The following is a 230,686-nucleotide window of genomic DNA, read 5'->3' on the forward strand; positions in this document are numbered from 1 at the left end:
CATTCAAAATTAAAGGGTTACCTAAACTATTTTTACAATAGACAGAGATTGCATTCGAGTTTAGGATATAAATCACCTGCTGAGTTTGAATCGGCAGTTATTTGAAACGTGGAAGGTGTCCATTTTATCGGGTGAAGATCACTGCTAACAGTTTGCTCGGTTTCGCTTCGCTACACATTTTAGCAAACTATTATCAGCCCCTTATTGGGGCGTTGTATTCACTTAGCTAGTAGGGTGCTATGAATTCATATTTAGATGAACATTTCCCAAAGTTAAAAATTGAAAAGCCTTTATTTTACAACTGGACTATTGGTTTGAGATTTGAAATTGGGCAAGATGAATTAGAAGTAAATGACGAATATTTTAATGCTGCACATGAGCGTGCTGTTTCTATTTTCGAAGCAGTATTTAGCCAAAAGGATGAAATAGAAATAATTTACCAACAATATTCCGATGGGCGTAAAAAAATCAGAAAAAGTAGTTTTGTATTTAAACAAATTGAATCTACTAAAATCGGTTTAGCTCATTACTCAGATGTCCGTAATATTTATGAGCTAGATTACAAATCTGAATGTTGGAAAAGAGTAAATATACCAAATCTTAGTCTTAATTCTATCGATTATAAAAATATACTGTTGTCCTTAATCCATACCGATTTTGGTTGTCGTTCTCCATCAATATCAGGAGAGTGTTTTTTCATAAATAAATCTAAAAATATCATCGTGAACTTATACGATGATCGTGGCATGGATGTTATTAGTGCAAGTAAAAATGAACTTATATCATTGTATAAAAGCCATAATGATTGGCTGTTGAATTACGTTCGCAACAAAATGAATTTGGTGTTCTCGTCAAGTACTATAGAGACACCCATTGTAGCTGGTCTTAAAAAATAATTTAAAATCAATGGGTTATGGAGGTTTTCTCAATGAAGTCTGACTTGGCCTCCACAGCAGTTGTCAGCGCCACCGATGTATCATCGCCCCTGAGAGTCGGAGGAGTTAAAAGTAGTAAACATATATGGAAACCCAAGACAAATTTGGTTGTTTTTGATGGCTTAGATTGTAATGAGAAGTCTAAATAAAAAGCCCACATTTCAAAAATGTGAGCTTTTTAAATAAGCTACATGCCGCCTTTATATTAAAAAAGGCCTTAGTACTTTATTTACGCGAGTGAGTCTTGTAATGGTGGTACAACTTGCTTTTTACGGCTCATAATACCATCAATCCATACTTTTCCATCAATCAGTGATTTACCATAAGCTTTGTCTGTTAAATCTGCGTTATCGCTTACTACTAGGATTTCAGAGCCTTCTTTCATTATGTCTGTTAGTAATAACATAACGCTATGGCGCTCACCTTCGGTTTTCAATGTGGCTAAGTCAGCTAAAAATGCTTCTTTCATTGAGTCGAAAACACTTAAGTCGATGACTTCTAATTGACCAATTCCGACCTTTTTACCATGCATATTAAAGTCTTTGAAATCTCGTAATACTAAATCACGGATGGGTGTACCTTCTACTGCTGATTTAACTTTAAACATTTCCATGCCTAACGCTTTATAATCTTCAATGCCTGCTATTTCAGCAAGTGCTTCAACACATTTAATATCAGCGGTTGTACAAGTTGGTGATTTAAAAATAACAGTGTCAGATAAGATCGCACACATCATAGCGCCGGCGATGTTTTTAGGGATTTCAACATTATGAAAATCATACATCATTTTAATAATAGTGTTGGTGCAACCTACTGGGCGAACCCATATTTCTAGTGGTGTAGACGTGGTTATATCACCTAATTTGTGATGATCAATAATGCCTAAAACGGTTGAGTCATCAATGTCGTCAGGACCTTGTATGCGGTCTGAGTGATCTACAACGTAAATACCATCTGTGTCAGCGAATGTTAATTTTAACTCTGGTTGTTCTAGGTCAAATTTATCTAAAATAAACAAGGTCTCTGGAGATAATTCACCTAATCGTGCAGGTTTTACATCTTCTCCAGTTACTGTCTTTAGATAAGAAAGTGCGATTGCTGAACAAATTGAATCGGAATCTGGAACCTTGTGTCCCACGGCATAAGCTGACATAAAAACTCTCTATTTGTAATAAGGTAGTAGTTTAACGAGTAGTGTTTGATGTCAAGTATTCTACCAAAGATTAACGCTAGTAGCATAGCAACCATAACTATTAATTATAGAAATACTTATAATCATATTGGTTAGTGTGCCCAAGTATATGAGCAAAAAGAGCCAATGCGAGCCTTGGGCTAGACGGCTAAAAAAGATGCTTTAGATTTATATCGCATGTCAAAATATTGTAATAATCTTAAAATGCATTTTATTAATAGACGCAAGTTATCTCTATTTAATGGAGGGGTAGAGTAAGGCATGTTTGTTTGTAGTGTGATAATATCACATAGTGAAATTATGCTTTTAGAGTGACAAAAAATATTTTATAAATGTAATCTAGCGTAATCAATAAATTGATGGTTTTTCTCAATAAAAAATTTCAGTCTTACATGAGCTCAGCTCCAACATAGAGACTTAAAAAGATTTCAGCCTTAATAGGAGCAATATATACATTATGTTTACTAAAGAATCAGTACACTCGGCCCTGCAGATTTGGTGTGACAACGTGGTAAAGGTAGGGAAAGTTCATGCAGAAGGAGGAGACGTTCAAGCGTTTTCTCTTCAGGTGCTATCTGATAGTTACGATTACGATAACGGCAAAGTGTTGTTTAAGCCTACGCTAACCTTTGGACAGCAAACTTTTCGTCCAACCAAAGAAGGAGCGCTATCTTATTTTGTGGGTGGAAACAATGAGTTCCCCAATGACAATGGTTTTAAATTAAAGCCTTGGGTGAAGGTTTGGTACAGTAAAGAAGACTTTATTCTGCACAATGACTTAGCAATTGTGCAGTGTAATGTGCATTTTATTGGGGATGACGACAGCCATATTTTTGTGAATAAGAGTTTTGTATTTAAAGAGTGTGAAGACGGAAAGGTTCGTATTATTTTACATCAATCATCATTGCCATATCAGCCATAAATCTGCTTGTAGATAATCACATGCAAATAATAGAAAGGGGCGACTTATTAGTAAATCGCCCCTTTCTATGTAAACCTGTTTATAAAAGCGTTATTACAATCAAGCATTAAAGTGGCCCTAACTGGCGCTACTCCCTAGGCATCTTTGTTTTATTCGAGTCAATGAAGCATTACATACTCTTAAACCTATTGATTAGATTTATATGTTAGGCGGTTTGTTTGCTAATGGTTACTTGTTGCTTAAACCACAAGCCAATATAATAATCGTAGATATATTTACGCCCCAGTCAATGATCATGGAATATTGCTTTGCAGCATTAAAAAAGCATCTTTTATTAGCTATGGGAGCAATTTACTCTGGCTACCTACCTAAAAAGAGCGTTTTACTAGAGACAGGCACTTAAAATGAAACGCTTTGAATATTGTAATGCCAAGAGCTGTTTTCAAGAGTTACTCGCTTTAGGGCAGCATAATATGAAAATGTGGTATTTGTTCACTTGGTTGGCAGAGCATGGGGAACTACAGCACGGAACTCAGGCTGAAATCATTAAGTTATATGTTGATAATGAACTGGTTGCCTACAGCTTGTTTGAAAATTATCAGGCCCGTTTGGATAAACTGACCTTTTACGGAGAACAAGGGTATCAAGATTTAGGTGTGGTGCATTTTGTTACATTGCCTAGTTATCGTAATCAAGGATTCGCAAGCACACTAGCGGATAAAATGTATCAAGATGTGATTCAACCTTTATTGGTATTACCAACTCTTAACAACGTTTACGTTACTGCCACAGGTAAAGCTGTTCCTTTAATGCAACGAGCGGGAATTGCCCCTAAGCACTTAATTACTCAATTTTACTCAGAGCTTAGTTTCAAACAGAAAGTAGTGGATGCCATTACTCAAAGTTAACTTTGGGGGGAGATAAGTAACAAGGTAGCGTACAAAGCACAGATATTAGTCTGTGCTCTCATAACTTTTCTTTTATTTGGTAAATTTTACGTCTTGGTCGCGCAGTAAATAAAGTGCAAAACATGCAGCCCACATCGGCCAAGCTGTGAAGAATAATAGATTGTTAAAACCATCAATATATTGATTGTAAGAAGACAACGTAGATAAGCCATGCATGACAAAAATCAAACCGTAAGTGATACGCTTTTGAATCCCCGCTGCAAAGGCTAAAACTAATATTAATTGTAATGCCCCTAAAGCGTAAGCTACTGTATCTGTTGAACCGCTTATTCCATAAAAATGTTCGAATATACGGGCACTGTGACCTGGATTTACAAACTTATCGAGTGTCCACATCAACATTACTATAAAAACCCCTATCCGCAGCGCAAATAGAGACCATTGCAAACGGGCTTGAACATCAGCAATTGAGGTGTTTGTCATAAAATTTCCTTTAGAACGTTAAAATGGTTATTGAGTAAAGCAAGACCGCAAAATATTGTTATTATTTCAATGATTGCAAAAAAAAATTCAGCATATCAACAAACCACTTTTCACTGGATGCTTGCTTAAAAGGAAATGAATGTTAAAAAGGCCTAGGTAATCGTCTTAGTTATAAATAAAAGTTAATGCTGCAATTACTGCATAACTTTAAGATTTAAGGCACAATTCACTCATACATTTTTTATCGTTAAACTATCGGAACACTATGAGTAAAATTGGAATTTTTGGCGCTAATGGCCGTATGGGTAGAGTATTGATTGATGCCGTGAATCAGAGCCAAACTGACCACTTAAGTGCAGCAGGAGTAAGGCCTTCTTCTTCATTTTTAGGGGTAGACGTAGGTGAATTAGCGGGCATTGGAAAAGTTGGACTTACGGTCACGTCAAATCTTGAAAATTACCTTGCAAGTACAGATATTTTTATTGACTTCACGCTACCTGAAGCACTTAAAGATAACTTGGCATTTTGTGTGGCACATAAGAAGCCCATAGTGATAGGGACCACCGGTTTAACAGAAGAGCAAAAAGTATTACTACATGAAGCCGCTAAATCTATTCCTGTTGTTTTTGCCGCTAACTTTAGTGTAGGTGTTAACTTGATGCTTAAATTGGTTCGTCAGGCTGCTTCTGTAATGGCAGAAACAGCTGATATTGAAATTTTAGAAGCCCATCATAGGTTCAAAAAAGATGCGCCTTCGGGAACAGCTGTTGCTATTGGTGAAGCAATTGCAGATGAAATTGGTCGTGATTTATCAAGCTGTGCTATTTACGGTCGCGAGGGCGATACGGGTGAAAGGGAGCATAACACTATAGGGTTTGCCACCGTTAGGGCAGGAGATGTAGTAGGAGAGCATACTGCTTTGTTTGCCGATATTGGTGAGCGTTTAGAAATTACTCATAAGGCTTCTAGTCGATTAACTTTTGCGAAAGGTGCAGTTAAAGCTGCAGCATGGTTAGTTGATAAGCCCGCAGGTTTGTATGATATGCAAGATGTATTAGGTTTTAATTAGGGCGTTAATCGCAGAAACTTTTGGGTTACCTAATTGTGATTTTTACCCCTTATATATAAATATTATGATTAAAGCCTTATTTATACACTTTTTAACAAATGGCCATGGATCTAAAAACATTCAGCATGTATAATGTTGCGAATTTGCCAAAATTTAGTGATATCGATTGATATTCACCCTTTTAAAGATAGCAAATTGACAAAATATTTATGTAAATCATATGTTTGCGTAAATGTATTGGGGTATTGCCAAGGTGCAGTACCTTAGTTTATCCCGTTAATTACAAACCTGGAGGTTGATTTGGCTAACTCTGCCCTTTTAGTACTTGAAGATGGCTCAGTCTTTAAAGGTACTGCAATTGGTGCGTCTGGTGTATCCGTGGGTGAGGTGGTGTTCAATACCTCAATGACAGGTTATCAAGAAATTCTTACTGATCCTTCCTATGCTGAACAAATTGTCACCTTAACTTATCCTCATATCGGTAATACTGGTATCAATAATGAAGATTGTGAATCTAATAAAATATGGGCCAAGGGCCTGATTATTCGTGATTTACCTTTGATAGTTAGTAACTTTCGTAGTGAAAAAAGTCTTTCTGAATACCTAGAAGAAAACAATATTCTAGGTATTGCCGATATCGATACTCGCAGATTAACCCGTATCTTGCGTGATAAAGGTGCTCAAAATGGCTGTATTATCGCAAGTAATACATTAGATGCAGTTAAGCTTGATGAAGCATCTGCTTTAGCGAAAGCTAAAGCGTTTGGTGGCCTTAAAGGTATGGATTTAGCCAAAGAAGTAACCTGTGACGAATCATATTTTTGGTCTGATGGTAGCTGGGTATTAGGCGATGGCTATGTTACCGAACAAGAGCGCACAGATTTTCATGTGGTGGCTTACGATTACGGTGTAAAAAGTAACATCTTAAGAATGTTAGCTGACCGTGGATGCAAGTTAACCGTAGTACCAGCAAAAACATCTGCTGAAGAAGTACTAGCCTTAAAACCAGACGGTGTATTTTTATCAAATGGCCCCGGCGACCCAGAGCCATGTGATTATGCTATTGATGCTATTGCTACTTTATTAGAAACCAATATTCCAATTTTTGGAATTTGCTTAGGGCACCAATTATTGGCTTTAGCTAGCGGCGCTAAAACCATTAAAATGAAATTTGGCCATCATGGTGCTAATCATCCCGTAAAAGATATAAAAGGTAATCGTGTGATGATAACCAGCCAAAACCATGGTTTTGCTGTAGATGAAACAGACTTACCCGCTCACCTTGAGGTGACCCATGTGTCTTTGTTTGATCAATCTCTACAGGGTATTCATCGTACCGATAAACCAGCGTTTAGTTTTCAGGGACACCCTGAAGCAAGCCCCGGTCCTCACGATGCAGCGCCTTTGTTTGATCATTTTATTGAGTTGATGCAGCAAGCTAAATAGCACGCCACATTAACAGCACAACATTTTATAGAGTAATTAGTGACATGCCAAAACGTACCGACTTAAAAAGCATTTTGATATTAGGTGCTGGGCCAATTGTAATTGGCCAAGCTTGTGAATTTGACTATTCAGGGGCCCAAGCCTGTAAAGCGCTTAGGGAAGAAGGTTACCGAGTAATCTTGGTTAACTCGAATCCTGCTACCATAATGACCGACCCTGAAATGGCCGATGCCACGTATATTGAGCCTATTCATTGGGAAGTTGTTAAGAAAATCATTGAAAAAGAACGTCCAGATGCGGTATTACCGACTATGGGTGGGCAAACCGCTCTTAACTGTGCATTAGATTTAAACAAGCACGGAGTATTGGAAGAGTTTGGTGTTGAAATGATAGGTGCCACAGCTGATGCTATTGACAAAGCAGAAGACCGTGAACGTTTTGATAAAGCCATGAAGTCTATTGGCCTTGAGTGTCCTCGTGCAGAAATTGCACACACAATTGATGAAGCGTTTGACGTTAGTACCCGTATTGGATTCCCTTGTATTATTCGCCCTTCATTCACTATGGGTGGGTCTGGCGGTGGTATCGCTTACAACAAACAAGAATTTAAAGAAATTTGTACCCGTGGTTTAGACCTTTCTCCAACCTCTGAGTTGTTAATTGATGAGTCTTTAATCGGTTGGAAAGAGTACGAAATGGAAGTGGTCAGAGATAAGGCTGATAACTGTATTATCGTTTGTACAATTGAAAACTTTGACCCAATGGGCGTTCATACAGGTGACTCTATTACGGTTGCCCCTGCACAAACTCTAACAGACAAAGAGTTCCAAATTATGCGTAACGCAGCAATTGCTGTATTACGTGAAATTGGCGTAGAAACAGGTGGGTCAAACGTTCAGTTTGGTGTAGACCCTAAAACAGGCCGTTTGGTTATTATAGAAATGAACCCTCGTGTGTCACGTTCATCGGCATTAGCGTCAAAAGCTACGGGGTTCCCTATTGCTAAAGTGGCTGCAAAGCTCGCTATAGGTTACACCCTAGATGAATTAGCTAATGATATTACAGGTGGTTTAACGCCAGCATCATTTGAGCCGACAATTGATTACGTTGTGACTAAAATACCGCGGTTTAACTTTGAAAAATTTGCCGGTGCTAATGACCGTTTAACTACGCAGATGAAATCTGTGGGTGAAGTAATGTCAATTGGTCGTAACCAACAAGAGTCCTTACAAAAAGCGTTACGAGGTTTAGAAGTAGGGGTGAATGGTTTAGATTCTATCATTGATATTACCTCGCCAGACGCTAAAAATATTATTGTTCGCGAATTACGTGAACCAGGTGCAGAGCGGATTTGGTACATAGCAGATGCTATACGTATGGGCATGTCAGTTGATGAAATATTTACTCTTACTAATGTTGACAGGTGGTATTTAGTCCAAATTGAAGAATTAATTATATTTGAGCAACAGCTTACAGAAATTGGGCTGTCGGGCATTGATAGTAAGCTTATGACTACGCTTAAACGTAAAGGTTTTGCAGACTCTCGAATCGCTGAGTTAACAGGTGTTGATGAGGTTGATGTACGAGATGTGCGCCGTGGTTTTGATATTCACCCAGTCTATAAACGAGTTGATACTTGTGCGGCAGAGTTTTCTTCAGATACTGCTTATATGTATTCTACTTACGATGAAGAGTGTGAAGCAAATCCATCAGACAAAGATAAAATAATGGTTATTGGCGGTGGCCCTAACAGGATTGGTCAAGGTATTGAATTTGATTACTGTTGTGTTCATGCTGCGTTAGCGATGCGTGAAGATGGTTACGAAACGATTATGGTTAACTGTAATCCTGAAACGGTATCTACTGATTACGATACCTCAGACCGTTTGTATTTTGAGTCTGTCACCTTAGAAGACGTGCTAGAAATTGTGCGTATTGAAAAACCTAAAGGCGTTATCGTGCAATATGGAGGTCAAACACCTCTTAAATTGGCTAGAGACTTAGAAGCTGCAGGTGTACCTATTATTGGTACTTCTCCTGATGCTATAGATAAAGCAGAAGACCGTGAACGTTTTCAAAAAATGGTTAACAAACTTAACCTTAAGCAGCCTGCCAACGCCACTGTAAGTAATATGGAGCAGGCATTAGTTGCAGCAGAGAAAATAGGTTTTCCATTAGTGGTGCGCCCATCTTATGTTTTAGGTGGCCGTGCAATGGAAATTGTTTATGACCTAAATGATTTAAAACGGTACCTAAATAATGCGGTTAAAGTATCAAATGACTCACCAGTATTGCTGGATCGTTTCCTAGACGATGCGATTGAAGTAGATGTTGATGCCATAAGTGACGGAAAAGACGTCATTATTGGTGGCATCATGGAGCATATTGAACAAGCCGGTGTTCACTCAGGTGACTCTGCTTGTTCATTACCGTCATATTCTCTTAGTAGTGATATTCAAGATGTAATGCGTCAGCAGGTCAAAGCTATGGCTTTAGAATTAGGCGTTGTAGGCTTAATGAATACCCAGTTTGCGGTCAAAGATGGTCAGGTGTATTTGATTGAAGTTAACCCTAGGGCTGCGCGTACTGTTCCATTTGTATCAAAAGCAACGGGTATACCTTTAGCTAAAATCGGCGCTCGTGCTATGGCCGGTCAATCTCTTGAGGCTCAAGGTATTACAAAAGAAATTATTCCACCATTTTATTCTGTTAAAGAAGTGGTGTTACCTTTTGCTAAATTTCAAGGTGTTGACCCTTTACTAGGGCCTGAAATGCGCTCTACTGGGGAAGTAATGGGCGTGGGTGAGAGCTTTGAAGAAGCTTATGCTAAAGCTAACCTTGGTGCTAGCCAACCTATACCTACTGGCGGTAAAGCGCTTCTTTCGGTGCGCTTAAATGACCGTAATCGTGTTATTGAGTTAGCACAAATTATGATTGCTAAAGGGTTTGAGCTTGAAGCTACATCAGGGACTGCTAAGGTTTTAAATAATGTAGACATAGCTTGTAGTGTGGTTAATAAACTCAGTGAAGGTCGTCCTAATATAGTTGATGCAATTAAAAATGGTGAGTATTGTTATATAGTGAATACTACAGAAGGTCGTCAAGCTATTGATGATTCGGTTTATATTCGTAAAGAAGCGTTATTAAATAAAGTATCTTACACTACGACTATGAATGCTGCTTTTGCTACAGTTAATGCTAATGAAGCAGATGACAAAGCACGAGTTACTTCTGTACAAGAGTTACACAAACGTATTCATTAATCCTCCCAAATAAGTAGGCTAAATGGTTAGTATTGAAATTAAGTATTTAGCCCTTATTGTGTAGATATAGTTTTATCTATTAAATAACAAAAATAAGAGAGTTGTTGATATGACCCAATATCCAATGACAGCGAAAGGCGCAGAATTACTGCGTGAAGAGTTGAAACATTTAAAATCTGTAAAAAGGCCTGAAATAGTTAAATCAATAGCGGAAGCCCGCGAACATGGTGATTTAAAAGAAAATGCTGAATATCATGCAGCTCGTGAACAACAAAGTTTCTGTGAAGGTCGTATTCAGGATATTGAAGGTAAACTTTCTAATATTCAGATTATTGATGTCACCAAAATGCCTAATAATGGCAAAGTTATTTTTGGTACCACCGTTACCATTATCAACCTAGATACAGATGAAGAAATTACGTATCGCATAGTCGGTGAAGATGAAGCGGATATTAAGAATAACTTAATCTCTGTGGGCTCACCCATTGCTCGAGGTTTGATTGGTAAGTCCCTTGATGATGTTGTCAATATTCAAACTCCTAAAGGCACGATAGAATTTGAAATTTCAGAAGTCCAATATATTTAGTTTTTGGTTCTGATTTATAAAATGACTAAAACGAGGCATCGAGCCTCGTTTTTTAGTTTATGGCCTTTGTGTACTCTAGGATCTTCAAGTTATTTTGCATCAGAGCTAGCTAAAAACATTTCGTGTTTTAGATTAGAAAATTGAGTAAGGTCAATTGATGACTTAACTAAGCCGCTGCTGTTGATTAAGGACTTTACCAAGTATTTATTAAATGGATTAGTCTTGTCGTCGGATAAATATTCTTTGGACGTTATCCATTTCGCATCGTCTATTTCACCGATATCGTGTATGTCTATATCACTCGATAGAGGGATTAGTTTACACACTATATATATATTGGACTTTCCAAAACGATAAGGGTGGGTGCTTGCCATTCCTAAAATAGTATCAAATTTTGTATTAATCCCAGTTTCTTCAAGTACTTCTCTAATCACTGCGTCTTCGATTTTTTCACCTAGCTCAATATGACCACCAGGTAATTTATAGTTGTTAGCTCCATGCTCCTTAATTACAAGTATTTCTCCGTGCTCATTCTGAACTAACCCTCCTGCTCCAAGCGAATGAGTGGGTATAAAGGGGATAAATATTTCGGGGGTAGATTTAAGGACTAACGTTACTTCTTCCGGTAAGCAGTTGTGAAATGTAAAGCCTAGGCCTGTAGAAATAGGAATTAAGTGTGCTAGACGAATTGGTAATGTTAACCAGACAACATCCTTATTTTGTAGTTTAGTATGCAGTAAAAGTGCTTTTAACTGGTTTGAAAATATCTCAGAATGTTCGGGTACTTGGTTACTGTCTATAATGACACCATTAAAGTCATTGTATTCAAATGCTAACAAAACGTCTCACTTATTTTAGAGTAAAGATTAACTGTCCTTGGTTATTTATCTCGCGAGTGCATTCACCTGCAAAATATAGATAATTGAGGTGAGCAAACGACTCCGCGATCGCAAAGAACATATTACGTGAGTTTAGTTTACGCTTAAACAACACAGGCAAACATTGTTCAATCGTTTTACCTTGTTTACAGAAATCTCTTAGGTTACCCAAATGTTCATGGTGGTGGCTAATAAGCTCAGTTATTCTTGTGTGTAGCCCATAAAATGGTTGTTTATGTGACGGTAATACCAAGCAATTTTTAGGTAGCTGCTTAAATTGAGGTAAGGTATTGTTGTAACGAGTTAGCATCTGGCTCGGTATTATACGCTTCAATATTAGGAGAGATGCTAGGCAGTATATGATCGCCAGAAATTAAAATGCTAGCGTTAGCATTAAACAAGCATACATGCTCTGGTGATTGGCCTTTGCCAATATAAACCTGCCAAATACACGAGCCAATTTGTAATTCATCTTCAGCATTTAGTCGTGTATATTGTAAAGGTATAGGTCTAACAATTTGACCTATACCTTTATTGTTTTTTCTTCTTTTTTTGGCAGATGCCTGCTCATCTAGCGACATGCCACATCTTACTAAATATTGCTCGCCTTGCTAGTCTGATGCGCCACGTGGGCCTGGTGCTATCGCTCTACCAACGAAATATTCATCATGACTTATATATAGTGGCTCCCGGAATCTTTCAACCAAGTATCCCGCTATACCAATATGATCAGGATGCATATGAGTGACTATAACTTTGGTGATTGGCTTACCCAACTTGGTCAGTACCTTCCCCTAGATGTCTTCGGTTTGTTGGGTTCCAATACCCGTATCAATTAATGCAAACCCTTCTTCACCATCTTGATTATCTTCAAGTAGGCATAAGTTTATATGGTCAAGGTCGAAGGGAAGGGGCATACGTAACCAGAAGATGCCAGAGGATACTTCTTGTAATACTCCTGCTGCTGGTATTGGTTTTTCAATAAAGCGTAGTTCCATTATTTTCTGCTCCAGTTGGGCATGGTGGTGCTATTTCTACTTGTTAATAGAGACACTATTAGAGCTAAAAGTACTAGCAACTTCCAAGCACCATTATGTATTGATGAACATCATGAGTTTTGATTTAGAATTAAATATTGTAAAAAATAGATTTAAAACGCCTGAGGAGTTTAGTTAATCGAATGATTTACTACATGTTTGTAGGTATTGGGCACTAATAATTATTTGAATCTGTTTCATTACTTAAATTTTTTAATCTAAACCATTTTATTTGGTATGTTTTCAAATACCAAAAACACTGTTTTGGGTCCACAAATTACCCGTAAAGATAAATATTAGCCACTGTAAAAATTTTATGAAAGTCTCTATCAGACATAGGTATTCGAAATAATACGCTAATATTTTGGACTGTAAACTATGTGTATGGATTAAACTTCATAAGAGTTAATAAGATGTAAATACTTGTAAATCATTGTTTTATATGAATTTTTTATTTGTGTGATGTTCTGTGTGTTTTATGTTTATAGAGTTTTTTATTACTCTAATACTTTAGTCTTATTTTTCTATTTTATTGATTTATATAGATATTTTTCTCTGTAAAAAGTTTTATTTATGTATACCTATACTTTTTTGAGATAAATTTCTATGTTCAAATAGTTTCCGTTGATTAGGAACATACATCCGCCAAAAAGGCATAATAAAAACAACTTAACTTTTCTTGTATTGGATGACGGAGTAGTTAAAAATCTAAAAATATTAGGGTATAAAAATGAATAAGAAAATCTTGGCCGTTGCACTTTTAACTATCACTTCAAGTTCTGCTTTTGCAGCAAGTGAAACATTCCAAGCAACTGTAAATGCGCTCTCAGATTCGAGTATTGCTAATACGACTGGACTACATTTCGGTGCTATGCAACCTACTGCTGGTTCTGTTTGTACGATGGATGATGCTGGTGCGATATCAGGAGATTGTGATGCATCAAATGGTAATATTGCTATTGGTTTGGTTACTGTGTCTGGCCTTACCGCAAACACGCCTTTAAATGTAACTGTGTCTGGTAGTGCTGGTACAAATGTAACATTTGCATCAGTGGTCGATATTGATAACGCAACGGGTACTCATGATGCAATAGTTGATAATGCAACTACTGCAGTTATAACTAATGGTAGTGCAGATGATTTGGCTATCAATATTTATGGTTCTATGACTGTAGATACTGTGTTAATCCCTGGTGATACTTACACAGCTGACTACATTGTTGACGTTTCTTTTCAGTAAAAGTTAATGTATGAAAAAGGCGGCATGTATGCCGCCTACCGCTTATCTACAAATTCGTTTTTGATTATATAGCAGGCTCACGCCCATTATATATTTATGTTTTTATTTTGGAATATCCGTGCAATGATAAATTTTATCAAGATAATCACTCCTTTAGTTTTATTCATACTTTCACTAAATGTTAATGCGAATGTAGCACTATCTAAACATCGCTTGTTTTTTGACAATAATACTCGTACTGAAGCTTTACAGCTTAGAAATACTGGCTCGATTACCATGGAGTATAGTGCTGAGTTATCATTAGTTGAAATGACTGAGGAGGGGACACTACGTAAAATTGAAGCAGACCCATTCTCTGCAATAAAGCTATTACGATTCTCACCCAAGAGAGGCACGATAGCGCCTGGTGGTAGGCAGGCATTACGTTTTGCTGTTAGAAAACCTGCTAATTTACCAGCTGGAGAATACCGAGCTGTACTAAACCTAACTAGCACTTATACAGGTGGTAGCCTAGGTAATGTCAATCTGAATACAAAGCTCGCATACAATGTTCCAGTCATCATTCGTCATGGTAGGACAGAGGTGAACAGTGAGCTTCTTGAGCCAAAACTTGTGATGCTTGAAGACGTACCACATATTGAGGTTTGGCAGAGCCTTGATGGGAATCGATCATTATTTGGTAATTTTATTGCTACTGATAAAAATGGAAATGAAGTTGGGTTAGTTAATCACATAGCAGCTTATATGCCATTGAGTCGTCGCAAAGTTTTGATCCCGTTAACCAAAGAAGTATCTGGTTTGGTTACGATCAAATATAATGAAATAGCGGAATTTGGTGGCAGTATAGAGTCAACTACCACGCTTGATATCGAATAGCTTGGAGTGGTGCATTTCCCCAAAGTGTTTATTTTCGTTTATTGATGTTTGATAAAATTAAGCTGTTTTATCATCAAAATGTAAGTTTATTGGTGAGTTCGGATAAGTATGTTTGTTACTTATTTTTACTCATTATTTTTCTATGCCTGTTATCTCCTAAAGCAATGGCGATAGAGTGTAAAAAACTAGCAAACTGGCAACGAGTAGATATTAATGAAGATGCATTACTATTACCCGTACTTAGATTAAATGGTAGACCTATTTCAGCTAGTATTGATGTCTTCCCCCACAACGAGCGATTTTTGGTACCGGTATCAACCTTAGAATCGGTTTTTAAGTTAGGTTGGAGTATCGATATTGCTGCAGCCACCTTCAATTTTAACAATTCAAGTCAGCTTATTGATTTTTGTGATTTTGACATTGACCTAACAGAGCAAGACGATCCCCATGGGTATTTTTGGGCGAGAGATGATTTTGATATCTATATAGATCTTAGAGCCTTGGATACTATTTTAGGGGGGAGTTATGCTTTTAATTATGAATTACTCCACTTAAATATATTTAACGATAAGCCATTTTCTGGCTTAAAAAATGAAGTTAACGTCACTGTGCCAACGTTCGAAGGACCAGCGGAAATGCAACCTTCTAGAAGGGTTGCCGATCAATATCATGTTATTTCTCCCCCTTTAATTCACTATAGGGTCAATGGCTCTCATGATTCAAGCTTAGGTACATCAAAGTTAAGTGGCAATTTAAACGGCTTTTTTGATTTGTTTAAGCACGAAACTGAGCTGCGTATAAACGCTAATCAAGATACCAGTAATCAATACCTGCGGCTAAGTAAAAATTTAGATATCAGTGGCGCTGACCAATCCGTGAGCCTATTAAGATACGAATTAGGGGATATACAGTTACACAGTGATGAGCTTATCTATAGTTCCAAACAAGGTGCTGGCGTATCTATATTTAATTTCGATCCAAACTACTCCCGCTCATTTACAACTTCAACACTAGAGGAGGTTGTACTACCTGGTTGGAGAGTACAATTGTTTCGAAACGGACAATTTATAGCCGAGGTGTTTAGCGACGATGAAAATAGAGCTGTGTTTGAAAATGTTGATACATTTTATGGCAATAATTTGTTCGAGTTTAAATTGTATGGACCTGAAGGTCAGCAAGAAACCCGAACTCAAACCATCAATGTTGGCAATGAACAGCTATCTCCTGGCCGGTTTAACTATTTAGTAAATGTATCAGATGCAAGTAAGCGTTTTATTGATGAAGATAATGAAGAGAGCACATTTGACAAAAATGTTTCTGGATTAATTTCCTACGGATTAACAGGAAATACAACAGTAGAAGCATCCGTTCATTCGTTGCAGGGAGCAGGACAAAAACAAAAATACCTATCTTCAGCTTTATATATGAATTTCTCAGCTGCAGCGTTCAAGAGTCAAGTTGTAAAGGACTTGAATGCCGGCGGTGCGATTTTTACTGGTATTAATACAAGCCTTTTTGATAATAGATTACGTGCGAACCTAAGTTATCGGATTTTTAATAACTTTGAAAGTGATGCTTATGCCGCTTCTCGTGACTTAAAATCAGAAACTCGTACGCGCTTTAATGGAAGGCTTGATTGGTTAAAAGGCGCTAGCTGGGGATTAAATTACTTGCATCGTAGCTATAATAACCAATCAGATGACAACGTATATTCAGTCAATTTTAATAAAAACCTACTAGGTGGGACATTTTCAACAACACTGAGTCGAAATGAAGGTATTGAAGATGAAACTTTAGGACAAACCCTTTATTGGTCCAAAAACTTTAATGGGTGGCAAATCTCTAACTCTATGTCTTGGTTACCTTTTGATGCTCAAGAGGTGCTGAATTATTACTCTAATATTCGTTGGCCACAACAATATAGTACTTACAATGAAAGTAGGATTGATTATAGGCCCTCAAGGGAACACAAATTTGAATTAAGGCACCAACTGAATTGGAGAAGAAAACAGTTTAATTTACAGTTTGGTACAACGGTAAATAATGGTGGTGAGTGGACAGTGAACATTGGTATCGCTGGGGATATCGAATATAACCCTTATGAAAAGGACCTTGATTTCTACCAACCTAGGGGCTCGAATATAGCTAATATAAGGGCCTTTGCTTTTTTAGATAATAATCGTAACTCAATTTTTGATAGTGATGATTCGGCATTAGATGCTGTGACTGTGTCTGGAAATCATGCATGGCGAGAGTTAAAAACCAATAAAATGGGAAACATTCAATTAGCAACGACAAAGCGTGAACAAAAAATTTCAATAGATGACGCTAGCTTACCTGACCCGTATATGACTGCCATCGATGAAATGGTTCTGGTAAATACCCACAAGGGAGGGGTTAATACTGTTTCCTTACCAGTAGTGACCTTTAACGATATTGAAGGGGCTGTTTATAGAGTGAAAAATAATAATAGCCGAGGTGCATCTGATCTTAAAATACGTTTAATTAATCAAGATTTAGAGCTTATATCTGAAACTATTTCAGAAGTAGATGGCTTTTTCTTTTTTACGCAAATACCCCCTGGGCAATACCAGATTCAAGTTGACCCTGATTTCCTTACCTTAAATGAATTAACCATTTTAAATCTGCCAAAAATTATTGAAGCCCCAAATGAGGGAGACTCCGTTAGGATCAATGATCTCTTATTAGTTAACCAGGCTTTAAGTGAGTTTGTTGAAACAGCTACATCAGAACAAAAAGAGTTGTACTTTGTTCAACTTGGCGCTTTTAAGAAGTTTCGGTCAATTTATGAAGTTATTAAACATCTACCAACCGATGAATTTAGTTTAAAAATATTCCGAAATCATGATAAAGCTATGAGCCATGTTGCAATAGGTGGATTTAAAACAATCGATGGAGCAAAAAGAGCAATAAAGCGGATAGCTCATATACAGCCACTTGAACATATCTTTATTAATAGAGGTGAGAGGTATTATTCTTCAGGGTGGGATTTAGAATTTCAACTGAATGATTTTAGTGATTATCTAGATGCTTCTCATAAAAAAATAAAGTTGGCGAATCCTAAAATGCGTCTATGTCAGCTAGCATCCTATCGTTCAATGACCTCAATAAGGCAAGTTTTGTTTGATAATCAACCCAATGTACATATTGTCAGGCGTGTAGTTTCAGGTAAGCGTTTTTATACATTATTAGGTGTGTTGCAAGATAAGTCTGCAAATTGTGCAACTGAGTTTTACGGGGTAACACCAGAGTTGCCGATAGAAATTGGTGTTGAGAAGATAGTGGCAACCTTAGATGAGCCTTAAAGCCTATAAAAAAGTTTTTTGGATTATTACGTTAGAGTAATAGGGTTAATCACCTTGAACATGTGGCTTAAAACTACTTTTATTTCTAAACCATAAAGCTGTCAAAAATAGTCCTAAAGATAAACACCATATTGGAAAGTATCCGAAGGAGCGGTAAATTGTGTGGCCTGAAACTTGTTTTACGTGTTCACTCAGTACGCCAGCTTCAAATTGGGGTAAACGACTCTGAATTGCGCCAGTATGATCAATAAAGGCTGTAATACCGTTGTTAGTAGCACGTAATACAGGCAAACCGAACTCTTTTGCTCTGACTTGAGCTATTTCTAAGTGTTGATCTGGTCCATGTGATGCACCAAACCAAGCGTCATTACTAACCGTAATGATAAAATCAGTGTCATGATAAAGATTAGCAGAAATTTGTGTTGGAAAAGCAATTTCAAAACAAATCGCGGGAGCAAAGTGATAACCCTTTGCGAGTAAATTTTCTTGTTTATATGCTCCTCTACTAAAAGAAGACATAGGCAAGTCAAAGATGGGAGCTAAGCCTCTTATCCAGTTTTCAAAAGGAATAAACTCACCTATTGGTAACAGGTGATGTTTAGTAAATCGGTTGTTATGAAAGTAATGATAGTGCCCTTTATTTAAATGTTCGTCTTCTGTTGATGTGGGGTGTTTTAAGCCGAGTCCAATTAAATTGTTGTAAGCTTCTCTGGTTTCGAAGTTGTAATTGACTATGCCCGTTATTAAACCAACCTGATTTTCAGCCGCCACTTGATCAAGCTCTGCAAGGTACTCTTGTGCAATGGGTTCTAGCTTTGGAATGGCGGCCTCTGGCCATATAATGACATCACTTTGCCAATGTGATGCAGTCATATTGCGATATTTTTCCATAGTGGGCTGATCTTGTTCTGGAGCCCAACGCAGCGCTTGTTGGATATTACCTTGAACCATTGCAACATTAACGACATCACCTGTAGGTTTTGCCCATTGATGGGTATTTAAAACTGCCCCAGAAACAAGTATGACAATAATTAGAAAGGCTGTTTGTCCCCAATTTTTGCTAGGTAACCAAATAGCTATACTGGTACCTAAAAGAACGACTATGGTACTAACACCAATTTCACCTAATACAGGCATCCATCCTGATAAAGGCCCTGAAAGTTGCGCATACCCCAAAGACAGCCAAGGGAAGCCAGTAAACAACCAACCACGGAGTGTTTCAAAAAACAGCCAGATTAGGGGCAGTGCTAAAGGCCAGTGTTTAACATCAAAATATTTTTTCAATAATAAACTTGATAAGGCAGGGTAAATGGCTAAATAACCACATAAAAGCAACATTAATGCAATTGAAGCGATTAAAGGGATGCCGCCAAAGTCTGCAATACTAACGTGAACCCAACTGATACCTGCACCAAACCAGCCTAAGCCAAAAGCAAAGCCTAATTTAAAGGCTTGGTTTTTTTGTACACATGTTAAGAGGTAGATAAAGCTCGAAAACCCCAGTAACATCAACCACCATAGAGAAAAAGGGGCGTAACAAAAAGTTAAACTAGCACCAGATAGTAAAGCGAGAAATAACTTAACCTTTAATGGTATTTGGTTAACTTTTGTCAAAGTGTTGTGATTAGCCTTCATCTTCAGGCAACGTAACCTTCAACTGCAGTAGTCTGCGTTTATCGGAATTAGTTACTTTAAATTCTATTCCCTCAATGGTGACTTTTTCGTCTCTTTGCGGAAGGTGGCCGAATGCTTTTAGAACAATACCACCAATAGTGTCGGCGTCTTCTTCATTAAAGTTAGTTTCAAAAAACTTATTGAAATCTTCTAACGTAGTTAATGCTTTAACAGAATAAGTGTATTTATTGAGGGGGCGAATACCGTCATAATCGTCTTCTTCTACGTCATGTTCATCTTCAATTTCACCAACGATTAGTTCGAGTATATCTTCTATGGTAACTAAGCCAGATACTCCTCCATACTCATCAACCACAATGGCCATATGATAACGTTTCTGTCTAAATTCTTTTAATAATACATCGACACGTTTACTTTCTGGGACAATCACTGCAGGGCGTAGAATATTTTTTAATTCAAATTCTTTACCGGGGATAAATGCATATTCTAGTAAATCTTTGGCCAGTAAAATTCCTTCAATGTGGTCTTTGTCTTCGTTTATAACAGGAAAACGAGAGTGCGCAGATTCAAGTAAAATAGGTAGAAACTCTTCTACACCCTGGTCAATTTCTATTGTCTTCATTTGCGCCCGTGGGATCATTATATCCCGTACGCGCATTTCGCTGACTTCCATGACTCCTTCGAGCATTTCTTTGGTCTCAGGATTTATGACCTCACGTTGTTCCGCCTCTGCAATGACGCCAAACAATTCTTCCTTATTTTGCGGTTCTCCCGTAAAGGTCTGGACTATTTTATCTATCCAGCCTTTGTTGGCAGAACCGTTTGTAGACGGGGGATTATCTTCGCTCATGATCTCGTTATTTTGTGGTTTAAGAAAAATGTTACCAAACTTATGAAGCTTAGCTTGTTGTATCTAGATCTGCATCATTAATGATCTTGGTAGGGGTCGTCAATGGATAATTGTTTTAAAATAGCAATTTCTAGTGCTTCCATTTCATTTGCTTCAGTATCTTCAATATGATCAAAGCCTAATAAGTGCAAACATCCGTGGACAATCATATGTGCCCAATGGTCTAAATTTTGTTTGTTTTGTAGTTTAGCTTCTGCCTCGACTACCTGACTACAGACGACCAAATCACCTAATAGACTCGGAATTTTGATATCTTCATTGGCATCCTGTCGTGATAATACTTCAGGCACTTCAAAAGGAAAAGATAAGATGTTTGTGGGTTTATCTTTGCCTCTATAATCTAGGTTAAGTGCCTGACTTTCTTCAATATCAACTAAGCGTACTGTGATTTCTTGCGCTGTTAAATTTTGGTGAGCAAGTACAGTATTGAGCCACAATTGAATCTTGTCTTTTGTTGGGATAACGGTAGATGTTGTGGCTATTTGTAAATCGACAATGGTGCTCACAATTTGTTTACCTATTAATTATCATTCTGTTTGGCTAAAGCATCTTGTAGCGCTCTTTTCTCTATGCGCTCTTTTTCTTTCTGGCCTTCATGCTCTTCATATGCCGTTACAATTCTTGCCACGACAGGGTGACGAACTACATCACCGGCACTGAAAAAATTAAATGAAATATCATTTACATCTTTTAGTACTTCTATGGCATGCCTAAGTCCAGATCGTACGCCTCGAGGTAAATCAACCTGAGTAATATCACCAGTAATAACCGCTTGAGAGTTAAACCCGATACGGGTTAAGAACATTTTCATTTGTTCTACTGTTGTATTTTGACTTTCATCTAAGATGATGAATGCATCATTTAAGGTGCGGCCACGCATATAGGCGAGGGGAGCGACTTCAATGACATTACGCTCAATGAGTTTTTCTACTTTTTCAAAGCCCAACATTTCGAACAAGGCATCATATAAAGGCCGTAGATAAGGATCGACTTTTTGTGATAGATCTCCCGGTAGAAAACCTAATTTTTCACCCGCTTCTACCGCTGGACGAGTTAATAAGATCCGTCGAATCTCTTGCCTTTCGAGAGCTTCAACTGCACAGGCAACAGCTAAATAGGTTTTACCTGTTCCTGCAGGGCCAACTCCAAAACTAATATCGTGATTCATAATATTAGCTACATATTGAGACTGATTAGGGTTACGGGGCTTAATTACGCCACGCTTTGTTTTAATGTGGATCTCTTTACCATAGTGACCCGCCTCAGCTCGCTCCAAACATTTAGACTCTTGAATGGCTAAGTGCACCTTGTCTGGTTGTATATCCGGTATTTCACCTCTGATGGGCTGAGTTTCTAAATATAACAATTTTAGTAATTCGACAGCTCCACTTGATTGCTGAGATTGCCCTGTGACTTTAAACTCGTTATTTCGGTAGGTAATTTCAACCCCTAATCTACGTTCAATTTGTTTGATGTTGTCATCAAAAGGCCCGCATAAACTTGATAAACGTTTATGATCTGAAGGTTCTAGTAAAAATTCACTGCTTGTAAGTTCGCTCAAGTAATTGTTCTCTATATCTTTTGTATATTGATTGGCTTTAATTCATTTAAGGGGCAAAAGTAGCCACACCTAACTCATCAATATTCGCTGTGTTTTTAGCCAATAGGGTTTGCGGTGATAGATCGTTACGTAAATCCATTTCGGCTTCGGTTCTTACCAGGTTGCCACGTAATGAGTTAGCAAATACATCTGTTATTGCTATATCGACAAACTTACCAATCATATCTGGCGTGCCTTCAAAGTTCACCACTCGATTATTTTCTGTCCTGCCGCTGAGTTCCATTGGATTTTTCTTTGATGGGCCTTCAACTAAAATACGTTGTTCGGTATCAAGCATATTCCTAGCAATGCGAAGGGCTTGTTGGTTGATACGTTGTTGCAACAAACTCAAACGCTGCTTTTTAGTCTCTTCGGTTACGTCATCGGGTAAATCTGCTGCGGGTGTACCCGGTCGAGCACTATAGATAAAGCTGAAGCTTAAATCGAAATCCATAGCTTGAATTAGGTTCATGGTCGCTTCAAAATCGGCATCACTTTCTCCGGGGAAACCAATAATAAAATCTGAAGACATGCTTAAATTAGGTCTGATTTTTCTTAATTTACGAATTTTAGATTTGTATTCAATGGCCGTGTGACCACGCTTCATAAGATTCAGTATACGATCCGCTCCTGATTGAACTGGCAAATGTAGGTGGTCTACAAGCTCAGGAATATTTGCATAGGCGTCTATTATGTCGTCGGTAAACTCCACTGGGTGAGAAGTAGTATAACGAATGCGATCGATGCCATTAATTGACGCGACTAACTCTAATAGTTCTGCGAAGGTACACATTGTGCCATCATAGTTAGGGCCTCTAAAGGCATTCACGTTTTGACCAAGTAGGTTGACTTCTCGAACCCCTTGTTCTGCCAATTGGGCTATTTCTAGCAACACATCATCAACTGGACGGCTAACTTCTTCGCCCCTAGTGTAAGGAACAACACAGAATGTACAGTATTTTGAACAACCTTCCATAATAGAGACAAACGCAGAAGGGCCATCAGCTTTCGGTTCAGGTAAACGATCGAACTTTTCGATTTCAGGAAAGCTAACGTCTACGACAGATTTGTCACCGCCCTTGATCTGATTAATCATTTCAGGCAAGCGATGTAAGGTTTGTGGCCCAAAGATTACATCTACAAATGGTGCTCGTTTACGAATAGTTTCGCCTTCTTGAGACGCTACGCAACCGCCTACACCTATAATAAGTTCAGGTTTATCTTTTTTGAGGTTTTTCCAACGACCGAGTTGGTGGAATACTTTTTCTTGAGCTTTCTCGCGAATAGAACAGGTATTTAGCAAAATCACGTCTGCTTCTTCTGCTTCATTAGTGGCCTCATAACCATGGGTAGAGTCTAATAAATCTGCCATTTTTTCCGAGTCATACTCGTTCATTTGGCAACCCCAAGTTTTAATAAATAGCTTTTTTGTCATAACAGATTTTTTAATTTACCCTACCATTTACGGACACTAACCTATCTAAGTGATGCCCTAATTCTACGCACTAAAAATGAACCGAGCATTTTACTTGTTATTTGTAGAAATCGCTACTTTTAGCGCAATCTAAAGCAGCTTTGAATTTGATGGTCATGGATAAGTGGTTTTGTTTTGATTTGGGGATACCTTGAAGGCTTTTGAGTTGTTATGCTAATCACAATCAATAACAAAGAGTTAAATAAAATTAGATGCAAAATTTACATAATATTTCGGTAGGTGCAATTGAAGTGGCTAACCACAAACCTTTCGTTCTGTTTGGTGGTATGAACGTGCTTGAGTCTCGTGATTTGGCAATGAAAATTGCTGAGCATTATAAGGAGGTAACCACTAAGCTTAATATCCCTTATGTATTTAAGGCGTCTTTTGATAAGGCAAATCGTTCTTCTGTTAATTCTTACCGTGGCCCAGGTTTGGAAGAAGGGTTAAAAATATTTGAAGAAATTAAGACTACTTTCGATGTGCCATTGATCACGGATGTTCATGAGCCCGATCAAGCAGCGCCAGTCGCTGAAGTGGTAGATGTAATACAGTTACCCGCTTTCTTAGCTAGGCAAACAGACCTAGTCGTGGCAATGGCCAAAACTAACGCCGTGATTAATGTCAAAAAGCCACAGTTTTTGGCTGCCCATGAAATGCGCCACATTATTACTAAATTTGGTGAAGCGGGTAACAGTAAAATTTTATTATGTGAACGGGGCTCGTGTTACGGATACAACAACCTAGTGGTTGACATGCTAGCAATGGATGAGATGAAAGCTTATGCCCCTGTTATTTTTGATGCTACTCATGCATTACAAAAACCTGGCGGGCGAACAGATTCCGCTGATGGTAGGCGAGCTCAAGCAGCTCAACTTGCTAGAAGTGGCATGGCCTTGGGGTTAGGTGGATTATTTATTGAAGCACATCCTAATCCAAATGAAGCTAAATGTGATGGCCCTTGTGCATTAGCATTAGATAAGTTAGAACCCTATTTACAACAAATGAAGTCGTTAGATGACTTAGTGAAAGGTTTTGAGCCTTTAGATACGAGTGCAAATTAAGATAAGTATGGGTTAAGTAAGTTTGCTGTGTCGGCACCTGAATGCAATGGTATGCAACGGTTCGACACAGCGCTAACTTACTAAATCAATGTTAACGAGCAGATAAACCAAAAAACGAATTAGTCGGCGATGATGACCTTAAATTTGAATTTCGGTAATTGGTCATTATTACTTCTAACTAATTCATTTGTTTGAAGTTCAAGTGCTGCAGTGTTTATTTCTTTTGCAATGTCTGCTTGTGAGACTGGGGCTTTCGTAAAGCCAAGCATAGTCGTAATATTTTGCTTTATTTGCGCTTCAAGGCTAGATTCTTGAATGGTTTCATTAATTTTTGCATTAGCTGTTGATGTTGATAAAAATGCAATGATAAGTAAAGAACTGAGTATAGCTTGTGTAAATATGTTTTTCATTTTGTTAACCTTAAGTTTGATAATGTAAGTTAAATTTATTTTTTCTAAATTCGTTAATCTGCTTTTTAAATTTGTTAATTGTTTTAAAACAATTAATTTCTTCTACGGGTTAAATTCTAAACAATTTTTTAATTATTCTAAAATGACTATTTGTATTGTTGCGCATTAGAAAAACTAATGATTAAATGTGTTTTAACGATTATTCACGGTGCCGATTCTTATGCCTAGGCGTTTACCTCCATTAAATTCATTAAAAGCCTTCGAAGCTGCTGCTAGGCACTTGAGTTTTACCAAAGCTGCTGACGAGCTATTTGTGACTCAAGCTGCGGTGAGTCATCAAATCAAAGCTTTAGAAGATTTCTTATCAATGAAACTATTTGTACGTAAGAACCGTGCATTGTTTTTGACTGAAGAGGGACAGAGTTATTATCTTGATTTGAAGGAAATTTTTCGAGGATTGCATGAAGCTACGGATAAGTTAGTTGCAAAAGGGGAGAAAGGTGCGATTACTGTGGCGCTGCAAACAAGTTTTGCCATTCAGTGGTTGGTGCCCAGAATTAATCAATTTACCCAAATTAATCCAGATATAGATATTAGAATAAAAGCAGTTGATGGAGATGAAGGTTTCTTAACCGACGATGTGGATGTAGCTATCTACTTTGGTCGGGGAAAGTGGGCCGGTCTAGTGGCTGATAAATTACATACCGAATATTTAACGCCGGTTTGCTCCCCTTTATTATTTCAAGGAGATAATCCTTTATATAAATTAGATGATCTTTCTAAACATGTATTATTACATGACTTATCCAGAGAGCCTTGGGAGGGGTGGATTAAACACTTTAATGTGTTAGGGGTAAATGTAAATCAAGGGCCAATTTTCAGCCACTCTATGATGGTGCAACAAGCTGCGGCTTTAGGGCAAGGAATCGCATTAGGTCATAGTGTTTTGGCCAGGCAAGAAATAGAAGCCGGGCGTTTAGTATGCCCATTTGACGAAAAACTCATTGTAAAAAATGCATACTATTTAGTGTGTCACCAATCACAGGCAGAGTTGGGTAAAATTACTGCATTTCGTGAATGGCTTTTAGAAGAAGTAGCGGCAGACCAAATTGATCAAGACTTTTATTAATAAAGCAGATAATGCTATTGCAACCTTTGTGTTTGCTCATGGTGCGGGGGCTGGGCAAAGCAGTGATTTTATGGCGCTTGTGGCAGAAGGAATAAGCCAGCACCACATAAATGTAGTGCGTTTTAATTTTGCTTACATGCAGTTAGCTGAGGAGCTGGGCAGAAGACGACCCCCTGACAGGGCTGACAAGTTAATCATTCATTATAAAAGTGTTTTGTCAGAACTAAGTAGTTGCGTACCCGTTTTTATTGGCGGTAAGTCTATGGGAGGGAGAATAGCCAGTATGCTATTAGAAGACTCGAATGCTAAAGGTTGTATTTGTATGGGGTACCCATTTCATCCACCTGCAAAGCCCAAAAAATTGCGTACCGAACATCTGCAGAACCTGCAGAAGCCTTTGTTAGTTTTACAAGGTGAGCGAGATAACTTTGGTACCAAAGACGAGATAGATGGTTATTTAATGTCTAGTAACGTACAAGTAATTTATCTTACTGATGGAGATCACAGTTTTAAACCTAGAAAAAAATCGGGCGTAACCTTGGCCCAAAATATAAATAATGCGGTTCAAGAGTCGGTAATGTTCATAAATAGAAATCTATGAGGCACACCAATCTTTTAACTTTTTGATATTTACGCTAGATATTTGGTTAGATAGTTAGTTAGGGTTTTTGATACTATAGCTTTCAATGATTTATATCTGACTTTACTCTTTAAAAACTCCTTCACTAGCGAGTCATGAATGAAATTAATATTGTTTTTTGCAGCCTTTAGCGGAATGTTATCGGTCATTTTGGGAGCGTTCGCTGCCCATGGCCTTAAAGGTAAATTATCAGATAAAATGTTGGATACCTTTCAGGTTGGTGTGCAATATCAGATGTACCATAGTCTAGCGCTAATTTTATTGGTTATTTTATATCGTCAAATGCCTCAGTCTTTAATGATTTATAGTGCTGGGTTTATGGTGGCAGGGATCATTTTCTTCAGTGGTAGTTTATATGTATTGGCTATCACACAAATTAAATGGTTTGGTCCAATTACGCCACTTGGGGGCTTATTTTTTATTGTGGGCTGGGCGTTATTGTTGGCTTCTGCTTTAAAGGGAGTGAATTAAATTATGGCAGGTTTAGTTTTATATTGCCGTAGTGGTTTTGAAAATGATGTTGCCAATGAAGTTCAAGAAAAAGCAAGCCTATTAAATGTGTATGGCTACGTTGAAGCAAAAAGTAATAGCGGCTTTGTTTTGTTCCATTGTTATCAACAAGAGCACGCAGAGCTCTTAAGTAAAAAGTTAGATTTTAGTCGATTGATATTTGCGAGGCAGCACTTTGCTTGCCAGCAAATTATTGAAAATATGGATATAACAGACAGAATTAGCCCTTTAATAGAGGCGACTGTTGATTTTCCATTATGCGGTGAGTTAAGAGTCGAGTATGCAGATACAACTGATGGTCGAGAGTTATCTAAATTTTGCAGAAAGATAAGCGTACCGTTAAGGCAAGCTCTGCGTAAAAAGAATAAGTTAACCAATAAAGACAATCCTAAAAAACCAGTTTTGCATGTGTTTTTTACCAAAAATAACAAAGCTTATATTGGTTATTCATTTACACATAATAACTCTCCTTTGCACTTAGGCATTATGCGATTGAAATTTCCCTTTGATGCTCCTAGCCGTTCCACATTGAAGCTAGATGAGGCCTTTCAAACCTTTATTCCAAAGGGTGAACATAATGTCCGTTTGCAAGGAGGGTTACAGGCTGTCGACTTGGGAGCTTGCCCAGGTGGTTGGACTTATCAACTGGTTAAACGGGGGATGTTTGTTCAAGCCGTAGATAATGGTGCTATGGACGAAGCATTAATGGAAACAGGGCAGGTGACTTATTGTCCAGAAGACGGTTTTAAATTTCAGCCCAAAAAGAAAAATATTTATTGGCTGGTGTGCGACATGATTGAGCAGCCTCAGCGCGTGGCTAAATTAATGGCTACATGGGTGGTAGAGCAGCGTTGCAAAGAAGCTATGTTCAATTTGAAGTTACCCATGAAAAGGCGTTATGAGTCGGTGCAAGGTGCGTTGACAATAATTGAAGAGGTAATGAAAAATGCCAATGCAGGCCGTTACCAAATGCAAACCAAACATTTGTATCACAATAGAGAAGAAGTAACGGTTCACTTAAGATTATTAAACGGCTAATAAAGGTTGATAAGGGCTCTCTAATTTTAAAAAGCAAGCTAATGAATGAAAGCCAGTTGGATAAAGTAACCTATGCCTGTTTAATACGTTAACATATCTCACTTAGATTGAAATGTATCCGATTAACTTGGTGTTAATCGGATAACTAACAATTATTTATTGATCTAAGGGTGTTTCGAACTCTTCAGATAATTCAAAATCACCGCTAACTTTAGTTATTTTGTTATCCTCAAATTCTATGGTGAGTTCCTTACGAAAATCTTCACCACGATTTTTCATCCCTCGCTTCATTTTGTAAATATAATACCAAGTGTTATGGTCAAAGGCGTCTTCTAGAACAGGTTTGCCTAATACATATTCAACCTGCTCTTTGGTCATATCAATCCTAAGTTTCTTAACTTCCTTTTCATCTAAAAAGTTACCTTGGGGTATATCGATACGAAAAATCCAATCAGCACAGGCCGACAACATAATGGTGGTTATTAAAATAACTGATAAATTCTTAAACTTCATTTTTACTCAATATCTTGGCGTTTGAAAAAGCAATAAATCGCTAACGTTGGGTTAAACCCTAAACATTTGGCGAAGCATCCTAACCCAGCCATAACAGCTCAATCAATCCTTAATTACTATGAATTACTGATTTCTAGTAATTCTCTGGCATTAGCCATTGCAGACTCGGTTAGTGTGTCTCCTGCTAGTAGACGTGCCAACTCTTCAATTCGTTCACTTTCTTGTAAAGAAATCATATGAGTTTCTGTGGTATTTTTATCGCTGAACTTAGTAACAAACATCTGATTATGAGCTCTGGCAGCCACTTGAGGTAAATGAGTAACACAAATAACTTGGGTCGATTCTCCTAATTTTCTAAGTAATTGGCCCACTACAGAGGCAGTTGAACCACTTATTCCACTGTCTACTTCATCAAATATCATCGTAGCAATATCACAACTACTCGAACTAATTACTTGAATAGCTAAACCTATACGGGATAATTCACCACCAGAGACTACTTTTTCAAGATTATCTTTCGCCTGGCCTTTATTGGTAGATACCATAAAGTGCACACTGTCTAATCCTAAATTATGCGGGGTACCATGTTCGTCATGATTTATTGCTATTTCAAACTGAGTATCAGCCATATTCATCTGATGAACATGCTGTTCTACTTCTTTAGCGAAGGCTTTTGCTGACTTTTTACGTGATGTACTTAACCGTAAGGCTGCTTTTCGATAATCACTTTCAACAACCAACAATTGTTCTTTTAACTCCTCTAGTAATGAATCATCTTGAACTAGGGTTTTGTATTCTGTATTCAAATCTTGATGAAACTCAAATAAAGTTTCAGGTTGAACATTATGCTTACGAGACAAGTTAAGGGCCTGAGAATATCTAGCTTCAACATTTTGCATTCTCATTGGGTCTATTTCTAACTGTTCTGTGTAGGCCCTTAATTCATTTGCAGCTTCATCTATTTGTATACATGCCTCCGTTAGCATCGAAACAATGGGCGTTAAACTAGGGTCATGATCTTGTAGCTCTGTTAATCTGTCTACACTGCCTTGTACAGCGGATAAAGCGTTAAAGTCATCGGCTTCGTATAGCTGATGAAAACTAATTTGGCTTTGTTCTAATAATGTCTGGCTGTGACTTAATTTTTTATGTTCACTTTCTAACTCATGAAACTCGCCTTCCAACAATGCAAACTCGTCAAGTTCTTGTATTTGATAAGACAGGAGTTGGCTGCGGTCAGCCCTTTGTTGTTGTCCTTCAAGCAAACTCTGATACTGTCGTTTTTGAATTTTTAACGTTTGATAACTGGCAGATACTTTTTCTATTAGGTGCTGATGCTCAGCATATTGATCAAGTAAGTCTCTTTGGTTGTCACTTTTTAATATATGTTGATGGGCATGTTGCCCGTGAATGCTCAATAAAAGCTGCCCAAGGTTTCTTAATTGCTGCAATGGCACTGGGGTACCGTTAATAAAGGCTTTTGAGCGTCCCTCAGAAGATACTACGCGACGAATGATCACTTCATCTGCGTCTGCTAATTCGTGCTGCTCTAGCCAGCTTAACGCTGCTTTTAAATTTTTAATGTAAAATGTTGCACTGACTTCTGCTTTCGCCGCCCCAGTTCTAACCATGCCACTATCTGCACGTTCTCCTAAACATAAGCCCAAGGCATCAACAGATATGGACTTACCCGCACCAGTTTCTCCGGTTATGGCTGTCATGCCTTGAATAAAATCGACATTTAAGGTTTTTACCACTGCAAAATTGCGAATAGATAAATGAGTAAGCATGAAACACAGCTCCAATTCATGTTTAAATATACAGTATATGTAAATATAAACAGCTGTTAGGCTTGTGTCCAGTATTTAGTTGGTTTTATGTTTTATTAATATAGCTTGCTGCCCCAACTTAATTTTGTGCGTAGTACATTGAAATAGTTATAACCTTTTGGATGTATCAAAGTTAATTTTGCAGGGTTTTTAGATATTTTAATTTCATCGCCGGGCAATACTGTCAGTACTATGTGGCTATCACAGCTAACTTGCAGATTATCGGTGTTTTCTGGGGACACTTTTAATGTCACAGTGCTATTAGCATCAACCACTATGGGGCGACTACTCAATGTATGTGGGAACATGGGCACTAAACTTAAGGCGTCTAATTTAGGAGTTAATATTGCACCGCCACCGGATAAAGAATAGGCAGTTGAGCCTGTAGGTGTTGCCACGATCAAACCATCGGAGCGTTGACTAAAGACAAACTGCTCGTCTAAATAGACCTCAAACTCCATCATGTGCGCCACTTTTCCATGGTGCAATACCACTTCATTTACGGCAGAGTCTTTACTCTGTAATTCTCCATCTCTATAAACGGCGACTTCCAACAAAAAGCGCTGTTCAACCTTACATTCGTCGTCAAATATACTGTCTAATTGGGGTTCTATATCATCGGGATTGATGTCTGTTAAAAAACCTAAGTTACCTCTGTTGATACCTACAACCCCAACATTATATTCAGCAAGAACGCGTGCTGCACCCAACATATTGCCGTCACCACCCACCACTATGGCTAAGTCTGCTTGCCGACCAATGTCTTCAATGCTACATACTTCTACATCTTGGCCGTCTAAATTGCTGGCTGTATTGGTTTCTACTAAAATGTTGCACCCTCGCTCATTCAAATAAACGAGTAATGCACTTAAACTGATTTTAGCACCTTGATGTGCTTGCTTACCTATTAAACCAACGGTTTTAAACTTCATTTAAAATGTCATTAACTATATTTTTCTTGAGTATAACCAAGTGGGTGTTTGAAAGTCATATCTTTTAGTTTTATTGATAACAAATAAATTACATATAGAACCTAAAAAATTAGTTTTACTGATTGACTGTTAGATTTATCAATCTCTATAGTAGCGCCATATTTTATTATCAAACGAGAGAAGTATCAGGCTTTATGGGACCATTAATGATTGATGTGTCGGGGTATGAACTGACACCAGAAGAAATAGATATTCTCGACCATCCATTAATTGGAGGCTTAATATTATTTACCCGCAATTACCATGACCAAACACAGTTAAAAGATTTGATACGGCATATAAAAGAAGTGAGCCGCAACGATATTTTACTTGCCACAGATCATGAAGGGGGCAGGGTACAGAGGTTTAAGCATGGGTTTAGTAAAATACCTGCTATGGGAGATATACTTCAGCTCTCAAAAAGGCATCAGATTGATACCGACTCATTCACTCGGCAGCTAGGTTGGTTGATGGCAGTCGAGTTATTAGCGTTTAACATTGATATCAGTTTTGCTCCTGTTTTAGATATTAACGGAATCTCGGAAGTAATAGGGGATAGAGGCTTTCATCAATCACCACAACAAATAGTAAGGTTAGCCAGCGAGTTTATTCGTGGTATGCGAGAGGCTGGCATGAGAGCGACTGGTAAACATTTTCCAGGGCATGGTAACGTCTTAGAAGACTCTCATGTGGCTATACCTATTGATCGTCGCAGTAAACAACAAATATTTGAATTAGATATGGCAATCTTTTCAGAAATAAATAAACAAGGATTACTAGATGCTGTTATGCCAGCTCATGTTATTTACCCTGATGTAGATGATTTACCGGCTGGCTTTTCTCGTAAATGGATCCAACAAATACTACGTAACGATTTAGGGTTTAGGGGCGTCGTGTTTTCAGACGACTTGTCCATGCAAGGTGCGGTGCAAATGGGAGGCATTGTTGATAGGGCTAAGTTAGCTATAACTGCAGGTTGTGACATGGTTTTGGTGTGTAATGACCCTAGTGGTGCGATAAAAGTTATTGATGGTTTACCTACAAATGTTGTTATGAATGATTTGAGTAGTAAAAGAGTTAAAGGATTAAAATCATCTAGCTCGGTTGATTTTAAAACGTTACAAAAATCACAACAATATCTGGATATTGCCTACATCCTGCACTCTATAACCGAGGCCAAAGAGTCATTGTAATGGCTAAGGCTTGCTACATTCATTTGTCATTTATGCTCTTATACAGGGCATAAATAGATTAAGCAGCAACGGCTATAGGTAAAAAATGTTGTTTATCCGCAATTTTCTAATCTTTGGCTTATGAAGTTAACTTTATATAACCTTTGGCATTATTGCTGCTTGGCCAATGTGTTGCCGCAGTTCGGTGAATTAATTTGAGAGAAATTTACATGTTAAAAAATTCAACTTTAAAAAGAACATCTTATTTAGCCTTTAGCTTAGTGGCCTTGTTATCCACAAATTTACAAGCTGCATCATTTGATTGGGGAGAGCTAGAAAAACAAAAAATAGATTTAAAGTTACCTTTATTAACCGTTCAAGGTGAGAAGGGGCTGTTAGCATGTGCTTATGTCGACGTCGCCACCTGTGAAAAAACAGGTGAAGCTTGTGCAATTGTGTCAGGAGTAAAAACTCACAGTGACATGCTATCTCGACCAATTGTTGCTTTGTCTAGTGCAGCTAAAGCCTTAGGGGTAAAAAAAGGAATGTTGGGGTCAGAGGCATTAGAGATTTTACGATAAGTAAAACCTTATTAAGTCAATAAAGGGATATCCACTTAGGTAATCCCTTTTTTTGTATTCACTTTGTACAGTTTAAATGCTGTAATTTTGATGATGTTGGTTGTATAAACCTTCAACATTTACCGCATCGGTTCGTTGATATTTCTCATCAATTAGCTTGCCTCGCCAGTGTTGTTTTGCGTGCGTGTCTGCTGATACTTCTCGCACTAACTCAAAAATTGCTTTTACAATATTATTGTTTTGTTTTTGTTCTGCCATTTGCAGATATACCATGCGGCTTAAGTTAGGTTCTATCATCCTTATAGGGCGAACTTGACCACTTTGTTCTAAATGAAAAGTGGCCGAAGACGGACATATTAAAAGCCCTACACCTTGTGTAACGTAATGAAGTGTTGTCATCAATTGCCCAAACCCTCTTTTAGATTTGAGTTTTATACCATGTTTCTGGGCTTCTAACTGAAGCAGCTGGGTTAGTGCATCTTTCTGTTCTGGAACAAAAATTTCGTAATGCTGTAAGTCACTAAATGGCAAGTTAGAATATAACGCTAATTCACTATAAGAAGGATTTTGTGGTTGTTTTGAAATATAAAGAAATAAATCTTCATCAATTATTGGGAGTGCTTTAGAGCTAGTGTTGATATTCATAGGGGTAAAGCATAGCGCTAGGTCGATACTACCTTCAGCTAACCATTTTTCTACTTCAAAACTAGGCCCTATCCGATAAACCAGTTCAATATTTGCAAACCTATGCTCAAGCTCTTTCAACAAAGGAATAGACAGCACATTACAATTAGACTGGCTAAGTCCTAATATCACTTTACCTTTGTATTCAGACTGATCACCTGCCAAATCTGATTTTGCGGCTTGCATTTGCCCCATTATGAGCTGCGCATGTTTTTCGAATTTTTTTCCAGCGTCAGTTAACTCCACTCCTCTGAAGTCCCGAGCAAATAATTTAGACTTGAGCTCGTGCTCTAAATTAGCTAACTGTAAGCTTATAGCCGGTTGGGCTACATCCAAATGCCGGGCAGCAGCTGTAATACTACCTTGCTCAGCAGTGACTAAAAAATATTGTAGTTGCTTAGAATTCATAGGCTTTCATCCTATTTCTACTGCCTTAATCATTATTATAGTTACGCCTTTATTATCATTTTCTTCATCAATGATAGAACTTATTGAGCATGTTTAAATTTCACAAATATATCTAATTCCCACTATTATAAATAAATAATCGTAATTATTCTGCGCTTTACTATCAGTTATTTGAATTGTAAAAATTTATGTCAGCCAATGCCTAGCGAGGGTTGCAGACTAGATATATATTTATTATGTACCTGAACAATATTTATGTGACTTCTGCCATATTCATACTATTTGTATTATGACATGAAGATTTAGTTGTTGTATTGCTTTTAAAATAACAAGGTATTTATCAAATCACTTTATGTTGAATATTACTAGAAGACAATTTCTTACTATGGTTGGGGCTGCTGGCGGCTCTTCGGCGTTACTCAAAACATCATTAGCTTTAGGCCTAATGCCCGATGAGCCATACACAGGTCCTGTAAAGGTTAAACCTGCTGCTAAGGGCCAAAAACCTACTGCACTTATATTAGGTGCAGGGCTTGCAGGTTTGTCAACGGCACTTGAATTAGAAAGAGCTGGATACGACTGTACCATTTTAGAGGCCTCATTCAGACCTGGTGGTCGTAATCTTACTGTTCGTAATGGTGATAAGATTGACGAAATGGGTAACCCTCAGATTTGTCAATTCGACAAGCAAGAAAATCTGTATTTCAACTGTGGTCCTGCCCGAATTCCTGGCCACCATAGACGTCTTTTGCATTATTGTAAAACTCTGCATGTACCGCTACAAATTAAAGCCAACAGTAGCAAAATGGCTTATTTTCAGGATGATAAGTCTCTAGGGGGTAAGCCTAAACGTATAGTCGAATACCATACAGACGTTCGTGGCCTGATGTCAGAGTTATTATGGAAGTCTGCTGATTCTAATCAGTTCGATCAATTATTAAGTAAAGAAGATGTGGCTAAGTTAAAGAGGTTCTCGAAGACCTATGGTGATTTAACTGAAAATGGTAAGTACATTGGGAGCGACCGAGGGGGCTCTACTAAAGACCGCATGCTTGACCATCCATCACCACACGCACCAATTGAGTTGAAAGCTATGTTAGACAGTAGTTTTTGGTATGGCGGGCTGTTGGGGTCTGAGACCTATGATTGGGCTGAGCCTTTAATGGAGCCTACTGGGGGCATGGATAATGTCATTAAAGCATTTTTAAGAAACTTAAAGAAACAACCTGTACTAAATGCACAAGTTAAGAAAATCTTTAATCGAGACAACGGCGTAGAAGTGACCTATGAGCATGGAGGTCAATTCCATACAGTTAAGGCAGACTACTGCTTTAATAATATTCCAGCCCATTTTATGGCTGGTATTGAAAATAATTTCTCAGACACATATCAGTCTGGTTTAAATGCTATTAAACGAGGTCATTTGTTTAAGATTGCTTATCAAATGAAAGAACGTTTTTGGGAAAATGACGGTATTTATGGTGGCATTAGTTATTCAAAAGATGCCATTGGTCAAATTTGGTACCCATCCCATGACATACATGCTCAGAAAGGTATTTTGTTGGGTGCCTATACTTGGGATGAAAAATCTACCAAGATGTTTGAGGCTCTTTCCCAAGAAGAGCGCCTTAAATCAGGTGCTGTGTCAGGAGAGAAAATACATCCTGGGTTTAGTCAGTATATTGAGAATGGAATAACTATTCCTTGGTCTAGAATGAATCACCAAATGGGTTGCGGTTTGCGTATGTCCCATGAGAATTTTGAAAAATATTATCATATGCTTCAAAAACCTGAAGGCCGTCACTTTATGATTGGTGATCAGATTAGCCACCACACAGGTTGGCAAGAAGGTGCATTAGCTTCAAGTGAACAAGCCTTGCAGCAACTAAATAAAATGTTAGCAGCCAACTTTAATATTGGAGAGTCCAATTATGTTAGCTAAACGATGTTTATTATTACTTGTGTCTGGTTTTTTTGCATTTCATCTCGGTGCAGAAGAAGTGCCGACTCCTGTTGGCTTAGAATATTGTACTGTTTGTCATGGCGCACAATTAAAGGGCAATGAAAACATCCAAGCCCCAAGGCTATCTGGATTATCTGATTGGTATTTAGAGCGCCAGTTACTGAATTTTAAAGGCAGAATTCGAGGTGATCACCCCGATAATATAACTGGCGGAGAAATGATGCTAATGGCTAGGAATCTAAGTGATAAGGAAATCAAAGACATAGTTGCATGGGTAACGGCTACAGATTCACCTAAACCTTTGGCGACTATTGACGCTGATATAAAAGCGGGTGAAGTGCTTTATCAAACCTGTTCTGCATGTCATGGCCCTAAAGCTGCGGGTAACAAATTGCTCGGTGCGCCTAATTTGAGCGGATTAAATGATTGGTATATATTTAATCAGCTCAATCAATTTAGATTAGGCATGCGCGGCACCCATTCATCAGACTCTTACGGTCAACAGATGCGAGCGGTAAGCGGTGTGATTACTTCAGAAAAAGATGCTGCGAACGTGGCGGCATTCATTCATCAATTAAAATAGTAGGAATTAAGTTTATGAAAAAATATTTATTATTGGCGGCAACTAGTATGTTAGCGACAAGTGCGTTGGCTGATGTTACCCGCCATGCATTACCTAATAATAGTACTTTCCCTATTTCTCGCGCTGTTGAGGTATCTCCTGAAACAACTCTAATATTCCACAGTGGCACCGTACCTGGGCCTGTAAACCCAGAAGCAAAACGTGGAAGTCGTGAATATTATGGTGATACCGAGACCCAAGCATTGAATGTATTTAAGCGTATGGAAACATCTTTTAAAGAACTTGGTGTTGATTTTGGTGACATTATAAAAATGCAAGTGTTCTTAGTTGGCGACCCAACAATGGACGGTAAAATGGATTTTGCAGGTTTTATGAAAGCCTACACTAAATTTTTTGGTACAGAAGAACAACCTAATAAACCAGCTCGTTCTGCATTTCAAATTGCAGGACTAGCCGGAGGCCCGAATATGCTAATTGAAATTGAGGCAGTGATTGCTCGTCCTAATTAGTATTGTTAGCCACTAATTTCTCCGAGTTAGTGGCTTTTTTTTCTAAACGTTTAATTTTGCAGTCTTTTTTATTCCTCACAGGCTGAAAATATGAGAGATTATTCACACACCAATTGTGTACAGTGAATAACATGCAAAGCAATAATAAATACATTTTAACGTCAGTCGTATCGTCCTTTTCCTTGTACTTTTTGTTGATATTCTGGGGACACAATTCAGTAATTTCAGCCACCGCGGCGATCACCTTATGTACAGCTATGTTATGGGTGACAGAAGCAATTCCTATTCCAGCTACATCTTTAATTCCCTTTTTTGGGTTTCCTATGGCGGGTGTTATTGATTACAAAGAAGCCGCATCAGCATTAGGAAGTCATATCATCTTATTATTGATGGGAGCATTTATGCTTTCTAAAGCATTAGAGAAATCAAATGTTCATTGTCGCTTAGCTTTTTATTTAGTCAATATTACTGGTGGAAAAAGTGCCAAGCGGTTGGTTTTAGGCTTTATGCTTACCGCTGCTGTTTTAAGTATGTGGATTTCAAATTCAGCAACCACTCTCATGTTATTACCTATAACTTTAGCTGTTTTAAAACATGTGAAAGATCCGCGTTTAACGATAGCCATGTTATTAGGCATTGCCTACGCTGCAAGTTTAGGTGGGGTAGGTACTCCAGTGGGCACACCACCTAATATCATTTTTATGAGTGTATTTTTAGAATCTCAAGGTAAAGAAATTAACTTTTTGGAGTGGATGAAAACAGGGGTGCCCATCGTTGTCATTGGGATTCCTGTAATTGCTTGGTGGTTAACTCGAAAATTGGATGACCATCAAGAATTTATATTACCAAAATCTGGCAACTGGTTACCTGCTGAAAAGCGCGTACTAATTATTTTTTTAGGTATTGCGATTGCCTGGATGTTTAGACCCTATTGGACCGTTTGGTTAAATATGCCCTCAGTTGGCGATAGTACTGTTGCATTGGTTGGAGTGCTTGTTATGTTTTTAGTACCTAATGGCAACAAAAGTGATGCACCAAATAGTCAAGTAGACAAAATTGAAAAAGAACAATTTGGAGAGGTGGTTAATAAACCAAAATCTGACAAGTTACTCGATTGGGAGACCGCATCTGATATTCCTTGGGGTATGTTATTGTTATTCGCCGGCGGCATTTGTATAGCCAAAGCATTTTCAGCGTCTGGTTTGAGCGAATTGCTAGGGCAACTATTGACCGGACTATCATCTTTACCTGTTCCTTTACTTATTTTATCTATTTGTTTATTTGTCACTTTTTTAACTGAAATTACCTCTAATACAGCAACGGCTACCTTGTTAATGCCTATTTTAGCTGCAACAGGAATGGCAGCGGGTATTGATCCAGCCTTGATGATGATGCCTGCAGCGATAAGCGCAAGCTGTGCATTTATGTTACCAGTTGCCACTGCACCAAATGCAATTGTATACGGAATGAACAAATTCAGTATTCAAACTATGGCTCGGGAGGGCTTTATGTTAAATGTATTTTTGGCCTTTATTATTACTGGCGTCAGTTATTTTACGATTTAAATCGTGCATTAAAAAAATAAGAGTTTTAAGGGAGGGATAGCGAAATAAACACTGTCACTTTTGTCATTTTTAGAAGCGACGACTTGCTGTATTTTTGAGTTAATAGACTTGCCTTTTAATAACTATTGTTGTGTTTTTTTTTTGTGTTTTTATGTTAGTAAAATGTGAACCTTGATGGTTTGCGCTGTATTGGTTCATCAGGTTCTAAAATGGTGCGTTAGATTTGATCGTGTACCTCTATCTCTCTATATAACTGGGTTTGTATGACTTGGCACTGTTTGTGCTTTGTTGTGTTTGTGCAGTATTTTTGCTCTGTATATTCATTGGAGCTTAGCTCAATTTAATTAAATTTTTTGAAAAGTGGTGTTATGGAACTGGAGTTGTTGTTGTTTGTTGCTACCTTATGTGTAGCTGGTGCAGTTGCGGGTATAACCTCAGGGTTATTTGGCAATGGTGGTGGGTTTGTTGTAGTTCCAGCTTTATTGGCTGTATTTCCGTTTTTTACTGAGTCTTCGGCTGAATTGATGCAAGTTGCTGTTGGTACATCTTTAGCTTCTATTATTATATCGAGTACCCGTTCTGTTCAAGCTCATCACCGTAAAGGCGCAGTTGACTTTATGGTATTGAAAGATTGGGCCGTTTGGTTGGTTTTAGGTGTGTTAATTGGGCTTTATATTGCCTCTCAAACTAGCTCAACTGTCTTGATACTAGTTTTTGCAACGGGTGTGTTTTTCTACTCTATTTATTTCTTGTTTCCCAACCTTTTTGCAGGGAAAACTGACTCTTTAGATATGCCTAAAGGTATTGGTAAAGCGGCATTAGCTACTTTCTTGGGTGGATTTTCTGCCTTGTTAGGGATTGGCGGTGGAACAATTACAGTTATGACCATGGTTATTTGTAATAGGCCTGTTCATCAAGCTGTAGCAACAGCTGCTGGTGTTGGTTTTATTATTGGATTGCCCGGTGCTATTGGGTTTATGTTTATGGGGCATGATGTTCCAAATTTACCTTTCGGCACGTTTGGTTATATAAATATACCCGCTCTTGTTGCAATCAGTGTTGGTTCAATTATAACAGCGCCAATTGGTGCTAAATGGGCGCATAGTTTAGATGAAGTACTTTTGAAGAAACTCTTCGGTGTGTACCTAATAGTTGTGTCAATTTGTATGTTCTACAAAGCTTTTTAAAACTAAAATATAAAAACTAAGGTTAAAACTTATGACTGATAAATTAAGTAGACGTTTATTTCTACAAGGCACGGTTGCAGCTTCTGCTGTTGCTGCAAGTGGTATTATTACAGGAGCAGCTGTTGCTGCTCATCATAAAAATCCAGCTGTAGCTTATGGTCCTAAAGCGGGTATTGCAAAATTGAATGCAAATGAAAACCCTTTTGGCCCTAGCCCAGCAGCAATGAAAGCTATTATGGAAGCAAGTTCTAAAGGTGCATACTACGCCGCTGATCCCTATAAAGTATTAGTTAGTATGATAGCTGAGAAAAACTCAGTTAGTACTTCACAGGTGTCATTAAGTGCAGGCTCCAGTGGTGTATTGTCTTATACTGCCGTTCTCGCTTCAACTAAAGGCAAGATATTAGGCCCAGACTTATTTTGGGATACAACTGCTAAAATGCCTCAAAAAATTGGGGCTGGAAAAATAAAGCGTACACCTAAAACTAAAGATTTAGCCATTGATTTAGATGCGATGTATGCTGCAATTACGCCAGACGTAGCAATGGTACAAATTACAAACCCTAACAACCCGACGGGTCGTTTATTAGACCCTGTTAAGTTACGAGAGTTTTGTATAAAGGCATCTAAAAAAGCGTTAGTGTTAGTTGACGAAGCGTATAACGAAGTCACTAACATGCCAGAAAAAAATTCAATGATGTCATTAGTTAACGAAGGCCATAATGTTGTTGTAGCTAGAACGTTTTCTAAGCTTTATGGGTTAGCTGGGATGCGTGTTGGTTACATGATTGCATCGGAAGAAAATACAGCTGAAATAAATCGCTATAGCTTAGGTGGTTATTCAATGAACCAAGCCGGTCTTGCGGCTGCTATTGCAAGTTATAACGATGACGCTTTTCTATCTTTTTCAAAGTCTAAAATAGTTGAAGGTAGAGAAATGATTTTGTCTGCTGTGAAAGATAATGGCTTAATAGCTCTGCCTTCAGAAACAAATTTTGTGTTTGTTGATTTAGGCAAAGGTAATGCTGAAGTTTTCCGACAAGAAATGGCGAAACAGAATGTATTAATTCGTGGTATTTACCGTGATTATAATAACTGGTCTCGTGTGAGTACAGGTTTGATACCTGATGTACAAAAATATGTAGACGCTTTTCCTATGGCCTTAGAAAAAACATTAGCTAAAGCTTAATCATTTTGCTTCATTGGTTACTAGTAACTTGAGTATTAAGTTACTAGTAACTCATTTCGTCACTGCAAACTTTTCAGTCATTCCTCTTTTGATTCTTTAATTATTCCCAAGTTTCTGAACTTATGCACTCTAAATGATCTTATGGAGGAACCTTCACTCACAAAATATTATTTAGCGTTTACCACATGCTTTAATATTAGCCACATTCTTTTCGATTAATAGTTTCCACATCAGTTCATTGCGCTTCATGGCGGTTTGTAAGTCAACTCATTCGTTGAGATAATTTTATGTTGCCACATATAGGTGCATTTCGTCTTTTTTGGCTCATTTAAATGAGCTTTTGCTCACGGCAGATATTTTTGTTTAACCGCTTCTAAAATAATTGAAGTTATTTTGAATGGATAGGAAATGCTATGGGCCTTTGTTTTAAAGGGTTTGATGGGATATAAGAAAAATGTTGTCCCCATGAACAGTAAAACCGGTTCCGGTTGGCATCTGAGTTGCTTTTTATTTTTAGAGGAATGGTAATTAATAACCAAAAGTTTATTTATCAAGTGCATTGCACAGAATTAGTACACAAGAATAAGTAACAGAGTGCTGATTCAGTAAATAGATAGTTCCCAAAGTTTTCAAGCACATAATAAAAATGTAACAATAAGAGGTAATACATGCTTAAGCTACACACACTAAGTCGTTCTATTCGACGTAACTTACCGGTAATCGCAGCCAGCACTGGTTTGCTATTAACGTCACCCACTATTTTAGCTCAAGAAGAGCAGGCTGATGATGCAAACACAGAACAAATTGTTATTACAGGTTCTCGTGGAGCACCTAGATCGGTAGCAGATTCTCCTGTACCTGTAGATGTTTTCAGTGAAGAAGACTTAGTTGCTGTTCCGTTTACTGATACCAACGACATATTAAAAACGTTAGTGCCTTCATATTCGTTATCGCGCCAACCAATTTCTGATGGTGCTTCATTTATCCGTCCTGCTACATTACGTGGTATGCCTACCGATAAAACCTTGGTGTTAGTTAACTCTAAACGTCGTCATAAAGCTGCCTTAGTACAAATAGGTGGTTCAGGTACACAAGGTCCTGATATCGCTACTATCCCTGCTTCTGCTTTAAAAGGTGTTGAAGTATTACGTGACGGTGCTGCTGCACAGTATGGTTCAGATGCAATCGCGGGTGTTATTAACTTTCAATTGAAAGATAACAGTGAAGGCGGTTCTCTTTCAGTTGACATGGGTCAATATTATGAAGGTGACGGCGAACAATTTACTGTAACTGGTAACCTTGGTTTTGCGTTAGGCGATAGTGGTTTCGTCAGTGTATCTGGTGAGATTTCTGATCAAAGCGCTGTGTCTCGTTCTGAACAGTACTGTGAATCTTGGGCGTGTGTTGATGTAAATAGTGAAGACTTCTTATCTGGAAGCTCATTTGATACAACATTAGCTGGATATGATGAAGCTGCGTTTATTGCTGGTTTAGAAGATGCAAGTATTGGTTTTGGTGATGTTGTACAGCCTTGGGGTCAACCTAACACGTCGGCAACTCGTTTATTCATCAACTCTGGTTTTGAAATTAACGACTCTACTAGACTTTATGCTTTTGGTAACTACTCAGCCAGTGAAGGTGATGGTGGATTCTTCTATCGCTACCCAGGTAACGGTACTATTGAAGATCTTCGTTTAGAAGATGGTTCTCTATACTCTCCTTTAGAAAAATTCCCAGGTGGTTTTACCCCTCGTTTCTTCGGTGATATTACTGATGTTTCGATTGTAGCCGGTATCGAAGGTGAATTTGCGAACGAAATGACGTATGACTTTAGTGGTCGTTTTGGTTCAAACAAAATTGAATACACCTTAAAAAATACTATCAACCCATCAATGGGGCCTGACTCGCCAACTTCATTCCGTCCTGGTGACTTGATAAACGAAGAGCTGCAACTTACTGCTGACTTTACGCATTTTGTTGATTTGGGTATGGCTAATGAAGTGTTATTTGCATTTGGTGCTTCTTATATGGAAGAAACATATGAGTTGGTAGGCGGTGATGAAGCTTCTTATTCTGCTGGTGATTTTGCATCATCTGACCCGTATGGATTTTGTGATAACGGCACAGAAACAGCGGCTGGTTTAGCTGTTATTGCTACAGGTTCAACACTTGACTGTTCTAACCCTGATGATGCTGTATTTACAGTTGTAGGTGTTGGTTCAAATGGTTTCCCTGGATATTCACCTGAATACTCTGGTACATACGAGCGTGATTCGTTAGGTATATATGTAGATGCAAGTACAGACATTACTGACGCTTTCTTCCTACAAACTGCTTTACGTTACGAAGATTATTCAGATTTTGGTTCTGAGTTAGTAGGTAAAGTGGCTGCTAAGTTATCTATTACAGATGATATTAACTTACGTGGTTCATTTGGTACTGGTTTCAGAGCACCTACTCCTGGTCAACAAGGTACAACTAACGTTTCTACACGTTTACCAAATGGTTTCCCTGTAGCAACGGGTTTGTTCCCAGCACTAAGTGCTGTGGGTCAAGCGTTGGGTGCAGAAGCACTTAAGCCAGAAACTTCAGTTAACTTCTCATTCGGTATGTCTGGTACCTTTGATGCTTTGACAACAACTATTGATTTCTACCGTATTGCAGTTGATGACCGTTTCTATGCTGTATCTACTCTAGATGTTTCTACTGATGAAACATCAGGTGATGCTTATGATAACTACCTAGCATTACTTTCTGCAGGTGTTGAAGGTGCAGAGTCTATTGGTGGTGTTAACTACTTCCAAAACGCATTTGATACTGTAACGTCTGGTGTAGATATTGTTGCAACTTATACTATGGATAACACTGTATTAACTGCTTCTGTTAACTACAATAAAACTGAAATTGATTCAGATGCTTCAGAATTTTTGAATACTGAAAGTCAGCACGACTTAGAAAATAACGCTCCAGAGTTTAAAGGTGTTATTTCTGCTAAGCATGATTTTGATGCATTAACTGTATTAGTACGTGCGAACTTATATGGTGCGTATGAAAACGCAATCGATTCTGCTGCAACCAATATTCAAGAATATGACCCAAGTGTGTTGTTTGATGTAGAATTAAGCTATGCATTAAATGATTCTTTAACCTTAGCAGCTGGTGCTCGTAACTTGTTCGATACTTACCCTGATGAAGGTGACAGTGGTGATGCATGTTGTGGTCGTGTTTACTGGTCTGGTGACACAGTTGATTGGCAAGGTGGTTACTACTACGCCCGTTTAAATTATTCTTTCTAATATTAATTAGTTAAAATAGTAAATATTTAAAAGCCGTCATTTATGACGGCTTTTTTATTGGCTGTAACTTTATTTTAATATAATGGGGATTTCGTTAAGGGTAATCATATCTATGATGTAATGTTCAATTTTGCTGCTAAAGAAGGCTTAGGCTCTCGATAGCATCGAAACGGTAGTTCAACGAGTATTGAAACTGCTTATTAGCTCAATAAATAAAATCATAAGGCCGCTAATGATATAGAAATGCTTGCAACCATTGAATTGGTTATAGGTGAGATACTTGTCAGTATTAAACTTAGATAGAGCATGCGTCACCAACTAAATAGAGTTATAAATTAACTATTTATATCGCTATGTTTTGATGGGTAAACGCAAACGTAAATTAATAGTTAGTCTTCCGTGGTTTCTTCTATTTCTGGCCACTTGTAACGATTAATCGTGACTACCATCCCAAACAAAGGATGATCAAAATAGTGTACCTGTTTGCTGATTACTCTTCTTAACTGGTCAAATTTAACACTTTCTAAAAAGTTAGCTTGGTCATAATTTCCCGAGATTAAAGTGGTTTCTGAGTCTTCCACAGACTCCTGTGGCTTAGTTACTGGGTGTCTATAGTCTAGGTCACTGTCTATGTGTAAATAGGGTACCCGTCCAATGTTTCGTAAATATACTGCGACTTCACCGTCTAATTGCCAGATATCGCCTGCTTTGTCTATTGGTAATTCTTCATCCTTGATCGTATCCGGAGTCTCATTTAGAAGTTCTGACAAATTAAGTGGTGTACTATCATCTAAAGCACTCTCAATTGCTCTAAAGAACTCCTCTGAAGAGTCTTCATCTAGGTTATTTTCTTCTGGGTCTGGGGTTAAGACGACTAGTTTCTCAGCCTCTGGAATATAATTATCTTCAGAGGGGGATAGGGCATCAAATAGTATATCTGTATCTTGTGGTAATAATTCACCGTTGATTGTATAAGCATTACCATAGTTTTTGCCCGCGAATAATCGAATGGCTTGAGAGTTTTCACGTCCGTAGGTGACTTCTTGGCGCCATGCTAAATGTAAAAGTGGGGTTAAACCTCTTTGGTATTTAATACTTTGATATAACTCATCCATTCTGAAGCTATCTATGGGCAATAAAGAAGCGGGCATTTTTGTTTGCCATTCTATGCCGTCTATTTTTACTGGTACGTTAGCGATTAAATCAGTCGGGTCACCCGCATCCTTTTTAGGAGTTAAAACTAACATCGGGTCAATTTGTTCAGAATAGGCGCAAGGAAGTTGTTCAGGTATCTGCCACTCTACGTAATCCATATCTGTGAGTTGACTTACATATACCTCAAGCTCATCTTCCTTATTAGCAGTTAAATCAATAACGTTTGCGTTTTGGCTGCCAATAAATGAGGGTGGTGCTGCTGATATTGACACTCCTTCATCACCCAGAGTAGTTAGGTCTGTATCCAGTTCGGTTTCAGGTAAGACTAGGTTATCGATAGCTGAGCCTATGTAATTAACCCACTGCATATTTGGAATACTAAACTTTTGCTGCTCTGTGGTAGTCACTTCGTCGAGTTTTGATGCTCGACAATATGGTAGTCCTGACAATAAATAAGAAGTGTCGGGGGTTAAGTATGGGCTGAGTAAGTCTAAGGTGTTACCTATTTTTGGGGCTAAGCTTGATTGCTTAAATTTTTCAGAAACAGCATTAGGCTCTAGTGCCCGTTCAAAAACAATAACCTCTATATCAAACCACCACTCTTGCTCTGCGGCTTGTAGGTGCTGTGTCGCATTCAAAACGCCTAAACTGACTAAAGTGAGTTTTAGTGCTTTTGGTGTCAACAAGCTTGTAGTGGAAGATAACAAAGTGGTTAATTTTTGAGTCATTAAGCAGCTCTTAATTGTTGGCTAAATTCATTTAACATATCAGTGAATAGTTTAAGTCTATCTTTGGCTGATTCAGTAGGCACGTTAAATTTTAACTTTTGTGGACCATCTAACTTATATATCCTGGGTTGAGATTGAATCAGTTTGATAATAAAGCCAGGGTCAATCTGCGTCTGTTGCGAAAACTCAACAAAGCCACCTTTATTGGTGCCTTCCATTTTAGCGACACCAATTTTTTTGGCTATTAGTTTCAGCATGGCGACATCAAGCAAGTTTTTAGCACTTTGAGGCAATAGTCCAAACCTGTCTATTAACTCAATTTGAAATTCGTTAATAGCTCTTTCATCTTGGCAACCTGCCAGTTTTTTGTATAAAGATAAGCGCATATTAACATCAGGTACATAGTCATCAGGAAACAGCGCAGGTAATCGCAAGTCAATGTCAGTTTGCTCTGCTAAAGCTGAGTCAAGAGAAGGCTCTTTACCTTGTTTTAAGGCTTCAACGGCTTGTTCTAACATATCCATATATAACGTAAAGCCAATACTTGAAATTTGCCCAGACTGTCCGTCACCTAGCAGTTCTCCGGCTCCTCGTATTTCTAAGTCATGAGTGGCGAGTGCAAAACCAGCGCCTAATTCTTCTAAAGATGAAATTGCCTCGAGACGTTTTTTGGCGTCTTTAGTGAGTCGTCTTGGGTGTGGGGTCATCAAATAGGCGTAAGCTTGGTGGTGTGAACGACCCACGCGGCCTCTAAGTTGATGCAGTTGAGCCAAACCTAAGTGGTCTGCTCTATCCATCACTATCGTGTTGGCAGAAGGCACATCAATACCAGTTTCAATTATGGTGGTACATAACAAGACATTAAAACGTTGGTGGTTAAAGTCTGACATGACTTTTTCAAGCTCTCGCTCACGCATCTGTCCATGACCAATCACAACTCGAGCTTCTGGGACAATTTCTGCTATTTCTTCTGCCGTTCGCTCTATTGTGTCTACTTCATTATGTAAGAAGTAAACTTGTCCGCCCCGCAGAATTTCACGCATGATGGCTTCACGAATTAAATCTTTACTACGTTGTTGTACAAACGTTTTTATGGGTAAACGCTTTGCAGGTGGTGTCGCAATAATTGACAAATCACGCATGCCACTTAAGGCCATATTTAAGGTTCGCGGTATTGGCGTTGCGGTTAACGTTAGAATATCTACGTCTGAACGTAGCGCTTTAAATTTCTCTTTTTGGCGTACTCCAAAGCGATGTTCTTCGTCGATGATCACTAAACCTAAATCATTAAACTTTAAGCGCTCTTGTAACAAGGTGTGGGTACCTACAATGATATCTACATTGCCTTCGCCAATGGCTGATACCACACGTTTAGAATCTTTAGCACTGACAAATCTAGATAACACCTCAATGTTAAAGGGGAAGTTTACAAAACGTTCTTTAAAGTTTTCAAAATGCTGATGGGCTAACAGGGTAGTGGGTACCAAAATAGCCACTTGTTTACCCTGATTGGCAGCGATAAAGGCTGCGCGCATGGCGACTTCTGTTTTACCAAAGCCTACATCACCGCAAACTAGTCTATCCATGGCATTGGCTGAGCCCATGTCTTGAATGACCGCATTGATGGCTTTTTGTTGATCTAGCGTTTCTTCAAAGGGGAAACTATCAGAGAACCCTTGGTATTCATCCCATGCTATTTTAAATGCGTAACCGGGTTTTGCCGCCCGTTGTGCATACACATCCAGTAGCTGAGCGGCTACATCTCGTACTTTTTCAGCGGCTTTGGTTTTGGCTTTTGACCAAGTGTCTGTACCTAAGTGATGCAGTGGCGCGTGTTCTATGTCACCGCCACTGTAGCGACTTATCAACTGCAAAGAAGCTACAGGTACATATAACTTAGACTGTTTAGCGTATTCAATGGTCAAATATTCTGTCGTAATGCCGCCGGCATCTAAGGTTTGTAAACCTAAATAGCGGCCTACACCATGGTCGAGGTGCACCACAGGCTGGCCCAATTGCAGTTCGGCCAAGTTGCGTATAATCGCGCCTTCGTCGGTGCCTTGACGGGTATCCCGTTTACGACGGTGACTAATTTTATGACCTAGGAGCTCGGTTTCAGTAATAAAAGCGACTGCAAAGTCTTTATCATCTGTAAAAAAACTAAATTCTGCTGCGCCCACTGTGATGCCCACAGGTTCATCGCTATACAAAAACTCATCTAGTTGCGCAAAGGTCTTAGGTTTAATTTCTGCTTTTGTGAGAATTTCTAACAGGCCTTCACGGCGGCCTGCTGATTCGGCACTAAATAATACTTTAACCTTTAGTTTCTGCCATTCAGACACTTGTTGCTTTAATGAAGTCCACGGTATTTTGTTTTGTGGCTTGAGTGCAATATCACCAACGGTTTGAGTATTGAAATTATAATGGCCTGCTTTCTTACTAAGTGATTCGTTGGTTATCTGAACCCTTGGCCAACCTTTTAACGCAGCAAACAATTCTTCAGCACGCATAAATATGTCTGCTGGTTTAAGCAGAGGGCGTACTAGGTTATAACGCAGCTGCTCGTATCTATTGTTTACGTCTTTCCAATAGGCGTCGTGTGCTAGTTGTAAATCACCATGCATTAAAATGGTGGTATCTGCGTTTAAGTAATCAAATAAGCATGAGGTCTTTTCAAAAAACAAAGGTAAGTAATATTCAATTCCACCAGGCATTAAACCTTTGCCTACTTGGTAATAAATAGACTCTTTGCTGTTGTTTGCGTCAAATTTTGTTAGGTATTGTTGCCTAAACAATAAGGTGGCGTCTTTATCTGTGGGAAACTCTCTAGCGGGTAATAATTTAATTTCGTCTACTTTATCACCAGAGCGTTGTGTCTCAGGATCAAAGTGTCTAATACTGTCTACTTCGTCATCAAACAAATCGATACGATAAGGGTGAGAACTCCCCATTGGGAATAGGTCAATAATACTGCCACGAATCGAAAATTCACTGTGGCTCATTACCTGATTAACATGCAAATAACCAGCGCGCTCTAAACCTGAACGAAATTCACTAATATCCAAGGTTTGATTGATTTTTAATATCAGTAGATATTTACCAATGTAATCGACTGGAGCCATACGCATAATTAAGGTATTTAGCGGCACAATAAAAATGCTGCGCTCATTTTGAGTAAGCTGATATAACGCTTCTAAACGCTGCGAAACAATATCTTGATGAGGAGAAAAGTTATCGTAGGGTAGGGTTTCCCAATCTGGAAACAATTGCACATTAACTGTTTGGTTTTGTAAAAAGTAATCGAGTTCTTTCTCAAGTTTGATTGCACTTGGCGTATCAGCCGTTATTAATAACAATGGACCGTTTGCATTTTCAGCTGCCGAGGCAATAGCCAAAGCAGTACTACTACCTTGCAGGTTGCCCCAGTGGCGGATGTCATTGTTAGATTTTTGGGTGTTATTGGGTAACGGTGGTGAAAAAATGCTGTCAGTCATTAAGTGTTTTCGTTTTGGTTCATTTTCTGAGATTTACGTTTACGGAGATTTGCAGCTTGTAAATGTAAGCTGGCTCTTACCAATAAGTCTTGGTCTTCATCTCGTATACGGGAAAAAATTAGCGATATATGGTACGTATCATCTTCATGCTTACAAGCAATAACTTCAGCAAAACAGAAAATAGCAGCGGCTTCTTCTCTTAAAAATAATTTTACTTCTACAGCAGCGCCGATTTCCCACTCTGTATCACTTGCAACCACTAAGCCACCACCACCAAACTGTATAGATTGATGACTGTTTGCTTGGTCTGAATGCTGTTGCAAAATAAGTGACATCATTAAATCAATTTTTTTTGATTGGTGATTTAAAAATTCAGCGAGTTGTGACGCATGCTCTCCTAAACTTAACAAGGGCCTGAGGGCTTTACTGTCGATTTCTGATAATTCATTAGCAACCTGAAATTCAAAGGGCATGTGTTCGTGTAAGTCCTCAACATCTGGAAGAGAATATGACTCATCTAACAAACGCATATTGACCGGAACAATATGTTTTATCATGAAAAACTCTTCAAACTGTTCATACTTTTGTTCAAGTGTGAGGTGCTGCATAGGATCTCCGACGTTTGCTTTGCTTGTTAGATTTCTTACAAGCACGTATTATTCATTATCATTTTAGAGTATACCAATACTTAACAGGTTATTTTTCAACTGTTTATAACTAAATAAGAATCCCACTCACATGTTTTATCCCGTTTCAGCCTTTATAGGTTTACGTTATGCCAAAGCCTCGAAGGGTAGTCACTTCATTGCGTTTATTAATTTTTTCTCAGTTGCGGGTATTGCCTTAGGCCTAATGGCGTTGATTACCGTGTTGTCGGTGATGAATGGTTTTGAAGGTGAACTAAAGCTACGAAACTTAGGTATTACGCCCCACATACTAGTTGACCCCCTCGCAGATCCAAAGGCTGAGAATATTGACTTTGAGAGTATTCCTAGTGTGTTAGTTGCCTCTGACTTTATTGAATCAGAAGGCTTAATACAATCTTCACAAGGTCTACAAGGCGTTATATTTCAAGGTGTGCAGCCTAGCGTAATGGAGCAATCGTCTATCGTTGCAGAAAACATGCTAGTAGGGCAGTTCAGCAATTTAAAACAAGGTGAGTATGGCGTAGTGATTGGCCGCGCCTTGTCTTTGAAGCTAAATTTGCGTGTTGGCGAAAAAGCCCGTTTATTAGCATCTGAAAACAGTTACTTTGGACCTTTTGGCAGAATGTACAGTCAGCGGGTGTTTACAGTTGTAGGCATATTTAGCATGAGTTCAGCCTTAGACGACAAAGTGGTGATGTTGCATATAAATGATGCGGCTAGGTTACTCAGAGGTAGCACCCAAAATTTAGCCAAAACCCGTTTGTTTTTAGATGATGCCTTTAGTTACAAAGAGGTTGTACAAGTTTTAAATTCAAAAGGTTATCAATCTACTAATTGGCGAGACAGACAAGGCGTGTTATTTGATGCGGTGAAAATGGAAAAAAACATGATGTCACTAATGTTATTACTTATTATTGCTGTTGCAGCCTTTAATATTGTATCTGCATTGGTGATGGTGGTGTCTGAAAAACAAGGTGACATTGCCATACTACTCACCCAAGGAATGGCTCGTAGCCAAGTAATGTGGATATTTTTGTTTAATGGCGCTTACAATGGCATTAAAGGTACATTAATTGGTGTACTACTAGGTATTTTGATAGTGAGTCAAATCAACAATCTAATAATTTTGTTTAACATACCTATCTATTTTGGCGCTAACGGGCAGGGCTTACCTATTGATCTGCAATGGCCACAAGTTGTGTTTTTGATTGGTACTTCGTTAGTGTTATGTTTTTTAGCGAGTGTGTACCCAGCAATCCGAGCAGTTAAAGTAGAGCCTGCGCAAGCATTAAAGTACGAATAAAAGCTTAAATGTTAGGGTGAATTGATGTCTGCTTCGATATACAATACCGCGCTAAATAACGTTTAGGTTGAATTAACCAAGCGTTCCCTAAAGTTTTAAGGTTACCAACTCAATGCAAAAAACATTTATTACAGCACAAATGTTACTAGAAGATTCGTTCCGAGTAGCGGCTCAGGTTTATGAAAGCGGCTTTCGTCCTACGTTTATTATTGGGATCTGGCGTGGTGGTGCTCCTATTGGTATAGCGGTACAAGAATATTTTGATTTCAAAAAAGTTGAAACTGATCATATTGCTGTACGCACCTCTTCTTACTACGGAATTGACCAACAATCTAAAACCATAAAAGTGCATGGTTTACATTACCTGATTGAAAATGCTAATGCCGATGACACTTTATTAATTGTTGACGATGTTTTTGATTCTGGTCGCAGTGTTGATGCTTTGATAAAACAAATTAAGAAATTATCTCGCGCTAATATGCCTAGTGATGTACGTGTTGCTTGCCCTTATTACAAGCCCAGCAACAATAAGACCGAAATGGTTCCAGATTACTTTGTGCACGAAAGTGACGAATGGTTGGTGTTCCCCCATGAAGTGGCAGGGTTAACACCAGATGAAATCATAGAAGGTAAAACTGACCTTAAAAACGTATTACATTTGCTTAAGCAAGACTAATCGAAAGATAGTAAAACACTATAATTAAAGGCAGTTTACTGCCTTTTTTATTGTCTGAGAATTATGAGTTATTATTCAAAAGGCGTTACATTGACTGCAAGGGTGTAAATTATGAACCAACTTGTCGCAAAGCAATATCTATTACAAAAGCCGTTCAGCACTGAAAACTATCCCTTTGGTGAAGGTGTTGCAGTGTTTAAAGTCAAAACCAAGATGTTTGCTACTTTATCTTTGGGGAAAATGGCCAAAGGTAAAAAAACTGATGGCATAGATGGACCTTATTGGATGAACCTTAAGTGTGACCCAAGTCATGCACTTGAACTACGAGATATCTTTCCATCGGTAATACCCGGATATCACATGAATAAAGTACATTGGAATACTGTGATACTCGATGGCTCAATTCCCCAGGGAGAGATTGAGCGTATGATAGACCACTCATTTGAGCTAGTAGTGGCAAAAATGACGAAGAAAGACCAGCAGTCAATCTTGGTGCACCTTTAAGATAGATTAGACTTCATTAGTTACTGCGGTATAAGGTCCAATTTAGTAGACAGAAATAGTTGGTTTAAATAGTGTAAATAGCCAATTGTTTATGTTTCGATTAAAGTTTTTATTCGGTATTTTTGCAACGGAACCATATTTTAAAATACATGAAAGCAAGCGTCGCTTCCGTAATAACAGCCAGTAAAATACCTATGCCAGCATACCCACGTAAGTATTCTGCACTACCAAGAAAAGCCAATCCAAACATAGATATTGAAAGGCTTAAACATATAGCCTGCCTAGATTCTGAATGCTTAGCGTTTCGGCCGAACCAACTAAACACAGATATTCCAAGAAACAACATTGCAGCCCTTCTAGCCATAAAGATTGCAGAACTATTTTCATCAATATGAAACAACATAAATAATACTTCGGGAATAAGTATAAGAACCAAACACAAAGTAAATGCTATAACCGCTGTAATTGTACTTGTTACTTTAAATTTAATCATGCTCACCTTTGAATGTCTCACGAGTTACATAAACAGTGGAGCAAGTAGGACGCGTTGTTGCACTGTTCGTTTTGCAAAAAAACGACCTGTTTGCGGAGTCAGGTTTAATGCGTTTATTAGCGGCCACTTGTTTTATGCCAGTCTTCAAGCAGCAATAATGATAACTTTAACTTTTACCAGCAACTAAGAAGTTATCTTGTATTCCAGCATAAATAACAACAAAGTATTCTTCACCGTTAATGTCTTTTTTTTCTTTATTGACTAACCTAAGGCTCATATGTGTTAAATGTGCTAACTCAGCGCAGAGCATTAACGTTATTATTTACCCTGTTTTTGTAATCCTTTCCAGAAAACAGTTAAGAATAAATTAAGTTGTTGATCTAACTCTTCCAGAGATTCACTCGCATTTTTTATTCCGTCTACACTCTGCAATATAATTTTTGCCGCATCTGAGACTTCTACATTTAACGTTTTAAGGTTAATTATTTGCTCAACCACTGCCTTGTCTAACACACAAACGATTTTGTTAAAAAGTTGCATTTCAAAGCTAGTCATTAAATCTGGTGCTAGTTTTTTAGATAAAGTGAGTAGCTCTTTTCCGTTAGGTTTCAAGAAAATAGGACCAAATAACACTTGTTCCATATTTTTTATACCATGTAACAAACATTCAAAACTATCTTCAGAATGACTAAATCCTTGTATTGCAGCTTGTTCTCCCAAATTAAGGGTGTGTTCTACTAAGGCTAAAAAAACAGCCTCTTTATTCTTATAATATTGGTACAACGCAGGACGAGAAATATCTAACGCATCAGCAATGTCTTGCATAGATGTTTTTTTATAACCATAGGTGCCAAAAACCTCTGTTGCCGCTTGCAGTATTTGGTGCTTCTTCTCTTCAATTTGCATTTTATATAAACACTTCTTTAATTAAGGCACTAAATCGGGACATTATTTTGTGCAAAAAATAATCTTGACATAAATTACAAATATTGTCACTATGTAATTTCTGACGTTTCATGTAATTTATGTCAGGTTTAATCTAACTAGTTTTAAATAAAAGGTAAATTATGCAAGACCAAAACAAAGAGACGGTTGTAGTAACTGGAGTAACTGGCTTTTTAGGCAGCCATACATCAATTAAATTATTGAAACAGGGTTATAATGTTAAAGGCACATTACGATCATTAAAGCGCTCAGCTGAGATAGAAAAAATAATTTTAGATCAAGTTGGTGAAACTCAAGCTACCCTAAGCTTTGTTGAGTGTGATTTATCAAAAGACCAAGGTTGGAACGAAGCGATGAAAGGTGCGGATTTTGTTATTCATACTGCATCTCCCTTCCTGACTTATATCCCAAAAGATGAAAATGAAATTATAAAGCCAGCAATAGAAGGCACATTACGAGTATTAAAAGCGGCAAAAGATAATGGTATTAAACGAGTCGTATTAACTTCATCCATTGCATCTGTGTTGTACGGTAATGAAAATGTGCAACAAACTGAAGAGTGTTGGACTAATCCAAATGACAAAAGAGTCACCCCGTATTACAAATCTAAAACATTAGCAGAAAGAGCGGCGTGGGATTTTGCTAATGAAGCTGGATTAGAATTGTCAGTTATCAACCCAGGTATTATTTTAGGTCCAGTATTGGAGTCTGACTACGGTACTTCTGCAGAAGTGATCATTAAATTGATGGATAAGTCGCTACCTGCCATTCCTCAAATTGGCTTTACTGTGTCAGATGTTAGAGATGTTGCACAAGCACATATTTTAGCAATGACATCACCAAATGCTGCCAAACAAAGATATATTGCAGCAAGCAAATTCATGTGGATGAGCGATATAGCTGATGTCTTAAGAAAGCAATTCCCTGAGTATAAAATACCAAGCCGTTCATTACCCAACTGGTTAGTAAAAGCCATGTCTTATGTAGACCCAGTGTTAAAAACGGTCGTCAAAGATTTAGGCTTTAAACATAATATGAGTAATGCAAAAGCAAAACAGCAATTAAACTGGAGTCAGCGCCCTGAAGAAGAAACAATCTTCGACACAGCACAAAGTTTAATTAAGCAAGGTGCAATTAAATTACAAAAGTAATTTAGAGTTAATATATAAAAAACATAGCGCACCTGAATATGATTAATATATTTAGGTGCATATAGATTTTGTCTTTAAGTTTGTTGTGTAACTCATTTCGATTATTCATTAAGAGCACATCCTTACTCTTTGTATCAACCTCTGTAGACCTCTATTTTTTTCATTTTAAAAAGGTGATTTCTACTTATACACAATAAATAGTTTACTTTTTTGGATATATACAATGTTAAAAAAATTACTACTGATAGGGGGAATGATTATGGCTTCTAGTTGTGTTAAAAATGTTGATAATGATAATTCAGTTAAAAAATTTACTAATACAGAAATCAATCATACAACGAGTAAAAGTGATTATTACGACATGATTAAAGCCTATTGGAATGATAAGCGTGATCAAGCGACACCTAATTTCGACATTCCAGTTATACCTTTGATTGATGAGCTATTAGCTACTGATGAGTCCGATATCTTATTTAGACTTGGCCACTCCTCTATTCTTTTAAGAATCGACCAAAACTTAATTATATTTGATCCGGTTTTTAGCGAGCGCGCATCGCCAGTTCAATGGATGGGACCAAAACGTTTCCATCAACCGCCTATTTCAATTGAACAACTGCCTAATATTAAAGCTGTAATAATTAGTCATGACCATTACGACCATTTAGATAAACACGCAATATTAGAGTTAGATAAAAAAGTGGAGTTTTTTATAACACCACTCAAAGTAGGCAAGCATTTAGAAAGCTGGGGAATTGATAAATCTAAAATAACAGAACTTAATTGGTGGCAATCAACACAAGTCGACACGTTAAAAATAACTGCAACCCCTGCTCAACACTTTTCAGGGAGAGGTTTGCTCGACAAAGATGAAACACTTTGGGCAAGCTGGGCCATCCAAGGTGCCGAATCAAACATTTATTTTGGCGGTGATTCAGGGTATTTCAGTGGCTTTAAAGAAATAGGAGAACGTTTAGGTCCATTTGATTTAACGTTAATAGAAACGGGCGCTTACCATGAGTTATGGCCTGAGGTTCATATGTTCCCTGAACAAAGTTTACAAGCGCATGTAGACTTAAAAGGTGATGTTATGCTGCCTATTCATAATGGCACGTTCGATCTCTCATTGCACAACTGGAATGAGCCGTTGCAGAGAATAACGAAATTAGCCGCTGACAAAGAGGTCGTTGTATTAACCCCTAAGTTTGGTGAACGAGTCAATGTAAAAACACCTGAAAGAACAACATTTAATTGGTGGCTAAAACCTCAAAGCTAAGTAAGAAACTAAGGTTTATTGTCTAATAATTGGTAATGTAAAAATGTGTTTATTGTTCAAAAATAACTATGCAGCAGCCATTCAATACTGTTTAAATCTCACGCTTACACACTAGCTCATCAAATAACGATTGCATCAGCCTTAGCAAACCTGATGCGCAGTCCGGCTTGAAGCTAATCATGACACCCACTCTAAAAAGCTAAGCAGTGCACATAGACAACCTCAAAGCCCTATTCTAAAAAGGTTAGGGTTAGACACAGAGCAGTGGCTTACCCTCACTACAGAATTTGAACAGCACTTTGCTTCCGCAGTAGGCAGCGAACAGATGATGCAACAGTTTAAGGACCACACCCACCACCAAAGAATACAAGGGATGGCAAAGGCCAAAGCCTTACTCAAAAGTGCCTGAATGCTCTAAGCACTAAAAACAAACGTCCAACTTAAGTTGGGGAGTTAAACTCGTCTGAAATTTGAGTTTTCGCACCCAATGACAAAGTAAACGCTTCAACATCTAAAAAACAACCTTTAAAACATTAAAACACCCACCAAAAACCTAAACCAATCAGGAAAAAGACTTAATGAAAAACGCTGTTTTTTACTTTTTTAATAATGACTGTCTTGTTTATCTTGTTAGAGGTTCATATGTGTTATGTAAATTTATTGAACGGTTTGAATTTTTGCTCTTACATGAGGAGGAAGAGGGTCGAGCCACTCAATTCTATTCGTAGTTATATTATAATGAACGAGTATTGTAGAACTTAACCCTCCGGTTAAATCTACTCCAATATCGTCCTCGCAAACTAAGCCATCGTTATAATCTTTAAGAAAATCAAGATAGGCAAAAACTATTTGGTTATAGTCTGTATCCGATGAATATTTCGGAATCATTAACTTAAAGCGCCTATTCATTTTAGCTTCAGAATATATAGAAAAAGCCGAAGAGTAAGGGTTGTTTTCTTTCAGTTTACCACTAGTGCCATACATGACAGGCTCAATTCTAGGCTTTTGAATTGTCTCATTAGTAAAATTAGCTAGCTTGCTTTTTAATAAGTGAAATAACTCTTTTCCTGTTTCTGCAAAAAAACCACCCGCTATTCCAGCCATAACAGCTGTAGGCATGAGCCATTCAAGAGAAGCCTGAGGACCTGGGTTGGGTCGTGAGTTAACGGTTGTAACAATGCCGATTTCATTTAAATCGTCAGCGAACTCTTGGAAACAGTCATCTTCCAATGCCTCAACGTAAACTAACGATATACCTTCAGGAAACGCCATATTACCTCCATTTACATAACGCCCCTATATGCCGACGAAACGAGCGCAGCGAGTTGAAACAAACTTAGATAGACACCCAAAATAATAACTTACTTAAATATTTTCCCACCTACAACCTTGAAGCTGGGACGCTGTTTTTTACTTTTTTAATAATGACTGTCTTAGTTATCGATGTGTTTATTGCACAATTAGAATTTGTACTTACTTAAAATATCTCTGTTATCTTCTACAGCGCTTTTATACCATTTAAGACTCCATGACCACTCTGCAGATCTTGGATTGCAATCAGAGCATTTGTCACAATTCTGCTCTTTAAAACTATGACCAAAACTTGGGCCATCTGAGTCGTCATACAACCTAGTTAATAGATTTCCAGTTCCTTGAGCATAACCGTGCTTTAAACAAACCAATAAATGCATTCCACCAGTAGAGTGCATCCTAAGAGACTGAGCTATAATTCCACCTGGGCGATAATGAACAAATAAGCTTTCGCAGTTCCTCATAATGCTACTGGGATCATAGTTTTTTAGCCCCATATCTACAATGTGACCATACTCACTTTCTGGATCATCGGGGTCCATTCCAAGATTTTTAGCCATACTGGTAAAGTAAGCTTTTTGCTCCTCAATACTTAGAGAGTAAAAATCCTTATTATCATCAATATCTAAAATAAACTTTTCAATAGAATCTAATGCTTCTTCAAAGTCAGACAAGCTAGAGAGTATCAATTTCCGAGCTTCTTGTGTTGCTTTCGGGTCTTCTTTAAGGGACGTCGACATTAGAAGGTATAAGCGCTCAATTTTAAAAACGTCTTTAGTGATGACGCAATATGTCATCACCAATAAAGCCATACTTTCATGCCAAAAATCTAAGAACTCAATTGATTCCTTTGATCCCCTTGAATTATGTATACCTTTAAATAGAAGAACTGAGGCATATATATCAGTAAATAAACCGGCAAGAACATGATATTGACCATCTCTTGTTAGGCGATTACACAGTTCAATAATTTTTTGCAAAGATAAACTGCATTCACGATACAACTCATGAGTCTGATTGTTAAATATGAGATGCTCGAAGGAATCGCTTTCAAATTTAGAAATTGAATGATGAGTTGCATGAAGCTGCTCCAGTTGCAACTTGAACTTTACAGTGCGAAACTTACCAATAGCAATTAACCTATGACCTTTGCTTTTTTGCTCTCTAGCTAAACTTACTAACCAGTGACAAATCTTAAAGTTCTCTTCAAGTATTTCTCTCTTTACACTTGTAAACGGAGAAGTTTGAAATGCCTGCCAATAGTATAGTAGAGCTACAAACCTATCTTTAGCTGGAACTATAGGAGATTTGCAAATTTCAGATGCTTGTTGATAGACGCCAGTGAAGTCCCTATCAAACAGTAGGTTATTCAGTTTCTGGTGGTGAGCCTTAAATAAAGCGTCTCCAATGTCTTCAATATTCTTTTGAAGTGAAGCTGGGCTAACAGATGGAAACCTATCAACTGACTCCTTCAACCCTTTTATATGTAGATAATCCCAACAATCAATAACGGAGCCTAATAATTTGTTTGCCAGGTCATCATTCTTCCTAACCAAATTATTTTCAACTAGAAGGTGAACTTGAATTGATTCGTTACCACCTGTTTCAGAAGCTTTGGATCTCAGGGTTTCATCATTAGTAATAGGTAACCAGTATATTTTCTCTGAAGACACCTCAACCACTACTAAAATAACTGGGATTTTAAACTTAAAATAGTATTCTAGCCGTTTCAATTTCAGCGTAAATGATAGTGTTTTACCTTTATTGATATATGTCGATCTTTCTTCGCCTTTGATCTGAACCTTAAATACACTATTTTTACCTAAGGCCTTCCCATTATCGTCTTTTAACTCAATTTCACCATCAATACCAAAATCATTCTGGTCTTCTTGGCTACGGAATATCCAGCTGCTAGGTAAATTGTATTCAAAAATACGGCCTGCTTCCGTTCCTATTTCACCTGCATTCATTGGATCATTGAACCTTCTTGTTTTGGCACCTAACTACTTTTTTAATAATGACTGTCTTAGTTATCGTTTTTCACTGTCATGCCATCAAAACCGTAAAAATTGAAAAACAAAAGGAATCCTGACGGGATCGACTCGACTTTTCTGCTTCCTATTAAAAACCATGTGAATAATATTATCCATAGTTAAATTAATAACTTAGCGATTTTCTGAAAAACAAAGTGAACTGCTCTCATCCAATCTAAAAGACACTCAGCTTACATGTGAATACAGCTTTTATATGCATTTTGGTATTAATATCTAAAAGGTTTGCCACATAAATTACTGCCATTGATGACTATATGCTCAATATTTTACAACTGTATAAACTACTGTATATAATGTTTTTGTTATTGGTTAGTTGAGCCCCGAATGTTTAGAAAAAATAAGGCGTTACCTGAGAAGTATTACCTCGATCATTTCAATGAGATTATTCATTTTCTCACCCATGAGTGTTTGCACCTGTTAGATGAAGGTAATCAACGATTTATACAGTCTTATCAAGCATTGCCCCATGGTGCTCAGTGTATGTTTGTTAGGGTGGTCAATCGGCAAAGTCGTTTTATTAAATTAGATAAAATGATTTATCAAGAAATTGAAGATTGCCCACTTCAATTGCAAACGTTAGCTGACAAAGGTTTTTTAATTAAGTTAACCCTAGGTGACATTAAAGATTGGTTACAGGAATTAACCAAAGATCAACTGATTGAACTGCTATGTTGTCATCATTCTGAAGTCGTGAAGAAAAGCGCCAACAAACAAAAGGTACTAGAGCAAGTCAACCAGCTTTGCTCGATTAACCAGTGCCTCACTTCACAACTTGTCAGTCAATTTTTAGTTAAAAATTTTGATGACTGTTTGGCCTATCTACTTTTTTTATTCTTTGGCGATAGCACTAGTGGTTTAAATAAGTTTTCTATGCGTGACTTGGGCGTTTTAAGAACGCGAACCAAAGATACACAGGCTTGTGCGAGATTTCATAGCTTAGAGCAGGCGAAGAGTGTTTTTTACTACAGCGCTAAATTAGAAGAATTAAAACGAAATGAATTAGATATAAAAGAATATGCGCTACACAGCCAAGGAGTGGCCGCACACCCAGTTGTAGCAGATAATTGCCCGCAGTCTGCAAAGCTTAGGGATGACTATTTTTACATATTAGGTAAACAGTTGTTGAACATAGACCACTCTTTAGCATTGGAGTATCTGAGCGCATCTTGTTACCACAAGGCTCAAGAGAAATGGTTAAGAGAGCTTTATAAAACTGGCGAAAAAGAAAAAGTAAAATCACACCTAGAACGTCTTATTGATCACTCTTTAGATGATGCGTTATTGCTGTTTGCAGAAGATTTTTATTTACGCAAATATCATCAATCAAAGATAAGCAAGCTCACCCAAAAGTTACGAGAAGACAGTATTAATCTGGTTATCGATGAGTTATATAAAGACAAAGTCGAAATGGGCGTGAAGCAATATTATCAGCGCCAAGGAGCCATTGTTTTTAGAACCGAAAATCGTTTATTCAATGCATTATTTGGCCTGACATTTTGGCAAGAGTTATTTAACTTTCAAGCCGGTTCAATTGCAACAGAGTTTGACCGAAGACCAAAAGTAGTAAAAGAAAACTCAATTTATCAGGCGTTAAGCGAAGCCATTGAACAGCGCCTATTGATATTTTCGACACCGCAAAACGCCATAGTTTATCTGACGAGAATGGCGACTCAATATTATGGTCAACCCAATGGAATGTTTCGTTGGAACTCAAAAATGATGGAGATTATTTCTATATTTTTGAATGCTGCTCCTTTAGAAGGGGTTGTAGAGCATTTACGGGCCATGGCAAAAAATTATCAGGGGTTAAAGGATGGCTATCCAGACTTGATGATTATAGAACACGGTAAATTACGGTTTGATGAGGTAAAAGCCCCCGGAGATACAATACGGCCTAACCAATTTTTGAGTATAAATGCCCTGCAAGCCGCAGGGTTTGAGGCTGGGATATGTCGGGTTACTTGGAGTGTTGACCCAATGCAGCCCTATGTTGTGGTAGATATTGAAACCACGGGTGGCAAACATCCTCAGCACCGAATTACTGAAATTGGTGCGGTAAAAGTGGTGAACGGCGAAGTGGTCGATACATGGACCAGCTTGGTTAATCCTGAACGCCATATTTCAAAATTTATTACCAAGTTAACCGGGATCAATAACACTATGGTTAAGGGCGCACCTCTTTTTTGCGAGGTTGCGGATACGTTTGCTGATTTTGTTCAAGGATGTATTTTTGTGGCCCATAACGTCAATTTTGATTATGGGTTTATTAAACAAGAATATCAGCGAATTGATCGAAAGTTCAGTATGCCAAAATTATGTACAGTGAGAGAATCTAGAAAATACCTTCCTGGACTAAAATCTTATTCTCTTGCAAACCTTTGTGAGCATTTTGAAATCCCTCTGGTCAATCATCATAGAGCCTTGTGCGATGCACAAGCTACAGCACAAATTTTGAATTTGGTGAATGAGTGTAAAGTCGTGAGTTAAATCTTATTTGAACTTAACAACCAGCATAAATATTAAACCTGTCGTGAAAGTTAAATAGTAATAAGGCTGATACCATCAAGAGAGCTTGAGCGTGTGATGGGCCCGTTGCTGGCGTGAGCAGCGGCTTAAAACCACCAAGACAGATAAATCATCTATCTTGCTGGGTGTAACGCTTATTTACGTTTTACTAGATACTATTTGCCGCTATGTATTTGTCGACTTGTTTGGTCAATATGGGCAAGGGCAGGGCACCGGTGCCGATTACTACATCATGGAAATTTCTGATATTAAATTTATCACCTAACGCTGCTTTTGCTTTTTCTCTAAGATCTAATATGGTGATCATGCCTAGTTTGTAGCCTAGTGCTTGCCCTGGGAGCACAAAATAACGCTCAACCTCTGTCACTATATCCCCTTCACTGATTGGTGTATTTTCCATAAAGTATTGAATGGCTTGCTCACTAGTCCATTTTTTTGAATGAATACCTGTATCAGTCACTAAACGAACAGAGCGCCAAATCTCATCTTGTAAGCGCCCAAAGTTATACATAGGGTTTTTATAGAATCCCATTTCTCTTGCAAGCTGTTCTGCTAACTTTAAAATGGGTGCCTAAATAAGTTTGTTACTGAGATTGTGATGTTGGCTATTTTTCGCCATCAATTGAAATAGAGTGGGGCGTAGATTCTGGTTTCGCGTAACTTAAGCGAGATAACCTTTGGGTTGTGTGGTAGCTGTCGAGGCCTGATAGAGTCACTGTGCTTAACGATTCAATATCTATGTAACCATCGTCTTTTATAGCGTGTTCTTGGCACAATATATCTGTGATTTCACCAATAACGAACAAGGTGTTGTTGGCTTTTATTGGCACAATTTCTTGTAGTGTTAATAAATACTTAAGATTGCTTTCTTTTACAAAAGGTACTTTAACACCTTCAATACACTCTTTTGCTAACCCTGTTTTTTCAAACTCACATTCATCCCTAAGGTAGCGTGCAGAGGTTTGATGGGCTGCTTGCCATATGTCTTGGTTTACTTGATTAATCGTATATTGTTCGGTTATTTGGATATTCTCTAGTGTGTGTCTGTCAACACTGTTGGGGCGCATGATAAACCCTACCAATGCGGGAGATGCTCCTAGGTGAACCACAGAGCTGAATATCGCTAAGTTTGAACTGCCTTCCTTGTCTACAGTGGCAATTAAGTTTGCGCTTTTAAAGCCAGATAAACTATTAATAAGTTGGGCTCTGTATCTGCTTGGGTAAGCCTTTAGTGTGTGATTATTAATATGTTGCATAGGGGCAGCTCAAGGTTGAAAATTTTCGTATTATTACGTTTCTATGCGAAGACTAGATCAATAGTTTTCTATAAAGTATGAAGGGCGTATCTTCAATTAATTATTATGTATTGCGGTAATGAGTGAATAGTGTTTTTAGCGTCAAAGGCTCAACTTGCTAAGTTGAGCCATTCTTATTAATGGTAGTTGTGAACTGTGCAACTTCCTCAGCGAACTTGGCTTCAAAGGTATAAATATACTGAGGTTTTAGTCACTGCCAAAAATAAGCTCCCAGATACTGGGGCTACGTTTTTTATGGTACTGCTTTTTTAAAGCATCCACCTTTTTTAACTGCTGTTTTGCGGTTGTCATATCATCTTCATTTAGTCTGGCTTTAACTAACTCTAACTGCGCTTGTACCTCTGTTAAGCCTTGTTGCAATATTACTTGTCTATCGGTTTCAAACTGCACTAATTGCACCGAAGCAACAAGCTGCTTTAACTTGCTGACCTTGCTCAGCATGTTACTTGGATTAGTTGCTACCATGGCTTGCTTATAGGCTAAGGCCATTGATTTCATGGTTGCTTCTACGTCAGTACTGGCTGTTACTTTTGCTTCAGAGTCTTGGGCAAATACTTGCTCCCCAAGCAACAGACTTCCATACATAATAACTAAAATCAGACTTAGACTTTTTAATAACGACATTTAGGGGCTCATTCATTTAAGAAGGCAAGGAGTGTAGCATAGAAACATCTCATCAAGACGGCAGTGAATTCAGTTTTCCACCTATATCAGGTGGTTATAGAAAAGCTGAACAACGAGTTTACAAGCTAAAATCTACAAATGAATAAGTTACAAATCCAGATTACGTTGCAAGGTTTAATGTAGCTACAATAAACCATGTTTACTTCGTCATAGGCTATATTAGTGATTTTTCTGAAATCTTTAAAATGGGTGTCCATTTAAGCTCTCAAAACACTCACCAAAAACCCAAAACAAATCAGGAAAAAGACTTAATGAAAAACGCTGTTTTTTTCTTTTTAAATAATGACTGCCTTTGTTGTTTTTTGTTATTTTTTCAGACCAAACCTCACGGTTTAGCCCTTGCCATTGGCTAGTAGTTAACGTTTAATAACGGTAAGTTAAATGAACGATGTTCTTTCTGCAGAGGACTTTCACCTCATTAGTTCATGCCCATGCAGGGCGTATACAAGTCATTCAAAAGGACTAAATACTTCGGGCGGTTCGCTTCGCTCCATTTTAGCCCACTAAATTTAGCCTGATAATGAGGCGTTATGTTCTTGGAGAAAAAAGATTGAAAATTCGAGTTTTAATAATTGCTTTGACTTGGCTTTCGGCCTGTTTAAGCTCATTGGCCAGTGTGGCGGATAACAAAGTAGAGCTAGAGGTGTTGGTAAGCAACTACGAAGCGCTAGCAGTAGATGCCAAAAATTGTACAGATTCACGTAATCAGAAATCGGCACCATGTACTCGGTTTATTGAAATATTCAATAACGGTGAAATCAACAATATAATTAAATCATTTGGCAATAATGTGAGTCGCTATTTTAGTATCGATCAAGAACTGACACTTAGGGGGGTTACAGCAGTAGGACACGTTGCTGATACCTTAGGCTTTTTATTCGAAAAACAAACTCAAAAATTGCAAAAACGAACATAACAGACAAATAATGGCCGACGCGCAAACAGCGCGCGCCTCATATTCGAAACGTTAATTGCCAAAGGAGAGTCTAGTGAAAGTTGATGATATTAGAGTTTTTATTCCTAGCAAGGATTACGAAATATCCAAATCCTTTTATCAAGCATTAGGTTTTCAAATGGATTATGTCACTGATGACTTATCCCTATTTGAAAACGGCGAATGTACTTTTTTTCTACAGAGGTTTTATAACGTAGATTTAGCTAAGCATTTAATGCTTCAACTATCTGTCTTAGATATAAATGAGGCTTTTGACATTATTTCTAGTCTAGATGGTTTCGATATAAAGTATCAACCAATTAAAACAGAACATTGGGGTAAAGTTATTTATTTATGGGGGCCATCGGGAGAGCTTTGGCACGTCACTGAGTTTAGAAACTAACACATATGAGCCTCTAGTTAGCCAATAGGTGTTGGTTGTTTTTAGACCGCTCTTCAAGGTCAATCTCAAGCCTCTGAGATAAGCCGTATGCTTTACCTGGAATGCTTAATAAAAGCTCGAACTCCTTTTTGTTGAATATCATCTGCTTTTCGTCATCAATGACGCATAATTCAAATTATGGAATAGCCGGCACGCACAATTGTTATCTTAGCATCCAATAGGATACCTCCTAGTGTTTTCTGTTTTCATATTATTTGCACATTTTTACATATCAGTATTAGCTAAAATGTAGTTTCTAAAACTACAAAAGGTTCAAACTTGATGCGATGCTCACTTTCATTTTTAACAAAATTTACCAGCATATTTATGCTGTGTTTGATGTTAGGGGCTTGCGGCTCTGGTTCATCAGAAGATGATAACGACACAGAAATAGTCAACAGCTCACCTACGGTAAATGCAGGTGCCGACCAAACTGTTGATGCTGGTGCTACAGTAACTTTATCAGCAAGCGTTACCGATGATGATACCAGTTACACTGTTTCTTGGAGTCAGATATCTGGTAACTCAACAGCAACCTTGGTTGACAATAGTGCTGAGTCGACCACGTTTATTGCCCCTGCAGTGAGCGAAAATGAAACGCTTATATTTGAAATTTCCGTAGATGACGGTGCTAATGCTGCTGTGACAGATACGGTATCTATCACAGTTGCAGCTGAAACAACTACCACAACACCTACTAACGATATCTGGATTATCAACGATACTGACGCTGTATCAACTAACATAACCGATGCAAGTACGGGCGAAGGCATACTGGTTGATGTGCAATCTGTCACCGAAGAAACAATTGATGGCGTTACCTACACAGTAGTAGAAACACAAGGTATCCCTGAATACGATGTCACAATAACTCAAGAGATAGTTGACTCACTAAATGACCGCCCTAATGCAAGCACCGATTTCATTGATGGTGTAACAACTGCTGTTGCAGGTGACGTTGTTGAATTTGGTGGAGATATCGGGTTAATAAGTACTGGCGACAATTGCGATACCACAGGTGGTTTTGGCTACTGGCCTAAAGGTCCTGCCTGCCCACAAGCAGATGAACGAGAAGTCTATTTTCCAACTGAACCCACTCCAACAACCGAAGCATGTGAAAACGGCTTAGGCAAAGTAGGTCTATTTGTAAATGGCTCATCTATTTATAACTGGGGTGACGGCCAGAGCTTTAATGGTAATTGGCAAAACCTTGCACCGGTTGCAGAGCAATATGATGTAGATATATGTGGCGGTCATTCTGCAAATGGCGATTATCATCACCATTTCTATACTAGCTGTTTAGCTACTCTGTTAGGCGACGATGGGACTAAGCATTCTCCAATATATGGTTATGCTGCTGATGGATATCCTATTTATGGTCCATGGGAAGCAGACGGCGTGTTAGCAGTCAGCTCTTGGGTAACAAGAGATTATTCATCTACATCTGATACCGGTTGTTCAGATGACGCTCGTAGCTGTATTTTAGTGGATGCATATGATATCACTCAGGGCACGGAAGAGGTCGAGTCTGGCCCTGGCTTTGACGAGATTGTTACGACACTATCGAGAAACGAATTAACTGCAACTAATGGTTATTATTATGAAGATCATTATTGGGATAATGCATTAACGGCGTTAGGTGGCGAATACCTCGATCAATACAATGCTCATATAGATGACGAACGTGGTTATCATTACCATATTACTTTGAGCGACGATGGAGACGGTACATACTCTCCTGCATTCCCTTATATCATTGGTTTACGTTTTGCTGGGGAGCTTGAAGACAATGCAGTAGCATCTTGTGATACAGGTGGAGGCATGGGGCCTCCTCCTGGTGGCTAATTCATTAGCTTAAATACGTATATTAATAATTAATTTATGTATATTTTCTAAAGTGACCTGATGGTTAGAAATGACCCAAAGGTCACTATTGTCATTTCAAAATTAAGATGAAAATATTATGAAAATGAATGTAATCAGTATTACGTTATCGCTATTGATGTTTATCCTCAGTGACAAAGCCCTAGCAGTTCAAGAAATCCATCAACATAAATCTAGAGATATAGGTGCAGAGACTCCTATTCCAAAAATTGAATTAACTATTTTCAAAGATATGATGGACGGCGTTAATATTCATGTAAATGTACAAAATTACTTGTTAAATGCGCCCGATATTGCGAAGAATCCACAAAGTTTAACCCCAGAAGGTTTTTTACAAGGTCATGCTCATGTTTTTGTTAATGGACAAAAGCGACGCCGACTTTATGGTAGCGATATTCATATCCCTCTAGAATGGTTAAAAGAAGGCGTCAATCAAATCGCTATCTCATTAAACAGTCATCAACATGAAAATTGGATGTCGGGCGAGCACAATATTGTTAGTTCAATCTTTTTTGATCTGTCTAAAGATCCTATCGTTTTACATGATTTCACTACACAACCTCTAGATAGCAAACATGCTCATCATTAATAGCTTTTAAAATAGTCGTTTTTAATGGGTTATTATGCGTATCTCCCAGTTATTTAAATTGTGTTGTTGTGCAATCACATTCAAATTATTTACAACAACATAATTGGTTAATTTGTCAGGTAAAAAATCGTTTATTCGGGTTGTGAAGTTACAGTCGTAACCTAGAAGAGAAGAAAGCTATCAAGTACAAGCTAATGGCAATCGCAATTGTACTTGATACGATGGCAATGTTGTTCGTTGCAGGGGAGGGCATAGCGTATAAGTCAGGTTTCGATGTGGCAGAAGATTGGCATGCAGGCAAGGAGATTAGGGGGGGAGGTTTTAGTTTTCCGCCAGTGGAGCTCAATTTCATCTGCCCAACCCGCTAACATGTCACTCCGGCTGCATTATTATTACGTGATACGCTCAGGTGAAAAATTCAGTAAAGTATTTAGCATTTAATCAACATAAGAATGGCTTCAACTTCTATACAAACAACACTACTATTACCTTTGAGTATTATATCTTGAGTGTGCTTATGAAAGGGAGTGTATGCGTAAGATTATTGAACTAATTGAGTTGGATGAGTTACGTCTGAAAGCATTAGAGTGTGTTCGTTTGCTTGATTTACCTCAGTGCTATTTAGCTGCTGGTTTTGTACGTAACCTTGTTTGGGATAGTTTGCATCAAAAGACAGAACCAACGAAGCTAAATGATGTTGATGTTATTTACTTTGATTCACATGAGTCTGATGGTGAAGTGTGTAAACAATATGAGTTAAGGCTTGAAGCAATGCTTCCAGAACTAAAATGGCAAGTTAGGAATCAAGCATTAATGCACATACGAAACCGTGATAAACCCTATACGAGTTCACTTGATGCAATGCGTCATTGGCCTGAAAAAGAAACGGCTGTTGGTATTCGTAAAGTATCAGATGGAACCCTAGAGTGTATTTCCGCTTTTGGATATGAATCTTTGTTTAATTTACAATTAACCCATAACCCAAAGCGCTCGAAGTCTATATTTGACTATCGTGTAAACTCAAAAGGCTGGCTTTCTAAATGGAAAGGTTTAAAAATCACGTTATAACAATTTCAACAACATAGTTTTACTATTGTTGATGACTAGCAATGACCCATTGCCTTCCTTGTTGTCATTTGAAGCACGCCAAACATCCCGACGATGAGTGCAATCACACTTGCGACTATTACGCCTGCTGTAGTTGTAATCCACAATCCAGATAATATAAGTGTTGCAGAACCTGCTACCCATAGGTAATCACCTATAGAAAAATACAGTATCAGACTTTTCTTTGGTACAAGTGTTCTTGATTCCCAAAATAGATGGATACCATTTAGTATTAATAACCACCCTAGTATCAATACATATAATTGAGGGGCAGGGGAATCGCCACCTAAGAATTCTGCTACCATGTTGGCTTGCATTGCAAATAGTCCTCCAAACACCAAACAACTAGTGGCATTAGCTCGCATTATATTTTTTAGGCTTAACACAATAATCTCAAATATGTATACTTGGTTGACATAAATTTTAAATGTTAAAAATATCAATGTCAACCAAGTTTACAAGCAGAGGGATTGCACTAGTAGATTCCCAGTCATTGCAGCTTATTCAAAGTGCATCACGACTAAATGATGTGATGACTAAATATATTTATCAGCGTCTTGTTGAAAAGGGCTATGGATCGCTGACGCCATCACTTCTTTCTTTTCTTAGTATTCTCGAGTGCGGTGTAAACTATGGTTCAGAAATCGCGAGAAATTTAGATGTCACAAGGCAAATGGTTGCCAAAACGGTTAAAGAGTTATGCCAGCTGGGATTCCTTGAGCAAAAACAAGGTGCTGGTAAACAGAAAGAAATCCTATTTACAGAAATGGGTGAGAAATTAATGTCTGATGCTAGACAGTTGCTGGCTGAGTTGGATGACATGCTATTTAATAATGCAGAGCTTAGTTCTTCACGCATTATGATAAGCGAGCTGAATAAATTGACTTGTGCAGTTAATGAGCGACAACAATAATAGTGTGTTTGAGTCAGTAAGCTTGGCTATAAAACAACAATACACCATTTAAGCCGTACTAAAAAAACTGACATAAAAGAGAACACTTAATGAATGAAGAGAACAGCGCGCTTATCGTTATTGATTTACAAAATGATTTTACTTTAAAAACAGGTAAAGCTCATGCTTGTGCTTCTCAAGCGGATTTAATTATTCCTAAAATTAATGCGTTAATTAAAACCTGTGAGCAGAAAAATATTGATGTAATTTATTTTAAGACAGAGTGGAAAAATTTATTAGTAAAGTTGCTTACAAAAAACTCTGTCAAAGTAGGTAGTTACGGTGCCGAATTAGATAGCAGGTTAACAAGTGATAACAAATCTATATTTGTGAAAAATAATAAGAATATTTTCTCTGACAAACATTTTACGGAGTACCTTCAACAGCATAAAATCACAAATTTATACTTATCTGGGCTCGCTGTTGAGTTCTGTATTAATACATCGTTTAGAGAAGCACAAAAGCTTAAGATTAAAACCAATATTGTTAGTGACCTTGTCATTAGTTATAAGTGTACTGATTTAGAGCCTTTGTTGGGAGAGTTCTTCCCGACTGATAGCTTAATTTTAAGTACCAACCTAGTGAAATAATCCACATTACAAATGTTAATCATTCTTATTTGTATTGAAGTGTTTGGTCAAGGCTGCTATTGTATTGTTATAATATAACAACTTGGTGTAATGATTATGAAACCTAATATTCATCCTAATTATCAAACAGTCGCATTTCACGATACAGCAGCAGATAAAATTTTTTTGGTTGGCTCAACCATCAAAACTGACCGTACAATTGAGCATGAAGGTCAGACATATCCGTATGTCACACTTGATGTATCTAGTGCTTCTCATCCGTTTTATACTGGTGAGCAAAGATCGGCTAAACAAGACGGCAGAGTTTCTAGGTTCAACAAACGTTTTGGTGGTTTGGGTACTAAATAGTAACATTCGTAAGAGGTATTAAAAGGTAAAGGGCATAACTAGGGGGCCTCTAGAAAAATTTGCAGACTCTAAGTAGAAATATTTCATTTAGTTTATAGGATGTTATCTTGGCACCTACCCAGCACAAGAATATAAAAATTAACTTATTAGTTTTATTTTGATGACGTTGTTTGATTAATGAGTATTCTAAGGGCGTTTAATCTAACCTATTTTATAAACGCTCAAGCCGTTTTAGTGGCTTTAAATGCTTAAATCCATGGCAATAGCTATCACCAAATTTTGATTTGTAAATTGTATATAAAAGCTCAATTAAAAGTTTGAAACTATTAAAGTGTCAAATTGGTAGTACCATAAAAAGCCTCTTAGTTAATTCTACGAGGCTTTTTAGGTTTGTGTTGTAACGTTTTATTTATTCAGGTTTTAAGTTGATTACCAATCGGTAACTGCCTAATACGCTTACCACATGCTGCAAAAATGGCATTACATAATGCTGGTGCATAAACAGGCGTGGCGGGCTCACCAACACCTGCTGGCGGTGCATCGCTTGGTATAATTTCTACTTCTACTTCTAATGGCGCATCACTCATACGTGGCACTCGGTAATCGTGAAAATTACTCTGCTGTACACGGCCTTTATCAAAAGTAATACCTTCACTAATGGCAGCGGTAATACCGTATATTGAACCACCTTGAACTTGATTAATAACAGTATCGGTATTCACAACCGTACCGGCATCAATGCTTGCCCATGATTTTATTATCTTCAGGTCGCCATTATCTGATACTTCTACTTCAACTACTGTAGCAACATAGGTTAAAAAGCTTCTGTGAGCGGCGATGCCTAAGCCTCGGCCTTTAGGGAGTTTTCTGCCCCAACCACTCATATCTGCAACTTTTTCAATCGTATGACGTAACCGCCCGATATCTAAGGGATATGTTGCTTTGTCGGCACCATAGTTGTCGTAATCAGCATTCTGCTCGGTCACATCCAAAATACGATCCGGGCCGATGGTTTCTAGTAAGTAATCTTTTTGATCTCGACCGGCTTTATGTGCGGCTTCTGCAATAAATGATTGAATCGCAAAAGCATGGAAAATATTGGATACTGAACGCATCCAGCCAATTCGTGTTTTTGCGGGGGCTTCGCCACTTTCCAATTTTATGTTAGGTGTGTCTATTGGGTTGTCGGTAAAGCCTAACCGTAACTCAAAGCCAAGAGGGGCGGTGGCACCTTCTATAAAAGTAGAGGCAATAGGAGAAAATGCAGTGCGATGCAAATAGGCTTCTATCGCGCCATTTTCATCTAGGCTTGCTTCAATATGTTGAGCTGATACTGCATGGTAAAAACTATGTTGAATATCATCTTCACGGGTCCATTGAACGCGGATGGGCTTACCTGTTTTCATTGATAAGAAAGCGGCTTCTGCTGAAAAGTCTGGCTTAGATTTTCGACCAAAACCACCACCTAACATAGTCACATGGACATTAATTTTTTCTTTATCCATGCCAACCATAGCCCCTACAGTAGCCATATCGGCTTGGGGGTTTTGGGTAGCTGCCCATACGTCAACTCTGTCTTTATAATACATAGCAGTAGCGCATGGCGGTTCCATGGGGGCCTGGGCTAAATGTGGTGCATAGTAGTCAGCTACCAGTTTATCGCTGGCATTGGCGAGTACTTTTTCGGCTTCGCCAATCTTGCGTACCGAAGACTGTGGCGACGCAACCGTGGCGAGTAAATTGGCTTTAAAATTTTCAGAGTTATAATCAGCGTTTTTGCCGTCATCCCAAGTGACAGATAATGCTCTACGACCTTTTATAGCAGCCCACGTATTGTTGGCAATAATAGCAATGCCACCTTTGGGCTGAAATTGCGGCGCTCCTTGCGGGGCTGGAATTTCTACTACATCCATCACGCCATCAACTGCTTTGGCAGCCCTTGCATCAAAACTTTTTGCTTTTCCGCCTACAACAGGTGGTCTTACAACAACAGCAATTAAGGCTTTAGGCTCTAATACATCAGCGGCAAACGTGGCTTTCCCCATCACAATATCTTTTAAATCGATATGTTCCATGGCGGTATTGATATATCGCCAATCGCTACGTTTTTTAAGAGTAATACTAGTTACTTCTGGTGGCGTGAGATTTAAAGCATCATTAACTAATTCTGCATAACTTAGGGTCTTACCAGAGCTATGGGTAACTATGTGCTGCTCGGCAATACAAGAGTCTACAGATACTCCCCAACGCTCTGCTGCAGCTTGACACATTAAGTGACGAACACTGGCCCCCATCTCACGTAATCGCTGCATATTATAGCGAATACTTCGTGAACCATCGGTATTTTGGTCTCCGTATTTGGCATCCCCTTTCCCCTGAATCACCACCACTTTATCCCAAGCGGCTTCCATCTCATCAGCCACAATTTGGGCAATAGCAGTACGAATTTGTTGACCCATTTCAGAGCGGTGACAGGTAATTTCTACAATGCCATCAGGACGCAATGCAACAAATAAATTAGCATTTTTGGCAGACTCAGAAGGCTTGGCAAGCACCCCAGCTAATACTCTTGGGGCGCCACCAGCTAAATAGGTACCAAACACCAAGGCACCCGCTGCGGCACTAGACTTTAAGAAACCACGACGGGTTAAATCAAAATATTGGCTCATACTTGTTCCCCTTCAGATTTAGGGTCAAAGTATTGTACTGCGGCCATAGTTTTAGAGGCTGATTTAATTGCTTTATGGATGCGAGGATACGTACCGCAACGACAAATATTACCTGACATGCCTTGCACGATTTCTTCATCGGTAGGGGCAGGGTTACTTGCTAGCAAGCTAGCGGCTTGCATCATTTGGCCACATTGGCAGTAACCGCATTGTGGCACCTTATGCTCTATCCATGCTTGTTGAACAGGATGCTCACCATCTTCACTTAACCCTTCAATGGTGGTTATTTTGCTGCCTGATATTGCTGATACTGGTAACACACAAGAGCGTTGTGCCACTCCATTAATGTGTACTGTACAGGCACCACACTGTGCCATGCCACACCCAAATTTAGGTCCTGTTAGTTGCAGTTCATCTCGAAGATACCAAAGTACTGGCGTGGTAGGGTCTCCTGAAAATTCGTGAGTTTTACCGTTGACGGAAAACGTGATCATGGTCTTGTCCTCGTTGGCGCACGTAAACCATAATCACTCGTTTAGGATACGTTTGCTGCTAAAGTAATGAAAAATAATAAAGAATAGGCTGATTGACTACATACTACCTAAAATACATAAGTAGCGCAGTTGGTGTAGATAAAATAAAGGATACAATTACTTAATTCAACAGTGAAATCAGTAAATACTCATGTTGTTCCGTTGTGCTGTTCATAAGAACATGGAAGCGTAATTAAAATAGTAGTCAGGCCAAAATCAAAAGATAGAAAATGCCCTGTATAAGGGAATATCGAGCAAGCAATTACTAAGACTAAATTAGGTAATAAGCTTATCCACCGTATTGCCAATACAATGGATGCCTCTGTATTTTAAAAATTTTAGCGGTTTTGAATAAGATTTATAAACGTTTAGGCTGTTATCACTACTAAAGAGTTTCAATATCTCCTTTTCCATAAAAGTTCACGCTATGTTTCGCTAAGTCGTATTGCTTAAGGTAGTTGTTAATTGCTCCAAAGGTAGTCGTGGCTATTTTTCCTGAATGATCTTTGGTGGTTACGTCTTCCATTAATATAGAGCCGAACATGAGTTTAATACGACTTGTTTTTACTCTTTGCGGCGTGAAGTGTGCCCGAGTGTTTGCCTTAAGTTGTGGGGTATTTGTTGTTTCATAAATGGCTGCGTTTATTAGGTCCAGTGTATATTCGGTACAATTCTGCTTTTGACTATTCATAGGATTAGCAATAACTGAATATTTGGGGTTATGTAATTGTGTGTTTTTACCTGTGGCAATTAGGTTTATAAGTCTAGTTTGAATTTCATCACTGGGAATAATTATTCCTGCTTTCAACTGCTGAGCCCCCCAGAAAAAATCGACTGGGTAATCTTGAATCAATTGGCTACGATTTGGCTTACCGTCAACTTGATATAGGTTATGAATAGCATAGCCTTTTGCTGTTTTACCATTATCTAATTGTATCGTTGAATACACTGCTATTGCTGTATGGGTATAGTGAATACCTTTAGGTAGTTCATTTGCGGGTCTTCCTACTCGGGCAATGATAAATGCCCTTGCACCTCGCTGTGCCGCATACTTTTCAACATCTTTAGCAAATTCAATAATCTTTTCTGGGGCAATTGTTGCTGGCTGGTTTGCTTGACTACCAGCATTGACAGTGACACTAAATATGCTGATAAACGCGATTAATATATATTTTTTCATCCTGACCTCATTTATTAAAGCTTGCTAGGTGTTATCCCAGCAAGCCTAAGATTAGCTAGTGTGTATGCGTAATAGTTTGTTTTTGTTGGATCTTGATTGTTTGATTAGGTGCTGGGTCTGCGGTAATCGTGGTTTCGGTAATGACTAATGGGCCAGTACTTTTATTTGATGATTTAACACTATGATTTGAAGAGTCTGCCAGTGCCGAGCCAGCCTGCATACTCGCGGTACCTGATACAACAGCTGCACTTCCTACCACTATGACAGGTGTAGCAATAACGGCACTTGCAACGGTTGCGGTAGAGGCCACACCATGCGTAACTGCTAGCACCGAGTGTTTACTGGCCTTAGATGTGTGATGTGCAGAGTCTGTCGCTAAAGCCGGCAACGCACTCAATGAGAGTGTAAATATTAACGCTTTGATAGTTAGTTTCATTGTAATTCCTTAATTAAATATTGCTTATGAAATGCTCAATAACTTTATGCCGCAGTATTTAAAACGTAAACAGTTGTGAATTATGTATACTTGAAAAACACTTTTGGTATAGTTTATTGATACTTTTATTAGCTAATAGGATTAACGTGAGTCAGATAAGTCAAATTAATCAAACATTAAAGTCGTTACTTAGACAGCAGCATATTACTTACAAAGATATCGCAGCTAGCTTAGATATGAGTGAAGCGAATATTAAGCGCATTTTTTCGACTCAGAGTTTTACGCTGCAGCGTTTAGAACAAATATGTGATGTGCTTAATATGACGATGGCTGATTTATTTACGTTAACTCAAAAGCAGGTGCAACAAATTAGTCAGTTGACGGTTGAACAAGAAAGCGAGTTATTGGCAGATCCTAAATTGCTTTTGATTGCCGTATGTGTCCGTGATGCTTGGAAGTTTGACGAAATTATAAGCTATTATGATATTGATAAATTAGAGTGTATTAGGTTACTGGCGAGATTAGATAAATTGAAAATAATTGATTTATTGCCTAATAATCATTTTAAGTCTCTGATTGCTCAAGATTTTAGATGGATACCTGGTGGGCCGCTGGAGCGGTTTATGGAACAAGAGGTGTTAGTTAAATTTATGGCACCCAAACAAAATGAACAATGGTTGTTTCGTTTCTATTTGCGGGGGCGTTACTCTCAGTCTTCTATTGATATTATTCAACGTAAGCTAAATTTGTTAACCAAAGAAGCTGCAGCTCTTAATCTTGAAGATTCAGATTTACCGTTAAACAAAAGACAGCATATTGGATTATTAATGGCAATGCGTCCTTGGGAGCCTTCTTTATTTGAAAATATGCGCAGAGCCTAAGCCCTACGCATATATGTTTTAAACTGTTCTGGTCGCCAGGGCAGGGGGGATATTCGCTGCTTTTTTAGCGGGCCCAAATACCGCGGCTTGCCCAACAAGCCAAAGTACCAGCATGCCAATAGGGATGTAGAACCAATCTAGTCTGTCTAACCCAAATGCGTTAACGAGTATTACATTCAAGATAACGGTTAATATGGCACCTAAGAGCACTCCGATACTACTGATTAAAAAGTTTTCAAACATGAAGTAACGGATTATAGTCCCTTGAGTGGCACCTAAGGCGCGTCTAGTACCAATTTGTTTTTTGCGCTGATTTACACTAAAGCTGGCTAAGCCGACAATTCCTAGGGCTGTGACGATTGTGAGTATGACCATTACGGTTGTCAAAATTTTAATCATGGCAGTATGGCCACGGTAGCTACGCTCTCGGGTTTCTTCAATACTGCGCATACCTTTGATTAATCTTTGGTTGTTACTGTTAGCCAATAATTCTTCAACTTGATTCATTAAGGTGTCTCGCATACCTGGCTCGGTGCGAATAAAGTAACGACTACCTTTAAATGATTGTCTTTCAGGAGACAGCATAACATTCTCTACGTTACTCCAGTTTACCCAAGGAGCTTGTAACTTATCGATTATCCCAACGACTACCATAGGGTCGATGTCGTTTATATAAACTGTCTTACCAACAACATCGGCATAATTGATATCAGGAAATAAGTTCTCTGCCATGGCCTTGGTGATAATGGTCTTGTTTGGCCAGTCTACTTGCCCAACGATTCGTAAACTTATATCGCTAGGAGCAAAGTTCTCTCCGGCGATTATTTCTACATCTAATGCATTAACACCATGGTCGTCTACCATGTAAACGGCGGTACCTACTGCATCGTGCTCCACTCCCGATTGGGTTTTTAATCCCATAGACCATCCGCTGTTACTATTGGGTACGGCATTAGTTTGAATCGCATCGACTACACCGGGTAACGCCCGTAACATGTTTAGATCTTCTTCAACAGTATTAGGGACATTAAAGTTATCACCAAACCCTACGCTTGTAAGGTAAAAGCTATTTTCGTTGTCTATGCCGCTATCCCGTTGCATGTCTTTGTTTCGTTCAACAATAATATAAACGGAGTTAACTATGATTGTCATAGTTATCGCAATTTGTAATGCGATAAGTATTGCTCCTACCTTATTTCGTAGCATGGCTCTTAAAATAGGACCCAGTTCCCAACTTGTTGACGTCTGAGGTTGTGATTGTTTCATTTTCACTTTCCTTATTGGCTTTTTAATTGGCTGGCGGGTGAGATATTACAAGCACGCCAAGTGGGATATAAACCGGCTGCGATACTTGATACCAAAGCGATGACTAATGCAACGACGATCATAGATGCATCTAGGGAGGCCAAGTCATCAACGAAATCACCGTATAAAGATTTAATGCCTTGTAACCCCACCAAAGTTAGCCCTAGACCAGCAATACCACCGACTAAGCCAATACAGGCGGTTTCGACAATGTGCTGTTTAAATACATCAGCTTTAGACGCGCCAACTGCTAATCGCAAACCAATTTCAGAAGACTTTCCTGTGAATTTAGCGAGCAGTAACCCTATGGTGTTTAATAAGCATACAAGTAAAAACATAAAGGATAACCACATCATCATTTTGGCATCTTCTTCAACCACTTCTCGTCGCTCCATCCATTCCATCACATCGTTTAAACGGTTGTGTAAAGGGCGTGGGAAGCGACCTAATTCTTTTTGAGAACGTACATAATTATTTAAAAAGTCTAAGTAATCTGCTTCTGCCTGGGCATTGGGGAGTTCGACCCACATTTGGGTGTTAATACATTCTGAACGTAAGAATGCGGCATAACCTTCACCATCTGGGCTTTTCCAACAGTTGTTGTTGCCCCAGTTAGGCAGCTCTAGGTCTTCTTTTAGTGAAAATGGCATAAATAGCTCTTCGGTTTCGTTAAAAGGGCCATTATTGACATCATAAAATTTAGGCATGACTTCCCATGTATCAATCACCCCCACAACTTGAAAATGTCTACCCGCTATCACGATATTTTTACCTATGGAGTTTTCTCCTCCAAAAACACTTTCATTAGTGCGCTTGCTAAGGACCACGACTTGCTCGCGGTTACTATCTGAGTTGTTATCCCATGGGCCTCCATATAAAAAGGGAACGTCAAACATAGCAAAAAAGTCTGTATAGGCTAAACGGATTGATGCTTCAAAGGGCTTAGATTCGCTGTCTTGAGGCTCAATTATTGCGCCTGACATACTCATAGCTGATTGCCTTAGGGCTTTTTTTGCATGAGTTAAATTAGTCGCATCTGTCCAGGTTAATTGGTTGGGTAGGGCATCTTCGTCATCATTAAATGGATTATTAGGATCCCAGTTGTCGACTTGAATGTGAAATAATTGCTCACTCTTATGAGGAATAGGGTTGGCTGACATCAAATAATTAACGGTAATAGTGGTCATACTCGCGCCAATGCCAAGGGCTATGGCCGTTACCATTAATAAGCTAAGAATAGGATTTCTTTTAAAGCTCTTGAAGGCTAATTTAATATAGTAATTAAACATGGGAATATTCCTGGTTGATACATGTTATTGAGATTTAAAGGACTCGTTACTCAGCGGCTTAAAGCTCACTCACTTGGCCATCTCTAACATAAATATTACGTCGGGCCTGTTTAGCGAGGTCTGCATCATGTGTCACCATAATGATGGTTGTCCCAGCATCGTTAATGGTTTTGAGTAATTCCATTACGCTATTTGCCATTTTGGTATCTAGGTTACCTGTAGGTTCATCTGCCAGTAAAAAGCGAGGCTCACCAGCTAATGCCCTTGCGATAGCAACACGCTGTTGTTGACCACCAGAAAGTTGTGAAGGAAGGTGTTTCATGCGTTGAGCTAGGCCAACCATTTCTAGGCTGTTTTCAATTCTTTTTTTACGCTCAGCGCTGTTAAAACCGCGATAGCGCAAAGGTACGTCTACGTTATCAAACAGGTTTAAGTCGGGTATTAAGTTAAAGCCTTGAAATATAAATCCGATTTTTTCATTTCTTAGTTGACTACGGTGCTTATCATTCAGGTTACTGACATCTTGACCATCTAATTCATAGGTACCGCCATCGAAGGTTTCTAACAGCCCCGCAATATTCAAAAAAGTAGTTTTACCCGAGCCCGAAGGGCCGGTGACTGCAACGAAATCTCCCTCGCCAACTTGGAGGTTAAAGTCTTTTAGTGCATGGGTCTCTACTAAGTCTGTACGAAATACTTTTTTAACATCGGTCATTTTTAACATGATTGATTCCTAGTTATTGTTCTTTTTTTAATTGGTAATAAGGACACTCTGTGCGCCATTAAATTGATCTGTACCGGACACAATTATGGTGTCGCCAACTGCTAAACCTTCTAATACTTGAACGCTAGATAAGCTCCGAGCACCTGTAAGTATGCTAATACGCTGTGCCATATCGTTTTGAATTTTGTAGGCGACTCTGCCGTTACCTGTTTCTAAAAACTGGCCTCGCTGAACCATAAGCACATCTTGTTTATTTTCCATGAGAACTCGGGTAGTTAATCGTTGATTTTGGCGTAGCCCTTTGGGTTGGCTAATAGAGTCATCAGTAGAGGCTATAAAACGCACACGGCCGCTTACTTGGTTATTTTCTATTTCAGGAGAAATGGTGACTAGCTTTGCTAAGTGAGTCTCACCATTTAGGGTGACTTCAGCCGTCATACCTATGGCCAAATCATCTGCGTAACTTTCTGGAATATCGACTTCAAGCTCAAATTCTGACAAATCTACCACGCTCAATATGGCTTGATTTTTAGCGACTTGGTTTTTTTGTTCAACTGATAAATTGCCCACTAACCCGTCTACTGGCGAGCGCAGGGTAAGTTCCGCAACTTTGCGGCTTAAGTCTTCAACCAATAGAGTTTGACGCTCTACGAATAGCTTCTTTGCTTTTACTTCAAACGCTAAACTTTCTAAGTTTAGCTCGGCATCTTTTACTGAATGTTTATAAACCAACTTGGCGTTTTCTAATTCATCTTGAGCCTTTTCGTAGTCTATTTGGCTTATAGACTGACTTTTAAATGCTTTATCTGCTCGGCGTTTTTCTCTATCTGCAGCAGTTAAGGCTACTTTCGCTAGGTCTACTGCTTTTTGATTTACGAGTGCTTGTTTATTTGATTGAATTTTTTGCCTATCAAGCTCTAGCTGCAATCGCTGCAGTGCAGACTCTTCTTGTTTCAGTTGGTTGCTTAGCTCTGGGCTTTCGATTACCGCTAGGGTTTGTCCTCTTGTTACGCTGTCACCCGCGTCTACTTGAAATGATATTGTGCCTTGCGCTGGGCTGTATAATTTAGGGCTTACTGCCGCAACCACTCTACCTTGTACTGATAAGTCTCGTATTAGATCTCCTCTAATAACGGTAGCAGTTCTAATTCTTTGAGATGAAATACTGGTATCTGAATTGGACCAATTGCTTAATGAGGGCGCTAATGTGAAATAGAGAACAATAGCGACTACAACTAAGCCTAAAATCATCCAAATTGTTTTATTGTTAGTCTTTTTTTGAACAAGCGTATCTTGGCCGCTAGTGTCTGCGATTTTCATCTTATTTCCTGATTATTCGACAATCAAACATTAAGTCGATTGTTTTGGTTAAAAAGTTTAAATGTATTTAAAATAATTTTTAAAGGGTGAGGTTTGACGCATAGTTAAATACTTTGCGTCGCTGTAACTGGAGTGATCCTAATGGCGTTTGAAATGGGTTTTAAAGTAGCTAATATATTAAGCAAATACATAACAAGAGCAGCCGCAACTAAATACATGATAGGTAGTTTACTAAACCCATAATGGTTAACCAGTAAAACATTTAGCGTCACCGCAAAAAAGACGCCTAGTAAGATCCCCATAGTTGTCACCATTAAATTCTCCAATAAATAGTGGCGCAAAATATCAAACTTATTAGCACCTAATGCCCGGCGGATACCAATTTGTTTTGTCTGCTTGAATACCTTTAAAGAACTTGCACCCATTATTCCTAAAGCCACGACTAAGGATAAGGCTCCCATAACGGTAAACACAATACTCAGGGCTGCTAGGTCCGCTCCAAATACTTGTTTTTTGGCTTCGGACAGACTTGTTACTTTTCGAATGACTCGTTGTTTATCATGTAAGGACAAGGCGTGTGCAATATGATTCATCATGTCTTCAAGGAGTCCTGGTTTAACCCGAATAAAATACCTTGAAGAGTTATGCGTAACCACTGACGGTGTAATAAAGCTATGCTCTAAGTGTTCCGACTTAGCCCAAGGGCCATGAAGCTTTTTGATTATACCTATTACTGTAACAATCTGATTATTATCAATAAATATAGGCTTTCCGATTATAGATTGCCAATCTTCAGTGTTAAATAATGCAACCGCAGTGCGCGCTGTTAGTAAAATTTGAGCCGCAAATTTCTTGTCGTGCTCTGATTGCCAAGTCACTTGGTTTTTAGTGAAATTTTGCCCAGCAATTAACTCTAAACCAAAGGTTTCAAGTCCATGTTCATCAAGCTTGTAGCTCGCAGCATTAACTGGATTTTGGTTGTCTTGCTCGATTGTTAGACCAAACTCGTCACCGGTTTCACTATATGGAAATGAATTCGTTTTAACGACATTAACTACCTCAGGTAGTGCTCTAATTTTTGCTAAGTCGGCTTGGATACTATTTTTAGGGTTAAAGCTATCGGTAAAGCCCGAACTGGTTAAGAAAAAGCTGTTGAGTTCGTCTAGTCCACTAGATGTGTGTACGGTTTTGTAACGTTCTAGGGCGATGAATAAGCCATTGCTTAGCACGGCAGTTGCTAGTGCAATTTGTAGAACTAAAATCAACACTGTGTATTTTTGACGTAGCAAAATGGAGCATATGTGTTTAATAGATAACCGAGCAAGTAAACGTGTTAAATACATTGAGATTACCTTTTAGGTTAAATGTTTAGCAATTGGTGTTCGGCTCAAATGCCAAATGGGGATGAGGGCGCTAAATAAAGCAGATAGAATACTCAAGCCCATTGCAAAGCCAATAAGTGCAAAGTCTAGGGTTAAAAATGTACTAAAGTTTGGATACAATAATGCTATTCCTTTTAAGCCAACTAGACTCAAGAGCCACCCCGTCAACCCCCCTAGTATTCCTAAAATGAGAGCCTGAATCAGAGATTGTAGAAAAATAGCTTGCTGACTTGCTCCTAGTGCGTTTCTTAATGCAACCTCATGTCTGGTAGACGCAAATTTGGTACTAATTAAAGTTGCAGCATTGAATAGACAGACAGTTAAAAATAGCAAAGCTAGACTAAAAAATGCATACATATCTTTATTGACAACATTTTTATATTTAAGCCATTGTTTTATATTTAGTAGTTTATTATTCGTAGGCCTATTAAAGCGCCCTAATTGTTTTTGTTGCTCAACATATGAACTTAAATAAAATTCGAAATCAGATATATCTGTTAAGTTTTCGACTTCTACCCATAATTCGAAATTTGTGCATTCAGAGTTCAAAAAACTCTGATAGTTGTCACTTAAACTAGTATCCCAGCAATTTGTTTGGCCACCATGGGGTAAGCTTAATTCTGCTTTGATTTGAAACGGGATGTACAGCTCTTCTGGTTTGCTAAAAGCGCCATAAACCATGTCAAAGTATTTTGGTGAAGGGTGCCAGTCATCGAGCACTCCCACTACTGTAAACGTGCTACCTAGCATTGATAAAGTGCGACCTACTGAGTTTTCTCCAGCAAAAACTCGGTCGTTTATATCTTTACTGAGGACGGTGACATACTGGGCTTGATTAGGTAGATTATTTTGCCAAGGAACACCGAATAGAAATGGGGCATTGAACATAGAGAAAAACTCTCCATGAGTGGCGCGCATTACCCCTAAAAATGGTGTGGCTGTTTTTTGGGTAGGTGTCACCATTCCCCAGGTTATTGCACTTGCTGCTTGGTACTTAGCTTGTTTCGCCGCCACAATATTAACTGCGTCTTGCCACGTGACTTGCTCGGGAGGAAGATTAGGCTCTATTGCTGCTTTATTGGGATCCCAGTTATCAAGTTGCACATGGAGTACTCGGTCGCTTTTTTCTGGTAATGGGTCCGCTGACATTAAATAAATTAGCCCATAGGTAATGACGCAGGCCGCAATACCTAAACTAATGGTTAAAATAATGAGAGTACTTAAATAGGGTTGTTTAAGTGTGTCTTTACATGCCAATTCAAAGGTGTAATTCATGGAAGATCCAGCGGCACATTTTTATTTTTATTATTTTCAACGGATATTACTCTTTTAGCAGCAAGTTCACGACAATTGCAGTGTGATGCTAGGGTAAAATAGTTTCGCTGCCAAGTCTAGGTGGGATGTTTTGCTTGTGTTTACAAGCAATAAATATCAAAAAACGTTTTGAGTTTTTAAAAAATTAACGCTATTTATTCACTTTAGTTCGATTATTTGTATCTCTACTTGTTTCAATCACAGAGTTGTCTTTTGGCATCACCGCCGTTTTGGCAAGTCTGTCATATAACAACACGTTTACTGTTGCTGCCAGGTTCATGCAACCAATAGTTGGGATATAAACTACCTCATCACATTGGTCGATAACGTCTTGTTCAATTGAGCCGTCTTCGGGTCCAAAAATATACAAGGCGTTTTCTGGATGTACAAATAGTGGTAATGGCGTAGCGCCCTCAACGAGTTCAATGGCCACTTTTGTTAAATGCTTGTCTGATTCAAGATCAATAATTTTGTCCACCTGCGTAACAGGGATATCTTGATGTACGTTTTTAGTATCGGTACTAAAGGCCCGAGCACGGGCGTAGCGTTCGCCGGTATAACGGATACTATATGCTTGGTAATTTCCTGCTGCTCTTAAGATGCTACCCATATTTTGTGGGCTTTTAGGGTTAGTAATGGCTAGGTGAGTTTGCACATTTATGACTCTAGTATTTGGTTGATGTTTGTTAACTCTGATTCACTAAACGTTAGATTATCTAGTGCTGCGACACAGTCTTCTATCTGGCTCACTTTACTCGCGCCTATTATAGCACTGGTTACCGCTTGGTTGCTTAAAACCCATGCTACGGCCATTTGTGCAAGTGATTGATCTCTTTGCTGTGCTAGAGAATTTAATTGTGAAATTTTATCTAGCTTGCCTTTTCCAATATTATCTTCACTTAAGTAAATTTGTTCGGAACGTGCTGCCCTAGAGTTCTCGGGGATCCCCTTTAAATATTTGTTGGTCAATAAGCCTTGCGCTAGCGGCGAAAACACTATTGAGCCGACATTTTCATCGAGTAACACATCGGTTAACCCATCTTCAATCCAACGGTCAAACATGTTGTAGCTAGGTTGATGTATCAGCAGCGGTGTACCTAAATCTTCTAATATGCGGATAGCTTGTTTGGTATGGACTGGCGAATAGCTAGAAATACCTACATACAAGGCTCTACCTGATCGCACTATGTAATCGAGCGCTTGCATGGTTTCTTCGAGGGGAGTGTCTGGATCATAACAATGGGAATAAAACACGTCGAAATAGTCCAGCCCGGTTCGTTTTAAGCTTTGGTCACAACTAGAAATTAGGTATTTTCTTGAACCGCCAATTCCATAGGGGCCAGGCCACATGTCGTATCCTGCTTTACTTGAAACCAGTATTTCATCTCTGTATGGCTTCAAACTATTAGTCATGACCTTTCCAAAGGTGCTTTCTGCTGAGCCAAAGGGAGGACCATAATTATTGGCTAAGTCAAAATGATTGATACCAAGATCAAAGGCTCTATGCAGCATTGTTTGAGCGTTACAGAAGGGATCTACTTCACCAAAGTTTTGCCAAAGCCCAAGAGATAAGGCAGGTAGCCGTAAACCACTCTTACCACAGCGTCGGTAAGGCATGTTTTCATAACGGGTTTCTGCTGCACAGTAAAGGGGGTTCGAGTCTTTGGTTATCATTTTTTAATCAGCCTAATGTAAACAGCGGCTAGCCTAAACCAAAGTGACGAATTTCTCAATTTCAAAGAGGCTCTTGCTAAACGATTGTTTGGTAACTATATGAATTTGTGTGTTACCTAGCTTGCAAATTTTAGTGAGCTTTTCTCTGCAATTTTCTCTTTTTATCTTTTTGAGTAATAGACAATAGGCGTTGGAATTTGGGACATTCAAGGTGAGAAGGGGCACTGCAGTGAGCTGCGTGAATTAGACCATCTCGTAATTTAGTGAGCTGTTTTATTTTGTTGTCGACTTGTTGTGACTTTTCCAATAGTTTTTGTCTATCAATTTCTGAGCTATTCTTTAATGCTATATCTGATATTTCATCTAAAGAAAAATCAGCAGCTTGCCCTAATAAAATTAATGATAACTGTTGCAGCACCTTGGTTTTAAAAAACCGCATAATTCCATGGCGACCAGAAGATTGTATTAAGCCAATATCTTCGTAGTACCTAAGAGTTGAAGCAGGAATGCCGGTTTGTTTTACTACTTCTGTAGTAGTTATAAATTTTTGTGGCATTAAACCTTGACCTAAAGTCGACTTTAAGTTGTATGCTACTGCTATAAATTTATCAATTAAGAGTAAAGTAGTAATGAGAGGTTCCTATGGAAAAAGAATATTGGATCAGTAAGTGGCAAAATAAAGAACTGGGGTTTCACCAGCCATCGGTTAATCCTTTATTAGAAAGTAACTTCTCGATATTGGCACTAGAGGAGGGAGCCAGAATTTTTATTCCTTTATGTGGTAAAACCCTAGATATCGGATGGTTGCTGTCACTAGGATACCAGGTAGTGGGTATTGAAATGGTTGAATCAGCTGTCATTCAATTATTTGAAGAGTTACAGGTAACACCTGATATTAAAGCGATAGGCAAGCTGAAGTGTTATAGAGCCGGTGAGTTAGAAATTTATGTTGGGGATATTTTCGATTTAACTTTAGATATATTAGGTGATGTAGATGCTGTGTATGATCGCGCTGCATTAGTGGCACTGCCTGATCCAATCCGTCAGAGATATGCAAGCCATTTACCGGTATTAACGCAACATGCAAAGCAGCTATTAATTAGCTTTGTCTATGACCAAAGCAAGATGGCTGGGCCACCGTTTTCTGTGGATGATGCTGAAATAAAGGGCCATTATGATGTGGCCTATACATTAACTTTATTGGCAGACGATAAGGTAAAAGAGCCAGTTAAAGGGAATAAGGATATTTTAGAGAAGGTTTGGTTATTAACCTCTAACAACTAGGCTGTTTTTGTAGAGTTACTTAACTTGGTAATTTTAATTGTTAAGAGAGGTTTTTAAGCCTCTCTTAAATTGATAACACCTTTTTTCATGACTCTGCAATGAGTTTACTTACTAAATTTTTACTGTTATTTATCATATTAGCTGTTTTCGCCCGCAATTTAAGTAACAACAAATAGGCTAGGGGAACTAACACTAAACTAGTTAAGGTCGAGAAAACCAAACCACCAATAATCGCTATAGCCATGGGTGAGTATGCTGGTCCATCACCTCCTAGCCTAGTGCTTCCAAATGCTAAGGGTACCAAGCCTAAAACGGTAGTGGCTACCGTCATTAATATGGGTCTGACTCGGTTTAAACACGCCTCTATTATTGCTTGCTGAACTTGTAACCCTTCATTTATTAATTGATTTATTCGATCCACTAATACAATGCCATTGTTCACCACAATTCCCATCAATATTAACATACCAATCATACTCATTATCGACATGGGAATACCCGCTATAAACAGTGCCCAAAACACCCCAGTAAGTGAAAATAACAAAGAAGTGATAACGGCTGTTGGCAGCAATATTGATTCGAATAGAGCAGCCATCACTATATAAATCATACAAAGGGCCAAGAGCATATTAGTTTGCATGGCATCTTCATTTTGATTTTGGCGCTTAATACTGCCATCAAACGTCCAGCCATAACCGCTAGGTAATTGTATGTGCTCCATTACTCCTTTAATGCTTTCTTGAACCTCTTCTAATGTTACACCGTCTTGTAAATTACCTCCTATCGTGACTGATGTTTGCCTATAACTGCGGTTTATTTCTGAAGCGCGGGGAGCCACCGATAGGTTGGCAATCATATCTAAGGTGACATTTTGTTGACCTTGGCGGGTAATTGTAAGGTTTTTAAGGGCTTCCACTGAGTTTTGTAGGTTTTGGTCGTACATGAGTTTTATGCCAACTTCGCCGTTTTCACCATGTCTAAATGTTCTTAGGTTTGTTCCCCTTAATGCTGTTGCTATAACTTGGGATATATCTTGAGTATTGAGGCCAAACCTAAAGGCTTTTTGTCTATCAATTACTACTCTTAGCTCTTGTTTCTGTTGACTCGTGTCCGTTTTAACTTCTGTTAACCCTTTGATATTAGAAAATACAGGAATTATTTGTGCGGCTATTTGTTCTAGCCTTTCAGAAGAGTCTCCAATTAATGTTATTTGTATACCGCCACCGTTGCCTTGATCCCATTGAAAACTCGGTTTAGCTCTTACGAACTTGGGCATATTTTCGGTAATGAGTTTTTTGACGTATTTTTGTGATACGGGTAAGTTATCTACCAAGGTAATTCCAGAGACTGCATGGCCCGCGGTAAAATAGGTATAGACTTGCTTTATATAAAACTTTTCCTGGTTGCTATACAGGTAGTTCTCCATTTTTTTAACGGTTTTTTCTACTTCTTCCATGTTGTAACTGCCTTGAACATCATAGTTTAACCATACCCTGTTTTGGTCGCCGTCATTGTCATCGTCGCTGGTAACATGTTGCATAGGTAGCGCTGTACTCATTAAAATTAACACTGCAATTAAAGCGGTTTTACCTTGATTGTTAAGTGACCATGTAAGTACGTTTTTGTAAGCCAAGGTCATTTTGCTAGGGCGCTTTGTATTACTGTGCATGTCTTTGTTATTCTTAGGCTTGATTTTTGTTGCAAGTAACGGGATGAGGGTTTGTGATATAAGGAGCGAGGCAAATAACGAGATGCAAATAGCAATGGCCACGTGTTCTAAAAATATTGTGACATTAACTTTAGCACCAACGATATTAGGTAAAAATACAATAGCCGTTGTGATTGTTCCTGCGATAACAGCAAGACTAACTTTAGCCACCCCCGCTTTGGTAGCATCTACAGTGTTTGCTATGCTTTCTTTCTCTTGTTCGATGCTTTCGGTAACGACTACTGCATTATCAACTAGCATACCAACAGCTAACATCAAGCCCATCATAGATAAAATATTGATGGTGTATCCCATAATGTACATACACCCTAAGGTAATACAAATACTAAAGGGTACTGATAAAACTACCAATAGAGTGCTAGTAATATTTCGCAGAAAAGCATACAGCACAATCAGCGACAATAAGGCCCCAAGTAGGCCTGCATTAAGTAAGTCAGAAAGAGATTTAGTGACACTCTGTGCTTCGTTATCCATTATAAAAAGGTGTATGCCGTTAAAAGCAGGGTTATGATTTGCTTCATCAATAACGTTCATTACATCGTCTGATACGGTTACCATATTACTGTTAGACTCACGGTAAATATTAAAGCCTACAGCATAGGTCTGGTCTAGATGACGACCTTCGATACGTTTGGGTTTTTCGTATTGAACTAAAGCAATGTCACTTAATCGCACCCCTTTCTTAATCATTAAGTCTTGAATTTCTTGGAGACTATTGAACTCACCTTGTGGGTTAACATTTATCTTTTGTTTAAGGTTGTTGTCTTGATAGCTTCCAGCAGAAAGGGAAAAGTTTGCATTTTTTAAGGTGCTAGCTAATTCATTCGGTTTTACCTGTAGTGCGGTCATTAACTGTTGGTCTAAGCGAATAGATATTTGCTTTTGGGTTACACCATATAGCTCTACTTTTGATACACCTGCCACTCTCTCAATGGGGCGTTTAAGGTTACGGTCTAACAAATCATAAGCACTGGATAAGTCTCTATCGCTAGATACTCGGAGCGTGAATATTGGCATGTCGTTGGTATTAAATTGATAAACTAATACTCTTTCAACATCAGATGGCAATTCATTTCGAATAGCATCTATTTTTTCTCTTGCTTCAATACCTTTGGCTTTGAGATTTTCGTCCCAGGCAAATTGTAATCTAATGACAGCTGCATCTTCTGTTGAGTTTGACATTAGCCGCTGAATACCAGACATAGTGGCGAGTGCTTCTTCTATTGGCCGAGTAATCATTTTCTCTACTTCTACCGGGGTGGCGTCTTTGTAGGGAATACGTATGGTTATTTCTGGTATGTCTATACTTGGAAATTTTTCTAAAGGTAATAATTGGCTTGAGATTAACCCAAACACCAGCATTGAAAAGAACAGCATGCCTATAGTGACAGGGCGACGTATGGCAAAGCCAGCTAATGCCGCTCCCGTTGATTCAAACTTATCCATGAACCGCCCCTCCATTTTGTGTGTCTGATAGGGTGTTTTGTTGCTGTGAGATAAATACTTTGCGGTCAAATAAGCTGTAAAGGACTGGGATAAAAAACAGAGTTAATATGGTCGCGAACATCAGCCCATATATAACAGTTATTGCCATAGGTGTGCGGATTTCAGCACCTTCACCTAGGCCGATGGCCATGGGTAAAAGGCCTAAAGTTGTGGTCAAAGTGGTCATCAATATTGGCCGTAATCGACTTTGTGCTGACTCTATAATGGCATGTGTTTTTTCAATTCCAGAGGCTCTAACTTGGTTGATCCTATCTATGAGAACAATGGCGTTGTTAACCACAATTCCTGCCAACATGATTAAGCCAATAAATACGACAACACTTAGGTTTGTACCTGATAAATATAAGCCATAAATAGAGCCTGCACATGCAAGAGGTACAGTAAATAATATCAATAGTGGATGTAATAGGGATTCAAATTGAGATGCCATCACTAAGTAAACTAGAAATATTGCCAAAACCAAGGCAAATTGTAATGACTGGAAGCTAGTTTTCATTTCTTCACTTTGCCCTGCCACCTTAGTTTGGATAGTAAGGGGCAAGTTTAGTGAATTTATGTGTTCATTAATAACAGTTACAGCTTGGTTAAGGTCACCAAAGTTTAAATTTGCAGAAACTACCGCCACGCGCTGTTGGCCAATTCGAGTTATTTCGCTAGGGCCAATAGACATAGTAATATCAGCAATCGCATTTAACGGTATAGCGGGAGTCGCTCCAGGATTAACAATGATTTGCCCTATGTCTTCTATAGAATCACGTTGCTTTTCAATGGTTCTAACTAAGATGTCTACCTTTCGATCTTGAATGCTATATTTTGTGGCGACTTCACCTCCCACTTTAGTGGCAATTAGTTTAGACACATCTGGGGCATTTATACCCAATTGGGACATTCTACTATGGTCGAATTTGATCTTTAATTCAGGGTTTCCAGATTGTAACGTCGACTTGATATCTGCGAATCTCTGATCATTCTGTAAACTTTCCACCAATGATTGGCTGTAGTGACTCAAAGAAGTGAGGTCGTAACCAATTATTTGTACAGCTAAAGGAGTGGCAAAAGTAAATAAAGCTGGTTTGCCAAATTTACTTTGCACACCTGCTTGTTTGGACAAATATGCCCGCATATCTTCAATAACCTTTTCGGTTGACTCATTGGTACTAAGAGGTGTCATGACTACATTTAACTTACCCCAGTAATCGCCACCTTGACTTGCTGAGGCATTCATTAAGCTACCTGTTCCTGCAAGTGCATATGTTCTTTCAACACTTGGTAACGTAGCAGTGAATTGGGCTAAATCGGTAATGACTTGGTCTGTTTGAGCTAATTGGGAGCCTGTTGGTAAATTAATTTCGACAAAGAATTCTCCCTGTGACATATCTGGAATAAGCTCCATGCCTATTTTAGGTAATAGAAACAATGACAAGGCCGAAACAATAACTACCGAACTTAATACTAGAATTCTTATTTTAAGGGCTGCATTTAATGCCACTACATAAATGCGCTCTATCTGAACAAAGGATTTTTCAAAGCTCCAAAGAATAGGCTGCAAAATTAGCTTTGAAACCTTGCCGAATACTCTGAATATGCCAATAAATAATGTAAAGATGGCTAATAATATATAGTAAAAACACAAGCCAACCCCTTTAAATATAAGACTAAAGGGTAGGGTGATGTAGTAACCAACTAATGCTTTTTTGCTAGTTGGTTTTATTTTGGGTTCTGAGGGGCTAAAGACAATTTTGCTTGGTTCTTTGTGGTGGTTTTTGCCTTTTTCTCGAGCGGCTAACATAGGGATTAACGTTAATGCAACGAGTAGCGAAGCAGCAAGTGCGAAAGTAACGGTTAAGGCTTGGTCACTAAATAACTGGCCGGCTACTCCTTCTACAAAGACCAATGGAAAGAACACTGCCATGGTGGTGAGGGTTGACGCTACTATGGCCATTGAAACTTCTTTTGTTCCTATAGCGGCTGCTTGTTTTGGGGTTTTGTTTAGGGTTTTGTGCCGAGCAATGTTTTCTAACACTACAATACTATTATCCACTAACAAACCTATTGCCAGGGCGATCCCTCCCAGACTCATTATGTTTAGGCTAATGTCATTGCTATACATCAAGTTAAAGGTGGCAATTATTGATACAGGTATTGAAATTGAAATAATTAGAGTAGACCAGATATTTTTCAAAAATAAATATAAGATTGCCATAGCCAATAACCCGCCAATAATACCAGCTGATTTCACTTCATCTATGGCACTTCCAATAAACCTTGATTGATCATAAAGGAGTTGTAATTGGTATTGAGTTGGCATGTTACTTTGGATTTGCTCAATTCTAAATTGAACGTTTTCGGCCACCTGCACTGTGTTTGCATCGCCTTCTTTATAAATGGCAATTTCAACACCTTCGTAACCGTTAAACCTATTCATTGAGGTAGGTTCTTTATAGGCTTCTTTAACTGTTGCTATATCTCCTAATCGGATGTTTTTGTTTTCTCGAGTAGCAATAAATAGGTTTCTAATATCATCTAAATTTTGAAATTGATTTAAAGTTCGAACAAGATATTCTTGAGATCCATCTTTAACTCTACCGCCTGACGAGTTCACATTTTCATCTTTTAGGCGTTTGATAATGTCACTCACGTTTAAATTAAGTTGATTGGTTTTTTGCTGATTTATTAAAACTTGAATTTCATTTTCTAACCCTCCACTTATTTTTACAGAGGCTACTCCTGCCACTGATTCAAGTTGTCGTTTTACTTGTTCTTCACCATATAGCCTTAGAGCTTTAATACTTTTCTCATTACCTGGAGCGATTTCACGGTCACCACTGGTATTCTCTTTAATACCACTAAGCCCAAAACGTAGCACGGGATCTAAGCTAGGATTAAAGCGCAAAAGTAAAGGTTTAGTGACATCTAGTGGGAGTTGTAATGTGTCTAGCTTTTCACGAACTTCTAAGCTTGCTAAGTCCATATCTGTTCCCCAGTCAAACTCTAGCAGTACATCAGATTGACTTGCTTTTGATGTAGATGTCACTGTATGGACACCTTTAACAACACCTATGGTTTCTTCTATTGGTTTTGAAACAAGTTGCTCAATCTCGCTTGGTGCGGCGCCAATGTAATCCGTGCGAATGGTTAGCGTAGGGTAAGATAATTCTGGTAACAGGTTTATCGCTAGTCTAGATAGAGATACCATGCCAAATAGTATAATAGCTAATGTAAACATCCATATAGTAACAGGCCGCTTAACTGCAATATCAATAATGTTCATATTGCTTTTCCTTAACCTTTAACAGTGGGTTCGGTTATTTCAACTAATGCAGTCTCTGTCGATATGATTTCTACAGGGGCTTGGTCTCTTAAGTTTTGGTGGCCAGTAATTACCACTTGTTCGTTACCGGTGAGTCCACTGATGACCTCAACTAATTCACCTTGTTGATAGCCGATTCTTATGTTTTGTTTACTGGCAATGCCATTTTCAACAACAAATACATTAATACTGTCATCAATGGCAATTAAGGATTTACGGGCTAATAAAAGTGAGTTTTTATGGGTGTCGTAGTTAAGTTGGACTTCAGCAAACATACCTGACTTTAATTGGTTATTGGTATTAGGAACTCGTAACGTTACTTTGAATGTACCTGTGGTTGCGTCTATAACTGGGCTGATACGCTCTACATAAGCTTTGATTGTTGTATCGTTTAAAGCGGTTAATATTAAGGTGGCTTGTTGATTTTTGAATACTTTAGAAAGCTCTTTCTCTGGTAGATAAACAATACCGTATAATTCTTTTTGTTGAACTATATGGAACATTCTCGCTCTTTGAAAAGATTCGGTTAAATTACCAACTTTGGCGTTACGTTCTGCTATATAACCTGAAATGGGTGCAACGATAGTTGCTTCTTTTAGATCTAATTCAGCCAACGATAGTGTGGCCTTTGCTGACTCAAATTGTGCACTTAGCTTATCGTAAGTATCATCACTGACCAGTTTTTGACTATAAACTTTGTTTATTTTTGCTAGCTCTTTTTCAACTCCTACTAGATCCGCTTTTGCCCTGTCTAGGTTAAGGTGATAGCGTCTTGGCTCTATTTGCGCTAGCACTTGACCTTTCTCTACATAGTCACCTTCTTCAACATAAATGTTTTCTATAATGCCAGATGCCCTTGGCACTACAAAAGCCTCTTCTTTGGGTTCTAATACCGCAGTGGTGGTATAGTTTGATGAAATATCACCTTTAGACAATAGGGTTATTTCAACAGGTACTGACATAATTAATTTTTCAGATGGTTTGTCTTGAGTTGCGGTATTGCTGTTATCGCCACATGCACTTAATAGACTGACGCTGAGTAAAAGGCTTAAAATTATTACTAAATTGCTGCTTGGTTTTTTTAATATTAAGTGCATTTTGGGTCCCTTAAAAAACGAAAATTAAACAAATAGTGAGTTTGTAGTTCATGTTTTGCAGCGACCGTGCCAAAGCAATAAAACACATTAAAAACAATTGGTTACGGTAATATAACGTCAGTGGCTGCAGAGTTTATGTTAAGTTTTTAGCGGGTTTGCTTACTAAATGGTTTAATTGACCAATTTAAATTGGGGGATTGTAGCTAGTTGATTTAATGTTAACTAGCAGTGATGAATTGCTTGTCTGATTAGGTTACAAAACTTACATTAGAGTTATAGAATTTTTAGCTTTTAAAAGTGAGGAAATAAATTGAAAATTTGGGTGGATGCAGATGCGGTTCCAGTGGTGATTAAGGATATTTTAAATCGTGCGGCACAACGAAAAGAAGTCGAAACCATATATGTCGCTAATCAATATATTCGTACCCCGCCATCAAAATTTATCAGGTCAATGCAGGTGCCTCAAGGGTTTGATGTAGCTGATGATGAAATAGTAAAGTTAGTGGTGCTTGGCGATTTAATTATAACCAGCGATATCCCACTTGCTGCTGAGGTAATAGAAAAAGGTGCTCTTGCATTAAGTGGGCGAGGTGAGTTGTTTACTAAAGAAAATATTCGTTCAAGACTTAATATACGTGATTTTATGGATACCATGCGAGCCAGCGGTGAACAGTCTGGAGGGCCGCCACCTTTAAACCAAAAAGACAGGCAGAATTTTTCAAACCATTTAGATCGTATTCTTACTGCAAACCATTAATAAAAAAGCAGGCGTTTTAAGCCTGCACTTTATTTGGTATTTGTGTAATTTGTTAAGCTTATCTATTTCCAGAATTGGTATTGGTTGGTTGTCTTCTACGCCGCTGAGAAGGCTGTCCATTGTTGTTGCGTGAGTCACCAGTACGGTTACGATTAGACTGATTATTTTGTCTATTAGGTTGCGGTTTCTTTTTAGCCTTTATAGGTCGCTGACCTTCTTTGGACTCAGGTAAAGGCTGACTTGGTTCATAACCAGCGATGACTTTTCTTTGTATGAGTTGTTTTGTTAATATTTCTATGTCTACTAACTCTTTAAATTCATCTTGTGTCACCATTGAAATAGCTTGGCCTTTAGCGCCAGCACGACCTGTTCGACCAATTCTGTGAACATAATCTTCAGCAACATTTGGTAAATCAAAGTTTACTACTTGTGGTAACTGATCAATATCCAAGCCTCTGGCTGCTATATCAGTGGCAATCAAGGCTTTTACTTTACCTTGCTTGAAGTCGCTTAGCGCTTTGGTACGTGCACCTTGGCTTTTATTACCATGAATGGCTGCAGCCGTAATACCACGCCCTTCTAACTGCTTAACTATTCGGTTAGCACCATGTTTGGTGCGGCTAAATACTAATACCTGTTGCCAGTCATTTTCTTTGATCAAGTGGGTTAATAGCTGTGACTTTCTGCTTTTATCAACTGGGTAAACCCATTGCTCTACTAAATCTACCGTAGTGTTTGCTGGCGATACAGAAACTTCTACAGGGTTGTTAACCAAACCTTTTGCTAGTTTTCTAATGTCGTCAGAAAAAGTTGCAGAAAACATCAAATTTTGACGTTTCTGAGGTAACAGTTTAATAATTTTCTTAATGTCATGAATAAAGCCCATATCTAACATACGGTCTGCCTCATCCAGCACTAGGATTTCTAGCTCATTAAATTTAACGGCGTTTTGATTATACAAATCGAGTAAGCGGCCGGGAGTAGCAACAAGAACATCTGCCCCTTTTCGTAACTTTTGCATTTGTGGATTAATACCAACGCCCCCAAAAACTACAGTAGATCTTAACGATAAGTCTTGTCCGTATGTTTGCACACTTTCAGCTACCTGAGCTGCCAGCTCGCGAGTAGGAGTGAGTATCAAGGCCCTAGCTTGATTAGCTTTTGCAGGTTTGCCTTGGCTCAACAGGTGTAAGATAGGCAGGGTAAACCCTGCTGTTTTTCCTGTGCCTGTTTGTGCGGCGGCCATTACATCGCTGCCTTTTAACACAGCAGGGATAGCCTGGGCCTGTATAGGAGAGGGGGTGGTATATCCCTTATTAGTAATAGCGGATAAAATTTTTGGTGAAAGGCCTAGGTCGGCAAAACTCATAGATAATTCTCAAAGTAGGGTGGTTAGCAACTGTGTCAAACTAAGCCCATGCTTTGTTTGAAATATGAACGGCTAAAATAAGTCGCGGGAGGATACAGCAATACACGCTTAGTTACCAATAAAAATGCCGTGGAGGCGACTCCACGGCATACTAGTTTTGTACAGTAACGTTAATATTTAACGTCAATCTGTTTTACTAAAATTTATGAGTCAGCTCCTGGTCTAAACGCTGGGGCCGTTGCTTTATTTGAGGCACTTAATATTGCAGCGGTTTTAGTTGAACGCTTTAACTCTGGGCGAGCATCGTCAGCTAAGGAGCTAATGTTAATCTCGACAAAGTCCTCAGTAATTTCTGCGGGTCTTGCCATAGGTGCTGAAACAGATTGTGATTTAACCTTTTTCGACACTTTCAAAGAGGTAGCTTTTGAAGCAGTCTTAGCTTTAATAGGTGCTTCTGAATCCTTCACTTTAGGCACCTCTACTTCTGGGGTTTTTGCTTCCACTACAGGAGGTGTTTCAGCACTTACAGGTGTAGGTTCGATTGCTTTAGGTTCGTCATCTGATAACTCTAAAGAAACCTGTTCTGGAGTGGTTTGTTCAACTACAGGGGCTGGTGTTTCATCAACCTTAGCTGGTTCATCAAACTGTAGCTCATCTTGCTTTGCACTTGGCTCGACTTGAGTTTCCTTAACATCTGGCGCTTGAACTGGTTGAGCTAATGGCGTTTCAGCTATATCTGTAGCCGTTACATTTACCTCAGCAACTTCTACTGATTTGCTGTCAGTAACCGTTTCATCAGACACGTCCGTATCTTTACGACGCTTTTGACCCGCAGCTCTAACATGACGAGGAGAGCGGCGACTACGAGTACGTGGTTTTTGCTCTTCGTCGTTAGATACATTTGAGGCTTCCGCTTGTTCAGATGTTGCTTCAAAATCTATAGACGTTGTCTCTTCAGTCGGAATATCTACATTCGTAACTGCCACAGTAACTTCAGGAGCTAAATTAGATTCAATGCTATCAACGTTTGCTGATTCTTCTTTAGCAATTAAAGTAGAAGACTTAGTATTTTCAACTTTCTCAGAATCTACTCTTACACTACGTCTGGTATCTCTGCGCTTACGACGCTCTGCGACTTTTTCCTTTTTCTTTGCAGGAGCAGTATTGTTACGAACTTCGGAACTCTGATTTACTTGAGTGACATTCTCAGTCGCTTTGTCTTTATCGTTACGACGTGGCTTACGATTGTCGTTTCTAGGTTTGCGATCTGAACGTTCATTACGTTTTGATGACTTGTCGTTACGTTCATTTTTCTCGTTACGATCATAATTCTTGCTATTACGTCTATTGCGATCGTTACGACTATTTCTGCCTTTACGCTGGCTATTACCTTGATTACTTGTGCGGGTATTTTTATTGGGTACTTCTTTAGTTTCAACCTTAAATAAATCTGATAACCACTTACCAATTTTACTTAGGACACTGTCTTCTTTAGAAACATTTTTTGGAGCTTGAGTAGACCTTGTCTTATTCGGTTCAATAAGGCTTTGTAAAGCTGGTTGTTCTTTGGCCAAAGCAGGAGCAATGGTTTTATCAGTAATGGTTTCTTCTTGTTCAATAAGAGGTAACTTGTAACTCATATCTTGTGCTGCTTCATCAGGTCTGCGACGAGCGACACTATAATGAGGCGTTTCCATATTTGGATTTGGAATTATCACTAATTGGACAGAGTGACGTTTCTCAATGCTTCTGACTGATTTACGTTTTTCATTAAGTAAATAGGTTGCAACGTTAACAGGTAGTTGTGCCTCTATTTGACCTGTATTGTCCTTAATACTTTCTTCTTCCATTATCCGTAAAACAGATAAGGCTAACGACTCAGTACCACGCACCGTGCCATGACCGCTACAACGTGGACATACATGATAAGCAGAATCACCTAAAGAAGGACGCAAACGCTGGCGAGACATTTCTAATAAACCGAATCGAGAAATACGCCCAAGTTGTACTCTAGCTCGGTCTCCTCTAACCGCTTCTTTCATGCGGTTCTCTACTTCTCTTTGGTGACGTACTGGCGTCATGTCAATGAAGTCTATTACAACTAAACCACCTGCATCTCGAAGACGTAATTGCCTAGCGATCTCATCTGCTGCTTCTAAGTTAGTATTAAAAGCGGTTTCTTCGATATCGCTCCCTTTTGTTGCACGGGCTGAGTTGATATCAATAGAGATCAACGCTTCTGTTGGGTCAATAACAATAGACCCGCCTGAAGGTAGACGAACTTCACGTTGGAAGGCAGATTCTATTTGACTTTCAATTTGGTAGTGACTGAATAAAGGCACGTCACCTTTGTATAGTTTTACACGATTCGCATAATCTGGACGCATTTGTTCAACATGTTTTAATGCTCGTTCGTGTACTGCTGTTTTATCAATAAGTATTTCGCCGATATCGCGTCTTAGGTAGTCACGTATTGCACGAACTACTACATCACTTTCTTGATGAATTAAGAAAGGAGCAGGGCGAGAGTCGGCCATTTCTTTAATACGACCCCAACCCGATACTAGATAATCTAAATCGTAAGCTAGCTCTTCAGATGACTTTCCAACACCTGCTGTCCTAACGATTAAGCCCATACCATCGGGTAAGTTCAATCCACTTAGCGCAGCTTTTAATTCGGTTCTTTCATCACCTTCAATACGACGAGAAATACCCCCTGCACGAGGATTATTTGGCATTAAAACAAGGTAGCTGCCTGCTAAGCTAATAAAGGTTGTTAACGCTGCGCCTTTTTGGCCACGCTCTTCTTTATCAATTTGGATTATTACTTCTTGGCCTTCTTTAATGACCTCTTTTATATTGGGACGGCCTTCAAACTTATAGCCTTTGGGGAAGTAGGTTCTACCTATTTCTTTGAGGGGTAAAAAACCGTGTCTTTCTGCACCGTAATCTACAAATGCTGCCTCAAGACTTGGCTCTACGCGGGTGATTGTACCTTTATATATATTGGCTTTCTTTTGTTCATGGCCTGGACTTTCTATATCCAAATCATACAACTTTTGCCCATCTACAAGTGCTACTCGCAATTCTTCTTGCTGAGTACCATTGATTAACATTCTTTTCATTCTTATTTAGCTCAGTAATGTACCGACCGCTACTAAGTAAAGAATGACTAAATGATTAGACACCTGTTTGATCCAGTCTCACGACTGTATACTTTTAGTTAAGTTTTACCTGTACGTGTTATTGCCATTAATTATTTAATGCATTACTTTCAAACACTTTACCTACATGTTGATAGGCTCTAAACACGGCTGCAGTTTAGATAAAAAATTATACTCTAAAACTTATTATATTCGAAAAACTTAGCTCTATTATATGGCTTGGTTGTGTTCAAATATATTGTCAATTCAATTCGTCTTCTTTACATCGTATGCGTTCAGTAAGATATTTATATCGCTGATGTAAGTGCTCTGTTTAACCATAACCAGTGAAAAGTTACACACTTCACTGTTGGTTCACCGTAACTGGTGAGCAATCTATGTTTACGACTTTTGGTCGTTTATGCATACAGAACATTTAATTCATTATTTTGTTTCATACATTTACTTCATGCATGAAAGTCTTTTTATTATCACATTAAACCGGTAATACTGGCAAGGAATTAAAATACTGGACAACTATTATTAAAATTCAGTTAGAATACGCCGGATATGGCTGACCTATTATTTGAAAAAGTTCAATTTATAACTGTTGATCCTGACCTTGAAGGTCAAAGGATTGATAACTTTTTGCGTACTTTATTAAAAGGAGTACCTAAAAGCCTCATTTATCGTATTTTACGAAAAGGCGAGGTGCGCGTTAATAAAAAAAGGGTAAAGCCAGAATATAAACTATGTGCTAACGATGAGTTGCGTATTCCTCCAGTAAGAGTATCAGAGCCAACAACGCTACCTTCAACTAAGTTAGATAAAGTGTCTAGTTTAGAAAAAGGGATTATTTATGAAGATGATTGGATTATTGTTCTAAATAAACCTTCAGGTACAGCAGTTCACGGTGGAAGTGGTTTAAGCTTTGGCGTGATTGAAGGATTAAGAGCATTAAGGCCACAACAAAAATTTTTAGAATTAGTACATAGGCTTGATAGAGATACATCTGGTTGTTTATTAATAGCTAAACGTCGTTCGGCGTTAAAAAACTTACATGAACAATTAAGAGACAGAAAAGTAGATAAACGTTATCAGGCATTAGTGGCTGGTGAATGGCCCGCGAATCGATTTAAAGTCAAAGCTCCGTTGCTTAAAAATACTTTGAAATCTGGTGAGCGTATGGTGTTAGTGAATGATGAAGGTAAGCCTTCAGAAACTCGTTATCGAATCTTAGAGCTTTTTAATGAGGCTACTTTAGTCGAAGCCTCGCCCATTACAGGTCGTACTCACCAAATTAGGGTGCATTGTTTACATGCGGGTCATCCAATAGCATGTGATGATCGATATGGTGATACTGAATTTGAAACAAGAACAAAAAATCTCGGACTTAATCGCTTATTTTTACATGCTCACTCTTTGGCTTTTATACACCCTAACACCGAAGAAAGGGTCAGCTTTAAAGCACCGCTAGAATTTCAGTTAGTAAATGTTTTAAAAAGGTTGCGCAGTGAAATATAAAGCGGTTATTTTTGATTGGGACGGAACCTTAATGGATTCTGTAGCAAAAATCGTAGAAAGCATGCAGACCAGTGCTAAACATTTTGGATTACCTGTACCAAACTATAATGAAGCAAAAAATGTTATTGGAATAAGTTTATTACCAGCTTTGAAAAAGCTCTTCTCAATTGATGACCCTAAAGAAGCAAATAAACTAATGGTCACCTATAAAGAACATTTTAAAAACCACTCTCAAATTAGCAGTCCAATGTTTGAGGGAGCCTTAGAAATGCTCGAAGAGTTAAAGTCTAGGGGGCATATTTTAGCGGTTGCTACAGGAAAAGCGAGACAGGGGTTAGAGAATAATTTATTACATTCCCATACTGGCCATTTGTTCACTACATCAAGAACAGCAGATGACGCAAATAGCAAGCCATCTCCTGATATGCTAGAGCAAATATTAACCGAGTTAAATTTACAAGCTAATGAAGTTGTAATGGTGGGTGATACTACCTATGACATGGAAATGGCAGAGTCTATAGGTGTGGATCGAATTGCAGTTAGTTTTGGGGTCCACGAAAGTGAAACCTTAATGCGCTACAACCCAATAGCCGTTATTGATTCTTTGGATGAATTAACAGAAATTGTTTAATGTGGCCTTTGCAAATACTCGAATATATCAACATCCATTTTCTCAAATAATTCAATGAGCTTGATTAATGGAAGTCCAATAAGGCTGTTTGGATCTGTACCATTAAGTGATTGGAATAAGACAATACCTAAACCTTCACTTTTAAAACTACCCGCACAGTCAAAAGGTTCTTCAATTTTTAAATATGTGTCAATTTGTTTTTCACTCAATTTCTTAAATGTAACACTGAAAACATCTACAAGGTTTTCTATTTGATTAGTGGCGGATTTTAATAGACATAGGCCAGTATAAAACTTTACGGTTTGTCCACTGGCCATTGATAGTTGCTGTTTAGCCTGGTTATAGTCACCAGGCTTTCCTAGAATTTTACCATTTAAACTTGCTAGTTGGTCTGAACCAATTATAAATGTTTCTTTATCGTTAAGTTTATCTGCTACAGAAGCTGCTTTTTGTGTGGCGAGTCTTATAACTTGCTCTTCTATTGATTCACCCATGATAGCTGATTCGTCAATATCAGGTGTTAATGCAGAAAATGTAATATTCAATTTTTTTAAAATTGATTGTCTATATTGAGAGCTAGAAGCAAGTACTAATTTCATTAATTAAACAAAGTCACAGTTGATTTAAAAAGTTGTATATATGTTAACTAGGATTTACACGGTAAGCTCGTTATTATTTACATGATATTTTCTTTGACTAATAAGCGTTGAAACTATAATATGCGCGCGCTATGCAGAAAGTGAAATTACCCAAGCGATTGGACCCAGTAAAAAGTGCTAATAAACGTTCCGATTATCGGGGGGGTATTTTAGCATCTGATATGCCAAGATTGCTTGGGATGGTTGCAGGTGTTGCCAGTGAAATAGATGTTGATGTTAAGTTTGCAAAAGACGAGCAGGGTCTTACTTATTTTCAAGGTCGTATGGCATGCTCAACATCACTACGCTGTGAAAGATGTAATGAAGTCTTTGAACATCCTATGGATGTGTCTTTTTGTTTCAGTCCTGTGCAGGGTTCTGAGGAAGAAGTCGAAGATGAATTACCGGATGTTTACGAACCGGTAGAGGTCGATGACCATGGAGAAATCAATTTATTTCAATGTCTTGAAGATGAGCTGATTTTATCTTTGCCTATTGTAGCCCTTCATGCAGAGGAGGATTGCAAACAAAAGCGAGACAAAATGAGTTTTGGAAAAATTGAACCGGCCGATGAACGTCCAAACCCGTTCGCGGTTTTGAAAGAACTTAAGCGAGACTAGGAGTAAAATAATGGCTGTACAGAAGAGTAAAAAAGCTCGTTCAAAGCGTGGTATGCGTCGTTCACATGATGCACTTGGTACTGTTGCTTTGTCTGTAGACTCAACGTCAGGTGAGACGCATGTTCGTCATCACGTGACCGCTGATGGTTACTACAAAGGCAAAAAAGTTTTATCTCTTTAATTCATTAAAGTAATAGAACATTGAGCCATCTAACCATAGCGTTAGATATCATGGGGGGCGATCACGGCCCCCATATTATTTTTCCTGCAGTTTTAAAAGCGCTGCAAGAAACGCCTACCTTAAAAGTTATATTGTGTGGCCCACAAGCTGTCATGCTTGAATGGTTTAACAAACAACCTAATGATATCCAAAATCGTCTTGAGCTTTCCACCTGCTCTCAAGAGGTATTAATGGATGATTCACCTTCCCATGCATTGAGGCACAAGAAAGATTCATCAATGAGGCGAATGTTGGACCTTGTACAAGACAATAGAGCAGACGCTTGTGTTAGTGCCGGGAATACTGGTGCGTTGTTAACTATGGCGTTTTATGTTTTGAAAACCTTGCCAGGTATCGACCGGCCAGCTCTAGTAACACAAATCCCAACTAAGAATAATGGCAAAGTTAATTTGTTGGATTTAGGGGCAAACATTAATTGTGATTCAGAAGTGTTATTTCAATACGCTGTTATGGGGTCAGTCTTAGCTGAACAGATTGGAAATATTAATCAGCCCAAAGTCGCGTTACTTAATGTAGGCGTTGAAGAAATAAAGGGCAATGATCGAGTTAAGCAAACTGCTAGATTGTTGACTGATTCTAAAAGTATCAATTACATTGGATACATAGAAGGGCACGATATTTTCTCAGATAATGCAGACGTTGTTGTCACCGATGGTTTTGTTGGAAATATAGCTTTAAAATCATGGGAAGGGTTGTCAAAGTTTATCTTTGAAGAAATCAAAAGAGTATCTCAACAAAATTGGTACTTTTCTATTTTAGCAAAGGTTGCTTTACCTATATTCCATAGGCTGTATTTACGCATGAAACCCGACCAGTATAATGGCGCGAGTCTGGTAGGATTGCGCGGAATTGTGGTTAAGAGCCATGGTAATGCCTCGTCAGAGGCTTTTTTGTATGCTATTCGAAAGTCTATACAAGAAGTCCAGATGCAGGTACCTGAGAAAATAAAAGATAAAATAGAAGCGGCTTTAATGGAGCGTCACGAATAAATGAATTCCAGAATAATTGGCACGGGTAGCTACTATCCAAGCGAAATAAGAACAAATGCCGACTTATCAACTATGGTTGACACGACTGACGAGTGGATTACAGATCGTACCGGCATTAAAGAAAGACGAATTATTGGCAAACATGAAACCGCTGCAACTATGGGTACTGAAGCTAGCAAAAAAGCTTTGGAAGCTGCAGGTATCGACGCTAAGTCTTTAGACATGATTGTTTGCGCAACCACATCAGGTCGCTATGCTTTGCCTAGTACAGCATGTGAGATTCAAAAGGCTTTAGATGTTGATGGCATTCCTGCGTTTGATGTTGCAGCAGCATGTGCAGGTTATTGTTATGCCTTGAGTGTTGCTGATCAGTATATAAAATCTGGGATGGCTAAACGTATTCTGGTTGTCGGTACAGATTGTTTAAGTCGATTAATTAACCCTGAAGACCGAACTATGGTGATATTATTTGGTGATGCTGCTGGCGCCACAATTATTGAAGCAAGTGAAGAGCCAGGCATATTGTCTACCCATATTAATGCTGCGGGCTCGTACGGTGATTTGTTAACAGTTGGTAACCCTCAACGAGGAGATGAGCGCTCAATTCACGAGAATTGGGGCTCTATGAAAGGCAACGAGGTCTTTAAAGTGGCTGTAACTAAGCTAAGTGAAGTAGTGGAGCAAACGTTAGCTGCTAATAATATGCAAAAATCAGATTTGGACTGGTTAGTGCCTCATCAAGCTAACTTTCGTATTATTAAAGCTACTGCTAAGAAACTAGATATGTCACTAGACCAAGTCGTATTGACCCTTGAAAAATATGGTAATACTTCAGCCGCTACGGTTCCTACTGCGTTAGACGCAGCAATTAGGGATGGCCGAATTAAACGTGGTCAAAATCTATTATTAGAGGCTTTTGGCGGCGGATTTGCTTGGGCATCAGCCTTAGTTCGTTATTAATTTATTATTTAGAGAAGTTTTTTATGAGTAAACAAGCATGGGTCTTCCCAGGTCAGGGGTCACAGTTTTTAGGTATGTTGGATGACTTGGCTTCAGAGTATCCAACTGTAAAGAGTACGTATGCAGCTGCTAGTGAAGTTCTGAAATATGATTTGTGGGATGTTGTAAATAATGATGAAGAAAAGTTGGGACAAACACAAATAACCCAACCTGCTTTATTGGCGGCTAGTTATGCCATATTTAAAATATTACAAGAAAATAACCTTCCTTTACCTGCTTATATGGCAGGACATAGTTTAGGTGAGTATTCAGCTTTAGTATGTGCAGGTGTGATTGATTTTAAAAATGCCATAAAATTAGTTGAAGCCCGTGGTCAATTTATGCAAAAAGCTGTTCCACAGGGTGTGGGGGCTATGTACGCAATCATCGGGTTGGATGACGAAAAGGTCATTGCTTGCTGTAAGCAAGCTCAAATTGACTCAGATATGGTTGTAGCTGCTGTGAATTTTAATTCGCCCGGACAAGTAGTCATCGCTGGTAACAAGGAAGCTGCCGAAATTGCCGCAGTGCTTTGTAAAGAGCAAGGTGCAAAACGTGCCTTACCTTTACCTGTTAGTGTGCCTTCTCATTGTGCATTAATGAAACCAGCCGCGGATAAATTAGCTGCATTATTGAACGATGTTTCTTTTTCTACACCACAAATACCTGTTGTTAATAACGTCGACGTTGCAATGGAGACTGATCCTACTGTAATTAAACAAGCATTAATTGCTCAGCTATATAGTCCGGTTAGATGGACAGAAACAGTGAACCAATTACACGAAGTGGGTGTCGATAATCTATATGAATTGGGCCCAGGAAAAGTGCTTACGGGTTTAACTAAGCGTATAAATAAGGCTTTAACGTGTAAGGCCATAGGGTCTTTAGCGTCTGTATCAGATTTAAAATAGTTAAGTAGAGAAAATAAATGTCTAAATTAAATGGCAGCATTGCCTTAGTAACCGGTGCAAGCCGTGGTATTGGTCGAGCAATCGCAGAGCGTCTAGTTGCCGATGGCGCAATTGTTATTGGAACAGCAACATCTGAAAATGGCGCTAAAGCTATTGGAGAGTATTTGCAATCAAATGGCGAAGGTAAAGTATTGAACGTTGCTGATCCTGACTCTATGCAAAATCTTTTAAAAGAAATCACTGAAAAGCATGGTGCTGTTGATATTTTAATTAACAATGCCGGTATCACCAGAGATAACCTACTCATGCGTATGAAAGACGATGAATGGCAAAGTATTATGGATACTAACCTTACGTCTATCTTCAAAATGTCTAAAGCTGTATTACGTGGCATGATGAAAAAGCGTAAAGGAAGAATTGTTAATATTGGCTCTGTAGTAGGAACAACAGGTAATGCTGGTCAAGCTAATTATGCGGCCGCAAAAGCTGGAGTTATCGGTTTTAGTAAGTCTATGGCTCGTGAAGTCGCTTCGAGAGGTATTACTGTCAATGTCGTCGCCCCAGGTTTTATTGACACAGATATGACTAAAGCATTAACAGATGAACAGAAAGAAAATATTTTTAAAGACATTCCCGCGAATCGTTTGGGGGATCCAAAAGAAATAGCAGCAACCGTTGGGTTTTTAGTCAGTGAAGAAGCCGCTTACATTACTGGTGAAACAATTCATGTAAATGGTGGAATGTACATGGGTTAACGATTACAGGACATGTGGTATTATAACCACACTGTAATAATGAATATTTATTTAACCGTGAGTGGTTGGACCAGAAAAAAAGTTGAGTGACTTACTTGCAAGGTCTCGCTTTGCTGAATACACTACTCGCAAATTTATATCTAGGTACTTTAAAGGATAACTAGAATTATGAGTAACATCGAAGAACGCGTAAAAAAAATCATTATCGAACAATTAGGTGTAAAAGAAGAAGAAGTTAAATCTGAAGCTTCTTTCGTTGATGATTTAGGTGCGGATTCATTAGACACTGTTGAATTAGTTATGGCTCTTGAAGAAGAATTTGATACTGAAATTCCTGACGAAGAAGCTGAAAAAATCACAACTGTTCAATCTGCTATTGATTACGTTAACGCTAATAAAGACGCGTAAGATATTTAAAAGCGGCCCTATCTGGGCCGTTTCTTTTTCAATTTATATTTCCATGTTTATAGTCGGAGGCCCTAGTGTCTAAACGTCGCGTAGTAGTGACTGGACTTGGCATGCTTTCCCCTGTTGGCAACGATGTTGATTCTTCTTGGAAAAATATCCTTGCGGGAAAAAGTGGCATTGCTCCAATTACCTCTTTTGATTGTTCAGCTTTCACCACTCAATTTGCTGGTGAAGTAAAAAATTTTGATGTTGAGCAATACATTCCTAAAAAAGAATGTAAAAAAATGGATAAGTTTATCCAATTTGGTATTGCAGCAGGCAAACAAGCATTAGCTAGTTCTGGTCTTCGAGTTACTTCTGAAAATGCTTCAAGAATAGGCGTTGCAATTGGCTCCGGGATAGGTGGTTTGGGCTTGATTGAAGACAACCATAGCAAAATGCTTACGTCTGGACCACGGAAGATATCTCCATTTTTTGTTCCCTCAACCATCACCAATATGATATCGGGTTTTTTCTCTATATTCGAAGGGTTGAAGGGGCCAAACCTAAATGTTGTAACAGCTTGTACTACAGGTGTTCACAACATAGGCATTGCAGCACGTACAATTGCATACGGAGATGCTGACGTCATGATCGCTGGCGGTGCAGAATCTACTATCTGTCCGCTTGGTATTGGTGGCTTTGCAGCAGCTAGAGCATTATCAACACGTAATGACGCACCAGAATCTGCTAGTCGTCCATGGGATAAAGACCGAGACGGTTTTGTTATGGGTGAAGGGGCAGGGGTTGTCGTCCTCGAAGATTACGATATGGCTGTTGCCCGTGGTGCAACAATTTATGCTGAACTCGTTGGATTCGGTATGAGTGGTGATGCTTACCATATGACCTCTCCACCTGCTGACGGTGAAGGGGCCGCTGCCGCCATGGTTAGTGCTATTAATGATGCGAAGATTGATACATCTGAAGTTGGATATATCAATGCTCATGGTACCTCTACACCAGCTGGTGATGTAGCAGAAGTGGCTGCAATAAAATCAGTTTTTGCTGAGGATGCAAAAAAATTGATGGTGAGTTCAACTAAATCTATGACGGGTCATCTATTAGGCGCTGCTGGGGCGGTTGAAGCCATATTTACAATATTAGCTTTGCGAGACCAGATCGCACCGCCAACTACTAATTTAGACAACCCAGGTGAAGGGTGTGATTTAGATTTTGTTGCAAATAAAGCCAAGCCAAAAGAAATGGATTATGCCTTATGTAACTCATTTGGTTTTGGTGGAACCAACGGTTCTTTGCTGTTTAAAAAGTTTTCAAACTAGCCACCCGTAAACTTGATAGAAGTGGCATTAGACTTCCACTTCTATCAAATATACATTTTTATGTTAGCGTATTATTATAGTTCTAAAGTTTCTAGGGTTACTTCAATTTGATGATAGTTAATGGACAGCAACAATCACAAATTCCTTTAACTGATCGTAGTATTCAATACGGTGATGGTTGCTTTACGACTGTTGCTTATCAAAATGCTTCTCTTGAGTTATTTGATTTGCATATCCAACGATTGAAAGATGCCTGTGAGCGTTTATCTATCCCATTCTCTAATTGGGAACAGCTCAGTAAAAGTGTTTTTGATTCTCTGCCAAATAATGAATCATGTGTCGTCAAAATTATGATAACGCGAGGCAGTGGTGGTAGAGGCTACAGTCCAGTAGGGGCAAAATACCCTAATTTTATTATTACCCATCACTCTATTCCTCAACATTACAAAACGTGGCAAACGGAAGGCATCAGTGTCAGTGTTAGTCCTATACAGTTGGCTCGTCAGCCCTTACTAGCAGGAATTAAACATTTAAATCGTCTAGAACAAGTACTTATTAAGCAAGCTTTGGCTACTACTGAATATGATGATGTGATTGTTTGCGATACAGAAAATGAAATAATTGAGTCGTCAGTCGGTAATGTATTTTGGTTTGGTGATGATAAATGGTTTACTGCAAACCTAAGTGAGTCAGGGGTTTTAGGGGTTATGCGTAACCATTTAATTGAAATGATGGAAAAGGCAGGCGATAAAGTTATAGTAACTCGTGAGCCTGTAAAGGCATTATTTGAGGCTCAAGCCTTATTTGTATGCAATTCACTAATGGGTGTAGTACCTGTAAAAAATTTGATTGACCCAGAAACCTTTAACGTTACCAAATTTCTAATTGAACCTGTATATAAAGTGCAATCTATGCTTAAAAACAAGTTGGAGAATTAGATGGCTAAATTATTCAAGATTTTGCTTACTTTGTTGGTTTTATTAATAGCTACTATTGGGGCGTTATTTAATTATTTTAATGAGCAAGTAAAGCAGCCACTGAATTTAGACTCTGCTACGTTTTTCCGCGTTGATTCAGGTCAATCCGCTAAAGGTATTTTGAATAGACTTAAGAGTGTAGGCATTCTTGATGAAAATCTGGGGTTAAAAATCAGCATTAAAATTAATCCAGAGTTAGGTAATATTAAAGTAGGTACCTATTTACTGAAACCTTCAATGACTGGGTTAGATTTACTCGATTTATTAGTAAGTGGCAAAGAAGTACAATTTTCTGTGAGTTTAGTTGAAGGCCTGCGATTGAGAGATTGGCTAGCTACCTTAAGAAGTCATCCAAATCTAAAAGTTGACAGTGACTTTCACGAAAAAGTTAATAGACTTTCTAAAGATATGTCCGGTGGTTCTTTGCAAGGATGGTTGTTGCCAGATACTTACCACTTTGTAGATCAAACCAATGCATATGATTTAGTATTAAGAGCTAAAAATAGTATGCAAAATTACTTGAGTAACGCTTGGGACAACAGAGCGTTTGACTTGCCTTATGAGTCAGCCTATGAAGGTTTGATAATGGCTTCTATAATCGAAAAAGAAACCGGTGTAGCTGAAGAAAGGCCAAGAATATCGGGAGTATTTGTTAACCGTTTAAACTTAAACATGCGATTACAAACGGATCCTACCGTTATATATGGAATGGGTGAAAACTTTGATGGGAATATAAGACGGAAAGATCTAAAAACACCCACCCCCTACAACACCTATGTTATAAAAGGTCTACCCCCGACCCCTATAGCAATGCCAAGTAAACTGGCAATTGATGCGGCATTTAATCCAATAACCACACAAGAATTATATTTTGTTTCAAAAGGTGATGGCAGCCATCAATTTTCTGAAACATTACAAGAGCATAATGCTGCTGTACGTAAATATCAGTTAAAAAAATAAGGTTGAATTAGAATTGCAAACATTGGGTAAGTTTATCGTTATTGAAGGCTTAGAAGGTGCAGGTAAAAGTACCGCTGTTAATATAGTTTCCCAGCTAATAAAAGACGCTGGACATCATTTAGTCAATACTAGGGAACCAGGTGGCACACCAATGGCTGAAGCTATAAGAGAGTGTGTTAAAGGTGATTGGCCTACTGAGAATGTAACAATAGAAGCTGAGCTTTTATTAATGTACGCCGCAAGGGCTCAATTAGTCCAAAATGTAATTTTACCTAACTTAGAACTGGGAAATTGGGTTTTAGGAGATAGGCATGATATGTCTTCGCAAGCTTACCAAGGCGGTGGCCGTAAAATAGATCTTGATATGATTCAGTCGCTTCGTAATATCACCTTAAAAGACTTTAAACCTGACTTTACCTTGTATTTAGATGTAGAGCCTCAAGAAGGACTTAATAGAGCGAGAGGTCGCGGTGAACTAGACCGAATAGAGCAAGAAGACCTCAGTTTTTTTGAAAGAACAAGAGAGCGCTATTTGGTAATGGCTCAACAAGATAGAAATTGCGTGGTGATTAATACTATGCAGAGTATTACTGGCGTTCATCAAGATATCCAATTAGCCCTCACTAGGTTTTTGGAGAGCTAGATGTATCCTTGGTTACAATCTACATTCTTACAGCTTAGTTCAAGAATAGCATCTAATAAATTACATCATGCTTTGTTACTACAAGGTGAAGATGGCATTGGTAAGGATGCATTTGCTTCAAGTTTAGCTAAGTTACTACTATGTCAAGAAAGGCAAGGTGATCAAACGTGCGGGCAGTGTCAATCGTGTAAGCTTAATGCATCAGAAACTCACCCAGACTTATACAAAATAGAATCAGAAAAACAGATTGGTGTTGATCTTGTTAGAGATGCGATAAAAAATCTAACGGGTACTGCCCATATGTCGGGATGCAAGGTACTAATAATCTACCAAGCCGATAGGATGACCGAGTCCAGTGCTAATGCTTTATTGAAAACGTTAGAAGAACCTACTGATAATACCTTCCTGTTACTAATTACAGAAAATCCTGAAAGTATTTTACCCACTATTATTAGTCGTTGCGAAAAGCAGTTATTGCCATCACCTAATTTCGTCAATACTGTGGCTTGGGTAAAACAACATCATCAAGGTGTCATAGATGAAAACTTTGCAAGGTTATTTGTAGGAAGGCCATTAACTTTGTTAAATGAGTTACAACAAGAGCAAAATTATAACTATCAAGATTTTACTACTGGAATACAGGGCGTTATGACAAATAACCTAAGTGCAATACAGTTAGCTACTGACTGGCAAAACCATTCAGAAAAGGTAATTAAGTGGTTGCAAGCTTGGGTAAAGCAATCTTATCTCAGCACTCAAAACGAAGTTTTTTGGCAATTGAATATACGATGCATTGCTGCATCAAAGAAGCTTAAAAATCCTGGTGTAAACAAAACACTAACGTTAGCTGAGTTACTGACTGCGTTAGCAAATTTCGAATCAAATTAAATCATATTTTTATAGGTATACATTGTGTTTGTAGACTCTCATTGTCATTTAGATAGATTAGATCAAAGCCATGAACAATTATCAGAAACACTTCAGTTTGCTCGTAACCGTGGAGTAGAACACTTTTTATGTGTATCCGTATCAGTAAAAGATTTCCCTTCAATGGCAGAAACAGTCGTTAATTTTAACGATGTTTCCATATCTTGTGGTGTGCATCCCTTATATCAAGAAGACGCATGTACATATGAGGAATTACTCGCAACCGCTGACAATGACAGAGTTGTGGCAATAGGTGAAACTGGGTTAGATTATTTTTATAGTGCTGAGACAAAAGAAGTACAGTTAGCTTCTTTTATTGATCATATTAAAGTAGCTAATAAGTTGGGTAAACCTTTAATAATCCATACTAGAGAGGCACGACAAGACACGATTAATGTACTTAAGGAACATAAATTACCAGAAACCCAAGGGGTACTGCATTGTTTCACAGAAGACTTGGAAATGGCTCAGTCAGCAATAGAGTTAGGAATGTATATATCAATATCAGGGATAGTTACCTTCAAAACAGCAACAGAACTCCAAGAGGTAGTAAAAAACATACCTTTAAACAAGCTTCTCATCGAAACTGACTCACCTTGGTTAGCGCCTGTTCCTTATCGTGGCAAACCTAATCAACCAGGTTTTGTTAGAGAAGTCGGTGAGTTTATTGCTGATCTCAAAGGGATCAGTGTCGATGAATTAGCTTATGTTACTACTAAAAATTTCTACGATTTATTTGCCATACCTAAATAGTTAAAACAGTAAGATAATGGATTGGTGTGCCTTAGTAATTAAAGTGGCGCTTTTTAGTTAATTTATTTCCCACAACATTTTTTATATTTTTTACCGCTACCACACAGGCACTGACTATTTCTTTGTGGTTTGAACTCACCAGAATTTTTGAATAGATTCCCTTTGGAGTAATGCCATTTTTCGTCTTCTAAAACGAAATCAGATAGCTCATGTAAAACATAAAAGCATTCGCCTATTTTGTAAAACGCTTTGAATTCTACTTGTGAGGTTACCAAATTAGCGCTGTGCCCAATAACTTGAAGTGACAACCATTGTGTATTCTCTGCACTTTGGGCCAACTCTTGTATCGATAAGTTTTGACGGGGTTTTTTAGCATAGGTATCTAAAATATAGGCATAATCTTTTAAAACGTAGGCTGTAAAACGAGACCTCATTAATGCTTCTGAATTAGCAGCTTTTTTAACTTCAGTTAATATGGGCTTACAACAGTATTCAAAAGCAATATTGCTACAACAAAAACAGTTTTTATTATCTTCAAGCACTTATATTTCCTAATTAAAACGAACTCCGCTAGCCTAGGCTAACGAGTATTACTTAGTCAATATATCCGCTTGTAAATACGTTTATATCTTACCAAGGACCTTGAACAACATTATGTTGGCTGCTGTGCTGTTGATACAAATTAACTAAGGTAACCTCGTGCTCTAAACAAAGCTGTTTGATTCGTTTGTAGGTAACTTCGTCTAAAGTTAGTTCTTCTATAAATAGGTTGGCACACTCTTTACCTAGTACAATTTTTTCAATCCAATTCACTAATGTACTGTTATCTGGCTTAGGCAATCTAATGGTGTAAGGGCGTTTTATACTAAATTGGATGTTCTCTGCGATTAGATATGTCCACTTGAATGGAGACGTAAAATCCATCTCATTCAGCATCTGCGGCTCATTAGTAGATACCGGTAACCTTGAGATAACTTTTTTTATCGGTGTTAATGCATGTAAGCTAGCCATAATAAACTCATTTTAGTGATTATATATACAGTGGTTGGGTATACAGTAGTACTGTACAAATAAACATGCAAGTGTTTTTTTTATAATCTATGTGCGCTAATTATGGCGTTTGAACTTTTTAGTGAGTTTATTACGCCTTAACAATAGTAATATTAGCGCGAAACAAATATAAATGATTGGCTGTAACAAAGACGATTTAACTGACCAAAAATAATGAAGTCCTATAGTGACTAAAGCTAAATAAACCCAATTGTGGGTTTTTTGCCAAGCTTTTCCCAGTTTACGCTGTATTGATTTAGTTGATGTTAGCGCTAATGCTGTCAATATTAATAAACTTAGAATACCTGCAAAAATATAAGGGCGTTTAAATACTTCAGATATCAACAATTGCCATTCAAACTGCAAATCGAAAGCGAGATAACTTAAAAAATGGAATAGGGCATACGTAAACGCATAAAGCCCTAATGGCCTACGAAGGTTTAACAAAATGCCTTGCTTTAGCTTCTTCGTGACAGGAGATATCAGTAAAGATAAAAGTAATAAATTAAAGGCTCCAATTCCCGTAAAGTGTAAAAGCTCTTGTACAGGATCAGCTCCCAATTTATCTGTAAATGCCCGAAAGTATAAACAGGCTAATGGGATAAATGCCGCACTATGGATTATCACCTTTAATAATATGATGTGGCTTTTTTTTAGTCTAAACAATTAGATATACCTAGCTAAATCCATTCTCTTATATAGTGGGGCGACTTCTTCATAGCCATTAAATATTTGCGTAGCGACTCTATTACGATTAAACAAACTTCCTGTTGTAATTAACCTCTCACTGGCTTGGCTCCATCTAGGATGGTCAACATTAGGATTAACATTTGCATAGAAACCATATTCCGATGGTGCTAATTTATTCCATGTAGTAGGGGGGATTTTGTCGGTTAAGCGAATGGACACCACTGATTTTATGCTTTTAAATCCGTACTTCCAGGGGACAACTAAACGAATAGGTGCACCATTTTGTGGTGGCAAGGTTTTTCCATACAAACCAACGGACATTAGGGTTAATGGATGTGCCGCTTCATCTAATCTTAGTCCTTCAACATAGGGATAGTCTATTCCTCCTCCAGAAAACCTACTTTTTTGACCTGGCATTTGTTTGGGGTCATATAAGGTTTCAAATGCTACATATTTTGCTGAGCTCAATGGTTTGGCTTTTTGTAATAATTTTTGCAGAGAAAACCCTATCCATGGTACTACCATAGACCAAGCTTCTACACAGCGAAGTCGATAAATCCGTTCTTCTAAATCAAATGCTTTATATAGGTCTTCGTAACCTAGTGTTATTGGCTCTTCTACTAAGCCCTCTATCTTTAAGGTCCAAGGGTCGACTTTAAAATTCTGAGAAGTTTCTACGGGATCAGCTTTACTTGTACCAAACTCGTAAAAGTTATTGTGGGTAATAATTTTTCGTTCTGGAGTTAATATGTGCTTATCATTTTCAGACGTTGTCTGTGCAAAAGATAAAGCTCTGGTTTTAAAAGAGGTTTCATCGTCATTGTTGAAGAGATTAAAAGCGTTTGCTTTGTGGCTTGAAAGTAGGGCCCCTGCACCCAAGTATCCTAAGCCTTTAAGAATATTACGTCTATTTTGATAGACATTATGATCAGTAACTTGGTTTTCTTTAAGCTCGCTTGGCTTGGGAGTACGAATTAACATTATAAATTTCACCTAATAGAAACTGAGGGGGTATCTTATAAGACAGTCTAACGTTAAGAAAATTACATCACGTTTTTATCACAGCAGTAAAAATGCTTTCTTAGCTGATCTTGTCATTAATACCATTGGATGCTGGTAAAAATAAGTTACTGTACAGTTTGGCTGCAAACCCATCTGTCATACCAGATATATAATCTGCAATAACTCGGTGCCCATTGTTATTTTCACTTTCAGATAGCCAACGTTGACGAGTGTTGTCAGGCAGTAACCGCGTAGGATCTGAAGCAAAAGCTTGAAACAGTTCCATCACGATTTGCTGGCCCTTATATTCAATTAATTGAATCTCGGGCTTTTGTATCACTCGTTTGAAAACGTAGCCCTTAAAGAGTGCTAGAGCTTGTTGATAAACAACTGGGAACACTGCGTTGTATCTCAATAGGTCATGCTCAAACTCGGGGCATAGCTCTGTAATTTCTATATGGGTTACAAAACAATTCACCAAAGCGCCAATTGCATTTTTACGTTTATGATGCTGCTGGCTAAATAGATTATCGCTTAATGCTTCAATATTGTCAGACAACCAGCAACCTTGCATATCTAGTAATGGAATTACAACCTCTTCGTGAAATTGCTGATGATTGACAATACCCATTACAATGGCGTCTTCTAAATCATGTATCCCGTACGCTATATCATCTGCTAGCTCCATGATAGAACAATCAAATGATTTGAATTGAGTCTTATGGTGTTTATCTTTATTACTCGTATATTCAATGAAACGTGCTTGGTCTGCTTCAGAGAATACTTTGATCAACCATTCAAACCATGAGCTATCACACTGGTATAAGCCCTTAGGCGGATGCCATTCACTCGCTTTAACTTCACGGTGTGAATTTGCGCCATGCAACTCTGGTTGGTTGCTTAAACTGTCTAGGTAATTAGGATATTTCACTAATCCTAATAAAGTACGTCTGCTTAAATTCATACCATGAGATGCAGTATACCGCTCTAACTTGGTGACAATTCTGAATGTTTGGCCATTTCCCTCAAAACCGCCATGGTCACGCATCATATAGTGCAGAGCAACTTCACCTCCATGACCATAAGGAGGGTGGCCAATATCATGGGCTAAACATAATGCCTCAATAAGGGTATCGTTTAATTCTAGGCGCGAGGTTAACTCCGGGTACTTGTTAAAAAGTTGCGCTGCTATCCCTTGGCCTATTTGGGACGCTTCCAGTGAGTGGGTTAAACGGGTACGGTAAAAATCACTCATACCTGCACCTAGAACCTGTGTTTTGGCTTGTAATCTTCTAAATGCAGCGGAGTGTAATATACGAGCCTTGTCACGTTGAAAAGGGGTACGATGATCACCATCGCGATGAATTTTTTGTCCATGCCGGCGTGTAGTCCATACATCCATCGAGTTTAATACCTCCAGATTACGTTTTAAGTTAACGATTCAAAGCATACTTAAGATTAGGACCATTTAAAACCCACAGATAGAATCAATGATTAAAGAGCTAAATGCATAAAACAATCAGTCTTCTTGAGTGATTTCGTCTAAGCTCAGGCTAAAGCTCGGGACGTATGCATTCAAAAAGTAATCTACTTCTGGAGAGTGATAATCTTTAAGCATTTTATCTAAACGCTTCTTAGCAAGTCCAAACTCCTTGTTACCAGCAGTTAGTTCTTCTAAGGTTTTCAAATACGCGCAAATCACATCAGCTGCCTTTACGATAAAAGCAATATCTTCGCTATGATTTTGGTGATCGATTAGTAGCGCATAATCATTTCTGAACTCGTCTGGGGCCATATTAATTAGTTTTTGCTCAGCAAGCTTTTCGATTTTTTTATATTCATCCCGAATAATGGGGTTTGAGTACTTTACTGGGGTGGGTAAATCACCAGTAATGACTTCAGATACATCGTGAAATAAGGCAATGGTAGCGACTTGGTTTGAGTCTAAGTTACCTTCAAAGTATTTATTACGAATAAGTGCTAATGCATGGGCAACCATTGCCACCTGTAAGCTATGCTCTTGGACATTTTCAGTTCTAACATTACGCATGAGTGGCCATCTATTTATCAATTTCATGCGAGATAAGTGGGCAAAAAAGTGGCTTTTATTTGGAATAACTTGCTTCATGGTTTAATTAATCTGTTTATAGCTTTTAAAGAAATTTGCAATTGCTTCTAGTGCAGGTTTAAGTATGTCTATATGGGGTAAAAAAACCAACCTAAAATAACAGCCGTGGTGCAGGTTAAAAGCAGAACCATGAACTAGTAGTATTTTTTCGGCTTTCAATAGGTCGAATATCATTTGTTCATCGTCGGTGATGTTGAATTTTTTAGCGTCAACTTTTACAAAACAATACATGGCACCTTTGGGCAATATACATTCTAAGCCATCAACGGCATTTAGCATTTTAGTTGCTAAGTCTCGCTGTATTTTTAAACGGCCATCATGACTAATTAACGCATTTATACTTTGATAACCACCTAATGCGGTTTGAATTGCATGTTGGCTTGGGACATTTGCACACATACGCATAGAGGATAAAATGTTTAGCCCTTCAATATACCCATTAGCAATAGATTTGTTGCCACTTACCACTAACCAGCCCACCCTAAAGCCTGCGATGCGATAGTTTTTAGATAAGCCTCCCAGCGTGATAAAAAAAACGTCTTTAGCTAGTGAGGCTATACAGCAATGTTCTGCATCGTCATAAAGAATTTTGTCGTAAATTTCATCACTGATAACAGCCAGTGAAAACTGACGGGCTAACTCGATGATTTGCTGAAGAATTTCTAAAGAATAAACCGCACCAGTGGGGTTATTTGGATTGATTAAAACAATAGCTTTTGTTTTATTTGTAATTTTTTTGCGTATATCTTCAATGTCTGGTTGCCACCCGTTATCTTCATCACAACGATAATGCACTGGCTCACCAGACGATAAGCTAACTGCTGCTGTCCATAATGGGTAGTCAGGGGCAGGCAATAATACTTGATCATCATTGTTTAATAACCCTTGCATTGCCATAACAATTAGCTCGCTGACACCATTACCCAAAAAAACATCGTTCACCTTTACGTGTTTAACATTTTTCTGTTGGTAATACTGCATGACTGCAACACGAGCCGAATAAATACCGTTTGAATCTGAGTATCCTTGAGCACTGGGGAGGTTATGGATTACATCTTTTAATATGTCATCTGGGGCTTCAAAACCAAATGGAGCTGGGTTACCAATATTTAGTTTTAATATTCGATGGCCTTCATCTTCCATTTTCTTCGCTTCGGTTAAGATTGGACCTCTGATTTCATAACAGACATTTTCTAATTTGTTGGATTTGTTAATTAACTTCATGGAGTGACTAAAATAATAGAATTAAACCTAGAGTAAACTATCAGAGCTAATGCTGTTAGGTTTTAATTAAATAGCTTAGTAATTTGTGGTTATAAATAGTAACTAGGAGGTTTTTAAAAGCCCCTAGAAATAATAATAGAAGCTTTTAAATATAAGAAAATTACCGAGGAAGCTTAACACCTTTATTTTCTGTTTGGATTTTTGTTGCATAAAAAGTTTTAACTGAAAATCCAGAGGTTTTGGCTTTCGGTGCTGCTTTTTTCTTGGTGGTTTTTTTCGGTGCAGCAGGGACTTCTTTAGGCGATGTGCCTAGTTCAGAAATCATATCGTTTAGCGCAGCGAGTCTTATATTTTTACCACCATCGACACTATACCACCCCCCTTTTGCTTCGATTTCAGGAGATTTTCCATTAGCGGTTGTGTAGGCTTGCGTAAATGCAGCGATGACTTGGTCTTTATCCAATTTACTCATAATCAGGTCTTTGCCTTCTAAATAATTATAATGAAATAAAAAATATGGTCGGCTTTTATACCGTGTTTTAATTATAATGTCTAATTTTGCTGATAATTCAAGCATCTAGCTTATAAATTCACCTAGGAAACTAAATGGGTATCACTAATTTTGAACTGTTAAACTTTCTAAATTCAGTTCTAACACCAGAAAAAGTTAAAGACTTTTGTCCAAATGGGCTGCAAGTTCAAGGTAAAACGAAGATTACTAAAATTGTTATGGGAGTCACTGCTTCCCAAGCTCTTATAGATAATGCAGTTGAGGTAGGTGCTGACGCAATTATTGTACATCACGGCTATTTTTGGAAAGGTGAGTCTCCTTGTTTAACCGGGATGAAAAAGAAAAGGATCAGTACACTTTTAGAACATGACATTAATTTGTATGCCTATCATTTACCCTTAGATATACATCCAGAATTAGGTAACAATGCACAGTTAGCTAAATTACTAGGTATTACAAATATAACTCCGCTTCAAGAAGCTAATTCCCAATGTGTGGTGATGAAAGGCAACTTCCCTGAAGCAATCACCCCTGAAACACTCTGCCAAAAAATTAACCACACTCTGGATAAAGTGCCACTTCATGAACCTTCCAGTAAGCCAAAAATTAAAACAGTAGCATGGTGTACAGGTGGTGGGCAGAACTATATAGAGCAGGTGGCTACTGAAAATATCGATGCCTTTATAACAGGTGAAGTATCTGAACAGACGATTCACGTAGCCCGTGAAATGAATATTCACTTTTTTGCAGCAGGTCATCATGCTACCGAAAGATATGGTGCGAAAGCACTAGGTGAATACATTCAGCGTTCTTTAAGCATAGATACCGTTTTTATTGATATTTTTAACCCAGCTTAGGACTATTAACAAGTAGATGGATAAGGCAAGTAATGACAAAAGTTTCGACAACTTAGCAAATAAATTTAATAAAAATATTTATGGTTCAACTAAAGGGCAACTTCGCCATGAATTATTACTTCATTATTTACATTTAAATATTGACTTAAATAAAGGCCCGCTAAATATTTTAGATGCAGGCGGGGGGACTGGTAAAATGACCGAATCGCTCCTTAAGTTGGGTCACAAGGTAACCTTGACAGATATATCGTCTGAGGCTTTAGCGTTGGCCCAAGCTAATATTGGCCACCAAGCACAGTTAAGTATTGTACATGGTGATATTTTATCTTTATCAGATAATGTGCAATATGATGTAGTGATTTGTCATGCTGTGCTTGAGTGGCTCCAAGAACCGTTGCCTGTTATTAATAAACTGATTAACCTTACTAAACAAAAAGGCTATTTGTCTTTGAGCTTTTTTAATTATGATGCACAACTTTTTGGCAACGTTTTGTATGGTAATTTTGATTATGTTGAACGGGGGATGAAAGCTAAAAATGTGGTGCGACTAAGCCCAAATAACCCACAAAAACCTAGATACATTTTGTCTTATTTACAAACATTGCCATTAGATATTATACAGATAGCTGGGATTAGGTGTTTTCACGACTATCTAAAAGATTTAGACAAGCAGGTTTCAATGTATGAACAACTGCGAGCTGTGGAGTTACAATACGGCACTGAAGAGCCCTATTTATGGTTAGGGAAATATTTTTTGACTATTTCTAAAAAACACTAGGTAAAAATGAATAATTTACTCTCTTAATAAGTTTTTTATGTCCTCCTCAATGTCACTGGGTTTAGTAGTTGATGCATAACGTTTAACAACTTGCCCTTTTTTATTGATCAGGAATTTTGTGAAATTCCATTTAATTGATTTGCTTCCCATTACGCCTGGCGCATTTGTTTTCAAATACTTAAAAAGAGCACTAGTGTTGGCGCCATTTATTTCTACTTTTTTAAATAAAGGAAAGGATATTTGGTAGGTTAGGTTGCAAAACTTTCGTATGTCATTGTCACTTCCTGGTTCCTGACGACCAAATTGATTACATGGAAAGCCCAATATTTCAAACCCTTGGCTATGATAACGATTTTGAAGTTGCTGTAAGCCTTCGTACTGAGGTGTAAAACCACATTGGCTAGCTGTATTTACAATTAAAAGTACCGAGTTTTGATAGACTTGTAACCCTATGACCTTTCCATTATTCAATGTTTCTTTAAACTGATATACGGTATTTTTCATGGTTACTTTTACTCTCTTCTAGAAGTGATTAAATGTACCAACGTTATGACGCTGATTTGACTCTCCATTGATGTCCTTGTAATAACACCAGTGAAGGATCTAACTCTTTATCAGCTCGCCATGTTCTATTGTTTAGCTTCAATATTACGCCTGGGTAGATCCGTTTGTTAGCGATTATTTGCATATTGTTTTGGTACTTATCTTTTGCGTTTGAAACTTCGGTAAGTTTACTTTCCAACCATTGTAATAATTGAGTTTCACTTTCAAATAGTTGGTTAGCTTCATCAACGCGATACTGCATATCTTTTGGAATGAATTTGGAGTTAATCAAACTCATTCTTTCCAAATGCCGCCCATTATTTTGTCTAAGTTGTTTTAGCAATTCAACCAAAGTATCTTTACGTTCTAATAAATTATTAAAGCCCTCACTATAATCTATATTTAAATTACTTCCTGACACTGCTCCAAATGTTCCCGCTGTAACGCTATCTTGGCAATGAATAATGCAAGAAAATATATTCCCATTAGGCTTTATTGTAGCCCCAACTGTCACTTTTCCTTTACAGGTTATTTTGCTGTGGGCAATTTGTCGCCCAATACTAACATTACCATTACTATGTATTTTTAGGCCTTGCCCATGTTGTGCATATATATTGCCTTTTGAAATAAGCGTGGTGCTATACTCTGTCGCATTTTCATTGACCTTACCCATTGCCCCTTCGGTAATAATTATATCCCCTCCAGCCCTTATAGTTGCGGACTCTACAAACCCATTTATAGTGATATCACCCGTTGCGGTAATTTCCATTTTTTCAGTTACATCACCATTAACAAAAACAGAGCCATCATAATTAATGTTACCAGTGCCAACATTTACACCTTTACAGGTAAAAATATCATCAACCCACATCTTTTGGTCTTTAAATTTAGGCATCCCAGAAATATCAGCAATGAGTAAGTTCTCATCATGGTCACTAATGACAGTACCATCACCTGTTTTGAGTTTTAGCCATTCGCCAGGGGAGGCTTTTATAATTTCACCGGAAACAAAGTAACCATCTCGCCCCTTAGTGGGAGCCATTCTTCTTAATAACTCTGCTCCTTTTTTTACAGATAATATCGCTCCTAGGTTTCGCATATCGACACGAGCACTACTTGCAGATTGAGGTGCTAAAATTCTTTCTAAAGCATTTGGAACTAAAGGAACAAGTTTGGAAGGTTTACCTGTTTTTGGAGGAAGTCCGATTGCAACTACAGACTGTATTTCTTCCCCCGTATTTGCCCTAGCGCATTTAAGGACTAAATCCTCTATACGCTTACGGCTGATACCTCGTTTTACGCCATTTTTAGTCAAAATGTTTTTCAACGAGGCACTACTAGGGAGCTCTCCACCATAACCGCACGTTACTTTTAGAACAACTGACAGCTGATCTTTTAAGATTTCACACTGTATTTCACTGTTTCTACGCTCGCCAATACGAAAAGTGATAACGGCCATTTTGTTTTGTTGCAATGCGTTGTTAAATGCAATTACGGTATCAATAATGCTTTCTTCTAGTAGAAAAAACTGGCTAAATTTACTTGCCGCTATTAAATCATACACTGTGTGTACGTCTAACTTTGCTCCAACTAATTGCGGATTAATTGTTATGTTTAAATAAACATCACTGTCATCAAGGGTTAAATTTACACCTAACATTTATTCGCCTTTATCTATTTGCACAAAATAAATTTGTATAGACTTTAATTACTGTTAACTAAAGTGGTATCGACCTTTTACGAACTAACATTAGAAAAGTGCGGTGTAATTGGCGAACATTTTTATAGTTTAATAGCGTAATCATGTAGGGCTTTAATGATAGTTAGCTTGTCTGGTTGATTTGCATGTTTTTGGTATAACTCTTCTAGTTCCCTCATGTATTCCGACATTTTTATATTAGCTTTAGACTCATTATCAAAAAATTTAAACTCTCTATACCGCTGCCACTTTTGTAACTCTGTATCTGTTAGGGTTTCTGGGAAGTTACGAGCTTTATATCTAAACAATAGTGTGTGTAAACGTTCGTCTTCAAAAGGAAAGTCTGTCGCTGTTAGGCCTTGAGCATCCGACGCTACAATTTGCTGCATCAGTGCTTTATCATTTTTACTGAAGAAACCTCCTGAATAAAGAGCATGTTCAGGGTCAATATCGATAGCACTATGCTCACTGTTATACACTTCTGTTAACTTATTTATTAATGAATCATTATCTTTAATAATTTGTAAGTTCCGTAGACACTGTTGCCTATCGATTTTTAGTCGCTCTGCATTTTCTGAGGTTAAGGTTTTAGCAGGTGCTAAAATAGGACATTTATTTATATGAACTAATTTAATAGGTAGACGCTGTTCTCCTTCTGCGAGTAGAGCTGTGGGCGTATAAAGTCGCTCTTTAATTTCGTTGGCTGATAGTTCAAAGAGTGGACTTGGGTCCAGCGCAAGGTTTAAGACAATAATGGCATTTTTATTGTGAGGATGGATGCCAATTGGAATAATCCAGGTACAGCAACCATATACTGACGAAATTTTAGACGATATATGAACAAGTGGCGTGTGGTGATTGAAATTCATCAACTCTAGTACTTTGTTTTTACTTCGTAGCTCAAATACATAATCAAACAACTTTGGGTGGTGCTGTTTGATTAGCTTAGCCATTGCAATGGTGGCATAAACATCCGACATGGCATCGTGGGCATCTTGATGCTCTATACCGTTAGCTTTAGTTAAATCTTCTAACTTAAAGCTTGGTAAGCCCTTGTCATTTAAAGGCCATTTTATGCCTTCTGGCCTTAGTGCATAACACGCTCGTACTAGGTCAATGATATCCCAACGACTGTTACCATTTTGCCACTCACGTGCATAAGGGTCGTAGAAATTTCTATACAAAGTATAACGAGTAATTTCGTCATCAAAACGGATATTGTTATATCCAGCTACACAAGTGTTAGGCTTTGAAAATTCGTCATGGATTGTATCAATGAATTGTTTTTCTGTTGTCCCTTTGAGAATTGATTTTTGAGGGGTAATTCCCGTTATTAAACAAGCTTCTGGTTGAGGTAAACAATCGTTTGGAATTTGGCTATAAATCATTAAAGGCTCGCTAATGATATTAAGATCCAAATCGGTCCTTACGCCAGCAAACTGGCAAGGGAGGTCTTTTTGAGGGTTTGCGCCCCACGTTTCATAATCGTGCCAGTAGATTGAAGCTTGTATTTCATTGTTCATTGAGGACCGTTAAGTACCTTGGATTGTTTATTTTGTTTATTATGTTTTGATTCTAATGTTTATACAAACTTGAATTTAATTGAAACATAGGTCGTTTAGTTATTCTTGGTTGGTTAAACAGAGTCTTTGAGTTATTTAAGGCATAATGATTCGGATGTGCAGCCTTAAATAAAGCCTAACCCGTGTAAATTTTTATTTTGCTGGAATTTGTATTGCTCTTCTTCTAGGATCGTTCCTAATTTTTATTGAAACCAATTCCTATAACTAGAAGTAGAGCGTTATTTTTGTCTCCTGAACAAGTCCCAATGAATAAAATTAGTATTAAACAATTATCTGAAGACATTTCGTCTTGCCTTTCGAAAGATAAGTTCCGGCTGCTAGCTAGGCTGCATCGCAATTCAAAAATATCCAGTGAAAAACAACAGGAATACTTGTTCAAACTCAATGAAGATATTCAAAGCTCTAAATCTTTATATGAGACAAGGCTCAATCAGTGCCCAAAGATTAATTACCCAGATTTACCAGTAAGTGAAAAAAAGCAAGAAATAGCAGAAGCGATAGGTACAAATCAAGTCGTTATCATAGCGGGTGAGACTGGCTCTGGTAAAACAACTCAAATACCCAAAATTTGCTTAGAATTAGGCCGAGGTGTCAGGGGATTAATAGGGCATACCCAACCTAGACGTTTGGCTGCAAGGACAGTCGCTAATAGAATAGCGGACGAATTGAAAACACCATTAGGTGATCATGTAGGGTTTAAAATTAGATTTTCTGACCAAGTGACAGACAGTACCTATATTAAATTGATGACTGACGGTATTTTACTTGCCGAAATTCAACAAGATAAGTTTCTAAATCAATATGACACCATTATTATCGATGAGGCTCATGAAAGAAGCTTGAATATTGATTTTATTTTGGGATATTTGAAACAACTGCTACCTCGTCGCCCTGATTTAAAGCTGATTATTACCTCAGCAACCATAGATCCTCAGCGTTTTTCAAAACACTTTAATGATGCGCCCGTTATCGAAGTCAGTGGCAGAACCTTCCCTGTGGAGATTCGTTACAAAGAAACGGAGCAGGGTGACTACGACCAAATTCAATCTATCACTGAGGCCGTTGACGAATTAATTACAGAAAAGCCTGGTGACATTTTGGTTTTTCTAAGTGGTGAGAGAGAAATACGAGATACGGCTGATGCCTTAAATAAGCGTCAGTACCGGCATACAGAAGTATTGCCACTGTATGCGAGATTGAGCAACGCTGAACAAAACAAAGTGTTCGCTGCTCACTCTGGCCGCAGAATTGTGTTAGCAACAAACGTAGCTGAAACATCATTAACTGTTCCTGGTATTAAGTATGTAATTGACCCAGGAACAGCAAGAGTTTCAAGGTATAGCGTCAGAAGTAAAGTACAACGTTTACCGATAGAAGCCATCTCCCAAGCCTCTGCTAATCAAAGGGCAGGGCGTTGTGGCCGTGTTTCGAACGGTATCTGTATTCGTTTGTACTCTGAGGAAGATTACCTAAACCGAGATTTATTTACCGACCCTGAAATACTAAGAACTAATCTAGCATCTGTTATTTTACAGATGATGGCACTACATTTTGGAAAAATTGATGCCTTTCCGTTTGTGCAACCCCCTGATTCGCGAAGTATCAATGATGGATTTAAATTATTAGAAGAACTGGGTGCAATTGATAATGAAAAGGGCAGACAGCGCCTTACGGCTAAAGGTAAACAACTAGCTAAATTACCGATAGATCCAAGATACGCCAGAATGGTGATAGAAGCTGATAAGTTAAACTGTTTACACGAAATACAAATTATTTCGGCAGGGTTGAGTATCCAAGATCCAAGGGAGCGCCCGCAAGATAAAAAGCAACAAGCAGATCAAAAACACGAAGATTTTACTAATAAAGAGTCTGATTTTTTAGGGTACTTTCAATTATGGCAAACCTTTAAAGAGCAACAACAATCGTTATCTTCTAATCAATTGCGTACTTGGTGTAAAAAGAATTTCATTAATTTTATGAGAATGCGTGAGTGGCAGGATATTGTGAGCCAGTTGAAAAAATCATGTGCCGAACTTGGGTTTGGTATTACGACACAAGAAGCCAGTTATCAAACAATTCACCAAGCAATTATTTCTGGTTTGTTATCGCATATTGGTACTAAAGACAAAGACAGGGAATATCTGGGTGCTCGTAATAGCCGTTTTATGATTTTTCCAGGCTCTGGATTAGCTAAGTCACAGCCTAAGTGGACTATGGTGGCTGAACTAGTTGAAACGGCACACTTATTTGGACGTGTTGCAGCTAAAATTGAATCCGAATGGATAGAAGAATTAGCAACACATTTAACAAAAACTGAGTATTCAGAGCCTCACTGGTCAAAGAAACAAGGGGTTGTACAAGCGTTTGAAAAGGTAACGTTATATGGATTGGTGATAGTAAACCAAAGACGAAGAAACTTTAGTCAGATAGACCCTGTGGCTAGCCGAGAGATATTTATTCGTGAGGCATTAGTGAACATGGAAAGTAAAATGAATTTTACTTTTTTATCTCATAATCAAAGTATTATTGAAAATGTAGAAAACCTTGAAGATAAGAGCCGTAGGCGAGATCTCTTGGTTGATGAAGAGACCCTTGTTCTATTTTATGCTGACAAACTTCCCGATTATGTTTGCTCAGAAACTAGTTTTAAAAAGTGGTGGAAGAAGGCCTCAGCCACTACGCCAGAATTACTCAATTTTGATCCTAAAAGCTTATTAAAGAAAACCACCAGTCATATTGATGCTCACTCTTTTCCAGAAACGTTTAAGCAAAACAATCTAACATTGGCTTTGGATTACCATTTTGATCCTAAGGATACAGATGACGGCGTCAGTTTAATGGTGCCCTTGGCGCTATTAAACCAAGTTACTCCCCAGGGCTTAGATTGGCTTATACCTGGATTAAGGCACGAACTCATTATCGCTCTTATTAAAGGCTTACCTAAATCTATTCGTAAAAACTTCGTCCCTGCGCCTAATTATGCTGATGCTTGCATAGCAGATATGCAGCAATTCGACAAAAAAGGTGAGATTTTAGCTTTTCTACCTAGTTTATCTTTAAAATTAAAACGTATGACAGGGGTTGTGGTAGATATAGAAGAGTGGCAGCTAGATAAGCTACCTCCTCACTTAGTTTTTAATATTAAAGTCCTAAATAATAAAGGCTCTGTGATTGAGCAGGGTCGAGATTTAATAAAGTTACAACTCAAACTACAGTCACAAGTTAAGGAAAACTTACAGCAAGTTGCCACACCAGAGGTTGAGCAGTCTGGGCTAGTAGATTGGAGTATTGATACTATCCCCCAAGAGTTTATTAATAAAAACTCAGGGTATGAAATTAAAGCTTACCCAGCTTTAGTCAACGAAGGTAAAACAGTAGCGGTTAAATTATTTGAACAACCAAATATCGCGCTAGAATCACATAAAATTGGATTACGTAAACTAGTCATATTATCGATACCTTCCCCCGTTAAATATTTACAAGACAAGCTCCCCAATAAAGCTAAACTCGGTTTGTATTTTAATCCTTTTGGGCAAATTAAAGCTCTGATAGATGACTGTATCGATGCTGCAGTCGATCACATGATTGAACGATATTGTGTAGAGTTTAATACTGATATTCGCGATAAAGTGCAGTTTCAAAAGGTCAGTGAATTTGTAAGACAAGATATTAATGAAGAAGTCTTGGAAATTGCCCAAAAAGTAGAAGTTGGATTAACCATAGCTCATGGGATTAAGAAAAAAATGAAAGGAAATGTACCACTCAATTTAATCTATGCCCATGGTCATATTAAAGCGCAGCTGGATAGTTTAGTGTACAAAGGTTTTGTAGCTGATGTGGGTGCAAAAAAATTAAGCGATTGGCAGCGTTACGTAAAAGCCATCACGAAACGTTTAGAAAAATTACCAGTTGACCCAACGAAAGATAAGTTACATCAGTTGAATATAGAAAAAGCCGAGTCCGCTTATAAAAATAAATGTAATAAGCTACCTGCTAATCAGCCTTTACCTTCTCAATTAAAAGAAGTTAGATGGCTATTACAAGAGTTACACGTATCTTTTTTTGCTCAGCAATTGGGGACATCAACACCTATATCAATAAAACGTATATTAACTTATTTAGACTCTCTTTAGTCTAACCTTTGGTAACAATCGTTGACTTTATAAACTAAGCACCCTATAAACAAGGGGAGAAGATTAAACAGTGAGAGGTATGAGATGTTAGGATACGACGATAAACGCAATTTTTTTAGAATGATGGTAAATTCTATTTGCGATCTTAAGATTGTAGATGATCAATCTTCACGTTCAATTCAAGCCGTTTGCAAGGATATTAGTGCAACAGGTATGTCATTTGAATTAGAAGAAAGCTCAGTGGAAGTAGGTACTTTAATCAATGTTTACATTGAGTCTACCAACGCTCAGATTCCATCATTAACGGCTGATACTAAGGTGATATGGTGTGAATCTAATAAAGAAAACACCTGCACTATCGGTGTAGAAATTTTAGAAATGAAATAATTGCACTACTAGAAAAGTGGCCAATGGCCACTTTTTTATGATTGTTTAGGGTTTATATGACTTTGCAAACTAACCCTTTTAAGTAAAAGCCTTCAGGATAATTAGTCGAGACAGGGTGATCAGCGGCTTGACTCATTCTTTCTATTATTTGCACCGTTCTTCCCGCGTCTAATGCAGCATCTGCTACTACTTTTTGAAATAAATCAAATGATAATAGTCCAGAACAGCTAAATGTGCATAGGATCCCTCCGGGTCGCATTATTTGCATTGCTAACATATTAATGTCTTTATACCCTCTGCAAGCTCGAGTTAGGGAACCTTTAGAATCAACAAACTTTGGAGGGTCCAGAATAATCTCGTCAAACTGCCGACCTTCCTGTTTAAAATCTCGTAGTGCTTGGAACACATCTAGGTTTAGAAACTCACTTTTAGAGGCGTCTAGATTGTTGATTTCAATGTTTCGTCTGGCTGTCGTCAAGGCAAGGTCTGACACATCTAGATTCGTGACAGACTTTGCATCATTCATAAGAGCGTAACTTCCAAAGGTTCCTGTATAACAAAAGCAGTTTAATACTTCTTTTTCTTTAGCATACTTAGCTGCAATAGCACGATTATCCCTTTGATCGAGGTAAAAACCTGTTTTATGTCCTTTTTTTACATTGACGAGTATTTTGACACCATTTTCTTCTATTACTACTTCATCAGGCACTTCACCATGTAATACTTGAGTAACTAATTCTAAGCCTTCTTTTTTGCGAACCGCTACATCACTTCTTTCATAAATAGAGCAGTCAGGAAACTGTTTAGTTAAAGCCCAAACTATTTTGCTTCTATGTTTCTCAGCTCCCGCAGATAATAACTGGCAAACTAAGACATTGGCATATCTATCGATGGTAATACCAGGCAGGCCATCAGACTCTGCGGCTATTAACCTGTAACCTGTTAAACCATGCCTAGCTATTAATTCTTCTCTGCTGCTTTGAGCCGTCGCTATTCGTCTTTGAAAAAAGCCGTTATCGATTGTTTCATTTTTCTCAAAAGTCCAGATACGAACTTGTATTTGCGACTCAGGGGACCAAGCACCACGTCCTAACCAGTCACCATCATGTGAAAAAACATCGACAGTATCTCCGCTATTGGTTCTTCCTATGGTTTTTTCAATTGCCCTAGAAAAAATCCAAGGATGGCGGCGTAATAATGATTTTTCTCGACCTGGCTGTAAAATAACGCTGGATGGCATAGGATAACTTCAGTTTAAAAATTTGCGGTGATTGTACATCAGGTCAATTTAATGCAAAACATAAAAGGCGGTCTAGTTTAGTGAAGTTTATACAGCATATTAAGGGTGGAGATCCAAGCTCTCTTAGCGTAGCAGAAGCAGCTATCCCAGTATTAGTTGAAAATCATGTCTTAGTGAAAGTCGCATACTTCGGTATCAATAGAGCGGATACTTTGCAAAGGCAGGGTAAATATCCGCCACCGTTGAATGAAAGTGAAATATTAGGCTTAGAAGTAAGTGGGGAGGTAATTGCTATACATGATAGTCAAGCTAAACCCGTTCACCTTAAAGTTGGGGATGAAGTTTTTGGTTTGGTAGCTGGAGGCGGCTACGCAGAATATGCTGTTATAAACACCGAGCATGTAATGATGGTTCCTAAAAATATTAATCTCGGACAAGCTGCAGGTATAGCAGAATGTTTCTTAACGGCTTATCAGGCCCTATTTGTGGAGTCACATCTTCAATGTAAGCAAAAGGTATTAATACATGCTGGTGCTAGTGGTGTAGGTATAGCAGCCATCCAGCTTGCAAAAAGTCATGACTGTTTAATAGCCACTACTGCTTCAAGTGCGACTAAATTAGACTTATGTCAGCATTTAGGGGCAGATATTCTTATTAATTATACACAACAAGACTTTGTAGCTGAGATAAAAAACAACTGGGACGGTTGTGATTTAGTAATTGATTTTGTTGCAGGCGATTACCTAAACCGAAATCTTAAGTTATTAAATATAGATGGCACAATTTTATATCTCGCGATGTTGTCTGGCCGCTATGCCGATAACCTTGATATAGCCCTTTTACTAGGTAAACGCGCCTCTATTAAAGGCTCAACCCTCAGAAATAGAAGTGATGTATATAAGGCTGAGCTCATTAAAAAGTTTACTGATGCTTGTTTAGCTGACTTTGCAAACGGCCAGCTAGTATCCATTATTGATACCGAGTATTCAGTAGCAAAATTAGCAGACGCACACCAACGCATCGAAAATAATGACACACAAGGGAAATTGGTAGTGGGTTGGTAGTGAATCACTATAAAAAGTGGTCATGTTAGCTGTACAGTTAAGAATAGATTGATTAGAATAAAAACTTGACACAAGTGTCAGGTTTTTTTGATTCTACTAATCTAACCTCACTTTTATCTCAGCTCATTGTTGTTAATTGTTGTGCATAGCGATTATCTCGCCCAACACCTTGTATATAAACGCCCAGGAAATCGTAAATGATTAAAGATACTCAAGCACAAAATACCTTAGATGAAAAAGGGACCACATTAGAAATGAAATTAAAAACCCATTTTATTGACTTGGTGAGTGAACGAGTGGGTGGTGAAACCCTTTCATGTAGTGATGATTTTTTTGCTGAAATGGAAAACCTACTAAAACCTGGCCGTGGAATTTTTATAGATGATAAGTATACAGAACGTGGTAAGTGGATGGATGGTTGGGAGTCGAGACGCAGTTACGGGCGAGATAATGGTCGAGATTTTGATTGGTGCGTTATTAGATTAGGTATTCCGGGAAAGATTAAAGGTTTTGATATAGACACCAATTACTTCAGAGGTAACGCCCCTGAAAGTGTTTCAGTAGAGGCCTGTAATAGTACTACACAACCTGACGATGAGACGCTTTGGGTTACCGTTCTTGAACAAAATGAAGTCGCAGCCCATAGCCAAAACTTATTTGAAATTAACAACAATGATTCTTGGACACACGTCAGACTCAATATATTCCCCGATGGGGGAGTCGCTAGACTTCGTGTCTATGGAGAAGCTGACGTAGATTGGGGGCAATTTGTTGAAGGCGAGTTAATAGACTTGGCCTATATCAAAAATGGCGCAAAAGCATTATTAGTGAGTGACATGTTTTTTAGTGATAAGAATAATCTGATAATGCCAGGGCGGGGTAAAGACATGGGCGACGGCTGGGAAACTAAACGCAGGCGTGATCCTGGGCCAGATTGGTCCATTGTTAAATTAGCGGTGCCCGGAACAGTTGAGAAAGTGCTGATTGATACGTGTCACTTTAAAGGTAATTTCCCAGACACCTTTATGTTAGAAGGTACAAGTACTGATAATGACGACTTTGTAGACCAAGACGTGCAATGGCAACCTATCATCAAGAAAACAAAATTATACGCCCATAGAGAACATTTATTTATTGAAGAAATATCAACTTTAACTAGTCAAGCATTTACACATGTACGCTTGAGTATATTTCCTGACGGCGGCATATCTCGTATGCGAGTTTTCGGAAAACCAACAGCGTAATACATGGGGAAGTTAGTTTGATGGAAAATCAATTAGTAAAACCTAAAGCATTAACTTCTGAGTCGTTTGAGGCTTTTGGAGATGTGATTGAAGTAAATTCAGAGTCTACTAATTTTAGTATAAATGATGGGTATACCCAAAGGTATCATGATTTAGCAACGGTTGATGTGAGTGAAAACAATGGAAGAACCTTAATCAACATATTTAGATCGACCCCTTTGGCTCAGCCTATCGCCATAAAAATGATGGAGAGGCACCCTTTGTCTAGCCAAGCATTCATTCCGATGGGAAGTGCACCTTATTTAGTTGTTGTTGCGCCAAAAGGTGAGTTAGACACGGATAAAATTGAAGTGTTTTTAGCCCACGCAGATCAAGGCGTTAATTATCATAAAGGCACCTGGCATCATTACTGTTTAGCATTGAGTCAGGTTAGTGACTTTTTAGTGGTTGATAGAGGGGGCGACGGTGACAACTGTGATGTAGTTACCCTAGATGGCTCTATCGTAGTTGAGCCTTGGTAGGCTTTTTTACCTTTTGGGAAGTGGTTAATAACTTAGTTAGCAAAACAGGACATAAAGAATGAATGAACGAATAATTGAACATGGCTATCAAGTCGCTGAATGTTTACATAAGTTAGTAAATGATGAGGTGCTTCCTGGTTTAGATATAAGTAGTCATGATTTTTGGCGTTCATTTGCCGATGTAATGGACGAATTTTCTCCAAGAAATAAAGCCTTACTTGATATTCGAGAGCAGATGCAAAAGCAAATAGATGCTTGGCATAAAGCTGATGAAAATACTCCGTTCAATCATGAGTCTTACAAAAAGTTTCTAAGTGATATTGGCTACTTAACTGCAGAGGGCGCTGATTTTAAAATAACCACTGACAATGTAGATGCCGAAGTTGCGTTAATTTCTGGCCCGCAATTGGTGGTGCCTTTAATGAACGCCAGATTTGCCTTAAATGCCGCAAATGCGAGGTGGGGGAGTCTTTATGATGCTTTGTATGGTTCTGACATCATAGTCGATGAAAAAGAAAGTACTAACAAGGGCTACAATCCTATTAGAGGCGCTAAAGTAGTAGCATATGGACGTGAGTTCTTAGATCAATGCTTGCCTTTAGAATCAGGCGCTCACAAAGATGCCTCTCGTTATCTTATAAAAGATAAACAGCTAATTGTAGAGCTTCAGTCGGGCTCAAAAAGTGCTTTAGCGAAGCCTGAACAATTTGTAGCCTTTATAGGCACCCTAGCCAGTCCAACAGCTATTTTGTGCATGAATAATGGTTTACATATTGAAATACAAATTGACGCCAATAGCCCTATTGGTAAAACAGATTTAGCTCAAGTTAAAGATATTGTCTTAGAGTCTGCACTAAGTACCATTCAAGATTGTGAAGATTCAATTGCTGCCGTTGATGGAGAAGATAAAACAGCAGTTTACCGTAATTGGCTGGGTTTAATGAAAGGGGACTTAACCGAAAAGATTGTTAAAGGCGGTAAAGAGATAGTTCGTTCACTTAATCCAGACCGAGAGTACCTCACTGTTGATGAAGAAGCATTTAGTCTATCGGGACGTAGTTTACAGTTTATTCGTAACGTTGGTCATCTGATGACCACAAATGCAGTATTGAACCGTGATGATGACGAAGTACCAGAGGGGATCTTAGATGGTATTATTACAAGTTTAATATCACTGCATGACTTGAATGGCTCATCACAGTATGTGAACTCTAAAGAGAAAAGCATCTATATTGTAAAACCTAAAATGCATGGCCCAGCAGAGGTGGCATTTACTGATGAATTGTTTAGCACCATAGAAAACAAACTGAGCTTGCCAGCCAACACCATAAAGATGGGAATTATGGACGAAGAGCGACGTACCTCAGCTAATTTGAAAGAATGCATACGTGCTGCTAGTAGCCGTGTGGCGTTTATCAATACAGGATTTTTAGACAGAACCGGTGATGAAATTCATACCTCTATGTTAGCAGGCCCTATGGCCCGTAAAGAGTTAATGAAAAATGAAGCTTGGATTGGTGCTTATGAAAGCCGCAATGTGTTAATTGGCTTGGCAGCAGGTTTGAAAGGTAAAGCTCAGATAGGCAAAGGGATGTGGGCCATTCCAGATGAAATGTCAGCCATGATGGAAGCTAAAATTGGCCACCCTAAATCAGGTGCAAGTTGTGCTTGGGTACCTTCACCCACAGCAGCAACACTACATGTAATGCACTACCACCAAGTAAACGTTACAGATGTACAAGATAGACTTTTAGCATCATTAGGGGCAGAAGTTGGTAATCAGTTAGATGAGCTTTTGACAATTCCATTGCTGAAAGATCCAGATTCAATATCTATGGAAGAGCGACAGCATGAACTGGATAATAATGTGCAAGGATTATTGGGCTACGTAGTTCGTTGGGTTGACCAAGGCGTAGGATGCTCAAAGGTTCCAGATATTGAAAACGTCGGTCGCATGGAAGATAGAGCCACATTACGGATTTCCAGCCAACATATTTGTAATTGGTTACACCACGGTTTGTTAAATGAAGAACAAGTTATGGCAAGCCTTCAAAAAATGGCTGCTGTTGTTGATGCTCAAAATGTCGGTAATACTAGCTATATTGCTATGGCTGATAACTTTGAAGAGAGTGTTGCGTTTCAAGCTGCTATCAATTTGATTTTCAAAGGTAAAGAGCAACCTAGTGGTTATACTGAGCCTTTATTACATCAAAGACGAAAAGAGCTCAAAGCTAAATTGCTTGTAATTTGAACACCAATGGCGGTTTTTGCACTGCTATTTATTGCGGGTGTTGGCTAACATGACAGTTAAAAATAGCCCAGACGATGTAGGCAATGTTCGTAAAAAGAATGTTGCCATCATCTTAGATGCTGCAAAAAAAGAATTTGTGACCTTTGGTTTCAAAGGGGCGTCTATAAAAAGAATTGCAGAGAGAGCCAACATACCTAGGGCTAACATACACTATTATTTTGCTAATAAAGAAGAGCTTTATAAGGTATTGCTTACTGATATTGTTACAATATGGAATAAAAACTTTGATTCTTTTACTGATTGTGATGACCCAAAAGTGGCTTTATCGAGTTATATACGCTCTAAAGTAAAATACTCAATGGAAGATCCTGAAGGCTCACGAATATTTGCAAGTGAAATTATTCATGGTGCTGATGCCCTTGAGTCTTATTTATCTTCTGACTTTACTCTGTGGTTAGAGCAAAAGGTAAAGGTTATAAAAACATGGATAAAAAATGGCTTAATGGATGACATCAACCCTTATCATTTAATGTTTTTAATCTGGGGAGCTACCCAACACTATGCAGATTTTAATGTTCAAGTTGTGGCTGCGTTAGATGTAGAGCAACTCAACGAAGAGCATTTTGAAAGCATAGTCCAATCTATCACGCATATTGTTTTGAAAGGTTGTGGCATCTCATAGAACTTGCATAAAACGAATTTCCACTAGCCAGTTAAGGCATTAAAAAGGATAATGCGCGCGTTATTCATTCATATCAAAATAAACTATCATGCTATCTAATTTTTCATTACCTGATGACCTTTCATGTTTAAAGGTTGTCGTACTAACAGGGGCTGGAATTTCTGCTGAATCAGGTTTGAAAACATTTAGAGATAATAATGGATTGTGGGAAAACCATTCAGTTCATGAAGTCGCCACCCCAGAAGGTTTCAGTGACAACCCCAGCTTGGTGTATCGCTTTTATAATGAAAGACGTAAGCAATTATTCAGCAAAGACGTTAAACCTAACATGGCTCACTATGCCTTGGCTAAACTAGAAGAAAAGTTGGCAGACAACCTCTGGGTGGTTACTCAAAACGTTGATAACTTGCATCAAAGGGCTGGCAGTAAAAATATCATACATATGCATGGTAGTTTGTTATCAGCCAGGTGTTTGCAGTCTGGTAGAAATACCGGAACTTTAAAAGATATAGACAGCGCAACTCAATGTAAATGTTGCCAACCTAGCAGTGGCATGCGCCCCGATATTGTTTGGTTTGGAGAGATACCAATGCATATGGAACGTATTGAATCATTGCTCCGTGAAGCTGATCTATTTATATCGATCGGTACGTCTGGTACGGTCTATCCCGCCGCAGGATTTGTAAATTTAGCAAGTCATTATCAGGTACACTGCGTGGAATTAAATCTAGAGCCGAGTGATGGTTTTAATCAGTTTTCTGAAAAACATTATGGTTCAGCTACCCAAGTTGTGACAGATTTTGTTGATACATTACTAGAAGGTTATTGAGTTGTTGGAGTACATAGAACACTACTGGTTGGAATTTTTAACGATTGCAAGTGTACATATTTTTGCAGTGGCGAGCCCTGGTCCAGATTTCGCTATAGTGTTAAAGCACAGCATTCGTTACGGCCGTCGCTTAGCGTTAATAACTAGCATAGGCGTTGGCGTTGGCATCCTGGTACATGTTGTTTATTCATTATTAGGGATTGGCTTATTGATTAAAGCCAATCCAGATTTATTTAAAATCATCAGTTATATTGCTGCCGCATACTTGCTTTATATCGGTTGGGGAGCAATTCGCAGTCCCGCTCCCTCAAAAGACAGCAGTTCGGTTAGTAGCGCCAGTGGAGTCATGATTTCAGACAAAAAAGCGTTTATGATTGGCTTTCTAACTAATGGTCTTAATCCAAAAGCGACCCTATTCTTTTTATCTATTTTTGCTGTCGTTGTATCCGCTGACACCCCAAATTTAGTCAAATTAGCGTATGGCTTATATTTGGCTATTGCGACTGGGCTATGGTTTTGTTTTCTGTCGGTGATTTTAAGTTCAGATAAGGTCCGCGCCTTTATAGGTTCAAAGGGTTATTGGTTTGACCGTGTTATGGGAGCGGTTTTAATTATTTTAGCGGTAAGCTTAGTTTTACCCTGAATATATAAAGTTTAATGTTAAGTAGGTGATGAGTGAAACAAGAAGAGTGTAAAGTAGTCGGTGGTAGCTATGAAAAATCTATTAATGGCGAAACCCGAATAGATCTAAAAACATTAAGTGTTGAAGCTTGGGAGCTGTCTAAAAAAGGCAAAGCCGAAGTAATGCAAGGCGTAATGTTAATGTTATTTATCGTAATGGCATTTGTTTGGGTGTTACAAAGCATCTTTGGTATTGCTGATATGTCAGCAATTTCGCCACGAACACAGGTGACAATGGAGTTAGGGTTTATCGTTATTACTGCTCCCATCATCGCGGCAATGTTATTGATTGGTATGTTTCGCAGTGTAGGGCTTAAGCCTTCCTTTCTCCCTTTATTGAAACGGGCATTTGGTTCATTTGTGATTATTCTGTTGGCCCTATTATTAGCTATATTGGTGGATGTCGCAGGGCAAGTTTTGTCGTTGGCCGGTTTGTTTTTTGGGATTGTGACAACGGTTTATTTAGGTATGGCCACCGGTTTTTCAATGATGTTATTAATTGAAAAACAATTAGCACCTAAAGATACTATCATCCAATCTTTTAAGGTTTTTAATCGTCACTGGCCGAGCTTAAGTCTTTTCTATATTGGCTCTCTGGTACTTTTTTTATTGGGAATGTTGACTTTTGGGGTCGCCTACATTTGGTTAATTCCCTTCTATTTCAATTTAAAAGGTGTGTTATATCGAGAGCTATTTGGTGTAAATGTCAAAAAGCATGATAAGAAGCCAAAACAGGAAACTATATTTAATGCTTAAAATAGCTTTAGCAACAATCACAATATTATTAAGTGTCGTGACGTTTATTGTGACAGTGCAGAAAAACACTTCCGATGAGAGCGTTAGTGTTGGGCCTCTAAGTGTAGAGTTCCTGAAATTGCCTACGCTTACATTTGAAAATGATCCAGTCCCAAATTTTAATCAGTACAAAGATGTTATCCAGAAAAAACAGGCATTTTTTGGCTATTTGTTGCCTGAAATTAAAAGACAGAACGCTATTATAATAAAAGAGCGAGAAGCAGTATTTAGGTTGTTTACTTTATACAAAGAGGGAGAAGGCTTCACTTCCAACCAGCAAACATTATTTGATTTTTTGTTAACAAAATATACGGTTGAATTCGATGTTTTAAATGAAGTTGTTTTTAAAGAGTTACTGGCAAAAGTTGATGTTATCCCTGAAGCCTTGGTGTTAGTGCAAGCCGCTATAGAGTCAGGGTGGGGAACGTCTCGCTTTGCCATAAAAGGTTATAACTTTTTTGGTTTGTGGTGCTTCAAAAAAGATTGTGGCTTTGTACCAAGACAACGCAATGATGGGGCAGTTCATGAAGTGGCTAAATTTAAAGATTTGTCACACGCAGTCATGACATATATGCGTAACATTAATAGATTATATGCATATGAGGATCTTAGAGCGGTGCGGCAATCATCCTTTGAGCAAGGCAATGAAGCATCTGCAGAATTGTTAGCAACAGGGTTAATATCCTATTCTGAGAGAGGGCAAGAATACATAGATGAGTTGCTAAATATGTTAAGAGTTAATAAAAAATATATGGGGTTAGAACGATGAGAATAGCGTTATTGTGTTTGTTTTTTGGTTTAAGCACGTTTAGTTATGGAGAAACCATAGATGTAGAATATGCAAGTTTCTACAGCCACGTGAAAAAATTACAAGATGAAAATACTCAAGCGCTTAGGTTTGCATTTGGCTTTAAACATATAGTAAAACCAGGGTTATGTGAGGTACTTACAGCTAAAATAGTGACCCAAAAGCAAACGCTGCCGTTGGTTGTTGAAGGTAATTATCGATTTACGGTACCTACCGATAAAATCTTAAAAATGGCTAAGGCTTTAGTTTTAGTCGATATTGAAGATCAGGCTAATCAATGCGACATGTCGGTTCAGCTAGAAACCAAACCGCAATACCTTTCAGTACATTATTCAGATACTGACCTTGAATATTTATTAAAACAGTATCAGGCATTTTTTAATGATATGGGTGGGATTTTTTCTTTTATGATGCCTGAGGTTGATGGCTTAGTATTTCATTTTGATTCGAGCACAGTGTTATCAGATTCACAATTGGGACGTGTAAAAGACAATCGATTAACCCTAAACTTAGCACAAATTAAAGCTAAACCTGAATTAGATTTTCCGGTTAAACCTATTCGGATCACGGCCTCAATAGAATAATAGCTGGATTAAAGCGTTGAGCCTATAAGCCTGCGAGTTTACTCTGTTTGTCTCTTAAGTCGCTCTAATGAGCATTAATGTTATTCAATTAAGAGCGCCGTGATAGGCGCAAAAACGTTTGCTCCTCTTAGTATTTACAAGATATTGATAACACTAAAGATTGAACATATATTTACGTAGGATTAGAAAATTTCATTATTCTATTTCATCCAGACTTAGGTGATATTTAATTTGTGCGGCAATCCGTTCTACACTGCCATGGCCTTCTGCAATAAGCTCTTTGGCTCGATAAAACTCCATCATGCCAAAATCTCGAAGTTGAGGCTCAATTAATATATCTGGTGGATCTCCTGCAAGCCTAGAGCGAGTGACTCGTGCGGATAGGATATCTAAAGACCCAGTCATTGCATTAATGATTGACGGTGCAGGCGGCGCTTGAATATTTGTGAGTGCTATTTCTTGGTGTTCATCTTGTTTATCTAAAGCAGGTTCTAATATGTCCAAACACTCTTGAGTCAAACATGACTCTTGCGTATTGTCGTTAATGATATCGTGTTCCTCGACATTTTCACTACTGTTAGAGTCTTTCTTAAACCATTGTTGAATTTGTTTCTGACTACGTTTAAAAAAATCAGACGTTTTCCTTTGGTTATTACCGTGATCGACTTCTCTATTAGTAAGTGATTGAGGCCTAAAATCCGCACTAAGGTTAACGGCAATAACAAAGTCAGCACCTAGCATCCTACACATATTAACAGGAACTGGATTTACCACACCACCATCAACTAACCATCTATTGCCATGTAAAGTAGGAGGAAACAAGCCAGGAATCGAACAAGACGCTCTCACCGCGCTGACAACCGATCCAGACATAAAGTTAACTTCTCTACCACTGTATAAGTCAGTCGCAACAGCGGCAAAGGGTTTATTTAACTGTTCAAAGGTCTCACAGGTAAAATCTTCTTCAAGGGCGGTAAATACCTTTTGGCCACTCATTAAACCACCTTTATGAAATCCCACTCCCATTAGTGCGAATACTTGCCATTCTGTTAGGCTTTCTACCCATTCTGCAAGTTCTGAAAGTTTACCTGATGCATAAGAAGCACCAACATATGAGCCAATAGAGCACCCTGTTACGATATCAATTTTAATACCCATTTCTTCTAAAGCTTGAATCACTCCAATATGTGACCAACCACGAGCTGCGCCACTGCCTAAAGCTAATCCAATTTTCATCTCTATTTCCTTAAATATTTGTAATGGGCAGCTGATTAATCGAGCTTACTAATTGTTTCTTAGATGAAGTATCAGACAAGGTTTCCACGTTGGGCTCGTCAAATCCAATATTACCGTTGACATAAGGCATCTCTTGGATGCTTAAGTTTTCAAAATCAAAGTGATTATTGTCTGCTAAATGAGAAGGCACAACATTTTGCAATGCTCTTGCCATATTCTCTATGCGCCCAGGGAATCTTTTCTGCCAATCATGCAGCATACTTTTAATCTTTTTCCGTTGTAGGTTTTCTTGAGAACCACATAAATTGCAAGGAATAATTGGAAACTGATTGTTGGCCGAATACTCACTTATATCTGCCTCAGTGCAATAGGCTAGGGGGCGAATAACTATATGCTTGCCATCATCACTAACAAGTTTTGGGGGCATAGATTTTAACTGGCCGCCATAAAACATGTTTAGCATTAATGTTTCTAACATGTCATCTCTATGGTGTCCTAAGGCAATCTTAGTGGCTCCTAATCTACTTGCGGTCTTATATAAAATGCCTCTACGTAAGCGAGAGCATAATGCGCAGGTAGTTTTACCTTCGGGGACTTTATCTACCACTATTGAGTAAGTGTCCTCTTCAACAATTTCGAAATCCACACCGATTTGACTAAGGTAATCTGGTAAAATATGTTCGGGAAACCCAGGTTGTTTTTGGTCCAAATTGACTGCGATTATACTAAAAGAAATTGGGGCAACTCTTTGTTTGTATAGCAGCACATCTAGCATAGTGTAGCTATCTTTTCCGCCTGAAAGGCACACCATTACTTTATCGCCTTCTTCGATCATATTGAAATCGGCTATCGCCTTACCAGTGAAGTGTCTGATACGCTTCTGATTCTTTTGAACGCTTGGATCGGATTTTAATTGTTGTGTTGACATTTGACTCATGAATTTATTACTTTCATTAAACTAGTAGTTTGAATTTAGGTGGTTTTAAATGAATTATACCTTATATTTGCTAGCTATCTAAGAGGGGAAGTGTGGTGCTGTTAGAATCATAATACGGCCTAGAGCTTTTATTGAAGCTCTAAGCCCGATGTGCTGTTTTAGGAGGTTTATCTAAGGCGAGTCTAACTTAATTGGAGATTCAAACCTATCAGGCTTAATGGCCAATACATCACAATTTAACCTATCGATGACGTGTTCAGCTGTATTCCCGATAAGTGCAGCAGAAATACCTTGTCTACCAACGGTGCCAAGTACGACTAATTCGGCGTCAAGTTTGGAGGCACAATCAGGGATTACATCTTCTGGCAACCCCATACCTACGTGACATTGCTCACTAGGTATTTGATATTCTTTACCATGTTTTACCATACAGTCTTCATGATATATCTTGACAGTTTCTTGATGTTTTGAAGGATCAAAATTAGGAATGTTTACAACTATATTAATAGGCGTACTAGGGTAAGCATTCACTAAATATACATCTGAAGCTAATAAACATCCAAAGCTATTGGCATGTTTAGTAACCTGATTATTGAGAGATATATGGTCATCATCATCTGCCCCTACATTTATAGCTGCGATTATTTTTCCACCTTTAGGCCAGTCGTGTTCTTTAACTAATAGTACTGGAACAGGGGCTTTTCGCATAATGTGCCAATCAGTGGGAGTAAATATAACTGACTCAAGGGTATCATGTTGTTGCGTCCCTTTAACGATTAGGTCATGTCCATTTTTTAAAACTTCGTGAATAATGCTTTCGTAAGGGCGGTTATGCCAGATAATTTTTATATCAACTTTCACAAACTCACGTCCTAACGTTTTAGCTACTAAATTTTTGAGCCAATCAGTACGATCATCAACCACAGCCTGTCGCATATTTTCTCGTTCATCCATAGACAACATTGTTGTCATTTCATATGCGAAATCATATATGCACAGAAAAGCTGTAATACTTGCTTGATTCATGCGTGCAATTTCAAGGGCCCGTGAAAGAGACTTCTGCTGCTCTGAATCTGGTTCTATCACCGCTAAAATTTTATTGTATTGCATTGGCTTACCTCTCAAATTGAAAAAGTTAACACTTAATCAGTTTATGAAAATAAGTTTAATACTGCCAACTAATTAGCTAAAGAGTAGTTAGTTATCTTAAAGAATTTTTGAAAGTTAAATATAGTTGAAACAGCGCAAAGAATAACAACAAGATACCCATAAATTTTTTAGTTAATGGATGCTGTAGGTATGCTTTTGATTTTTCGAAACCAAGGGCCATTAGAAGCATAATGGGTAAGGTTCCAAGCCCAAAGCCAAGCATTATTTGAGCTCCGTTTAATGCAGAACCACTTGCCAATGACCAAGTAAGTACAGAGTACACTAATCCACATGGCAACCAGCCCCAAATAGCACCATAAGGCAATGCGTGAAGCGGGCCTTTAAAAGGTAATATTTTTTTTGACCAAGGTTGAAGCAAACGCCAAAACTGCCTCCCAATAGCCTCTACTTTTGTTAGACCGTGCCACCAACCACCAATGTATAAAGCCAATATGACTAAAAACACACTACTCATAAATTGCAGAATGACGATGCCTTGGTCAATTTGTTGGGATACAATCTGTCCTAACCAGCCCGTTAACGCGCCAGCTATAGTGTAGCTGGCAATTCTGCCTAGATTATAAGTAAGCGAATAAAGTCTGGTGGAACCACCTTTAGGAATGGCATATGAAAACGCCCCAACAATACCGCCGCACATACCTACACAATGTACTCCTCCAGCCAAGCCTATTACTAATGCAGAAAGAAACGACAGATCATTCATGATTATCTAAATTAGAAGGAGGGGGATTTTGTTTATGTTTGGGCAAGTCATCGTCAAATAAGATGCTACTGCCGTGTCTCTCTAGATCATCAAACTGATTTGATTTCACAGCCCAAAAAAAGACTAATACTGCTATACAAACCAGTAGAATAGCGATGGGGATCAACACATAAATAATACTCACTAAACACCTTCCATTATTTTAAAAGTCTGATTGAGTTGATAACCACAATTAAGGAGCTAAGAGACATACCAATGACCGCCATCCAGGGTGTTAATACCCCAGAGACAGCAAGGGGTAAAACTAAAATATTGTATCCAATGGCCCATCCGATATTCTGTTTGATTTTATTTTTGCATCGACGCGCAATATTAAATACTAAATTTATTTTATCGAGTGAATTGTCAAGTAATACAATATCAGCTGACGACTTGGCCAAATCTGAGCTTACGCCTAATGTTACGGAAACATCGGCCTGTGCTAATACAGGTGCATCATTGATACCATCACCGACCATAAGCACAGTATGACCATGAGACTGTGCATGTTTAATGACAGCCAGCTTTTCTTCGGGTGAATGTTTTGATAACCAATTCGGAATATTCAATGTTTTAGCCACCGAACTTACCGTAGCTTCTCCATCACCACTGATTAACGTAACCTTTTTACTGTTAAAACCCTCTACAATTCCAGCTGTACTTGAGCGTATTCTATCGGTTAATGTAAAGCCACAAAGTAGTTCCGTGTCTGATTCTAAAAATACGTTACAGGCTTCCATTGATAGTGGAATAGAGTGCTTCATATAAGAGTCTGAGCCCAATTTATATTCAATATTATTGATAGTGCCTTTTAAGCCTTTACCTATGACTGAAGAGACATTTTCTACAGGGTAAGGGCGCTTAATTCCATCAAAGGCTCTGGCAATAGGATGCTCAGAATATTGCTCTAAACAAGCGGCTATTTGGAAACAAAAGTCCTCTGTTTTATCAGAAATATTGACCCATTTAGCAAGCGAAAACTTTCCTTCTGTTAATGTGCCAGTTTTATCAAACCCAATCCAGTCAACGGTAGAAATTTGTTCCAAAGCGTCCGCCCGTTTTAATAATACGCCTTTGCTATTTAAATGAGCTACAGCACAGGATAAGGCAGATGGTGTGGCTAATCCTAAGGCACAAGGGCAAGTTGCAATCAGTACTGCAATCATATGCCAAAGAGCTTCCTCTGCATCTATTTGAGACCAGACCAAATAAGTGATGGCTGAAATCACTAATACTGCTGCTACAAAGTATTGAGAAAAACGGTCAGCTAAACCAGCAATCTTAGGTTTATTAGCTAGGGCTTGATTTTGTAACTGATTAATTTGATTCAGGACTGAATGTTTTAAAACACTGGTTACTTGGATCGTTAATGTGCCTAGTTGGTTAACCGTACCAGCGTAAACACTTTCACCTTTAGTTTTGCTGACAAGCTCAAATTCGCCCGTTAACATGGCTTCGTTAAGCTGGCCTTTGCCTTCAATAATAACCCCATCTATAGGTACTAGGTCACCGGCCTTAACAAAGACTAGCTGCTCTAATTTCAAAGATTTAGCTAGTACGGGTCGGAGTTGTTTGTTTTCAACTAAATTTGCCATAGTGGGCATATATTCAAGCATGTTAGCGGATAGTTGTGAGGCTTTGTAACGTGCACCATGTTCCAAATACCGACTTATCAGTAATAAAAATACGAACATACAGAGTGATTCAAAATAAGTTTGACCGTTATTTTGAAGGGTAGCGAGTACGCTACTTAGATAAGTTAAAGATAATGCAATACTGACTGGCACGTCCATATTTACAGTTCTTGCTTTTAAAGCTCTAATAGCACCCGCGTAAAATCCTGATGCAGAGTACATAAGTACAGGTGTACTCAACAACAAACTTACCCAATTGAAATATTGCTTTGTTTGAGCATCAATATGACCGAATAAGTCAAAAAACACTCCTATATTTAGCATCATAACTTGCATAGTCATTAAACCAGCCAAACCTAGTTTTTTCAAAAATGCCTGATTCTCTTGCTTATAAGATGCTTCGTGCTGTTCAGGTTGAAACGGCTTACCATGATAACCAATGTTTTCTATATGTTTTAAAATGGTACTTAGTTGCAGCAAGTTACTGTCCCAACTGACAGTGGCTCTCCTTGCTGATACATTTACAGCAATCTGCATTATGCCTTTCAACTTTGCAAGTTGCTTTTCTATTAGCCAGCCACACGCCGCGCAATTAATACCACTAATGGTCAATTGAATTTCATGGGCATTATTGTTTTTACCAACAAACTCACTAAGTATGAGGTCATCATCAAATATGGATAGTTTTTCGAGAATATCTTGGCTGTCTTCTGAGGCTTTATCTGCAAACTCACTTCGGTAGTGATAGTAATCCTCTAGACCATTTTCTACAATTGATTCAGCGACAGCTAAACAGCCTGGACAGCAAAATGTTTTTTGTTGTCCCATAACTAACGCTTCAAATTGGCTGCCTTTGGGTACATCTAGGCCACAGTGAAAACACTTAACTTCCATACAATTAAGGGTTTAACTCAAAAGGTTGTCCAATAGGAAGAGATACAACTTTTTGGATTTTCCAATCCTCATCTAACGGTTGCAAACTAATTTGCCACTTTCCTGAAACATCAACCTCAAGTGGTGAGCGATACACACCTTTTGCGTCTCTTAACAAAGTCACCGAAAAATCTTTGTAATCTTGGGTAGAGTGAAAGAAGTTAAGTGTTAACACTTCCCCCTTACTAGGTGCCCCTGATACAAAGCTAATAGCTACATATTCAGCAGAAATTTTAACCGATGTTTGAATATTAAGGTCTTTGGCTTTTTGTACCTTTTGAAACTTTAAATTAATGCCTTTGCCTTCTTTATAGTAATCATCGACTACCATGCTGTCTTCTGAAGTAAAAGCCAATCTCATCATAGTAAAGCTTAAGACCATTGAGGTTAGAGGAACAAATATTAAAAACCAAGGCCAAAATTGTTTATACCAAATTTTTGTAGGTGTAGATTGCATCTAGTTAGGGTGCTCTATGTTTAAATTACAAAATAAAAAGCCCCTGCATTTACAGGGGCTCTTATTATAACTGAATGTGCCTATTTGTCTTGAGACAAGCTATATACATATGCAGCGACTAAATGGATCTTCTTTTCACCTAAGGTATTTTTAAAGGATGGCATTACACCATTTCTACCGTAGGTTAAGGTTTCAGTAATTGTTTTCTCAGTACCACCATACAACCATGTTTGATCGGTTAGGTTAGGGGCACCAAATGCGTAATTACCTTTACCATCTTGACCATGACATGCCGCACAAATTGCAAACCTAGCTTCACCAGCATCAACCAAGTCTTGGTCGAGCTCTGGTCTGTTACTAAGGCTAAGTACATAAGAAACTAGTTCTTTTATCCCTTGTTCACCCATAGCATCTAGCTGGGCGGGCATTAATGCTTGCCTACCATTGATGAGAGTTTCAGTGATTTTTTCAGGTGTACCACCATACAGCCAATCGTCATCAGTTAGGTTAGGGAAGCCTCTTTGACCACGCGCATCAGAACCATGGCACTGTGAACAATTTTGACTAAACAAACGTTGTCCAATTTTAAGAGCTTCAGGATCCTTAGCTAAATCTTTAATCGGCTGTTTGTAATAGCCATCAAAGATAGGAGCGTAAAGCTCGTTAGCAAATGCAACTTCTCTATCATATTGGCTAATTACACCATTGTCTCTAACCAGCTCGACAGCGGCACGTGACTCTTCTAAAGAAAGGATTTTTTGATTTGAGCTTTGCCAATTCAATAAGCCCTTAAAGCTCCCTAAGCCAGGGTAAAGAGCCAAATAAATCAATCCCCAAGCGATACATATGTAAAATAAATATGTCCACCACTTTGGTAATTGATTGTTAATTTCGATAATGCCATCAAATTCATGATGCATATCTTCGCCTTCTTCGATACCTGTTTTATTAGACAGACACCAACGTAACAAAAGAAAACAACCTAAAATCGAACCCAGTGTTATAACTGAAATCCAGATACTCCAAAAACTACTCATCTACTTTAGACTCCCGATTTATTTGTTGGGGTTCATTATCAAAAATTAGCTTTTCAGCTTCGTCAAAGCTGGCTTTTGATTTTTTACTATACGCCCACCAAACTATTCCTATAAAACAAACAAACACTAACACTGTATAGATACTGCCACTCATAGCGTAATCCATATTATTTCAACGCCGTGCCAAGAGATTGTAAATATGCAATTAGGGCTTCCATTTCTGTCTTACCTTTCACTGCGTTTTTTGCACCAGCAATATCTTCGTCTGTATAAGGAACACCAAAATCTCTAAATACTGATAGTTTTTTCGCTGTTAATTCACCATCTAAAGTATTTTCCATTAACCAAGGAAACCCGGGCATATTTGATTCAGGAACAACATCTCTTGGATTGATTAAATGAACCTGATGCCAAGCATCACTGTAACGCCCACCTACACGAGCTAAGTCAGGGCCAGTTCGTTTAGAGCCCCATAAAAATGGATGCTCCCATACTGACTCTCCAGCAACAGAGTAGTGACCATAACGTTCAGTTTCTGCTCTAAAAGGACGGATCATTTGGCTATGACAACCAACACATCCTTCGCGGATGAAAATATCACGTCCTTCCATCTGTAATGGCGTATAAGGTGTTAATCCATCTACCGGCGTCATAGTTTGTTGTTGAAACATAAGCGGTGTTATTTGTGCCATCCCTCCTAAACTAATCGCTACTAGTATAAGTATGGCCAGAAGGCCGACATTTTTTTCAATTATTTCATGTGCATTTTTCATCGATAGACTTCCTTACACCGCTTGCGCTTCAGGCTCTATCGCCTGTTCTTTACTATCACTTTTAATGGTTCTGTAGACGTTGTAAGCCATGATCAACATACCAATCACCACTAACACCCCACCTAAGAATCGAACAAAGTAGAATGGTTTTGAAGCCTCGAGAGACTCAACAAAACTGTAGGTTAGGGTACCGTCATCATTAATTGCACGCCACATTAAACCTTGAAGTACACCTGACATCCACATGGCTACTATGTATAACACCACGCCAACAGTAGCAAACCAGAAATGTACGTTAATCAACTTTATGCTGTACATTCTTGGTTTATCGAATAACACCGGGATGAGATGATAAATTGAACCTATGGATACCATGGCAACCCAACCTAAGGCTCCCGAGTGAACATGACCAATAGTCCAATCAGTATAATGAGATAATGCATTGACTGTTTTGATAGCCATCATAGGCCCTTCAAAGGTAGACATACCGTAGAAAGATAAAGAAACAACCAAGAAACGTAAAACTGGGTCAGTTCTCAACTTATGCCATGCACCAGATAACGTCATGATGCCGTTAATCATACCGCCCCAAGATGGAACAAATAGAATAATAGACATAGCCATACCTAGTGACTGAGTCCAGTCTGGAAGGGCAGTGTAATGTAAATGGTGAGGTCCGGCCCAAATGTACAATGAAATAAGAGCCCAAAAATGTACTACAGATAATCGATACGAATAGACAGGGCGTCCAGCTTGTTTAGGTACAAAATAATACATCATGCCTAAGAAGCCAGCAGTTAAGAAGAACCCAACTGCATTATGTCCGTACCACCATTGAATCATTGCATCTACCGCACCAGCATAAATCGAGTAGGACTTAGTTAATGAGACTGGAATAACCATGCTATTGGCAATATGCAAAACCGCAACGGTGATCATGAACGCACCAAAAAACCAGTTTGCTACATAGATATGAGAAACCTTGCGAATTATCATGGTTCCGAAGAAGTTAATTATATAGGACACCCAAACTAATGCTAAAAGAATATCAATTGGCCACTCTAGCTCTGCATATTCTTTTGAACTTGTAAGACCCATAGGTAGCGTGATCACGGCTAAAACAATAACCGCTTGCCATCCCCAAAAAGTAAATGTAGCAAGCTTATCGCTGAATAACCTCACATTAGATGTTCGCTGAACCACATACAGAGATGTAGCGAATAATGCACACCCACCAAAAGCAAAAATTACTGCATTGGTATGTAATGGTCTTAACCTAGAAAAGGTTAACCAAGGCGTATCGAAGTTTAATGCAGGCCAATAAAGTTGAGCAGCAATAAACACACCCATTGCCATGCCTATAATGCCCCACACAACGGTCATCACCGCAAACTGCCGAATTACTTTATAGTTATATTCGGGATGTACTTGAATAGCTTCACTCATTTAATGAATCTTCCACTCTGTTAACATAAAATTTACTGGTTTTTTACAATTAAAATACAGCATAGTCTGATATTTGCCCAATTAGCTAAGCAATTGATATTTAGCTTAATATGATCCATAACCCTAAATATTCTAGGGATTTAATCACTAAAAAGAAAGATAAAACAGCCTTGCCAGCACTCTTTTTTTTTATCAAACTTAATTAGCTTTTTATTATACCTGTTGAGAAATTGTGAGTCGTACCTTTTTTAACCAAACATTGATCATCATCGCTATTATTTTAGTGGTTATAGGCTTTTTATTTAGTCTAAATACCACTTTAGGGCCAAATGAGACGGTGCAATGCAACTTAACTAAACAACAAAAATGTGAGTTAGTTAATATTGCGGAGTTTGTAACTGTTGAATTCTTACAAGATATAGAATTAGAAGAAGAGTTAAATTTACATATACTTACTAGCCCAACTTTGAAAATTAAGAAAATGTGGGTTCAGGGAGTAAATATGTATATGGGAAAAACTGCTGTACTTATTGATAATGTTAAAGAGACATCGTTCCAAAAATCATATCAAGGGGTGTTATTTTTAGGTGCGTGTAGCGAACCAAATATGAAGTGGCAATTGATTATACTCACAGAGAGTCAAGACAAAGGTGAGCAATCTTGGTTTTTCAACTTTGATACGTCCAGAAATTAAAAAAACCGGGTAAGTTATATATCCGGTTTTAGAGTAGGGGGCGTTGGTCTTAATTTAATTTACATTTGAGATTGTAAATAGTTAGATAACCCTAGGCGTTTGATCAAACCAATTTGTTGCTCTAACCAATGCGCGTGGTCCATTTCTGTATCGTCCAATAAAACCAATAACATATCTCTAGTAACGTAATCTTGCTCAGCCTCACATAAGCTAATAGTATCTTTCAATGCTTGTGCAACAACATACTCGACTCTTAAGTCACTTTCTAACATGCTTGGAACATCAGTGCCTATGACTAACCCATCTCGCTTAGTCATGTCGGGCACACCTTCTAAAAACAACATACGTTCTATTAATTTAGTAGCGTGGCCTTTTTCATCATCAAACTCATGGGAGATACGTTCATAAAGCTTTGTTAGTCCCCAATCTTGATACATTTCTGAGTGAATAAAGTACTGGTCCATGGCCGCTAATTCAAAAGCCAATAAGGAATTAAGCTTATCAATAATAATTTGTTTACCTTGCATACTAATCTTCCTCTAACTGGCTTTGTAAGTAGTTTTCAATACCCATATGTTTAATCTGATATTGCTGAGTTTCTATCCAATCAATGTGATCTTCTTCATACTTTAATATCTCTTCAAATAGATCTCTAGATACAAAATCTTGGAGTTCCTCACATAAGCTAATGGCTTTTTTCAATAAAGGAATTTGTGATTGCTGAAAAGTCATATCACAACTCAGCATCTCAGTGGTTTCTTCACCAATCATTAGTTTTCCTAACAATTGTAAATTAGGGATACCTTCTAAAAACAACACTCGCTCGATCAACTCATCGGCTTGTTTCATATCTTTAATTGATTTTTTATAGGTACGTTTACTTAGGTTTTCAAACCCCCAGTTTTTGTACATCTTTGCATGCAAGAAATATTGGTTAATTGAAGTCAATTCAAAGGTCAATACTTCGTTAAGTGCACTAATTACCTGTTTGTCACCTTTCATAAAAATGTTCCATAACAATATCTGATTTTTGGATTATAGTATGCACTACTTTGAAATACCAATTAAAATTAAAAAAAACCTTTATAAAACAATGATATACACAGTGATAATGATTCTCGTTTTTAATCTTTTTCAACAGTGTTTATAGTGGGTAGTAGTCTTAAGCTTTCTTCAGCAAAACCCATACCTGCTTCAGTGAAAAAGTTAAAAACCTTATCAGAACCAGCATCTAATAATGGTTGAATTTCGTCCTCATAGCGGGCTATAGACGCTATTTTCCCAATATAATTTGCATGTTTTAATTGCTCGGTAATATTACATATGTCCTCAATTGAAGGTAAAGCTAACAACACAAGTTCTATATTGCTTAGGTCCATATTCTCCCAAAGATCAACATCTTCACCATCACCCACCATAGCTTGAAAGCCCTGTTCTTTAAGTCGTCTAATCCTAATGGGGTCTGCATCCATTCCCCATACTTTGCCACCTACCATTGAATTTAAAGATGAGTATGCACCTTTCCCAACTCGACCTAAGCCTACTACTATAATCTGTGCACCTGCTGGTTGAACATAGATATCCTCTTTTAGTCTGACCGGTTTTTCGAAATGTTTGAGGGCTTCTTTATACCTAGTATATTGATTATGAGATGTTTTATAAACTAGGCCCGTGACGACAAAAGAGAATGATACAGCTAGCGCAAATATGACCAACCAATGTGCTGCTAACCAACCAAGGCTAACCAATAGTGCAACAACTATAAGACCGAACTCACTATAATTTGACAGAACGAGACTTGCTAGATAACTCGTTCTAGCTCTTAGTTTAAGCATAAGGAACAGTTTGAAGAAAATTACGAACTTGATCGGTATGAATAGACATAGTAAAAGTGCTGTAATTAGCAAATCTAAGGTGGGTAGGGCACTGAAACCAATTGTTAAGAAAAAACCAATTAAAAACAGGTCTTTAAAGCTCATTAAGGCCTTCGACATTTCTGCAGATTTTACGTGGGTGGCAATGATCATTCCTATGACTAACGCCCCCAAATCGCCTTTAATTCCAACTAACTCAAATAACTGATAGCCCCCCAAGGCCAACATGAACCCAGTCAAAACTAATAACTCACCATGGCCTACTATTTCTAGTATTTTCGCCCATAGAGGCTTAATGAAAAATAAAACAATTAACAGAGGCGCCCATACTGTAGGGGCTTTTCCTGTTGCAATTACTAAAAAAAGCACAGCTACTATATCTTGCATAACCAAGACACCAATGGCTAACTTACCGTGTCGCGTCCTAATTTCACCACTTTCTTCTAATATCTTGACTATGCAGACAGTGCTACTAAAACTTAAAGAAAATGCTAGTAGGCAATGCGTATAGAAATCTAGGTCAGCAAAAACACTTAATCCAAAATAAGTTAAAGCGGTTAAAGTTAAATTAACAACAGTAACCCAAAGCAGAGTATGAGAAATACTGCCAAGCCAAACTTCTTTTTTTAGTAAATCCTGGACATTAAGTTTAAGGCCTATGCTGAATAACATTAATGTGATGCCTAAATTAGCAAGATTTTGAAGGTTGTCTGTAGATTCAAAACCTAGATAATTTAAAACAAATCCAGCGGCTAAGTAACCTATAAGAGTGGGTAAACCTAAAAGTTTTGCGCCAAAGCCACAAGCAAAGGCAAGAAGGATAAATGCAAATTCCATAGCACCAATAAAAAGAGTTAGGTAAAAAATCTATGGTAATGCTTTTCGCAAGGAATGTCAGAAGCTTTATTGTTATTAATTAAGCTAACTGATACTGTGATCAGTGCTCACACATTAACCCAGTAGCGCAAAGTCATTAAAGAGTATTTTGTGGCGACTTCAAATTCCATAGTGGCGGTGACTAAGTTAGTAATGGAACATGTATAATACATCTAATTTAACATAATATACATTATAGGAACTTAAGTGTATATGTAGCACATAGGTCAATGATGCTTATATTGGCATAGCTGTACCTTGTTAATTCAATAATGTTATCAACTAAATACATGTGGCTATATCTTTAGCAACACGTATTAATGTTTAAGTATATGTACAGAGTTAGAAACCTGTGGAGTTTCAAATATAAGTGTATCGAGCATGACGATTAAATAGATTTTATCGCCAGCAAGATCCCATACATTATTGGTTGATGCACTAAATAAATAATTAATGAGTGCCGGCCTAACATTCCTAACTTTTTGAATATGTAATGTTCAGGAAGTTTTATTGAAAACATATGTTTATGCATCACAAATATCCCTATTAACACGACCCCTATCCAGGGTATCAAGCTTGCGAGATCTACTGTTTTCTTAGGTATGCCAATATTAGATACCGACCAACGCCATATTGGCTCCATCGTTAGCCAGCCTAAACTGTAAAGGAGTATAACCAAAATACCAACGATGACTGAAATTGTGGGTCTTCGAACAAACAACACTGATATTGGTAACGCTACTGCTATTAAATGAATAATGCCAAAATAGACCCAAGTTGTTGGATACATAAACACACTACTAATAGTTAAGAATACAGCAACTAAAATAAGCTTACAGGTGGCATTAGCTAATTTACTTACATTAATGTGTTTGTGATATGCCAAATAACTGCTCATACCTACAGCAAGCAAAAATGAACTAACAATAATCGCTCTAAAGATTCGCCACTCAATATCTTGGCCTGTATTAAAAGACGCCCATCCGAAAGTGGCCAAATCGTAACAGAAATGGAAAATAACCATTAAAACAATGGCGAAGCCTCTTAATACATCAACTTCAAAGCATCGACATACTCTATTTTCAGTTAAGCTCATGTTATTATTAGTTATTATTATCTTTCAGCCATTCATTTAATAACTTAATTTGGCCACATTTATAAGCCGCATAGGTTATGCGTAACGAGTTGGACAATATCTCACTATCAGTCCATCCCGTTTTTTCAGATATTTCGTTATAACAAAACTTGGCATTAGGTGTCACGTATCCACGTACCTGTTTATTACCTTTTTCTTTCTGTCGATCTCGAAAACGTTTTTGTTTTTCTGCATTTGCATTAGGTTTAAATTTGTTCATTGCGGCCTTATTGCTGTCTTTTATGCTTTTTACATCTAAAATTGATAAAAAGTATAAGTTTTTGACTGTTCAGAGTTGTTTAGCTTACAAGTGTTCGCTAAATTACTCTCTAAAATAATTTAGGCAAGTATATAGAATGACAATACAACAAAATAGTTTCACGAGAGAAGAACTTTTAGCCTGTAGCCAAGGTGACTTATTTGGACCAGGTAATAGTCAGCTCCCCGCCCCTAATATGTTAATGATGGATAGAATTGTAGAAATACATGAAACCGGTGGAGAGTTTGATAAGGGTTACATTGAAGCTGAATTAGATATCACCCCTGACCTTTGGTTTTTTGAATGCCACTTTCCTGGTGACCCTGTAATGCCAGGTTGCTTAGGGTTAGATGCCATGTGGCAATTAGTTGGATTTTTCTTGGGCTGGTCTGGTGGTCCAGGTAAAGGGCGAGCACTAGGCGTTGGTGAAGTTAAATTTACAGGACAGATTTTACCTACAGCAAAGAAAGTTACATACCGTATTGACTTAAAACGTGTCATAAAGCGTAAATTATTTATGGGTTTAGGTGATGGTACAGTTGCGGTTGATGGGCGTGTTATTTACCAAGCTAAAGATTTAAAAGTAGGTTTATTTCAAGATACCAGTAATTTTTAATTAGAATTGTTTTCTCAAATAATAAAGCCCCATACGGGGCTTTTTTTATTTGATTAGTCCTAGATTTCTATCTCCAATGGCTTCTCGCCAGCCGCCTAACCACTCCGACCTCACTTCTGAACTTTGGAACGGACAATTATCTTTTGAACGCCCTGCAATACCTGCTTGGTAACCTTTGGAATGTGCTCTGGAAAGTCTATCTCTTTTCTGTCTTTTCATTGAGTTCTCTCTTTGGGTTTTAGGATGTGATGGCAGTTCTCTCGAACTACACCGTAGTGATAATAGAAATTAGGATTAGGTTCAATACTAAACTTTACGTTTTATTTGGTATTGCTGTTAACTTATTGAGATGTCAGTTTATTTAGTAATAAACCAATTTTTTCTAAAAAATAAATTTTTAAATGAATTCTATATATAGGCTTATTTATGTTCTCTCATAAAATTTAGACATAAAAAAACCGCTTTTCTAAAGTAATTCACTTTATCAAGCGGCTTTCAAACTAAATACGTTTACTGTTTAGTTAACCGACGCCACATTAGCAACATTCCAGAAAACAATAATAGCCAGCTTATTGAGGCTCCTTGACGTGGCCTAACAACCTCTTCTTGAGGCACTTCACAGATATCAACATCACCACCTTCAATAGGTATTAATTTAACAGCTGCTACGGTATCTACCAATACTTCGTTACCAGCAGAGTCAATGACTAGCTCTCCTCTCGAATCACGTAAAGGCGCTAGGTAAAGGGCAGTGGCAGCAATTTCGTCATTATCGTTTATGCTATTGGCTTGGACTATTGTGTATTTAGAATCACAATCTATTAAGTCCCCTATTCTATTAAACTCTTTTACATTGTGGTCATATAGAAAGCCTTCAGAGCGCCTTTGTCCTAGTGATGCGTCAACTTCACCAAAACCCACCACTAAATTATTATTGTTAATATCCAATGCATTACTTTCAGAGCCCAAGAAAAAATCTTCTGGAAATTCTAATTCACCTAAATTGATATCATAAACAAAAAACTTTTCTCTGGTTACACCATTAATTCTCTGATTTTGATAGCCAACTACCAGATTGTTGTTATTTATATCTGTAGCTGAACTAATCGTTGGTGTAGTTGCTGCAACAGAAATATCGGGGTTTGGTGTCAGGTTTAATACTTCATCACCGTTAAAAACAACTCCGTACGTTCGAATGACTGTAGCATTACTCGTGGTATATTCCCCTTGAGACTCACCAACAGCAATTCCATTATCATTTATAGCGACAGCTCGGCTGGTATAGCTCCCAGTATCTTCAGCTTCTGGTTCGAACAAAATACCTAATTCAGTGGTATCTAATAGGTTACCTTCACCATCAAGCTCCCAAATTAAGCCCCTCAATTGAGATGCTCCATTCAAGTTAGCCGTAAGTGATGCCGCTAGACTTGATATACATGACTCATATGGAATGTCACCTCTTAAGTCTTCGTCTTCACAACTTTCTTCTGCAAACTCAAATGTGTCGGTCAAATACTCAGTCGTACCAATCCCCACGACTTGGTTGCTTTCATTAATACCATAGGCTTCACTATAACCTCCGGCAAAATCTTCTGGCGGTGGTAATTCCGTTGTTTGGCCGTTGCGGGATACAAAACCTCTTATGCCAAACTCATTTACAATGAAAGTAGTCTCTGTCCCACTTTCAAATTGATAATCAATCTTAGAAAAATACCCTTGGCTACTTCCTACTGTAAACTCTGAATTATTTATATCACGTGTATTAACAGTAGAACTCAAGGTGTAGTCACCATCTGCTGATGCCTGTTGGTCAAAAACTGGGATGTAATCAGTTTCATCTTCAGATGCTTGATAGCTTATGGTTTCAGCTATTTGTTGAATGAACTGGGAACCTTGTTGGAGTCTAATGTCGGCGAGTAAAATTTCGTAATCTGTATCATTAATATTACCAACACTTGCCGCTTCTGGGTCTGTCAAAACTAAAGAACTAAAGTTTAGTAAATCTACATCAATTGGAATGTTATAAGGGAGGTTTACATTAACGGAAATTTCCCCGTCGTCATTAATGGCACTCGGAAAGCTATTACGGCCTTCGTTTGCTACATCTAATTCAACCACTTTGTATTTAGCGGCTTCTACTGAACCTATTGATAAAAGAGCTATAGATAATGCTACAGCCAGCCTTTTTTTAATCATGTAATATCCTGCTTACTGCTTATGTTTTATTCGAGCATGCCTTCGATTTCGTCCCATCTGTCATAAGATTGAGTGAGTACTGTTTGTATCTCATTCAATTCATTCAATACGGGATCGGTTACGGTTGCATCTTGTTTGAAAAATTCAGCGTTATTTACTTTTGCTTGTAAACTTTCAATCTGGTTTTCCAAGGATTCAATTTTTAAAGGTAACGATTCTAATTCATGTTGAAGCTTATATGATAGCTTTTTAGTACTTGCTTCTTTGGTCTTCGTTTTTTGACTCTTAGTTTCTGATTTAGTTTCAGCTTTTGAATTTTTATTGCTCGCTAATTGTTTATACCAATTGGAAATATCGGTACAGCCACCAACAAACTCCTTAACTATGCCATTACCTTCAAAAAAGTAACTTGAGGTTACTACGTTATCTACAAACTCCCTATCATGACTCACCAAAACCACAGTACCGGGGTAATTTGCAATTGTATCTTCTAATAATTCTAACGTTTCTACATCTAGGTCGTTGGTTGGCTCATCAAGTATTAATAAGTTGCTTGGTTTCAGCATCAGTTTAGCTAAAAGTAAGCGGTTTTTTTCTCCTCCTGATAAGGATTTAACGGGAGAATTTACTCGTTCTGGGGTAAATAGATAGTCTTGAAGGTAACTCATGACATGTTTAGTTCGCCCATTTAACGTCACTTCACGTTTGCCGTCTGCAATACAATCAATAACCCTTAATTCACCATCAAGTTGGTCTCTATGTTGGTCAAAATATGCAACTTCAATGTTCGCCCCAGACTTTACAATGCCTGATGTCGGTTTTAACTCTTCAAGGAAAAGTTTTATTAACGTACTTTTACCACAACCATTTGGGCCTACTAACGCAAGTTTTTCGCCGCGCATTATTGTAGTCGTTAATGATTCAACAATTAATTTATCTGCGATTTTGTAATGGAGAGCTTCAGTTTCAAACACAATTTTGCCAGAGCTCTTAGATTCGCTAACACTCACTTTAGCGCGCCCCAATTTATTTGCTCGTTGAGAATGCTCTAAACGTAAGGCTTTAAGTGCCCGCACCCGGCCTTCGTTTCTCGTCCTACGGGCTTTAATCCCCTGTCTTATCCAAGTCTCTTCTTGGCTTAATTTCTTATCAAATAGGGCATTTTGCGCTTCTTCAACTTCTAAATCATGGGCCTTTTGTTCAATATAAGCTTGGTAGCTTCCTGGGTAACTAACTAAGTTTCCTCTGTCTAAATCAATAATCCTACTGGCAACTTTACGAATAAATGCTCTATCATGACTAACAAAGACAACTGCGCCTGAGTAACTAGCTATAGCTTCTTCAAGCCATTTAATCATATCAATATCTAGGTGGTTAGTAGGCTCATCAAGTAACAACACATCTGGTTCACTCGCCATAGCCTTCGCTAACGCAGCTTTTCTTCTCCAACCACCTGATAAATCACTTAGTTGTTGTGTTGGATCTAGTTGTAACTTGGTTAATACCTGTTGTATTTTTTGCTCAAATTGCCAACCATTGTGATGGTCAATTTTGTGTTGCAAGGTCTCTAACTTTTGCAAGTTAGCATCTGAAGGATCTTCAGCTACTAAATCAGCAGTCTGAAAATATTCTTTTAAATATTGCCCTACTTCGGCCAATCCCTCAGAAACATAATCAAACAATGAGCATTGTACACTCGATGGTGGGTCTTGTGGCAAACGTGAAATTTTCACATCACCATTAACTATGCGCTGACCATCATCTAATTTAATCTCACCTTCAATCACTTTAAGTAAAGTTGATTTACCACAACCATTGCGCCCAACAAGACACAACCTTTCACCTGGTTGAATAACTAACTCGATACCATTTAACAATGGTGGATGGCCTAGAATGATACTGGCATTTTTTAATTGAAATAAACTCAAGATAAAAACTCTACTAATTGTTCTTTATTAAACGGCCAAGGCAATTCTTGTTCGTTCTCTTTATTAAATAACACCGGAATTCTGGCTCCATACATGTGATATAAGTTTGTACTTGAACGCACATCAACTTTAGTTGTCTGCGCTAATACAGATGGAGATACTTCTTTAAGTAAAGACTCGGCTTGATCGCACAAGCAACATTCTTTACCTGAATAAAAAACTAATGTCATAAGGTTAAATAATCCTATTGCTTAACAAGTGACCAGCAGTGATGAATTTTAGGATTCCTCTGAAAATCTTCAGGTAATGTCTGTTTTGAAATATTCTGAATACTACAGCCCATTTTGGTTAGGGTTGCTTCATCTAATTTAAATTGACGTAAATTATTAGAAAAAATTATTTCACCACCTGGGGTTAAACATTTAAGTGCGTCACTTATTAAATTGATATGGTCTCGTTGCACATCCCATGTAGATTCCATTCTTTTTGAATTAGAAAAAGAGGGAGGATCAATAAACATTAAATCGTATTTACTTGTATGGCTTTTTAGCCAAGTTATACAGTTGGCTTGAACAAATTCATATGCTCCAGTTAGAGCATTTAACTTAAAGTTTTCTTTTGCCCAATCAATGTAAGTATTCGACATATCAACAGTGGTAATAGATTTTGCTTTACCTAACGCTGCATGCACAGAAACACTCCCAGTATAAGCAAATAGGTTTAGCACATCTTTACCTGCAGATTTTTGTTGTACGAGTTGTCTGGTAATTCTGTGATCTAAAAACAACCCAGTGTCTAAGTAATCATATAAATTAACAATAAACTTGGCGCCATTTTCATAAACTTCAATGGTTTCTTTGCGTTGCGATACTTTTTGATATTGATTCTTTCCTTTTTGTTGCTCCCTCACTTTAAGGATTATCCTGTTTGCGTCAATTCCTGTCACCTCAGGTAAGGTTAAAATAACATCTTGTAAACGTTTCTTTGCTTTATGTTCAGGAACATCTTTAGGAGCCGCATATTCGTGAACCACTAAGTAATCGGCGTATCTATCGACCGCCACATTATATTCAGGTAGATCTGCATCATAGATTCGGTAGCAGTTAGTATTTTGCTTTTTTAACCATCTGTCTGTTTTTTGTAAATTCTTTTTAAGACGATTAGCAAAGTCATTACTGATAGGTTTTATTTCACGAACAATACAATTGCGTTCATTTAGTTCAAAATTGACTAAAACACACTCTAGTTTACCATTCATGAGTTTGTATTCTTTCTTGGAGCTCAATTTCATTTGACGTAACAAGTCACGGTCTGAAGTCAGAATAGAAAGATTCCATTCTTTAAATACTTGTTTTAGAGCTACACCCCATTTTTGAAAGGTTGGGATTAGTTTGTTGCTATCGCTTAATCTCTCACCATAGGGTGGATTGGTAACCATATAACCAATGTCTTTTTCAGAGTGGTTAAAATTACAAGCATCTTGAGTAGTAAAATTAATATTATCTAGAACACCGGCAATACGGGCATTTTCTTTTGCGATAGAGACGACTGCTTTATCTATGTCGTTTGCAAAAATTTTGCCTTGAGGTCCTCTTTTTAAAGATTGGGCCAAAGAGCAAAGCTCTTCCCAAACATTAGGTTCGTGCTGTTTCCATGAATCAAAGCCCCATTGTTTTCTACTAAGGCCAGGCGCAACATTGGTTGAAATTAACGCAGCTTCAATAGCTATAGTACCTGCACCACACATGGGATCTAACATGGGTGTTGTTATGTCTGATGTCCAACCGCTTCTAATTAACATTGCACTTGCTAAGTGTTCTTTCACAGGGGCTAGGCCTGTTTTAGCGCGGTAATGCCTTTGATGTAAACTTTGACCAGATAAATCAATATAAACGGCTAATACATTACGCCATAATCTAGCCTGTATGCGTATGTTTGGTGAAAGCTTATTAACTGATGGACGTTCATCAAAAAACATTGAAAACTGGTCCACAATGGCGTCTTTAACTTTTAATCCACCAAATTGCGTATTATTGATGCTTTGATTTGTGCCGTTAAAGTCCACCATAAAGGTATCACTTACACCAAAATGACTGGGCCAATTCGCTTTATCAGTTACTTTGTAGACATCTTCTGCAGTATCTATGTCGCCTTCTGCCAGTTTAACTAATACGCGGTTTGCTAGTCTTGACCATAAACATATCTTATAGGCATCGCTCAACTCACCGGTAACTAAAACCTGGCCAGGCTTACTTTTTAACGCCACATCAGGACAAATAGCAGCTATCTCATCAAATAGCAGGCCATCTAAGCCTTTAGAAGTAGTAACTAAAAATTCAAACATTATGTATCTCACTGGGATATGACGTTAAAACGGGCGCGATTATACGGTAAATATGCACTAAGCGCATGTTTAATCAGGAAAAGGATAGGATTAAATACTGAAGTTTCGGGACTAGGCTGTTAATTGAGAGCCAGATGCAATAAGAAGGGGCTCTAAACGATTTACAGCGACCTTTACCAAGTCAAATTGATTTAGGCATTTCTTGTTGGTAATTAGTATTTCGTTGGATATTAACATGCAGGTTGCAAGCTGCTGTTGGTCGCACAAGACTAAAACGATTCCAGTGCCAAACGATGTGTTTATTTTTGCCAGTTTATGGTTAACCCCAAAATACTCAACTTCATCAAATAACCAACTTTTTGGGGAAATTGGTTTGTGAAAAATTAAAGCGGCTGTCGCATTAATTAAAACATGTGTTAACTGAGCTTCAGAAAACTGTGCATCACTAGTTAATAAACTATTTCCAATAGAAAGATATAGTTCTGTATCTCGTAGACTAAAAAGTTGCTTATCTACAGGCAAGTTAACAATATGCTGTTGATTATATGCAGTTGTACATTGCCACTCTTTTCCCATGGACAACATGAGTTGACCATTTTCAGAGAACCAAAACCAATCTGCCATAGGCTGCAACATAAAAATTAAACACCAAATATTAGTAAATTTATCGTCTAAAAAACTAACATAAATTAACAAACTAATGGTGTTAATTTGCCATATTTAATTATTCTAAAATAACGAGATCTCTCTATGATCCTTATAAGGAGTTTACGATCTCTTTGATCAAAGATGGCCCTTTGTAGATCAATGCTGAATACACTTGGATCAACTGAGATCCGGCTTCGATCCGCTCCTTAGCAGATGATCCGGAGTGAATACCCCCTACCCCTATAACCGGTATCCTGCCTGCAATCTCTTTGCAAAGTTTCTCTGTTACAGCTTGGCTTTTAGCTTGTAACACAGCGCCGCTCAGCCCCCCCATTTCTTCAGCATTTTCTTGTCCCGCAACAAGATCTCTGTCTAAAGTTGTATTGGTTGCGATGACTCCGTCGATCTCAGCATTGATCAAAGAATTTGACATGTCGACAATCTCTCTGTCGCTTAGATCGGGGGCGATCTTAACGAGAACTGGAACATATTTACCGTGCTCTACTTCTAATAATTTTTGCTCTTTTTTAAGCCCTTGCAGAAGTGTTTCTAGCGCATCTCCGTGTTGTAGATTTCTAAGCCCGGGTGTGTTTGGTGATGAGATATTTACAGTGACATAACTCGCATAGTTATAGACTTTTCGTAAACAAATAAGATAATCGTCTAAGGCATTTTCTTCTGGAGTGGTTTTATTTTTACCAATGTTAATACCCAATACGCCGTCGTATTTACATCTCTTTACGTTCTCAATTAGGTTGTCTACCCCTTTATTATTAAACCCCATTCGGTTAATAATCGCTTGCCCTTTGGGTAACCTAAACATTCTTGGTTTGTCGTTACCAGCTTGTGCTTTTGGCGTCACTGTTCCTATTTCGATAAAACCGAAACCCATTGCAGCAAAAGCGTCAATACACTCGCCATTTTTGTCAAGCCCTGCGGCTAAGCCCACTGGGTTTTTGAATGCAATACCAAACACATTTACAGGTTTTGTTGGGATACTTTGTTTATAGATAAAGTTTAAAGGTGTGTTTTGAGTTCGTTTTAACCAATTTATTGTGAAGTCGTGGCTCCATTCAGCATCTTGGGTAAATAGACATTTTTGAATAATTGAATACATATATTTCTCTTTAGACATAAAAAAGCCCCGGTAAGTACCAAAGGTATCAACCAGGGCTGTGTTAGACAGTTTTATTAATCGTTAGCGTTGATGCTTAAAAGCATTAACTCTCTAAGGGCAACAGAAAACTTGGCAAACTCATGGGTACTACTGGTTCTAAACTCCGACATCATATGATACCAGCGATCGAGTAAAGTGCGATTATTGTCCATCCAATTTTTTAAAATGATTTCTGCATCTTTACCTTTGGCGGCTGATAATAACACAGAGGTCAATGATCTTTGTTGCCAATCTAATTCTTCACGATAAGAAGCCCTAGCCAAAGCTTGCCAATGGTTACTTACTGCTTGTCTATCTATTTGAGCCAAGAACCAGTGTAGCTCTAGCTTGGAACCCAATTTATAGTACAAATTTGCCACCAGTTTTATATTTTTATTTTCGGATTCAGCTATTTGTGCCAAATCCATACATGGAAACATATTACTTAAAGAGGCAACCTTAAATGCTGTGTCTTTTGGTACGCCTGATTTCTCTAAGTCAGAGCAAGCATGCTGTAATTCTTGGAGCTCTTCCTCTACTAAATAGTGGTCCAAGTTAGCTGACAAATCATCATATGTTGATTGGTAACTATCAATGGCTTCTTGAATACCTATAAGTTTAGTACCATGCCTAATATACCAACGAGATGCCCTACGCATTGTACGACGAATGCTATCAAGCATGCCTAATTGCACATCCGAAGGTATTTTGTTATCCAAGGCTTCTACTTCTTTCCACAATGTTTCCATTCTGTAAATGCCTTTAACTACAGCATAAGCGTTTGCAATTTCCTCTACTGCAGCGCCTGTTTCCTCTTGGATCCTAAACACATAATTCATGCCTAAGTCATTAATAATATTATTAGTTAACTTAGTCGCAATAATTTCACTTCGAAGCGGATGAAGTTGCATTTGTGACGAAAACTGTTCTTGTAACTTCATAGGAAATGCTTCAATTAACAACTTGCCATGATATGGATTATCGGTAATAGAAGAAATATTAAATTTTTCCTTCATAACCATTTTACCATAGGCAATCAAAACAGAGAGTTCAGGTCTAGTTAACCCAGCTGATTTAGCCAGTCTATCTGATATCTCTTCATCTGTAGGTATAAACTCTAGCTCACGATTTAGATACCCTTCACGCTCTAAACCATGAATAAACCTTAATTGCTCTCTTAACTGGCCAACCCCACCTAACTTGGAAATAGATATGGATTCTGTTTGCCTATAGCAATCTTGAATAACTAAATCTCCTACTTCGTTGGTCATGTCGTAAAGTAAATTATTACGCTGTTTAACAGTTAAATCACCTGAGCTAACTAAAGTATTCAATAGAATTTTGATGTTGACTTCATTATCTGAGCAGTCAACACCGCCTACATTGTCTATAAAGTCGGTATTAACTCTACCACCATTTTCGGCAAATTCTATACGACCTAATTGCGTTACACCTAAGTTGCCACCCTCACCTATTATTTTAGTATTTAACTCGTTACCGTTTACACGTACATCGTCGTTGGCTCGGTCGCCCACTTGAGCATGAGTTTCTTTGCTACTTTTTACGTAGGTTCCTATACCACCATTCCAAAGTAAATCTACTGGCATTTTCAAGGCGGCATGAATTAACTCGTTTGGTGTCATGCTTGCTTGCTTAGTACCTAATGATGCTTTCATTTCAGGGCTAAGCTTTATAGATTTAGTTGAGCGACTAAAAATATTGCCACCTTTTGAAATAATTGACTTGTTGTAGTCATCCCAACCAAGAGATGGGTTTTCAAACAATCGCTTTCTTTCTTTATAGCTAGATTCAATATCTGGACTTGGGTCAAAAAAGATATTTAGGTGATTAAACGCCACCACTAATTTAGTATGTTTAGAAAGTAGCATCCCATTACCAAATACATCTCCGGCCATGTCTCCTACTGCTACACAGGTAAAATCTGAGGTTTGGCAGTCTTTTCCCATTTCTCTGAAATGCCTTTTAACCGATTCCCAAGCACCTCTTGCAGTGATACCCATTTTCTTATGGTCATAACCTATACTGCCACCAGAAGCAAAAGCATCACCAAGCCAAAAGTTAAATTCATCTGCAATGCCGTTTGCTATATCAGAAAATGTTGCTGTACCTTTGTCTGCTGCGACAACCAAATAGGCATCATCTTCATCTAAGCGCACCACGTCTTTGGGATGCACAACGTTTCCGTCGACGATATTATCTGTAATATCTAGTAAACTACGTATAAAGGTTTTGTAGCACTCTTGCCCTTCTTTTTGAAAGGCTTCACGCCCTTGATCTATCGGTAGTTTTTTACAGACAAATCCACCTTTAGCGCCAACGGGAACAATAACCGTATTCTTAACTTGCTGCGCTTTCACTAAGCCTAATATTTCGGTTCTGAAATCTTCCTGTCTATCTGACCAACGTAATCCACCTCGTGCGACTTTGCCTCCACGCAAATGTACGCCTTCTATTCTTGGGCTATAAACAAATATTTCATACTTAGGCTTAGGTAAAGGCATCTCAGGTATAAGTTCTGGTAGCATTTTATAAGAAACATAAGACTTATCGTGTCCATATTGATCTTTCTGATAAAAGTTTGTTCTTAATGTAGCCAAAATTAAGTCTAAGTAGCGACGAATAATCCTGTCGTCATCTAAATTAGAAACATCATCTAAATGTGTTTTGATGGTACTGAGTATTTTTTCAGCAGTTTTATCATTGCGTTTAATCGCTGGGTTAAATTTCTGTGTGAATAAGTCTATTAGTAATACCGCTATTTGAGGATAGTTAGCTAGTGTATTGGCTATATAGTCGTGGCTGAATGAGCTACCAATTTGGCGCATGTATTTCGCATAAGCTCTTAATATAGTAACGTTACGACCAGATAATCCTCCCCCTAATACTAGGCGATTAAAAGAGTCATCTTCTAGTTTTCCATACCACACTTGTGAAAAAGCAGATTGAAATAAAGTTTGTGCCTGTTCCATATCCATATCGTTACTGGCGTTATGTAGCATGGAAAAATCCATAATCCAATTTACAGATCCGTTATCTAAATTCACTTTATAAGGGCTTTCATCAATTACCCTTAATCCAAAATTTTCTAACATAGGCAATACAACAGATAAATGAATAGGCTCATTTTTGTGAAATAATTTTAACTTTACTGATTTACTATCAGGTCCTTCTTCTAAAGGTCGATAGAACAACATATCAAGAGTGTTCTCAGTAGTTAGCTGTTCAAGTTTTTCAATATCTACCAAAGCGGCGCTAGGTAAACTGCATTCTTTGTAGCTATTAGAAAATGCATTGCCATATCTAGTTTCAAGCTTTTTACCCTTAGCTTCCCCATGATTAGAACGGATGGTAGATGCTAGACTGTCTTCCCAACTTTTGTTGAGCTCTATGACGTTCTTTTCAATTTCCTTCACGTTATATTCCGCATTGTTGTTTTTAACTCGGGTTATGTAGTGGGTTCGGGCATAAACAGATTCCGAAAAATAAGTTGTAAATTCAACTTCTTGATCGCTTGAAAATGACTTTTTTAGTAACGCTTGAGTATCTTTTCTAAGTTGCGTGTTGTAACGCTCTCTAGGAACATAAACCATGCATGACACAAAGCGCCCGAAGGTGTCTTTGCGAACAAACAAACGAGACATACCTCGTTCTTGCATCTGAAAGATACCTAGAATAATTTGTGCAAGCTCTGCAACCGTCCCTTGTAATAATTCGTCCCTTGGATAGGTTTCAATAATATTCAGGAATGCTTTATGCCCATGAGTACCTGGATAAAAACCAGATAACTTAGAGATATCATCTATTTTCTTCTGTAAAACGGGAATGTGTGTGGCACTACTATTATAAAATGAAGCAGAATACAGACCTATGAATCTATCCTCGCAAACTACATTACCAGCTTCATCAAATTGTTTAACCCCAACATAATCTAAATAAGCAGGTCGATGTACACGCGAACGTGTACTGGTTTTTGTCAACATTAATGGATTTTTACTAAGCGCCTCTTCTCGAGCAGATAAAGGTATGTTCGATAACACTCTTTCTCGGTTAGTTTTAGAGTTTTTCATCAAACCTAAGCTAGTTTCGTTGTCAGCTACCCAAGAATAGTCCCCATCAATACCGCTAACGGTATACGATCGATAACCCATCAATGTAAAGTTATGATTGCTTAACCAGTTTAAAAATTTAACTGTTTGTTGTTTTGCTTCCTCATTAACTGGACACGGCTTATTACTTATAATATCTATAAGCTCTTCTAGACGGTTACGCATTGGTTTCCAATCATTCACGGCTAAAGATACTTCGTCTACAACAGACATTAACTCATCTGTTAATTCATCTAGGGCTTTTTTAGAGGTTTGTCTGTCGACTTCTATTAGAAAAACAGTTTGTTTAATCACCCCTTCTTTAGCGCTATTTGGTTCTTCAAATGAAGCAACCCTACTTTTTACATCACGACACAAAGCAATGGGACTGTGGAGCAATAAGTGCGCTGTAATCCCCATTCTATTCAGAGCCATTCGCACAGAGTCGACTAAAAATGGCATGTCAGTCACAATCAACTCCACAATAGTGTGAGTTGATTGCCAACCATGTTTACCAATCTCAGGATTAAAGGCGCGAATAAAAGGCTTATCTGCAGGATAATCTATAAACTCATTCCATAAGCTAAGAGTAGCACCATATAAATCGCTATCGCTTCTGTCTTCTAGGTCATGGCTGCCTATATTTTTAAATAGAATTTTAGAAAAATTAGTTACCTGTGCTACTTTTTCAGGGGAGACTTTCTTAGAAATTAACGTATAGACGTTTTCTAAAAGAACAGAATGCTGATTATCTACAACGGTCATTTTTTTACCTATATTAGGTTGACAAAATTATTAACAATAGGCTTATCAACTAGAAAGATGAGCAGCCTAGGTGACAAACAATAAAAGTTTAGTCGAAAGACAGCAAAACACACAGTTTTTGGCTTAAGTTGCTGTATTCTCGCTAAAAAACAATTCAAGTAAAAGAGTTAAATTTACTTAAATTTAACATTATTCATAGCTATGCAGCTTATGTAGGAAAAAACGTGTATATAGGCATTTACATGACTTTTGGGTAAATATTTATGCAAAAATAAATTTCTATAAATACAGTAGAGCTTAGGCTATCTTCTCAAAACTTTGGAATTTATTGTCACTGTTAATAATAAGAAGATAACGACCTTTAATCCCCGTTCTAGTAACATGAGGGCGTAGGTTTTTGACTGGTAGTTGAACTCTTGTACCGTTGTCTGCGGTCATAACAACGGTATTTATACCTGGCTGATACAAGGACTCGCATTCTTCATATTTTAGCCCTAAAGTAAAATAAAACGTCTGCATAATATTGGTGTTGCCTAAGGTAAACTTTTTGAAATTTTTTCAAATAAATCTTTACTAAGCCCTTTAGTATTGCCAATACGCATTAATTGATGTTGCATCAAATCTTGGCGTTCTTTATCGACTTTTTGCCACTGAATTAAAGGAGTGATTACTCTAGCGGCAACTTGAGGATTGACACTATTCAACTTAATTAAATAATCAGCCACAAATTTATAGCCACTACCATCGATTTTATGGAACCCTTTAACATTGAAAAATGCAAATGATCCTATCAGTGCTCTCACCCTATTTGGATTGTTAATAGTAAACTGGGCGTGGCTCATTAGTAATTCTATACGTGGCAGTATATCAGCTCGATTTGTTTTGGCATGCAGTGCAAGCCATTTATCTAAAACGAGTGGATCGTCATGCCACTTTTGCTCAAATTGAGTCATTAAGCTTTCAAATAAATTTAAATCTGTAGATTGCGCTGCTGATAAAGCCCCGAGTGAATCTGTCATATTGTCGCAACTAAAGAACTGATCACTAACCAATTTAGTCGATAGGGCTTTATTCGCATAACTTAAATATTTAAGCGCTAAATTAGCTAACTTACGCTGTTCAACCTGCTTTTGGTCATAACGATAGTTTTGTTTAGATTTGCCATGATAAATCGCGTTCCACTGAGCTTCAAATACTTGCCCCATTTTCGTTAATAGTGCTTCTCGGCTTTGATATAGACGATCAATATTCACTGAGTCAGACTGTTGAAACAGTGTTTCAAAGCTAGGAACCGTTAAGATTTCTGTTTTAAGAGCCGTCTCAATATCTTTACTATCTATCACTTCTACAAAGTACCTGATAGTACGGTTGATTAAATCATCACTTTCAATGGTTGATAACTGACTGGCTTGGTGGATACATTCACTAAATAAGGTTTGTCCTGCATCCCAACGTGCAAAATCATCAGGAGAATCAAGCATAACGTTTGCCAGGCCTGCTTGTTCATATTCATACTTCAATTTAACTGGCGCACTGAAATTATGAAGTAAAGATGGTAAGGGTTTATGTGCTAATTGGCCAAATTCTATAGTTTGTGTCTCTTCAGTAAGTTCAAGAGTGTGGACTTTGTTATCTGAAGTATTTAGTAAACTAAATTGAATAGGAATAACAAGGTTATGTTTTTCATCTTGTTCAAAAGTGGCTTTGTGAGTCTGTTTAAAGGTAATCTTATAAGTTCTCGTATCGCTATTGTAGTCATCAGAAACATCAATACTTGGCGTACCCGATTGGCTATACCATAGCCTAAACTGTGTTAAGTCTTTATTATTGGCATCTTGCATGGCTTGAACAAAATCATCACAAGTAACGGCTTGACCATCAAAGCGCTCAAAATAAAGTTTTATTCCTGCTAAGAATCCTTGTTTTCCCAAGATGGTATGCAACATTCTAATTACTTCAGAGCCTTTATCATAAACAGTAACCGTGTAGAAATTGTTCATTTCCATCACTTCATCTGGCCTAATCGGGTGAGACATAGCACTAGCATCTTCAGCAAACTGGTGTTCTCTTATTATCCGTACGTTTTTAATACGATTAACTATTGCTGAACCCATGTCAGAGCTAAATTGTTGGTCTCTGAAAACCGTTAATCCTTCTTTTAGACTTAGTTGAAACCAGTCTCGGCAGGTTACCCTGTTACCTGTCCAATTATGAAAATATTCATGAGCTATCACCGCTTCGATATTAAAATAATCTTCATCAGTAGCGGTGTCAGAATTAGCTAAAACAAACTTACTATTAAAAACATTCAACCCTTTATTTTCCATGGCGCCCATATTGAAAAAATCAACGGCAACAATCATGTAAATATCTAGGTCGTATTCCAATCCAAACACGGTTTCATCCCATCTCATTGCTTTTTTGAGAGAGTCTAAAGCGTGTTGTCCTCTGTCTAATTTGCCTTTATCTACAAACAGTTGTAACGCAATTTCTCGATTAGATTGAGTTATGAAAGTATCTTCAAGTAGATCGAAATCTCCAGCTACCAATGCAAATAAGTAACAAGGTTTATTGAAAGGGTCTTGCCATGAAACAAAATGTTTATTATCTGGCAACTCCCCTTCAGCAATTTTATTCCCGTTTGATAATAAGAATGGGAATTGCGTTTTGTCAGCAATAATTTTTACATCATAAACAGCCAAAATATCTGGTCTGTCTAAAAAATAGGTGATTTTTTGAAACCCTTCAGCCTCACACTGTGTACAAAAAGCCCCAGCCGATAAATATAGCCCCTCTAAACTAGAATTATCCTGAGGGTTGATCATATTCTCTATACGTAACTCAAACTTATCTAAGTCAGTATTCACTGTAAGGCTACCTGGACCTATTTTGTAATCTCTATGTTTATCACCATTAATTGAAACAGACCTCAAGTCTAATCCTTCACCATTTAAGACTAATGGAGTGTTATGATCTCCCTGACGTTCAATCTGAGTAATACAAATAACACGAGTTGTAGTAGCGTCAAGGTTAAACTCTAGGTTTACTTTAGTAATGATAAAATTTGGTTGTTGATAATCAGAGCGTTTTTTTACAGTAGGAATATGTGTAGACATGACTTTCTCAAGTTTCATTTGTATTGAAGGATAAAATAAGGCTGTTTAGATTTAAACAGCCCATATAAAATTAGGTTTGTTACTTAACCTCTGGTACTGGAATTCTTAAAATTTTAATACCTAAATATGCATATATAATAGACAACACTGGGTTGATTAAGTTAAAGAAGGCGAAAACAAAATAATCTAAAGGATTTACAGCAAGCACACCATGCATATATACACCACATGTATTCCAAGGGATAAGAGGAGAGGTTAAGGTACCTCCGTCTTCTAAGCTCCTTGATAAATTCAATTGATTTAACCCGCGTTTTTCAAATTCATCTTTATACATTCTACCAGGCATCACAATTGCCATATATTGATCGGCAGTGATTACATTGGTCCCTATACAAGTTAAAATAGTACGAGTTACCATGTCACCAGCACCTTTTGCTCCTTTTAGAAATGCTGTAACCGCCCGCTTCAGTAAGCCGACTCTTTCTAAAACCGCTCCAAATGTCATTGCACACATGATTAACCAAATTGTATTTAACATACTAGACATACCACCTCTACTCAGTAAATCATTGAGCGTCTCACTTGTGGTTGAAAAAGATACTCCATCAAACAAAGCGGTCCAAACAACTATTATGGATGCTTTATAAGCACTGGTTTCGCCATTAGCTAAACTTACAATGACATCACTTTGGAAAATTATTGCCCATATACCACCTAACAAAGCGCCAATTGCAACAGCAGGAAAAGCTGGAACCTTTTTAATCGCCATGGTTAACAACACAATTAAAGGCACTAACATATGAAAACCAAGATTAAACTCTTGTTTTAAAATTGACTGCATCTCTTGTATTTTGCTATTGGAGTCTGGAATATCTGCGCCTAAGCCAATCGCTACAAAAATCAAAAGGGTGATGACAATACTAGGAACCGTTGTCCACATCATATATTGGATGTGTTCAAACAAGTTAGTTCCAGCAATTGCTGGGGCTAAATTGGTGGTCTCAGACAGTGGTGATATTTTATCACCAAAGTAAGCACCAGAAATAATTGCACCAGCTGTGATAGCCTCTGACATTCCCATTCCAATGGCCACGCCCATTAAGGCTACCCCTACTGTTGCAGCCGTTGTCCAAGAGCTACCAATGCTCATCGCGACAATGCCGCAAATTAAACAACTAGCAGCATAAAACATAGAAGGATTGAGAAGATCTAACCCATAGTAAATCAAGGTAGGTACAGTACCAGATAACATCCAAGTCCCAATCAAAGAACCAACAGCTAATAATATTAAAATTGCGCCAAGTGATCTTGAAATACCTTTGATAATACCTTTTTCAATATCATCCCAACTGTAACCATTTTTAATGCCTATTATAGAGGCGATACCCATCGCAATAAGCAATGCAATTTGATTCGGTCCAAAAGATGAATTATCTCCAAATAGATAAACAGACCCACCTAACAAAGTAATGAGAATAATAATTGGAATGAGAGCATCTGATAACGATGCTTCAACTTGTTGTTTTTCTTCAGTCATGAATTTCTATGTCCATCTAAGAGGTTACAAAGTTGCTTATCCAAAAATGGATAGATAAAACATTATTACAATAACAACGGGACATACAAAACGTACGTACCAAGGCCAAACTTTCCAAAATATACTGTGCTCTACTTGTTCATTTCCTTGTTTAATTTCACTAAGAATTTGATCTCGTTTCCAAATCCAACCAGCAAAAACACACAAAACTAAACCCAATAATGGTTGACTGTACTTGGTGGTCAAATCAATCACTAGCCCAAATAGAGAGGCCATATTAAAAGCAATGATTGAACTGATTAAGAAAATTAGGATGGTTAGCGACCATACCGCTTTTTTACGGTTCACACCTTTATTTTCAACCACATACGCAACAGGCACTTCTAACATAGATATTGACGACGTTAGCGCTGCAATTAACATTAATGCGAAAAATACAAAAGCAACAAACACGCCCACTGTACCCATAGAGTCAAATAATGATGGCAAAACAGCAAAGATTAAATTAGGTCCGTCAATTAATGCTCCGGTATCCGTAAATATTTTAATGCCATTGTGAAGGGCAACGTACATAGCAGGAATAATAAGCATACCAGCGAGTATTGCCACGCCAATATCAACCAAAGCTACAGAGGCCCCTAACGTTGGTAAATTTTCTTTTTTACTGACGTAAGATCCATATACAAGCATGGTACCTACGCCTAATGACATAGAGAAAAAAGCTTGCCCCATGGCATTAATAAGTAATTTAGGATCTAAAATTAAACTAAAGTCTGGCTTTAAGTATGCTTTCCAACCACTCATTGCGCCTTCAAGAGTAGAAACATAGATTATCAATAGACCAATAATAACAAACAATGCAGGCATCAGGCGCACTGACCATTTTTCAATACCTTTACTGACTCCACCTGTAACTATGCTAGCTGTTAAACATAAAAACAAACCACAGAATAGAATATCACGAGTATATGAAGAGGTTACCAACCAAGTCGATAGTGACTCTTGGCCGCTCATGTCACTGATGGTTTGTAAAAAATGAGACAGCATCCAGCCAGCAACTAGTGCATAAAAAGAAAGAATTAAAGAAACGGTAACAAACCCCCACACGCCAGTAGCTTTACCTAAAATACTACCGTTGGAGATTTTACTTAGGGCATCAACCATGTTTGAACGAGTGGCTCGGCCGATAATAAGCTCAGCCATTAAAACTGGGTAAGCCAATACGAAAGCTAAAAGAATATAAATTAATACAAATGCTGCGCCACCATTACTAGCAACCTGAGTAGGAAATCCCCATATATTTCCCAACCCAACAGCTGAACCAGCTGCAGCCAATACAAAACCAATCCGAGATGAAAATTCTCCACGTGCACTCATCTATAAACCTTTTATTGTTATTTTTATGAAAGATAAATTTAAGGCCCCGATAGAGGCCTTAAACTTATTCTTGTTTACTATTTATAGCGTATACGTTGGCAGCCAACACATCATAAGTAATGTTTGCAGCTTCTTCCAAGAAACCATCAATATCTTCTAACTCTTCTGGTAAGTCGTCTAAGTTTTCTACTTTCTCAAGTCCTATCCTATCCAAACGCTCGTTAGTTCTTGTTAAGGCGCGTTTTTCATTCTCAGCCTTTTCGTTCAAACGCTCAGACTCAACTAAAGAAATAGTTTTATCTTCTTTTTTAATATTATAGCGAACGATATCTTCATAAATATAGTTAAACTCCGTTTTGACTCTTTGTTTATGAAGTGCTGTTAGACTTTCGACAACATTTTTATTTTCATCAAAGGTTGCGTAATTGGCTCGAGCAATACTATCCCAAGGTAAAGCATTCTCTTCTTGGCTTTCACCCCAGTCTGCATGGTCAATTACTGATGGGAATAAAATGTCTGGTATTACTCCTTTGTGCTGAGTACTGCCACCATTAATGCGGTAAAACTTTGCAATAGTAAACTGCACACTGCCTAAAGGGTTTTCATATAAATCATAAATACGACCTAAAGGACGATGTTGCTGTACTGTACCTTTACCAAAAGTCTGTTCGCCTAAGATTAATGCACGGTTATAATCTTGCATCGCAGCAGCAAAAATCTCTGAAGCTGAAGCACTATATCGGTCAACTAAAACTGTTAAAGGTCCGTTATAAAAAACCTTACCGTCAACATCTTGCTCTAACCTGATACGACCAGCACCACTTCTTATTTGAACCACTGGTCCTTTATCGATAAACAAACCAGACAATAAGGTTGCTTCTGTTAAAGAGCCGCCCCCATTACCCCGTAAATCGACAATTATACCTTCCACCCCTTGTTCAGTGAGACTAGCGATTTCTCTTTGAACATCTTGGTGTAATTTATTATAAAAAGAAGGGATTGCAATCACCCCCAATTTTTGGTCTTTATGAGGACCTGTTTTGGGTGTATAAACTTCTGATTTGGCTTCTCTGTCTTCTAGCTTAATTTTATCGCGAACAAGTGTAACTACATCAGGAACTGAAGACTCAGACGAGCCTTTCATAATTTGTAATTTTACAGTACTGCCTTTAGGACCTTTAATAAGCTCAACAACCTCATCTAAGCGCCATCCAATAACATCAACAAATTCATCTTCATCTTGAGCCACACCAACAATCTTATCTTCTGGCTTTATCTTTTGTGACAAATCAGCAGGCCCGCCAGGCACTACGCTTCGGATAACGGTAAAATCATCTTCGCTTAAAAGTACTGCTCCAATGCCTTCAAAAGAAAGGTTCATTTCCATTTGAAAACGTTCAGCATTACGAGGTGACAAATAACTAGTGTGAGCCTCGATACTTCTAGCAAAAGAATGCATCACGGTTTGAAAAACATCTTCGCTGGAGGTTTGTGTTAAGCGTTTAATAGCTCGCTCGTATCTTTTAGCCAACAATTCTTGAATTTTAGGCCATTCTTTACCAGCTAACTTTAAATTGAGGGCATCATACTTAACTCTTTGACGCCAAAGTTCGTCAAGTTCAGCTTCATTTTTAGCCCATTCCGCATCCTTTCTGTCGTAAACAAATTTATCGCCTATTTTTTCAAAGTTAAATTCATTTTCTAATAAGCTAAGTGAAAATTGATAACGCTCAGTCCTGCGCTGCATGTTTAATTGATAAATTTCATAGGCTATACTTAAATTACCTCTTTCAATGGCATCATCAAACTTCTTACTATCAACTGAGAACTTGGCAATATCTTCTGCGGTAAAAACGTTTCTATTAAAATCCAAAGAGCGAATAAAACGGTTAAATATTTTTACTGATAATTCGTCATCTAAATCAATTTGTTTGTAATGTGCACGCAAAAATTGAGAAGTGACTCTTTTTGCAGCAGCAACGTGCTGCGATTCCTGTGTTAGCTTGGGCAAGTCTTTGACCCCCAAGCTGCTTTCTAGTGCTAATGAACCTGTGCTTACTATAACTAACGCGGACAATACCGATACACGAATTGATTTAATCATTTAATTACCTCTTGGTGCGAGCCAACCTTAAATTTTCTAATTGCACTTTGACAACCATTCCTGAGTCAAGTTGCACTTGAATTCCATCTTTTGCTACATCAGAGATGGTAGCAGGCATAGGTGTTTTACCGACTTTAACTGTCACAGCGGTCCCTGCAACGATTTGACTATCGTTTAGGCGTTCTGCTGGAGGAAGCTTTTCTTTTGGTTGGGCAGGTTTTTTAGTTTTAGATGTAGGCTTGAACTTAGGCACATCTTTCTTTTTGAAGTTTTTCTTTGTTTCAAGGCCAGCTGCTTTTTGCTCTTTACGTTTAAGCGCGACTTTGGCCTTACTTTCTTCAAGTTGTTTTTGTGCATGCTCAACATGCTCATTATCAATTGCAGCTACTTCGTTACCGTCAATATCTACTCGTTTGGCATCTTTTTTTATACAATGCAAATAACGCCAGCTATTGGTGTAATGACGTAAAGAAGAGCGTAGTAGCGTTTTACTTACTCGCTCTTCTTCTACTAAACGTTCAGCTAAATCTTGAAAGATTCCAATCTTTAACGGTTTTGCGTCACCTTTGTTACTGAAACAAGCTGGGAATTGCTCAACTAAGAAATTAATTACTTCTTTGCTATTCGAAAATTTCTGTGGATTGTCCATTAAGTCTTCTAGTTTGGTTAATTACGAGGTTCTTGGTGCTCATCATCCCAAGTTGCTAGAAGTTGGTCAACCCAGTCGTACAAATCATCGTCATCAATATCGAGTAAATGGCTATCTTCTCGCCAATTTTCCCAAATATATTGGATCATGTTCTCTAAGGACACCGTTTTGATGTCTTCATTGGCCTTATCGTACAACATGTGCAGTATAGTATTTAACCTATCACTAGCTAGTTCAGCTCTGTCTTCCCAAAAATCCATGTCATCAACGGTTGCAAGAGCAACATGAATATCAATTAAGTTTTTCATCTACTTGCCTACTTCTAAATTCAATGATCTTTCAAAGACTTCAACTATTTTCGATAATCCAACTTTATCTTGCTCATCAAATCTAGCAACTAATGGACTATCTAGGTCTAGTACCCCAAACACTTTTCCGTCTTTAAGTATGGGCAAAACAATTTCAGAGTTTGATGCTGCATCGCAAGAAATATGACCTGCAAATTCATGCACGTCTTCAATAAGCTGAATCTGGTTATCTTGTGCTGCGGTACCACATACCCCTCTACCAAGTGGAATTCGGATACAAGCTGGTTGCCCGTGAAAAGGCCCGAGTACTAATTGTTTTTCTTTATGGAGATAAAACCCCGCCCAATTAACATCAGCTAATGCCCAGTAAATAAGGGAGCTAATATTTGCCATATTAGCGATCACATCTGTTTCAGATGAAACTAAGGCTTCTGCTTGGGCGGCTAACTCAGCATACTGTTGTTTTTTATTTTGATTCATTCAATAAAACCTAAGGTGTTAATCTGTATATCCAGCTATTCCAAAGAAAACACCACCCTAACTTGAGTTTCGGTAGTCATTTCTCCAGGCTGGTAACTACTGCTAGACTTGGCCTCTTGCATTCGCATTTGAACCGGCATAACTTGTCCTGCTGATTGCTCAGATATGGATATCACTTTGCCTAATTTCAAGTCTAATGTTTTTACCATGTCTTGAGCCCTAGCTTTTGCGTTCAATAAAGCTTGGCGTAATGACATTTGATATTCAACTTCAGACTGACTGCTACTGTAATTAAAATTTGAAATACTGGTGATACCCAATTTTAACACTTCATCAATAGCTTTTTCGTAAATTTGAAGGTCATCCACAGTGACGTTTATGGTGCGCGTTAGAATAAAACCTTTTTGTTCACGTTTCTGATTGCTGTATTCAACCCAAGGATTAAACCTGACTTGTAAAGCTTGTAACGATTTTTTATTTACCCCTACCTTGAGCAAAGCGTTAATCACATTGGTAGACTTTTTAGTCATTACAGCGTTTAAATCTGCGGCTGAACTACCCTTTTCTTCTAAGGATAACGAAAAACTAAATCTGTCAGGCACACTAAATACCAGCCCCACTCCAGTTACTTCTATTTGCCGATTTAAGTCTACAGACGATTTAGATTGCTTAGCATGACTTTGGCTAACGCAAGCTAAAAGTAAAACTAATGTGATAATACGCATAACTATTCCTTTATGAATCGAGATGGCTATATTAAAGGTTTTTTATGAACCTTAACTTAACAAAATGTAAATAATCAGCTCTTTGAATTAACTGTCAAAAGTAAATTTTTCAGGGGCATTATTATAGATAGCAATACAGGATTGGCAGATACAGCTAGGATCTACATTTTCATGGAGTTGAGCTTTTAATCCGGCGGGTATACTAGTATTAAAACACCAACAGCTCCCAAGTTCTGCACTACATTCATTGAGCTTATTGCATAAAGGGCATATTGAAGCGCTTTTTGGTAATGACTGAGGCATATTAAAACAGCCTTATAAATTTTTAGGATATCGAACTAGTTTAAAAAGATTTAGCAGGAATATAAACTTCTCCTTTCATTAATTTTCTGGCACTACGGCTCATCGATACTTTTTTCACCATCCATACTTCATTAGCAAGTTTTGTCTCTGCCCCTACTTTCAAAGTACCTGATGGATGTCCAAATATTACAGAATTTTTGGGGCCACCACCAGCCGCTAAATTAACCAAAGTACCGGGAATAGCCGCAGCGGTTCCTATTGCTACTGCAGCAGTTCCCATCATGGCATGGTGTAATTTACCCATAGATAAGGCCCGAACTGATAAATCAATATCTTCAGCAGTGACAGTTTTCCCACTTGACGTTTGATATTCAGTGCTTGGTGATACAAAAGCAACTTTGGGAGTATGTTGCCGTTCTTTTGCCTGCTCTAAATGTTCTATCAATCCCATTTTCAGTGCACCGTAGGCCCTTATAATCTCAAATTTAGCAAGGGCCGACTCATCGCTATTGATAGTTTCTTGTAATTCAGTGCCTTGATATCCAAGTGCTTTGGCATCAAGAAATATAGTGGGGATACCAGCGTTAATCATAGTCGCTTGAAAATTGCCCACACCGGGTACAGATAATTCATCAACCAAATTGCCCGTTGGGAACATGGCTTCTTCGCCATCCACAGGGTTAACAAATTCAACTTTTACCTCAGCAGCAGGAAAAGTCACCCCATCTAATTCAAATTCACCGCTTTCTTGAACCTGGCCATTAACCATAGGGACATAGGCTATTATGGTTTTACTAATATTAGCTTGCCAAATACGCACGACTGCAACGCCGTTATCGGGAACACGACTGTTGTCTATTAAACCATTGCTTATTGCGAATGAGCCAACTGCTGCGGTCAAATTTCCACAATTACCACTCCAGTCGATAAACGGTTTGTCTATAGCCACTTGTCCGAATAAATAATCGACATCATGTTCAGTTTGGTTGCTTTTAGATAAAATCACTATTTTACTGGTACTTGAGGTAGCACCACCCATGCCATCGGTATGTTTACCGTAGGGATCAGGACTACCAATGACTCTCATTAATAATGCATCTCTAGCAGCACCTGCCACTTGAGTTGACTCAGGCATATCGGCTAGTTTAAAAAATACACCTTTACTGGTACCGCCACGCATGTACGTGGCTTGCACAGCCTCTTGAGGAAGATAAGACATAGTGTTCTCCTAATTCTTTATTGAAGAATAGACGGCACTAACTTCAGGTTAAGTACCGCTAAAGCGCCAATTCTAATTGAAATCAAGGGGCGTTTGATTCAAGAAAATCATTTGCAAATTTTTGCAGTACACCGCCAGCAGTATATACAGAAACTTCCTCTGCTGTGTCTAAGCGACACTTAACTGCAATGTCTACCACTTCACCATTGTTTCTAGTCATCTTAAGGTTCATTACTCCACCAGGGGCTGTTGCACCTTCTACATCATAGGTTTCGCTACCATCAATGTCATATGTATGTCGAGTTTCTCCATTTATAAACTCTAGTGGTAATACCCCCATACCGACTAAATTGGTACGATGAATTCGTTCAAATCCTTCAGATATGATCACTTCAACACCGGCTAAGCGGACGCCTTTAGCCGCCCAATCACGAGAAGAGCCTTGACCATAGTCAGCACCCGCGATAATAATCAGTGGCTGTTTGCGTTTCATGTAGGTCTCAATTGCCTCCCACATGCGAGATTCAGTCCCATCGGGCTCAACACGAGTAAACGAACCTTGCTTTATTTTACCCTCATCATCTTTACACATTTCATTGAACAGTTTCGGATTAGCAAAGGTTGCACGTTGCGCGGTTAAATGGTCACCCCTGTGTGTGGCGTACGAGTTAAAATCAGCTTCAGGTAAGCCCATTTTATTTAAATATGCTCCAGCCGCGCTATTTAATTGAATCGCATTTGATGGAGATAAGTGATCTGTCGTAATGTTATCTCCAAGTACGGCTAATGGTCTCATCCCCTTCATTGTGCGTTCGCCCGCTAGTGCACCTTCCCAGTATGGTGGTCGACGAATGTAGGTACTGGTTGGATCCCAATCATATAGAGGGCTTTCAGCTGGCTCAAAGGAGCCTAGGTCAAACATAGGTGTATAAACCTTTTTGAATTGCTCAGGTTTAACACTCGCCGTTACTATGGCATCGATTTCTTTATCCGATGGCCAAATATCTTTCAGCTTGATTTGGTTACCATTTCGATCAAACCCTAAGACATCATTTTCAATATCAAAGCGCATGGTACCAGCAATAGCATAAGCCACCACTAGTGGTGGTGATGCTAAAAAAGCTTGTTTAGCATAAGGATGAATACGGCCGTCAAAATTACGGTTACCGGATAATACAGCTGTTGAATACAAGTCTCGGTCGATGATTTCTTGTTGGATTTTAGGATCAAGGGCTCCAGACATACCATTACAAGTCGTACATGCGAAACCAACTATACCAAAGCCTAATTTTTCCATTTCTGGTAATAAACCAGATTCTTCCAAGTAAAGCTTGGCAACTTTTGACCCTGGCGCAAACGAAGACTTAACCCAAGGCTTTCTAACTAACCCTAATTCGTTCGCTCTTTTTGCGATAAGGCCTGCGGCAACAAGGTTACGAGGATTAGAGGTGTTTGTACATGAGGTGATGGCGGCAATAATAACTGCACCATCTGGCATTTCGCCATTAGCCTCTTGGACTTTACAATCATTCAAGTTCTTAGCAATGTCTTTTGTGACTAGCTCTGAGGTTGCCAATCTACGATGAGGATTAGACGGCCCCGCTAAATTACGGCCAACATGCGATAAGTCAAATTCTAGTACCCGTTGGTACTGAGCTTCAGTTAAATCATCAGCCCACAAACCAGTGTGCTTAGCATAGGCTTCGACTAATTCAACTTGCTCTGGCTCCCTGCCAGTAATTTTTAAATAATCAATGGTCTGCTTATCAATATAAAATAATCCAGCTGAAGCCCCATACTCAGGTGTCATATTCGAAATGGTGGCCCTATCGCCTATGGTTAATGCAGCTGTGCCTTCTCCAAAAAATTCTAAATATGCAGACACCACTTTGGCATCACGTAAGAATTCTGTCATAGCGAGTACTATATCTGTGGCAGTAATTCCCGGCTGCCGAGTACCAGATATTTTTACGCCGATAATATTAGGTAGCCTCATCATTGATGGCCGCCCAAGCATGACGGTCTCTGCTTCTAAACCACCAACCCCTACAGCAATAACCCCCAATGCATCTACGTGGGGAGTATGGCTATCGGTTCCTACACATGTATCAGGAAAGGCCACGCCATCACGGAGTTGGATAACGGGAGACATTTTTTCTAAGTTAATTTGGTGCATGATGCCATTACCCGCTGGGATAACATCGACATTTTTAAAGGCGGTTTTGGTCCATTCAATAAAGTGAAACCTGTGTTCGTTGCGTCTGTCTTCAATGGCTCGGTTTTTGTTAAAAGCGTCACTTTCAAAGCCCCCGTGCTCAACAGCTAGAGAATGATCGACAATTAGCTGAGTTGGCACAACGGGATTAACTTTCGATGGGTCTCCGCCCTGCTTAGCTATAGCATCTCGTAAACCCGCTAAATCAACCAATGCGGTTTGACCTAATATATCGTGACAAACAACCCGAGCTGGATACCAAGGAAAATCAAGCACTTGCTTACCATAAACAAGTTGTTCAAGGGAGTCTGTTAATACTTCAGGAGAGCACTTTCTAACTAACTGCTCTGCGAGTACCCGTGAGGTATAAGGTAACTTTTTATAAGCCCCTTTACAGATGTTTTCTATTGCTTCTCTGGTATCAAAGAAGTCAATGGAAGTACCTCCAATCTTATAATTTGGAAGGGGTTTACGGTATTCATAATTCATAAAAGTGCTCAAAAGGAAAATCAGGGAAAAAAGGCCGAAACAGCTAAACGGCCTGCATTATCTAATTACCGCTGTGATATTGCCTTCACGGCTCTAGGTTCTGCCCCTACATAATCTGCACTGGGTCTAATAATACGGTTGTTCGATCGTTGCTCCATTACGTGAGCAGCCCAACCCGTTAGTCGCGAACATACAAAAATGGGGGTAAATAACTTAGTCGGTATGTCCATGTAAAAATAAGCGGAGGCATGGAAGAAGTCGGCATTACAAAATAATTTTTTGGACTCCCACATAAATTCTTCGCAGGCTACCGATACATCGTACAACGTACTATCACCGTATTCTGTTGCTAGCTTTTCAGACCACTTTTTTATAATGACATTACGTGGATCAGATTCACGATAAATCGCATGACCAAACCCCATAATTTTTTCTTTGCGGGCTAACATTCCGGCCATTTTTTGCTTGGCATCAGCTGGAGAAGTAAATTGTTTAATCATGTCCATAGCGGCTTCGTTGGCACCACCGTGCAAAGGACCTCTTAAGGAACCAATAGCACCTGTAATACATGAATGCATATCAGATAAGGTAGACGCACACACGCGAGCTGTGAAAGTAGAAGCATTAAACTCATGTTCGGCATACAAAATAAGAGATACATCCATGACCTTTTGATGCTGTGCTGATGGCGTACTACCCGTTAGTAATTTTAGAAAGTGTCCCCCTAAAGAAGGCTCATCACTTGTGCACTCTATTTCGATACCTTCATGGCTGTAGCGGTACCAAAAGCACATAATCGCAGGAAATGCAGCAAGTAGTCGATTAGCAGCTTGGTTTTGATTAGAAAAATCACCTTCAGGATCTAGGTTTCCCAAAAACGAGCAACCTGTGCGCATGACATCCATGGGGTGGGTGTCTGCAGGTATTAATCTTAAAACGGACTTAAGCGCTTCGGGCAAATCACGAAGCTGAGTCAGTTCTTGATTATACCCATCTAGTTGAACTTGGTTTGGAAGCTCTCCGTTGAATAGCAAATAAGCCACTTCTTCAAAGGTAGCGTTATCAGCAAGATCAGAAATATCGTAACCACAGTAGGTTAAGCCGGAGCCAGATTTCCCCACGGTACATAACTTAGTTTCACCTGCACTTTGACCACGTAAACCTGCACCACCCAGTTTTTTATCTACCATAATATTGTCCCGTTTGTTAACAAAGTCAACGCGTAATGACTACGCAGCACTTAAAATAGATCCATATCGATTACTTGTTTTTTCCTTCTGAGAACAAAGTATCTAGCTTTTGTTCATATTCGTGATAACCAAGGTAATCGTATAACTCCATACGAGTCTGCATTGTTTCGACAACCGCTTTTTGATCACCATTAACAAGGATAGACTGGTAAACATTTTCAGCGGCTTTGTTCATGGCCCTAAACGCGCTAAGTGGATACAACACCATATCAGCGCCCCACTCTTTCAATTCACTGGTGTTCCATAATTCGGTTTGTCCAAATTCGGTGATATTCGCCAAGATAGGCACGTCTAATGCTTCTGAAAAAGCACGATAGTGAGCTTCTGTTTTTACCGCTTCTGCGAAAATTCCATCTGCTCCCGCTGCGACATAAGCCTTTGCTCTGTTTATGGCCGCTTCTAATCCTTCTTGGGCAAAGGAATCGGTTCTCGCCATGATAAAAAAGTCAGGGTCGGTCCGAGCATCAACTGCAGCTTTTATGCGGTCAACCATTTCTTCGCTAGAGACAATCTCTTTATTCGGTCTATGACCACAGCGCTTTTGCGCAACTTGGTCTTCCATATGTACGGCTGCGGCTCCGGCCTTTTCCATATCTCTGATGGTTTTGGCAATATTAAAAGCGCCGCCCCATCCCGTATCTATATCAACCATTAAAGGTAAATCGCAGGCCGCAGTAATTCGTTGTACATCTACAATCACATCATTTAATGAAGTCATTCCTAAGTCTGGTAACCCATAAGAGGCATTCGCTACTCCGCCACCTGATAAATAAATAGCTTTATGTCCAATTTGCTTCGCCATCATGGCCGTATAGGCATTGATAGTGCCTACAATTTGTAGTGGAGCATTGTTTATAAGGGCGTCGCGAAAACGCTTTCCTGCTGATCTCATAGTGTGTTCATCCGATTTTCAACGTTTAGACGGGATGCTGATATATGCCTGCGCATGAGTATTTCAGCTAGCTCACCATCTTTATCTTCGATGGCTTGAATGATGTTTTCGTGCTCTCTAAAGGCTTTTTTGGCTCTGGGGCTTGCCATACCAAACTGAAAGCGATACATGCGTACAAGGTAGTACAACTCTTCGCACAACAGGCGTATCAATAACTTATTGCCGCTGCCCATTACAATACGAAAGTGAAAGTCTAGATCTCCCTCTTCTTGCATATAGGCTTCGCCTTGCTGTAACGACTTAGTTTGATTATGGATAACGAGGAGCTTTCGTAAATCGTCAATTTGTTCTTTTGACATATTTTTAGCAGCTAACCTACATGCGGTGCCTTCTAAAGACTCTCTTACTCTAAATATTTCTAAAAGCTGTTCTGTCGACAATGTCACCACGCGATAGCCAATGTTGGCCTTACGTTCTAACAAGCCACAGCCTTCTAACCGAGACAAAGCATCTCGCAAGGTACTACGGCTAATTTCATAATGTTTAGCTAACTCTGGCTCACTAAGTTTAGAGCCAGTAAATATATCGCCCTCAACTATGCGTTGGCGCAAATCAGTGAAAACTGTATCGGCTCGGGTGAGTATAGGAGATGAGGTAAATGTGTTAGGTTGCAAATTATATTGTCGACAAAATAAGTGATGAAAAACATTTTAAATTGTTTTAATGAGATATCAAGAATAATTGTCGACAATATTTGTAAGGTGAGGTTATTTAAGTACTTCAGTTAAAGCATTAACACAATAATCCACATTCTTCTGACTAGAGGCGCAGCCCATAAGGCCAATTCGCCAAACTTTGCCAGCTAACGCCCCTAATCCGGCGCCAATTTCTAGATTATAGTCATTCAGAAGCTTAGTTCTGACTTCTGCGTCATCAACATGCTCTGGAATACGCACAGTATTCAATTGCGGTAGGCGATATTTTTCGTCAACCGCAAACGCTAAACCTAAGCTTTCTAACCCAGCTTTCAGGCTTAAATGGTTAGCTTGGTGCCTTTGCCAAGATTGCTCTAAGCCCTCTTGTTGTAAAATCAACAATGACTCATGCAGAGCATAAAGGCTGTTGACAGGAGCTGTATGATGATAAGCACGCTTTGTTCCTTTGCCCCAATATCCCATCACCAGATCCATATCTAAAAACCAACTTTGAACTGGTGTTTTTCTGGCTTTGATTGCATCAATTGCCGCTGAGCTAAAAGACACAGGAGATAACCCAGGTACACATGATAAACATTTTTGTGTACCTGAATATATAGCGTCTATTTGCCATTCATCTACTTTAAGCTCACTCCCCCCTAGAGACGTTACTGCGTCAACAATCGTTAGGCAGTTATATTCTTTAGCTAACTTACATAAGGCTTGGGCATCATTTAATACGCCAGTAGACGTTTCTGCGTGTACAAAGGCTACGGCTTTAGTATCCGGGTTCGCATCTAATGCATCTTTAAGCTTATCTAGACTTGTCTGCATGCCCCATTCATCTTGAACTGTAATGGCAACACCGCCACAACGTTCTACATTTTGTTGCATGCGGCCACCAAACACGCCATTTTGGCAAACAATAACTTTGTCCCCCGGCTCAACTAAGTTAACGAATACCGCTTCCATCCCTGCAGAACCAGGCGCTGAAATTGGCATAGTGAGCTCATTTTTAGTTTGAAAGGCATACTGTAATAAAGCTTTCACCTCATCCATCAGTGCAACAAATTCGGGGTCTAAATGTCCAATAGTTGGTCTAGCTAGGGCGTGTAACACTTGCGGATAAACATCAGACGGGCCTGGCCCCATTAAAATACGATTAGGGGGAATAAAAGACGAAAATGTTGTAGACATAATATGAAACCTATAAAAATGTAATGAGTTCAGTTTGACTATCTTTAGTCGAAGCAACAACCCTTGTATGTTGAGCATAAGTAGGATAAATAAAGCGTATTCTGCTTATGGTAAAGACGCTTAAACAGCGCGGACCTCTGGCTTTATGCTAAAACCACACACATTATTTTCAAGCAGAAATTAATTAAGTTTGCGGTTTTAACTCTTCTGCAAACCATTGACTATTTTGAACATAATGCTGAGCAGGTTTTTCTAAAAACTTTCGCTGTTCTAAAGGAATACTCTTAACCACCTTAGCTGGGCTTCCTATTGCCAAAGACCCCTCGGGGATCTCCATGTTTTCAGTCACTAAACTATTGGCACCGATGACACAATGTTTGCCAATTTTAGCACCATTTAAGACAACAGTATTAATACCAATAAGACTATAATCTTGGATGCTACAACCGTGCAGCATAACATTATGGCCAACAGTGACACCTTTTCCTAATGTCATGGGCACACCATGGTCGGTGTGTAATATTGCTCCGTCTTGAATATTACTACCTTCGCCAACAGTAATAAGATCGCAATCACCTCGAATCACAGCGTTAAACCAAACACTGACATTTTTCTCTAGCTTTACTTGCCCAATAACATGGCAACCTGGCGCTAAATAAACGCCTTGAGCTTTTTCTACTCTATGTTTACCTAATGAATACATCATAATTTGCCTAACCTCAGTTCTAGCTAAGAAGTATCGTAAAAGTGAAATTTTACGACAAATTCTGAAAGTTAAATAATATTTACACTCATTTGGACCAACACCTGTAACACCTAAAAGAGTCGTCTTGCTGGCGTTTTCTTATCCAGGATTGCGGTTATTAACCTTTCGCATCAACCCTTCTTGCATAGTTGAAGCAACTAGTTTACCTGATTGATTGAAAAACTGCCCTCTGACCAAACCTCTTGCACTGCCTGAAAACGGGCTTTCTGCACAATACAGTAGCCATTCGTCAAAATCGAAAGGATGATGAAACCACATTGAGTGATCTATGGTCGCTAAACGTAAATCTCTATCCCGAACAGAAATCCCATGGGGCTGTAAACTCGTTGCTAAAAAGTTGTAATCGGACGCATAGGATAACATCACCTGATTCAGGTTTAGATTACCAGAAAGCACCTCTTCTGCTTTCATCCAAATATAGCGTTTAGGTTCCAATACTTCAGGACTATTAATATCAATGGTTTGCACCGTTCGCATATCAATTACCTTGTGGTAAGCAATACTGGTTGGGCTAGCTCCTAACTCTTTAGCGATTTTCTCTATCAATTTTATGTCTGGGGAAATGGATTCTGGAGAAGGAACATCTGGCATTACAGCTGCTTGGTGCTCTAAACCTTCTTCAGGAAATTGGAAAGACGCGGTCATATAAAAAATACTCTTACCATTTTGTATGGCTTTTATACGACGAGTTGAAAAACTTCCACCATCACGAACGTTTTCAACATCGAATACAACAGGCTTTGTTGCATCACCTGGCAATAAAAAGTAACTATGAAAAGAATGTGCAACCCTACCTTCTGGTAAAGTCAATTGAGCGGCAGCAAGTGCTTGAGCTAAAACTTGACCGCCAAACAAGGCTCTAAACCCAAGATCCCAGCTTTGGCCTCTAAACAATCCTTTCTCTAGCGTTTCTAGATTAAATAAATCGACTAATTTTATATCTGACATGTGTTCTCTTTTTTACAAATATTAAGCTACGAGCTGAGATTCAATTATTGGACTTACGAAATAAAAGTTATCAGACTATGAATAGATATACTCAAAAAAATAGGTGCATTTTAAGCATTACATAGTTTCCCTTCATATCATCAATAATAGCAGTGGGTTATTTAGCTTTGTATTAACCACTCTACATTGAATGTTGCCCCACTGTCTTGTGCTAATAGAGGCATAATGTCCTGCAAGCATTCACCTATATTAATATCAAATTGCCATGGCGCATTTATAATAGCGATGCCTGATCCATACATCCCTCCTGAGCGACTCGGCGAGGTTACGCATAACTCTACATTAAGTAGGTTTTTAAAGGGCTGCTGGCTTAGTTGCGTAATTAAATTCTGGCTCTTGCCTAATTTACTATTGGTGCTACTAAAACTACCTTCATCAACTTCTCTTTCACTAATAAGTGGATACCAAATCGCAAAAATTCCCGTCGACCATCGTTTATATACCTTGCAAATAGTCTCATAAACTTGTTGATATTCAGACTCAAGTTCATAAGGTGGATCAATCAACACCAAGCCTCTTTTTAAAGCTGGAGGAGTCATTGCAACGAGTCCTTCAAATCCATCTCTGTGATGAATGGAAATATTTCTACCATTTAAATTATGCTTGAGGTTTTTAACTTCTTGAGGGTGCCATTCCATCAAGGTTAATTTATCTTGTGCTCTAACCATAGATTTAGCTATCTCAGGAGAGCCTGGATATTGATTAAACTTTTGGTAAGCGGTGACAAGTTCTAGGTATTGATTAGCTTCAGCATTATTAATTGCGTGAGGAGTTAAACAATCAATCCCCTGTTTGAACTCTTGTGTTTTTAAGGCTTCTTGTGACTGTAAATTGTATATTCCAGCGCCACTATGGGTATCAATATATTCAAAACCTTTATCTTTGTCTTTGAGCTTATTAATAAGCATCATTTGGCAAATGTGTTTTAACACATCTCCATGATTTCCTGCGTGAAAACTATGACGGTAACTAAACAAACGGTAACTCCACTCAATATCTATAGGCCTATGATAAATCAAATTGACTTGTGTTATTACTCCAAAGTGCATTTGGTAAAATCAAAATAGCCGTAAAGTCCAAGCAACACCTTTTTTAAGGTAAACAATTTCAGTCCTGTGAAAAGTGCATAGTCTGATGATTAAGTTGCCTGCATAATATAAGGGAAAACAATCCAGAAACACTATTCACTCAGCGCTTTAATGCTATCAATGAGCCTCGCATTATCGAGCTGTAGTGCAGATTTAATTTTAAATACCACCACAGAAATACAGGAGAAGAGTTTGCAGTTATTCACCACGAACTTGGGCACAACTATTATCAGCGTGCTTACAATCCACAACCTCTAATATATCAAGGTCCTGCTAACGATGGATTTCATGAGGCAATTGGCGACACCATTGCTTTATCTATAACTCTTAAGTATCTAAAAGAAAATGCCAAGATGGCAAGTACAAGCTCAAGTAACCTTTAACGAGCTCAAGCATTAAACATTTATCTAATTGGTCACCTTTACATCATAAAAAGCACTAAATTTGAACAAATCACTAAATAGGTGACTTAATGATTAATAACTACATCTATAGATTTTCAACGTTTAGAGGAGATAACAACTAGCTTGTGTGTGTATTAAGCTTTAAAAGCCTGTTTATTAAAATATTCATTTGTAGAAAACCTTGGCATTGTTATTGCGTTGTTTGATTGCTTTTCTGTGGAATTTTTAAGGATGAACGCTATGCCCAACCACAATTTTAAACAAAGCCTTGTAGCTTTAATTACTTCGCTAACTTTGTATTCTGCCTCTGCTGAGATTGCATTCTATGACCCTGTTAATCTTTCATACACTTCTGGACATTCATTTGCTCCAACAATAGATGTAGATAGCTCCGGCAATGTGTATGTTGCTTGGCATGATAACGACGAAGGTAATCAGGATATATATTTTATCAAGTCTAGTAATCATGGAGAGAGCTATGATGGTAAATTGAATATTAGCCAAAATGAAGGCAATTCTAGTTTTGCCGATATGGCCATTTCAAATTCTGACAATGTTTTTCTCAGTTGGGCAGATAATAGTGCGGGTAAATCCGATATTTTCATTAGTTTTAGTAAAGACGACGGCGTGAGCTTTTCTCCTTCACTTAACATTACAAATTCAGACGTAAACTCTAGTTCAGTCAAATTAGCAGTAGATTCAAGGGAAAGGCTTTATTTAACCTGGGTCGAAGACTCTTCGGTTAGTGTTGCAGCAGTAAATAATGGTGCCAATGTAAATAGTCTGAAAACGCTAGGTACTGGAGGTACACCTGGCGTAGCTGTTGATAGTGATGACTATATACACTTAGTTTATCTGGCCGCGCCAAATGATGACGGTGAAAGGCATGTTTTTTACACTCATTCTAGAGACGGGGCGAATTCATTTTTGGACCAAGTTCAAATTTCCAATGGCATTAAAATTAGCGCTCCTTCAATAGATGTAAGTGACAGCGGCAATGTTTATGTGGTTTGGAGCAACACCCCCACTGAAGACGAAGAAACTGATTTATATTTCACAGTTTCAACTGATCAAGGCCTGAACTTTAGTGAACCTAAAAACATTTCAAATAATGAAGGTGTTTCTGTTTTCCCAAATGTGTTTGTGGATGCGTTAGGTACTGTTCATGTAGTGTGGAATGACACTACACCGGGTAATTACGAAACCATGTATAGTTACTCAAACGATGCTGGCCAAACTTTCTCGCCCCCCTTAAACATTACACCCAGTGAATTAGGCTCATTAAAAGCGCAAGTGGCAGCTGATTTAGATGGTTATGTCCATGTCGCTTCTGATGATAATAGATACGATAGTGTATTCGAAGCGGTTGTTGCCACGGGCAAAGATGGCATTCCTACTTTCACAGATATCTCACTAAGTGCTGAGGTTTTAAGTCCAAATGGTGACTTAGAAGACGATCAGATTTTATTTAGTAGTACTGCTAGTGAAAACATGCTTTGGATTGCTGAAATTTTTGAAGAGGGTGAAACTAGGCCGGCGTTTATTAAAAAAGGGTTGGGAAAGAATATATATGCTGAATGGGATGGACGTACGACTAGAGGCGGCCTAGTTGATGATGGAACGTACCAAATAACCTTGAGTGGGCGTACTCAAACAGGTGTTAATGCAGTTGTTGAGAAAGCATTTTTTTCAGTTAATTCAACTGCTGCAGATGCTACTCCCGAATTAATTTCGTTTAATGCAGCCAATACAATATCTCCTAATAATGATGGACGTCAGGAGGAAGCCTATTTTGATTTTGAGTTCAATAAATCAGTTACTTGGACTTTCACAGTGGCAAATCAACTAGGTGAGTTAATATTTAATACCTCTGGGGCAGGGACATTAGGAGAGGTTATATGGGATGGAACCAACAATAATGGCGCGACTGTTGAAGATGACACTTACATTATCTCTTTGGTGGGCAGTGATTCATTTTCTCAAAGTATAGAGACAGAAACAGAGATTCTTGTGGATACAATTCCTCCCGAATTCAGTAATTTTTCAATTACACCTGACCCCTTTTCACCTGACGAAGACGGTATTTTAACGATCAGCCTAGACGTTTCAGCAAATTCATTGGTTACCGTATATATTTTACAAAGTGACGGGGTAGGCTTAGTGAAAGATCTAGATAGAACTTTGTACGAAAGGGAACAAACCGTAATGTTAACCTGGGATGGAACAGCAGATGGGGGGAATCTGGTTAGCCCAGATAACTATCAGATATCTATATGGATACGTGATAACGCTTCTAATCGAGTTAGCCCCTACCCGATAAAAACCATGATTACAGTGGAATAATGATTTAAACAAATATTAATAGGTAACATACTTATTCACCTTTTGTTGTCTAAGCTCTAGGTGAATAAGTTTAAATACCCCATAACTTGGCTTTGTGGTTATCACTTTGTTTAGCGTCAACCCAATATTGACCCTCTTTAGTGGTTTCCTTTTTCCAAAATGGCGCTTGAGTCTTAAGGAAGTCCATAATAAATTCAGCACCTTGAAATGCAGCCTGCCGGTGCTGACTGGTTACCCCAACAAATACAATTTGTTCTGATACTTGTAGCCGCCCTACTCTATGTACGACTCTTATTCGGCCTAAAGGCCATTTGTTTCTTGCAAGCTCAATAATCGATAGTAATGATTTTTCGGTCATGCCTGGGTAATGCTCAAGGAATAAACTTGATACTGAGTTGTCAAAATTCATATCTCGCACTAAACCACAGAATGTCACTACCGCTCCATCACGACTGTTGCCATCTATTAATGCTTGGTATTCAGCGGCTAAGCTAAAGTCATCTTCTTGAACCTGAATATACGTTAATGTATCAGCTTCCATTATTAGCCCCCCGTTACCGGTGGGAAAAATGCAATTTCATCCGCATCTTTGATTGGCGTATCTTCCGTCGCTATTTGTTGATTTACCGCCACTAACGCTGAGCCATAAGCTAGGTTTTCTTTCCAAACATCTCCTTTCGTCAGTAAAAAGGCTCTCAATTCTGCCACTGAGCCTAAACACTTTGAGCCATCAACTAACTCAAGGGGCAAACGAGATGTGTCTAACCGTTCTTTTAATTGTCCAAAAAATAAAATAGTTACCATCTTTTAGTCTTGCCTTGTCCAGTCACCACTCTTGCCACCTTGCTTTTGCAATACCTTAATATTGTTAATCGTCATTAAAGGGTCAACTGCTTTACACATATCGAATAACGTCAGGGTTGCCACACTCACAGCAGTAAGGGCTTCCATTTCAACGCCAGTCTTACCGGCAAGTTTACATAAAGCCTCGACTTTTATAGTGTGTTCACTAGGCTCAGGGATAAAGTCAACTTGTATTTTGGTAAGCATTAATGGATGGCATAATGGAATTAAATCGCCACACTTTTTGGCTGCTTGAATACCAGCAATTCTTGCTACAGATAACACGTCACCTTTAGCATGCTGATTGTTAACCACCATATCAAATGCCACTTTAGACATCTGGATACTGCCTTGTGCTATGGCTTGACGCTGAGTGACCGATTTATCTGACACGTCAACCATATTTGCTTGACCATGCTCATCAACATGAGTTAACACATCAGAATGCAAATTTGTCATATTAAACCTCTCTAGTGGCGCATTGGGTTTCAATGTTTTTTAAGTGAACCACAAAATTACATGGCCTATGGGTACTATCTAATTGTTGCTGTAATATGCCCGTCCAAGCTGTCTTGCAGGCACCTGTTGAACCTGGCATACAAAATATGGCTGTTCGATTTGCCATGCCTGCCAGTGCTCTTGATTGTACAGTCGACGTGCCTATTTCTAGATAAGATATATGCCTAAATAACTCTCCAAACCCTTCAACATCTTTATCAAATAAAGGTAATACTGCTTCTGGTGTGGTGTCTCTTTCTGTGAATCCCGTTCCACCTGTTATCAACACAACCTGAACATCTTGTGACGCAATCCAATTAGACACTAATGCTCTAATCTGAAATTTGTCATCTATTACGATTTTTTTATCTAAAATATTGTGTCCTGCAGCCTCAGTCGCGTCCACAAGATACTGCCCTGAGGTGTCATTGGCTTCGGTTCGCGTATCAGATACCGTTAGCACAGCGATATTTAAGGGGTGCTTAAGAGAAGATTGATTAGTTTTCATTTATGGTTCTCGCTACTCACATGACAGTGCTGTCGCCATTGCTGTGGAGTATTAATGTTTTCAAAAGGTTGACAATGTGAAGGCTTAATTACTATTCCTTGCAAATCGTTTATTAAATTTTTTAACGCATAGCGTTTATACTTAACTGCAGGCTCCTGTGGAGTATCGACTGTAGTAAACACACCATCTAGGTAATTCATGAGCGATGTATCAATGGGTAAGTACAAAGGGAAATTATAAGATTCAAAATTAGTCACCCGCTTTGCCTCTAAACCTTGATGCAATAATTGCTTTAACTCAATTAAAGAAATATTAGGCATATCGATGGGCAGAATAAGCAGGCCTGTCACACCCGGGGTGTACAAAGAGATATGCTTAACTGCTGCGTGTATACCAGACATTGGCCCTAACTTTGCGTGAATATCCAAGATACCATCAGCATGCTGCGCGCCACTTACTAGCACTGGCTCACATAAATGTGACAGCATCTGTTTACTATGCTCAAGCATAGATAATTGGCTATTAGGTAACCTTAGATAACTTTTATCAGTGCCCATTCTTTGGGATTGACCACCTGCTAAAACCAGTCCAGCTAACATTACCCACCTATCATAGCGAGATGTTTAGTGGCTCCAGTCAATCCATCTTGTAACCAATGGGTGGCCTCTTTATCACCTAACAATGCCTGTAATTGTTGTTGTAAAGCCTGGTCATTTTCATTTTGCAATGTAGGCCTAATATCAAGTCCTTGATCTGCAAATAAACACAAATGTAACTTACCTAAAGACGAGATCCTCAACCTATTACAACTCGCACAAAAATCCTTGCTGTAAGGCATAATTAAGCCCATTCGTCCTTCAAAGTCAGGATGATAAAACTCTTGAGCTGGGCCCGAAGATTTATCTCGAATAAGCTGACTCCAGCCACTATTCTGTAGCTTTTCTTTGATGGCGCTTCCAGATACATGATTCTGATTAAAGAAATCAATATTGTCACCGGTTTGCATTAACTCTATAAGACGCAGCGTAATAGGCGTGGTCTTTAACCAAGTTAAAAATGCATCAAGTTCTTTTTCATTATATTGCTTCATCAAAACCGCGTTGACTTTGACAGGAATGCCCAAGGTTAAAGCTTTATCGATTCCTCGCAGAATACTTTCTAACTTATTATGGCCGGTAATAGAGGCAAACATTCTGGGGTCTAAACTATCGATACTAACATTCAAAGAGTTGAGGCCCGAGTCAACCCAATCTTGAATATCAGATTCTAATTTAAAACCATTGGTTGTCATGGCAACGTGATCAATGCCTGATGTTGACGCGCATACCTTTAAAATATCGCATAAGTCTTTTCTTAGAGCAGGCTCACCACCGGTAATGCGGACCTTACTGGTGCCAAGCTTTGCAAAGCCCGAAACTAAGGTTTTAATTTCAGGTACCTTCAAAAAATCTCGGTCATTGTCACATTGATACCCATCAGGTAAACAATAATCACAACTGAAGTTACATACATCGGTTATGGACAGCCGCAAATAATGGAAGCGACGCCCATATTTATCTTCTAACATAATTTGTTAACACCTTTCCAAAATGAAGAGAAAAACGACTCTTACGGGAGGCTGCTTAATTTCTCTTGCAACCCTGGCAAACTCAAAGTTTGCGGCCAAAATACCCTGTCTAAGATTTAGGTATAGAGGCTCGGAGTTATAAAAATACCGTAAAGTTGACGGTACTTGGTTCAAGTTATTTGTATCATAAATAGTGATATCTGTCATAAAAACACTAGGTTTGCATAAAAATATATGGCATTTTGAATATGGCACACAAGTTGAAGATACACTTACCAGCAAGAATAAATCGTTCTTAAAAGCAGCACTTTTAAAGTGCAATTATGAAGGACAAGTAAATTAATGATCAGTGAATTCATCAAACAACATAAGCTATCGGAAGCATTTAATGATATTACGACGCAATATTATATCCCCTTAGCAGAAGAAATCGCCTTGCACCATAAAGGTGCAAAAAACACCTATTTTGTTGGTATCAATGGCAGTCAAGGTTCGGGTAAATCAACCTTATCTGAGTTTATTAAGGCGTACCTAACAGATAAATACTCCCTCAATGTTGTTGTTATGTCCCTAGATGACTTTTACTTTAGTCATGCTAAAAGGCTCAGCTTAGCCTCAAACATACATCCACTTTTACAAACTCGTGGCGTTCCCGGCACCCATGATATGGAGCAAGCCAAGACAGTTTTAAAGGCTTTAAGTCAACAGTTACCAGCCACCATACCAAGATTTAATAAAGCAACAGATGACCCACACCCTGTTTGTAACTGGACCACAATTACTGAACCGGTTGATGTAGTCATATTTGAAGGCTGGTGTTGGGGCGTGCATGCCCAAACTGCAGAGCAACTCAAAACACATGTCAATAAACTAGAGTCAGAGCAAGATAAAGAAGCGGTATGGCGTACTTATGCGAATACACAACTTTCACTTCATTATGCAACACTCTATAGTTATATGAACAAATGGGTCATGTTAAGCGCACCTTCATTTGAAGACGTGTATGCATGGCGCTTAGAGCAAGAGCAAAAGTTAATCGCTGCTTCAGGAGCAGGTAATCATTCAGGTTTAATGAATGAGCAACAAATCTTAGACTTTATACAGTATTATCAAAGGCTGACAGAACATGGGTTGAATACTTTACCTGCTGCGTGCGACCATGTATTCAAACTTAACTCGAAGCGAAAAATTGTTGAGCATATCAAAAAGGATGTTCATGAATAACAGCATTTTAGTTTTTAGCGATTTAGACGGAACCTTGCTTGACCATCACACATATAGCTTTTCAGCTGCAGTGCCAACCCTTTCGAAGTTAGCAGAACGTGATATCCCTGTTATCCCTACAACAAGTAAGACCTATTCTGAATTAAAACAAATTCGCAAAGATTTAGGACTACATACTCCTTTTATTGTAGAAAACGGCGCTGCAATTTTTATCCCTGTAGGTTTTTTTACTAACCAACCACAAGGCACTATCGAAAAAAATGGGTTCTGGATCAAAGAATTCTCAAAACCGGTAACCTATTGGAGGTCACTACTTGATCAATTAAAAACTGATTTTGACGGTAAATTTAATCACTTTGCTAATATGTCAACCACCGAGATAGTCGATGCAACAGGCTTATCTGATGCTCAAGCACAACTTGCTGGTGCCCGAGAATACGGTGAGCCTATACTTTGGTTAAGTGATCAAGACACAAAAATAGAGTTTTTAAATGCGTTAGAAAAATTAGGCGCGAAGCCTCTTCAGGGAGGCAGGTTTTTACATCTATCTGGTGAGTGTGACAAAGGCAAGGCATTAATTTGGCTTACAGAGTTATTTGAATCAACACATTCCGAGACCAAGTATACAAGCATTGCCCTTGGTGATGGCCAAAATGACGTGGCCATGCTAAATGCAGCAGATATTGCTGTTAGAATTTTATCACCCGTAAATGAACCACCGACACTAACAAAAGAAAATGAGGTTTATACCACTAAACGATTCGGACCAGAGGGATGGGCTGATAGCCTTAACCAAATTATTTTCAATTGTTAATTTTTTTATAACCGGACAACGGAGCTATAATGGCTGATTTTTACCAAAATGGTATTGTTACAACACTACATAATCTTTCAGAACGACCTATTGAGGATCTTGAAAAAGAATTAGTTGGATTCGCTAACAAACGCCCTATGGCGTTAATACTTCCCTCTTTATTTTCTGAGTTAGAGGGTGAAGCCTTACCTAATATTATAGAGCACATATCTAAGGTCCCATACCTTTCTCAAATAGTAATAGGACTAGACAGAGCAGATCTTGAACAATATCAACACGCCTTAAACTTTTTTGGAAAACTTCCCCAAAATCATAGAGTACTGTGGAACGACGGCCCAAGACTAAAAGCATTAGATGCAAAACTAGAATCTTTAGGACTTGCGCCTAAAGAATTAGGTAAAGGCCGAAATGTTTGGTATTGCATGGGATACATATTGGCTACAGGTAAAGCTGAGTCAGTTGCCTTACATGATTGTGACATACTCACTTATGATCGTGGATTATTAGCCAGGCTGATCTACCCAGTGGCTAATCCACAATTTAATTATGAATTCTGTAAAGGTTATTATGCGCGTGTCGCCGAAGGAAAAATTAACGGTCGAGTTTCTAGATTATTAGTTACACCGCTTATTAGAGCCCTGCAAAAAGTAGTTGGACATAATGACTATCTTGAATATATGGATAGTTTTAGATACCCACTTGCTGGCGAGTTCTCTTTTAGACGAGATGTGCTAAACGATATTCGCATTCCAAGTGACTGGGGACTCGAAATAGGTGTTTTATCTGAAATGCAGCGTAACTATTCTCATAATAGACTTTGCCAAGCTGATATTGCTAAAACTTATGATCATAAGCATCAAGATTTATCAGCAGACAATGAAAATGGTGGCTTATCTAAAATGTCTATTGATATAACAAAAGCGCTATTCAGGAAGTTAGCCACACAAGGTGAAACCTTTACGAATGAGACGTTCAGAACATTAAAAGCGACCTATTATCGTATTGCTCTAGATTTTGTAGAAACCTATCACAATGACGCCATTATGAATGGACTTAATTTAGATATTCATAGTGAAGAAAAAGCAGTAGAGCTATTTGCTGGAAATATTATGACGGCTGGTGAAAGTTTCCTTGATAACCCAATGGAGACACCTTTCATCCCGAGTTGGAACCGAGTTGTAAGCGCTATGCCAGATGTTTTAGACGAATTAAAAGACGCAGTAGAAAAAGATTATTTAGAGTTTAACCAATCATAGGGGGCAATAGATGTTATCGGTATTTGAGCAACTAACTGAACGAGTTGAACATCACTTAGATGTAATATACCAAGACGTTGGCTTGGAGGTGTCTCACAAACAGCTAGCTGGGACCCTTATCAAAACAATGGGTATTGTTGAAAGTAAGTTAACAGATGAGCCTAAGCGTCATCATAACAATTGGGATCAAAAAGACGTCATGCTAATTACCTATGGTGATAGCATTGAAAAAGAAGGTGAAAAACCACTTAAAACACTCCACAGTTTTTTAAAGCAATACTGTGGAGATTCAATCAATAGTGTTCACATTCTACCGTTTTTTCCTTATAGCTCAGATGACGGTTTTTCAGTTATTGACTACTCAAGCGTAAATGAGTCTTTGGGAAATTGGGATGACATTGAAGATATAACAAAAGACTATCGAATGATGTCAGATGTAGTTATTAATCATTGCTCGTCTAGAAGCGCATGGTTCCAGAACTTTATTAAAGGTGAAGGCCCAGGTAGTGACTTTTTCTACACAGCTTTACCAGTCGATGATTTATCAGAGGTAACCCGCCCACGCACTTCTGATTTACTCAGGCTGACAGAAACTAAAAATGGTGAAAAATATGTATGGTGTACGTTTAGTCACGATCAGGTAGATTTTGATTTCAGAAACCCAGCAGTTTTAGATACCTTTGTTTCTATAATTCGCCAGTATTTAGATATAGGTATTCGTATCTTTCGACTTGATGCTGTCGCGTTCTTATGGAAAAAGTTGGGAACTACCTGTATTAACCTAGACCAAACACATGAAGCTATTCGATTATTTAGAACGTTAATAGAACATGCAGTAACTGATGCTGTCATCATTACTGAGACTAACATTCCAAACCGTCAAAATTTAACTTATTTTGGAAATGCCAACGAAGCTCATGGCATCTATAACTTTTCTTTACCACCTTTATTAGTGAACTCGCTGGTAACTGGGTCCTGTACTCATCTTAAAGCTTGGCTGTGTAGCATGCCTCCAGCGCAAAATGGTACGTTTTTCTTTAACTTTATAGCATCGCACGATGGAATTGGGCTAAGACCAGCTGAAGGTTTACTAGACGATGAAGAGCTGGGTGCATTAGTCAATACAATGCAAAATTTTGGTGGACGAATTTCATGGAGAAAATCGGAAACTGGCGAGCAAAAAGCTTATGAAATAAACATTGCTCTTTATGATGCATTACAAGGCACCACAAAAGGCACTGATAAATGGGGGCTTGAGCGATTCGTTTGTGCACACAGTGTAATGTTTGCATTGGAAGGGATACCAGGCTTATATGTTCATAGTTTATTAGGCACAACTAACGATTATGAGAGAGTCAAAAACACTAGCCATAATCGCTCAATTAACCGTCACAAGTGGGATTATGATAAGTTAAAAGAAGAGCTTGCATCGCCTTATAGTCAGCATGCAAAGGTTCATTATCGTATTACAGAGTTATTAGATATTCGTAAAGAGCAACCTGCTTTTCACCCAAATGCAACGCAATTCACCCTACAATTAGGTGAGCAATTATTTGGGTTTTGGAGGCAAAGTTTAGGTCGTAGTCAAAGCATTTTTTGTGTATTTAATGTATCTGACGAGCCTCAAATGATGAGACTCAGTGACTTAAACTTAATAGGAACTGACTCTTGGATCGATTTGATTAGCGGACAAACCATAAGCCTTGAAGATTTAGAATACGAAGTTGCACCGTATCAGTCTTTGTGGATTTCAAATCGTTTAAAATAAATATCGTTACCTCTAGCCCGTTAGATTTATGGGTTAGAGGTATCACGTTTTCAGTATTTAGACTTCGACCGGTAAATCCAATCTAGCCCCCCACTCAGACCAAGAACCATCAAATACAGCTAAATTTCTATACCCTAATTGACTAGCAGCTAAGGTTAGAATACAAGCAGTAACGCCAGAGCCACAGCTAAAAACGAGTTGGTCTTCTAGATGTAAATTTAATGATTCGAAAACAGAGGTTAACTCTGACGTAGATTTTAGCTGTGTTCCATTTATCAATTCGGAAAATGGCAAGTTAATCGCTCCCGGAGCATGCCCCGAACGCAAACCTTCACGAGGCTCAGGAGCAGTACCATAAAAACGCCCTTCACTTCTCGCATCTATAATTTTTACAGTACTTTGCTGTGCTAACATATTTTCAGCCGTTGTAAAAAATGCAGGACTGAAGTTTACATTAACCTGATCTATGGGATGTGGCGCAGTTAGACTATTATCAACCTGTCGCTCTTCCTCTAGCCATTTTGGTAACCCCCCGTCTAATATATATACACGTTTAAAGCCCATAGATTTTAACATCCACCACACCCTTGGTGAGCTATACACGCCTTTATTGTCATACACTACAATCAGGTTATCTTCACTTACTCCTACTCCAAGCATAGCAATCTCTTTAGAAAACTGATTTTCGCTCGGCATAGTATGGGGCCACGGAGAATCAAGCTTACAAAATACACTTTCAAAATCAAAGAATATCGAATTAGGAATGTAGTTCTTAGGGGCGGTTTCTTTGACACCTGTAACTGGATTATCCATTTGCGTATATAAAAGGGTTACATTCTCATTATCAAGATGCTCATTTAACCATTGGGTTGATACTAAGTTCTTATTAATCATTTTTTATCCTAAGTAAAATCAACCTAAACCGTGTTTGTTAATAAAGTAACATTGACCTGCACCATGATGTAGCAACCATAAAAATTAAGTCACTATTTTCTTACAATTGATCTGTATACAGTCTGAATAATAGCAATATTATCAGCAAGCTGGCTCATAAAATAGCAATTGACCAATTGGTCACAATATTGCTAGTAAACTTACATATTGAAATATAACAAGTATTGGTAATTTATCTCTATGCAGAACAATGATGAAATAATGTACGGCTTATACGACAAGCCTAAAGTATTACATTGTATCAATGCGGCTTTACAACATGTCATGGCCTCTTTTATTGGAATTATTACTCCTATTCTTATTATAGGCTCAGCATTAGGGCTAACAGCAGAGATCCCATACCTAATAAGTATGGCATTGATGATGTCAGGCATATCAACCTTTATTCAGACTAAAACATTTGGGCCCGTTGGATGTGGATTGATAGCCGTTCAAGGCACTAGCTTTACATTCATTAGTGCACTTTTGATTGCAGGCTTTGCCGTTAAAGCACAAGGGGGGAATAACGATGAAATTTTAGCAGTAATGTTTGGTATTTGCTTTTGGGGAGCAATTATTGAAATTGTCCTTAGCCGGTTTATTGATCATCTAAAGGCTGTAATAACCCCCTTAACCACTGGTATTGTCATTACAACAATCGGGATTACTTTAATAAAAGTCGGGATGACGGATTTGGCTGGTGGGTTTGGTGCAGAAGACTTAGGCTCGGTTGAAAATATCAGTCTCGGGTTTACTGTTATGGTAATTGTAGTCGTTTTAAATCTCTCTAAACACCCTACACTACGCTTATCTGCTATTTTTATAGGCATGTTTGTAGGATCTGCCATCGCGTGGTGGCAAGGTATATTGTCGTTTGACGATATGCTCGACTTTCCGGTTTTTAGTTTTCCACAACCATTTAAGTATGGCATTTCGTTTCAGTGGGATATATTTATACCGGTTGCTTTAGTGTACTTGTTAAGTGCTATTGAGACCTCGGGTGACTTAACGGCAAATAGTTTATTTTGTAAGCAGCCCATTAACGGTCCACTTTATATAAAACGAATCAAGGGCGGTATTCTAGCTGACGGTATCAATTCTATGCTAGCAGCGATTTTTAACAGCTTTCCTAATACTACCTTTGGACAAAACAATGCTGTTATTCAAATGACAGGGGTAGCCAGTCGTCATGTGGGTTTTTATATTTCAGGTTTATTGGTGATTTTAGGGTTGTTTCCTATGATTGGTGCTGTGATTCAATTAATGCCTAAACCTGTGGTGGGCGGTGCGACACTGATTATGTTTGCAACCATAGCAACCGCTGGAATAAAAATACTCACTAGCGAACCCATTGATCGTCGAAAAGGTATTATCATCGCAACCTCAATAGGACTAGGGTTGGGCGTAATGATGGTCCCTGATGTGTTAGTACAGTTACCTCTTTTGGTTAAGAATATTGTTTCTTCATCAGTTACCACTGCAGGATTTTGTGCGATAATTATGAGTGTGTTAATTCCTGATCCAACAAAATCAGTTGAAGAAAAACCCTAATTTAAGAGTAAAAAATGTCTAACAAAACCTTGTGGTTAAAGTCTCCAGCTGCTGTATACACGGGGAATGAATCTAATGCAGGTAATGGGTTGGTCGTCCAAGGTACAAAAATAGTAGAATTAGTACCTAGCGGCCACACCCCAACGAGTAAAATTGATAACTATGTTGATTGTAGCAATTCAGTTCTAACTCCTGGTTTGATAAATACGCATCATCATTTTTATCAAACGTTAACTCGCTGTGTACCCGGTGCCATAAATAAGCCTTTATTTCCATGGTTAAAGTACCTTTATAAAGTATGGGCACATTTAGACGAAGACATGGTTTATAGCGCAACAAGGCTTGCTGGTTTAGAGCTTATGCTTTCAGGCGCCACTTGTATTGCAGATCACCACTATGTATTCCCTAAAGGCCTAGAAAATGCAATTGACATACAAGTAGAAGCAATCAGATCTTTAGGGTGCAGAGCTACATTGACCCGCGGCTCTATGAGCCTTGGAGAAAGCACTGGAGGCCTCCCCCCAGATAGTGTTATTCAAAATGAAGATACCATACTCGAAGATAGCCAAAGGTTAATAAACCAATATCACAATAGAGACGGTGACGCCTTTATCCAAATTGCATTAGCCCCCTGCTCTCCTTTTTCAGTTTCCACTGAATTAATGAAGAATACAGCTAAGATAGCCACTAAAAATAAAGTATTGCTGCACACACACTTAGCTGAAACTGAAGATGAAAATAACTTTTGTCTTAGTAAGTATGGTATGCGTCCATTAGATTATTTAGAGTCGTGCAACTGGTTAAATAGCCACACATGGTTAGCCCATGGCATACACTTTACTGATGATGAAATACAAAGATTAGGTAAGGCAAGCGTTGGTATAGCCCACTGTCCAAGCTCAAATATGCTATTGGCTTCTGGAATTTGTCCCACTATCGAACTTGAAACTGCAGGTTGCAATATTGGACTAGCAGTAGATGGCTCAGCATCAAATGATTGCTCAAATATGATACAAGAAGCCAGGCAGTCATTATTACAACAGAGGTTACGCTACGGTGCAGAAGTTATCACTGCAGAGAAAGTATTGAGTTATGCGACTAGGGGCTCAGCAGCAGTATTGCAACGCCCTAGTTTAGGGGAGTTTAAACCAGGTCAACAAGCAGACGTCGCTATGTTTTCATTAAATGAACTGCGGTTTTCTGGAGTAGGTAGCCCACTAGATGCACTTGTCACTTGCGGTGCTTATAAAGTTGAAAAACTCATGATTGCGGGTAAGTGGGTTGTTGAAAATGGACACCACCATGATATTGATACTGCTAAGTTGATGTCTGAACATCAGAATTTAGCAAGAAAGCTACAGAGCAGAGCAGTTAATTAATATAGTAAAAGTGCCCATTCATGAAAGTGCATGCAGCAAATTCAACGCCCCAAAAAAGGGCGTTTTGTACTATCATATTGTTCATATATTTATAGCGATATATACATGCATTCTCTTTATCCAAAAAATTCATTTAAAATCAATCAATTAAATTTACCAGCAACAACCTGACCAAATGGACAGGTTGTTGGCATTAATTGTGCAACCCCCATCCAGACACATAAAAAAAGCGCCAGATTGACCATATTCGGTGCGTAGAAGTAAATTATATTATTCGGGAAAACCATAATGAGAAATAAAACGTTCAAATCAAATTCTGTTGCTACCGCTGTGGCAATTGGATTATCAGTATTTTTGCCTAGCCAAGTGTTAGCTCAAGAAAGTGAAGAAGAATCAGTAGAGCGTATTCAGGTAACTGGATCCTTGGGTAGTCTTCCCGGTCAAGATGTTGAAGCTGTATTCGGATTTGGTAAATCAATTCTTGAAACACCTCGTTCAGCTTCTACTATTAGTCAAGAACAATTGGAACGTTTTAGTGTAAGCGACATTGATGAGTTGGTTGCGTTTGCACCGGGTACCTTTACCCAATCTTTCTTCGGTGTTGCAGGTTCATTGGATGTACGTGGTACTCCAGGTGAAACTTACTTTCGTGGAGTAAAACGCCTAGATAACCCAGGTAATTACCCTACACCTATTGGCGCTTCGAGTCGTATTGATATCGTTCGTGGTCCAGCATCACCAATCTATGGTCCAGCGAAAATTGGTGGATACCTAAACTTCAACCCTAAGTCTGCACGTGCGAGTGGCGGTCAATATTTAGAAGGGAACGAGGGTGCATTTTCTTATACTACGGGCTCTTGGGATAAGAGCATAATGACTGCTGAGGTTGGTGGCCCTGGTAAGATTGGCGATAAAGAAATGGGATTCTATCTTTATGGTGAGGTAGAAAACTCAGGAAGCTATTACGACAATACAGATACAGACCAGACTGTTTTACAAGCGTCTTTTAATATTGATGTGACCGATAACGTGTTAGTTGAGTTCGGAGCTATGTACCATGACTATGATGGTAACCAAGTAGCGGGTTGGAACCGTCTAACTCAGGATTTAGTTGATAACGGAACCTATGTTACTGGTACAGCAAAACCATTAGATACTGACTTTGATGGTTTAATTTCTCATGCAGAGTACGGTGCAGTTAATATCGGTGGTAATAGCTTCTTTTATGTACCAGGTTCTTCATTTACAGATGATGAATCAACCGATTTAATGCAACTAGAAAATGTTGGTGTAACAACATTAAAAGGTAACCAAGTACTGGTTGCTCCTGAAGACGTTTTACAAAATGAAGTCGAAACTTTGTACTTTGACATCACGTACTTCTCAGAAAATGGCTGGGAAGTTAAAAACCAGTTGTTTTATGAAGCATATGACAACCTAAATGAAAACGCCTATGGCTTCTCTCAGTTCCACGATAGTTCAGTGATAGAAAATAAACTAATATTTTCTAATGAGTGGGAAACCGATTCATTTTTGGCGCAGTTGCAAGTATCCCCTTCGATTCGTCATACTCAGTTTTTACACGGTGATGACTTTACTTTTGAATACTTTAACCGTAGAGATTTGACTGGCCCATCTACAGCCCTTGATAAAAGACAGTTAGCCACGTCAATTAATGCTAACTACGATAATTATGACAAGGGTAATTATACCGATTACGGTATTGCTGCTATGACAGACTTAACATGGGAATTCGGCCTTAATATAGTCTTAGGTTTACGTTATGACTCAATTGATATCGAAACAACCAGCCGTGGTGATCTGTTATTAGGTGGTGGTGAAGTAGAATCTGCTAGCGGGACTGAAAGTGGCGTTTCTTGGAATACCAGTATTTCATACAAAACTCCAATCGGGCTTATCCCTTATATAACAGCTGCAGAACAAGCGACCTTAATTGCAGGTCAAGGTGCAGAAATCGGTGTAGGCCAATTAGAAGATGGTGCATTTGATACCTCAGAACTATTTGAATATGGTGTGAAGGGCTCATTTTTAGATGATAGCTTATATTTTGCTTTGTCAATTTATGAGCAAGAACGTTCAGATTTTAGTGCACAAGCTATTGTTACCAACTCAACTACAGAAAACAAAGGTACTGAGTTTGAGTTACGCTGGGTTATAAATGACAACTTAGTGATAGGTGCCGGATATACCAATATAAAAGTGTATAACCTAACTGCATTCGAAAATGGTACTCAGTTCGGTTTCTTAGGCGCTGAAGACTTAACTTCTTTAACAGATCCTTCTTTAGTTTATGGTGGTAACGTTATCGGGTTGAATTTGGTTGGTAGTAAAGAAGACTCGCGTAAGGCTGGTATTCCTGAAAATATCTATACCTTAAATGCGACTTATGACTTCCAAAATGGTTTTGCTGCTAACGCAAGTGTTGTAAAAGCAGATGAAACCTTCTCAAGCTTCTCACAGGTAGTAACTTTACCTTCTTATACCCTAATCAATGCTGGGGTATTCTACGAAGCTGAGTCTTGGACGGCTAGTTTAAATATTAAAAACTTAACCGATGAAAAATACTACAGAGCAAACTTCCCAGATTTATTCGGTGCGCAAATTGTTTTGCCTGAGTTGCCTCGTCATTATCAAGCGAAATTTACTTATAAATTCTAAATCTTAGATTTACATAAGTATTAAGGGTAAATATGTTATGCATATTTACCCTTTTTTTATATTCTAGAAATAAATGCAGTAATATAAGGAAGCACAATGAACGCTAAATTATTAACCTGGCTATGCCTTAGTCTAATTTTTCTGGGGTGTAGTGATATACAGCCTAAGCAAAACAGCCCTATAGAAATAAAAGCTGTAGTAGTCACCATGTTTGAAATTGGTGAAGATCAAGGGGATAAACCTGGAGAATTTCAACTTTGGAAAGCCGGACAAGAACTGAACACCTGTCTACCCTTTGACACGTCATTTCATGAGATTTGTATCAACCCTAAAACTGGGGTGATGGGGATAGTGACTGGAATGGGAACGGCAAGAGCCACCGCAGCTATCATGGCATTAGGTTTAGATCCAAGATTTGATCTTACTCAAGCGTATTGGTTAGTTGCGGGTATTGCAGGAGTTGATCCGGCTGATGCATCGATAGGCTCTGCGGTCTGGGCCACATACCTTGTAGATGGTGACCTAGCACATGAGATAGATGCAAGAGAAATTCCAAAAAACTGGGCCAGTGGTTATTTTCCTTTGTTTGCTAATGAGCCGGTAGCAAACGGAGCAACTGCGCCAAAAGGCTCACTATCTCAAAATGGTGAAGTATATAAGTTAGATGAGCACCTTGTTGATTGGGCCTACAAATTAACAAAGGATATTCCGTTAAATGATTATGCATCTATGCATGACCTTAGAAGCCAATATACCCAATACCCTAATGCCCAAAAGCCCCCTTTCGTATTAAAAGGAGATCAAATGGCAGCATCTACCTTTTGGCATGGTGACAGACTTAACCAGTGGGCTAACGATTGGACTCATTACTGGACTCAAGGTAAAGGTAACTTTGTCACCTCAGGGATGGAAGACACCGGAAGTTACCAAGCCATAACTTACCTAGACAAGGCCAACAAGGTTGATAAGCAACGCTTTTTGGTACTAAGAACCGCAAGTAATTACGCTACACCACCCACTGGAATTAGTGCCTCTCAGAACTTGACAAATGAAAGTGGTGAAGCCGGTTTTGCAGGCATGCGCTCTTCATTAGAGTCAGCTTATTTAGTAGGGGGTAAAGTTGTCGATACCATAGTTGCCAACTGGGACCAATATAAGTCTGCGTTACCCTATACTGACTCAACACCTTCTCAAAAGGTAGAAACTAGAAATATACCGTCTCAGCCAGACATGATGCCTATAAAATCTAGACATCTGGCAACTGAGCAATTAGTAAAAGCGCTAGGGTTAGAGGGACATGTTGAAGGCGGTTACTTTAAGCAAACCTTTAAAGCTTCCCACAGGCCTAAAATTTCTACTGACAGTGGCCTACGAAACTTAATGACCAGCATATTTTACTTATTGAGTGCAGAATCCCCTATCGGCCATTTTCATATGAATCAATCAGATATTATGCATTATTTCCATGCAGGAGACCCTATAACCTATTATTTGTTACGTTCCGATGGCTCTCTAGAAACTATCGTAATGGGACCTGATCCAACTAAAGGTCATAAAATGCAAATGATGGTGAAAGGTGGTATTTGGAAAGCGTCTAAAATACCTACAGATGGGGAATACGGTTATGGGCTAATTGGTGAAGCAGTTGCCCCAGGGTTTGAATATGAAGATATGCAATTGGGAGAAACACAAAGACTATTAGCTGAATATCCAAAGCATGCAGAGCTAATAAAGATGTTAAGCCGCTGATGTTCTGAACTAAACTATAATTAAGTAATCAGTATTTATTGATCACAATATAGGGGACTTTAAAATGTTAAAAACAACGCTTGTTGTAGCTCTATCATTAATACAACTAACTAGCATGAGTGACGCGCAAGAGAGCAACACCTCGAGTAATTTTATGGCTGCACAATTATCTGAGCAGATACTTAACCAAACGATTGCATTTAGTAACGAAAAATTAGTCAAAGCCCAAGCGAACCTGCTACGCAAACACTATGAGGCGCTTATTGAAGCTGGTTTTAACAAATCAGAAGCGATTCAGATAATTGTTGCAATGGCATCTAGCGATAAATAGATATAACTATATTGATTATTGAAGCGGCTTATAGTTGCCGCTTCGTTTTTCACAATCAACATTACTGTAGTTTCTGCAACCAGCAATCTACTTTTTTCTCTGGTAAAAAACTAGCATAAAACCCATTTTTCAATAGTTGCTTTAATTGAACTTGGTCAATTGGCAAATTATCAATAAGTGCATGATAGTTATCATTTAAATACCCACCAAAATAACTAGGATCATCGGCGTTCACTGTTACCAATAACCCTAACTTTAGGAGTTCTAAAATATTATGTTGATGCATATGTTCAAATACTTTTAACTTGGTATTCGACAATGGGCAAACTGTTAGTGGGTGTTGCGAACTAACTAAAAATTTTATTAAATTAGGGTCTTCAATACTACGCACACCATGGTCTATTCTATGAACATTAAGAGTATTAAGGGCTCCCCAAACATAGGACGGAGGTCCTTCTTCACCGGCATGAGCAACACGCTTTAATCCTAAATTTTTTGCCATCTCGAAAACTTTCGAGAACTTTTCGGGTGGGTTACCCATTTCTGCGCTATCTAGACCTACAGCCACAATGTCGCCTAGGTGAGGAGTCGCTGCTTCTAGGGTATCGATAGCACTTTTTTCACTTAAATGCCGAAGAAAAGACATGATCAATAAACAAGATTGCCCCCATTCTTGTTTAGCTTGATCCATAGCACGTTTAAAACCAGCCATAAAGATAGAAAAATCTATTCCTCTTTCAGTATGAGTTTGAGGATCAAACATGATTTCTGCATGCACGACATTATCTGCTTTACATTGACATAAGTAACACCACATTAATTGATAAAAGTCATCCTCATCAATCAATACCGAAGCTCCAAGGTAATATAAATCCAAAAAGCTTTGTAAATCTTGAAAATTATATGCAGCTCTTACTTCTTCTATAGATTTATACGGTAATTTAACATTATGCTTTTCAGCAAGTTCTATCATTAGCTCAGGCTCAAGACTGCCCTCAATATGCAAATGTAACTCTACCTTTGGCTGTGAAGACAACCACTTTTTTAATTCTTGTTTATTCATCACTCACCTAACTACCCTGCTTAAATTTTGTCGTACATAACGAATGCACCAAAATATGTCTTTTAGTAATTTAATGGTGCATATATTTTTACTTTGAGGCAACTTTCATTTCTATAAATGATAAGAAAGCATATCAAGCAAAAAGTTTACAGACCTTACTCTAAGTACTTGATATTATTTACACCATAGAGCCGAGCATTACCAGACTAATTGGTCAGCCTTTTGCAAGAACCTCTGTTAGCTAACAATAAATAACAACTCAATCACCCAAACTAAAGTGAAAACCAATGTCTAAATTTCTCGAACATTACTTCCAACTAAAAGAAAAAGGCACCAACCTAAAAACAGAGTTCATAGCCGGCCTGACTACATTCGCCGCTATGTCTTATGTGTTAGTGGTAAACCCCAGCATATTAGGTGCCAGTGGTATGCCTATAGAAGGCTTAATTACGGTTACTGCAATAGCCGCATGTATTGGCTGCTTGTTAATGGCATTTATGACGAATTACCCTATTGCTATGGCGCCAGGAATGGGGTTGAACGCATTTTTTGCATTTACTATTTGTTTAACAAGAGAAGTGCCATGGGATGCAGCTTTGGGCATTGTTTTTTGGAATGGTATATTGTTTTTACTGTTGTCTGTTACAGGGGTAAGGACCAAGATAGCAGAGGCGATACCCGCAGCACTTAAAATAGGCGTGCAATGTGGTATTGGTATGTTTATCGCTTTCATTGGGTTAAAAAATGCTGGCCTAGTCGTCGATAACCCAGCAACGTTTGTCTCAATAGGAGATCTATCTGAGCCGGCAACTCTATTGGCCTTGGCCGGAATTATATTAACGATAGTATTAGTCATAAGAAAAGTGACGGGGGCAATTTTAATATCCGTTATTACCTTAAGTGTCATTGGCGCATTTATACCTGTTGGTGATGGATACTTAACCCAGCACACAGATCAATTCATCGGCTTACCTGATGATATATCAAACACATTTTTTGCTATGGATATCATGTACCCTATTGAGCATCTTGCTGAAACATGGGATCTAATATTTGCACTACTATTCGTCAACATGTTCGACACTATAGGCACGCTTATTGGTGTGTCTCGCCGCGCAAACTTATTAAACAAACAGGGTAAACTACCTAAGCTAGGTAAGGCCATGACAGCAGATGCTGTAGCGAGTGTTATGGGCGCAGCCGTGGGAACATCTCCTGTTACCTCTTATGTAGAATCAGCAGCTGGTGTATCTTCTGGTGGTAGAACAGGGCTTACCACTATCTTTGTTGCGCTTTGTTTTTTAATGGCTTTATTTTTAACGCCGGTAATGAAAGTCATCCCACTAATGGCCACTACCCCCGCTTTGATTATGGTGGGTATTTTAATGATGGACTCATTTAGGCAATTAGATTTTGATGATCTAACAGCCTTAGCTACAGCAACCGTTGCTTTGTTAGCTATGCCATTAACGTTTAGCATTAGTGAAGGTATAGCATTAGGATTTATCACTTATGTGGGGATCATGATGGGTACGGGGCGTTACAAACAAGTTACCTTAATCACATACGTCATGGCGGCAGTCTTTGTATTAAGGTATGTATTAGACTTAAAGTAATGTTTTAGAATAAACGCTGTTATTACAAAGCATATCCATATTAGATAAATAAAAACCGACTCATTCAATTAGAATTCAGTCGGTTTTTTTACGAATTACTTTTGTGGTTTAACTTAGGCAGGGAAGTTCTGTTTCCAGTGATTTGCGATTTGCTCACGAGTACAGCACCATACCCTGTCATGACTCTGAACGTATTCTATAAATCTTTGTAAGGCAGCCATTCTAGCTGGGCGCCCTATTATTCTGCAATGCAAACCAACTGATAGCATTTTGGGGGCGGTTTCACCTTCAGCGTAGAGTACATCAAAGGCATCCTTAAGGTATTGATAAAACTGCTCGCCACTATTAAAGCCTTGAGGGGTAGCAAACCGCATATCATTCGTATCTAAGGTATATGGCACCATTAACAATGGTTTTGCGTATTGCTCGTCATAATAGGGTAAATCATCTGCATAGGAGTCTGCGCAATATAAAATATCATCCCTATCAGCAATTAATTTAAGGGTATTGGGGCTCGTACGGCCAGTATACCAACCCACCGGTTTGCAGCCCGTGATAGCCTGATGCAATTGTATAGCTGCATCTATCATTTTCTTTTCTTGCTCTTCAGGCATATCCTGAAAATGTATCCAACGCATAGCGTGGCTGGCTATTTCCCAATTAGCATCTTGCATAGCAGCAACCGCCTCTGGATTGCGCTGCAGTGCCATAGTGACACCGAATACAGTGATAGGCACTTTGTATTTCACAAATAAGTTATAAAGTCGCCAAAATCCGGATCTGCTGCCGTATTCGTACATTGACTCCATACTTAAATGACGATCTTTGTATGGTTGAGCTCCGACTATTTCTGATAAAAAAATTTCAGAATGCTCGTCGCCATGGAGTATGTTATTTTCACCACCCTCTTCGTAATTTAAAACAAACTGTACGGCTATTTTGGCTTTTTTAGGCCATTTTGGGTGAGGAGGATTTTGCCCGTACCCTATTAAATCCCTCGGGTATGCGTGTTTCATAGTTTACCTAAATTCAGATGGAACAGTTAAATCACAGCCAGTTAAAATCAAATGTATAAGATTTTTAGTCGCATTTTCAAAGTCTTGTTGACCCATAGAGGTACCTTGGAGTTCCTTTATTTGCGTAGAAAAATCAGCATAATGCTGAGAAGTACCCCAAATGTTATAAAGTAGATAGTAAGGATTGGTTTCTTTTAACTTTCCAGCTTTTATCCAATCATCTATTACAGCCACTCTGCCTGCCATCCATTTTGAATGCTGGTCTTTAAAAAAATCGTTCAAATTTGGTGCACCATTGATTATTTCGAGTGCGAAAATTTTTGAAGAATTGGCGTGAGAGCGTGATATTTCCATCTTGTCAGCAATATATTGCGCTAAAACAATAGCAGGGTCATCATCAACTGTTGCCTCATCAAACCCACTGTTCCATAGATGCATTATATTCTCTAATATAGCAAGATATAGGCTTTCTTTAGTTTTAAAATAATATAAAACATTTGTTTTAGGTAAACCTGCCCTATCGGCTATTTCCTGCACCCTTGCCCCTTTATAACCATGAGAAGCAAATACTTGTTCGGCAGCACTGAGAATTTTATTTCTGTTTAATTCACCAATAGTGACGTCTTTGTCATGTCTACTTTTAGTCATTAACGGCTCTTATTTCCTTTAATTATTTAGTTAACCAAATTGTTTTTGTTCTTATAACTTAATACTTTAACACTTTTTGGTGAATAATCTTTAGCTTAGCAAAGCTATCACACTAATCACTAAGTAAACGGCATTTAAATTGCTTTTATGTCTGTTAGTTGTAGTATTTTCTATCATTCGATGCATTTTAGCGAGATAAACCTGACCATCTAGTCAGGTTTTTTATTGTAATTCGCTAGTCTTTAAGGATAATACCTAACTCATCAAATTATTTACCGGAGTTCAAAATGGTCAGCTTTTTATTAAATACTCAAATGAACCATATCCAAGAAGAAAAGGCTGACTTAACCTTACTAGAATATCTACGTGAAAATAAAAAGTTAACCGGCACAAAAGAAGGCTGCGCTTCTGGTGACTGTGGAGCATGCACTGTGGTTGTGGCTGAAATATCAAAGGCAACAGACCATTCTCTTCAATACAAAGCTATCAATAGCTGTGTGACGTTTTTATCTGCGCTGCATGGCAAGCAATTAATTACCGTTGAGCATTTAAGTGACGGCAACAACTTACACCCAGTGCAACAAAGCATGGTTGAAGAACATGGCTCCCAGTGTGGCTTTTGTACACCTGGTTTTATTATGTCTATGTTTGCGCTTTATCATCAGAACTCAGAAATAGATAGAGAAGCCGTTATTAATGGTTTATCTGGTAATTTATGTCGTTGCACTGGATATCGTCCCATTATTGATGCTGCTCTAAATGTATGTGGCAACAAAATTGAAGATAAATTTAGCCGAGTAGAAGCACAAACGATTACTACGTTAAAATCTATCGGCAGAACTTCGGTAGATACAGACAACCTAATTATCCCAACGTCAAGAGAGGCTCTGAGCCAAGCGATACAAAGCCACCCAACAGCAAAGATGTTTGCTGGTAGTACAGACTTAGCCTTGCAAGTTACCCAGCAACTGCAAACCTTTGACAAGTTAATATCAATAAGTTTGGTACCTGAATTAACCACTATTGATACGCTAGAGCAGGGTTTACTAATAGGTGCAGCCCTACCCTTTAATGAAATTGAACCTGAATTATTAAAGCATTTCCCTGATTTATCAGAGTTACTTTGGCGATTTGCGGCTACGCCAATACGTAACCAAGCCACTCTAGGTGGCAATGTAGCAAATGCGTCTCCTATAGGTGATATGCCCCCCGTATTATTAGCCTTAAATGCAGTGATACATATTGATAATGGCCATACACAACGTACCGTTGCGGCACATGAATTTTTCCTCGGATATCGACAAACAGTGCTACATCAAGATGAGTGGGTTGCTGCTATTTTCATCCCTTATCTACAACCCAATCAAAGCATTAGAGCTTATAAAATATCAAAACGTTACGAAGATGATATATCTGCGGTATGTGCAGTCTTTAATATTGCACTCGAAGACAAAAAAGTAATTAGCTTAAGCGCCGGATTTGGTGGCGTTGCAGCTATTCCTGCAATAGTAGAAGAACTAAACACCAGCCTTTTAGGTAAAGATTGGTCTAGTTCGCTCACCTTTGAAATCGGCAAAGATATATTATTTAAAGCATTCACCCCTTTGGATGATGTTAGAGCAACAAAGGAATATAGAGTGACTATGTTGGCAAATTTATGGAAGCGTTTTTGGCTTGAGAGCAACCATCAGGCCAACACAATAGCAACTCGTGTTGTTCATGTACCCCATAGCACGGGAGTCACTAGCCATGCGTAAACTCATTACACAACCAGGTTTCGATAATCAAACCCAAGGCGTAGCAGGTAAATCACATAAACATGAAAGTGCGCAGCGCCAAGTGGGCGGGCTAGCTCGCTATGTTGACGATATTCCTGAGGCAGCCAACATTCATCATGGAGCGGTAGGAGTTAGCCCAGTAGCGTCTGGTGTCATCACCTCTATGGATTTAGAAGCAGTTAAAGCCAGTGAGGGTGTAATTGATGTTATTACCGTTGATGATATCCCTGGACATAAAGATATTGGGCCGGTTTTTTCTGGTGATCCGCTACTTGCTGATTCGAAAATTTTTTACCACAGCCAACCTGTTTTTGCTGTGCTTGCGACATCCTCAACCTTGGCTAGAAAAGCTGCGTTGAAAGCGACAATAGAGATCACTCCTGACGAAGCATGTTTATCAGTAGCCCAAGCCAAAGAGGCCAGTGATTTTGTTCGCCCGCCTCACTTTATGCGTCATGGAGACTTTCAACAAAGCTATAACAACAGCCCTGTAAAAATAAGTGGTGAATTATTTATAGGTGGACAGGAGCATATGTATCTTGAAGGCCAAATATCTATGGCTATTCCTGAAGAAGAAGACAGGGTGACTGTGCATACTTCTAGCCAACATCCAAGCGAAGTACAAAAACTTATCGCAGAAGTGTTAGATATTAAGTTACATAAAGTCGTAGTGGACATGCGCCGCATGGGCGGCGGGTTTGGAGGCAAAGAAACCCAAGCCGCACAGTGGGCTTGTTTGGCGTCATTACTTGCTACTCGTAATAATGTAGCTGTGAAAATACGTCTACCAAGAATGTTAGACATGGCAGCAACAGGTAAACGGCATCCATTTGAGAACCGCTTTAGTGTTGGAGTTGATGAGCAAGGTTTATTGCAAGCAACACATATAGAAATTAATGGCAACTGTGGCCATTCTCCTGATTTATCAGATGCCATTGTTGACCGTGCTATGTTCCATGCTGACAACGGGTACTATTTAGCAGATTGTTACATTGAAGGTCATAGATGTCGTACCAATCAGGTCTCACATACTGCTTATAGAGGCTTCGGCGGGCCCCAAGGTATGATTATGGGTGAAGCCATTATGGATGCTATTGCCCGTAAAGTGGGTAAAGATCCGTTAACTATACGTAAACTAAACCTTTACCAAAAAGACAGTCGCAATACTACCCAATATGGGATGCCAGTTGAGCACAACCTACTTGACGATCTCATTCAACGCTTAGAAAATTCTAGCGATTATTGGGCCAGAAGAGATCAAATTAGGCTCTTTAATGAAAACAGTCCAATCATTAAAAAAGGCCTAGCGTTAACGCCGATAAAATTTGGCATTTCTTTTACTGCAAAACACTTAAATCAAGCAGGCGCGCTGTTACATATTTACACTGATGGCAGTATACAAATAAGTCATGGTGGTACCGAAATGGGACAAGGCTTACATACTAAAATTGGGCAAATTGTTGCAAACGAGTTTGGGCTACCCCTATCTCATATTGAAGTCACTTCAACCCGCACCGATAAAGTACCAAATACCTCACCTACAGCGGCATCAAGCGGCACAGATTTAAATGGTAAAGCAGCACAGAATGCTTGTATCGCGATAAAAGAAAGGCTGGCAGCCTTCTTAGCAGAGCAGGTCGATGGTGATCCGCAATTTGTTAAGTTTACTGAACAGGCCGTCACACTAAACGAACATAAAATGACCTTTGTGGAGCTCATACAACAGGCTTATATGAACCGTATTTCTTTGTCTGCATCTGGATTCTATAAAACCCCAAAAATTCATTACGATAGAGAAACAGGTAAAGGTCGTCCATTTTTCTACTTTGCTTATGGCGCAAGTTGTTCAGAGGTATCTATTGATACACTGACAGGTGAGTACAAAGTAAATCGTGTTGATATATTGCATGATGTGGGGAAAAGCATTAACCCTGCTATCGACATTGGGCAAATTGAAGGTGGTTTTATTCAGGGAATGGGCTGGTTAACCAGTGAAGAGTTGTTATGGGATGATTCAGGTAAATTAATTAGTAATAACCCTGCAACCTATAAAATACCCGCCATCGGTGATACACCTGAAATATTTAACGTAGACCTCTACCCCAGAGCAAACGATGAAGAGAGTATCTATCACTCTAAAGCCGTGGGTGAGCCTCCTTTTATGTTGGCAAACTCAGTATGGTGTGCATTAAAAGATGCCATTTCGAGTATAACTGACTATAGAACTGACCCAATTCTAGATACGCCAGCCACACCAGAAAAAGTCTATAAAGCCATAGAACAAGCTCAAGCTTGGAAGGATAATAGCTATGAAAGCTAATAGCTGGTTTGATGCTGTTTATCAGTGTCAACAACAAGGTAAAAGCTACGTACTAGTAACCTTGTTAGCAACAGCGGGGTCTACGCCAAGGGATGGCGGTACTAAAATGCTGGTATGTGATGATTGCACCTATGACACTATAGGCGGCGGACACTTAGAGTTTGAGATAACCAAGCAAGCAAGACAATTGCTACTAGAAGATCAAACTAAACAGAAAGTTGAGCATTATCCTTTGTCAAGCAAATTGGGGCAATGTTGTGGTGGCGCCACTAATGTATTGTTTGAAGTATTTACGCAACATACTCAACATATTGCAATTTATGGTGCAGGTCACGTTTCTAGAGCATTAGTCCCGATTTTGTCACAGCTTCCATTGCAAATACGCTGGATTGATAATCGCCAAACATTGCTTGATGAGATTGATCATCAAGCCCTTAGTTCAAACGTGAAATTGCAGTATGCAGAACACCCAGAAGATACCTTGAATACCTTACCAACCTCATCGTGGGTAATGATTATGACTCACAATCATCAGTTAGATTTTGACATAGTTGAAGCCGCCCTTGGCAATCAAGCCATTTCATTTGTGGGCATGATAGGCTCAGAAACCAAAGCCCGAAGGTTCGTTACCCGGCTTACCCATAGGGACTGGCCAACGGCAGATATTAAACGGCTCATAAGCCCAGTAGGAATGCTTGATATTCCAGGTAAACAACCTATTGAGGTAGCGGTATCTATGGCGGCCCAAATCATCCAAAAATTAAACACAAAGTCACCGAGCGTAGATGCCGATAAGCAAGCGTGGCGTGACAACAAACTACTATTTAAATCTTTAGTAGCTGAACCATTAAAATGAGTGCCTCAATGACCTTATCTTTATCAGCATTAAACAACCTATCAACACACGAAGCAGAAAATTGGTTTAGCCAGTGTTGTGCATCTGAATCTTGGTTTAAAGCTATGACCGCTGGCCGTCCTTTTAGCTCAATTGATGCAGTGAAACGCTATTCGGAAAAAGTCTGGCAAGATTGTAACACCGCAGACTTTTTACAAGCTTTTGAAGCACACCCTATGATTGGTGACGTAAATAGTCTTAGAGCTAAATACGCCTCAACAAAATCCATGGCCAGTAACGAACAACAAGGTGCGTCTGAAGCAGACGAGCGGGTTTTGGAGTCACTAGCTGGTGCTAATAAAACATATTTAGAAAAAAATGGGTTTATTTTCATTATCTGTGCAAGTGGTTTAAGCGCTCAAACCATGCTCGATGCACTAACCATAAGATTACAAAATGACACAGCAACAGAGGTAAACCTCGCCGCTGCAGAGCAAATTAAAATTACCCTTTTAAGAATATCGAAAGGCTTAGAACAAGGAATATCCAAATAATGAGCATTAGTTTATCTAGCCATGTATTAGACACCACATTAGGAAAACCCGCCGCTAATATGCAGCTTGAATTAACCACTTTCGATGGCACCACTATTACCGGTATAACCGATGCCGATGGTAGATGTAATCAATGGCAGGACTTTGAGTTTGAAGCAGGCGAGTACTGCTTGCGCTTTTATACAAAAGATTATCTTTTAGCCCATCATAAAGAAGCATTTTATCCTTTTGTAGATGTCCATTTTGAACTGACAAAAAATGGCGGACATTATCATGTTCCCTTGTTAATTTCGCCGTTTGGTTTTAGTAGTTATCGTGGCAGCTAGTGAGGCTTTAAACATATGAGCATGAACACATATCGCGCTTCTTTATTGCATTTTGCGGCGCGCTCAAATTCACCAAAAGATGATTATACCTATGTTGCTGACGGACTATTGGTTACGCGTAACAACAAAATTGAATTTGTAGGTGACTATAAAACAAATATAAATCAATATGTTGACGAAAATCATCATGACTTATCAGGAAAACTGATATTACCGGGTTTTATAGATAGTCATTTACATTTTCCACAAACAGAAATGCTTGCCAGCTTTGGTGAGCAATTATTAGATTGGTTAACTGACTACACATTTCCCGTTGAACGTAAGTTTGAAAATAAAGAGTACGCGAGTCGTATTGCTAAAGTCTTTTTGAAACAACTTTACCGCCATGGTACCACTACAGGTATGGTGTATTCGTCCGTACATAAACAAGCCACAGACGCTTTATTTGAAGAAGCCCAACAAAACGACATGTTACTAATTGCAGGTAAAGTTTGCATGGATAGGCATTGTCCAGAATGGCTCCAAGATACAGCTGCCAGTGCGCAGCGTGACACGGCTGACCTAATAGACACATGGCACAATAACGGCCGTTTAAAATATGCCATTACTCCAAGGTTTGCCCCTACGAGTACCCCAGAGCAACTCCATACTTTAGGAGAACTTGCCCAGCAATACCCCGATGTTTATATTCAAACTCACCTTTCTGAAAATCACAATGAGATAGCTTGGGTTAAAGAGTTGTTTCCCGAGCGAAAAAATTATCTAGACGTATACGACCATTACAATCTACTTCGCAAAGGTGCGGTATTTGGACACGGTATTCATTTAGAACAATCCGAATGGCAAAGGCTAAGAGAAACCCAGGCAAGTATTGCATTTTGTCCCACCTCAAATTTATTTTTAGGAAGTGGGCTATTTGATCTTGCTAAGGCGCAACAGGAAAATGTACCGGTAATGTTAGCCACAGATGTTGGTGGTGGCACTAGCTTCAGTATGCTTAAAACCTTAAGCGAAGCATATAAAATATGCCAGCTTAAAGGTAATCAAATGGACCCAATGCAGGGTTTGTATTTAATGACTCAAGGTGCCGCTCTAACCCTTGGGCTAGATGATAAAATTGGTAACCTCAATCAAGGCTCAGACGCGGATTTCGTTGTACTTGACCCTGAATTTGATGAGTTAACCGCGCTTCGCTTTGAGAATCACAGAACACCTCAAGACTTAATTTTTGCTTTAAGTATGTTAGCTGATGACAGGGCAATATCTGCAACCTATGTAGCCGGTAAGCCGGTATACCAAGCCAAAAAACAAACACAAGAGGAAGTACACAATGTTGCTTGATTGGATTTCGCTATTTATTCGCTGGTTTCACGTTATTGCTGGTGTTGCATGGATAGGTGCTTCGTTTTATTTTGTGTGGCTCGACAATAATCTAGACACGCCTCCTGATTGGAAAAAGAAAAAAGGCATAAAAGGCGACTTATGGGCCGTGCATGGTGGTGGCTTTTATGAAGTTGCTAAATACGAGTATGGCCCTGAAGTTATTCCACAAAAGCTGCATTGGTTTAAATGGGAGGCTTACACTACTTGGATAAGTGGTTTTTTACTTTTAAGTTTAATTTACTATCACGGGGCAGCTATTTATTTAATCGACACCTCTGTGATGGATCTAACACCTGGCGAAGCAATTGCACGAGGCCTAGGCATTATTTTTGGTGGCCTGTTTATTTATGAAGCAGCATGTCGCAGCCCATTAGGCCGTTACCCAAAAGCATTTGGGATCATGTTTTTAATTCTGTTGGCTGCAGCCAGCTTTCTTGCTACGCACTGGTTTAGTGGCCGCGGTGCATTTATACATGTAGGGGCGTTAATCGGTACGATTATGGCCGGAAATGTATTTTTTAAAATAATGCCAGCACAGCGACTAATGGTAGATGCGGTAACCAATAAAACAGAGATTGACCCAAGTTGGGGGTTAGGAGCTAAGCTACGCTCAGTTCATAATAACTACCTTACCCTGCCCCTACTATTTATCATGATAAGCAATCACTATGCTATGACTTACCAGCACGAACAAGCATGGTTAGTGTTAATGGCTATAGGTATTGTGTCAGCTTGGATACGCCATTATTTTAATCTGAAGCATATTGGTATTTCCCGTCCTTCTATTTTAATTACAGGTGCAGTTGGTATGTTTGCCATCGCGTACTGGGTGTCGATGCCAGTTTCTATGCCTAATGAGTCTCTAGATACAAAGACACCTGCCGTTGCTAAACCAGTCGCACTTAATCCAGACCAACAAGCGGTCTTTGACGTTATGCAGGTTCATTGTGCTAATTGTCACTCAGCAAGCCCTACTGATGATATTTTTGTCGTTGCGCCACTGGGAGTTAAATATGACTCATGGGAGGAAATTGAATCTAAAGCGGCGCTCATTCACCATCGCACGGTAATTACTAAAGATATGCCAATGATGAATAGAACAGGTATGACAGAACAAGAAAGGCAAATTATAGCTCGTTGGTTTGCCAACAAATAAAATTAGTCGTGTATCAAATGTTAAAATTTTGTTCTAATTGAGAAAAACAATTAGGTCACACTATTATGTTTGGTATTTTTAAACCTGCGCCTCACATTGGGCGTGTTTCTGACGAACACACATATAAAGAATATAGACACCTGCGCTGGCAGGTGTTTATAGGCATCTTTGTGGGATATGCAGGGTATTATCTAGTTCGTAAAAACTTCTCTCTCGCCATGCCTTTTCTAATCGAAGAACAAGGCTTTAGTAAAGGCGAATTGGGCTTAGCCCTCTCAGCGGTATCTATTGCTTACGGTTTAAGTAAGTTCTTAATGGGCAGTGTTTCAGACCGCAGTAACCCTAGGTATTTTCTTACTACAGGCTTATTAATATCAGCCTGTGTTATGTTTTTATTCGGTTTTACTTCTTGGGCGACAGCGAGTGTTTCCTCTATATTCATATTGTTATTTCTTAATGGGTGGGCCCAAGGTATGGGCTGGCCAGCTTGTGGCCGCACTATGGTGCATTGGTTTTCAGGTAACGAGAGAGGCAAAACAGTATCCTTTTGGAATATTGCTCATAATATTGGTGGTGGATTAATTGGTCCACTAGCCATATTAGGCATGGCTTGGTTTAACGAATGGCATAGCATATTTTACGTGCCGGCAGCTGCGGCAACCTTTGTTGCGATATTTATTTTTTTAACTTTACGAGACACCCCACAATCTTGTGGCTTGCCACCCATTGAAGAGCACCGCAATGACTATCCAAAAGACTATGACCAAAAGCACGAACTTGAATTTAGTGCGAAAGAAATTTTTCTAACGTATGTACTCAATAACAAGTTGTTATGGTTCATAGCCATAGCTAACGCGTTTGTTTATCTGATCCGCTATGGAGTTTTAGATTGGGCTCCCACTTACCTTCATGAAGTTAAAGATTTCTCTTTTAATAAAAGTTCTTGGGCTTATTTTTTATATGAGTGGGCAGGTATTCCCGGCACACTTTTATGTGGTTATATCAGCGACGCTTGGTTCAAAGGCCGCAGAGCACCTGCTGCAATCCTTTACATGGTGTTAGTATTAGTGACAGTACTTATTTACTGGTTTAACCCTGCAGGTAACCCTACAGTCGATATCGCTGCGTTAATGGCTATAGGTTTCTTAATTTACGGGCCTGTGATGTTAATTGGGTTATTCGCATTAGAATTAGTCCCTAAAAAGGCAGCAGGTACAGCCGCAGGATTAACAGGCTTATTTGGTTACTTAGGCGGTGCGGTAGTGGCCAATATTGCACTGGGATACACGGTCGATCATTTTGGTTGGGATGGTGGCTTTGTACTTTTAGTCGGTGGTTGTATTTGCGCCATTATATTAATCGCATTGACCTTAAAACATGAAGTTGCCCATCAAAGTCAGCTTATGAACACCAATATCAATTATTAATAATTGCCCACTCAGTAAGAGGTTAAGTAGGCTTATCTCAAATTCGACCTGAAATGATTTAGATTATTTCAGGTTTATAGAAAAGTTTTCGTAATCTATTGTCGATAGTTTTCACGTACAAATCACGAAAATATATGTGTCTGAGATAAAATTGTTATAAATGTGTGAATATGGCGTGATATTACCCCGTTATTTTAAGTCTGTCGCAGTATGACTCAACTAAAATATGTATAACGGAGAAACACAAAAATGAAAAAAATTCTTTGCGCCAGTGCTGCTATGTTAATCATGGGAAATGCCTTAGCAACCGACAGAGCTTACGAAGTAACCATCACTAACATAACAAGTAACCAAATTTTCACACCAGTTTTAGCGGCTACCCATAGTAGCAATATCAATTATTTTGAATTGGGTATGCCGGCGTCGTTAGAGTTAGCTACACTGGCTGAATCAGGTAACCCTGCCCCGTTAGAAGAGCTGTTATTGTCAACGCCGAGTTTAGTTCATGATACTGAAAATTCAGCCCCATTATTGTCAGATGGCCTATTGCGACCTGGTGAATCCGTAACGTTAGAATTGACTACGACTAGGCGCTTTCCAAGGTTAAGCTTAGCGGCTATGTTAATCCCTACCAATGATACGTTTATGGCATTGGACTCTGTTTATTTGCCTAGACGTACAGATAATGAAGTTTATTATGCTAAGGCTTATGATGCAGGCTCAGAGAATAATGATGAATTATGTGACAACATTCCAGGCCCTGCTTGTGGTGGAATAGGCTTTTCAGAAGATAGCTCCACTGATGAAGGTTTTGTACATATTAGTGCAGGGATTCATGGTGAAGGCGATCTTCTAGCATCAGAGTATGATTGGCGTGACGCAGTCGCTAAAATTACTATTTCTCGAAAATAACCACTATCAATAATAGTTAGGGGCCTCGCACGCCCCTTTTGCAGTATGCTTAAACAAGTTACTTAAAAAAGCGCTTCTCAATCACAAACCCCATAATCCCAAAAGTAAATAGAAATACTCCCAACACTTGCAACCAAGCATTTATAGGCCGCTTAATCTGCTTTTCTCTTTTAAGTACAAAATGACGGTGCCCGCCTTGCTGTTTCTGTTTAAAACTTTGCCCGGCATATTCAAATAATGAAATCATCTGTTCGTCAACTCTAAGGGCAATTTCAAGTTTTTTATTTGCCATAAAAGTACGGTCAGCCAATTCGTTTGGACTTAATAAAGTCATCCACCTAGAAAAGATAACATCAGGCTCACCTTCAAAAATTACGCCCTGCGACTCATATTGAAATTGAGTCTCTGTAAACACCTGCTTACTATAGCCCATATAAAATAAGGTAACTGCCAGCACGATTATCAAGCTTGAGGTAATTAAATACACTCGTTGTTGCGCAAACTTCAACTTTCCTTGTTCAGAAAAATACTCATCAATAATTGGAATCTGCCTCAACGCACCATGCTCTTTACCTAGCTCAAAATCTTTTAAAAATGCCGATAAAGATAAATTAAAAGCATCTAAAACCTTGCGAAGCACTTCGTTTGAAGGCAATGACTTATCATTTTCTAACTTAGATAAGTATGACTGCTCAATTCCAATTTTTTCAGCCAATTCTGGCTGACTTAATTCATGCTCTGTTCGTAAACTCTTTAGTTTTCTACCCAATGTCATTTTTGACTCCTAAGATACTAACGCCTGACCAAACGCTGATAAGACGCCACTAGTCTTGGCTATTCTTAAAGGACTAGGAAGATGAATATTAACGACTAACCGTGAATAACCGATAGTTTAAGATTACGGCTTTATAAGCTCTAATAAAAATCAGAACATACGTGCAAACAAAAACGCTAAACTTTTGCTATTTTTGACATATCACTAGCTATAACCAAGATATATGATTACATCTAAATATATCGCCTATTTCTACCAAATACCCAAGAAATAAAAATAATGAAATGATCCCTAAACCTCGCTACACATGAGGGATAAATAAAATCAATTGTTTCACGTAAGGCGCTACTAAAAAAATTAGCAGCCCATAACCAAAAGCACAGATTAATACAGTGCGAATAATGAAGTGATACGGACTACTCGTTCGTTTTATATGTTAATTTAGCTCATTACACTATTAAGACAGTAGCTACTAGGGTAAATGCTATTTCGTTAAAATATAGCTGAATAGAAGTACTAAGTTTAGAAAGCATGCTAAAAAAGCAAGCCATTTAATCGCTCTCAAGCTCGGTAAATAAATCTAACATGCCTTGTTCGTTTAGCACCTTCACGCCTAAGGCTTCGGCTTTCGTTAACTTAGATCCCGCCTTTTCACCAGCCACTAAGCAAGTTGTTTTAGCAGATACACTACCCGCTACTTTCGCACCTAAACCTTGTAACTTGGCTTTTGCAGTATTTCTATCCATTTGCGATAAGGTTCCTGTTAACACATAGGTTTGACCTGCAAGTGGTAAAGAGTCGAGCTCAATTTTTTCTATTTTTGGCCAATGTATACCTGCCGCAATTAAATCATTTATGACATGAACATTATGCTCTTCATCAAAAAAGTTATCTAGATGCTGCGCAACAATGACACCCACATCGCTTACTTCTTGCAAACTCTCTACAGTTGCCGTCTTAATGGCATCTAACTCACAATAATGGGCGGCTAAATTAGCAGCAGTCGCCTCACCAACTTCTCGTATACCTAGAGAATACAGGAACTTAGCTAAAGTCGTTTGTTTGCTCTTTTCTAAAGACTTAATTAGGTTAGCTGCTGACTTTTCACCCATGCGTTCTAAATTTGATATCTGAACCAATTCCAAATTAAAGAAGTCTGCAGGGGCTTTGACTAATTTTAAATCAACTAGCTGTTCGATAATTTTGTCACCCAAACCGTCGATATCAAAAGCTTTACGAGACGCGAAATGCTTCATAGATTCTTTAAGCTGCGCACCGCAATACAGCCCGCCAGTACACCTTGCAACGGCTTCATCTTCAAGCTTTTCTATGTTTGAGTCACAAATTGGACAGGATTTTGGAAACACTATCTCTCTTGCATCTATTGGGCGCTTTTCTAAAATAACCGAGACAACTTGCGGGATAACGTCCCCTGCCCGTCTGACAATCACCGTGTCGCCTATTTTTAAACCTAAACGTTGAATTTCATCTTGATTGTGCAACGTTGCATTAGATACGGTCACACCACCCACAAATACAGGCTCTAGCCTTGCAACGGGAGTAATCGCCCCTGTTCTGCCAACTTGATACTCTACATCTTGCACCACTGTCATTTCTTCTTGAGCAGGGAATTTATGGGCGATAGCCCAGCGCGGCGCTCTAGCAACAAATCCAAGTTCTTGCTGTAACGCTATCTTGTCAGCTTTAAATACGACCCCATCGATGTCGTAATTAAGTGCATCTCGTTTTGTGCCAATAGCTTGGTAATATGCTAAACATTCCCTTGAATCCTCAGCAACTTGTAGTTCTTTACTAAGAGGGAATCCCCATTCACTTAACTGCTGTAAACGGGCTGAGTGGGTTTGGGCTAAGGGTTTTTGTTCCCCTTCGACCAACCCAAGAGAGTAGGTAAAAAATAGCAAAGGTCGTTTGGCTGTTATTCGCGAATCCAGTTGTCGTAAACTGCCGGCAGCTGCGTTTCTGGGATTAGCAAACACTTTTTTGCCTTCAGCTAGTTGGTTTTCGTTTAGTTTTATAAAGCCATCACGGCTCATAACTACTTCACCACGAACTTCAAGTCGTTCAGGGTAATCATTTCCTCTGAGCATTAAGGGTATATTACGAATTGTACGGACGTTTGCTGTAATATTTTCTCCGACTTTACCATCGCCTCGAGTCGCACCGCGCACCAATCTACCGTTTTCATACAGTAAGCTTACCGCCAAGCCGTCAAGCTTAGGCTCACAACTATAGGTAATCTGCTCATTGTTTTTTAATCGGTCTTGCATACGCTTTTCAAACGCAAGAAAGGTTGCTTCATCGAAGGCATTATCTAAAGACAACATAGGAACTTCGTGTTCTACCTGTTGAAACTCTGGTAATGGCATGTCTCCCACCTTTTGACTAGGTGAGTCTGGAGTAAGTAATTCAGGGTACTGGGTTTCAATCGCCTTTAAAGCCAGCATTTGCCTGTCGTATTCAGCATCAGGCACGCTTGGGTTATCTAGTACGTAATATTGGTAGTTATATTCTGTAATAGTAGCTTTGGTAGCGGCGAGTTTTAAAATTGTGTCTTGCGAGACTGCCATAAGAAGCATTCCATAGAAAAGAGATTAAGCAGTCCCCTCACAAACGAGAGGGGAGAATAGTTGGATATTATCCGTTATTTACCATTCGTTGGCGTTCGAACTCACGAATTTTTTCAACGTATTGTTGTAGGCTTTGTTTGGTTAATAAACTGCGTTTGCCATCATAAATTTGCGCTGAAAACTCCTCAGAGATTTTACGTGCTGCATTATGCATCATGTTGAAAACTTGATGAGGTTCACCTTCAATTGGTAAAATCATAAATAATGACACACCTTGCGTGGTAAAATTTTCAAGATTATCTATGTCGAATACACCAGGCTTGAACATATTTGCCAAGCTAAATAAGACAGGCCCCTTACCATTAGAATTAACATGGCGGTGAAAGATATCTTGTTCCCCAAATTTAAAGCCAAGTGTAAGTAACATAGGTAATAACGCCGCGCCTGAAATTGG

204 protein-coding genes, 4 pseudogenes and 1 riboswitch (1 of these 209 cut by a window edge) are annotated in these 230,686 nt (G+C 38.5%); of the genes and pseudogenes, 96 read left to right on the forward strand and 112 right to left on the reverse strand.

The features are described from left to right. On the forward strand, positions 1–105 hold a 105-nt coding region (locus ABJD71_RS03470; protein ID WP_348165344.1), incomplete at its 5' end, for an IS3 family transposase. A 134-nt stretch (positions 106–239) separates the two neighbouring features. After that, positions 240–896, forward strand: coding sequence for a DUF3885 domain-containing protein (locus tag ABJD71_RS03475; RefSeq protein ID WP_348164600.1), 657 nt, complete (start codon positions 240–242; stop codon positions 894–896). Between the two features lie 268 nt (positions 897–1,164). On the opposite strand, the gene ABJD71_RS03480 is transcribed toward ABJD71_RS03475, so the two are convergent. Continuing rightward, positions 1,165–2,088, reverse strand: a complete 924-nt coding sequence (locus ABJD71_RS03480) for a manganese-dependent inorganic pyrophosphatase (RefSeq protein WP_348164603.1) — start codon at positions 2,086–2,088, stop codon at positions 1,165–1,167. Positions 2,089–2,584: 496 nt separating this feature from the next. Here ABJD71_RS03480 and ABJD71_RS03485 point away from each other — a divergent pair, with 496 nt between their 5' ends. From ABJD71_RS03485 to ABJD71_RS03495, 3 genes are all read left to right on the forward strand, one after another. Further along, positions 2,585–3,049 carry a hypothetical protein gene (locus ABJD71_RS03485; RefSeq protein WP_348164606.1) on the forward strand — a complete coding sequence of 155 codons (465 nt, stop codon included), beginning with the start codon at positions 2,585–2,587 and terminating at the stop codon, positions 3,047–3,049. Positions 3,050–3,251: 202 nt separating this feature from the next. Then, on the forward strand, positions 3,252–3,452 hold the full coding sequence (locus ABJD71_RS03490; RefSeq protein WP_348164609.1) for a hypothetical protein: 201 nt from the start codon (positions 3,252–3,254) through the stop codon (positions 3,450–3,452). A gap of 1 nt (position 3,453) precedes the next feature. Beyond that, positions 3,454–3,957 (forward strand): GNAT family N-acetyltransferase, encoded by a 504-nt coding sequence (locus tag ABJD71_RS03495; RefSeq protein ID WP_348164612.1) that lies wholly within the window; start codon positions 3,454–3,456, stop codon positions 3,955–3,957. A gap of 72 nt (positions 3,958–4,029) precedes the next feature. On the opposite strand, the gene ABJD71_RS03500 is transcribed toward ABJD71_RS03495, so the two are convergent. Next, entirely contained in the window at positions 4,030–4,440 is a 411-nt protein-coding gene (locus tag ABJD71_RS03500) for a hypothetical protein (protein WP_348164615.1), read from the reverse strand. A 265-nt stretch (positions 4,441–4,705) separates the two neighbouring features. Between ABJD71_RS03500 and dapB the strand changes: the two genes are divergently transcribed. The 4 genes from dapB to greA all read left to right on the forward strand — a co-directional run bounded on the left by dapB (position 4,706) and on the right by greA (position 10,804). Continuing rightward, positions 4,706–5,509 carry a 4-hydroxy-tetrahydrodipicolinate reductase gene (gene dapB / locus ABJD71_RS03505; RefSeq protein ID WP_348164618.1) on the forward strand — a complete coding sequence of 268 codons (804 nt, stop codon included), beginning with the start codon at positions 4,706–4,708 and terminating at the stop codon, positions 5,507–5,509. Positions 5,510–5,809: 300 nt separating this feature from the next. Next, entirely contained in the window at positions 5,810–6,955 is a 1,146-nt protein-coding gene (carA, locus tag ABJD71_RS03510) for a glutamine-hydrolyzing carbamoyl-phosphate synthase small subunit (RefSeq protein ID WP_348164621.1), read from the forward strand. Between the two features lie 44 nt (positions 6,956–6,999). Next, on the forward strand, positions 7,000–10,218 hold the full coding sequence (gene carB, locus ABJD71_RS03515) for a carbamoyl-phosphate synthase large subunit (RefSeq protein ID WP_348164624.1): 3,219 nt from the start codon (positions 7,000–7,002) through the stop codon (positions 10,216–10,218). A gap of 109 nt (positions 10,219–10,327) precedes the next feature. Next, the gene (gene greA / locus ABJD71_RS03520) at positions 10,328–10,804 is read left to right on the forward strand and encodes a transcription elongation factor GreA (protein ID WP_348164627.1); all 477 of its coding nucleotides are present in this window, start codon (positions 10,328–10,330) and stop codon (positions 10,802–10,804) included. Positions 10,805–10,893: 89 nt separating this feature from the next. On the opposite strand, the gene ABJD71_RS03525 is transcribed toward greA, so the two are convergent. Beyond that, positions 10,894–11,643 (reverse strand): NUDIX domain-containing protein, encoded by a 750-nt coding sequence (locus ABJD71_RS03525; protein WP_348164630.1) that lies wholly within the window; start codon positions 11,641–11,643, stop codon positions 10,894–10,896. A 10-nt stretch (positions 11,644–11,653) separates the two neighbouring features. Further along, positions 11,654–12,680, reverse strand: a pseudogene (locus ABJD71_RS03530) (MBL fold metallo-hydrolase). A 769-nt stretch (positions 12,681–13,449) separates the two neighbouring features. On the opposite strand from ABJD71_RS03530, the gene ABJD71_RS03535 reads away from it, so the two are divergent. From ABJD71_RS03535 to ABJD71_RS03545, 3 genes are all read left to right on the forward strand, one after another. Next, a complete protein-coding gene (locus ABJD71_RS03535; protein ID WP_348164633.1) occupies positions 13,450–13,959 on the forward strand; it encodes a hypothetical protein in 510 nt (169 codons plus the stop codon). A gap of 123 nt (positions 13,960–14,082) precedes the next feature. Then, on the forward strand, positions 14,083–14,835 hold the full coding sequence (locus ABJD71_RS03540) for a hypothetical protein (RefSeq protein WP_348164636.1): 753 nt from the start codon (positions 14,083–14,085) through the stop codon (positions 14,833–14,835). Positions 14,836–14,879: 44 nt separating this feature from the next. After that, positions 14,880–18,161 carry a hypothetical protein gene (locus ABJD71_RS03545; RefSeq protein WP_348164639.1) on the forward strand — a complete coding sequence of 1,094 codons (3,282 nt, stop codon included), beginning with the start codon at positions 14,880–14,882 and terminating at the stop codon, positions 18,159–18,161. Positions 18,162–18,206: 45 nt separating this feature from the next. On the opposite strand, the gene lnt is transcribed toward ABJD71_RS03545, so the two are convergent. From lnt to miaB, 5 genes are all read right to left on the reverse strand, one after another. Further along, positions 18,207–19,796, reverse strand: a complete 1,590-nt coding sequence (gene lnt / locus ABJD71_RS03550) for an apolipoprotein N-acyltransferase (protein ID WP_348164642.1) — start codon at positions 19,794–19,796, stop codon at positions 18,207–18,209. Then, positions 19,786–20,646, reverse strand: a complete 861-nt coding sequence (gene corC, locus ABJD71_RS03555; RefSeq protein WP_348164644.1) for a CNNM family magnesium/cobalt transport protein CorC — start codon at positions 20,644–20,646, stop codon at positions 19,786–19,788. Before corC ends, lnt begins: the two co-directional genes overlap by 11 nt. A 77-nt stretch (positions 20,647–20,723) precedes the next feature. Continuing rightward, on the reverse strand, positions 20,724–21,212 hold the full coding sequence (gene ybeY, locus ABJD71_RS03560) for an rRNA maturation RNase YbeY (RefSeq protein ID WP_348164647.1): 489 nt from the start codon (positions 21,210–21,212) through the stop codon (positions 20,724–20,726). 14 nt (positions 21,213–21,226) lie between these two features. Further along, on the reverse strand, positions 21,227–22,267 hold the full coding sequence (locus ABJD71_RS03565) for a PhoH family protein (protein ID WP_348164650.1): 1,041 nt from the start codon (positions 22,265–22,267) through the stop codon (positions 21,227–21,229). Between the two features lie 46 nt (positions 22,268–22,313). Then, entirely contained in the window at positions 22,314–23,741 is a 1,428-nt protein-coding gene (gene miaB, locus ABJD71_RS03570; RefSeq protein ID WP_348164653.1) for a tRNA (N6-isopentenyl adenosine(37)-C2)-methylthiotransferase MiaB, read from the reverse strand. A 251-nt stretch (positions 23,742–23,992) separates the two neighbouring features. Here miaB and kdsA point away from each other — a divergent pair, with 251 nt between their 5' ends. Continuing rightward, the gene (gene kdsA, locus ABJD71_RS03575) at positions 23,993–24,844 is read left to right on the forward strand and encodes a 3-deoxy-8-phosphooctulonate synthase (RefSeq protein WP_348164656.1); all 852 of its coding nucleotides are present in this window, start codon (positions 23,993–23,995) and stop codon (positions 24,842–24,844) included. A gap of 119 nt (positions 24,845–24,963) precedes the next feature. On the opposite strand, the gene ABJD71_RS03580 is transcribed toward kdsA, so the two are convergent. Then, on the reverse strand, positions 24,964–25,254 hold the full coding sequence (locus tag ABJD71_RS03580) for a hypothetical protein (RefSeq protein ID WP_348164658.1): 291 nt from the start codon (positions 25,252–25,254) through the stop codon (positions 24,964–24,966). 220 nt (positions 25,255–25,474) lie between these two features. Here ABJD71_RS03580 and ABJD71_RS03585 point away from each other — a divergent pair, with 220 nt between their 5' ends. The 4 genes from ABJD71_RS03585 to rlmM all read left to right on the forward strand — a co-directional run bounded on the left by ABJD71_RS03585 (position 25,475) and on the right by rlmM (position 28,571). Further along, positions 25,475–26,383: a transcriptional regulator GcvA gene (locus tag ABJD71_RS03585; protein WP_348164661.1), complete on the forward strand. Its 909-nt coding sequence runs from the start codon at positions 25,475–25,477 to the stop codon at positions 26,381–26,383. Then, a complete protein-coding gene (locus tag ABJD71_RS03590; protein ID WP_348164664.1) occupies positions 26,364–26,984 on the forward strand; it encodes an alpha/beta family hydrolase in 621 nt (206 codons plus the stop codon). Before ABJD71_RS03585 ends, ABJD71_RS03590 begins: the two co-directional genes overlap by 20 nt. Before the next feature lie 138 nt (positions 26,985–27,122). Beyond that, positions 27,123–27,494: a DUF423 domain-containing protein gene (locus ABJD71_RS03595; protein WP_348164667.1), complete on the forward strand. Its 372-nt coding sequence runs from the start codon at positions 27,123–27,125 to the stop codon at positions 27,492–27,494. Between the two features lie 3 nt (positions 27,495–27,497). Beyond that, complete coding sequence (gene rlmM / locus ABJD71_RS03600) at positions 27,498–28,571, forward strand: 23S rRNA (cytidine(2498)-2'-O)-methyltransferase RlmM (protein WP_348164670.1); 1,074 nt, start codon at positions 27,498–27,500, stop codon at positions 28,569–28,571. 156 nt (positions 28,572–28,727) lie between these two features. Here rlmM and bamE read toward each other — a convergent pair whose 3' ends face one another. The 3 genes from bamE to nadK form a co-directional block, all read right to left on the reverse strand. Beyond that, positions 28,728–29,084, reverse strand: a complete 357-nt coding sequence (gene bamE / locus ABJD71_RS03605) for an outer membrane protein assembly factor BamE (RefSeq protein ID WP_348164673.1) — start codon at positions 29,082–29,084, stop codon at positions 28,728–28,730. A 116-nt stretch (positions 29,085–29,200) separates the two neighbouring features. Next, positions 29,201–30,874, reverse strand: a complete 1,674-nt coding sequence (recN, locus tag ABJD71_RS03610) for a DNA repair protein RecN (protein ID WP_348164676.1) — start codon at positions 30,872–30,874, stop codon at positions 29,201–29,203. 95 nt (positions 30,875–30,969) lie between these two features. Continuing rightward, positions 30,970–31,845: an NAD(+) kinase gene (nadK, locus tag ABJD71_RS03615; RefSeq protein WP_348164679.1), complete on the reverse strand. Its 876-nt coding sequence runs from the start codon at positions 31,843–31,845 to the stop codon at positions 30,970–30,972. A 194-nt stretch (positions 31,846–32,039) separates the two neighbouring features. Here nadK and nagZ point away from each other — a divergent pair, with 194 nt between their 5' ends. Beyond that, positions 32,040–33,077, forward strand: a complete 1,038-nt coding sequence (gene nagZ, locus ABJD71_RS03620; protein ID WP_348164682.1) for a beta-N-acetylhexosaminidase — start codon at positions 32,040–32,042, stop codon at positions 33,075–33,077. 209 nt (positions 33,078–33,286) lie between these two features. Continuing rightward, entirely contained in the window at positions 33,287–33,637 is a 351-nt protein-coding gene (locus ABJD71_RS03625) for a DUF1805 domain-containing protein (protein WP_348164685.1), read from the forward strand. 72 nt (positions 33,638–33,709) lie between these two features. Here ABJD71_RS03625 and ABJD71_RS03630 read toward each other — a convergent pair whose 3' ends face one another. Then, a complete protein-coding gene (locus tag ABJD71_RS03630) occupies positions 33,710–34,729 on the reverse strand; it encodes a LysR family transcriptional regulator (protein ID WP_348164688.1) in 1,020 nt (339 codons plus the stop codon). Positions 34,730–35,081: 352 nt separating this feature from the next. On the opposite strand from ABJD71_RS03630, the gene ABJD71_RS03635 reads away from it, so the two are divergent. The 7 genes from ABJD71_RS03635 (at position 35,082) to ABJD71_RS03665 (ending at position 45,021) form a co-directional block, all read left to right on the forward strand. Then, a complete protein-coding gene (locus ABJD71_RS03635; protein WP_348164691.1) occupies positions 35,082–36,671 on the forward strand; it encodes an FAD-dependent oxidoreductase in 1,590 nt (529 codons plus the stop codon). After that, entirely contained in the window at positions 36,661–37,275 is a 615-nt protein-coding gene (locus ABJD71_RS03640; RefSeq protein WP_348164693.1) for a c-type cytochrome, read from the forward strand. Before ABJD71_RS03635 ends, ABJD71_RS03640 begins: the two co-directional genes overlap by 11 nt. 14 nt (positions 37,276–37,289) lie before the next feature. Continuing rightward, entirely contained in the window at positions 37,290–37,784 is a 495-nt protein-coding gene (locus ABJD71_RS03645; protein WP_348164696.1) for a RidA family protein, read from the forward strand. A gap of 131 nt (positions 37,785–37,915) precedes the next feature. Next, the gene (locus ABJD71_RS03650; protein WP_348164699.1) at positions 37,916–39,349 is read left to right on the forward strand and encodes an SLC13 family permease; all 1,434 of its coding nucleotides are present in this window, start codon (positions 37,916–37,918) and stop codon (positions 39,347–39,349) included. Positions 39,350–39,717: 368 nt separating this feature from the next. Then, complete coding sequence (locus ABJD71_RS03655) at positions 39,718–40,536, forward strand: sulfite exporter TauE/SafE family protein (protein ID WP_348164702.1); 819 nt, start codon at positions 39,718–39,720, stop codon at positions 40,534–40,536. A gap of 31 nt (positions 40,537–40,567) precedes the next feature. Next, complete coding sequence (locus ABJD71_RS03660; RefSeq protein WP_348164705.1) at positions 40,568–41,725, forward strand: histidinol-phosphate transaminase; 1,158 nt, start codon at positions 40,568–40,570, stop codon at positions 41,723–41,725. 668 nt (positions 41,726–42,393) lie between these two features. Then, positions 42,394–45,021: a TonB-dependent receptor gene (locus ABJD71_RS03665; protein ID WP_348164708.1), complete on the forward strand. Its 2,628-nt coding sequence runs from the start codon at positions 42,394–42,396 to the stop codon at positions 45,019–45,021. A gap of 389 nt (positions 45,022–45,410) precedes the next feature. Here the strand turns inward: ABJD71_RS03665 and ABJD71_RS03670 are convergent, their stop codons facing one another. From ABJD71_RS03670 to ABJD71_RS03680, 3 genes are read right to left on the reverse strand one after another with little or no spacing between them, the layout of a single operon-like run. Further along, positions 45,411–46,904 (reverse strand): CsiV family protein, encoded by a 1,494-nt coding sequence (locus ABJD71_RS03670; RefSeq protein ID WP_348164711.1) that lies wholly within the window; start codon positions 46,902–46,904, stop codon positions 45,411–45,413. Beyond that, positions 46,904–50,398, reverse strand: a complete 3,495-nt coding sequence (gene mfd, locus ABJD71_RS03675) for a transcription-repair coupling factor (RefSeq protein WP_348164714.1) — start codon at positions 50,396–50,398, stop codon at positions 46,904–46,906. The genes ABJD71_RS03670 and mfd overlap by 1 nt, the downstream gene beginning before the upstream one ends. Further along, on the reverse strand, positions 50,398–51,006 hold the full coding sequence (locus ABJD71_RS03680; protein ID WP_348164717.1) for a PilZ domain-containing protein: 609 nt from the start codon (positions 51,004–51,006) through the stop codon (positions 50,398–50,400). Before ABJD71_RS03680 ends, mfd begins: the two co-directional genes overlap by 1 nt. Positions 51,007–51,136: 130 nt before the next feature. Between ABJD71_RS03680 and ABJD71_RS03685 the strand changes: the two genes are divergently transcribed. The 3 genes from ABJD71_RS03685 (at position 51,137) to ABJD71_RS03695 (ending at position 53,528) form a co-directional block, all read left to right on the forward strand. After that, a complete protein-coding gene (locus tag ABJD71_RS03685) occupies positions 51,137–52,348 on the forward strand; it encodes a lipoprotein-releasing ABC transporter permease subunit (protein ID WP_348164719.1) in 1,212 nt (403 codons plus the stop codon). A gap of 112 nt (positions 52,349–52,460) precedes the next feature. Next, entirely contained in the window at positions 52,461–53,024 is a 564-nt protein-coding gene (locus ABJD71_RS03690; protein WP_348112549.1) for a phosphoribosyltransferase family protein, read from the forward strand. A 111-nt stretch (positions 53,025–53,135) separates the two neighbouring features. After that, the gene (locus ABJD71_RS03695) at positions 53,136–53,528 is read left to right on the forward strand and encodes an MmcQ/YjbR family DNA-binding protein (RefSeq protein ID WP_348164722.1); all 393 of its coding nucleotides are present in this window, start codon (positions 53,136–53,138) and stop codon (positions 53,526–53,528) included. Positions 53,529–53,637: 109 nt separating this feature from the next. Here ABJD71_RS03695 and ABJD71_RS03700 read toward each other — a convergent pair whose 3' ends face one another. Both ABJD71_RS03700 and ABJD71_RS03705 read right to left on the reverse strand, forming a co-directional pair. Beyond that, the gene (locus ABJD71_RS03700; RefSeq protein WP_348164725.1) at positions 53,638–54,021 is read right to left on the reverse strand and encodes a hypothetical protein; all 384 of its coding nucleotides are present in this window, start codon (positions 54,019–54,021) and stop codon (positions 53,638–53,640) included. 318 nt (positions 54,022–54,339) lie between these two features. Then, positions 54,340–54,927, reverse strand: coding sequence for a TetR/AcrR family transcriptional regulator (locus ABJD71_RS03705; protein WP_348164728.1), 588 nt, complete (start codon positions 54,925–54,927; stop codon positions 54,340–54,342). Between the two features lie 161 nt (positions 54,928–55,088). Between ABJD71_RS03705 and ABJD71_RS03710 the strand changes: the two genes are divergently transcribed. The 3 genes and pseudogenes from ABJD71_RS03710 to ABJD71_RS03720 all read left to right on the forward strand — a co-directional run. Beyond that, positions 55,089–56,117, forward strand: coding sequence for an aldehyde reductase (locus ABJD71_RS03710; protein ID WP_348164731.1), 1,029 nt, complete (start codon positions 55,089–55,091; stop codon positions 56,115–56,117). A 223-nt stretch (positions 56,118–56,340) separates the two neighbouring features. Continuing rightward, positions 56,341–57,390 carry an MBL fold metallo-hydrolase gene (locus tag ABJD71_RS03715; protein ID WP_348164734.1) on the forward strand — a complete coding sequence of 350 codons (1,050 nt, stop codon included), beginning with the start codon at positions 56,341–56,343 and terminating at the stop codon, positions 57,388–57,390. Positions 57,391–57,599: 209 nt separating this feature from the next. Then, positions 57,600–57,799 (forward strand): annotated as a pseudogene (locus ABJD71_RS03720) (transposase); the annotation flags it as partial. Between the two features lie 248 nt (positions 57,800–58,047). Here ABJD71_RS03720 and ABJD71_RS03725 read toward each other — a convergent pair. Then, the gene (locus ABJD71_RS03725; RefSeq protein WP_348164737.1) at positions 58,048–58,662 is read right to left on the reverse strand and encodes a hypothetical protein; all 615 of its coding nucleotides are present in this window, start codon (positions 58,660–58,662) and stop codon (positions 58,048–58,050) included. 188 nt (positions 58,663–58,850) lie between these two features. Beyond that, positions 58,851–60,671, reverse strand: a complete 1,821-nt coding sequence (locus tag ABJD71_RS03730) for a DUF4365 domain-containing protein (protein WP_348164740.1) — start codon at positions 60,669–60,671, stop codon at positions 58,851–58,853. 408 nt (positions 60,672–61,079) lie between these two features. Here ABJD71_RS03730 and ABJD71_RS03735 point away from each other — a divergent pair, with 408 nt between their 5' ends. Next, a complete protein-coding gene (locus tag ABJD71_RS03735; protein WP_348164743.1) occupies positions 61,080–63,242 on the forward strand; it encodes an exonuclease domain-containing protein in 2,163 nt (720 codons plus the stop codon). Between the two features lie 187 nt (positions 63,243–63,429). On the opposite strand, the pseudogene ABJD71_RS03740 reads toward ABJD71_RS03735, so the two are convergent. From ABJD71_RS03740 to ABJD71_RS03750, 3 genes and pseudogenes are all read right to left on the reverse strand, one after another. Then, a pseudogene (locus ABJD71_RS03740) lies at positions 63,430–63,834 on the reverse strand (DUF885 domain-containing protein); the annotation flags it as partial. Positions 63,835–63,886: 52 nt separating this feature from the next. Then, positions 63,887–64,537 carry a flavin reductase gene (locus ABJD71_RS03745; protein WP_348164746.1) on the reverse strand — a complete coding sequence of 217 codons (651 nt, stop codon included), beginning with the start codon at positions 64,535–64,537 and terminating at the stop codon, positions 63,887–63,889. Between the two features lie 246 nt (positions 64,538–64,783). Beyond that, positions 64,784–65,221 carry a cytochrome b562 gene (locus ABJD71_RS03750; RefSeq protein WP_348164749.1) on the reverse strand — a complete coding sequence of 146 codons (438 nt, stop codon included), beginning with the start codon at positions 65,219–65,221 and terminating at the stop codon, positions 64,784–64,786. A 610-nt stretch (positions 65,222–65,831) separates the two neighbouring features. Here ABJD71_RS03750 and ABJD71_RS03755 point away from each other — a divergent pair. From ABJD71_RS03755 to ABJD71_RS03770, 4 genes are all read left to right on the forward strand, one after another. Next, a complete protein-coding gene (locus ABJD71_RS03755; protein WP_348164752.1) occupies positions 65,832–66,197 on the forward strand; it encodes a hypothetical protein in 366 nt (121 codons plus the stop codon). Positions 66,198–66,270: 73 nt separating this feature from the next. Further along, a complete protein-coding gene (locus tag ABJD71_RS03760) occupies positions 66,271–66,618 on the forward strand; it encodes a lactoylglutathione lyase (RefSeq protein WP_348164755.1) in 348 nt (115 codons plus the stop codon). Positions 66,619–66,939: 321 nt separating this feature from the next. Further along, positions 66,940–68,502, forward strand: coding sequence for a YHYH protein (locus tag ABJD71_RS03765; RefSeq protein ID WP_348165347.1), 1,563 nt, complete (start codon positions 66,940–66,942; stop codon positions 68,500–68,502). 118 nt (positions 68,503–68,620) lie between these two features. Continuing rightward, positions 68,621–69,130: a hypothetical protein gene (locus ABJD71_RS03770; protein ID WP_348164758.1), complete on the forward strand. Its 510-nt coding sequence runs from the start codon at positions 68,621–68,623 to the stop codon at positions 69,128–69,130. 148 nt (positions 69,131–69,278) lie between these two features. Here the strand turns inward: ABJD71_RS03770 and ABJD71_RS03775 are convergent, their stop codons facing one another. Beyond that, a complete protein-coding gene (locus ABJD71_RS03775) occupies positions 69,279–69,482 on the reverse strand; it encodes a hypothetical protein (protein ID WP_348164761.1) in 204 nt (67 codons plus the stop codon). 179 nt (positions 69,483–69,661) lie between these two features. Here ABJD71_RS03775 and ABJD71_RS03780 point away from each other — a divergent pair, with 179 nt between their 5' ends. Then, positions 69,662–70,198 (forward strand): nucleotidyltransferase family protein, encoded by a 537-nt coding sequence (locus tag ABJD71_RS03780; RefSeq protein ID WP_348164764.1) that lies wholly within the window; start codon positions 69,662–69,664, stop codon positions 70,196–70,198. Positions 70,199–70,233: 35 nt separating this feature from the next. Here the strand turns inward: ABJD71_RS03780 and ABJD71_RS03785 are convergent, their stop codons facing one another. Then, positions 70,234–70,623 (reverse strand): hypothetical protein, encoded by a 390-nt coding sequence (locus ABJD71_RS03785; RefSeq protein WP_348164767.1) that lies wholly within the window; start codon positions 70,621–70,623, stop codon positions 70,234–70,236. A 56-nt stretch (positions 70,624–70,679) separates the two neighbouring features. Between ABJD71_RS03785 and ABJD71_RS03790 the strand changes: the two genes are divergently transcribed. The 3 genes from ABJD71_RS03790 to ABJD71_RS03800 all read left to right on the forward strand — a co-directional run bounded on the left by ABJD71_RS03790 (position 70,680) and on the right by ABJD71_RS03800 (position 72,127). Further along, the gene (locus ABJD71_RS03790; RefSeq protein WP_348164770.1) at positions 70,680–71,150 is read left to right on the forward strand and encodes a MarR family transcriptional regulator; all 471 of its coding nucleotides are present in this window, start codon (positions 70,680–70,682) and stop codon (positions 71,148–71,150) included. Between the two features lie 89 nt (positions 71,151–71,239). Beyond that, on the forward strand, positions 71,240–71,779 hold the full coding sequence (locus ABJD71_RS03795; RefSeq protein WP_348164773.1) for an isochorismatase family cysteine hydrolase: 540 nt from the start codon (positions 71,240–71,242) through the stop codon (positions 71,777–71,779). 96 nt (positions 71,780–71,875) lie between these two features. Then, the gene (locus ABJD71_RS03800) at positions 71,876–72,127 is read left to right on the forward strand and encodes a type B 50S ribosomal protein L31 (RefSeq protein ID WP_348164776.1); all 252 of its coding nucleotides are present in this window, start codon (positions 71,876–71,878) and stop codon (positions 72,125–72,127) included. A 413-nt stretch (positions 72,128–72,540) separates the two neighbouring features. Here the strand turns inward: ABJD71_RS03800 and ABJD71_RS03805 are convergent, their stop codons facing one another. The 4 genes from ABJD71_RS03805 to ABJD71_RS03820 all read right to left on the reverse strand — a co-directional run bounded on the left by ABJD71_RS03805 (position 72,541) and on the right by ABJD71_RS03820 (position 76,945). Next, positions 72,541–74,796: a molybdopterin cofactor-binding domain-containing protein gene (locus tag ABJD71_RS03805; RefSeq protein ID WP_348164779.1), complete on the reverse strand. Its 2,256-nt coding sequence runs from the start codon at positions 74,794–74,796 to the stop codon at positions 72,541–72,543. After that, the gene (locus ABJD71_RS03810) at positions 74,793–75,290 is read right to left on the reverse strand and encodes a (2Fe-2S)-binding protein (protein WP_348164782.1); all 498 of its coding nucleotides are present in this window, start codon (positions 75,288–75,290) and stop codon (positions 74,793–74,795) included. Before ABJD71_RS03810 ends, ABJD71_RS03805 begins: the two co-directional genes overlap by 4 nt. 424 nt (positions 75,291–75,714) lie before the next feature. Continuing rightward, complete coding sequence (locus tag ABJD71_RS03815) at positions 75,715–76,509, reverse strand: DUF2145 domain-containing protein (RefSeq protein ID WP_348164785.1); 795 nt, start codon at positions 76,507–76,509, stop codon at positions 75,715–75,717. A 55-nt stretch (positions 76,510–76,564) separates the two neighbouring features. Beyond that, positions 76,565–76,945, reverse strand: a complete 381-nt coding sequence (locus ABJD71_RS03820; RefSeq protein WP_348164788.1) for a hypothetical protein — start codon at positions 76,943–76,945, stop codon at positions 76,565–76,567. Positions 76,946–77,091: 146 nt separating this feature from the next. Here ABJD71_RS03820 and ABJD71_RS03825 point away from each other — a divergent pair, with 146 nt between their 5' ends. Next, positions 77,092–77,826, forward strand: a complete 735-nt coding sequence (locus ABJD71_RS03825; protein WP_348164791.1) for a helix-turn-helix transcriptional regulator — start codon at positions 77,092–77,094, stop codon at positions 77,824–77,826. 18 nt (positions 77,827–77,844) lie between these two features. Here the strand turns inward: ABJD71_RS03825 and ABJD71_RS03830 are convergent, their stop codons facing one another. The 9 genes from ABJD71_RS03830 to ABJD71_RS03870 form a co-directional block, all read right to left on the reverse strand. Further along, positions 77,845–79,092 (reverse strand): FtsX-like permease family protein, encoded by a 1,248-nt coding sequence (locus ABJD71_RS03830; protein ID WP_348164794.1) that lies wholly within the window; start codon positions 79,090–79,092, stop codon positions 77,845–77,847. 11 nt (positions 79,093–79,103) lie between these two features. Then, positions 79,104–80,420 (reverse strand): ABC transporter permease, encoded by a 1,317-nt coding sequence (locus ABJD71_RS03835; protein WP_348164797.1) that lies wholly within the window; start codon positions 80,418–80,420, stop codon positions 79,104–79,106. A 58-nt stretch (positions 80,421–80,478) separates the two neighbouring features. After that, positions 80,479–81,144 carry an ABC transporter ATP-binding protein gene (locus ABJD71_RS03840; RefSeq protein WP_133471626.1) on the reverse strand — a complete coding sequence of 222 codons (666 nt, stop codon included), beginning with the start codon at positions 81,142–81,144 and terminating at the stop codon, positions 80,479–80,481. A 27-nt stretch (positions 81,145–81,171) separates the two neighbouring features. Continuing rightward, on the reverse strand, positions 81,172–82,464 hold the full coding sequence (locus ABJD71_RS03845) for an HlyD family efflux transporter periplasmic adaptor subunit (protein ID WP_348164799.1): 1,293 nt from the start codon (positions 82,462–82,464) through the stop codon (positions 81,172–81,174). Positions 82,465–82,568: 104 nt separating this feature from the next. Further along, positions 82,569–83,807 carry an FtsX-like permease family protein gene (locus tag ABJD71_RS03850; RefSeq protein ID WP_348164801.1) on the reverse strand — a complete coding sequence of 413 codons (1,239 nt, stop codon included), beginning with the start codon at positions 83,805–83,807 and terminating at the stop codon, positions 82,569–82,571. A gap of 12 nt (positions 83,808–83,819) precedes the next feature. Then, entirely contained in the window at positions 83,820–85,121 is a 1,302-nt protein-coding gene (locus ABJD71_RS03855; RefSeq protein ID WP_348164803.1) for an ABC transporter permease, read from the reverse strand. A gap of 190 nt (positions 85,122–85,311) precedes the next feature. Continuing rightward, complete coding sequence (locus ABJD71_RS03860) at positions 85,312–85,815, reverse strand: RNA methyltransferase (protein WP_348164805.1); 504 nt, start codon at positions 85,813–85,815, stop codon at positions 85,312–85,314. A 2-nt stretch (positions 85,816–85,817) separates the two neighbouring features. Next, complete coding sequence (locus ABJD71_RS03865) at positions 85,818–86,834, reverse strand: aldo/keto reductase (RefSeq protein ID WP_348164807.1); 1,017 nt, start codon at positions 86,832–86,834, stop codon at positions 85,818–85,820. 130 nt (positions 86,835–86,964) lie between these two features. After that, positions 86,965–87,375 carry a MerR family transcriptional regulator gene (locus tag ABJD71_RS03870; RefSeq protein ID WP_348165350.1) on the reverse strand — a complete coding sequence of 137 codons (411 nt, stop codon included), beginning with the start codon at positions 87,373–87,375 and terminating at the stop codon, positions 86,965–86,967. Positions 87,376–87,476: 101 nt separating this feature from the next. Here ABJD71_RS03870 and tmpT point away from each other — a divergent pair, with 101 nt between their 5' ends. Further along, a complete protein-coding gene (tmpT, locus tag ABJD71_RS03875; protein ID WP_348164810.1) occupies positions 87,477–88,118 on the forward strand; it encodes a thiopurine S-methyltransferase in 642 nt (213 codons plus the stop codon). An 85-nt stretch (positions 88,119–88,203) separates the two neighbouring features. Here tmpT and ABJD71_RS03880 read toward each other — a convergent pair whose 3' ends face one another. From ABJD71_RS03880 to ABJD71_RS03890, 3 genes are read right to left on the reverse strand one after another with little or no spacing between them, the layout of a single operon-like run. Beyond that, entirely contained in the window at positions 88,204–91,293 is a 3,090-nt protein-coding gene (locus ABJD71_RS03880; protein WP_348164813.1) for an efflux RND transporter permease subunit, read from the reverse strand. Further along, positions 91,286–94,624: an efflux RND transporter permease subunit gene (locus ABJD71_RS03885; protein WP_348164816.1), complete on the reverse strand. Its 3,339-nt coding sequence runs from the start codon at positions 94,622–94,624 to the stop codon at positions 91,286–91,288. Before ABJD71_RS03885 ends, ABJD71_RS03880 begins: the two co-directional genes overlap by 8 nt. 11 nt (positions 94,625–94,635) lie before the next feature. After that, positions 94,636–95,760, reverse strand: a complete 1,125-nt coding sequence (locus tag ABJD71_RS03890; RefSeq protein ID WP_348164819.1) for an efflux RND transporter periplasmic adaptor subunit — start codon at positions 95,758–95,760, stop codon at positions 94,636–94,638. 310 nt (positions 95,761–96,070) lie between these two features. On the opposite strand from ABJD71_RS03890, the gene ABJD71_RS03895 reads away from it, so the two are divergent. After that, the gene (locus ABJD71_RS03895) at positions 96,071–96,517 is read left to right on the forward strand and encodes a YaiI/YqxD family protein (RefSeq protein WP_348164822.1); all 447 of its coding nucleotides are present in this window, start codon (positions 96,071–96,073) and stop codon (positions 96,515–96,517) included. A gap of 58 nt (positions 96,518–96,575) precedes the next feature. Here ABJD71_RS03895 and ABJD71_RS03900 read toward each other — a convergent pair whose 3' ends face one another. Both ABJD71_RS03900 and rne read right to left on the reverse strand, forming a co-directional pair. Continuing rightward, positions 96,576–97,886 carry a DEAD/DEAH box helicase gene (locus ABJD71_RS03900; protein ID WP_348164825.1) on the reverse strand — a complete coding sequence of 437 codons (1,311 nt, stop codon included), beginning with the start codon at positions 97,884–97,886 and terminating at the stop codon, positions 96,576–96,578. A gap of 203 nt (positions 97,887–98,089) precedes the next feature. Next, positions 98,090–101,002, reverse strand: a complete 2,913-nt coding sequence (rne, locus tag ABJD71_RS03905; protein WP_348165353.1) for a ribonuclease E — start codon at positions 101,000–101,002, stop codon at positions 98,090–98,092. 597 nt (positions 101,003–101,599) lie between these two features. On the opposite strand from rne, the gene rluC reads away from it, so the two are divergent. Further along, positions 101,600–102,553 carry a 23S rRNA pseudouridine(955/2504/2580) synthase RluC gene (rluC, locus tag ABJD71_RS03910; RefSeq protein ID WP_348164827.1) on the forward strand — a complete coding sequence of 318 codons (954 nt, stop codon included), beginning with the start codon at positions 101,600–101,602 and terminating at the stop codon, positions 102,551–102,553. Further along, positions 102,543–103,184 (forward strand): HAD-IA family hydrolase, encoded by a 642-nt coding sequence (locus tag ABJD71_RS03915; protein WP_348164830.1) that lies wholly within the window; start codon positions 102,543–102,545, stop codon positions 103,182–103,184. The genes rluC and ABJD71_RS03915 overlap by 11 nt, the downstream gene beginning before the upstream one ends. Here ABJD71_RS03915 and ABJD71_RS03920 read toward each other — a convergent pair. Beyond that, positions 103,181–103,783 (reverse strand): Maf family protein, encoded by a 603-nt coding sequence (locus ABJD71_RS03920; protein ID WP_348164833.1) that lies wholly within the window; start codon positions 103,781–103,783, stop codon positions 103,181–103,183. The genes ABJD71_RS03915 and ABJD71_RS03920 overlap by 4 nt on opposite strands. 131 nt (positions 103,784–103,914) lie before the next feature. Here ABJD71_RS03920 and yceD point away from each other — a divergent pair, with 131 nt between their 5' ends. The 13 genes from yceD to ABJD71_RS03985 all read left to right on the forward strand — a co-directional run bounded on the left by yceD (position 103,915) and on the right by ABJD71_RS03985 (position 114,324). Continuing rightward, a complete protein-coding gene (gene yceD, locus ABJD71_RS03925; protein ID WP_348164836.1) occupies positions 103,915–104,442 on the forward strand; it encodes a 23S rRNA accumulation protein YceD in 528 nt (175 codons plus the stop codon). Positions 104,443–104,452: 10 nt separating this feature from the next. Then, positions 104,453–104,623: a 50S ribosomal protein L32 gene (gene rpmF, locus ABJD71_RS03930; RefSeq protein ID WP_133471611.1), complete on the forward strand. Its 171-nt coding sequence runs from the start codon at positions 104,453–104,455 to the stop codon at positions 104,621–104,623. A gap of 20 nt (positions 104,624–104,643) precedes the next feature. Beyond that, positions 104,644–105,672: a phosphate acyltransferase PlsX gene (gene plsX, locus ABJD71_RS03935; RefSeq protein WP_348164838.1), complete on the forward strand. Its 1,029-nt coding sequence runs from the start codon at positions 104,644–104,646 to the stop codon at positions 105,670–105,672. After that, positions 105,673–106,632, forward strand: a complete 960-nt coding sequence (locus tag ABJD71_RS03940) for a beta-ketoacyl-ACP synthase III (protein ID WP_348164841.1) — start codon at positions 105,673–105,675, stop codon at positions 106,630–106,632. A 23-nt stretch (positions 106,633–106,655) separates the two neighbouring features. Continuing rightward, the gene (gene fabD, locus ABJD71_RS03945; protein WP_348164844.1) at positions 106,656–107,582 is read left to right on the forward strand and encodes an ACP S-malonyltransferase; all 927 of its coding nucleotides are present in this window, start codon (positions 106,656–106,658) and stop codon (positions 107,580–107,582) included. Between the two features lie 17 nt (positions 107,583–107,599). After that, a complete protein-coding gene (gene fabG, locus ABJD71_RS03950) occupies positions 107,600–108,337 on the forward strand; it encodes a 3-oxoacyl-ACP reductase FabG (RefSeq protein WP_348164846.1) in 738 nt (245 codons plus the stop codon). A 168-nt stretch (positions 108,338–108,505) separates the two neighbouring features. Continuing rightward, positions 108,506–108,745, forward strand: a complete 240-nt coding sequence (gene acpP / locus ABJD71_RS03955) for an acyl carrier protein (RefSeq protein WP_133471608.1) — start codon at positions 108,506–108,508, stop codon at positions 108,743–108,745. A gap of 74 nt (positions 108,746–108,819) precedes the next feature. After that, a complete protein-coding gene (fabF, locus tag ABJD71_RS03960; RefSeq protein WP_348164849.1) occupies positions 108,820–110,064 on the forward strand; it encodes a beta-ketoacyl-ACP synthase II in 1,245 nt (414 codons plus the stop codon). Positions 110,065–110,174: 110 nt separating this feature from the next. Continuing rightward, positions 110,175–111,002 carry an aminodeoxychorismate lyase gene (gene pabC / locus ABJD71_RS03965; RefSeq protein WP_348165356.1) on the forward strand — a complete coding sequence of 276 codons (828 nt, stop codon included), beginning with the start codon at positions 110,175–110,177 and terminating at the stop codon, positions 111,000–111,002. Next, positions 111,003–112,001 (forward strand): endolytic transglycosylase MltG, encoded by a 999-nt coding sequence (gene mltG, locus ABJD71_RS03970; protein ID WP_348164852.1) that lies wholly within the window; start codon positions 111,003–111,005, stop codon positions 111,999–112,001. Positions 112,002–112,014: 13 nt separating this feature from the next. Then, positions 112,015–112,644 (forward strand): dTMP kinase, encoded by a 630-nt coding sequence (tmk, locus tag ABJD71_RS03975; RefSeq protein ID WP_348164855.1) that lies wholly within the window; start codon positions 112,015–112,017, stop codon positions 112,642–112,644. Next, positions 112,645–113,532: a DNA polymerase III subunit delta' gene (gene holB, locus ABJD71_RS03980; RefSeq protein ID WP_348164858.1), complete on the forward strand. Its 888-nt coding sequence runs from the start codon at positions 112,645–112,647 to the stop codon at positions 113,530–113,532. A gap of 24 nt (positions 113,533–113,556) precedes the next feature. Beyond that, on the forward strand, positions 113,557–114,324 hold the full coding sequence (locus ABJD71_RS03985; RefSeq protein ID WP_348164861.1) for a YchF/TatD family DNA exonuclease: 768 nt from the start codon (positions 113,557–113,559) through the stop codon (positions 114,322–114,324). Between the two features lie 62 nt (positions 114,325–114,386). On the opposite strand, the gene ABJD71_RS03990 is transcribed toward ABJD71_RS03985, so the two are convergent. From ABJD71_RS03990 to ABJD71_RS04025, 8 genes are all read right to left on the reverse strand, one after another. After that, positions 114,387–114,866, reverse strand: coding sequence for a YchJ family protein (locus tag ABJD71_RS03990; protein ID WP_348164864.1), 480 nt, complete (start codon positions 114,864–114,866; stop codon positions 114,387–114,389). An 88-nt stretch (positions 114,867–114,954) separates the two neighbouring features. Beyond that, the gene (locus tag ABJD71_RS03995; protein ID WP_348164867.1) at positions 114,955–115,335 is read right to left on the reverse strand and encodes a hypothetical protein; all 381 of its coding nucleotides are present in this window, start codon (positions 115,333–115,335) and stop codon (positions 114,955–114,957) included. A 96-nt stretch (positions 115,336–115,431) separates the two neighbouring features. Further along, complete coding sequence (gene msrQ, locus ABJD71_RS04000) at positions 115,432–116,040, reverse strand: protein-methionine-sulfoxide reductase heme-binding subunit MsrQ (protein ID WP_348164870.1); 609 nt, start codon at positions 116,038–116,040, stop codon at positions 115,432–115,434. Continuing rightward, positions 116,041–117,045 (reverse strand): protein-methionine-sulfoxide reductase catalytic subunit MsrP, encoded by a 1,005-nt coding sequence (msrP, locus tag ABJD71_RS04005; protein ID WP_348164873.1) that lies wholly within the window; start codon positions 117,043–117,045, stop codon positions 116,041–116,043. It abuts the gene before it with no gap. Positions 117,046–117,145: 100 nt separating this feature from the next. Next, positions 117,146–118,468, reverse strand: coding sequence for an anti-phage deoxyguanosine triphosphatase (locus ABJD71_RS04010; RefSeq protein WP_348164876.1), 1,323 nt, complete (start codon positions 118,466–118,468; stop codon positions 117,146–117,148). A 117-nt stretch (positions 118,469–118,585) separates the two neighbouring features. Then, the gene (yfbR, locus tag ABJD71_RS04015) at positions 118,586–119,194 is read right to left on the reverse strand and encodes a 5'-deoxynucleotidase (RefSeq protein ID WP_348164879.1); all 609 of its coding nucleotides are present in this window, start codon (positions 119,192–119,194) and stop codon (positions 118,586–118,588) included. Between the two features lie 3 nt (positions 119,195–119,197). After that, the gene (locus tag ABJD71_RS04020; protein WP_348164882.1) at positions 119,198–120,418 is read right to left on the reverse strand and encodes a pyridoxal phosphate-dependent aminotransferase; all 1,221 of its coding nucleotides are present in this window, start codon (positions 120,416–120,418) and stop codon (positions 119,198–119,200) included. Between the two features lie 160 nt (positions 120,419–120,578). Further along, a complete protein-coding gene (locus tag ABJD71_RS04025; protein WP_348165359.1) occupies positions 120,579–120,890 on the reverse strand; it encodes a hypothetical protein in 312 nt (103 codons plus the stop codon). Positions 120,891–121,024: 134 nt separating this feature from the next. On the opposite strand from ABJD71_RS04025, the gene ABJD71_RS04030 reads away from it, so the two are divergent. Together ABJD71_RS04030 and ABJD71_RS04035 are read left to right on the forward strand one after the other, a co-directional pair. Continuing rightward, complete coding sequence (locus ABJD71_RS04030) at positions 121,025–121,786, forward strand: Nif3-like dinuclear metal center hexameric protein (RefSeq protein ID WP_348164886.1); 762 nt, start codon at positions 121,025–121,027, stop codon at positions 121,784–121,786. 16 nt (positions 121,787–121,802) lie between these two features. Beyond that, complete coding sequence (locus ABJD71_RS04035) at positions 121,803–122,564, forward strand: methyltransferase domain-containing protein (protein WP_348164889.1); 762 nt, start codon at positions 121,803–121,805, stop codon at positions 122,562–122,564. Between the two features lie 15 nt (positions 122,565–122,579). On the opposite strand, the gene ABJD71_RS04040 is transcribed toward ABJD71_RS04035, so the two are convergent. The 3 genes from ABJD71_RS04040 to sbcB form a co-directional block, all read right to left on the reverse strand. Continuing rightward, complete coding sequence (locus ABJD71_RS04040) at positions 122,580–123,068, reverse strand: glutathione peroxidase (RefSeq protein WP_348164892.1); 489 nt, start codon at positions 123,066–123,068, stop codon at positions 122,580–122,582. A gap of 43 nt (positions 123,069–123,111) precedes the next feature. Further along, positions 123,112–124,767, reverse strand: a complete 1,656-nt coding sequence (locus tag ABJD71_RS04045) for a FapA family protein (protein ID WP_348164895.1) — start codon at positions 124,765–124,767, stop codon at positions 123,112–123,114. 122 nt (positions 124,768–124,889) lie between these two features. Beyond that, positions 124,890–126,329 carry an exodeoxyribonuclease I gene (gene sbcB / locus ABJD71_RS04050; protein WP_348164898.1) on the reverse strand — a complete coding sequence of 480 codons (1,440 nt, stop codon included), beginning with the start codon at positions 126,327–126,329 and terminating at the stop codon, positions 124,890–124,892. Positions 126,330–126,634: 305 nt separating this feature from the next. Between sbcB and hrpA the strand changes: the two genes are divergently transcribed. Together hrpA and ABJD71_RS04060 are read left to right on the forward strand one after the other, a co-directional pair. Beyond that, positions 126,635–130,522 carry an ATP-dependent RNA helicase HrpA gene (hrpA, locus tag ABJD71_RS04055; protein WP_348165362.1) on the forward strand — a complete coding sequence of 1,296 codons (3,888 nt, stop codon included), beginning with the start codon at positions 126,635–126,637 and terminating at the stop codon, positions 130,520–130,522. Positions 130,523–130,606: 84 nt separating this feature from the next. Beyond that, entirely contained in the window at positions 130,607–130,909 is a 303-nt protein-coding gene (locus ABJD71_RS04060; protein ID WP_348164901.1) for a PilZ domain-containing protein, read from the forward strand. A 52-nt stretch (positions 130,910–130,961) separates the two neighbouring features. On the opposite strand, the gene ABJD71_RS04065 is transcribed toward ABJD71_RS04060, so the two are convergent. Next, positions 130,962–132,149, reverse strand: coding sequence for a class I SAM-dependent methyltransferase (locus tag ABJD71_RS04065; protein WP_348164904.1), 1,188 nt, complete (start codon positions 132,147–132,149; stop codon positions 130,962–130,964). 80 nt (positions 132,150–132,229) lie between these two features. Here ABJD71_RS04065 and ABJD71_RS04070 point away from each other — a divergent pair, with 80 nt between their 5' ends. From ABJD71_RS04070 to ABJD71_RS04115, 10 genes are all read left to right on the forward strand, one after another. Beyond that, positions 132,230–133,213 (forward strand): NAD(P)H-quinone oxidoreductase, encoded by a 984-nt coding sequence (locus tag ABJD71_RS04070; RefSeq protein ID WP_348164907.1) that lies wholly within the window; start codon positions 132,230–132,232, stop codon positions 133,211–133,213. A gap of 197 nt (positions 133,214–133,410) precedes the next feature. Continuing rightward, positions 133,411–134,457, forward strand: coding sequence for an allantoicase (alc, locus tag ABJD71_RS04075; protein WP_348164910.1), 1,047 nt, complete (start codon positions 133,411–133,413; stop codon positions 134,455–134,457). Positions 134,458–134,477: 20 nt separating this feature from the next. Beyond that, positions 134,478–134,978 (forward strand): ureidoglycolate lyase, encoded by a 501-nt coding sequence (locus ABJD71_RS04080; RefSeq protein ID WP_348164913.1) that lies wholly within the window; start codon positions 134,478–134,480, stop codon positions 134,976–134,978. Between the two features lie 58 nt (positions 134,979–135,036). After that, entirely contained in the window at positions 135,037–137,229 is a 2,193-nt protein-coding gene (locus ABJD71_RS04085; protein ID WP_348164916.1) for a malate synthase G, read from the forward strand. A 49-nt stretch (positions 137,230–137,278) separates the two neighbouring features. Next, positions 137,279–137,911 carry a TetR/AcrR family transcriptional regulator gene (locus ABJD71_RS04090; protein WP_348164919.1) on the forward strand — a complete coding sequence of 211 codons (633 nt, stop codon included), beginning with the start codon at positions 137,279–137,281 and terminating at the stop codon, positions 137,909–137,911. A gap of 88 nt (positions 137,912–137,999) precedes the next feature. Beyond that, the gene (gene cobB / locus ABJD71_RS04095) at positions 138,000–138,740 is read left to right on the forward strand and encodes a Sir2 family NAD+-dependent deacetylase (RefSeq protein WP_348164921.1); all 741 of its coding nucleotides are present in this window, start codon (positions 138,000–138,002) and stop codon (positions 138,738–138,740) included. 1 nt (position 138,741) lies between these two features. Then, positions 138,742–139,383, forward strand: a complete 642-nt coding sequence (locus ABJD71_RS04100) for a LysE family translocator (protein WP_348164924.1) — start codon at positions 138,742–138,744, stop codon at positions 139,381–139,383. Positions 139,384–139,415: 32 nt separating this feature from the next. Further along, positions 139,416–140,177: a hypothetical protein gene (locus ABJD71_RS04105; RefSeq protein ID WP_348164927.1), complete on the forward strand. Its 762-nt coding sequence runs from the start codon at positions 139,416–139,418 to the stop codon at positions 140,175–140,177. Further along, complete coding sequence (locus ABJD71_RS04110; protein WP_348164930.1) at positions 140,170–140,985, forward strand: glucosaminidase domain-containing protein; 816 nt, start codon at positions 140,170–140,172, stop codon at positions 140,983–140,985. Before ABJD71_RS04105 ends, ABJD71_RS04110 begins: the two co-directional genes overlap by 8 nt. Beyond that, positions 140,982–141,608 carry a DUF2987 domain-containing protein gene (locus tag ABJD71_RS04115; RefSeq protein WP_348164933.1) on the forward strand — a complete coding sequence of 209 codons (627 nt, stop codon included), beginning with the start codon at positions 140,982–140,984 and terminating at the stop codon, positions 141,606–141,608. The genes ABJD71_RS04110 and ABJD71_RS04115 overlap by 4 nt, the downstream gene beginning before the upstream one ends. 195 nt (positions 141,609–141,803) lie before the next feature. Here ABJD71_RS04115 and ABJD71_RS04120 read toward each other — a convergent pair whose 3' ends face one another. The 11 genes from ABJD71_RS04120 to ccoN all read right to left on the reverse strand — a co-directional run bounded on the left by ABJD71_RS04120 (position 141,804) and on the right by ccoN (position 151,973). Beyond that, the gene (locus tag ABJD71_RS04120; protein ID WP_348164936.1) at positions 141,804–142,844 is read right to left on the reverse strand and encodes a patatin-like phospholipase family protein; all 1,041 of its coding nucleotides are present in this window, start codon (positions 142,842–142,844) and stop codon (positions 141,804–141,806) included. A gap of 10 nt (positions 142,845–142,854) precedes the next feature. Then, positions 142,855–143,781, reverse strand: a complete 927-nt coding sequence (gene ttcA / locus ABJD71_RS04125; RefSeq protein ID WP_348164938.1) for a tRNA 2-thiocytidine(32) synthetase TtcA — start codon at positions 143,779–143,781, stop codon at positions 142,855–142,857. Positions 143,782–143,952: 171 nt separating this feature from the next. Next, positions 143,953–144,891 carry a universal stress protein UspE gene (gene uspE / locus ABJD71_RS04130; RefSeq protein WP_348164941.1) on the reverse strand — a complete coding sequence of 313 codons (939 nt, stop codon included), beginning with the start codon at positions 144,889–144,891 and terminating at the stop codon, positions 143,953–143,955. A gap of 91 nt (positions 144,892–144,982) precedes the next feature. Beyond that, positions 144,983–145,654 carry a sulfite exporter TauE/SafE family protein gene (locus ABJD71_RS04135; protein WP_348164944.1) on the reverse strand — a complete coding sequence of 224 codons (672 nt, stop codon included), beginning with the start codon at positions 145,652–145,654 and terminating at the stop codon, positions 144,983–144,985. Then, positions 145,647–145,838, reverse strand: a complete 192-nt coding sequence (gene ccoS, locus ABJD71_RS04140; protein WP_348164947.1) for a cbb3-type cytochrome oxidase assembly protein CcoS — start codon at positions 145,836–145,838, stop codon at positions 145,647–145,649. Before ccoS ends, ABJD71_RS04135 begins: the two co-directional genes overlap by 8 nt. 13 nt (positions 145,839–145,851) lie before the next feature. Further along, positions 145,852–148,221: a heavy metal translocating P-type ATPase gene (locus ABJD71_RS04145; RefSeq protein ID WP_348164950.1), complete on the reverse strand. Its 2,370-nt coding sequence runs from the start codon at positions 148,219–148,221 to the stop codon at positions 145,852–145,854. 4 nt (positions 148,222–148,225) lie between these two features. Next, complete coding sequence (locus tag ABJD71_RS04150; RefSeq protein ID WP_348164953.1) at positions 148,226–148,717, reverse strand: FixH family protein; 492 nt, start codon at positions 148,715–148,717, stop codon at positions 148,226–148,228. A gap of 80 nt (positions 148,718–148,797) precedes the next feature. Continuing rightward, entirely contained in the window at positions 148,798–149,754 is a 957-nt protein-coding gene (gene ccoP, locus ABJD71_RS04155) for a cytochrome-c oxidase, cbb3-type subunit III (RefSeq protein ID WP_348164956.1), read from the reverse strand. Beyond that, entirely contained in the window at positions 149,747–149,920 is a 174-nt protein-coding gene (locus tag ABJD71_RS04160; RefSeq protein ID WP_348164959.1) for a cbb3-type cytochrome c oxidase subunit 3, read from the reverse strand. The genes ccoP and ABJD71_RS04160 overlap by 8 nt, the downstream gene beginning before the upstream one ends. A gap of 1 nt (position 149,921) precedes the next feature. Further along, positions 149,922–150,527 carry a cytochrome-c oxidase, cbb3-type subunit II gene (gene ccoO, locus ABJD71_RS04165; RefSeq protein ID WP_348164962.1) on the reverse strand — a complete coding sequence of 202 codons (606 nt, stop codon included), beginning with the start codon at positions 150,525–150,527 and terminating at the stop codon, positions 149,922–149,924. Between the two features lie 12 nt (positions 150,528–150,539). Then, complete coding sequence (gene ccoN, locus ABJD71_RS04170) at positions 150,540–151,973, reverse strand: cytochrome-c oxidase, cbb3-type subunit I (RefSeq protein WP_348164965.1); 1,434 nt, start codon at positions 151,971–151,973, stop codon at positions 150,540–150,542. A 232-nt stretch (positions 151,974–152,205) separates the two neighbouring features. On the opposite strand from ccoN, the gene ABJD71_RS04175 reads away from it, so the two are divergent. Continuing rightward, positions 152,206–152,667, forward strand: a complete 462-nt coding sequence (locus tag ABJD71_RS04175; RefSeq protein ID WP_348164968.1) for a hypothetical protein — start codon at positions 152,206–152,208, stop codon at positions 152,665–152,667. 59 nt (positions 152,668–152,726) lie between these two features. Here ABJD71_RS04175 and bfr (ABJD71_RS04180) read toward each other — a convergent pair whose 3' ends face one another. From bfr (ABJD71_RS04180) to ABJD71_RS04200, 5 genes are all read right to left on the reverse strand, one after another. Next, positions 152,727–153,194, reverse strand: a complete 468-nt coding sequence (bfr, locus tag ABJD71_RS04180; protein ID WP_348164971.1) for a bacterioferritin — start codon at positions 153,192–153,194, stop codon at positions 152,727–152,729. A 1-nt stretch (position 153,195) separates the two neighbouring features. Next, entirely contained in the window at positions 153,196–153,669 is a 474-nt protein-coding gene (gene bfr / locus ABJD71_RS04185) for a bacterioferritin (RefSeq protein WP_348164974.1), read from the reverse strand. Positions 153,670–153,791: 122 nt separating this feature from the next. Beyond that, positions 153,792–155,378, reverse strand: a complete 1,587-nt coding sequence (locus ABJD71_RS04190) for a cation:proton antiporter family protein (RefSeq protein ID WP_348164977.1) — start codon at positions 155,376–155,378, stop codon at positions 153,792–153,794. A 427-nt stretch (positions 155,379–155,805) separates the two neighbouring features. Further along, positions 155,806–156,513: a heparan-alpha-glucosaminide N-acetyltransferase gene (locus tag ABJD71_RS04195; RefSeq protein WP_348164981.1), complete on the reverse strand. Its 708-nt coding sequence runs from the start codon at positions 156,511–156,513 to the stop codon at positions 155,806–155,808. Between the two features lie 7 nt (positions 156,514–156,520). Beyond that, on the reverse strand, positions 156,521–156,772 hold the full coding sequence (locus ABJD71_RS04200) for a hypothetical protein (RefSeq protein WP_348164984.1): 252 nt from the start codon (positions 156,770–156,772) through the stop codon (positions 156,521–156,523). A gap of 136 nt (positions 156,773–156,908) precedes the next feature. On the opposite strand from ABJD71_RS04200, the gene fabA reads away from it, so the two are divergent. Then, entirely contained in the window at positions 156,909–157,427 is a 519-nt protein-coding gene (fabA, locus tag ABJD71_RS04205) for a 3-hydroxyacyl-[acyl-carrier-protein] dehydratase FabA (protein WP_348164987.1), read from the forward strand. A 45-nt stretch (positions 157,428–157,472) separates the two neighbouring features. Here fabA and rmf read toward each other — a convergent pair whose 3' ends face one another. From rmf to rlmJ, 26 genes are all read right to left on the reverse strand, one after another. After that, positions 157,473–157,646, reverse strand: a complete 174-nt coding sequence (gene rmf / locus ABJD71_RS04210; RefSeq protein WP_348164990.1) for a ribosome modulation factor — start codon at positions 157,644–157,646, stop codon at positions 157,473–157,475. A 291-nt stretch (positions 157,647–157,937) separates the two neighbouring features. Next, on the reverse strand, positions 157,938–159,623 hold the full coding sequence (locus ABJD71_RS04215) for a DUF3466 family protein (protein ID WP_348164993.1): 1,686 nt from the start codon (positions 159,621–159,623) through the stop codon (positions 157,938–157,940). A 26-nt stretch (positions 159,624–159,649) separates the two neighbouring features. Continuing rightward, positions 159,650–161,551, reverse strand: coding sequence for an ABC transporter ATP-binding protein (locus ABJD71_RS04220; RefSeq protein WP_348164996.1), 1,902 nt, complete (start codon positions 161,549–161,551; stop codon positions 159,650–159,652). Beyond that, positions 161,548–161,781 (reverse strand): glutaredoxin family protein, encoded by a 234-nt coding sequence (locus ABJD71_RS04225; protein ID WP_348164999.1) that lies wholly within the window; start codon positions 161,779–161,781, stop codon positions 161,548–161,550. The genes ABJD71_RS04220 and ABJD71_RS04225 overlap by 4 nt, the downstream gene beginning before the upstream one ends. A 14-nt stretch (positions 161,782–161,795) precedes the next feature. Then, a complete protein-coding gene (rlmKL, locus tag ABJD71_RS04230) occupies positions 161,796–163,895 on the reverse strand; it encodes a bifunctional 23S rRNA (guanine(2069)-N(7))-methyltransferase RlmK/23S rRNA (guanine(2445)-N(2))-methyltransferase RlmL (protein ID WP_348165002.1) in 2,100 nt (699 codons plus the stop codon). Between the two features lie 111 nt (positions 163,896–164,006). Continuing rightward, positions 164,007–164,531: a cell division protein ZapC domain-containing protein gene (locus ABJD71_RS04235; RefSeq protein ID WP_348165005.1), complete on the reverse strand. Its 525-nt coding sequence runs from the start codon at positions 164,529–164,531 to the stop codon at positions 164,007–164,009. A gap of 121 nt (positions 164,532–164,652) precedes the next feature. Beyond that, positions 164,653–165,660 (reverse strand): quinone-dependent dihydroorotate dehydrogenase, encoded by a 1,008-nt coding sequence (gene pyrD, locus ABJD71_RS04240; protein ID WP_348165365.1) that lies wholly within the window; start codon positions 165,658–165,660, stop codon positions 164,653–164,655. 74 nt (positions 165,661–165,734) lie between these two features. Continuing rightward, a complete protein-coding gene (locus tag ABJD71_RS04245) occupies positions 165,735–170,570 on the reverse strand; it encodes an NAD-glutamate dehydrogenase (protein ID WP_348165008.1) in 4,836 nt (1,611 codons plus the stop codon). A 297-nt stretch (positions 170,571–170,867) separates the two neighbouring features. Continuing rightward, positions 170,868–171,089, reverse strand: coding sequence for a DUF2835 family protein (locus ABJD71_RS04250; protein ID WP_348165011.1), 222 nt, complete (start codon positions 171,087–171,089; stop codon positions 170,868–170,870). Positions 171,090–171,103: 14 nt separating this feature from the next. Further along, the gene (gene pepN / locus ABJD71_RS04255; RefSeq protein WP_348165014.1) at positions 171,104–173,686 is read right to left on the reverse strand and encodes an aminopeptidase N; all 2,583 of its coding nucleotides are present in this window, start codon (positions 173,684–173,686) and stop codon (positions 171,104–171,106) included. 79 nt (positions 173,687–173,765) lie between these two features. Continuing rightward, positions 173,766–175,223 (reverse strand): Na+/H+ antiporter NhaC, encoded by a 1,458-nt coding sequence (gene nhaC, locus ABJD71_RS04260; protein ID WP_348165017.1) that lies wholly within the window; start codon positions 175,221–175,223, stop codon positions 173,766–173,768. A gap of 36 nt (positions 175,224–175,259) precedes the next feature. After that, on the reverse strand, positions 175,260–176,600 hold the full coding sequence (locus tag ABJD71_RS04265; protein ID WP_348165020.1) for a sodium-dependent transporter: 1,341 nt from the start codon (positions 176,598–176,600) through the stop codon (positions 175,260–175,262). Between the two features lie 64 nt (positions 176,601–176,664). Beyond that, complete coding sequence (prc, locus tag ABJD71_RS04270; protein ID WP_348165023.1) at positions 176,665–178,704, reverse strand: carboxy terminal-processing peptidase; 2,040 nt, start codon at positions 178,702–178,704, stop codon at positions 176,665–176,667. A gap of 4 nt (positions 178,705–178,708) precedes the next feature. After that, positions 178,709–179,353, reverse strand: coding sequence for an RNA chaperone ProQ (proQ, locus tag ABJD71_RS04275; RefSeq protein ID WP_348165027.1), 645 nt, complete (start codon positions 179,351–179,353; stop codon positions 178,709–178,711). A 17-nt stretch (positions 179,354–179,370) separates the two neighbouring features. Then, entirely contained in the window at positions 179,371–179,661 is a 291-nt protein-coding gene (locus ABJD71_RS04280; RefSeq protein ID WP_348165030.1) for a hypothetical protein, read from the reverse strand. Continuing rightward, complete coding sequence (locus ABJD71_RS04285; RefSeq protein WP_348165033.1) at positions 179,662–180,141, reverse strand: GAF domain-containing protein; 480 nt, start codon at positions 180,139–180,141, stop codon at positions 179,662–179,664. It lies immediately after the preceding gene. 35 nt (positions 180,142–180,176) lie between these two features. Then, positions 180,177–180,866 (reverse strand): SIMPL domain-containing protein, encoded by a 690-nt coding sequence (locus ABJD71_RS04290; protein ID WP_348165036.1) that lies wholly within the window; start codon positions 180,864–180,866, stop codon positions 180,177–180,179. A gap of 343 nt (positions 180,867–181,209) precedes the next feature. Then, positions 181,210–182,388, reverse strand: a complete 1,179-nt coding sequence (gene prpF / locus ABJD71_RS04295) for a 2-methylaconitate cis-trans isomerase PrpF (RefSeq protein ID WP_348165039.1) — start codon at positions 182,386–182,388, stop codon at positions 181,210–181,212. Between the two features lie 82 nt (positions 182,389–182,470). Then, a complete protein-coding gene (gene acnD / locus ABJD71_RS04300; RefSeq protein WP_348165042.1) occupies positions 182,471–185,092 on the reverse strand; it encodes a Fe/S-dependent 2-methylisocitrate dehydratase AcnD in 2,622 nt (873 codons plus the stop codon). A gap of 65 nt (positions 185,093–185,157) precedes the next feature. Then, a complete protein-coding gene (gene prpC, locus ABJD71_RS04305; RefSeq protein ID WP_348165045.1) occupies positions 185,158–186,282 on the reverse strand; it encodes a 2-methylcitrate synthase in 1,125 nt (374 codons plus the stop codon). A gap of 70 nt (positions 186,283–186,352) precedes the next feature. Next, entirely contained in the window at positions 186,353–187,234 is an 882-nt protein-coding gene (gene prpB, locus ABJD71_RS04310; protein WP_348165048.1) for a methylisocitrate lyase, read from the reverse strand. Beyond that, positions 187,231–187,908 carry a GntR family transcriptional regulator gene (locus tag ABJD71_RS04315; RefSeq protein WP_348165051.1) on the reverse strand — a complete coding sequence of 226 codons (678 nt, stop codon included), beginning with the start codon at positions 187,906–187,908 and terminating at the stop codon, positions 187,231–187,233. Before ABJD71_RS04315 ends, prpB begins: the two co-directional genes overlap by 4 nt. A 93-nt stretch (positions 187,909–188,001) precedes the next feature. After that, on the reverse strand, positions 188,002–189,126 hold the full coding sequence (locus tag ABJD71_RS04320) for an alanine--glyoxylate aminotransferase family protein (protein ID WP_348165054.1): 1,125 nt from the start codon (positions 189,124–189,126) through the stop codon (positions 188,002–188,004). A 184-nt stretch (positions 189,127–189,310) separates the two neighbouring features. Continuing rightward, the gene (locus ABJD71_RS04325) at positions 189,311–189,832 is read right to left on the reverse strand and encodes a gamma carbonic anhydrase family protein (RefSeq protein ID WP_348165057.1); all 522 of its coding nucleotides are present in this window, start codon (positions 189,830–189,832) and stop codon (positions 189,311–189,313) included. Between the two features lie 138 nt (positions 189,833–189,970). Next, complete coding sequence (locus ABJD71_RS04330) at positions 189,971–190,840, reverse strand: acyl-CoA thioesterase domain-containing protein (RefSeq protein WP_348165060.1); 870 nt, start codon at positions 190,838–190,840, stop codon at positions 189,971–189,973. A gap of 161 nt (positions 190,841–191,001) precedes the next feature. Continuing rightward, positions 191,002–191,877, reverse strand: coding sequence for a 23S rRNA (adenine(2030)-N(6))-methyltransferase RlmJ (gene rlmJ / locus ABJD71_RS04335; RefSeq protein WP_348165064.1), 876 nt, complete (start codon positions 191,875–191,877; stop codon positions 191,002–191,004). 290 nt (positions 191,878–192,167) lie between these two features. Between rlmJ and ABJD71_RS04340 the strand changes: the two are divergent. Continuing rightward, positions 192,168–192,332, forward strand: a pseudogene (locus tag ABJD71_RS04340) (M2 family metallopeptidase); the annotation flags it as partial. Positions 192,333–192,632: 300 nt separating this feature from the next. After that, the gene (locus ABJD71_RS04345) at positions 192,633–194,735 is read left to right on the forward strand and encodes a sialidase family protein (protein WP_348165067.1); all 2,103 of its coding nucleotides are present in this window, start codon (positions 192,633–192,635) and stop codon (positions 194,733–194,735) included. 70 nt (positions 194,736–194,805) lie between these two features. Here the strand turns inward: ABJD71_RS04345 and moaE are convergent, their stop codons facing one another. From moaE to moaA, 6 genes are all read right to left on the reverse strand, one after another. Beyond that, a complete protein-coding gene (moaE, locus tag ABJD71_RS04350; protein ID WP_348165070.1) occupies positions 194,806–195,276 on the reverse strand; it encodes a molybdopterin synthase catalytic subunit MoaE in 471 nt (156 codons plus the stop codon). A 2-nt stretch (positions 195,277–195,278) separates the two neighbouring features. Then, positions 195,279–195,539 (reverse strand): MoaD/ThiS family protein, encoded by a 261-nt coding sequence (locus ABJD71_RS04355; RefSeq protein ID WP_348165073.1) that lies wholly within the window; start codon positions 195,537–195,539, stop codon positions 195,279–195,281. Between the two features lie 3 nt (positions 195,540–195,542). After that, on the reverse strand, positions 195,543–196,016 hold the full coding sequence (gene moaC / locus ABJD71_RS04360) for a cyclic pyranopterin monophosphate synthase MoaC (RefSeq protein WP_348165368.1): 474 nt from the start codon (positions 196,014–196,016) through the stop codon (positions 195,543–195,545). Between the two features lie 22 nt (positions 196,017–196,038). Continuing rightward, a complete protein-coding gene (moaB, locus tag ABJD71_RS04365) occupies positions 196,039–196,584 on the reverse strand; it encodes a molybdenum cofactor biosynthesis protein B (RefSeq protein WP_348165076.1) in 546 nt (181 codons plus the stop codon). Continuing rightward, on the reverse strand, positions 196,581–197,183 hold the full coding sequence (locus ABJD71_RS04370) for a molybdenum cofactor guanylyltransferase (protein WP_348165079.1): 603 nt from the start codon (positions 197,181–197,183) through the stop codon (positions 196,581–196,583). Before ABJD71_RS04370 ends, moaB begins: the two co-directional genes overlap by 4 nt. Further along, positions 197,183–198,151, reverse strand: a complete 969-nt coding sequence (moaA, locus tag ABJD71_RS04375) for a GTP 3',8-cyclase MoaA (protein WP_348165082.1) — start codon at positions 198,149–198,151, stop codon at positions 197,183–197,185. Before moaA ends, ABJD71_RS04370 begins: the two co-directional genes overlap by 1 nt. After that, positions 198,146–198,299, reverse strand: a riboswitch (molybdenum cofactor riboswitch). Its footprint overlaps the gene before it by 6 nt. 194 nt (positions 198,300–198,493) lie before the next feature. Here moaA and ABJD71_RS04380 point away from each other — a divergent pair. From ABJD71_RS04380 to ABJD71_RS04395, 4 genes are read left to right on the forward strand one after another with little or no spacing between them, the layout of a single operon-like run. After that, a complete protein-coding gene (locus tag ABJD71_RS04380) occupies positions 198,494–199,375 on the forward strand; it encodes a kinase (RefSeq protein WP_348165085.1) in 882 nt (293 codons plus the stop codon). Beyond that, entirely contained in the window at positions 199,368–200,189 is an 822-nt protein-coding gene (locus tag ABJD71_RS04385; RefSeq protein WP_348165088.1) for an HAD-IIB family hydrolase, read from the forward strand. Before ABJD71_RS04380 ends, ABJD71_RS04385 begins: the two co-directional genes overlap by 8 nt. 29 nt (positions 200,190–200,218) lie before the next feature. After that, a complete protein-coding gene (locus ABJD71_RS04390; RefSeq protein ID WP_348165091.1) occupies positions 200,219–201,445 on the forward strand; it encodes a glycosyl transferase in 1,227 nt (408 codons plus the stop codon). A gap of 10 nt (positions 201,446–201,455) precedes the next feature. Next, positions 201,456–203,213: a sugar phosphorylase gene (locus ABJD71_RS04395; protein WP_348165094.1), complete on the forward strand. Its 1,758-nt coding sequence runs from the start codon at positions 201,456–201,458 to the stop codon at positions 203,211–203,213. 57 nt (positions 203,214–203,270) lie between these two features. On the opposite strand, the gene ABJD71_RS04400 is transcribed toward ABJD71_RS04395, so the two are convergent. Beyond that, positions 203,271–204,107 (reverse strand): sulfurtransferase, encoded by an 837-nt coding sequence (locus tag ABJD71_RS04400; RefSeq protein ID WP_348165097.1) that lies wholly within the window; start codon positions 204,105–204,107, stop codon positions 203,271–203,273. A gap of 240 nt (positions 204,108–204,347) precedes the next feature. Here ABJD71_RS04400 and ABJD71_RS04405 point away from each other — a divergent pair, with 240 nt between their 5' ends. The 5 genes from ABJD71_RS04405 (at position 204,348) to ABJD71_RS04425 (ending at position 211,835) form a co-directional block, all read left to right on the forward strand. Next, positions 204,348–205,697, forward strand: a complete 1,350-nt coding sequence (locus ABJD71_RS04405) for a nucleobase:cation symporter-2 family protein (protein WP_348165100.1) — start codon at positions 204,348–204,350, stop codon at positions 205,695–205,697. Between the two features lie 14 nt (positions 205,698–205,711). Continuing rightward, positions 205,712–207,076, forward strand: coding sequence for an 8-oxoguanine deaminase (locus ABJD71_RS04410; RefSeq protein ID WP_348165103.1), 1,365 nt, complete (start codon positions 205,712–205,714; stop codon positions 207,074–207,076). A gap of 288 nt (positions 207,077–207,364) precedes the next feature. Next, a complete protein-coding gene (locus tag ABJD71_RS04415) occupies positions 207,365–209,755 on the forward strand; it encodes a TonB-dependent receptor (RefSeq protein ID WP_348165106.1) in 2,391 nt (796 codons plus the stop codon). Between the two features lie 96 nt (positions 209,756–209,851). After that, positions 209,852–211,504 (forward strand): cupin domain-containing protein, encoded by a 1,653-nt coding sequence (locus ABJD71_RS04420; protein ID WP_348165109.1) that lies wholly within the window; start codon positions 209,852–209,854, stop codon positions 211,502–211,504. A 64-nt stretch (positions 211,505–211,568) separates the two neighbouring features. Next, positions 211,569–211,835: a hypothetical protein gene (locus tag ABJD71_RS04425; protein WP_348165112.1), complete on the forward strand. Its 267-nt coding sequence runs from the start codon at positions 211,569–211,571 to the stop codon at positions 211,833–211,835. Between the two features lie 61 nt (positions 211,836–211,896). Here ABJD71_RS04425 and ABJD71_RS04430 read toward each other — a convergent pair whose 3' ends face one another. Beyond that, a complete protein-coding gene (locus ABJD71_RS04430) occupies positions 211,897–212,898 on the reverse strand; it encodes an adenosine deaminase (RefSeq protein ID WP_348165115.1) in 1,002 nt (333 codons plus the stop codon). Between the two features lie 287 nt (positions 212,899–213,185). On the opposite strand from ABJD71_RS04430, the gene ABJD71_RS04435 reads away from it, so the two are divergent. Beyond that, complete coding sequence (locus ABJD71_RS04435; RefSeq protein WP_348165118.1) at positions 213,186–214,514, forward strand: NCS2 family permease; 1,329 nt, start codon at positions 213,186–213,188, stop codon at positions 214,512–214,514. Between the two features lie 113 nt (positions 214,515–214,627). On the opposite strand, the gene puuE is transcribed toward ABJD71_RS04435, so the two are convergent. Together puuE and ABJD71_RS04445 are read right to left on the reverse strand one after the other, a co-directional pair. Continuing rightward, positions 214,628–215,530 (reverse strand): allantoinase PuuE, encoded by a 903-nt coding sequence (puuE, locus tag ABJD71_RS04440; RefSeq protein WP_348165121.1) that lies wholly within the window; start codon positions 215,528–215,530, stop codon positions 214,628–214,630. 3 nt (positions 215,531–215,533) lie between these two features. Beyond that, positions 215,534–216,178: a TetR/AcrR family transcriptional regulator gene (locus tag ABJD71_RS04445; RefSeq protein ID WP_348165124.1), complete on the reverse strand. Its 645-nt coding sequence runs from the start codon at positions 216,176–216,178 to the stop codon at positions 215,534–215,536. A gap of 287 nt (positions 216,179–216,465) precedes the next feature. Here ABJD71_RS04445 and xdhA point away from each other — a divergent pair, with 287 nt between their 5' ends. The 9 genes from xdhA (at position 216,466) to ABJD71_RS04490 (ending at position 226,869) form a co-directional block, all read left to right on the forward strand. Further along, positions 216,466–217,935 carry a xanthine dehydrogenase small subunit gene (xdhA, locus tag ABJD71_RS04450; RefSeq protein WP_348165127.1) on the forward strand — a complete coding sequence of 490 codons (1,470 nt, stop codon included), beginning with the start codon at positions 216,466–216,468 and terminating at the stop codon, positions 217,933–217,935. Then, positions 217,928–220,276, forward strand: a complete 2,349-nt coding sequence (gene xdhB, locus ABJD71_RS04455) for a xanthine dehydrogenase molybdopterin binding subunit (protein ID WP_348165130.1) — start codon at positions 217,928–217,930, stop codon at positions 220,274–220,276. Before xdhA ends, xdhB begins: the two co-directional genes overlap by 8 nt. Further along, complete coding sequence (gene xdhC / locus ABJD71_RS04460; protein ID WP_348165133.1) at positions 220,266–221,132, forward strand: xanthine dehydrogenase accessory protein XdhC; 867 nt, start codon at positions 220,266–220,268, stop codon at positions 221,130–221,132. Before xdhB ends, xdhC begins: the two co-directional genes overlap by 11 nt. A gap of 8 nt (positions 221,133–221,140) precedes the next feature. Beyond that, positions 221,141–221,665, forward strand: coding sequence for a 2-oxo-4-hydroxy-4-carboxy-5-ureidoimidazoline decarboxylase (gene uraD, locus ABJD71_RS04465; protein ID WP_348165136.1), 525 nt, complete (start codon positions 221,141–221,143; stop codon positions 221,663–221,665). After that, complete coding sequence (gene uraH / locus ABJD71_RS04470) at positions 221,665–221,991, forward strand: hydroxyisourate hydrolase (RefSeq protein ID WP_348165139.1); 327 nt, start codon at positions 221,665–221,667, stop codon at positions 221,989–221,991. The genes uraD and uraH overlap by 1 nt, the downstream gene beginning before the upstream one ends. 15 nt (positions 221,992–222,006) lie before the next feature. Then, positions 222,007–223,332: a guanine deaminase gene (guaD, locus tag ABJD71_RS04475; protein ID WP_348165142.1), complete on the forward strand. Its 1,326-nt coding sequence runs from the start codon at positions 222,007–222,009 to the stop codon at positions 223,330–223,332. After that, positions 223,322–224,530: a urate hydroxylase PuuD gene (locus tag ABJD71_RS04480; RefSeq protein WP_348165145.1), complete on the forward strand. Its 1,209-nt coding sequence runs from the start codon at positions 223,322–223,324 to the stop codon at positions 224,528–224,530. Before guaD ends, ABJD71_RS04480 begins: the two co-directional genes overlap by 11 nt. Before the next feature lie 65 nt (positions 224,531–224,595). Then, positions 224,596–225,957, forward strand: coding sequence for a glycerol-3-phosphate transporter (glpT, locus tag ABJD71_RS04485; protein WP_348165148.1), 1,362 nt, complete (start codon positions 224,596–224,598; stop codon positions 225,955–225,957). 249 nt (positions 225,958–226,206) lie between these two features. Continuing rightward, positions 226,207–226,869, forward strand: coding sequence for a spondin domain-containing protein (locus ABJD71_RS04490; protein WP_348165151.1), 663 nt, complete (start codon positions 226,207–226,209; stop codon positions 226,867–226,869). A gap of 58 nt (positions 226,870–226,927) precedes the next feature. Here the strand turns inward: ABJD71_RS04490 and ABJD71_RS04495 are convergent, their stop codons facing one another. The 3 genes from ABJD71_RS04495 to zipA all read right to left on the reverse strand — a co-directional run. Beyond that, positions 226,928–227,644 (reverse strand): helix-turn-helix transcriptional regulator, encoded by a 717-nt coding sequence (locus ABJD71_RS04495; RefSeq protein WP_348165154.1) that lies wholly within the window; start codon positions 227,642–227,644, stop codon positions 226,928–226,930. A gap of 551 nt (positions 227,645–228,195) precedes the next feature. Beyond that, positions 228,196–230,232, reverse strand: a complete 2,037-nt coding sequence (gene ligA, locus ABJD71_RS04500) for an NAD-dependent DNA ligase LigA (RefSeq protein ID WP_348165157.1) — start codon at positions 230,230–230,232, stop codon at positions 228,196–228,198. A 67-nt stretch (positions 230,233–230,299) separates the two neighbouring features. Beyond that, positions 230,300–230,686, reverse strand: partial view of a cell division protein ZipA gene (gene zipA / locus ABJD71_RS04505; protein WP_348165160.1) — the 3' end only. It continues 1,005 nt past the right edge of the window; the window shows 387 of its 1,392 coding nt (coding positions 1,006–1,392); the start codon falls outside the window, past its right edge; the stop codon is at positions 230,300–230,302.

It is taken from the genome of Paraglaciecola sp. (assembly GCF_039943935.1).
GTDB lineage: Bacteria > Pseudomonadota > Gammaproteobacteria > Enterobacterales > Alteromonadaceae > Paraglaciecola.

Coding starts and splice junctions, on each gene's coding strand:
- ABJD71_RS03475 (WP_348164600.1), top strand. CDS start 240: ATGAATTCATATTTAGATGAACATTTCCCAAAGTTAAAAATTGAAAAG.
- ABJD71_RS03480 (WP_348164603.1), bottom strand. CDS start 2,088: ATGTCAGCTTATGCCGTGGGACACAAGGTTCCAGATTCCGATTCAATT.
- ABJD71_RS03485 (WP_348164606.1), top strand. CDS start 2,585: ATGTTTACTAAAGAATCAGTACACTCGGCCCTGCAGATTTGGTGTGAC.
- ABJD71_RS03490 (WP_348164609.1), top strand. CDS start 3,252: ATGTTAGGCGGTTTGTTTGCTAATGGTTACTTGTTGCTTAAACCACAA.
- ABJD71_RS03495 (WP_348164612.1), top strand. CDS start 3,454: ATGAAACGCTTTGAATATTGTAATGCCAAGAGCTGTTTTCAAGAGTTA.
- ABJD71_RS03500 (WP_348164615.1), bottom strand. CDS start 4,440: ATGACAAACACCTCAATTGCTGATGTTCAAGCCCGTTTGCAATGGTCT.
- dapB (WP_348164618.1), top strand. CDS start 4,706: ATGAGTAAAATTGGAATTTTTGGCGCTAATGGCCGTATGGGTAGAGTA.
- carB (WP_348164624.1), top strand. CDS start 7,000: ATGCCAAAACGTACCGACTTAAAAAGCATTTTGATATTAGGTGCTGGG.
- greA (WP_348164627.1), top strand. CDS start 10,328: ATGACCCAATATCCAATGACAGCGAAAGGCGCAGAATTACTGCGTGAA.
- ABJD71_RS03535 (WP_348164633.1), top strand. CDS start 13,450: ATGAATAAGAAAATCTTGGCCGTTGCACTTTTAACTATCACTTCAAGT.
- ABJD71_RS03540 (WP_348164636.1), top strand. CDS start 14,083: ATGATAAATTTTATCAAGATAATCACTCCTTTAGTTTTATTCATACTT.
- ABJD71_RS03545 (WP_348164639.1), top strand. CDS start 14,880: ATGTTTGATAAAATTAAGCTGTTTTATCATCAAAATGTAAGTTTATTG.
- lnt (WP_348164642.1), bottom strand. CDS start 19,796: ATGAAGGCTAATCACAACACTTTGACAAAAGTTAACCAAATACCATTA.
- corC (WP_348164644.1), bottom strand. CDS start 20,646: ATGAGCGAAGATAATCCCCCGTCTACAAACGGTTCTGCCAACAAAGGC.
- miaB (WP_348164653.1), bottom strand. CDS start 23,741: ATGACAAAAAAGCTATTTATTAAAACTTGGGGTTGCCAAATGAACGAG.
- kdsA (WP_348164656.1), top strand. CDS start 23,993: ATGCAAAATTTACATAATATTTCGGTAGGTGCAATTGAAGTGGCTAAC.
- ABJD71_RS03580 (WP_348164658.1), bottom strand. CDS start 25,254: ATGAAAAACATATTTACACAAGCTATACTCAGTTCTTTACTTATCATT.
- ABJD71_RS03585 (WP_348164661.1), top strand. CDS start 25,475: ATGCCTAGGCGTTTACCTCCATTAAATTCATTAAAAGCCTTCGAAGCT.
- ABJD71_RS03595 (WP_348164667.1), top strand. CDS start 27,123: ATGAAATTAATATTGTTTTTTGCAGCCTTTAGCGGAATGTTATCGGTC.
- rlmM (WP_348164670.1), top strand. CDS start 27,498: ATGGCAGGTTTAGTTTTATATTGCCGTAGTGGTTTTGAAAATGATGTT.
- bamE (WP_348164673.1), bottom strand. CDS start 29,084: ATGAAGTTTAAGAATTTATCAGTTATTTTAATAACCACCATTATGTTG.
- recN (WP_348164676.1), bottom strand. CDS start 30,874: ATGCTTACTCATTTATCTATTCGCAATTTTGCAGTGGTAAAAACCTTA.
- nadK (WP_348164679.1), bottom strand. CDS start 31,845: ATGAAGTTTAAAACCGTTGGTTTAATAGGTAAGCAAGCACATCAAGGT.
- nagZ (WP_348164682.1), top strand. CDS start 32,040: ATGGGACCATTAATGATTGATGTGTCGGGGTATGAACTGACACCAGAA.
- ABJD71_RS03625 (WP_348164685.1), top strand. CDS start 33,287: ATGTTAAAAAATTCAACTTTAAAAAGAACATCTTATTTAGCCTTTAGC.
- ABJD71_RS03630 (WP_348164688.1), bottom strand. CDS start 34,729: ATGAATTCTAAGCAACTACAATATTTTTTAGTCACTGCTGAGCAAGGT.
- ABJD71_RS03635 (WP_348164691.1), top strand. CDS start 35,082: ATGTTGAATATTACTAGAAGACAATTTCTTACTATGGTTGGGGCTGCT.
- ABJD71_RS03640 (WP_348164693.1), top strand. CDS start 36,661: ATGTTAGCTAAACGATGTTTATTATTACTTGTGTCTGGTTTTTTTGCA.
- ABJD71_RS03645 (WP_348164696.1), top strand. CDS start 37,290: ATGAAAAAATATTTATTATTGGCGGCAACTAGTATGTTAGCGACAAGT.
- ABJD71_RS03650 (WP_348164699.1), top strand. CDS start 37,916: ATGCAAAGCAATAATAAATACATTTTAACGTCAGTCGTATCGTCCTTT.
- ABJD71_RS03655 (WP_348164702.1), top strand. CDS start 39,718: ATGGAACTGGAGTTGTTGTTGTTTGTTGCTACCTTATGTGTAGCTGGT.
- ABJD71_RS03660 (WP_348164705.1), top strand. CDS start 40,568: ATGACTGATAAATTAAGTAGACGTTTATTTCTACAAGGCACGGTTGCA.
- ABJD71_RS03665 (WP_348164708.1), top strand. CDS start 42,394: ATGCTTAAGCTACACACACTAAGTCGTTCTATTCGACGTAACTTACCG.
- ABJD71_RS03670 (WP_348164711.1), bottom strand. CDS start 46,904: ATGACTCAAAAATTAACCACTTTGTTATCTTCCACTACAAGCTTGTTG.
- mfd (WP_348164714.1), bottom strand. CDS start 50,398: ATGACTGACAGCATTTTTTCACCACCGTTACCCAATAACACCCAAAAA.
- ABJD71_RS03680 (WP_348164717.1), bottom strand. CDS start 51,006: ATGCAGCACCTCACACTTGAACAAAAGTATGAACAGTTTGAAGAGTTT.
- ABJD71_RS03685 (WP_348164719.1), top strand. CDS start 51,137: ATGTTTTATCCCGTTTCAGCCTTTATAGGTTTACGTTATGCCAAAGCC.
- ABJD71_RS03690 (WP_348112549.1), top strand. CDS start 52,461: ATGCAAAAAACATTTATTACAGCACAAATGTTACTAGAAGATTCGTTC.
- ABJD71_RS03695 (WP_348164722.1), top strand. CDS start 53,136: ATGAACCAACTTGTCGCAAAGCAATATCTATTACAAAAGCCGTTCAGC.
- ABJD71_RS03700 (WP_348164725.1), bottom strand. CDS start 54,021: ATGATTAAATTTAAAGTAACAAGTACAATTACAGCGGTTATAGCATTT.
- ABJD71_RS03705 (WP_348164728.1), bottom strand. CDS start 54,927: ATGCAAATTGAAGAGAAGAAGCACCAAATACTGCAAGCGGCAACAGAG.
- ABJD71_RS03710 (WP_348164731.1), top strand. CDS start 55,089: ATGCAAGACCAAAACAAAGAGACGGTTGTAGTAACTGGAGTAACTGGC.
- ABJD71_RS03715 (WP_348164734.1), top strand. CDS start 56,341: ATGTTAAAAAAATTACTACTGATAGGGGGAATGATTATGGCTTCTAGT.
- ABJD71_RS03725 (WP_348164737.1), bottom strand. CDS start 58,662: ATGGCGTTTCCTGAAGGTATATCGTTAGTTTACGTTGAGGCATTGGAA.
- ABJD71_RS03730 (WP_348164740.1), bottom strand. CDS start 60,671: ATGAATGCAGGTGAAATAGGAACGGAAGCAGGCCGTATTTTTGAATAC.
- ABJD71_RS03735 (WP_348164743.1), top strand. CDS start 61,080: ATGTTTAGAAAAAATAAGGCGTTACCTGAGAAGTATTACCTCGATCAT.
- ABJD71_RS03745 (WP_348164746.1), bottom strand. CDS start 64,537: ATGCAACATATTAATAATCACACACTAAAGGCTTACCCAAGCAGATAC.
- ABJD71_RS03750 (WP_348164749.1), bottom strand. CDS start 65,221: ATGTCGTTATTAAAAAGTCTAAGTCTGATTTTAGTTATTATGTATGGA.
- ABJD71_RS03765 (WP_348165347.1), top strand. CDS start 66,940: ATGCGATGCTCACTTTCATTTTTAACAAAATTTACCAGCATATTTATG.
- ABJD71_RS03770 (WP_348164758.1), top strand. CDS start 68,621: ATGAAAATGAATGTAATCAGTATTACGTTATCGCTATTGATGTTTATC.
- ABJD71_RS03775 (WP_348164761.1), bottom strand. CDS start 69,482: ATGAAATTGAGCTCCACTGGCGGAAAACTAAAACCTCCCCCCCTAATC.
- ABJD71_RS03780 (WP_348164764.1), top strand. CDS start 69,662: ATGCGTAAGATTATTGAACTAATTGAGTTGGATGAGTTACGTCTGAAA.
- ABJD71_RS03790 (WP_348164770.1), top strand. CDS start 70,680: ATGTCAACCAAGTTTACAAGCAGAGGGATTGCACTAGTAGATTCCCAG.
- ABJD71_RS03795 (WP_348164773.1), top strand. CDS start 71,240: ATGAATGAAGAGAACAGCGCGCTTATCGTTATTGATTTACAAAATGAT.
- ABJD71_RS03800 (WP_348164776.1), top strand. CDS start 71,876: ATGAAACCTAATATTCATCCTAATTATCAAACAGTCGCATTTCACGAT.
- ABJD71_RS03805 (WP_348164779.1), bottom strand. CDS start 74,796: ATGAGCCAATATTTTGATTTAACCCGTCGTGGTTTCTTAAAGTCTAGT.
- ABJD71_RS03810 (WP_348164782.1), bottom strand. CDS start 75,290: ATGATCACGTTTTCCGTCAACGGTAAAACTCACGAATTTTCAGGAGAC.
- ABJD71_RS03815 (WP_348164785.1), bottom strand. CDS start 76,509: ATGAAAAAATATATATTAATCGCGTTTATCAGCATATTTAGTGTCACT.
- ABJD71_RS03820 (WP_348164788.1), bottom strand. CDS start 76,945: ATGAAACTAACTATCAAAGCGTTAATATTTACACTCTCATTGAGTGCG.
- ABJD71_RS03830 (WP_348164794.1), bottom strand. CDS start 79,092: ATGAAACAATCACAACCTCAGACGTCAACAAGTTGGGAACTGGGTCCT.
- ABJD71_RS03835 (WP_348164797.1), bottom strand. CDS start 80,420: ATGTTTAATTACTATATTAAATTAGCCTTCAAGAGCTTTAAAAGAAAT.
- ABJD71_RS03840 (WP_133471626.1), bottom strand. CDS start 81,144: ATGTTAAAAATGACCGATGTTAAAAAAGTATTTCGTACAGACTTAGTA.
- ABJD71_RS03845 (WP_348164799.1), bottom strand. CDS start 82,464: ATGAAAATCGCAGACACTAGCGGCCAAGATACGCTTGTTCAAAAAAAG.
- ABJD71_RS03850 (WP_348164801.1), bottom strand. CDS start 83,807: ATGTATTTAACACGTTTACTTGCTCGGTTATCTATTAAACACATATGC.
- ABJD71_RS03855 (WP_348164803.1), bottom strand. CDS start 85,121: ATGAATTACACCTTTGAATTGGCATGTAAAGACACACTTAAACAACCC.
- ABJD71_RS03865 (WP_348164807.1), bottom strand. CDS start 86,834: ATGATAACCAAAGACTCGAACCCCCTTTACTGTGCAGCAGAAACCCGT.
- tmpT (WP_348164810.1), top strand. CDS start 87,477: ATGGAAAAAGAATATTGGATCAGTAAGTGGCAAAATAAAGAACTGGGG.
- ABJD71_RS03880 (WP_348164813.1), bottom strand. CDS start 91,293: ATGGATAAGTTTGAATCAACGGGAGCGGCATTAGCTGGCTTTGCCATA.
- ABJD71_RS03885 (WP_348164816.1), bottom strand. CDS start 94,624: ATGAACATTATTGATATTGCAGTTAAGCGGCCTGTTACTATATGGATG.
- ABJD71_RS03890 (WP_348164819.1), bottom strand. CDS start 95,760: ATGCACTTAATATTAAAAAAACCAAGCAGCAATTTAGTAATAATTTTA.
- ABJD71_RS03900 (WP_348164825.1), bottom strand. CDS start 97,886: ATGAGTTTTGCCGACCTAGGCCTTTCACCAAAAATTTTATCCGCTATT.
- rne (WP_348165353.1), bottom strand. CDS start 101,002: ATGTTAATCAATGGTACTCAGCAAGAAGAATTGCGAGTAGCACTTGTA.
- rluC (WP_348164827.1), top strand. CDS start 101,600: ATGGCTGACCTATTATTTGAAAAAGTTCAATTTATAACTGTTGATCCT.
- ABJD71_RS03920 (WP_348164833.1), bottom strand. CDS start 103,783: ATGAAATTAGTACTTGCTTCTAGCTCTCAATATAGACAATCAATTTTA.
- yceD (WP_348164836.1), top strand. CDS start 103,915: ATGCAGAAAGTGAAATTACCCAAGCGATTGGACCCAGTAAAAAGTGCT.
- rpmF (WP_133471611.1), top strand. CDS start 104,453: ATGGCTGTACAGAAGAGTAAAAAAGCTCGTTCAAAGCGTGGTATGCGT.
- ABJD71_RS03940 (WP_348164841.1), top strand. CDS start 105,673: ATGAATTCCAGAATAATTGGCACGGGTAGCTACTATCCAAGCGAAATA.
- fabD (WP_348164844.1), top strand. CDS start 106,656: ATGAGTAAACAAGCATGGGTCTTCCCAGGTCAGGGGTCACAGTTTTTA.
- fabG (WP_348164846.1), top strand. CDS start 107,600: ATGTCTAAATTAAATGGCAGCATTGCCTTAGTAACCGGTGCAAGCCGT.
- acpP (WP_133471608.1), top strand. CDS start 108,506: ATGAGTAACATCGAAGAACGCGTAAAAAAAATCATTATCGAACAATTA.
- pabC (WP_348165356.1), top strand. CDS start 110,175: ATGATAGTTAATGGACAGCAACAATCACAAATTCCTTTAACTGATCGT.
- mltG (WP_348164852.1), top strand. CDS start 111,003: ATGGCTAAATTATTCAAGATTTTGCTTACTTTGTTGGTTTTATTAATA.
- holB (WP_348164858.1), top strand. CDS start 112,645: ATGTATCCTTGGTTACAATCTACATTCTTACAGCTTAGTTCAAGAATA.
- ABJD71_RS03995 (WP_348164867.1), bottom strand. CDS start 115,335: ATGGCTAGCTTACATGCATTAACACCGATAAAAAAAGTTATCTCAAGG.
- msrP (WP_348164873.1), bottom strand. CDS start 117,045: ATGTTAATTCGTACTCCCAAGCCAAGCGAGCTTAAAGAAAACCAAGTT.
- ABJD71_RS04010 (WP_348164876.1), bottom strand. CDS start 118,468: ATGGATGTATGGACTACACGCCGGCATGGACAAAAAATTCATCGCGAT.
- yfbR (WP_348164879.1), bottom strand. CDS start 119,194: ATGAAGCAAGTTATTCCAAATAAAAGCCACTTTTTTGCCCACTTATCT.
- ABJD71_RS04020 (WP_348164882.1), bottom strand. CDS start 120,418: ATGAAGTTAATTAACAAATCCAACAAATTAGAAAATGTCTGTTATGAA.
- ABJD71_RS04025 (WP_348165359.1), bottom strand. CDS start 120,890: ATGAGTAAATTGGATAAAGACCAAGTCATCGCTGCATTTACGCAAGCC.
- ABJD71_RS04030 (WP_348164886.1), top strand. CDS start 121,025: ATGGGTATCACTAATTTTGAACTGTTAAACTTTCTAAATTCAGTTCTA.
- ABJD71_RS04035 (WP_348164889.1), top strand. CDS start 121,803: ATGGATAAGGCAAGTAATGACAAAAGTTTCGACAACTTAGCAAATAAA.
- ABJD71_RS04040 (WP_348164892.1), bottom strand. CDS start 123,068: ATGAAAAATACCGTATATCAGTTTAAAGAAACATTGAATAATGGAAAG.
- ABJD71_RS04045 (WP_348164895.1), bottom strand. CDS start 124,767: ATGTTAGGTGTAAATTTAACCCTTGATGACAGTGATGTTTATTTAAAC.
- sbcB (WP_348164898.1), bottom strand. CDS start 126,329: ATGAACAATGAAATACAAGCTTCAATCTACTGGCACGATTATGAAACG.
- hrpA (WP_348165362.1), top strand. CDS start 126,635: ATGAATAAAATTAGTATTAAACAATTATCTGAAGACATTTCGTCTTGC.
- ABJD71_RS04060 (WP_348164901.1), top strand. CDS start 130,607: ATGTTAGGATACGACGATAAACGCAATTTTTTTAGAATGATGGTAAAT.
- ABJD71_RS04065 (WP_348164904.1), bottom strand. CDS start 132,149: ATGCCATCCAGCGTTATTTTACAGCCAGGTCGAGAAAAATCATTATTA.
- alc (WP_348164910.1), top strand. CDS start 133,411: ATGATTAAAGATACTCAAGCACAAAATACCTTAGATGAAAAAGGGACC.
- ABJD71_RS04080 (WP_348164913.1), top strand. CDS start 134,478: ATGGAAAATCAATTAGTAAAACCTAAAGCATTAACTTCTGAGTCGTTT.
- ABJD71_RS04085 (WP_348164916.1), top strand. CDS start 135,037: ATGAATGAACGAATAATTGAACATGGCTATCAAGTCGCTGAATGTTTA.
- ABJD71_RS04090 (WP_348164919.1), top strand. CDS start 137,279: ATGACAGTTAAAAATAGCCCAGACGATGTAGGCAATGTTCGTAAAAAG.
- cobB (WP_348164921.1), top strand. CDS start 138,000: ATGCTATCTAATTTTTCATTACCTGATGACCTTTCATGTTTAAAGGTT.
- ABJD71_RS04110 (WP_348164930.1), top strand. CDS start 140,170: ATGCTTAAAATAGCTTTAGCAACAATCACAATATTATTAAGTGTCGTG.
- ABJD71_RS04115 (WP_348164933.1), top strand. CDS start 140,982: ATGAGAATAGCGTTATTGTGTTTGTTTTTTGGTTTAAGCACGTTTAGT.
- ABJD71_RS04120 (WP_348164936.1), bottom strand. CDS start 142,844: ATGAAAATTGGATTAGCTTTAGGCAGTGGCGCAGCTCGTGGTTGGTCA.
- ttcA (WP_348164938.1), bottom strand. CDS start 143,781: ATGAGTCAAATGTCAACACAACAATTAAAATCCGATCCAAGCGTTCAA.
- uspE (WP_348164941.1), bottom strand. CDS start 144,891: ATGCAATACAATAAAATTTTAGCGGTGATAGAACCAGATTCAGAGCAG.
- ABJD71_RS04135 (WP_348164944.1), bottom strand. CDS start 145,654: ATGAATGATCTGTCGTTTCTTTCTGCATTAGTAATAGGCTTGGCTGGA.
- ABJD71_RS04145 (WP_348164950.1), bottom strand. CDS start 148,221: ATGGAAGTTAAGTGTTTTCACTGTGGCCTAGATGTACCCAAAGGCAGC.
- ABJD71_RS04150 (WP_348164953.1), bottom strand. CDS start 148,717: ATGCAATCTACACCTACAAAAATTTGGTATAAACAATTTTGGCCTTGG.
- ccoP (WP_348164956.1), bottom strand. CDS start 149,754: ATGAGTAGTTTTTGGAGTATCTGGATTTCAGTTATAACACTGGGTTCG.
- ABJD71_RS04160 (WP_348164959.1), bottom strand. CDS start 149,920: ATGGATTACGCTATGAGTGGCAGTATCTATACAGTGTTAGTGTTTGTT.
- ccoO (WP_348164962.1), bottom strand. CDS start 150,527: ATGAAAAATGCACATGAAATAATTGAAAAAAATGTCGGCCTTCTGGCC.
- ccoN (WP_348164965.1), bottom strand. CDS start 151,973: ATGAGTGAAGCTATTCAAGTACATCCCGAATATAACTATAAAGTAATT.
- bfr (WP_348164971.1), bottom strand. CDS start 153,194: ATGCAAGGTAAACAAATTATTATTGATAAGCTTAATTCCTTATTGGCT.
- bfr (WP_348164974.1), bottom strand. CDS start 153,669: ATGAAAGGTGACAAACAGGTAATTAGTGCACTTAACGAAGTATTGACC.
- ABJD71_RS04190 (WP_348164977.1), bottom strand. CDS start 155,378: ATGGAATTTGCATTTATCCTTCTTGCCTTTGCTTGTGGCTTTGGCGCA.
- ABJD71_RS04195 (WP_348164981.1), bottom strand. CDS start 156,513: ATGAGCTTAACTGAAAATAGAGTATGTCGATGCTTTGAAGTTGATGTA.
- ABJD71_RS04200 (WP_348164984.1), bottom strand. CDS start 156,772: ATGAACAAATTTAAACCTAATGCAAATGCAGAAAAACAAAAACGTTTT.
- fabA (WP_348164987.1), top strand. CDS start 156,909: ATGACAATACAACAAAATAGTTTCACGAGAGAAGAACTTTTAGCCTGT.
- rmf (WP_348164990.1), bottom strand. CDS start 157,646: ATGAAAAGACAGAAAAGAGATAGACTTTCCAGAGCACATTCCAAAGGT.
- ABJD71_RS04215 (WP_348164993.1), bottom strand. CDS start 159,623: ATGATTAAAAAAAGGCTGGCTGTAGCATTATCTATAGCTCTTTTATCA.
- ABJD71_RS04225 (WP_348164999.1), bottom strand. CDS start 161,781: ATGACATTAGTTTTTTATTCAGGTAAAGAATGTTGCTTGTGCGATCAA.
- rlmKL (WP_348165002.1), bottom strand. CDS start 163,895: ATGTTTGAATTTTTAGTTACTACTTCTAAAGGCTTAGATGGCCTGCTA.
- ABJD71_RS04235 (WP_348165005.1), bottom strand. CDS start 164,531: ATGTTGCAGCCTATGGCAGATTGGTTTTGGTTCTCTGAAAATGGTCAA.
- pyrD (WP_348165365.1), bottom strand. CDS start 165,660: ATGTATTCAATTATTCAAAAATGTCTATTTACCCAAGATGCTGAATGG.
- ABJD71_RS04245 (WP_348165008.1), bottom strand. CDS start 170,570: ATGACCGTTGTAGATAATCAGCATTCTGTTCTTTTAGAAAACGTCTAT.
- ABJD71_RS04250 (WP_348165011.1), bottom strand. CDS start 171,089: ATGCAGACGTTTTATTTTACTTTAGGGCTAAAATATGAAGAATGCGAG.
- pepN (WP_348165014.1), bottom strand. CDS start 173,686: ATGTCTACACATATTCCTACTGTAAAAAAACGCTCTGATTATCAACAA.
- nhaC (WP_348165017.1), bottom strand. CDS start 175,223: ATGACTGAAGAAAAACAACAAGTTGAAGCATCGTTATCAGATGCTCTC.
- ABJD71_RS04265 (WP_348165020.1), bottom strand. CDS start 176,600: ATGAGTGCACGTGGAGAATTTTCATCTCGGATTGGTTTTGTATTGGCT.
- prc (WP_348165023.1), bottom strand. CDS start 178,704: ATGATTAAATCAATTCGTGTATCGGTATTGTCCGCGTTAGTTATAGTA.
- proQ (WP_348165027.1), bottom strand. CDS start 179,353: ATGGACAATCCACAGAAATTTTCGAATAGCAAAGAAGTAATTAATTTC.
- ABJD71_RS04280 (WP_348165030.1), bottom strand. CDS start 179,661: ATGAAAAACTTAATTGATATTCATGTTGCTCTTGCAACCGTTGATGAC.
- ABJD71_RS04285 (WP_348165033.1), bottom strand. CDS start 180,141: ATGAATCAAAATAAAAAACAACAGTATGCTGAGTTAGCCGCCCAAGCA.
- ABJD71_RS04290 (WP_348165036.1), bottom strand. CDS start 180,866: ATGCGTATTATCACATTAGTTTTACTTTTAGCTTGCGTTAGCCAAAGT.
- prpF (WP_348165039.1), bottom strand. CDS start 182,388: ATGTCTTATCTTCCTCAAGAGGCTGTGCAAGCCACGTACATGCGTGGC.
- acnD (WP_348165042.1), bottom strand. CDS start 185,092: ATGAATTATGAATACCGTAAACCCCTTCCAAATTATAAGATTGGAGGT.
- prpC (WP_348165045.1), bottom strand. CDS start 186,282: ATGGTAGATAAAAAACTGGGTGGTGCAGGTTTACGTGGTCAAAGTGCA.
- prpB (WP_348165048.1), bottom strand. CDS start 187,234: ATGAGATCAGCAGGAAAGCGTTTTCGCGACGCCCTTATAAACAATGCT.
- ABJD71_RS04320 (WP_348165054.1), bottom strand. CDS start 189,126: ATGTCTACAACATTTTCGTCTTTTATTCCCCCTAATCGTATTTTAATG.
- ABJD71_RS04325 (WP_348165057.1), bottom strand. CDS start 189,832: ATGATGTATTCATTAGGTAAACATAGAGTAGAAAAAGCTCAAGGCGTT.
- ABJD71_RS04330 (WP_348165060.1), bottom strand. CDS start 190,840: ATGTCAGATATAAAATTAGTCGATTTATTTAATCTAGAAACGCTAGAG.
- ABJD71_RS04345 (WP_348165067.1), top strand. CDS start 192,633: ATGCCCAACCACAATTTTAAACAAAGCCTTGTAGCTTTAATTACTTCG.
- moaE (WP_348165070.1), bottom strand. CDS start 195,276: ATGGAAGCTGATACATTAACGTATATTCAGGTTCAAGAAGATGACTTT.
- ABJD71_RS04355 (WP_348165073.1), bottom strand. CDS start 195,539: ATGGTAACTATTTTATTTTTTGGACAATTAAAAGAACGGTTAGACACA.
- moaB (WP_348165076.1), bottom strand. CDS start 196,584: ATGAAAACTAATCAATCTTCTCTTAAGCACCCCTTAAATATCGCTGTG.
- ABJD71_RS04370 (WP_348165079.1), bottom strand. CDS start 197,183: ATGTTAGCTGGACTGGTTTTAGCAGGTGGTCAATCCCAAAGAATGGGC.
- moaA (WP_348165082.1), bottom strand. CDS start 198,151: ATGTTAGAAGATAAATATGGGCGTCGCTTCCATTATTTGCGGCTGTCC.
- ABJD71_RS04380 (WP_348165085.1), top strand. CDS start 198,494: ATGATCAGTGAATTCATCAAACAACATAAGCTATCGGAAGCATTTAAT.
- ABJD71_RS04385 (WP_348165088.1), top strand. CDS start 199,368: ATGAATAACAGCATTTTAGTTTTTAGCGATTTAGACGGAACCTTGCTT.
- ABJD71_RS04390 (WP_348165091.1), top strand. CDS start 200,219: ATGGCTGATTTTTACCAAAATGGTATTGTTACAACACTACATAATCTT.
- ABJD71_RS04395 (WP_348165094.1), top strand. CDS start 201,456: ATGTTATCGGTATTTGAGCAACTAACTGAACGAGTTGAACATCACTTA.
- ABJD71_RS04400 (WP_348165097.1), bottom strand. CDS start 204,107: ATGATTAATAAGAACTTAGTATCAACCCAATGGTTAAATGAGCATCTT.
- ABJD71_RS04405 (WP_348165100.1), top strand. CDS start 204,348: ATGCAGAACAATGATGAAATAATGTACGGCTTATACGACAAGCCTAAA.
- ABJD71_RS04410 (WP_348165103.1), top strand. CDS start 205,712: ATGTCTAACAAAACCTTGTGGTTAAAGTCTCCAGCTGCTGTATACACG.
- ABJD71_RS04415 (WP_348165106.1), top strand. CDS start 207,365: ATGAGAAATAAAACGTTCAAATCAAATTCTGTTGCTACCGCTGTGGCA.
- ABJD71_RS04420 (WP_348165109.1), top strand. CDS start 209,852: ATGAACGCTAAATTATTAACCTGGCTATGCCTTAGTCTAATTTTTCTG.
- ABJD71_RS04425 (WP_348165112.1), top strand. CDS start 211,569: ATGTTAAAAACAACGCTTGTTGTAGCTCTATCATTAATACAACTAACT.
- ABJD71_RS04430 (WP_348165115.1), bottom strand. CDS start 212,898: ATGAATAAACAAGAATTAAAAAAGTGGTTGTCTTCACAGCCAAAGGTA.
- ABJD71_RS04435 (WP_348165118.1), top strand. CDS start 213,186: ATGTCTAAATTTCTCGAACATTACTTCCAACTAAAAGAAAAAGGCACC.
- puuE (WP_348165121.1), bottom strand. CDS start 215,530: ATGAAACACGCATACCCGAGGGATTTAATAGGGTACGGGCAAAATCCT.
- ABJD71_RS04445 (WP_348165124.1), bottom strand. CDS start 216,178: ATGACTAAAAGTAGACATGACAAAGACGTCACTATTGGTGAATTAAAC.
- xdhA (WP_348165127.1), top strand. CDS start 216,466: ATGGTCAGCTTTTTATTAAATACTCAAATGAACCATATCCAAGAAGAA.
- xdhB (WP_348165130.1), top strand. CDS start 217,928: ATGCGTAAACTCATTACACAACCAGGTTTCGATAATCAAACCCAAGGC.
- xdhC (WP_348165133.1), top strand. CDS start 220,266: ATGAAAGCTAATAGCTGGTTTGATGCTGTTTATCAGTGTCAACAACAA.
- uraD (WP_348165136.1), top strand. CDS start 221,141: ATGACCTTATCTTTATCAGCATTAAACAACCTATCAACACACGAAGCA.
- uraH (WP_348165139.1), top strand. CDS start 221,665: ATGAGCATTAGTTTATCTAGCCATGTATTAGACACCACATTAGGAAAA.
- guaD (WP_348165142.1), top strand. CDS start 222,007: ATGAGCATGAACACATATCGCGCTTCTTTATTGCATTTTGCGGCGCGC.
- ABJD71_RS04480 (WP_348165145.1), top strand. CDS start 223,322: ATGTTGCTTGATTGGATTTCGCTATTTATTCGCTGGTTTCACGTTATT.
- glpT (WP_348165148.1), top strand. CDS start 224,596: ATGTTTGGTATTTTTAAACCTGCGCCTCACATTGGGCGTGTTTCTGAC.
- ABJD71_RS04490 (WP_348165151.1), top strand. CDS start 226,207: ATGAAAAAAATTCTTTGCGCCAGTGCTGCTATGTTAATCATGGGAAAT.
- ABJD71_RS04495 (WP_348165154.1), bottom strand. CDS start 227,644: ATGACATTGGGTAGAAAACTAAAGAGTTTACGAACAGAGCATGAATTA.
- ligA (WP_348165157.1), bottom strand. CDS start 230,232: ATGGCAGTCTCGCAAGACACAATTTTAAAACTCGCCGCTACCAAAGCT.